The 226,641-nt window shown below is 60.3% G+C and carries 210 protein-coding genes, 1 tRNA gene, 1 other RNA gene and 2 pseudogenes (1 of these 214 only partly in view); 113 read left to right on the top strand and 101 right to left on the bottom strand.

The annotated features are described in order from the left end of the window. The 5 genes from JJQ51_RS18450 to ybgC all read right to left on the bottom strand — a co-directional run. Positions 1-288, bottom strand: partial view of a TonB C-terminal domain-containing protein gene (locus JJQ51_RS18450; protein WP_269245058.1) — the 5' portion only. It extends 51 nt beyond the left edge of the window; 288 of the gene's 339 nt are visible here — the first part of the coding sequence; its start codon is at positions 286-288; its stop codon lies beyond the left edge, outside the window. A gap of 86 nt (positions 289-374) precedes the next feature. Continuing rightward, positions 375-1,598, bottom strand: a complete 1,224-nt coding sequence (locus JJQ51_RS18445) for a hypothetical protein (RefSeq protein WP_269245057.1) — start codon at positions 1,596-1,598, stop codon at positions 375-377. A 9-nt stretch (positions 1,599-1,607) separates the two neighbouring features. Then, positions 1,608-2,066: a protein TolR gene (tolR, locus tag JJQ51_RS18440; RefSeq protein ID WP_113395228.1), complete on the bottom strand. Its 459-nt coding sequence runs from the start codon at positions 2,064-2,066 to the stop codon at positions 1,608-1,610. Between the two features lie 27 nt (positions 2,067-2,093). Then, positions 2,094-2,816 (bottom strand): protein TolQ, encoded by a 723-nt coding sequence (tolQ, locus tag JJQ51_RS18435; protein ID WP_047629119.1) that lies wholly within the window; start codon positions 2,814-2,816, stop codon positions 2,094-2,096. Positions 2,817-3,232: 416 nt separating this feature from the next. Beyond that, positions 3,233-3,688, bottom strand: a complete 456-nt coding sequence (gene ybgC / locus JJQ51_RS18430; RefSeq protein ID WP_069611881.1) for a tol-pal system-associated acyl-CoA thioesterase — start codon at positions 3,686-3,688, stop codon at positions 3,233-3,235. Between the two features lie 135 nt (positions 3,689-3,823). Here ybgC and JJQ51_RS18425 point away from each other — a divergent pair, with 135 nt between their 5' ends. Genes JJQ51_RS18425 through JJQ51_RS18415 form a run of 3 tightly spaced genes read left to right on the top strand, consistent with a single transcriptional unit; the run spans position 3,824 to position 6,857 of the window. After that, positions 3,824-5,044: an NAD-dependent epimerase/dehydratase family protein gene (locus JJQ51_RS18425; protein WP_269245056.1), complete on the top strand. Its 1,221-nt coding sequence runs from the start codon at positions 3,824-3,826 to the stop codon at positions 5,042-5,044. Further along, a complete protein-coding gene (locus JJQ51_RS18420) occupies positions 5,044-5,907 on the top strand; it encodes a glycosyltransferase (RefSeq protein WP_269245132.1) in 864 nt (287 codons plus the stop codon). Before JJQ51_RS18425 ends, JJQ51_RS18420 begins: the two co-directional genes overlap by 1 nt. Continuing rightward, a complete protein-coding gene (locus tag JJQ51_RS18415) occupies positions 5,904-6,857 on the top strand; it encodes an NAD-dependent epimerase/dehydratase family protein (protein ID WP_113355133.1) in 954 nt (317 codons plus the stop codon). Before JJQ51_RS18420 ends, JJQ51_RS18415 begins: the two co-directional genes overlap by 4 nt. Here JJQ51_RS18415 and JJQ51_RS18410 read toward each other — a convergent pair. The 8 genes from JJQ51_RS18410 to ruvC all read right to left on the bottom strand — a co-directional run bounded on the left by JJQ51_RS18410 (position 6,802) and on the right by ruvC (position 11,857). Beyond that, positions 6,802-7,365 carry a DinB family protein gene (locus JJQ51_RS18410; protein WP_113355136.1) on the bottom strand — a complete coding sequence of 188 codons (564 nt, stop codon included), beginning with the start codon at positions 7,363-7,365 and terminating at the stop codon, positions 6,802-6,804. The genes JJQ51_RS18415 and JJQ51_RS18410 overlap by 56 nt on opposite strands. A 12-nt stretch (positions 7,366-7,377) precedes the next feature. Beyond that, entirely contained in the window at positions 7,378-7,887 is a 510-nt protein-coding gene (locus JJQ51_RS18405) for an NUDIX hydrolase (protein ID WP_269245055.1), read from the bottom strand. A 5-nt stretch (positions 7,888-7,892) separates the two neighbouring features. Beyond that, on the bottom strand, positions 7,893-8,795 hold the full coding sequence (locus tag JJQ51_RS18400; protein ID WP_113389143.1) for a metallophosphoesterase: 903 nt from the start codon (positions 8,793-8,795) through the stop codon (positions 7,893-7,895). Next, positions 8,796-9,836, bottom strand: coding sequence for a Holliday junction branch migration DNA helicase RuvB (gene ruvB / locus JJQ51_RS18395; RefSeq protein WP_113250509.1), 1,041 nt, complete (start codon positions 9,834-9,836; stop codon positions 8,796-8,798). A gap of 153 nt (positions 9,837-9,989) precedes the next feature. Further along, the gene (gene ruvA, locus JJQ51_RS18390) at positions 9,990-10,604 is read right to left on the bottom strand and encodes a Holliday junction branch migration protein RuvA (protein WP_113330350.1); all 615 of its coding nucleotides are present in this window, start codon (positions 10,602-10,604) and stop codon (positions 9,990-9,992) included. A 12-nt stretch (positions 10,605-10,616) separates the two neighbouring features. Continuing rightward, the gene (locus JJQ51_RS18385) at positions 10,617-11,030 is read right to left on the bottom strand and encodes a type II toxin-antitoxin system VapC family toxin (RefSeq protein WP_113330351.1); all 414 of its coding nucleotides are present in this window, start codon (positions 11,028-11,030) and stop codon (positions 10,617-10,619) included. A 2-nt stretch (positions 11,031-11,032) separates the two neighbouring features. Next, positions 11,033-11,284, bottom strand: coding sequence for an AbrB/MazE/SpoVT family DNA-binding domain-containing protein (locus tag JJQ51_RS18380; protein ID WP_069611835.1), 252 nt, complete (start codon positions 11,282-11,284; stop codon positions 11,033-11,035). Between the two features lie 60 nt (positions 11,285-11,344). Beyond that, positions 11,345-11,857 carry a crossover junction endodeoxyribonuclease RuvC gene (gene ruvC / locus JJQ51_RS18375; protein ID WP_015340996.1) on the bottom strand — a complete coding sequence of 171 codons (513 nt, stop codon included), beginning with the start codon at positions 11,855-11,857 and terminating at the stop codon, positions 11,345-11,347. Between the two features lie 190 nt (positions 11,858-12,047). On the opposite strand from ruvC, the gene JJQ51_RS18370 reads away from it, so the two are divergent. Then, positions 12,048-13,046 (top strand): LLM class flavin-dependent oxidoreductase, encoded by a 999-nt coding sequence (locus tag JJQ51_RS18370; protein WP_113395231.1) that lies wholly within the window; start codon positions 12,048-12,050, stop codon positions 13,044-13,046. A 68-nt stretch (positions 13,047-13,114) separates the two neighbouring features. Here JJQ51_RS18370 and JJQ51_RS18365 read toward each other — a convergent pair whose 3' ends face one another. The 3 genes from JJQ51_RS18365 to JJQ51_RS18355 form a co-directional block, all read right to left on the bottom strand. After that, complete coding sequence (locus tag JJQ51_RS18365; protein WP_269245054.1) at positions 13,115-13,552, bottom strand: DoxX family protein; 438 nt, start codon at positions 13,550-13,552, stop codon at positions 13,115-13,117. A 105-nt stretch (positions 13,553-13,657) separates the two neighbouring features. Continuing rightward, positions 13,658-14,119, bottom strand: a complete 462-nt coding sequence (locus tag JJQ51_RS18360) for a tetratricopeptide repeat protein (RefSeq protein ID WP_269245053.1) — start codon at positions 14,117-14,119, stop codon at positions 13,658-13,660. Between the two features lie 25 nt (positions 14,120-14,144). Next, positions 14,145-15,119: an MBL fold metallo-hydrolase gene (locus tag JJQ51_RS18355; protein WP_113355145.1), complete on the bottom strand. Its 975-nt coding sequence runs from the start codon at positions 15,117-15,119 to the stop codon at positions 14,145-14,147. Between the two features lie 327 nt (positions 15,120-15,446). Here JJQ51_RS18355 and JJQ51_RS18350 point away from each other — a divergent pair, with 327 nt between their 5' ends. Both JJQ51_RS18350 and JJQ51_RS18345 read left to right on the top strand, forming a co-directional pair. Next, entirely contained in the window at positions 15,447-16,220 is a 774-nt protein-coding gene (locus tag JJQ51_RS18350; protein ID WP_269245052.1) for a sigma-70 family RNA polymerase sigma factor, read from the top strand. Then, positions 16,217-17,020, top strand: coding sequence for an anti-sigma factor family protein (locus JJQ51_RS18345; RefSeq protein ID WP_113355148.1), 804 nt, complete (start codon positions 16,217-16,219; stop codon positions 17,018-17,020). The genes JJQ51_RS18350 and JJQ51_RS18345 overlap by 4 nt, the downstream gene beginning before the upstream one ends. A gap of 54 nt (positions 17,021-17,074) precedes the next feature. Here the strand turns inward: JJQ51_RS18345 and JJQ51_RS18340 are convergent, their stop codons facing one another. The 8 genes from JJQ51_RS18340 to JJQ51_RS18305 all read right to left on the bottom strand — a co-directional run bounded on the left by JJQ51_RS18340 (position 17,075) and on the right by JJQ51_RS18305 (position 26,383). Beyond that, positions 17,075-17,821, bottom strand: coding sequence for a YebC/PmpR family DNA-binding transcriptional regulator (locus JJQ51_RS18340; RefSeq protein WP_069611841.1), 747 nt, complete (start codon positions 17,819-17,821; stop codon positions 17,075-17,077). Positions 17,822-17,955: 134 nt separating this feature from the next. Next, a complete protein-coding gene (locus tag JJQ51_RS18335; RefSeq protein ID WP_113355151.1) occupies positions 17,956-18,798 on the bottom strand; it encodes an MBL fold metallo-hydrolase in 843 nt (280 codons plus the stop codon). Positions 18,799-19,035: 237 nt separating this feature from the next. Further along, entirely contained in the window at positions 19,036-19,860 is an 825-nt protein-coding gene (locus tag JJQ51_RS18330) for a TIGR00282 family metallophosphoesterase (RefSeq protein WP_069611843.1), read from the bottom strand. Between the two features lie 3 nt (positions 19,861-19,863). After that, entirely contained in the window at positions 19,864-20,451 is a 588-nt protein-coding gene (locus tag JJQ51_RS18325; protein ID WP_269245051.1) for a 5-formyltetrahydrofolate cyclo-ligase, read from the bottom strand. Positions 20,452-20,556: 105 nt separating this feature from the next. Then, positions 20,557-21,285, bottom strand: coding sequence for an HAD family hydrolase (locus JJQ51_RS18320; protein WP_233788673.1), 729 nt, complete (start codon positions 21,283-21,285; stop codon positions 20,557-20,559). 141 nt (positions 21,286-21,426) lie between these two features. Further along, the gene (locus tag JJQ51_RS18315) at positions 21,427-22,824 is read right to left on the bottom strand and encodes a virulence factor (RefSeq protein WP_113330361.1); all 1,398 of its coding nucleotides are present in this window, start codon (positions 22,822-22,824) and stop codon (positions 21,427-21,429) included. Beyond that, the gene (gene mprF / locus JJQ51_RS18310) at positions 22,821-25,430 is read right to left on the bottom strand and encodes a bifunctional lysylphosphatidylglycerol flippase/synthetase MprF (RefSeq protein WP_113330362.1); all 2,610 of its coding nucleotides are present in this window, start codon (positions 25,428-25,430) and stop codon (positions 22,821-22,823) included. Before mprF ends, JJQ51_RS18315 begins: the two co-directional genes overlap by 4 nt. 470 nt (positions 25,431-25,900) lie before the next feature. Then, on the bottom strand, positions 25,901-26,383 hold the full coding sequence (locus tag JJQ51_RS18305) for an SRPBCC domain-containing protein (RefSeq protein ID WP_269245050.1): 483 nt from the start codon (positions 26,381-26,383) through the stop codon (positions 25,901-25,903). 73 nt (positions 26,384-26,456) lie between these two features. Between JJQ51_RS18305 and JJQ51_RS18300 the strand changes: the two genes are divergently transcribed. Further along, positions 26,457-26,780 carry an ArsR/SmtB family transcription factor gene (locus tag JJQ51_RS18300; RefSeq protein ID WP_113330363.1) on the top strand — a complete coding sequence of 108 codons (324 nt, stop codon included), beginning with the start codon at positions 26,457-26,459 and terminating at the stop codon, positions 26,778-26,780. A gap of 31 nt (positions 26,781-26,811) precedes the next feature. On the opposite strand, the gene JJQ51_RS18295 is transcribed toward JJQ51_RS18300, so the two are convergent. After that, a complete protein-coding gene (locus JJQ51_RS18295; RefSeq protein WP_113355169.1) occupies positions 26,812-27,675 on the bottom strand; it encodes a helix-turn-helix transcriptional regulator in 864 nt (287 codons plus the stop codon). 101 nt (positions 27,676-27,776) lie between these two features. Between JJQ51_RS18295 and JJQ51_RS18290 the strand changes: the two genes are divergently transcribed. Both JJQ51_RS18290 and JJQ51_RS18285 read left to right on the top strand, forming a co-directional pair. After that, positions 27,777-28,592, top strand: coding sequence for an SDR family NAD(P)-dependent oxidoreductase (locus JJQ51_RS18290; protein WP_113330444.1), 816 nt, complete (start codon positions 27,777-27,779; stop codon positions 28,590-28,592). A gap of 43 nt (positions 28,593-28,635) precedes the next feature. Beyond that, the gene (locus JJQ51_RS18285; RefSeq protein WP_113330365.1) at positions 28,636-29,349 is read left to right on the top strand and encodes an SDR family oxidoreductase; all 714 of its coding nucleotides are present in this window, start codon (positions 28,636-28,638) and stop codon (positions 29,347-29,349) included. A gap of 41 nt (positions 29,350-29,390) precedes the next feature. Here JJQ51_RS18285 and JJQ51_RS18280 read toward each other — a convergent pair whose 3' ends face one another. Beyond that, positions 29,391-29,828: a MarR family winged helix-turn-helix transcriptional regulator gene (locus JJQ51_RS18280; protein ID WP_113330366.1), complete on the bottom strand. Its 438-nt coding sequence runs from the start codon at positions 29,826-29,828 to the stop codon at positions 29,391-29,393. Between the two features lie 327 nt (positions 29,829-30,155). On the opposite strand from JJQ51_RS18280, the gene JJQ51_RS18275 reads away from it, so the two are divergent. Then, the gene (locus JJQ51_RS18275; RefSeq protein ID WP_269245049.1) at positions 30,156-31,955 is read left to right on the top strand and encodes a chloride channel protein; all 1,800 of its coding nucleotides are present in this window, start codon (positions 30,156-30,158) and stop codon (positions 31,953-31,955) included. Positions 31,956-32,049: 94 nt separating this feature from the next. Here JJQ51_RS18275 and ssrS read toward each other — a convergent pair. The 3 genes from ssrS to JJQ51_RS18260 all read right to left on the bottom strand — a co-directional run bounded on the left by ssrS (position 32,050) and on the right by JJQ51_RS18260 (position 32,974). After that, positions 32,050-32,208, bottom strand: a non-coding RNA gene (ssrS, locus tag JJQ51_RS18270) — 6S RNA. 65 nt (positions 32,209-32,273) lie between these two features. Beyond that, positions 32,274-32,651 carry a cell division protein ZapA gene (locus JJQ51_RS18265; protein ID WP_269245048.1) on the bottom strand — a complete coding sequence of 126 codons (378 nt, stop codon included), beginning with the start codon at positions 32,649-32,651 and terminating at the stop codon, positions 32,274-32,276. A 47-nt stretch (positions 32,652-32,698) separates the two neighbouring features. Next, a complete protein-coding gene (locus tag JJQ51_RS18260) occupies positions 32,699-32,974 on the bottom strand; it encodes a DUF4164 domain-containing protein (RefSeq protein ID WP_015341018.1) in 276 nt (91 codons plus the stop codon). 404 nt (positions 32,975-33,378) lie between these two features. On the opposite strand from JJQ51_RS18260, the gene tkt reads away from it, so the two are divergent. The 8 genes from tkt to JJQ51_RS18220 all read left to right on the top strand — a co-directional run bounded on the left by tkt (position 33,379) and on the right by JJQ51_RS18220 (position 44,594). Next, a complete protein-coding gene (tkt, locus tag JJQ51_RS18255) occupies positions 33,379-35,361 on the top strand; it encodes a transketolase (protein WP_113408241.1) in 1,983 nt (660 codons plus the stop codon). A gap of 64 nt (positions 35,362-35,425) precedes the next feature. Then, entirely contained in the window at positions 35,426-36,436 is a 1,011-nt protein-coding gene (gap, locus tag JJQ51_RS18250; protein ID WP_113355183.1) for a type I glyceraldehyde-3-phosphate dehydrogenase, read from the top strand. A 2-nt stretch (positions 36,437-36,438) separates the two neighbouring features. After that, positions 36,439-37,023: a putative glycolipid-binding domain-containing protein gene (locus JJQ51_RS18245; RefSeq protein ID WP_113408242.1), complete on the top strand. Its 585-nt coding sequence runs from the start codon at positions 36,439-36,441 to the stop codon at positions 37,021-37,023. Between the two features lie 515 nt (positions 37,024-37,538). Beyond that, positions 37,539-39,389: a potassium/proton antiporter gene (locus tag JJQ51_RS18240; protein ID WP_269245047.1), complete on the top strand. Its 1,851-nt coding sequence runs from the start codon at positions 37,539-37,541 to the stop codon at positions 39,387-39,389. 71 nt (positions 39,390-39,460) lie between these two features. After that, positions 39,461-40,663, top strand: a complete 1,203-nt coding sequence (locus JJQ51_RS18235) for a phosphoglycerate kinase (protein ID WP_269245046.1) — start codon at positions 39,461-39,463, stop codon at positions 40,661-40,663. Positions 40,664-40,876: 213 nt separating this feature from the next. Beyond that, positions 40,877-41,902 carry a class I fructose-bisphosphate aldolase gene (locus tag JJQ51_RS18230; protein ID WP_113355191.1) on the top strand — a complete coding sequence of 342 codons (1,026 nt, stop codon included), beginning with the start codon at positions 40,877-40,879 and terminating at the stop codon, positions 41,900-41,902. Between the two features lie 410 nt (positions 41,903-42,312). Continuing rightward, positions 42,313-43,497, top strand: a complete 1,185-nt coding sequence (locus JJQ51_RS18225) for a serine hydrolase domain-containing protein (RefSeq protein WP_269245045.1) — start codon at positions 42,313-42,315, stop codon at positions 43,495-43,497. A 179-nt stretch (positions 43,498-43,676) separates the two neighbouring features. After that, a complete protein-coding gene (locus tag JJQ51_RS18220) occupies positions 43,677-44,594 on the top strand; it encodes a PhzF family phenazine biosynthesis protein (protein WP_113389159.1) in 918 nt (305 codons plus the stop codon). A 48-nt stretch (positions 44,595-44,642) separates the two neighbouring features. Here JJQ51_RS18220 and JJQ51_RS18215 read toward each other — a convergent pair whose 3' ends face one another. Continuing rightward, on the bottom strand, positions 44,643-44,804 hold the full coding sequence (locus tag JJQ51_RS18215) for a hypothetical protein (RefSeq protein WP_269245044.1): 162 nt from the start codon (positions 44,802-44,804) through the stop codon (positions 44,643-44,645). Positions 44,805-45,029: 225 nt separating this feature from the next. Here JJQ51_RS18215 and JJQ51_RS18210 point away from each other — a divergent pair, with 225 nt between their 5' ends. The 4 genes from JJQ51_RS18210 to JJQ51_RS18195 all read left to right on the top strand — a co-directional run bounded on the left by JJQ51_RS18210 (position 45,030) and on the right by JJQ51_RS18195 (position 49,638). Further along, positions 45,030-46,304 (top strand): MFS transporter, encoded by a 1,275-nt coding sequence (locus JJQ51_RS18210; RefSeq protein WP_113330374.1) that lies wholly within the window; start codon positions 45,030-45,032, stop codon positions 46,302-46,304. A 29-nt stretch (positions 46,305-46,333) separates the two neighbouring features. Then, positions 46,334-46,525 (top strand): DUF1192 domain-containing protein, encoded by a 192-nt coding sequence (locus JJQ51_RS18205; protein WP_069611864.1) that lies wholly within the window; start codon positions 46,334-46,336, stop codon positions 46,523-46,525. Positions 46,526-46,909: 384 nt separating this feature from the next. Next, the gene (rcdA, locus tag JJQ51_RS18200) at positions 46,910-47,425 is read left to right on the top strand and encodes a protease adaptor protein RcdA (RefSeq protein WP_113330375.1); all 516 of its coding nucleotides are present in this window, start codon (positions 46,910-46,912) and stop codon (positions 47,423-47,425) included. Between the two features lie 275 nt (positions 47,426-47,700). Continuing rightward, entirely contained in the window at positions 47,701-49,638 is a 1,938-nt protein-coding gene (locus tag JJQ51_RS18195; protein WP_269245043.1) for an elongation factor G, read from the top strand. A gap of 75 nt (positions 49,639-49,713) precedes the next feature. On the opposite strand, the gene rpmE is transcribed toward JJQ51_RS18195, so the two are convergent. After that, on the bottom strand, positions 49,714-49,935 hold the full coding sequence (rpmE, locus tag JJQ51_RS18190) for a 50S ribosomal protein L31 (RefSeq protein WP_034503571.1): 222 nt from the start codon (positions 49,933-49,935) through the stop codon (positions 49,714-49,716). A gap of 175 nt (positions 49,936-50,110) precedes the next feature. On the opposite strand from rpmE, the gene JJQ51_RS18185 reads away from it, so the two are divergent. The 4 genes from JJQ51_RS18185 (at position 50,111) to JJQ51_RS18170 (ending at position 54,070) form a co-directional block, all read left to right on the top strand. Beyond that, a complete protein-coding gene (locus JJQ51_RS18185) occupies positions 50,111-51,931 on the top strand; it encodes an ABC transporter transmembrane domain-containing protein (protein WP_442967326.1) in 1,821 nt (606 codons plus the stop codon). Positions 51,932-52,039: 108 nt separating this feature from the next. Beyond that, positions 52,040-52,228 carry a YegP family protein gene (locus JJQ51_RS18180; protein ID WP_015341032.1) on the top strand — a complete coding sequence of 63 codons (189 nt, stop codon included), beginning with the start codon at positions 52,040-52,042 and terminating at the stop codon, positions 52,226-52,228. 248 nt (positions 52,229-52,476) lie between these two features. Further along, on the top strand, positions 52,477-52,815 hold the full coding sequence (locus JJQ51_RS18175) for a YciI family protein (RefSeq protein ID WP_113330377.1): 339 nt from the start codon (positions 52,477-52,479) through the stop codon (positions 52,813-52,815). Positions 52,816-52,822: 7 nt separating this feature from the next. Then, positions 52,823-54,070: an RNA polymerase sigma factor gene (locus tag JJQ51_RS18170; protein ID WP_113389162.1), complete on the top strand. Its 1,248-nt coding sequence runs from the start codon at positions 52,823-52,825 to the stop codon at positions 54,068-54,070. A gap of 4 nt (positions 54,071-54,074) precedes the next feature. On the opposite strand, the gene JJQ51_RS18165 is transcribed toward JJQ51_RS18170, so the two are convergent. The 5 genes from JJQ51_RS18165 to JJQ51_RS18145 all read right to left on the bottom strand — a co-directional run bounded on the left by JJQ51_RS18165 (position 54,075) and on the right by JJQ51_RS18145 (position 59,164). After that, entirely contained in the window at positions 54,075-55,106 is a 1,032-nt protein-coding gene (locus JJQ51_RS18165) for a peptidoglycan -binding protein (RefSeq protein ID WP_113389163.1), read from the bottom strand. A gap of 3 nt (positions 55,107-55,109) precedes the next feature. Next, positions 55,110-56,153 (bottom strand): MotA/TolQ/ExbB proton channel family protein, encoded by a 1,044-nt coding sequence (locus tag JJQ51_RS18160; protein ID WP_113355205.1) that lies wholly within the window; start codon positions 56,151-56,153, stop codon positions 55,110-55,112. A 135-nt stretch (positions 56,154-56,288) separates the two neighbouring features. Then, positions 56,289-57,089 carry an inositol monophosphatase family protein gene (locus tag JJQ51_RS18155; RefSeq protein ID WP_113389164.1) on the bottom strand — a complete coding sequence of 267 codons (801 nt, stop codon included), beginning with the start codon at positions 57,087-57,089 and terminating at the stop codon, positions 56,289-56,291. A gap of 191 nt (positions 57,090-57,280) precedes the next feature. After that, positions 57,281-58,501, bottom strand: coding sequence for a tetratricopeptide repeat protein (locus tag JJQ51_RS18150; protein ID WP_113330381.1), 1,221 nt, complete (start codon positions 58,499-58,501; stop codon positions 57,281-57,283). Positions 58,502-58,510: 9 nt separating this feature from the next. Further along, entirely contained in the window at positions 58,511-59,164 is a 654-nt protein-coding gene (locus JJQ51_RS18145; protein ID WP_113355247.1) for a thiamine phosphate synthase, read from the bottom strand. 223 nt (positions 59,165-59,387) lie between these two features. Between JJQ51_RS18145 and JJQ51_RS18140 the strand changes: the two genes are divergently transcribed. Next, positions 59,388-59,648: an ArsR/SmtB family transcription factor gene (locus JJQ51_RS18140; protein WP_015341040.1), complete on the top strand. Its 261-nt coding sequence runs from the start codon at positions 59,388-59,390 to the stop codon at positions 59,646-59,648. Positions 59,649-60,553: 905 nt separating this feature from the next. On the opposite strand, the gene JJQ51_RS18135 is transcribed toward JJQ51_RS18140, so the two are convergent. Then, positions 60,554-60,727: a YdcH family protein gene (locus JJQ51_RS18135; protein WP_069613224.1), complete on the bottom strand. Its 174-nt coding sequence runs from the start codon at positions 60,725-60,727 to the stop codon at positions 60,554-60,556. Between the two features lie 231 nt (positions 60,728-60,958). On the opposite strand from JJQ51_RS18135, the gene JJQ51_RS18130 reads away from it, so the two are divergent. The 6 genes from JJQ51_RS18130 (at position 60,959) to JJQ51_RS18105 (ending at position 64,878) form a co-directional block, all read left to right on the top strand. Next, complete coding sequence (locus tag JJQ51_RS18130; protein ID WP_015341042.1) at positions 60,959-61,162, top strand: YdcH family protein; 204 nt, start codon at positions 60,959-60,961, stop codon at positions 61,160-61,162. Between the two features lie 19 nt (positions 61,163-61,181). Then, a complete protein-coding gene (purE, locus tag JJQ51_RS18125; RefSeq protein WP_069613329.1) occupies positions 61,182-61,676 on the top strand; it encodes a 5-(carboxyamino)imidazole ribonucleotide mutase in 495 nt (164 codons plus the stop codon). Further along, positions 61,673-62,731, top strand: coding sequence for a 5-(carboxyamino)imidazole ribonucleotide synthase (locus JJQ51_RS18120; RefSeq protein WP_269245041.1), 1,059 nt, complete (start codon positions 61,673-61,675; stop codon positions 62,729-62,731). Before purE ends, JJQ51_RS18120 begins: the two co-directional genes overlap by 4 nt. A gap of 152 nt (positions 62,732-62,883) precedes the next feature. Next, positions 62,884-63,009: a type B 50S ribosomal protein L36 gene (gene ykgO / locus JJQ51_RS18115; RefSeq protein WP_003582204.1), complete on the top strand. Its 126-nt coding sequence runs from the start codon at positions 62,884-62,886 to the stop codon at positions 63,007-63,009. Between the two features lie 90 nt (positions 63,010-63,099). Further along, positions 63,100-63,729, top strand: a complete 630-nt coding sequence (locus JJQ51_RS18110; protein ID WP_113389167.1) for a hypothetical protein — start codon at positions 63,100-63,102, stop codon at positions 63,727-63,729. A 99-nt stretch (positions 63,730-63,828) separates the two neighbouring features. Continuing rightward, complete coding sequence (locus tag JJQ51_RS18105; RefSeq protein ID WP_113330448.1) at positions 63,829-64,878, top strand: alpha/beta fold hydrolase; 1,050 nt, start codon at positions 63,829-63,831, stop codon at positions 64,876-64,878. On the opposite strand, the gene JJQ51_RS18100 is transcribed toward JJQ51_RS18105, so the two are convergent. Further along, on the bottom strand, positions 64,857-65,798 hold the full coding sequence (locus JJQ51_RS18100) for a LysR substrate-binding domain-containing protein (protein WP_113355214.1): 942 nt from the start codon (positions 65,796-65,798) through the stop codon (positions 64,857-64,859). The genes JJQ51_RS18105 and JJQ51_RS18100 overlap by 22 nt on opposite strands. Positions 65,799-65,909: 111 nt before the next feature. Here JJQ51_RS18100 and JJQ51_RS18095 point away from each other — a divergent pair, with 111 nt between their 5' ends. The 4 genes from JJQ51_RS18095 (at position 65,910) to JJQ51_RS18080 (ending at position 68,340) form a co-directional block, all read left to right on the top strand. Then, the gene (locus JJQ51_RS18095; protein WP_113355216.1) at positions 65,910-66,302 is read left to right on the top strand and encodes a tautomerase family protein; all 393 of its coding nucleotides are present in this window, start codon (positions 65,910-65,912) and stop codon (positions 66,300-66,302) included. A gap of 5 nt (positions 66,303-66,307) precedes the next feature. Then, the gene (locus tag JJQ51_RS18090; RefSeq protein WP_113355218.1) at positions 66,308-66,703 is read left to right on the top strand and encodes a cupin domain-containing protein; all 396 of its coding nucleotides are present in this window, start codon (positions 66,308-66,310) and stop codon (positions 66,701-66,703) included. Between the two features lie 3 nt (positions 66,704-66,706). Next, positions 66,707-67,279, top strand: coding sequence for a DUF4865 family protein (locus tag JJQ51_RS18085; RefSeq protein WP_145631956.1), 573 nt, complete (start codon positions 66,707-66,709; stop codon positions 67,277-67,279). 89 nt (positions 67,280-67,368) lie between these two features. Then, positions 67,369-68,340 carry a threonine ammonia-lyase gene (locus JJQ51_RS18080; protein WP_145631954.1) on the top strand — a complete coding sequence of 324 codons (972 nt, stop codon included), beginning with the start codon at positions 67,369-67,371 and terminating at the stop codon, positions 68,338-68,340. 4 nt (positions 68,341-68,344) lie between these two features. On the opposite strand, the gene JJQ51_RS18075 is transcribed toward JJQ51_RS18080, so the two are convergent. The 4 genes from JJQ51_RS18075 to JJQ51_RS18060 form a co-directional block, all read right to left on the bottom strand. After that, complete coding sequence (locus JJQ51_RS18075; protein ID WP_113389170.1) at positions 68,345-68,980, bottom strand: LysE family translocator; 636 nt, start codon at positions 68,978-68,980, stop codon at positions 68,345-68,347. A gap of 336 nt (positions 68,981-69,316) precedes the next feature. Then, the gene (locus JJQ51_RS18070) at positions 69,317-70,198 is read right to left on the bottom strand and encodes an NAD(P)-dependent oxidoreductase (protein ID WP_269245040.1); all 882 of its coding nucleotides are present in this window, start codon (positions 70,196-70,198) and stop codon (positions 69,317-69,319) included. Positions 70,199-70,324: 126 nt separating this feature from the next. Continuing rightward, positions 70,325-71,764 (bottom strand): pyruvate kinase, encoded by a 1,440-nt coding sequence (gene pyk / locus JJQ51_RS18065; protein WP_015341054.1) that lies wholly within the window; start codon positions 71,762-71,764, stop codon positions 70,325-70,327. Then, positions 71,764-72,252, bottom strand: a complete 489-nt coding sequence (locus JJQ51_RS18060; protein ID WP_069613236.1) for a DUF1036 domain-containing protein — start codon at positions 72,250-72,252, stop codon at positions 71,764-71,766. Before JJQ51_RS18060 ends, pyk begins: the two co-directional genes overlap by 1 nt. Positions 72,253-72,456: 204 nt before the next feature. Here JJQ51_RS18060 and JJQ51_RS18055 point away from each other — a divergent pair, with 204 nt between their 5' ends. From JJQ51_RS18055 to JJQ51_RS18045, 3 genes are all read left to right on the top strand, one after another. Continuing rightward, positions 72,457-73,251, top strand: a complete 795-nt coding sequence (locus JJQ51_RS18055; protein ID WP_269245039.1) for an N-formylglutamate amidohydrolase — start codon at positions 72,457-72,459, stop codon at positions 73,249-73,251. Positions 73,252-73,278: 27 nt separating this feature from the next. Then, positions 73,279-73,584: a DUF1244 domain-containing protein gene (locus JJQ51_RS18050; protein WP_069613238.1), complete on the top strand. Its 306-nt coding sequence runs from the start codon at positions 73,279-73,281 to the stop codon at positions 73,582-73,584. A 172-nt stretch (positions 73,585-73,756) separates the two neighbouring features. Continuing rightward, positions 73,757-74,008 carry a DUF2312 domain-containing protein gene (locus JJQ51_RS18045; protein ID WP_069613239.1) on the top strand — a complete coding sequence of 84 codons (252 nt, stop codon included), beginning with the start codon at positions 73,757-73,759 and terminating at the stop codon, positions 74,006-74,008. A gap of 65 nt (positions 74,009-74,073) precedes the next feature. Here the strand turns inward: JJQ51_RS18045 and JJQ51_RS18040 are convergent, their stop codons facing one another. From JJQ51_RS18040 to JJQ51_RS18025, 4 genes are all read right to left on the bottom strand, one after another. Then, complete coding sequence (locus JJQ51_RS18040; RefSeq protein WP_269245038.1) at positions 74,074-75,114, bottom strand: NAD(P)H-dependent flavin oxidoreductase; 1,041 nt, start codon at positions 75,112-75,114, stop codon at positions 74,074-74,076. Positions 75,115-75,179: 65 nt separating this feature from the next. Next, a complete protein-coding gene (locus tag JJQ51_RS18035) occupies positions 75,180-76,103 on the bottom strand; it encodes an NAD(P)-dependent oxidoreductase (RefSeq protein ID WP_269245037.1) in 924 nt (307 codons plus the stop codon). A 101-nt stretch (positions 76,104-76,204) separates the two neighbouring features. Beyond that, entirely contained in the window at positions 76,205-77,302 is a 1,098-nt protein-coding gene (locus JJQ51_RS18030; RefSeq protein ID WP_269245036.1) for a branched-chain amino acid aminotransferase, read from the bottom strand. A gap of 191 nt (positions 77,303-77,493) precedes the next feature. Next, complete coding sequence (locus JJQ51_RS18025; protein WP_269245035.1) at positions 77,494-78,756, bottom strand: flavin monoamine oxidase family protein; 1,263 nt, start codon at positions 78,754-78,756, stop codon at positions 77,494-77,496. Positions 78,757-79,102: 346 nt separating this feature from the next. On the opposite strand from JJQ51_RS18025, the gene JJQ51_RS18020 reads away from it, so the two are divergent. Continuing rightward, positions 79,103-79,297, top strand: coding sequence for a hypothetical protein (locus tag JJQ51_RS18020; protein ID WP_113355070.1), 195 nt, complete (start codon positions 79,103-79,105; stop codon positions 79,295-79,297). Between the two features lie 166 nt (positions 79,298-79,463). Here the strand turns inward: JJQ51_RS18020 and JJQ51_RS18015 are convergent, their stop codons facing one another. The 6 genes and pseudogenes from JJQ51_RS18015 to JJQ51_RS17995 all read right to left on the bottom strand — a co-directional run. After that, entirely contained in the window at positions 79,464-80,165 is a 702-nt protein-coding gene (locus JJQ51_RS18015) for a polysaccharide deacetylase family protein (RefSeq protein WP_113355068.1), read from the bottom strand. Between the two features lie 11 nt (positions 80,166-80,176). Further along, complete coding sequence (locus JJQ51_RS18010) at positions 80,177-81,019, bottom strand: glycosyltransferase family 25 protein (protein WP_269245034.1); 843 nt, start codon at positions 81,017-81,019, stop codon at positions 80,177-80,179. A gap of 123 nt (positions 81,020-81,142) precedes the next feature. After that, the gene (locus JJQ51_RS18005; RefSeq protein ID WP_113330402.1) at positions 81,143-81,760 is read right to left on the bottom strand and encodes a hypothetical protein; all 618 of its coding nucleotides are present in this window, start codon (positions 81,758-81,760) and stop codon (positions 81,143-81,145) included. 282 nt (positions 81,761-82,042) lie between these two features. Next, a complete protein-coding gene (locus JJQ51_RS18000; protein ID WP_113330403.1) occupies positions 82,043-83,995 on the bottom strand; it encodes a DUF882 domain-containing protein in 1,953 nt (650 codons plus the stop codon). Positions 83,996-84,170: 175 nt separating this feature from the next. Then, positions 84,171-84,383: pseudogene (locus JJQ51_RS32935) on the bottom strand (helix-turn-helix domain-containing protein); the annotation flags it as partial. A 116-nt stretch (positions 84,384-84,499) separates the two neighbouring features. Next, positions 84,500-85,751, bottom strand: a pseudogene (locus JJQ51_RS17995) (sigma-54-dependent transcriptional regulator); the annotation flags it as partial. A 220-nt stretch (positions 85,752-85,971) separates the two neighbouring features. Here JJQ51_RS17995 and JJQ51_RS17990 point away from each other — a divergent pair. The 9 genes from JJQ51_RS17990 to hemH all read left to right on the top strand — a co-directional run bounded on the left by JJQ51_RS17990 (position 85,972) and on the right by hemH (position 96,176). Then, positions 85,972-87,831: a M3 family oligoendopeptidase gene (locus tag JJQ51_RS17990; protein WP_113355062.1), complete on the top strand. Its 1,860-nt coding sequence runs from the start codon at positions 85,972-85,974 to the stop codon at positions 87,829-87,831. 275 nt (positions 87,832-88,106) lie between these two features. After that, positions 88,107-89,267 (top strand): aminodeoxychorismate synthase component I, encoded by a 1,161-nt coding sequence (locus JJQ51_RS17985; RefSeq protein ID WP_269245033.1) that lies wholly within the window; start codon positions 88,107-88,109, stop codon positions 89,265-89,267. Continuing rightward, a complete protein-coding gene (locus JJQ51_RS17980; protein WP_269245032.1) occupies positions 89,252-89,893 on the top strand; it encodes an aminotransferase class IV family protein in 642 nt (213 codons plus the stop codon). Before JJQ51_RS17985 ends, JJQ51_RS17980 begins: the two co-directional genes overlap by 16 nt. 4 nt (positions 89,894-89,897) lie before the next feature. After that, the gene (locus tag JJQ51_RS17975) at positions 89,898-90,182 is read left to right on the top strand and encodes a YciI family protein (RefSeq protein ID WP_269245031.1); all 285 of its coding nucleotides are present in this window, start codon (positions 89,898-89,900) and stop codon (positions 90,180-90,182) included. A gap of 242 nt (positions 90,183-90,424) precedes the next feature. Then, positions 90,425-91,876: a homospermidine synthase gene (locus tag JJQ51_RS17970; protein ID WP_113395267.1), complete on the top strand. Its 1,452-nt coding sequence runs from the start codon at positions 90,425-90,427 to the stop codon at positions 91,874-91,876. A 179-nt stretch (positions 91,877-92,055) separates the two neighbouring features. Then, positions 92,056-92,445, top strand: coding sequence for a hypothetical protein (locus JJQ51_RS17965; RefSeq protein ID WP_113355044.1), 390 nt, complete (start codon positions 92,056-92,058; stop codon positions 92,443-92,445). A gap of 28 nt (positions 92,446-92,473) precedes the next feature. Beyond that, the gene (locus JJQ51_RS17960; RefSeq protein WP_269245030.1) at positions 92,474-92,797 is read left to right on the top strand and encodes a hypothetical protein; all 324 of its coding nucleotides are present in this window, start codon (positions 92,474-92,476) and stop codon (positions 92,795-92,797) included. Positions 92,798-92,945: 148 nt separating this feature from the next. Beyond that, complete coding sequence (locus JJQ51_RS17955; RefSeq protein ID WP_269245029.1) at positions 92,946-95,045, top strand: 5'-nucleotidase C-terminal domain-containing protein; 2,100 nt, start codon at positions 92,946-92,948, stop codon at positions 95,043-95,045. Between the two features lie 96 nt (positions 95,046-95,141). Next, positions 95,142-96,176, top strand: a complete 1,035-nt coding sequence (gene hemH / locus JJQ51_RS17950) for a ferrochelatase (protein WP_269245028.1) — start codon at positions 95,142-95,144, stop codon at positions 96,174-96,176. Positions 96,177-96,210: 34 nt separating this feature from the next. Here the strand turns inward: hemH and JJQ51_RS17945 are convergent, their stop codons facing one another. Next, positions 96,211-97,119, bottom strand: coding sequence for a S1C family serine protease (locus JJQ51_RS17945; RefSeq protein ID WP_152092531.1), 909 nt, complete (start codon positions 97,117-97,119; stop codon positions 96,211-96,213). Between the two features lie 299 nt (positions 97,120-97,418). On the opposite strand from JJQ51_RS17945, the gene JJQ51_RS17940 reads away from it, so the two are divergent. Beyond that, on the top strand, positions 97,419-98,435 hold the full coding sequence (locus tag JJQ51_RS17940) for an SPFH domain-containing protein (protein WP_269245027.1): 1,017 nt from the start codon (positions 97,419-97,421) through the stop codon (positions 98,433-98,435). Position 98,436: 1 nt separating this feature from the next. Continuing rightward, positions 98,437-98,895 (top strand): NfeD family protein, encoded by a 459-nt coding sequence (locus JJQ51_RS17935; protein ID WP_113330415.1) that lies wholly within the window; start codon positions 98,437-98,439, stop codon positions 98,893-98,895. Here JJQ51_RS17935 and JJQ51_RS17930 read toward each other — a convergent pair whose 3' ends face one another. Then, entirely contained in the window at positions 98,896-99,891 is a 996-nt protein-coding gene (locus tag JJQ51_RS17930; protein ID WP_269245026.1) for a KpsF/GutQ family sugar-phosphate isomerase, read from the bottom strand. Between the two features lie 197 nt (positions 99,892-100,088). Here JJQ51_RS17930 and JJQ51_RS17925 point away from each other — a divergent pair, with 197 nt between their 5' ends. Then, positions 100,089-101,606: an outer membrane beta-barrel protein gene (locus JJQ51_RS17925; RefSeq protein ID WP_269245025.1), complete on the top strand. Its 1,518-nt coding sequence runs from the start codon at positions 100,089-100,091 to the stop codon at positions 101,604-101,606. A gap of 92 nt (positions 101,607-101,698) precedes the next feature. On the opposite strand, the gene galU is transcribed toward JJQ51_RS17925, so the two are convergent. After that, positions 101,699-102,586, bottom strand: coding sequence for a UTP--glucose-1-phosphate uridylyltransferase GalU (gene galU, locus JJQ51_RS17920; protein WP_095435793.1), 888 nt, complete (start codon positions 102,584-102,586; stop codon positions 101,699-101,701). A 203-nt stretch (positions 102,587-102,789) separates the two neighbouring features. Here galU and JJQ51_RS17915 point away from each other — a divergent pair, with 203 nt between their 5' ends. From JJQ51_RS17915 to JJQ51_RS17905, 3 genes are all read left to right on the top strand, one after another. Next, positions 102,790-104,013 (top strand): lytic murein transglycosylase, encoded by a 1,224-nt coding sequence (locus JJQ51_RS17915; protein ID WP_113355024.1) that lies wholly within the window; start codon positions 102,790-102,792, stop codon positions 104,011-104,013. 80 nt (positions 104,014-104,093) lie between these two features. Then, complete coding sequence (locus tag JJQ51_RS17910) at positions 104,094-105,284, top strand: SGNH/GDSL hydrolase family protein (protein WP_113395275.1); 1,191 nt, start codon at positions 104,094-104,096, stop codon at positions 105,282-105,284. Between the two features lie 239 nt (positions 105,285-105,523). Next, positions 105,524-106,273 (top strand): aminoacyl--tRNA ligase-related protein, encoded by a 750-nt coding sequence (locus JJQ51_RS17905; protein ID WP_113389191.1) that lies wholly within the window; start codon positions 105,524-105,526, stop codon positions 106,271-106,273. Positions 106,274-106,337: 64 nt separating this feature from the next. Here the strand turns inward: JJQ51_RS17905 and JJQ51_RS17900 are convergent, their stop codons facing one another. Together JJQ51_RS17900 and gltB are read right to left on the bottom strand one after the other, a co-directional pair. Continuing rightward, complete coding sequence (locus JJQ51_RS17900) at positions 106,338-107,792, bottom strand: glutamate synthase subunit beta (RefSeq protein ID WP_113330492.1); 1,455 nt, start codon at positions 107,790-107,792, stop codon at positions 106,338-106,340. Positions 107,793-107,969: 177 nt separating this feature from the next. Further along, the gene (gene gltB, locus JJQ51_RS17895; protein ID WP_113355017.1) at positions 107,970-112,694 is read right to left on the bottom strand and encodes a glutamate synthase large subunit; all 4,725 of its coding nucleotides are present in this window, start codon (positions 112,692-112,694) and stop codon (positions 107,970-107,972) included. A gap of 567 nt (positions 112,695-113,261) precedes the next feature. Between gltB and JJQ51_RS17890 the strand changes: the two genes are divergently transcribed. Then, entirely contained in the window at positions 113,262-114,308 is a 1,047-nt protein-coding gene (locus tag JJQ51_RS17890) for a threonine aldolase family protein (protein ID WP_113389192.1), read from the top strand. Between the two features lie 372 nt (positions 114,309-114,680). On the opposite strand, the gene JJQ51_RS17885 is transcribed toward JJQ51_RS17890, so the two are convergent. Further along, entirely contained in the window at positions 114,681-115,538 is an 858-nt protein-coding gene (locus tag JJQ51_RS17885; RefSeq protein WP_152092525.1) for a LysR family transcriptional regulator, read from the bottom strand. Positions 115,539-115,644: 106 nt separating this feature from the next. On the opposite strand from JJQ51_RS17885, the gene JJQ51_RS17880 reads away from it, so the two are divergent. Continuing rightward, the gene (locus tag JJQ51_RS17880; RefSeq protein ID WP_113389194.1) at positions 115,645-116,670 is read left to right on the top strand and encodes a bile acid:sodium symporter family protein; all 1,026 of its coding nucleotides are present in this window, start codon (positions 115,645-115,647) and stop codon (positions 116,668-116,670) included. 131 nt (positions 116,671-116,801) lie between these two features. Here the strand turns inward: JJQ51_RS17880 and JJQ51_RS17875 are convergent, their stop codons facing one another. Together JJQ51_RS17875 and JJQ51_RS17870 are read right to left on the bottom strand one after the other, a co-directional pair. Then, a complete protein-coding gene (locus tag JJQ51_RS17875; protein WP_113389195.1) occupies positions 116,802-117,266 on the bottom strand; it encodes an Hsp20 family protein in 465 nt (154 codons plus the stop codon). Between the two features lie 352 nt (positions 117,267-117,618). Then, entirely contained in the window at positions 117,619-118,035 is a 417-nt protein-coding gene (locus JJQ51_RS17870; protein WP_113389196.1) for a DUF2000 domain-containing protein, read from the bottom strand. Positions 118,036-118,165: 130 nt separating this feature from the next. On the opposite strand from JJQ51_RS17870, the gene JJQ51_RS17865 reads away from it, so the two are divergent. The 4 genes from JJQ51_RS17865 to JJQ51_RS17850 all read left to right on the top strand — a co-directional run bounded on the left by JJQ51_RS17865 (position 118,166) and on the right by JJQ51_RS17850 (position 121,465). After that, a complete protein-coding gene (locus JJQ51_RS17865) occupies positions 118,166-118,645 on the top strand; it encodes an Lrp/AsnC family transcriptional regulator (RefSeq protein WP_113420240.1) in 480 nt (159 codons plus the stop codon). Between the two features lie 129 nt (positions 118,646-118,774). Beyond that, a complete protein-coding gene (locus JJQ51_RS17860) occupies positions 118,775-119,842 on the top strand; it encodes a cyclic nucleotide-gated ion channel (RefSeq protein WP_113420215.1) in 1,068 nt (355 codons plus the stop codon). A 12-nt stretch (positions 119,843-119,854) separates the two neighbouring features. Further along, positions 119,855-120,349 carry a GNAT family N-acetyltransferase gene (locus JJQ51_RS17855; protein WP_269245024.1) on the top strand — a complete coding sequence of 165 codons (495 nt, stop codon included), beginning with the start codon at positions 119,855-119,857 and terminating at the stop codon, positions 120,347-120,349. Between the two features lie 141 nt (positions 120,350-120,490). Further along, positions 120,491-121,465 carry an alpha/beta fold hydrolase gene (locus JJQ51_RS17850; RefSeq protein WP_269245023.1) on the top strand — a complete coding sequence of 325 codons (975 nt, stop codon included), beginning with the start codon at positions 120,491-120,493 and terminating at the stop codon, positions 121,463-121,465. 3 nt (positions 121,466-121,468) lie between these two features. On the opposite strand, the gene hisN is transcribed toward JJQ51_RS17850, so the two are convergent. From hisN to JJQ51_RS17835, 3 genes are all read right to left on the bottom strand, one after another. Then, a complete protein-coding gene (gene hisN, locus JJQ51_RS17845; RefSeq protein ID WP_269245022.1) occupies positions 121,469-122,242 on the bottom strand; it encodes a histidinol-phosphatase in 774 nt (257 codons plus the stop codon). Between the two features lie 294 nt (positions 122,243-122,536). Continuing rightward, positions 122,537-122,992, bottom strand: a complete 456-nt coding sequence (locus JJQ51_RS17840) for a YcxB family protein (RefSeq protein ID WP_269245021.1) — start codon at positions 122,990-122,992, stop codon at positions 122,537-122,539. Between the two features lie 145 nt (positions 122,993-123,137). After that, positions 123,138-124,037 (bottom strand): N-formylglutamate amidohydrolase, encoded by a 900-nt coding sequence (locus JJQ51_RS17835; RefSeq protein WP_245300428.1) that lies wholly within the window; start codon positions 124,035-124,037, stop codon positions 123,138-123,140. Positions 124,038-124,309: 272 nt separating this feature from the next. On the opposite strand from JJQ51_RS17835, the gene cpdR1 reads away from it, so the two are divergent. Continuing rightward, the gene (cpdR1, locus tag JJQ51_RS17830) at positions 124,310-124,672 is read left to right on the top strand and encodes a response regulator CpdR1 (protein ID WP_004117561.1); all 363 of its coding nucleotides are present in this window, start codon (positions 124,310-124,312) and stop codon (positions 124,670-124,672) included. 84 nt (positions 124,673-124,756) lie between these two features. Continuing rightward, a tRNA-Val gene (locus JJQ51_RS17825) sits at positions 124,757-124,831 on the top strand. A gap of 139 nt (positions 124,832-124,970) precedes the next feature. On the opposite strand, the gene JJQ51_RS17820 is transcribed toward JJQ51_RS17825, so the two are convergent. Beyond that, positions 124,971-125,282: a hypothetical protein gene (locus JJQ51_RS17820; protein WP_113330504.1), complete on the bottom strand. Its 312-nt coding sequence runs from the start codon at positions 125,280-125,282 to the stop codon at positions 124,971-124,973. 213 nt (positions 125,283-125,495) lie between these two features. On the opposite strand from JJQ51_RS17820, the gene JJQ51_RS17815 reads away from it, so the two are divergent. Both JJQ51_RS17815 and JJQ51_RS17810 read left to right on the top strand, forming a co-directional pair. Further along, positions 125,496-125,741, top strand: a complete 246-nt coding sequence (locus tag JJQ51_RS17815; protein ID WP_069613279.1) for a hypothetical protein — start codon at positions 125,496-125,498, stop codon at positions 125,739-125,741. Between the two features lie 177 nt (positions 125,742-125,918). Beyond that, positions 125,919-126,389, top strand: coding sequence for a hypothetical protein (locus JJQ51_RS17810; protein WP_113330505.1), 471 nt, complete (start codon positions 125,919-125,921; stop codon positions 126,387-126,389). A 44-nt stretch (positions 126,390-126,433) separates the two neighbouring features. Here JJQ51_RS17810 and JJQ51_RS17805 read toward each other — a convergent pair whose 3' ends face one another. Then, positions 126,434-126,685, bottom strand: a complete 252-nt coding sequence (locus JJQ51_RS17805; protein WP_113330506.1) for a hypothetical protein — start codon at positions 126,683-126,685, stop codon at positions 126,434-126,436. A 421-nt stretch (positions 126,686-127,106) separates the two neighbouring features. Between JJQ51_RS17805 and JJQ51_RS17800 the strand changes: the two genes are divergently transcribed. From JJQ51_RS17800 to JJQ51_RS17740, 13 genes are all read left to right on the top strand, one after another. After that, positions 127,107-128,207: a DUF475 domain-containing protein gene (locus JJQ51_RS17800; protein WP_113389200.1), complete on the top strand. Its 1,101-nt coding sequence runs from the start codon at positions 127,107-127,109 to the stop codon at positions 128,205-128,207. Between the two features lie 299 nt (positions 128,208-128,506). Continuing rightward, the gene (locus tag JJQ51_RS17795; RefSeq protein ID WP_113354989.1) at positions 128,507-129,934 is read left to right on the top strand and encodes a mannose-1-phosphate guanylyltransferase/mannose-6-phosphate isomerase; all 1,428 of its coding nucleotides are present in this window, start codon (positions 128,507-128,509) and stop codon (positions 129,932-129,934) included. A gap of 183 nt (positions 129,935-130,117) precedes the next feature. Further along, a complete protein-coding gene (locus tag JJQ51_RS17790; protein WP_269245020.1) occupies positions 130,118-133,438 on the top strand; it encodes a transglutaminase family protein in 3,321 nt (1,106 codons plus the stop codon). Between the two features lie 13 nt (positions 133,439-133,451). Next, positions 133,452-135,869 (top strand): circularly permuted type 2 ATP-grasp protein, encoded by a 2,418-nt coding sequence (locus tag JJQ51_RS17785; protein ID WP_269245019.1) that lies wholly within the window; start codon positions 133,452-133,454, stop codon positions 135,867-135,869. 4 nt (positions 135,870-135,873) lie between these two features. Beyond that, the gene (locus JJQ51_RS17780; protein ID WP_113330511.1) at positions 135,874-136,752 is read left to right on the top strand and encodes a transglutaminase family protein; all 879 of its coding nucleotides are present in this window, start codon (positions 135,874-135,876) and stop codon (positions 136,750-136,752) included. A 148-nt stretch (positions 136,753-136,900) separates the two neighbouring features. Further along, positions 136,901-138,148, top strand: coding sequence for a vWA domain-containing protein (locus tag JJQ51_RS17775; RefSeq protein ID WP_269245018.1), 1,248 nt, complete (start codon positions 136,901-136,903; stop codon positions 138,146-138,148). A gap of 296 nt (positions 138,149-138,444) precedes the next feature. After that, complete coding sequence (locus JJQ51_RS17770) at positions 138,445-140,907, top strand: glycogen/starch/alpha-glucan phosphorylase (protein WP_113420207.1); 2,463 nt, start codon at positions 138,445-138,447, stop codon at positions 140,905-140,907. Continuing rightward, a complete protein-coding gene (glgB, locus tag JJQ51_RS17765) occupies positions 140,904-143,111 on the top strand; it encodes a 1,4-alpha-glucan branching protein GlgB (RefSeq protein WP_113420206.1) in 2,208 nt (735 codons plus the stop codon). Before JJQ51_RS17770 ends, glgB begins: the two co-directional genes overlap by 4 nt. A 26-nt stretch (positions 143,112-143,137) precedes the next feature. Then, positions 143,138-144,400: a glucose-1-phosphate adenylyltransferase gene (glgC, locus tag JJQ51_RS17760; protein ID WP_113330514.1), complete on the top strand. Its 1,263-nt coding sequence runs from the start codon at positions 143,138-143,140 to the stop codon at positions 144,398-144,400. 3 nt (positions 144,401-144,403) lie between these two features. After that, positions 144,404-145,846 (top strand): glycogen synthase GlgA, encoded by a 1,443-nt coding sequence (gene glgA / locus JJQ51_RS17755; RefSeq protein ID WP_113330515.1) that lies wholly within the window; start codon positions 144,404-144,406, stop codon positions 145,844-145,846. A gap of 4 nt (positions 145,847-145,850) precedes the next feature. Then, the gene (locus JJQ51_RS17750) at positions 145,851-147,479 is read left to right on the top strand and encodes an alpha-D-glucose phosphate-specific phosphoglucomutase (RefSeq protein ID WP_069613291.1); all 1,629 of its coding nucleotides are present in this window, start codon (positions 145,851-145,853) and stop codon (positions 147,477-147,479) included. A gap of 210 nt (positions 147,480-147,689) precedes the next feature. Further along, on the top strand, positions 147,690-149,660 hold the full coding sequence (gene glgX / locus JJQ51_RS17745; RefSeq protein ID WP_113354977.1) for a glycogen debranching protein GlgX: 1,971 nt from the start codon (positions 147,690-147,692) through the stop codon (positions 149,658-149,660). 67 nt (positions 149,661-149,727) lie between these two features. Next, the gene (locus JJQ51_RS17740; protein ID WP_113354973.1) at positions 149,728-150,216 is read left to right on the top strand and encodes a MaoC family dehydratase; all 489 of its coding nucleotides are present in this window, start codon (positions 149,728-149,730) and stop codon (positions 150,214-150,216) included. Here JJQ51_RS17740 and JJQ51_RS17735 read toward each other — a convergent pair. The 6 genes from JJQ51_RS17735 to JJQ51_RS17710 all read right to left on the bottom strand — a co-directional run bounded on the left by JJQ51_RS17735 (position 150,213) and on the right by JJQ51_RS17710 (position 156,241). Next, positions 150,213-150,761: a sarcosine oxidase subunit gamma gene (locus JJQ51_RS17735; protein ID WP_113330518.1), complete on the bottom strand. Its 549-nt coding sequence runs from the start codon at positions 150,759-150,761 to the stop codon at positions 150,213-150,215. The genes JJQ51_RS17740 and JJQ51_RS17735 overlap by 4 nt on opposite strands. Next, complete coding sequence (locus JJQ51_RS17730) at positions 150,754-153,750, bottom strand: sarcosine oxidase subunit alpha (RefSeq protein ID WP_269245017.1); 2,997 nt, start codon at positions 153,748-153,750, stop codon at positions 150,754-150,756. Before JJQ51_RS17730 ends, JJQ51_RS17735 begins: the two co-directional genes overlap by 8 nt. Further along, complete coding sequence (locus JJQ51_RS17725) at positions 153,747-154,112, bottom strand: sarcosine oxidase subunit delta (RefSeq protein ID WP_269245016.1); 366 nt, start codon at positions 154,110-154,112, stop codon at positions 153,747-153,749. The genes JJQ51_RS17730 and JJQ51_RS17725 overlap by 4 nt, the downstream gene beginning before the upstream one ends. A gap of 15 nt (positions 154,113-154,127) precedes the next feature. Then, complete coding sequence (locus tag JJQ51_RS17720; RefSeq protein WP_113330521.1) at positions 154,128-154,547, bottom strand: hypothetical protein; 420 nt, start codon at positions 154,545-154,547, stop codon at positions 154,128-154,130. Next, positions 154,547-155,800, bottom strand: a complete 1,254-nt coding sequence (locus tag JJQ51_RS17715) for a sarcosine oxidase subunit beta family protein (RefSeq protein ID WP_113330522.1) — start codon at positions 155,798-155,800, stop codon at positions 154,547-154,549. Before JJQ51_RS17715 ends, JJQ51_RS17720 begins: the two co-directional genes overlap by 1 nt. Positions 155,801-155,962: 162 nt before the next feature. Continuing rightward, positions 155,963-156,241 (bottom strand): hypothetical protein, encoded by a 279-nt coding sequence (locus tag JJQ51_RS17710; protein WP_113330523.1) that lies wholly within the window; start codon positions 156,239-156,241, stop codon positions 155,963-155,965. Between the two features lie 351 nt (positions 156,242-156,592). Here JJQ51_RS17710 and rpsU point away from each other — a divergent pair, with 351 nt between their 5' ends. From rpsU to JJQ51_RS17690, 4 genes are all read left to right on the top strand, one after another. Further along, positions 156,593-156,805 (top strand): 30S ribosomal protein S21, encoded by a 213-nt coding sequence (rpsU, locus tag JJQ51_RS17705; protein WP_004117638.1) that lies wholly within the window; start codon positions 156,593-156,595, stop codon positions 156,803-156,805. Between the two features lie 138 nt (positions 156,806-156,943). After that, positions 156,944-157,819 carry a tetratricopeptide repeat protein gene (locus JJQ51_RS17700; RefSeq protein WP_113354963.1) on the top strand — a complete coding sequence of 292 codons (876 nt, stop codon included), beginning with the start codon at positions 156,944-156,946 and terminating at the stop codon, positions 157,817-157,819. Between the two features lie 114 nt (positions 157,820-157,933). Further along, on the top strand, positions 157,934-159,004 hold the full coding sequence (locus JJQ51_RS17695; protein WP_269245015.1) for an NAD(P)/FAD-dependent oxidoreductase: 1,071 nt from the start codon (positions 157,934-157,936) through the stop codon (positions 159,002-159,004). 254 nt (positions 159,005-159,258) lie between these two features. Continuing rightward, positions 159,259-160,914 (top strand): sensor histidine kinase, encoded by a 1,656-nt coding sequence (locus JJQ51_RS17690; protein WP_269245014.1) that lies wholly within the window; start codon positions 159,259-159,261, stop codon positions 160,912-160,914. A 36-nt stretch (positions 160,915-160,950) separates the two neighbouring features. On the opposite strand, the gene JJQ51_RS17685 is transcribed toward JJQ51_RS17690, so the two are convergent. The 6 genes from JJQ51_RS17685 to JJQ51_RS17660 all read right to left on the bottom strand — a co-directional run bounded on the left by JJQ51_RS17685 (position 160,951) and on the right by JJQ51_RS17660 (position 168,135). Continuing rightward, positions 160,951-162,345: an NAD(P)(+) transhydrogenase (Re/Si-specific) subunit beta gene (locus tag JJQ51_RS17685; RefSeq protein ID WP_269245131.1), complete on the bottom strand. Its 1,395-nt coding sequence runs from the start codon at positions 162,343-162,345 to the stop codon at positions 160,951-160,953. A 10-nt stretch (positions 162,346-162,355) separates the two neighbouring features. Further along, a complete protein-coding gene (locus JJQ51_RS17680; RefSeq protein WP_113330529.1) occupies positions 162,356-162,754 on the bottom strand; it encodes an NAD(P) transhydrogenase subunit alpha in 399 nt (132 codons plus the stop codon). Between the two features lies 1 nt (position 162,755). Then, the gene (locus tag JJQ51_RS17675; RefSeq protein WP_113354955.1) at positions 162,756-163,919 is read right to left on the bottom strand and encodes a Re/Si-specific NAD(P)(+) transhydrogenase subunit alpha; all 1,164 of its coding nucleotides are present in this window, start codon (positions 163,917-163,919) and stop codon (positions 162,756-162,758) included. A 110-nt stretch (positions 163,920-164,029) separates the two neighbouring features. After that, on the bottom strand, positions 164,030-164,254 hold the full coding sequence (locus JJQ51_RS17670; RefSeq protein ID WP_041677669.1) for an aa3-type cytochrome c oxidase subunit IV: 225 nt from the start codon (positions 164,252-164,254) through the stop codon (positions 164,030-164,032). 228 nt (positions 164,255-164,482) lie between these two features. Beyond that, a complete protein-coding gene (locus tag JJQ51_RS17665; RefSeq protein WP_269245013.1) occupies positions 164,483-166,798 on the bottom strand; it encodes a putative bifunctional diguanylate cyclase/phosphodiesterase in 2,316 nt (771 codons plus the stop codon). A 230-nt stretch (positions 166,799-167,028) separates the two neighbouring features. Beyond that, positions 167,029-168,135, bottom strand: a complete 1,107-nt coding sequence (locus JJQ51_RS17660) for a TRAP transporter substrate-binding protein (protein ID WP_269245012.1) — start codon at positions 168,133-168,135, stop codon at positions 167,029-167,031. A gap of 291 nt (positions 168,136-168,426) precedes the next feature. On the opposite strand from JJQ51_RS17660, the gene JJQ51_RS17655 reads away from it, so the two are divergent. Beyond that, positions 168,427-169,215, top strand: coding sequence for a gamma-glutamyl-gamma-aminobutyrate hydrolase family protein (locus tag JJQ51_RS17655; RefSeq protein WP_113395297.1), 789 nt, complete (start codon positions 168,427-168,429; stop codon positions 169,213-169,215). Here JJQ51_RS17655 and JJQ51_RS17650 read toward each other — a convergent pair whose 3' ends face one another. The 3 genes from JJQ51_RS17650 to JJQ51_RS17640 form a co-directional block, all read right to left on the bottom strand. Then, positions 169,216-170,184, bottom strand: coding sequence for a 2-hydroxyacid dehydrogenase (locus JJQ51_RS17650; protein ID WP_269245011.1), 969 nt, complete (start codon positions 170,182-170,184; stop codon positions 169,216-169,218). A 41-nt stretch (positions 170,185-170,225) separates the two neighbouring features. Beyond that, a complete protein-coding gene (locus JJQ51_RS17645) occupies positions 170,226-171,245 on the bottom strand; it encodes a LacI family DNA-binding transcriptional regulator (protein WP_069613309.1) in 1,020 nt (339 codons plus the stop codon). Positions 171,246-171,363: 118 nt separating this feature from the next. After that, the gene (locus JJQ51_RS17640; protein WP_113354942.1) at positions 171,364-171,876 is read right to left on the bottom strand and encodes a MarR family winged helix-turn-helix transcriptional regulator; all 513 of its coding nucleotides are present in this window, start codon (positions 171,874-171,876) and stop codon (positions 171,364-171,366) included. 86 nt (positions 171,877-171,962) lie between these two features. On the opposite strand from JJQ51_RS17640, the gene JJQ51_RS17635 reads away from it, so the two are divergent. From JJQ51_RS17635 to JJQ51_RS17610, 6 genes are all read left to right on the top strand, one after another. Beyond that, positions 171,963-172,754: a creatininase family protein gene (locus JJQ51_RS17635; protein WP_113389217.1), complete on the top strand. Its 792-nt coding sequence runs from the start codon at positions 171,963-171,965 to the stop codon at positions 172,752-172,754. A 140-nt stretch (positions 172,755-172,894) separates the two neighbouring features. Further along, positions 172,895-174,007, top strand: coding sequence for a CobW family GTP-binding protein (locus JJQ51_RS17630; RefSeq protein ID WP_269245010.1), 1,113 nt, complete (start codon positions 172,895-172,897; stop codon positions 174,005-174,007). Continuing rightward, positions 174,007-174,996 carry a WD40 repeat domain-containing protein gene (locus JJQ51_RS17625; protein WP_269245009.1) on the top strand — a complete coding sequence of 330 codons (990 nt, stop codon included), beginning with the start codon at positions 174,007-174,009 and terminating at the stop codon, positions 174,994-174,996. Before JJQ51_RS17630 ends, JJQ51_RS17625 begins: the two co-directional genes overlap by 1 nt. 16 nt (positions 174,997-175,012) lie before the next feature. Continuing rightward, a complete protein-coding gene (gene cysE / locus JJQ51_RS17620) occupies positions 175,013-175,828 on the top strand; it encodes a serine O-acetyltransferase (RefSeq protein ID WP_269245008.1) in 816 nt (271 codons plus the stop codon). Between the two features lie 331 nt (positions 175,829-176,159). After that, entirely contained in the window at positions 176,160-177,788 is a 1,629-nt protein-coding gene (locus JJQ51_RS17615) for a phospholipase C (protein ID WP_269245007.1), read from the top strand. A gap of 19 nt (positions 177,789-177,807) precedes the next feature. Then, entirely contained in the window at positions 177,808-179,190 is a 1,383-nt protein-coding gene (locus JJQ51_RS17610; RefSeq protein WP_113354934.1) for a cytochrome-c peroxidase, read from the top strand. A gap of 57 nt (positions 179,191-179,247) precedes the next feature. Here JJQ51_RS17610 and JJQ51_RS17605 read toward each other — a convergent pair whose 3' ends face one another. Further along, the gene (locus JJQ51_RS17605; RefSeq protein WP_113354932.1) at positions 179,248-179,838 is read right to left on the bottom strand and encodes a GNAT family N-acetyltransferase; all 591 of its coding nucleotides are present in this window, start codon (positions 179,836-179,838) and stop codon (positions 179,248-179,250) included. A gap of 113 nt (positions 179,839-179,951) precedes the next feature. Continuing rightward, on the bottom strand, positions 179,952-181,085 hold the full coding sequence (odc2, locus tag JJQ51_RS17600) for an ornithine/lysine decarboxylase (protein ID WP_112421581.1): 1,134 nt from the start codon (positions 181,083-181,085) through the stop codon (positions 179,952-179,954). Between the two features lie 529 nt (positions 181,086-181,614). Here odc2 and JJQ51_RS17595 point away from each other — a divergent pair. From JJQ51_RS17595 to JJQ51_RS17585, 3 genes are all read left to right on the top strand, one after another. After that, positions 181,615-182,508 carry a LysR family transcriptional regulator gene (locus tag JJQ51_RS17595; protein WP_113330541.1) on the top strand — a complete coding sequence of 298 codons (894 nt, stop codon included), beginning with the start codon at positions 181,615-181,617 and terminating at the stop codon, positions 182,506-182,508. Between the two features lie 90 nt (positions 182,509-182,598). Next, positions 182,599-183,258, top strand: a complete 660-nt coding sequence (locus JJQ51_RS17590) for a DUF1007 family protein (RefSeq protein ID WP_183812713.1) — start codon at positions 182,599-182,601, stop codon at positions 183,256-183,258. Further along, positions 183,252-184,364 carry a nickel/cobalt transporter gene (locus JJQ51_RS17585; protein WP_269245006.1) on the top strand — a complete coding sequence of 371 codons (1,113 nt, stop codon included), beginning with the start codon at positions 183,252-183,254 and terminating at the stop codon, positions 184,362-184,364. Before JJQ51_RS17590 ends, JJQ51_RS17585 begins: the two co-directional genes overlap by 7 nt. Before the next feature lie 38 nt (positions 184,365-184,402). Here the strand turns inward: JJQ51_RS17585 and JJQ51_RS17580 are convergent, their stop codons facing one another. From JJQ51_RS17580 to JJQ51_RS17570, 3 genes are all read right to left on the bottom strand, one after another. Continuing rightward, complete coding sequence (locus tag JJQ51_RS17580; protein WP_269245005.1) at positions 184,403-184,618, bottom strand: hypothetical protein; 216 nt, start codon at positions 184,616-184,618, stop codon at positions 184,403-184,405. Positions 184,619-184,707: 89 nt separating this feature from the next. Then, positions 184,708-185,403, bottom strand: coding sequence for a tellurite resistance TerB family protein (locus JJQ51_RS17575; RefSeq protein ID WP_113330545.1), 696 nt, complete (start codon positions 185,401-185,403; stop codon positions 184,708-184,710). Between the two features lie 126 nt (positions 185,404-185,529). Then, complete coding sequence (locus JJQ51_RS17570) at positions 185,530-186,168, bottom strand: 2-dehydro-3-deoxy-phosphogluconate aldolase (RefSeq protein ID WP_069613321.1); 639 nt, start codon at positions 186,166-186,168, stop codon at positions 185,530-185,532. Between the two features lie 160 nt (positions 186,169-186,328). Between JJQ51_RS17570 and JJQ51_RS17565 the strand changes: the two genes are divergently transcribed. Together JJQ51_RS17565 and JJQ51_RS17560 are read left to right on the top strand one after the other, a co-directional pair. Continuing rightward, positions 186,329-186,814, top strand: a complete 486-nt coding sequence (locus JJQ51_RS17565; protein WP_113330585.1) for a CYTH domain-containing protein — start codon at positions 186,329-186,331, stop codon at positions 186,812-186,814. Next, positions 186,792-187,703, top strand: coding sequence for a CHAD domain-containing protein (locus tag JJQ51_RS17560; RefSeq protein WP_113354927.1), 912 nt, complete (start codon positions 186,792-186,794; stop codon positions 187,701-187,703). The genes JJQ51_RS17565 and JJQ51_RS17560 overlap by 23 nt, the downstream gene beginning before the upstream one ends. Before the next feature lie 61 nt (positions 187,704-187,764). Here JJQ51_RS17560 and JJQ51_RS17555 read toward each other — a convergent pair whose 3' ends face one another. Continuing rightward, complete coding sequence (locus JJQ51_RS17555; RefSeq protein WP_269245004.1) at positions 187,765-189,270, bottom strand: FAD-dependent oxidoreductase; 1,506 nt, start codon at positions 189,268-189,270, stop codon at positions 187,765-187,767. Between the two features lie 49 nt (positions 189,271-189,319). Here JJQ51_RS17555 and JJQ51_RS17550 point away from each other — a divergent pair, with 49 nt between their 5' ends. Beyond that, the gene (locus JJQ51_RS17550) at positions 189,320-189,805 is read left to right on the top strand and encodes a MarR family winged helix-turn-helix transcriptional regulator (protein ID WP_113330549.1); all 486 of its coding nucleotides are present in this window, start codon (positions 189,320-189,322) and stop codon (positions 189,803-189,805) included. A gap of 170 nt (positions 189,806-189,975) precedes the next feature. Further along, complete coding sequence (gene trhO, locus JJQ51_RS17545) at positions 189,976-190,917, top strand: oxygen-dependent tRNA uridine(34) hydroxylase TrhO (protein WP_269245003.1); 942 nt, start codon at positions 189,976-189,978, stop codon at positions 190,915-190,917. A 62-nt stretch (positions 190,918-190,979) separates the two neighbouring features. On the opposite strand, the gene JJQ51_RS17540 is transcribed toward trhO, so the two are convergent. The 3 genes from JJQ51_RS17540 to JJQ51_RS17530 form a co-directional block, all read right to left on the bottom strand. Further along, on the bottom strand, positions 190,980-193,190 hold the full coding sequence (locus tag JJQ51_RS17540) for a putative bifunctional diguanylate cyclase/phosphodiesterase (RefSeq protein ID WP_269245002.1): 2,211 nt from the start codon (positions 193,188-193,190) through the stop codon (positions 190,980-190,982). A 110-nt stretch (positions 193,191-193,300) separates the two neighbouring features. After that, positions 193,301-193,849, bottom strand: coding sequence for an NADPH-dependent FMN reductase (locus JJQ51_RS17535; protein WP_269245001.1), 549 nt, complete (start codon positions 193,847-193,849; stop codon positions 193,301-193,303). 71 nt (positions 193,850-193,920) lie between these two features. Further along, the gene (locus JJQ51_RS17530) at positions 193,921-195,294 is read right to left on the bottom strand and encodes a GH1 family beta-glucosidase (protein ID WP_269245000.1); all 1,374 of its coding nucleotides are present in this window, start codon (positions 195,292-195,294) and stop codon (positions 193,921-193,923) included. Positions 195,295-195,552: 258 nt separating this feature from the next. Here JJQ51_RS17530 and JJQ51_RS17525 point away from each other — a divergent pair, with 258 nt between their 5' ends. Beyond that, on the top strand, positions 195,553-195,957 hold the full coding sequence (locus JJQ51_RS17525; RefSeq protein ID WP_269244999.1) for a DoxX family protein: 405 nt from the start codon (positions 195,553-195,555) through the stop codon (positions 195,955-195,957). Between the two features lie 45 nt (positions 195,958-196,002). Here the strand turns inward: JJQ51_RS17525 and JJQ51_RS17520 are convergent, their stop codons facing one another. The 5 genes from JJQ51_RS17520 to JJQ51_RS17500 all read right to left on the bottom strand — a co-directional run bounded on the left by JJQ51_RS17520 (position 196,003) and on the right by JJQ51_RS17500 (position 202,414). Continuing rightward, positions 196,003-197,190 (bottom strand): Gfo/Idh/MocA family protein, encoded by a 1,188-nt coding sequence (locus JJQ51_RS17520; protein WP_269244998.1) that lies wholly within the window; start codon positions 197,188-197,190, stop codon positions 196,003-196,005. 292 nt (positions 197,191-197,482) lie between these two features. Beyond that, positions 197,483-198,538, bottom strand: a complete 1,056-nt coding sequence (locus JJQ51_RS17515) for a sugar phosphate isomerase/epimerase family protein (RefSeq protein ID WP_069616013.1) — start codon at positions 198,536-198,538, stop codon at positions 197,483-197,485. A gap of 266 nt (positions 198,539-198,804) precedes the next feature. Further along, positions 198,805-199,752: a substrate-binding domain-containing protein gene (locus JJQ51_RS17510; RefSeq protein WP_069616012.1), complete on the bottom strand. Its 948-nt coding sequence runs from the start codon at positions 199,750-199,752 to the stop codon at positions 198,805-198,807. Between the two features lie 69 nt (positions 199,753-199,821). Continuing rightward, positions 199,822-200,832: an ABC transporter permease gene (locus JJQ51_RS17505; protein WP_269244997.1), complete on the bottom strand. Its 1,011-nt coding sequence runs from the start codon at positions 200,830-200,832 to the stop codon at positions 199,822-199,824. Between the two features lie 58 nt (positions 200,833-200,890). Beyond that, positions 200,891-202,414, bottom strand: coding sequence for a sugar ABC transporter ATP-binding protein (locus JJQ51_RS17500; protein ID WP_269244996.1), 1,524 nt, complete (start codon positions 202,412-202,414; stop codon positions 200,891-200,893). A 167-nt stretch (positions 202,415-202,581) separates the two neighbouring features. Here JJQ51_RS17500 and JJQ51_RS17495 point away from each other — a divergent pair, with 167 nt between their 5' ends. Both JJQ51_RS17495 and JJQ51_RS17490 read left to right on the top strand, forming a co-directional pair. Next, positions 202,582-203,607 (top strand): LacI family DNA-binding transcriptional regulator, encoded by a 1,026-nt coding sequence (locus JJQ51_RS17495; RefSeq protein ID WP_113354899.1) that lies wholly within the window; start codon positions 202,582-202,584, stop codon positions 203,605-203,607. A 12-nt stretch (positions 203,608-203,619) separates the two neighbouring features. Next, on the top strand, positions 203,620-203,976 hold the full coding sequence (locus tag JJQ51_RS17490) for a VOC family protein (protein ID WP_269244995.1): 357 nt from the start codon (positions 203,620-203,622) through the stop codon (positions 203,974-203,976). 38 nt (positions 203,977-204,014) lie between these two features. Here JJQ51_RS17490 and xylA read toward each other — a convergent pair whose 3' ends face one another. From xylA to JJQ51_RS17465, 5 genes are all read right to left on the bottom strand, one after another. Further along, positions 204,015-205,325, bottom strand: a complete 1,311-nt coding sequence (gene xylA / locus JJQ51_RS17485) for a xylose isomerase (protein ID WP_269244994.1) — start codon at positions 205,323-205,325, stop codon at positions 204,015-204,017. A 166-nt stretch (positions 205,326-205,491) separates the two neighbouring features. Then, positions 205,492-206,949: a xylulokinase gene (gene xylB, locus JJQ51_RS17480; RefSeq protein WP_269244993.1), complete on the bottom strand. Its 1,458-nt coding sequence runs from the start codon at positions 206,947-206,949 to the stop codon at positions 205,492-205,494. Positions 206,950-206,986: 37 nt separating this feature from the next. After that, entirely contained in the window at positions 206,987-208,012 is a 1,026-nt protein-coding gene (locus tag JJQ51_RS17475) for a LacI family DNA-binding transcriptional regulator (RefSeq protein ID WP_269244992.1), read from the bottom strand. Between the two features lie 146 nt (positions 208,013-208,158). After that, entirely contained in the window at positions 208,159-209,766 is a 1,608-nt protein-coding gene (locus JJQ51_RS17470) for a DHA2 family efflux MFS transporter permease subunit (RefSeq protein ID WP_269244991.1), read from the bottom strand. Positions 209,767-209,790: 24 nt separating this feature from the next. After that, positions 209,791-211,011, bottom strand: coding sequence for an HlyD family secretion protein (locus JJQ51_RS17465; protein WP_269244990.1), 1,221 nt, complete (start codon positions 211,009-211,011; stop codon positions 209,791-209,793). Between the two features lie 181 nt (positions 211,012-211,192). On the opposite strand from JJQ51_RS17465, the gene JJQ51_RS17460 reads away from it, so the two are divergent. The 3 genes from JJQ51_RS17460 (at position 211,193) to JJQ51_RS17450 (ending at position 213,821) form a co-directional block, all read left to right on the top strand. Continuing rightward, positions 211,193-211,873 carry a TetR/AcrR family transcriptional regulator gene (locus tag JJQ51_RS17460; protein WP_113354877.1) on the top strand — a complete coding sequence of 227 codons (681 nt, stop codon included), beginning with the start codon at positions 211,193-211,195 and terminating at the stop codon, positions 211,871-211,873. A gap of 208 nt (positions 211,874-212,081) precedes the next feature. Then, the gene (locus tag JJQ51_RS17455) at positions 212,082-212,921 is read left to right on the top strand and encodes a GyrI-like domain-containing protein (RefSeq protein WP_113420179.1); all 840 of its coding nucleotides are present in this window, start codon (positions 212,082-212,084) and stop codon (positions 212,919-212,921) included. Between the two features lie 156 nt (positions 212,922-213,077). Continuing rightward, positions 213,078-213,821: a TerC family protein gene (locus JJQ51_RS17450; RefSeq protein ID WP_269244989.1), complete on the top strand. Its 744-nt coding sequence runs from the start codon at positions 213,078-213,080 to the stop codon at positions 213,819-213,821. A gap of 45 nt (positions 213,822-213,866) precedes the next feature. Here the strand turns inward: JJQ51_RS17450 and JJQ51_RS17445 are convergent, their stop codons facing one another. Further along, positions 213,867-214,277: a hypothetical protein gene (locus JJQ51_RS17445; RefSeq protein WP_113395321.1), complete on the bottom strand. Its 411-nt coding sequence runs from the start codon at positions 214,275-214,277 to the stop codon at positions 213,867-213,869. Positions 214,278-214,637: 360 nt separating this feature from the next. On the opposite strand from JJQ51_RS17445, the gene gltX reads away from it, so the two are divergent. The 3 genes from gltX to JJQ51_RS17430 are packed head-to-tail and all read left to right on the top strand — an operon-like array spanning position 214,638 to position 217,927. After that, complete coding sequence (gltX, locus tag JJQ51_RS17440) at positions 214,638-216,095, top strand: glutamate--tRNA ligase (RefSeq protein ID WP_269244988.1); 1,458 nt, start codon at positions 214,638-214,640, stop codon at positions 216,093-216,095. A gap of 16 nt (positions 216,096-216,111) precedes the next feature. Next, positions 216,112-217,608 (top strand): lysine--tRNA ligase, encoded by a 1,497-nt coding sequence (lysS, locus tag JJQ51_RS17435; protein WP_269244987.1) that lies wholly within the window; start codon positions 216,112-216,114, stop codon positions 217,606-217,608. Positions 217,609-217,660: 52 nt separating this feature from the next. After that, positions 217,661-217,927, top strand: a complete 267-nt coding sequence (locus JJQ51_RS17430; RefSeq protein ID WP_269244986.1) for a hypothetical protein — start codon at positions 217,661-217,663, stop codon at positions 217,925-217,927. Between the two features lie 42 nt (positions 217,928-217,969). Here JJQ51_RS17430 and JJQ51_RS17425 read toward each other — a convergent pair whose 3' ends face one another. After that, on the bottom strand, positions 217,970-218,806 hold the full coding sequence (locus JJQ51_RS17425; protein ID WP_145315959.1) for a hypothetical protein: 837 nt from the start codon (positions 218,804-218,806) through the stop codon (positions 217,970-217,972). A gap of 195 nt (positions 218,807-219,001) precedes the next feature. Here JJQ51_RS17425 and JJQ51_RS17420 point away from each other — a divergent pair, with 195 nt between their 5' ends. From JJQ51_RS17420 to JJQ51_RS17390, 7 genes are all read left to right on the top strand, one after another. After that, positions 219,002-219,910, top strand: a complete 909-nt coding sequence (locus JJQ51_RS17420) for a LysR family transcriptional regulator (RefSeq protein WP_113230838.1) — start codon at positions 219,002-219,004, stop codon at positions 219,908-219,910. Positions 219,911-219,977: 67 nt separating this feature from the next. Then, positions 219,978-220,634 carry an exonuclease gene (locus JJQ51_RS17415; RefSeq protein WP_269244985.1) on the top strand — a complete coding sequence of 219 codons (657 nt, stop codon included), beginning with the start codon at positions 219,978-219,980 and terminating at the stop codon, positions 220,632-220,634. Between the two features lie 105 nt (positions 220,635-220,739). Continuing rightward, positions 220,740-221,900 (top strand): ABC transporter substrate-binding protein, encoded by a 1,161-nt coding sequence (locus JJQ51_RS17410; RefSeq protein ID WP_269244984.1) that lies wholly within the window; start codon positions 220,740-220,742, stop codon positions 221,898-221,900. A 202-nt stretch (positions 221,901-222,102) separates the two neighbouring features. Beyond that, positions 222,103-223,089 carry an ABC transporter ATP-binding protein gene (locus JJQ51_RS17405; RefSeq protein ID WP_269244983.1) on the top strand — a complete coding sequence of 329 codons (987 nt, stop codon included), beginning with the start codon at positions 222,103-222,105 and terminating at the stop codon, positions 223,087-223,089. Further along, the gene (locus JJQ51_RS17400) at positions 223,086-224,060 is read left to right on the top strand and encodes an ABC transporter permease (protein ID WP_269244982.1); all 975 of its coding nucleotides are present in this window, start codon (positions 223,086-223,088) and stop codon (positions 224,058-224,060) included. The genes JJQ51_RS17405 and JJQ51_RS17400 overlap by 4 nt, the downstream gene beginning before the upstream one ends. Beyond that, positions 224,050-224,865, top strand: coding sequence for an ABC transporter permease (locus JJQ51_RS17395; protein ID WP_113230843.1), 816 nt, complete (start codon positions 224,050-224,052; stop codon positions 224,863-224,865). Before JJQ51_RS17400 ends, JJQ51_RS17395 begins: the two co-directional genes overlap by 11 nt. Before the next feature lie 13 nt (positions 224,866-224,878). Next, complete coding sequence (locus JJQ51_RS17390; RefSeq protein ID WP_113330573.1) at positions 224,879-226,306, top strand: gamma-aminobutyraldehyde dehydrogenase; 1,428 nt, start codon at positions 224,879-224,881, stop codon at positions 226,304-226,306. The last annotated feature ends 335 nt before the right edge of the window (positions 226,307-226,641 follow it).

The raw sequence follows: 226,641 nt of genomic DNA, 5'->3' as shown, positions 1-226,641 counted from the left end.
CTCATATTGATCTCTTGGCAAGTTCTTGAACGGGGCAGCCTGAAGCACGGCTCGCATCGCGGCTGCGGCCATGGCTTGCTGTGTTGCCTTGTGGCCACCGGTCACGATAAGCTTTGGCTCGCCCACGATCTCTCCGCTTCGATTGAGCTTGAGGTGCACCCGAACGTGGACATGCTTCGCTCCCTCCATGCCGGGAGCAAGATTCCAATTTTTCGCGACCTCATCGCGGATGCTGGCCCCAGTCGAATTTCCATGCGGCTGTGTAGGGTTCGCAGCCTGCGCCGACATGGAACCAGCTAACGTCATCCCCAAGGCCGCAACCAAGCTCATGCCGAGACGGGGACAGTGATTTGTCAAAAGCCGCACTCCCCGCATCACATCCCCAGATCCGCTGCGCTGAAGTTGACGACGACTTCCTGCCAATCCTCATATTTGTCCGCCGGAAGAATCGTCATGAACTCCGACTGCGCGCGAAGAACCGCGCGTACAGCGGCAGATTGCATGGCACCTTGTGTCGAAGCCGGTCCGCCGTTCGTCGTGGCTTCCGGCTGACCGACGATCTGTCCGGATTTGTCGAGCTTGAAGTGCACCTTGATTCGCACGTCGCCAGCGCCTTCAAGGCCGGGTGGGAGGTTCCAGTATTTCTGGATCAGATCGCGCAATCCGTCCTGTTGGCTCTGGCTGAGCTTTCCGGCGCCAAGCGACTTCTTGCCGCCAAGCGAAGCGACCTGGGTATCGGCGCCTGCGGAAGCCTGCTGCGATGAGCGCTTCGCGCCGCCTTTCGACGAGGTGTTGTTGAGAAGATCGTTGATCTGATCGGCGAGACCATCGTCAAGGCCTTTGCTGGAGGCCTTTGGAGTCTGGCGCTTCTTGTCGGCGTCCTTCTTGCCGTCGTCTGCCGAGGTGGTCTTGCTTGTACTCTGCGTCGTTGTCTTGTCCGTCGGCTTGGCGTCGGCGACCTTCACGTCCGGCTTCGGTGTCGGCTTTATTTCCGGCTTCGGCTCGGCAGCCTTCGGCGGCGTCGGCTGCGGCTTCACATCCGGCACAGGGACGTTGTTTGGCAGCTGAATTTCAGCTTGTTCCGTCGGCTGCGGCGTCGGCGGGGTCGGCGTTACATCGGCCTTCGGGGTCGGCGGCGTGGGATCGGGCTTCGGCGTCGGCACTACATCCGGCTTCTGCTGCGGAATGGCGGCCACTTCCTTGGGCGCAGCCTCCGTTTCCTTCTGTTCGATCGTCTTGACGTCGTTCGGCTTCGGATCGTCCTGCGGAACGGGCGCATCCACCTTTTTCGGCGCCAGGGCCGCAGTCTCGCTCTCCGGCCTTTGCGTCGGCACGACCGGGTTCTTGATGTCGACTTTGTTCTCGCCGGTATTCTGGGCGTTGGCGACCTGATCCTGCTTGGTCGTCGGCTTGCGTGCGGCGTGATCCGTCACCGGCGCCTTCTTTTCGCCCTGCTGCAGCTGATCCGCCGTCACGATATCGACATCCATCGCCGTGCTTTCCGGCGTCTCAAGCGGCGCCGGCGCACTCAGCGTCACCATGGCGCCGATCAGCACCAGGATGTGAATGACAGCAGAGGTAGCAAGACTGCGCTTCATGTCGGCTCGTCAGTGGTCCGTTATCTGCTGCGTAACCAGGCCGATATTCTTGTAACCGGCTTCCTGGATACGCGACATGACGTCGGCGATTACGCCGTAAGGCGCCTTGCCGTCGCCACGCACGAAAATGCGTTCGTTGTAGCCCGTGGTCGCGATCGCCTGCAGCTTGGCGGCGATTTCGGCGACGTCGATCTGCGTTTCCTGCAGGAACACCTGGCCATCTGCCTTGATCGAGATGGTGATGGGCTGGGTCTGGGCGTTCAGCGCGCCCGCCTGCGTTTGCGGCAGGTCGATCGGCACGCCCGACGTCATCATCGGCGCCGCCACCATGAAGATGATCAGCAGCACGAGCATGACGTCGACCAGCGGCGTCACGTTGATATCGGCGATCGGGCCGCCCCGGCCGCTGCCGCGACGACCGCCTCGACGGCCACCGCCGCCACCCTTGCCTCCAACAGACATTGCCATGTGAATTACTCCGGTTCTGTCCGCTACTTACTGTGCTGCCTGACGCGGCTGCAGCTTCTCATCGATCTGACGCGAAAGAATGGCGGAGAATTCATCCGCAAAACCTTCCATGCGCCCCGAGAGCTTGCCGGCATCGGCCGAGAACTTGTTGTAGGCGATAACCGCGGGAATAGCCGCGACCAGACCGATGGCGGTCGCGAGCAGCGCTTCGGCGATACCCGGCGCAACAACCGCAAGGTTGGTCGACTTCGAACCGGCGATCGCCTGGAACGAGGTCATGATACCGACGACGGTGCCGAAGAGACCGATGAACGGGCCGGCCGAACCGATGGTGGCAAGTGAACCCAAGCGGGCGACCAGATGTTCCGATTCACGCGCAAGCGTCACGTCCATGGCGCGATCGATACGCATCTGCAGGCCGATCGGCGAACGGGCGCCGCGCTCGAAGGATTTCTTCCATTCGCGCATGGCCGCGACGAAGATGGCGCTGAGGCCCGTATTGTTGCGCTCCGAAAGCGTGCGGTAGAGCTCTTCGAGCGACTGGCCAGACCAGAAGACCTGCTCGAAATGATCGAACTGCCTGCGTGCCCGCGCGTAGCTCAGATATTTGTCGATGACGATCGCCCAGGTCCATACGGACGCTGCCAGCAGGCCGATCATAACGAGCTTGACCACCAGGCCCGCCTGCATGAAGAGCGACCAGAGGGTGATGTCCGGTGTGGTGGCCGCTGCCAGTGCTACTTGTTCCATTGATCCAAAATCCCCGAATCCAAACGCCCGGCGCTAGACCGGGCGGCTAAAAGTGATCTCACAAGAATTGTTTGGCAGCCGCCGCTGAACGCCCTGGTCAAGCCTTCCAAGCTTACAACTGCCTTCTTGCCGTCAAATTTGGTCAAAGGAAGGCGTGCACCGCACAAACTCCGACATAACCAGTAAGACACTATTATGGTTAAAAGAATGTTAGCGTCGAAACATGAAGGATTTAACGGCGGCGAAGGTTATTCTAGCTCCAGGGAAGAACTGACCGGACGAAACCGGCGGCAAACGCAGACAAATCTTGCGCGGCGAATTCCTTCACATAAAACTCAAGTTATTGCAAGCTGCCAGTTGCCAATCACCGTCGGCCCTCGACGAGACCGTCGTCACCGATCGAGGAGAACTTGAGTTCAACCGGCACTTTCCGATGCGGTCAGCATCTGTGCCGCCAGCTTTTCCGGCAGCCGGCGCGGGCGCCCCTTGGCGTTGATGACAGCGATGATGACCTTGGCTGCTATCAGCAGCATATCGTCGCGCCGGATCTCCTGGGACAGTACCATCTTGGCGCCGCCAGCCTTTTCGGTGACGGTCCGGATCGTCAGCACGTCATCCATGCGCGCCGGCCCCTTGAAATCGATCTCCATGCGATGGACAACGAAAACCAGCCCCTCCTCGTCGGCATTCAGGAGTTCACGCTGTTCCACGCCGAGACAACGCAGATAGTCCGTGCGTCCCCGCTCGAGGAAATGAAGGTAGCGCGCGTGATAGACGAGCCCGGAAAAATCCGTATCCTCATAGTAGACTCGCTGCACCAGCCGGTGGCTTCCGGCTTCCAGTTCCCCAGCAATCAGAAAGGGGCTGTTCATCGTTGCCGCATCTCCTTGAATGTCCGGCACCTCTTTGGCCGAAGTTCTGCCATCAAGCAAGCTTTGAACAATTGTCATAAACTCCGACTATCCGGAATCGCACCGGCTAGCGGATCGGCATGGAAGGAAGATCCTATGAAAATTGCGGTTATGGGCGGTGACGGATTCATCGGTTGGCCAACCTCTCTTCACCTCTCCGACGCCGGTCATGAGATCCACATCCTCGATAATCTCTCTCGCCGATGGATCGATACCGAGCTGGGTGTCCAGTCGCTGACGCCGATGGATTCGATTCAGGAACGCACCCGCATATGGCACGCCGAAACTGGCCGCCGGATCCATTTCCACCTGATCGATTTGGCCAAGGACTATGAGCTCCTGAAGAAGTGGCTGGCCGAGCATCGCCCCGATGCCATCGTGCATTTCGCCGAGCAGCGCGCCGCCCCCTATTCGATGAAGAGCGACCGGCACAAGAACTACACGGTCAACAACAACGTCAACGCCACGCATAATCTCCTGAACGCGCTCGTCGAGCTCAACCTCGACTCGCATCTCGTGCATCTCGGCACGATGGGCGTCTATGGCTATTCGACGATCGGCGCCGCTATCCCCGAAGGCTATCTACCGGTCGGCATCGAGACGACCGATGGCCGCACCGTCAGCCAGGAGATCCTCTATCCGGCCAATCCTGGCTCCATCTACCATATGACGAAGTGCCTCGATCAGCTGCTCTTTCAGTTTTATGCCAAGAATGACGGGCTGAGGATTACCGATCTGCATCAGGGCATCGTCTGGGGGACCCATACGGAGCAGACGCGCCGTCACGAACAATTGATCAACCGTTTCGACTATGACGGCGACTATGGAACGGTGCTCAACCGCTTCCTCATCCAGGCGGCGATCGGCTATCCCCTAACCGTGCACGGCACCGGCGGCCAGACCCGCGCCTTCATCCATATCCAGGACTCGGTGCGCTGCATCGAACTGGCGCTAAAGAACCCGCCGGCCCGCGGCGCCCGCGTCGAAATCTTCAACCAGATGACGGAAACGCATCGCGTGCGCGATCTTGCCGAGATGATCGCCAAGATGAGCGGCGCTGAGGTGGTCCGCCTGCCCAATCCGCGCAAGGAGGCTCCGGAGAACGAGCTGATCGTCAAGAACGACAAGTTCCTCGATCTCGGCCTTGCGCCGATCACATTGGAGGCGGGTCTTCTCGGCGAAATCGTTGATGTCGCCAGGAAATATGCCTATCGCGTCGACCGCTCGCGCGTCCCGGCCATCTCCGCCTGGACCAAGGATCTCGCCGCGACGGTCAACCATGATCCCGAAGGCAAGAGGTTGAAATCCGTGTCATGATGCCGGGTAGCGAAATGCTGCAGGGATTGCGCCCGCAAACCCGGCCCCGCGCCGGCCAGGCGTTTGTGACACTGGTCACGAACGCCGACTACGCGATGGGTGCCGTTGCGCTGGCGCGCTCGATCGTCCACAGCGGCACCAAGGCCGATATCGTCGTGCTGCATACGGAAGGGGTTAGCGAAAACGACCTCGCCCCATTGGCAGCACTCGACTGCCGGCTGGTGGAAGTCGAGCATCTTCCCTTGTCGGATGCCTTCAACGAGCGGCATGCCCGCGGCAACCTGCACACCGCCGCCCCCTTTACCAAGGGTCGCAAGCCTTCCTTCCACACGCCGCTCGACAATTTCTGCAAACTGCGGCTCTGGCAGCTGATCGAATATGACACTTGTGTCTTCATCGATGCAGATGCTCTGGTGCTGCGCAATGTCGACAGGCTCTTCGACTATCCGGAATTTTCGGCAGCACCGAATGTCTACGAAAGCCTTGCGGATTTCCATCGGTTGAATTCCGGCGTCTTCGTCGCCAAGCCGTCGCTTGCGACCTTTCGGCACATGCTGGAACGGCTCGATCGCCCCGACGTCTTCTGGCGGCGCACGGACCAGACCTTTCTCGAGGCCTTCTTCCCGGATTGGCACGGACTGCCCATCTTCATGAACATGCTGCAATATGTCTGGTTCAGCATGCCTGAGCTCTGGAACTGGAACAGCGTCTCGATCCTGCACTATCAATATGAAAAGCCCTGGGAGGAAAACCATCCCAAGGCCGAGCAGCTGAGACCGCTGATCGAGCTGTGGCATAGCTTCCATACCGGCCGGGACCTGCCCGATATCGCCACACTTACAAATCCGCAGGCCGCGGCATGAAGGTCCTCATCTCGGGCGGAACAGGCCTCGTCGGCCGATACATCGCCGAAGAGCTGCTATCAACCGGATACAAGGTTGCGATCGGCGGGCGCAATCCGCCTCCCTCGGGCCTCTTTTCGCAGCCTGTCTCTTTTGTCCCCTTAAGCCTTGATCCGACGGGAAATCAGAGCGGCGCTTTCGACGATGCCTATTTTTTTGTGCACGCCGCCTTTAGCCATGTAGCCGGTAAATATCGCGGTGGCGAAGGGGAAGATCCGGAAGGCTTTCGCCGGCTCAATCTCAATGGGACGGTTAAGTTGTTCGAGACGGCGCGGAAGGCCGGCATGCGTCGCTGCATCTTTCTCTCCTCCCGCGCCGTCTATGGAGACGGGATTTCCGGAGAGGAGCTGACCGAGGCGATCAAGCCGATGCCAAACACGCTCTACGGCGAGGTGAAGCGCGACGCCGAACATGCACTTTTTTCTCTGTCCGCACCCGGTTTCATAACCGCGAGCTTGAGGGCGACGGGCGTCTATGGTGATCTGCGACCGAACAAATGGGACGATCTCTTCGGCGACTATCTGAACGGCAGGCCTGTTCCGTCGCGCGCCGGAACCGAGGTTCACGGCCGCGACCTCGGTCGTGCGGTTCGTCTTCTGCTGGAAACGGAAGCCGGCCGCATGGACGGTGAGGCCTTCAACTTATCGGATATTCTGACCGACACGCACGAGATCCTTAGCCATCTCCAGACAGCAACCGGCTGTCCACACGCGCCGCCAGTTCCAGCGGAGCGCGGCGCAGTCAATGTCATGGATACGTCAAAAATCCAAGCCCTTGGCTGGCGAGGCGGCGGAAAGGCCCTGCTCAAGCAAACAATAGAGACACTGGCTAAATCGGCGCACCAAAAGGCCGGTATCAACGCATCAGCTTCGTTTCGTCCCAACCAAGCGCTGCCAATTCATCGCCCCTGAAGCGCGCATCGTCTGAAACGATGAACTCGTCGAGCTGCGGCGGCGCGACGCTGGTTCCGGCCAGCATCGCATGCACCTGCCCGCGATGATGCGTCTGATGCTGGAACAGATGGTTCAGCACATCGTCCGCCCTCTCGCGCTGGATGCGGCCGTCGCGTTGGATATCGATGATCCGCATCGCAGTCTCCGGCGTCAGCGCCTCGCAGAACGCGACCAGCCTGCGATCGACATCGGCCTGTTCCCGGCTCAGCTCGTCCAGCCGATCATAGGGCTCCTCGATGTCAAAAGCTCTGAGGCCCAGAGTCCCGCCTTCCAGCGCATCGACATAGAACCAGTCCACCGTCAGAATATGATTGAGGGTTGCCTTGATCGACGGAAAGAAGCTCACGCGCTTGGCCTCGAATTCGCCGGGCCGCAGGGCCGCACAGGCACGATGCAGTCGGACATTCGCCAATGCGCTGTTATAGGCAAGCTTGCGAAAGCTGCGAACCGGATCGAAAGCGGACATAAAGCCTCCTCCTCAAGCCTTGTCGAGATCACCATCCCGCCAGACAAGATGACGAGACATCAGCGGTAGGTTTTCGATTTCTTCGGCGATGAAGTAGGGTGGGATATCAAGCGCCACCAGCGCTTCCCGCGTCGCTCGTACCCATTTGAACTCCAGCTCATCATCACCATCCTGGATCCGATGCACGATCTTCGTGGGATCGAAGGGAAAATCCGTCGGAATCTCCATCAGGTAGTAGAGGCCGAGCTCATGCCAATCCATCTCTTCGTAATGGAAGAAATTCTCGACCGACCAGAGCAGACGCCTGACCGTAACCTCGACGCCAAGCTCCTCAACCATTTCCCGCCGTAACGTCTCCTCCGAGGTCTCGCCGATCTCCGCCCGACCGCCCGGAAAGGTCCAAAACGTCTCATGCGCGGCGCGATGCACCAGGACATGGCCGTCGCGAAATCCAAGCCCCGCGATGCGCATCTGGAAGCGCTGGGAACCGGCATTCAATCTGATGAGCTTGCGTTTCGACATGATCCCTATCCCACGTCGATCACGACGATTTCAGGCGGCACGCCGAAGCGTACCGGCGCGATGGAGCAGCCAAGGCCGCCGGACACGATAATATGGCGCTCCTCCTCGACGATATGGCCATAAACATACCGGTCACCGTAACGCGAGGGCGAATAAGGCGACCAGCCGAAAATCCTCACCTGCCCGCCATGCGTATGCCCCGACAAAGTGAGCGAGACACGCTGGGGAACGGCAGGAAAGATATCGGGCTCATGGGCGAGAAGGATGACCGGTGCGTCGTCGCCGATCTGCGCCATCGTGTCGCCGAGATCGTCCAGTCCTTTGGTAAGCGGCCTCTTCCAGCGCATGCTGCGGCGCAAGGCCAACTGGTCCTCGACGCCGGCAAGCCAGAAGCCTTGTCCATTCTTCTCCAGGCGCGCCGCGCGATTGGAATAGACTTCAATACCGACAGCTTCCAATGCCCGATGGCTGAATGTCGGGCCACGGCCGGTTCTCTGGGCGGTCGCGTCATGCCACCAGTCGTGATTGCCGATAATGGCGTGGACGCCAAGCGGCGCCTTCAGCTTCGCGAGCTCTGCCGCCCAGACGCGATGATCGACACGGCTGGTAATGAGATCTGTTCCTGACGTGTAATCGCCGAGCAGCAAGATGATGTCGCCACCAAGCTCATTGGCGCGGGCACAGATCGATGCGATGCGCTCGGCATTCATCCACGGCTCGCAGGCATGGAAATCGGCAAGCGCGACGATCCTGAGCTTGAGCCCAGGCGCCCATCCGGGTGGAGTCAGCGCATAACGCGTAACGTTGAGACGAACGACCGGCTCGTATCCGAGGGCATATCCCCCGAGTGCCATCAATCCGAATATGCTGCCGCCGAAAAGCTTCAGGAAGGCACGACGGCCGAGCATTCAATCTTCCTCCCGGAACAACCCGAACTGCGCGGCCTCCAGATCCTTGGGCGGCTGCATGCCGAGATGTTTCCAGGCAATCGCGGTCAAAACACGGCCGCGCGGTGTACGCTGAATAAAGCCCTGCTGGATCATATAGGGCTCGATAATATCCTCGATGGCATCCCGCGGCTCGGAAAGCCCGGCTGCAATAGTTTCGATACCGACAGGCCCGCCGCCAAAATTGACCGCGATCATATTGAGGTAGCGCTTGTCGAGCTGGTCGAAACCAACATTATCAACGAGAAGCCGGGTCAAGGCCTCGTCGGCAATCTCGCGCGTCACCGCTTCGACCTTGGCGACTTCGGCGAAATCGCGCACGCGACGCAGCAAACGGCCGGCAATGCGCGGCGTGCCGCGAGCGCGTCTTGCAATCTCGCGCGCGCCCTCGTCGGTCATACCGAGGCCCATCAGCCTGGCACCGCGCCGAACGATCAGCTCCAGCTCCTCCACCGTATAGAAGCTCAACCGCACCGGAATGCCGAAACGGTCACGCAGCGGCGTTGTCAGCAGGCCGAGGCGGGTAGTCGCGGCGACCAGCGTGAACTTGGCGAGATCGATCTTCACAGAACGCGCCGCCGGCCCCTCGCCGATGATCAGATCGAGCTGGAAATCCTCCATGGCCGGATAGAGGATTTCCTCGACAGCCGGATTGAGACGATGGATTTCGTCGATGAAGAGCACGTCCCGCTCTTCTAGATTGGTGAGCAGCGCCGCCAGATCGCCCGCTTTGGCGATGACCGGGCCGGATGTCGAGCGGAAATTGACGCCGAGTTCCTTTGCCATGATCTGCGCCAGCGTCGTCTTGCCAAGGCCGGGCGGGCCGACGAACAGGACATGATCCAGCGCCTCACCGCGGCCCTTGGCCGCTTCGATGAAGACCTTCAGATTGGCGCGCGCTTCCGCCTGGCCGGTAAACTCGTCCAGCGATTGCGGCCTGAGCGTCGCATCGATGTCTTCGCCCCGCTTTTCCGGCGATATCAGACGTGCGGCTTCACTCATGTCAGAGGTTCCATTCCCGGTATGCGTTTCGCAGGTCCCGCGCCGAAGGCAGCATTCGTTCTGCCGCACTCAAAATAGTCTTCGACAACAAAGCACCACATGTCGATCTCCCGACTTTGCGACAATAGTCAGGATTGCGGAAGGTGCAAAGCCTCACCGCGACAGTTCCTTCAAGCCGAGCCGGATCAGCTTTGCGCTGTCGGCGCCCTCACCGGCCGTTTTCATCGCCGCGGCAATGGCGTTGGCTGCCTGATCGCGGGAATAGCCGAGATTGGTGAGCGCCGAAACGGCGTCGGCAACAGGTGCTGCGGCAACACCCTCCCCAAGCTCCTGCTTGAGCCCGATATTAGCGGCATCACCGGCAAAGGCGGGTGCCTTATTTTTCAGTTCCGTCACGATGCGCATGGCAACCTTCGGACCGACACCCGGCGCCCGCGAAACGGCGGCGCGATCCTGCAAGGCGATCGCATTGGCAAGCTCGGCCGGCGTCAGCGTCGACAGCAGCGCCAGCGCCACCTTCGCGCCGACGCCTTGAACCGTCTGCACGATGTTGAACCATTCGCGTTCCAGCGCCGTCATGAAGCCGAAAAGGCGGATCTGGTCTTCGCGCACATAGGTCTCGATGAAGAGAATGCAGGCCTCGCCGATGGAACCGAGCTTCGACAGCGTCCGGGCCGAGCAATAGGCGACGTAGCAGACACCGTGCACGTCCACGAGCACATAGTCCTCGCCGATCTCTTCGATTGTGCCTTTCAGCTTGCCGATCATGGATAATGTCCGTCAGGGATGGGTTTCTGGGGTGATGAGGTCGAGGGAGGGGAAGTAGGAGCGGTAGCCCTTGGGATCTCGCGTCAATATAGAGTAGCCCCGCACTGCAGCGTGTGCTCCGATCAGAAAGTCTGGAAGAATGTGCTCTTTCCCACCGCCAGCCTGGCGATAGACCCTAAAAGCCGCCGCTGCGGCGAATGCTGCTGGCCAGGGAAGGCTTTCACGGCGAAATTCACTTTGCGGCAGCAGCTCATCCACTTGATCCATGCTGCTATAACGCACCGAGAATTCCGCATAGATGATGGGATTGATAACCACCGGTCCTCGCTTGAAAGCGGAAAGAACCTGCCCACTGGACCAGCCGTGCCAGGCTGAACCAGATATCGCCAGGTCAACCAACACATTTGTGTCGACGATGGTGACCATGCCTACCGGTCACGCGTCATCGACATCAGCGCTTCGGCGTCAATATCCTGATCACCGGTGCCTTCCAGGCGCTTGAGGGTTGCCATGAACCGATCGAGCCGCTGCCGATCCTCGATCTCTCGCTTGCCGTTCTTGGGCGAAACAACCAGCTTTCCATCCTCGATGGAGAATATGACCTCGCTATTGAGCTCTATGCCAGCCAACTGACGCAAGTCGCGGGGGATGGTCACCTGTCCTTTGGATGTCACACGCATTCTTACTCTCCAATTACAGAGTAAGAATTATCATTACCGTAAGAACAAGTCAAGAACAAACTATCCTGCCAACGCCGCCTGCCGCAGCCGGCTGGCACCGCGGTTGTGGGCATGACAGACAGCAATGGCGAGCGCATCCGCGGCGTCATTACCCTTGAACTCGACCTTGGGCATCAGGATCTTCAGCATCATGTGGATCTGCTGCTTTTCGCCATGGCCGACGCCAATGACGGCCTTCTTGACCGCATTTGGCGCATATTCCGACACCGGCAGGCCGGCGCGTGCCGGCACCAGCATGACGACGCCACGCGCCTGGCCGAGCTTCAGCGTCGCCACCGCATCCTTGTTGACGAAAGTCTGTTCGACGGCCGCCTCATCCGGCTTGTAGCTGTGAACGACATCAGCGAGCCCGTCATGAAGCTGGCAAAGGCGGGATGCGAGATCCATGTCGCCATCCGAGGTCACGGTCCCCGACGCCACGAAGCGCAGAGAATTGCCAAGTGTATCGATGATACCCCAGCCGGTGCGGCGCAAGCCCGGATCGATGCCGATGATGCGAATCGTATTCTGCATGGGTCACCCTATCTTTCAGGCCTGACATGTGCCAGCAAAATGTGAACAAAACAAAAACAAGGCCTGGATTGGGTTGCCGGAGCCGCGCTGAAAACATCGTGACGAAATTGCGGCGTCAGGGTTTGGAATGAGGAAGTCGCGCTCCTACATGTGCTAGCGACCCTCCCTTCCACCACGCAGGTTTCTTTCCATGGTTCCCTTTTCCATCCTCGATCTTTCGCCCGTTGCCGAAGGCAGCACCATCAGCCAGTCCTTCGAGAGCTCGAAGCGCATGGCGCAGAAGGCGGAAGAACTTGGTTACAACCGATTCTGGCTCGCCGAGCATCACGGCATGCCGGGTGTCGCCAGCGCCGCGACATCGGTTGTCATCGGCCATGTCGGCGCGGCAACCTCGCGCATCCGCATCGGTTCGGGCGGCGTCATGCTGCCGAACCATTCGCCGCTCGTCATTGCCGAACAGTTCGGCACGCTGGAGGCCCTGTTCCCCGGCCGCGTCGATCTTGGCCTTGGGCGCGCACCGGGCACCGACATGCGCACCGCGCAAGCCCTGCGGCGGAATATCGAGGCCGGCGCGCAGAGCTTCCCGCAGGACATCGTCGAACTGCAGCATCTCTTCAGTCCAGCCGACGACAACCAGATCATCCTCGCCGTTCCCGGCCATGGCGCCAACATCCCCATCTGGCTGCTCGGCTCCAGCCTTTACAGCGCCCATCTCGCCGCCATGCTCGGCCTGCCCTATGCCTTCGCCTCGCATTTCGCGCCGGAAGCCCTGATGGATGCCATCGCCATCTATCGCGAGCGCTTCACGCCTTCGGCCACATTGGACAAGCCCTATGTCATGGTCGGCGCGATGGGTGCTGTGGCGGATACGGATGACGAGGCGCAATATCACTTCACCTCCGCACAGCAGCAATTCGTCAATCTCCGCCGCAACGTGCGTGGCCCCTTCCCGCGCCCACGCAGCGACATGGACGATTTCTGGACGCCGATGGAAAAACTGAATGTGGAAAATACGCTGCGCTATGCCGTCGTCGGTTCGCCTGAGACGGCCGAAAAGAAGATTTCGCAGTTCATTAAGGACACCGAAGCCGATGAAGTGATCATTTCGATGCCGATCCATGACATCGAAGCACGGCTGAAATCCGTGGAACTCTTCGCAACGCTTCCGAGCTTCAAGAAGGTCTCCTGATTCTCGGGGAAAACAGTTCAGCCGGTGAGCCAAATCCCTTTGTTCGGCTCACCGGACAATCGACGGGCTCAAGCCACGAGCCTCGCCTTCCAATGACGGCGGATGAGCATGTCGAGCGACAGCTTGCCGGCGCCGGCGACGATCAGGGCAAACATACCGCCCGCGATCGCCAGATCCTTTTCGAAATGCAGCAATTCGTTGTGGCTGGCGAAATTCGTGTGAAAGAGCATTGCCGTCAACAAGCAGAACAGGCCCAAACCGAATGCCGCCAGGCGGGTCATCAACCCGAACGCAATGGCAAAGCCGGCGCCAAGTTGCAGCACGATGGTTGCAATCGCGACGGGAGCGGTGACGCCAAGCTTGGCCATGGCCTCCAACGCAACGTCAAAATTGCTGGCAAGTTCGATGCCCTCTTCCAGGAAGAGCAGCGATAGCAGCAGGCGGCCGAACAGCAATGCCATATCGGCCATATTCACAAGAACGGCATTCTCCTCTTCGAATTCCACGGCCTTTCTCCTTCCCGTCGATATCCGCGCGGCTTCCGATTCTGTCCGGCAGCATCCCCTCGACATGATCGAGTGAGATGCCGCCGGATCGGTTGTCGTTGCAGGTTAGTTGGTTCCCTTGACGGCGATCGCCTTGGTCAGATCCTCAAGCTCCTCGCATCCACTAGGGCAAAGCTTGGTGAGCGCTGCCAGTTGCTCGCGGGCCTTTGGCATATCTCCGGTTTCGAGATAGAGTTCGCCGAGATATTCATGCGCGCCTTTGTGATCGGGCTGCAGCTCCAGGGCCTTGGTGTAGTAGGTGAGCGAAGTCTTGAAGTCGCCGGTCTTGCGCAGGGTGAAGCCCATCAGATTGTAGACATCGGCCTGCTGGTGCTCCTCGGCGATATCGCGAAGCTCGGCAAGTGCGCCGGCATAATCCTTCGCGTCGATCTTGGCACGCACAGAGGTCAGGTCCGGCGCATCGGTCGATTCCATATTATCGACGGCGAAGGCGACGCCTGCCGTTGCGGCGGGCAGGATGGCGACGGCGCTTAAGGCGGCGATCGCGAAAATGGCATGTCTGAACATGGTAGTTGCTCCTCTTTCTGGCCGCTCAGGCCTGGATGGTAGGGGTGAAGCCGTAGGCATTGCCGTCCTTGACGAAAGTGCCGGAGCCTGGGAACGGGAAGTGCGAGCCGCAAATCCTGATCTTGTCGGCAATGACGCGGTCGATCAGCCTGCGGCGGGTGGCGACGGCCATCGGGCCGTCCTGGTCGTAGGCGCCTTCCCATTCCGGATGGGGTGCAAGCAGCGCCGGCACATACATGATGTCGGCCGAGACCATCAGCTGTTCGCTGCCGCCGTCGATGAGGAAGACCGAATGGCCGGGTGTGTGACCATAAGCGGCGAGCATATGCACGCCCGGCACTACTTCGGCATTGTCGTCGACCAGCTTCCAGTTCTTCCATGTCGGAAAGACGGAGGCGATGCGCCGGCCGGCTTCCTTGCGCCCCTCCGCCAGCTTGTCGACACGGCCGGGATCGGTCCACCAGTTGTATTCGGCCGCGTTGACGATCAGCTCGGCATTCGGAAAGACGGCCGCATTCGTTCCCTTTTCCATCAGGCCCCAGACGTGATCCGGATGGAAATGCGAGATCATGATCGTATCGATCTTCTTGTAGTCGATGCCGGCGGCAGCCATGTTGGCCGGCAGATGTGTGGCATTGGTTTGCCACTGTCCGACACCGGAGCCGGCATCCATCATGATCTTGCGTCCGCCGATATCGAGAACGACGACGGTCAGCGGAATGGGCATGAAGTCGGTGGTAAGGCCGGCCTTGGAGAGCGCTTCCTTGGTATCCTCGACGGAAGCATTCTTGATGAAGGCCGGATCGTGCGGTTTGCGCCAGATGCCGTCATAGATGGCTGTGACCTCGATCGAGCCGACCTTGTATTTGTAGAAGCCGACCGTCGGCTCCAGCGGGGTCGCGGCAAAGGCTTGCGGGATGAATTCGAGCTTCGACGACAGCCCGAAGGCTGCCGCAGCTGCAGCCGTGCCGAGCACGGCGCGGCGGGTCATATCAAACATCGCAATATCTCCTCAGGGTTATGGCTTTTCGGGCCAGGCGGAGGTCGCAAGCAATTGCGGCCGTCCACTGAGGAAGAAGATCGATGGTGATGAGCGCTTATTCCCCCTCGACCGAGGATTTCTTGCAAGCCATTGAAATTCATTCGATTATTTTAGCAGCGGCAGATTGAACGGATGGGATGACGGACATTCCGCATTCCCTCGCGTTGAATTTTTTTCATCCGACCGGGAATAAAACCCGCGCAAGCGCGATCTAGCCTCTCAGGCAACATTGCAAGCGCCTTATCCGAAGCTTACAGTCGGCATCGGCGTTTTGCGGGGATCATGATGACAGACGCCCGACTTGTAAGTTCGATGACGCTCGGCGGCCAGCTCCACCCATGGACATGGCACTCGCCGCAAAACACCGCGATCAGCCGGTTTGCGCGATTTCTGGCTCGTCTTCATAGTTTCATCGCCGAAGTGAAGCCCGGCAATCACGTCGTCCAGATGGCGGTCGCTCAATCCACTGCCGGCGCGGCGCCATTGAAACGTGTGATCGTCTCGCCTGACGAGAGCATGCGCCGCTTCCAACAAACGATCATCCCGCATCTCGACGCCGCCTATAATTTTGCGCGTTTCCTGAGCCGCGACGCCGATGCCGCGCAGGATATCGTGCAGGAGGCATATCTGCGCGCCTATCGCGGCTTTGGCGGCTTTCGCGATGGCGATGCCCGCGCCTGGACCTTCACCATCGTCCGCAACTGCTATCACGCCTGGCTGCAGGAGGGGCGGCGCAAGAGCCGCTATGAGCAGCCGATGACGGACGAACGGGATTCGGATGAGGGCTTGTCCTCTCCTGATCCTGCCTCCGAAGAGGACACGCCCGAGGCCGCCTTCATCCGCAAGTCGGAAACGCAGCGGGTGCGCGAGGTCATCAACCGGTTGCCTGATGCCATGCGCGAGGTTCTGGTTCTGCGCGAACTCGAAGATCTCTCCTACAAGGAAATCGCCGAGATCATCGACGCACCGATCGGCACCGTCATGTCGCGCCTTGCCCGCGCCCGCCGCGATTTCGGTGAAGTCTGGCATAGCCTCGAAGGACCGGAGGCGGCACGATGAGCGGCGGAGACCATAATGATCACGGCGAGTGGAACGAGCTGCTGCACGGCTTCATCGACGGCGAACTGGACGCGGCCAATACTGCCCGTTTCGAGGCGCATCTGGCGACCTGCCGGGACTGCGCCGGCGAGTTGGAGAATGCCATGATGGTCAAGCGTCTTTCCGCGCGCGAGGGTGTGAAATGGCAAGCGCCTGATACCGTCCATGCCCGCGTGCAGGCGGCACTCACGCTGGAGCAATCCATGATGAGGCGTGCAACCGGAGCCCCGAGCCAAACGGAGAGCCCATGGCAGCGCGTTTGGCGATTGGTTCGCGAATGGAGCTTCGTGCCCTCGCTTGCCGTTCTCGCCGTCAGCCTCATGCTGGTACTGAACCTTCCGCAGCAGAGCCAGACGATCGAAGATCAGCTTCTCGCAAGCCATGTGCGCTCGATGCTCGCAGATCACCTGACCGACGTGCTGACCTCGGACCAGCACACGGTCAAACCATGGTTCAACGGCAAAATCGATTTCTCCCCGCCCGTGGTCGATCTCGCCACACAGGGCTTCCCTCTCGTCGGCGGCAGGGTGGATTATCTCGACGGCCGGGTGGTGGCGGCACTGATCTATCGCCGGCATGGCCATGTCATCAATCTCTTCATCTGGCCCGGTGCTGCGGGAGCCAAAACCAATGCCGAGAAGGATGGTTATAATTTCGCCGAATGGCATGCAGATGGGCTGGTCTTCTGGGCGGTCTCCGATGTCGCCGCATCGGATCTCTCCACCTTCCGCGACGATTTTATCCGCGCGACAGCCCCATAACGCAGAAAGCCGGCCGCATCGCTGCAGCCGGCTTTTTTGAATAACTACAAAGGATCAGGCGGAGAGCTTGGCCAGAACTTCGTCCGAAACTTCGAAATTCGAATAGACGTTCTGGACGTCATCATCGTCTTCCAGGTTTTCGATGAGCTTCATCAGCGACTGGGCCTTTTCTTCGTCGACCGGCACGTTGTTCTGCGCGCGCCAGATCGCCTTGACGGTTTCGGCTTCGCCGAGTGTCGCTTCGAGCGCCTTGGCAACTTCGCCGAGGGATTCGAAGGCGCAGATGATCACATGGCCTTCTTCGTCGCTTTCGACGTCATCGGCACCGGCCTCGATCGCCGCTTCCATGACCTTGTCGGCATCGCCGGCGGAAGGCTTGTAGGTGATTTCGCCGACGTGATCGAAGGAGAAAGACACCGAACCGGTTTCGCCCAGCGCACCGCCGGCCTTGGTGAAGATCGAGCGGACGTTGGACGCCGTGCGGTTGCGGTTGTCAGTCAGCGCTTCGACGATGATCGCCGTGCCGCCCGGACCATAGCCCTCGTAACGGATCGCATCGTAATTCTCGGTGTCGGCACCGGAAGCCTTCTTGATGGCACGATCGATGTTGTCCTTCGGCATCGACTGCGCCTTGGCGTTCTGGATCGCCAGACGCAGGCTCGCGTTCATGGCCGGATCGGGCAGACCCGTCTTGGCAGCGACCGTGATTTCGCGCGCCAGCTTCGAGAACATTTTCGAGCGCACCGCGTCCTGACGGCCCTTGCGGTGCATGATGTTTTTAAACTGTGAATGGCCAGCCATGGCACCCCTGTTCACGTCTTTTGTTGGGAATGGCCGCCTTATAAGAGCGAAGCGGCCTTCATTCAAGTGAAAAGCCGGATAATGGGGATGGAGAGCGGTCGCGATCGAGAAGATCTCAAAAGTGATCGCGATGGTCAAAGCCCCTTGAGCACATAGATCAGCGGCTTGTGCGGCAAGCTCTTCACCGAGACCGTGACGCTCGGGGTCGGAGCATAGGCGACGTCGAAGTCGGGACCGAACAGGGCGAGAAACTGATCGACCGGTGGACCCCAGCGATGCATGGGCAGGATCAACGAGGAACGCAGCCTTTTCACCACGCGGCTCATGCTGTCGGCCCCCATGGTCAGGCCGCCATCGACCGGCACCATCACCACGTCGAGCCGACCGATCTCCGCATATTGCTGGTCGGTGAGTTCGAAATGCAGATGCCCGAGATGGCCGATACAGAGACCAGCCACCTCGAAGATGAAGATCGAATTGCCATTGGCTTCGATGCCGCCGCCCCAGGAGCGAATGTCGGTGACGACATTGCGGATCAATGTATCGCCAACGGTCATGCGGATCTTTGCCGGCTCCCCCGGCGTGTCGCTCCAGCCGTGCAGCACATATTTGATCGCCGGGTCCGGCGTCAGCGTGTAGTGGCTCGGATGCGCCTTGTTCATCGTCACGACCTCAGGCGTATAAGGCGGCGGATAGGCGCCGCTATAATCCGTGGCGATAGAAACGCCGCCTGGCGTTTCGATGAAGAGCGTGGCATGGCCAAGGAAGGTGATCTTCACGTCGCCATTAACGGGATCATCGGCGAGCGTCGGACCGGGAGAAGAAAAGCTGGCGAAAGTTGCTCTCGGAAGAGATTGCGCGATCGCCTGGCATTGGCTGGGTTGCGGACGAGAAGGCTTTTGCTGGGCGTCAGCCGCGCTCCAGTAAAAAATCAGCGCCAGGAAAAACGCGGCAAAGACAGGAAATCGCTGTAACATGCCATCCCCTCAAGCCAGATAGTGACCGAAGGATGCGGCATGACCGGAAATGGGTCCAGCGGCAATCAGACAAGATTGCTCACAATCGCGTCATCATATGGTGATGATGAATTATAGAGCGTAATGCCGAAAAGTGTATGCGGTTTTCGGACGACATCACGCTCTACTTGTTTGATTCTAGAGCGGATTCAGATTTAGGTCGACCTGACCTAAAATCATCCGGCTCTAGTGCAGCGATCAGCGCCAGAAGTCCGGAATGGTCTCCGCAAGCCTTGGGCCAAGCCGGAGCGGTGCGATCTTTTCCGCCAGTCCAGTTGCGTCGGAGATCTCGACGCCGACGCCGCAGATGGTGGCAGGCCCCGAAGCCGCCTCGAAACGTCCCTTCGGCATCTTCGAGATGAAGCGGTTGAGCGGCTCTTCCTTCTCCATGCCGAGCGATGAATCGTAATCGCCGCACATGCCGGCATCCGACATATAGGCGGTGCCGCCGTTCAGGATCTGCGCGTCCGCAGTCGGCACATGCGTATGTGTGCCGACGACGAAGCTCGCACGGCCATCGACGAAGTGGCCGAAACACTGCTTTTCGCTCGTCGCCTCCGCATGGAAATCGAAGACGATGGCATCGGCCTGTTCCTTCAGCGGACAGGCATCGAGAATGGCCTCGGCCGACTTGAAGGGATCGTCCAGCTCCGGATGCATGAAGACGCGACCCATGATGTTCGCGACAAGAACGCGAGCGCCGTTGCGCGCATAATAGAGGCCGGAGCCGCGGCCGGGCGTGCCGGCCGGATAGTTGGCGGGGCGCAGGAACTGGTCGTGGCGCTCGCAGAAAACGACAGCTTCCTTCTGGTCCCAGACATGGTTGCCGGTCGTCACGACATCGGCGCCGGCATTGATCGTTTCCAGGAAGATATCCTCGGTGATACCGAAGCCGCCGGCGGCGTTTTCGCCATTGACGATGACGAAATCGAGCTTCAGGTCGGATACGAGGCCCGGCAGGCGTTCCCACACCGCGGTCCGTCCCGTCTTGCCGACCATATCTCCCAGAAAAAGCAGCCGCATTCGCTATCCAATCACTTCCGAAACGAAATTGAGCCCGCTCTCGGTCAAAATCGCGTCAAGACGGACGTCATGCGGCTCAGCCGGCACTGATGACACTTCTTGGCAATCGAATGCAATGCCGATCAGCCGTGGATTCAGGCCTTTTTGATGCAAACGCTCGATTGCGCGGTCGTAGTGACCCGCTCCGTAGCCGATACGATGACCGGTCCTGTCGAAAGCGGAAAGCGGCACCAGCATGACATCGGGGTCCAGCTCAGCCGCTTCAGGCCCCGGTCCAAAAGTTCCGAATCCGACCGGAACCAAGGGCGCGCCTGCAATAAGCTCGCGAAAGACGATGGTGTTGCGATCAAGAATGACAGGTACGCAAAGCCGCGCGCCGCGCTCCCGCAACCGCGCCATCAACGGCCTTATATCCACTTCGGAACGTATCGGCAGGAAACCGGAGATGATCTCCCCCGGCCCGACATCGATTGCCTGGCCACCATGCGTCGCCATCGCGAGGGCTTTTTCGATACGATCTTCCGCTGGAATAGCGTCTCGCGCCGCCAGGCGCTCGCTGCGATATTGGGCTTTCAGCTCTTTGAGGCTCATCGGATCTTCGCAAATATCTATGATGTCACGAAAACATAATGAGCCGGCCGCCCGTTGCAAAGCGCGAAAGCGACATCCAGCCGTCGCAGAAGGAAGTCCGCTCTTTCAATCCTTGCGGATGATCGACAATTTTCCGTCGCCATCCACATGCACGCGGACATTTTCGTAATTTCGCAGCATCGTGTGATCGGTTTCGATCGGATGCGAATGCGTCGCCGTGATGACCACCACGTCGGCACCGGCCGCTTCGCCAGCCTTGACACCGGCCAAGACGTCTTCAAACACCAGGCATTCCGAAGGGCTGAGGCCAAGGCGCTGGGCGCCAAGAATATAGCCCTGCGGATCAGGCTTGCCGACCTTCACGTCTTCGGCGGTGACCATGAAGCGTGGAACCGGGATCCCGGCCGCGTCCAGCCGCGCCAGCGCCAGCCGATAGGGCGACGAGGTAACGATTGCCCAGCGCTCCGGCGGCAGCGATGCAAGAAAATCGACGGCGCCTGGCAGTGCGATCACGCCCTCGACATCGGCAATCTCGGCTTCGGTGATCTTCAGCGCTTCTGCGACCGGATCGACACCAGGCAGGTTCAACTGGCCGATCGTATCGACACCGCGCTTGCCATGCATTGTCGGCATGAACTTCTCGACATCAAGACCCTGAGCGCGAGCCCAGTTGCCCCAGACGCGCTCGGCGGCAGCAATCGAATTGATGATCGTGCCGTCCATGTCGAACAGGAAGCCGGAAAAGGTCTTGGTGAAGGCAGAATTCGTTGCGGCGGACAAGGGCGGACCTTTCTGGATGAGACGGTGAGCACCTGCGGCAAACGCGGCGCTCATGATATGCCCTTCTCGACTAACGGCAGCCGTGGAAAGAAGCAAATAAATGCTGCGCAGGACGCTCGAGAAAGTCGGCTGGAGACGGTGGGGAAAGATGAGAAAGGGCGCGCGGCAATGATACATGCCGCACGCCGCTTGCAATTATTCGCCGAGGCGGCTCTTCAGTCCATTGATGATGTGGTTCGCCAGCGCCTCATAGTCGTCGTCGAAATGGTGACCGCCATCCATGGCGATGACTTCCGCGCCAGTGCCCTTCAGCAGCGGGCAGGCAACATCTTCGTCGTCATCCTTACCATAGACGCATTGCACCATTTTCGGATTGATCGACTTGAGGTCGTTGACGGGATTGCCGCCCTTACCCTCGCTCGAAGCACCAAGCCAACCCATGACCGAGATCACGTAGTCGACCTTCTGCGACAGGGACAGCAGCGACATCTGCACGATCTTGTCTTTTTCAGACTGTGGCAGGCGATTGTAGCTCGCCGGCAGCACATCGGCGCCAAAGGAATAGCCGACCAGCACCACATGCTTGACCTTGAAGCGCTTGGTGTAGAAATCGATGATCCGGCCGAGGTCGTTCGCAGTCTGCTGCGGGTCCTTCTCGGTCCAGAAATAATGCAGCGTATCGACGCCTACGACAGGAATGCCCTGGTCCTGCAGATAGCTGCCCACTTCCTTGTCGATGTCGCGCCAGCCGCCATCGCCCGAATAGACGATTGCAAGCGTATCTTCGGTCGGCGTCGTTTCCATGATGTCGACGGGCAGCCCAAGCGGCGACTTGGAGCTGTCGATCGTCTTCATCAGATCGGCGAGCGATGCCTCAAGCGTCGCATAGGTGTCTGCATTGTCCGAATTCGTGGTTTGGACTTCGGGATGGTCCTTCTGGATCTCCTCGACGTGGTCGCGTCCGTCCTTCGGCGCATTGGCCGTGAACGTCACGAGGATCGGGTTCGGCAAGGCGCCTTCCTGCAGGCCGAAGGACACCATGTCGCCATCGGTTTTCTTCTCGGCCGGCGTGCAAAGCTCCTGCTTCAGCGCGATGCCCGCGGTCGGATCGACGGCCAGCGTACCGGCAACTGTCGCATCGGGGGTCTGCGCGGCAATCGTCAGCGCCATGGCACCACCGGCGCCGACACCGGCGATGATAGGCAGCTGGTAGGTGCTGTCGGCAAAGGACCGCTGCACCTGCTGGCTGAGCGACTCCAAATCCGAGACGATATAGATACAGCCGTCATTCTGGCTGACATCGTATTTGTTGAGCGAAGCCAGGAAGGACGGATAGTCGATACCGATCACAAGCGAACCGTTGGCGACCAGCTTGTCGGCAACCGCTTTTTCCTTGTCGCCCCAGCCGGCGAGATCGGAAATCAGCACGACTTCGTTCGAAACCTTGCCCTGCGGGCGCATGATGTGCGGAGCCGGGATCATGCCCAGATCGTATTTGGCATCGTCGGCTTCCGCGCGTGCCGGACCCGACACCAGCAGGCCCATCGACACCATGCATGCGAAAGCCAATGACATTGCGTATTTCAAGATCATTTCCTCACGACCCCCTTAAGTCCGCCCCCGATGAGGAATGTGGCATCCATCAACGCGATTATTGGACTTACACCTCCCGAAACAGCCAGATAGCGCGGCTGCCATTCGGGATGGAACTTGGATTTGAAGGCACGAAGCCCTTTGAAATTATAAAACCGCTCGCCATGTTCGAAGACAGTCCCCCCGACCCTATCCCAAACCGGCGCCGATTCCCGTCTCGACATGCCCGATAGCGGTGCCATGCCGAGGTTGAAACGCTGAAAGCCCTGGCCCTTGAGGTATTCGAGGATCTGCACGAACAGAAAATCCATCGAACCCTTCGGGGCATCGGGCGAAAAACGCATCAGGTCGACGGATCCCTCCTCCTTGGTCTCCGTCATCAGGATATTCGCAAAAGCGACGATATTACCATCCTTTTTCAACACGCCGATCGGCTGCGAGCACACGTAGTCCGGATCGAACGCGCCAAGCGAGAAGCTCTTTTCCTTGGCATTGTGATCGGCAAGCCATGTGTCGGACACATGGGCAAGCTGATCCATGACTTCAGGTATATCTTGAGGTTCGATAACGGCAAATTCTAGTCCGTCGCGAACCGCGCGACTCGCCGTCTGTCTGAGGTTCGCCCATTTGCCGCCCTTGAGCTCGAAATTGGCAAGATTGACCACGGCCAATTCACCGAGCTTGTAGGCACGCAGGCCCGCATCGGCGCAATAGGACAGAAGTGCGGGCGAGATCTGGTAGAACACCGAGCGGCAACCTGCCGCGCGTGCGGCCTCCACGAAACGCCAGATCAGATCGGGCAACGCCTGACGTGGGCCGACCGGATCGAACAACGCGATCCACGAACGGCCCTGCTTGCCGTACATGATGAAGGCATCGCCCTTTTCCGAGAACATGATGTTCTTGTCGCCCATGCGCACCAGATTGGCATCGGCCACGCCTTGCTTGCGGACGATTTCGACGGCGCGCGTTACCGCATCGTCCGTAACGGGCTCCAGGCGCTTCGTCGCCGGGCGCAGAAGGCTGAAGATCGCGATCGCCGAGGACAGGATGGAAATACCGAGGGCTGCGCGAAGTCCGCGCGGCGCCTCGTCCGCGAATTCGAATTGCCACCAGAGCTGATTGCTGTATCCGACATCGCGATAGACGAAGAACAGCACCACGATCGCGCCGATGCAGATGACGGCAATGGCCGTCAGCCATCCGGCCGTCAGCGTCTGGTTGAGCAGCGAGGCCGGCCGCTTGAACAGGCGGCGGCTGACGACGAGGCTGAAGACAAAGAAGGCCAGCAATCCCGCTTCGACGATGGCGATGGCCTTCAGCAGCGACAGGAACAGAGCAAGCAGCGCCGAAAAGCTCGACACCCACCAGGCGCCGTCCAGGCGCTGGCTGAGACCGCGCGCGGCCACGATGATCGTCAGCCCGAGAAGACTCGAGAGGAAATGCGCGCTCTCGACCAGCGATAGCGGCAGATAGTCGGACAGCACGATCAGGTTCTGATCCGGCGTCGGCGTGACGCTCGAGAAGACTAGCATCATGCCGAGCAACAGCGCGAAGGCCGACAAGAGCTGCGGCATGACGCGCGCGCCGATGCGGCGCATGCTGGAAGCCACCGGATGATCGACGAAACGACGCAGCTCCGCCACCGAGATCGCGGCGATCGCGATAACGAGCGGGATGACGTTGTAAATGACGCGATAAAGAACCAGCGAGCTCAGAACGGCGTCCTCATTCACGGAACTGCCGAGCCAGGCGATGATGATCGTCTCGAACACACCGAAGCCGGCCGGAACGTGGCTGAGCACGCCGAGGCCGACAGCGATGGCATAGATGGCGAAGAAGCCGGGCCATCCGATAGAGGTTTCCGGCAGCAGCACATAGAGCACGGAGGCCGAGGCCGCGATATCGAATGCGGTGACTAGAAACTGCCGCGACCAAGTGCGCGAATCCGGCAGCCGAACTTCGACCGGCCCGATGCGCACCTCGCGACCGTTGCGGCCGGCATAGATCACGAAGGCGAGCGCCGCGAGAATGGCGATGGCGATCAACCGCAGCCACAGGCCATCGACGCTGATCAGCGGGCCGATCTCATCGGCGATGACCAGAAGCGCGATAGCACCGACGGCAGCCAGGCCAAGACCGAAGGCAAGCGTGACGAAAGCAATGACGCGGGTAATGTCGTCGGGCGACAGCCCGAGCCGGGTATAGGCGCGATAGCGGATCGCACCGGCGCTGAGCGCGCCGAAACCAGCCGTGTTGCCGACCGCGTAGGCGCTGAAGGAGGTCAGCGCCACATGCGGAAACGGCAGCCGCTTGCCGATATACTCGAGCGCATTCTGGTCGTAGAAGATCAGGGAGGCGAAGCTCAGACCGGTAAACAGCAGCGCCAGCAGCACCGAGGAGATCTTCGTCGTCGTCAGGGCGTGGACGACGTCATCATAGCGCACCTCGGTCGTCAGGTCGTAGATCGCATAGGCGGCGATGCAGAAGACGGCCACAGTGAGGAGAGCGACGATCAGCGCCCGGTAGCGGTTCAACAGACCGACGATACCGCCACGTTCTTCCAATTCCTCATCGGCATTTTCCAGATCGATTGGGCTCGACATGCTCTACCTGTTTTTAATGATCTTCGCCGGTTCCGACTGTTCGGATATTCAGTAATATCGACGACGCGTCTTCGAATTGCCGTATACACTTCTTTCGACAAGCCCGTTGTGACGCGCGCTCCCATCCTTCTGAATTTAGGCAATTTTGGCGCAGGCCCCGTCCCTGCTGCAATGAATCTGTTATTATTTAAAGGATTTTGTCATTCACTCGGCTTTTGAGCTTATCCACACACAAAAGTGATCTTCCCATCCCGTCCTGAGCGCCCTCGCCGCCGCCGCTGCCCTTCTTCCGATTATCCAAAGCCTACTACAACGTGAGATGGACATCCATCGCATGCCATCAACCGTACTTCCGAGTAGCTGAATCCGGAAACAGATAGGCCCGGCGCCAAAATCGGCACCGGGCCACTGACTGATAGCCGGGAAAGGGATCGGGACGGCGGTGACCGTCGATAAGGATTTGCCGGAATTCAGCGATCGGGCGCTTCCGCCGGTTCGCCGCGCATCTCGCTGAGGAAGAACCCTTCGCGCAGATTGATACCGTATTCGACGAAGGCCTTCATGCAGCAGAGCATCTGCGTCCAGCCCTCGCAGTTCAGATAGGTGCCGCGGCGGCCGGCCTCATCCTCCCGCCAACCCGATTCCTCGATGATGACAAGCGTGCCGCCATCGTCAAGCGCGTCGAAGGTCATCTCCACCTTGGTTCTGTAACGGACGCCGTCCCCGCCGGTGCCGCCTTCCCAGTGCAGGACGATGCGCTTGTTGGCCTCCACTTCATTGACCTCGACGGGGGCGTTCTTCCACCAGATGACGGTCGTTCCCGCCACCAGGGGCGCGCTGGCCCCGCCGACGGTAGTGAAATAGCTCGAAAGCTTCTTCGGGTTGACGACAGCATCGAAGACTTCATCCACCTTGCGGCCGATCCGTCCTGAAATCCGAACATTCAATGTCATGGCATCTCCTCCACTGTTTGTCTGTCGTTATCGCTCCATTGCGAATGACCCTATTATGTTATAAAAATATAACATGTCAAACGAATCGGATAGCGACCTCATTTTCAAGGCCCTTGCGCATCGTCGCCGGCGCGAAATCCTGGACATGCTCAAGGATGCGCCACGCACGACAGGCATGCTCTGCGAGGCTTTCACGGATATGGACCGCTGCACCGTGATGCAGCACCTGAAAGTGCTTGAGGATGCAGACCTCGTGATTGCCAGGAAAGAAGGACGCGAGCGCTGGAACCATCTGAACAGCTTGCCGATCAAGCAAATCCATGATCGCTGGATCAGCGCTTATGCCGGCCATGCCCTCTCCATTCTCCATCAGCTGAAGAACGATCTGGAAGGCTAAGAGAAATGGTTGGGTTCGGAGGAAGCTGGATTTAGGCTGCGCCGGCGCGGCCCAACAGTCGTTTCAGCTTGTCGCTCGTCCCGTCCTCTTCGAGCGGTGTATAAACCACCAGCTTCATGTCGGCACGGTCCATGACGGCAAGCGCAGTATATTCGAATGTCATCAAGCCGCCCTCCGGATGGCGCAGCCGCTTGTGACCTGTCAGCGGCCGCAACACATCCTGTCTCGGCCACCACGCACGAAATTCGGGGCTTGCCTGCGTCAAGGTGGCGATCAGCCGTTCGAAATCGGGATCGCCGGCATAACGGGCACTGTCGGCGCGAAACATCGCCAGCGAATTCGCCGCCACGATCTCCCAATCGACAAGAAGCTGCCGATGCGCAGGATCGGTGAACACCCGATGGACGCTGTTGCGCGCATCCCCCTGCAACAAGGCATAATCGCCGAAAAGCGCGACGGCCGCCGCATTCCAGGCGAGCACGTCCCAACGCCTGCCGAGAACATAGGCCGGTTGGCCGGCAAGGCTCGCAAGCATGCGAACCAGCGCGGCCGGTACCTCCTCAGGCCCGCGCGACGGAACATCAACAGACGGCCGATCACTGAGGGTGAAGAGATGCCGCCGCTCGACCGGATCGAGCCGCAGCGCATCGGCCAGCGCCGATAGAACCTCTGCAGAAGGGCGGACGTCCCGGCCCTGTTCCAGCCATGTGTACCAGGTGGTGCCGACACCGGCCAGAAGCGCCACTTCTTCGCGCCTGAGTCCCGGCGTGCGCCGCCGGAACCCTTCCGGAAGTCCAACGCCGGCGGGCGTCAGCTTTTCCCGACGCGAGCGCAGAAAGGCGCCGAACTCGCGACGCCTGGCTTCGAGGATGGTCTGGCTCTGATTGATGGTCATGCCCCATCATAGCAGGATCAATACTAGGATAAAGTCAGAACTGTTTGCCGCGTCCGCAAGCTGCCACATATCATCATGCAGACAACGAGAAGGCGGTTGCTATGGATATGAGCGGCAAGACGGTCCTGATTACAGGCTCGACGGATGGTGTCGGGCGCCGAGTTGCGGAACGACTCGCAGCGGCAGGTGCGACGGTGATCGTTCACGGCCGCGACGGGAGCCGCGCGGAAGAATTGGTCTCCCGCATCCAGGATAAGGGCGGCAAAGCGGCCTATTATCTCGCCGACCTTTCCTCGCTGGAAGAGGTTCGCATCCTCGCCGACGCCATCGAGCGCGACATCGATCGCCTCGATGTTCTGATCAACAATGCGGGCATCGGTACCAGCGGCGGCGGCGGACGCCAGGTAAGCCAAGACGGATACGAGCTGCGCTTCGCGGTGAATTATCTCGCGGGCTTCCTGCTGACGCACCGGCTCCTGCCTCTGTTGAAGGCAAGTGCTCCCGCCCGCATCGTCAATGTATCCTCTGTTGGCCAGCAGGCGATCGACTTCTCCGATGTCATGCTGACGCGCGGCTATAGCGGAGTGCGCGCCTATTGCCAGAGCAAGCTGGCGCAGATCATGTTCACCTTCGATCTCGCCGAGGAGCTTGCCGGCTCCGGCATCACCGCCAACTGCCTGCACCCCGCGACCTATATGGACACGACCATGGTGCGCCAGGCAGGCGTTTCACCGATAAGCTCCGTCGAGCAAGGGGCGGATGCCATCCTCAATCTGGCCGCCGGCGGCGCCCTGGAGGGACACTCCGGCCTCTATTACGACGGACTGCGCCCATCCCGCGCCTCTGCTCAAGCCTATGACGCAACGGCGCGACAGCGCCTGCGAACACTCAGCCAAAGCCTTTCCGGCCTCGCCTGAACCACACACTCCCACCACTCTCTGTCCTCGAAAGGAGACACGCATGTCGTCTCAACACGTCGCTATTATCGGCGGCTCCTCAGGCATCGGTCTTGCGACCGCCGCCCATCTTCTCGAAAAAGGCTATCGTGTCACCATCACGGGTCGCGATGCCGCCAAACTTCAGGCAGCCGGGCAAAGCCTCAACGGCGATATTGCCACCGTGACCATGGATGCTGCCGACTTTGCCGGCCTCGCCGAGGCCTTCCAGGCAATCGGACCGGTCGATCATCTCGTCCTGGCATTGGGTGGCGGCAATGGCGCCGGCCCTTTCGCCACGGTAGACCTCGCCGATTTCAGGAAAGGCTTCGAACAGAAGACCATGGCGCATTTCGCCTGTGCCCAGGCTTGCCTTCCGCATCTTTCGAAGCAAGGCAGCATCACCTTCGTCTCTGCCGTCTCGGCACAGGCGGCGATGCCCGGAACCGCAGGACTTGGAGCCATCAATGCCGCCATAGCCGCCCTCGCGCCGATCCTCGCCGTCGAGCTCAAGCCGGTCCGGATAAATTGCGTGTCGCCCGGCGTCGTCGATACTCCCTGGTGGGATTTCACCGCGGAGCAGAGGGAGCAGACCTTCGCTGGATTTGCAGCCCGCACGCCCGTTGGCCGTGTCGGCCGCCCTGAGGAGATCGCCGAAGCCATCGCCTTCCTGATCGGTAACGGCTTCACCAGCGGCCATACGCTGATCTGCGACGGCGGCATCCGTTTCGGCCAATGATCGCCCCGCGCCATTGCCGGTATCACCGGGCAATGGCGCCCTCAGTCGCTACGAACGCCGGCCTGAAGCTGCGTGAGGATCTCGATCAGCCGCGGTGCCATCTCACGGATTTCGGCCAGATGGATCGAGCTCAATGTTTGCAGAACCTCTTCGGACTTTTCCGTCAACTGCAGCGTCTGCCGGCGCTTGTCCGTTGGATCTGGATGGCGGGTGACATAGCCGCCGTCGATCAGGCGCCCCACAAGTTCCGTCGCCGTATGCGGTGCGATCAGCAGCTTTTCCGCGAGCATGCCGATCGTCATCGCCTCGGCCGTTCCATTGCCTTTGATCGCCAGCAGCGCCTGATGCTGTTGCGGCGGGAGGCCTGCCTCCTGCGCGGCCGACGTGCTAAAATCCATGAACTTGCGCAGGGTGTAGCGCAGCGTCGCCAGCGCCTCATAGTCAGCCTGCGAAAGAGCTTCATCCACACGTCGCACCATCAAATCGTCCTCATTGCCGCTGTTCGCGGTCCTAAAGCATGTCGCGCAAAATCTTCAGCGGTTTTGCGGCAACCGCATGCTCCGGATCAAGGACCAAAAGCGCCGAAAACGAATCTTGCAGATCGCAATGCGCTTGAGTTGATTTATATCGCATTACGATATATTTGCCATCTCGAAGCGGGGAGCGGCTGAAGGACAGCCCGCACGCTTGGAGCATTCCAGGAAAAGTGCGCAGCGGTTTTCCGTTCGGGATGCGTAAGAACAGGAAGATGGAGTGCTTTCGCTTTTCGAAGAAAAGCGGAAATGCTCTGGCGCAGAAGGCCTCCCATGCAGGACACGTCAATCCAACCAAGTCACAATCACGATTTCTCCGGCGGGGCCTCCCGCAAGGACAATGGCGATTTCACCACGGACAAGCGCGTCCTGGTTCTGATCGCCATGGCGCTCGTCGTCGGCACCGGCGGCGCCTTCGCCGCCTGGGTACTCATCAATCTCATCGCGCTCGTCAGCAACGCCGTCTGGCTGTTCAAGATCAGCACCGAGCCGCTCTCCTTCGCCACTGTGGCACGCTCGCCATGGATGGTTGCCGCTCCCATTCTTGGCGGCATCGTCATCGGCCTGATGGCACGCTTCGGCTCGGAAAAGATTCGCGGCCACGGCATTCCAGAAGCCATCGAGGCGATCCTGATCGGCGGCAGCCGCATGTCGCCGAAGGTGGCAGTGCTGAAGCCCCTGTCATCGGCGATCTCGATCGGTTCCGGCGGGCCGTTCGGCGCGGAAGGTCCGATCATCATGACCGGCGGCGCCATCGGCTCGCTCTTCGCGCAGCTCTTCCATCTGAGCGCCGCCGAGAGAAAGACCCTGCTTGTCGCCGGCGCCGCGGCGGGCATGACCGCGGTCTTCGGCACACCGATCGCGGCCGTCATGCTTGCCGTCGAACTGCTGCTCTTCGAATGGAAGCCGCGCAGCTTCATTCCGGTCGCGGTCGCGGCCTGCGTTTCGGTCGCCTGGCGGCCGCTGCTGATCGGCGGAGGCGCACTCTTCCCCGCGCATTTCGAGATGTCGCTCTCCTGGTGGGGCATTCTGCTCGCCGCCGGCCTCGGCATCGTCTCCGGCCTGCAATCCGGCCTGCTGACGACTTTGCTCTATAAGATCGAGGATGCCTTCGAGAAGCTGCCGATCCACTGGATGTGGTGGCCCGCACTCGGCGGCCTCGTCGTCGGGCTCGGTGGGCTGATCGAGCCACGCGCGCTGGGCGTCGGCTACGACATCATCGCCGATCTCCTGCATAGCCGCATCGCCGTCGGGGCCGTTCTGGCAATCCTACTGGTCAAGGCGGGCATCTGGCTCGTGGCGCTGTCCTCCGGCACCTCGGGCGGCGTCCTGGCGCCGCTGCTCATCCTCGGCGGCGCGCTCGGCTGGCTCGTCGGCCTTGCCCTGCCAGGCGATACCGGCTTCTGGGCGATGCTCGGCATGGCGGCGATGATGGGCGGCACGATGCGTGCTCCGCTGACGGGCACCTTCTTCGCCGTCGAGCTGACGGGTGACACGAATTCGCTGGTGCCGCTGCTTGCGGCAACGGTCGCGTCCTATGCCGTCACTGTCCTTCTGCTGAAGCGATCGATTCTGACGGAAAAGATCGCAAGGCGTGGCCAGCACATTACCCGCGAATACGGCATCGACCCGTTCGAGCTGACCCGTGCCCGCGACATCATGATCGCCGAGGTAGACACACTGCCAGCCTCCATGCGCCTGTCGGAAGCGCTGGCGCAGATGACGGATCGGCCGGATGCGCATCGCTTCTATCCCGTCGTCGGGGAGAATAGCCGCCTCGTCGGCATGATCTCGCGCGCTGATGCCTTGCGCTGGCAGAGCGAACCGGAACTCATGGATCAATCGCTCTATGACGTGATCTCGGATACGTCTCTTCCGGTTGCCCATGCCGAAGATACGGTGGGACGCGTCGCCGATATCATGATCCAGGCGGATACGGGACGTGTTCCGGTCGTGGAGCCACAGACCGGCCGCCTCGTCGGCCTCATCGCCCGCAAAGACCTGCTGCGGCTGCGCAGTGCGACCAATCGCGCCGAACTCGAGCGCGGCGCTTACCTGCGATCCAAAGGTTAAGGGGAGGAGGATTGGCGTCAACGCGGCGGAAGAACTGCGTGGCGCCTTCCTTGGCCATCTGCCAGAGAGTTGGCACCCAGCTAGGAAGATTTAAGAGCGATCCACAACGACCGATGGATGTTTACGATCCTGGGTGCCTACAAACGTAGGTGGGCACCGTGTGTCCAGGCCCACGGGCCTGGTCAGGGACAGCTCCCTTTGGATCGAGTATGGCCCCAGGGATTGTGGTTCCTGTCGGGAAGCGCAGACCGCCTGAACTATATAAAGAGCTTTGAAGCATTCTACCAGAGGGCTGCGACGGGCAGCCCCAGAAATAACTCAAGCCTGCTCGACGCCTGGACGCTCTAAAAGCTTCTCGGTGATGCCGTGAATGCGCGTCGTCACCTCGTCGATGACGCTCGCCAGCGTCTCCTCGGCCCTCGCATTGGCTGCCACTGTCGTATCACGGGTGCTGGTCAGGGTTTCCAGCTCGGCCTCCAGCGCAGACACGCGCCGGGTCAATTCGCTCACCTCATCCATGATCATGATCCCGGCCATGACAGTCAGCCTGAGATCGCCGATTTCGCCGAACTGGCTTTTCAAATGCAGGACATAACGATCGAAGCGATTGGCAAGATCCGTCAGATGGTCTTCCTGCCCCTCTTCGCAGGCCATCCGGTAGGCTTTGCCGTCGATCGTTACCGTTACTTGTGCCATTCGACTTTCCGATCACTGCCGCACTGCGACGGCTGCCTCCCGAGGGATCAGCGGTCCAGCACGGCTCTTATGGTTTCCATCGCCGTCACGAGCCGGCGCGACACTTCCCGATTGACCTCTTCCAGCCGGTTCGCGCGGAACTCGGCCTGGTCCAGTTCCTGGGCAAGGCGGGATCGATCGGCGTGAACCCTACGGACCTCGCCTTCTATATCGCTCTGCGCCCGTTCCCGCTCGAACCGTCCGTCAACCGCGCTCTCCAAAGTCGAAAGCGCCTGGCGCAATTGGGCGAGCGCCGCGTCCACCGTTTTGCCTGAAGGTGTCATACCCTTCGCATCTCCGCGCAAGGCCCGAATCAAAACATCCGGCCACTTGTCTGATTTCGCAACAATATTCAACTCGGCAACAGCACGTCAATAAAGGCTGTCATGTGGCAGCCCCCCTATTCTGTGGATGAATGCCGCCTTTGCCGCCTGCACAGGCCTTGTCGCATGATTGTCGTCTTTTGTAAAAGTGAACGGGCAAATGTCAAAAAATTGCCCCGAGAGGCCCGTATTGGGCCCTCGATTTATTGACTTGCTCGCCCTAACTGCTATGTCTCGACCGCCTGAGGCGACGTTGAAAATGGCGTTCGGAAGAGCGTCTCCCCTTCACCCGCCTTTCAACCGATGGCCCTCCCTCCCAAGCGTGTGGCCATCCCCCCGAACCCGGAACACTGCGGAAAAACCCCATGAACTCTCGCGAACAACACGACCGGATGGCGAATGCGATCCGTTTCCTTGCCATGGATGCTGTCGAGAAGGCCAATTCCGGTCACCCCGGTTTGCCGATGGGGATGGCTGATGTTGCCACCGTTCTCTTTAGCAAATATCTGCGCTTTGATCCGAAGAACCCGCTTTGGCCGGACCGCGACCGCTTCGTCCTGTCGGCTGGCCACGGCTCGATGCTGCTTTATTCGGTCCTCTATCTGACCGGCTATCCCGACATGACGGTCGAAGAGCTCACACGCTTCCGCCAGCTCGGCTCCAAGACCGCCGGCCATCCGGAATACGGTCACGCCACCGGCATCGAAACCACTACCGGCCCGCTCGGCCAGGGCATTGCCAATGCCGTCGGCATGGCGATCGCCGAGCGCAAGCTGCGCGAGGAGTTCGGCTCGGAACTTCAGGATCACTACACCTACGCCATGTGCGGCGACGGCTGCCTGATGGAAGGCATCAGCCATGAGGCGATCGCGCTGGCCGGCCACCTCAAGCTCAACAAGCTGATCCTGTTCTGGGACAACAACTCCATCACCATCGACGGCGCCGTCTCGTTGTCGGATTCGACCGACCAGATCATGCGCTTCAAGGCCGTTCACTGGAACACGATCGAAATCGACGGTCACGACCAGGCCGCCATCGCCGCGGCCATCGAAGCCGCACACAAGTCCGACCGCCCGACGCTGATCGCCTGCAAGACGATCATCGGCTTCGGCGCTCCGAACAAGCAGGGTACGCACAAGGTCCATGGCTCGCCGCTCGGCGCCGAGGAAATTGCCGCGACCCGCGTCGCGCTCAACTGGCCCTACGAGCCCTTCGTCATCCCGAACGACGTCCTCGGTGAATGGCGCGCTGCCGGCGAGCGCTCCATCGGCACCCGTGAAGCGTGGGAAGGCCGCCTTGCCGCAGCCGACGCTGCCAAGAAGGCCGAGTTCACCCGCCGCTTCGATCACAAGCTGCCGGCCGGATTCGACGCCGCCATCAGCGACTACAAGAAGAAGCTCGCGGAAACCAAGCCGACGGTCGCAACCCGCAAGGCATCGGAAGATGCGCTCGAAGTCATCAACGGCTTCATTCCGGAAACGCTCGGCGGCTCGGCCGACCTGACGCCGTCGAACAACACCAAGACCAGCCAGATGAAGTCGATCACCCCGACCGATTTCTCCGGCCGTTATATGCACTGGGGTATCCGCGAACACGGCATGGCTGCTGCCATGAACGGCATCGCGTTGCACGGCGGCCTGATCCCCTATAGCGGCGGCTTCCTGATCTTCTCGGATTATTGCCGCCCGCCGCTGCGCCTGGCCGCCCTGATGGGCATCCGCGCCATCCACGTCCTGACGCATGATTCCATCGGCGTCGGCGAAGACGGCCCGACCCACCAGCCGGTCGAGCAGGTCGCCAGCCTGCGCGCCATCCCGAACTTCCAGCTCTTCCGCCCGGCCGACGCAACGGAAACGGCCGAATGCTGGCAGATCGCCATCAAGACGACGAACCGCCCGTCCGGCCTTGCCCTGACGCGCCAGAACCTGCAGGCCGCCCGTACGGAATATAGCGAGAAGAACCTCTGCGAACTCGGCGCTTACACGCTGGCCGGCAATGCCGACGCCAAGGTCACGATCTTCGCTTCGGGCTCCGAAGTTGAACTCGCCGTTGCTGCCCGCGCGGTCCTGGAAGGCAAGGGCGTCTCCACGCGCGTCGTTTCCGTTCCCTGCACCGAACTCTTCTTCGAGCAGCCGGATGCTTACCGCAAGGAAGTCATCGGCAACTCGCCGGTCAAGGTTGCCGTCGAAGCCGGCGTTCGCGAAGGCTGGGATGCCTTCATCGGACCGGAAGGCGCATTTATCGGCATGAAGGGCTTCGGCGCTTCCGCTCCTTACAAGGACGTCTACAAGCACTTCGGCATCACGACGGAGGCCGTTGTCGCCGCCGCTGAGGCAAAGCTTTCCTGAGGGCGCTGACAAGCGCTCTCAAATCCAATAGATAAACACCCTGAGTGAACGGGAGTGACATTCAATGACTGTAAAAGTTGCTATCAACGGCTTTGGCCGTATCGGCCGTAACGTTCTGCGCGCAATCGTCGAATCCGGCCGCACCGATATCGAGATCGTTGCCATCAACGACCTTGGGCCGGTCGAGACCAACGCCCACCTGCTGCGTTACGATTCCATCCACGGCAAATTCCCCGCCGAAGTTAAGGTCGAAGGCGACACGATCATCGTTGGCGGCGGCAAGCCGATCAAGGTCACGGCGATCAAAGACCCGGCAACTCTGCCGCACCGTGATCTCGGCGTCGATATCGCCATGGAATGCACGGGCATCTTCACCGCCCGGGACAAGGCCGCCGCTCACCTGACGGCCGGCGCCAAGCGCGTCATCGTTTCGGCTCCTGCCGATGGTGCTGACCTGACCGTCGTTTTCGGCGTCAACCATGACCAGCTCACCAAAGAGCACCTGGTCATCTCCAACGCATCCTGCACCACGAACTGCCTGGTGCCGGTCGTGAAGGTTCTCGACGACGCCGTCGGCATCGACCACGGCTTCATGACGACCATCCACTCCTACACCGGCGACCAGCCGACGCTGGACACCATGCACAAGGACCTGTACCGCGCCCGCGCCGCAGCCCTGTCCATGATCCCGACGTCGACGGGTGCCGCAAAGGCTGTCGGTCTCGTTCTGCCGCACCTCAAGGGCAAGCTCGACGGCACGTCGATCCGCGTTCCCACGCCGAACGTCTCGGTCGTCGACTTCAAGTTCGTGGCCAAGAAGGCAACGTCGGTCGGCGAAATCAACGAAGCCATCAAGGCTGCATCGAACGGCAAGCTGAAGGGCATCCTCGGCTACACCGACGAGCCGCTGGTTTCCCGCGACTTCAACCATGACAGCCACTCGTCGATCTTCGCGACCGACCAGACCAAGGTCATGGAAGGCAACTTCGTGCGCGTCCTGTCCTGGTACGACAACGAATGGGGCTTCTCGAGCCGCATGTCCGACACGGCCGTCGCCTTCGCCAAGACGATCTGATCATGGCCTTCCGCCCGCTCCTTCCGACGACAGTCCGCTGGCGTCCCTTGGAAGGAGATGGGCTGGAGCACCTGACGGTCACCCCTCTCGATCATGCCGGCAGCGCGGCCATCCGCGCTGCCGGCATTATCATTGGTGCCCGCGGCGGCACGCCCTATGGTGTCTCTTATCGAATCGATTGCTCCGCCGGCTGGGCCGTTCTTTCCTTCTCGGTCGAAACCACCGACGGACGCCGTCTCGCGCTGCTGTCGGACGGCAAGGGACATTGGCGTACCGAGGAGGGCGAGTCCCTGCCGCAATTCGATGGCTGCGTCGATATCGATCTCTATGGCTCGCCCTTCACCAACAGCCTGCCGATCCGCCGACTGGAAATGATGCCGCAAGATGGAACCGCCAAGCTCTCCATGCTCTATATCCCGTTCGACACCTTCGAACCGGTGCGGGACGGCCAGCATTATACCTGCATCGTGCCGGAGAAGCTCTACCGCTATGCGGCCGAAGACCGTGATTTCACCGTCGATCTTCCGGTCGACGAGGATGGGCTGGTGGTCGACTATCCGATCTATTTCAGGCGTGTAGATGTTTGAGCTGCGGTATCGTTACCCTTGCTCATTCGGCAAGCAATGAGCTTGTGCTTGGATCCTCGGGTCAAGCCCGAGGATGACGTGTTTTCGGGGTGCACCGCGGACAAACGATAGTTTTTTGAGATGCATCTCCCAAGTTGCTATGTGTCTTTGGCCTATTCTCAAGCACCGTCATCCTCGGGCTTGACCCGAGGATCCACGCACAAGCCTTTTGGCCCAATCGCAATTGCCCTTCAAAACGCCTCAATCTTTGTTCTCCCTGCCCTGCTATGGTCCAGATTTACCAATAAATTTTGGACAGGACATCTCCCAGGGCATTCCAAGCCGCTTCGCCGTTCTGGCAAAAGCGCATCACACCATGCCGTCGCAACCGTCAGAGTGGGCTTCAGTCGAAAAGCTCTCCTCTGAATAAGGCCATATTTGCCAATATGACCGGCAAGACTGCATGATGGGATGACGAAGGGACTTCCGCATTCCGGGCTTTTGGCCCAGCGGCGCACGGAAAAGGGGAAGAAAAGGTGGAGGCATTTTACGTCATCGTGCTGATCAGCACGGTTCTCATACTCATTGCAGCCTTCTCCAGCCTTCTTGCTTTCCGCTTCGGCGCCCCCCTGCTGCTGCTCTTCCTGATGATCGGCCTTGCCGCCGGCACGGACGGGCTCGGCATTGAATTCTCCAACAATTATCTCGCCTATATTCTCGGCTCTCTGGCGCTAGCCATCATTCTCTTCGATTCCGGCTATGGCACGCCGATCCAGGCCTTCAAGCTTGCTGCGGCGCCCGCGCTGACCATCGCCTCCGTCGGCGTTATCGTAACGGCCGCATTGTTCGGCCTTGCCGCCACCTGGCTGCTTGGCTTCACCTGGCTTCAGGGGCTGCTGCTCGGCTCCATCGTCGCCTCAACGGACGCAGCCGCCGTCTTCTTCCTGCTGCGCATCGGCGGCATCAATATCCGTGACAAGGTACGCTCGACGCTGGAAGTCGAATCCGGCACCAACGATCCGATGGCAATCTTTCTAACACTCGCCTTGGTCGAGCTGCTCGCAAGCGGCGAAGGCTATGCCGGCATCAACCTCGCCATGCTCGCCACCTTCGTCCAGCAGATGGGGCTAGGCGTCATACTCGGCCTGCTCGGCGGCATGATGATCGTCCTCATCGTCGGCCGCTTGGAAACCGACCGCGGCCTGACCCCTATCTTCGTGCTGGCGCTGGCACTCCTCGTCTTCTCGTTTACCGGCGCCGTCGGCGGCAGCGGCTTCCTGGCCGTCTATGTCGCAGGCATCTATGCCGGCAATCGCAAGCTGCCCGCATCCGCCTCGATCAAGCGTTTCCAGGACGGCATGACCTGGCTGGCGCAGATCATCATGTTTCTCGTACTCGGTCTGCTCGCCACGCCATCGGAATTTCCGGCGATCGCCATCCCCGCCATCGCGCTGGCACTGTTCCTGATCTTCGTTGCTCGGCCGATCGCCGTCTGGCTCTGCGTGCTGCCCTTCGACTATACGCAGCGGGAAACCGGTTTCGTCGCCTGGGTCGGTCTGCGCGGCGCCGTCTCCATTCTTCTGGCGATCATGCCGATCCTCGGCGGCCTGCAGGCGGGGCAAACCTATTTCAACGTTGCCTTCATCGTCGTGCTGGTGTCGCTGCTCGTCCAGGGCTGGACCATCAAGCCGATGGCGCGCCGGCTTGGTCTCATCATTCCCCCGCGCATGGGGGCGATCGACAAGGTCGAGGTCGACCTGCCGGGCACGGTCAACCACGAACTCCTCTCCTATCGTGTCGTGAAGGACAGCCCGGTCCTGCGCGGCGAACGCATTCCGCGCTGGGCAACACCATCGCTCATCGTCCGCGACGGCAAGTCCATGCGCTATCAATATGCCGGCCGCCTGCGCGAAAACGATATCGTCTATCTTTTCGTCTCCCCCAATTATTCGCGCCTTCTCGACCGCATCTTCGCCAGCCGCGCGCCGGTCGATCCCGAGGATGCCGAATTCTTCGGTGCCTTCTCGATCTCGCCGCTGCGCCCCGCCGCCGATCTCGACGCTGCCTATGGACCGGGATTGCTAAGCGAACAGGAGAAAGGGCTCACCATAGCGGAGCTCATGCGCCATCGTCTCGGTGGCAAGGCCGACTATGCGGATCGCGTTCGTCTCGGCGAGATCATCCTTATCGTCAGGGATCTCGACGAGAACGATCATATCCAATCCGTCGGCATGTCGCTCGAGGCGGTGGAACCGCCCGTCATCATGCCGATCTTCATCAATCTCCATGATATTTTGAAGAGCGCCCGCGCCTATCTGCAGAAGCGCCGCGAGCGTGCGCATGAAGCTGTTTCAAGCGATTCGTCGACGGGCAAAAACGACGTCTGAACGCCTTGCGTCTGCGATCATCCGTAGTATGGTCGGCGCGCTTTTCGCCACCAACAATATTGGATCCTCCCATGGCAGCCTTCAAAACTCTCGACGATCTCACCGACATCTCCGGCAAGCGCGTACTGGTACGCGTCGACCTCAACGTGCCGGTCAAGGATGGCAAGGTCACCGATGCGACCCGCATCGAACGTGTCGCCCCGACGATTCTCGAATTGTCCGAAAAGGGTGCCAAGGTCATCCTGCTTGCCCATTTCGGCCGGCCGAAGGATGGCCCCTCCCCGGACCTCTCCCTCGGCCTCATCATACCGGCCGTCGAAGAAGTTCTGGATCACGCCGTTCTCTTCGCCTCCGACTGCATCGATGCTCCGGCTGCCGACGCCGTTGCCAAGATGAACAACGGCGACATCCTGCTGCTGGAAAACACCCGCTTCCACAAGGAAGAGGAAAAGAACGACGCGGCCTTCACCAGGGCACTTGCCGCCAATGGCGATATCTACGTCAACGATGCCTTCTCCGCTGCCCATCGCGCCCATTCCTCGACCGAGGGTCTCGCCCACCTGCTGCCGGCCTATGCGGGCCGCACGATGCAGGCAGAGCTTGAAGCCCTGGAAAAGGGCCTCGGCAATCCGGTCCGCCCGGTCGTCGCCATCGTCGGCGGCGCCAAGGTTTCCACCAAGATCGACCTTCTGACGAACCTGGTGAAGAAGGTCGATGCGCTCGTCATCGGCGGCGGCATGGCCAACACCTTCCTCGCCGCCCGAGGCACCAATGTCGGCAAATCGCTCTGCGAACATGACCTTGCAGACACAGCCAAGCAGATCATGATCGAGGCCGCCACAGCCGGCTGCGCGATCGTGCTGCCTGAGGACGGCGTCGTCGCTCGCGAATTCAAGGCCGGTGCCGACAACGAAATCGTCGCGATCGAAGCGATCCCCGCCGATGCCATGGTCCTCGATGTCGGTCCGAAGTCCGTCGAAGCCGTCAAGAACTGGATCGGCCGTGCCACGACGCTGGTCTGGAACGGCCCGCTCGGCGCCTTCGAAATCACGCCTTTCGATGCCGCAACCGTCGCAGTTGCCAAATATGCCGCCGAATGCACCAAGTCCGGCAAGTTGACCTCGGTCGCCGGCGGCGGCGACACGGTTTCGGCGCTCAACCATGCCGGCGTTGCCGACGACTTCACCTATGTCTCGACGGCGGGCGGCGCGTTCCTCGAATGGATGGAAGGCAAGGTTCTGCCGGGTGTCGCAGTTCTGCGGGCCAGCAAATAAACAAGCCTTATCACGGTGAACGATGCGGGCCGCGAAAGCTAAAGCTTTCGCGGCTTTTCCATGAGTGCTAGGATTACATGAAAGACTTTCAAACGGTTGAAATCATTTCAATCGTTTCAATTAGTTAGCCTCCCATTTCCCTCCTTCTACACTTCTGTTATCGCCGATCTATATTGTTCTTGTCGCCGAATGAAATCGCCTTGGAGAAACAAAATGAGCGAACGAATTGAAGACATTGCCGTAAAGATGGTTGCTGGTGGCAAGGGCCTCCTGGCGGCGGACGAATCCACCGCCACGATCAAGAAGCGCTTCGACGCCATCTCTCTCGTATCAACGGAAGAGAGCCGCCGCGACTATCGCGAAATGCTCTTCCGCTCCGACGACGCAATGAAGAAGTACATCTCCGGCGTCATCCTCTATGAGGAAACCCTCTTCCAGAAGGCCGCCGACGGCACCCCCTTCGTCGATATCATCAAGGCTGCCGACAGCATTCCCGGCATCAAGGTCGATGTCGGCGCCAAGCCGCTCGCCGCCTTCCCCGGCGAAACCGTTACCGAAGGCCTGGACGGCCTCGCGGATCGTCTGGCGAAATATTATGACGCCGGCGCCCGCTTCGCCAAGTGGCGTGGCGTGATCGCCGTTTCCGATACGCTGCCGACCTATGGCGCCATCAAGGCCAACGCCCACGCGCTTGCCCGTTATGCCGCCCTCTGCCAGCAGGCCAAGATCGTCCCGATCGTTGAACCGGAAGTGCTGATGGATGGCGAACCCGGCACGCAGAGCCTCGATCGCAGCGAGGAAGTCACCCGCTGGACGCTGCAGATCGTCTTCCAGGAACTCGCAGAAGCCCGCATCAAGCTCGAAGGCATGATCCTCAAGCCGAGCATGGTCATCGACGGCAAGAAGGTCCGCAAGGCCTCGGTCGAGCAGGTCGCCGAGCGCACCGTCAAGGTTTTGAAGGAAACCGTTCCGTCGGCCGTTCCCGGCATCGCCTTCCTCTCCGGCGGCCAGTCCACCGAAGAGGCGACGGCCCATCTCTCCGCCATCAACTCCGGTTATGAACTGCCCTGGAAAGTGACCTTCTCCTATGGTCGCGCCCTGCAGGACAGCGCGCTGAAGGCATGGGGCGGCAAGCCGGAAAACGTTGCCGCCGGCCAACGTGCTTTCACCCATCGCGCCGAGATGAACTATCTCGCCGCCAAGGGTAGCTGGACGAAGGATCGCGAACAGGCGGCCTGATGTCAGCTGGAGCAAGTCCAGGAAAAGGGTACTGCAATTTTCTCGGAATTGCTTGGAAACAAAGGGATAGAGTGGTTCGATGACGCTGTGAAAAGCTGAACCACTTGAGTATTCGAATGAACGAAAAGCCTCGGTCGCGATGCGACCGAGGCTTTTTTGCTTTCGGGGAATAGCCAGCTCGGCGTTCAGAACAGAGCAAGTCACATCTGTCACAATGACAAGAATAGGCTTGCCGTGATATCGGAAAACAATCCGTGTCAAATGGATGTTACGAAAACACGGCACTGGATTGTCCCATTTATAATAAAGGGGCCAAATAGAGGGGTTGCCATATGCTTGCCTGGCGCAGTTTTGTTGCTGTTCTTTCTGTATTCTTAGTTGCACAAATAGACACTTCTCGCGCCCAACAATTGCAGACGGCCGTTCCCATCTTTTCCGCGACAGGACCGGATGCAGAGGCTTACGGTGAGAAACTCGGCTATCCCGTCGGCCTGCCGCTGAGCGAACAACGGAACATGATCGGCAATTTCAGTCACGCCGATAAGCTTGCGCCAACGCATATGATCGCCGCCGCCGAGCATCCGCTACTCCTCTTACGCGCGCCGTCCGAGATTTCGGTCAAGTTCACGTTCGGCACGGAAACCGGCTCCTTGTCGAAATATCTCGCCACCAATCCCACCACTGGCCTGCTGATTGCCCACAACGACACGATCCTGTTCGAACATTACCAATATGGCCGCACCGACCGCGACCGGCTTGTCTCGCAATCCATGGCGAAAACCTTGACCGCCATGATGATCGGAATTGCGATTTCCGAGGGCGCCATCCATTCGATCGACGATACGGTTGAGACCTATGTGCCGGAACTGAAAGGCACAGAGATGGGCGTTACGCCGATCCGCGCATTGCTGCATATGGCTTCCGGCATTGCCTTCACCGAAAACTTCGGCAACCCCGACGACAACGTTCATCTCAGCAATTCATTGCTCGGCCCGGAAAAACTCGACCCCATTACGGCCGTATCGCGGTTCAACAAGCGGGTCGCTCCTCCCGATACGGTGTGGCACTATAGCAATCTTGACACCGAAGGGCTGAGCTTGGTCCTGACCCACGCCACCCATATGAGCATGGCGGATTATCTCCAGACCCGCATCTGGCAGCCGATGGGTGCGGAAGCCAGCGCGAACTGGCAGGTCGACAGCACCGGCCAAGAGGTCGGCTACTGCTGCTTCAGCGCGACACTTCGCGATTATGCCCGCTTTGGCCTGCTGCTCGCGCATGACGGCGCCTTGAACGGCCGGCAGATCATACCCCGCCAATGGCTGTTGGATGCCACGGAGCCGGTCAAGCAAGGTTCGTTCCTGGCGGTCAATCACGAAACGAACCCCTGGGGCTACGGCTATCAGACCTGGCTGATGCCCGGTCCGCGCCGAACGTTTTTCCTGGACGGCAAAGCCGGCCAGCGCATCCTGGTCGACCCGACGACACATCTGGTTCTCGTACACACTGCGGTCCGTGCGAAGCCCGGCGATGTCGGCAGTGCCGAGCTCGTCGAGCTCTGGTCCAGCGTGCTCAAACAGTTCCAGAGCAATTGAAGCGATCTTCACGCGTGCTGCAGAAAACCCGTTCTCCCGTTGAGGAGAAGGGGTTGGAATAAGAGGCTGCCTTCGCCAGAACCGTTAGCCAACTTGTCACGGACACAAGTTCCAGCTTTCAAGCTTGCCCGAGCAGCGGCTAAATCCTGGCAGTTCCACCAAAGCTGCCGGGAGCCGTCATGAACACCGTTGCCTACGTCACCGTCGACGTCTTCACATCCGAACGCTTCGTCGGCAATCCCCTGGCCGTCATTCCCGATGCCCGCGGTCTCGACAGCGGCGCCATGCAGAAGATCGCAGCCGAATTCTGCTATTCGGAAACGACCTTCGTGCTGCCGGCGGAAAACCCGGAGCATACGGCCCACGTCCGCATCTTCACGCCCACGGCCGAAATCCCTTTTGCCGGCCATCCCAATGTCGGCACCGCCTTCGTCCTCGGCCAGCAGCAAGCGATCTTCGGAAAATCCATAAGCGACAGGCTGATCTTCGAAGAGGATGCCGGGCTTGTCGAGGTAACGTTGTTGCGCAACGGTGGCGGCGTCTCCGGCGCAAGCATCCGCGCACCGGGCAGGCTTACGATCGGCGAAACCATTGCCGACGAACTGATTGCCGCTTGCGTGCAGATCGATCCGCAATCGATCCGCCACACAACCCATGCGCCGACTTTCGCGTCCGTCGGCCTGCCTTTCGCCTTCGCAGAGCTGGATAGCCTCGAAACGCTCGCCAAGGCATGGCCGAACGCCGCCGTTTTTGCTGAAGCGGCCGCACGCCACAAGGAAGACAAGACCGGCTTTTCGCTCTTTCTCTATGTGCGCTCGGCGGAAAATCCGTGGACTATTCGCGCCCGCATGTTTGCCCCGCTCGACAACGTTACGGAAGACCCGGCGACCGGCAGCGCCTCTGCCGCGATCGGCGCCTATCTGACTTCCCTGCTGCCGGCACAGGATGCGGAGATAAAAATCACCATCGAACAGGGCGTGGAGATGGGAAGACGCAGCCTTATCGGCGTTGATGTCAGGAAATCTGCCGGCACGGTAAACGAAGTCTTGCTGTCGGGCAGCTGCGTCTCCCTCATGCGCGGAGAGATCCAACTTTAGGCAGCCGCGCGTGGCGGCGCTGAAGCCCTGAATTTAGCCTAAAATGCGCTAAAACACCTCGTTGATAACGAGCGCCACCGTCCAGACGGCAAAGGCGAAGATAGCGATCTTCCAGAAATCGGCCCTGTGCCTCAAGCCCGGTAGCCCCAAAGGCTTGATGATGTGCACCGCCATGGCGAGCAGAAGCAGCATCGCTATGGCTTTTGTCACGCTATTTTTCCCCGTTTATGCAAGAGTGAGTGCAGCCGCGACCAAAAACCGCTGCACGCCTTTCGCGATCATGCTCTAATCGTCATAGGACGGACATTTTTCCGCGCCAACAGACTGTTTCTACAGGCCGATAGCGGCAATCCGGGACACAATCAATAGCGAATGCAGGCAGGGCACGATCCTGTCTTTCGGCTCCTTAAATGGAGCGGCATGAAGGTGGGGAGCATGAAAAGAAACATATTGCCGGTACTCGCTCTGCTGTTCGGCACGCTGTTCCTGTTTACGGGCAATGGCCTGCACAGCCTGCTGCTGCCTGTGCGCGGCACGGCCGAAGGCTATGCGACGACGACGCTCGGCCTGCTCGGCACCACCTGGGCGACGGGTTTCGTCCTCGGCTGCCTGACGGCGCCGAAACTGGTCCGGCGCATAGGCCATGTGCGTGCCTTTTCGGGCTTCATCTCCGTCATCGCCATTATCGCGCTTTTGACCGGCATTATCGTCGACCCCATCTGGTGGGTGGCGTTGCGTGCCGTGACCGGCTTCTGCACGGCCGGCACTTCGATGATCATCGAAAGCTGGCTCAACGAACGCGCCACCAATGAAAGCCGTGGTGCGATCTTCTCGCTCTATATCGGCATCACCCTCATCGGCGCCGTCGCCGGCCAGATGATGGTGCCCTTCGCCGATGTCCATACGCCCATCCTCTTCATGGTGTGCGGCATCTGCTATTGTATCGCCATGCTGCCGACCACGCTGTCGACCGCCGCCTCGCCGCAGCCGCTGAAGGCCGTCAGCCTCGACCTGAGGGCGCTCTACCGCAACTCGCCCGTCGCCTCGATCGGCATCCTGCTCGTCGGCATCGCCAATGGCGCATACGGCACGCTCGGCGCCGTCTTCGGCGCCAAGGCCGGCCTTTCAGAAGGCGATATCGCGCTGATGATGAGCTCGACCATCTTTGCCGGCGCCGTGATGCAGCTGCCGGCCGGCCGCCTGTCCGATCGCATCGACCGCCGCTACGTGCTTGCGGGCATGGCTGCAATCGCAGCCCTCGACGGCCTGCTGCTCTTCCTGTTGAAGCCGGGCAGCCCGGCTTTCCTCATCAGCATGGTCGTCATCTATGGCGCCGTCGCCAACACCCTCTATCCGATTGCCGTCGCCCATGCCAACGACTTCGCCGCGCCGGAGGATTTCGTCAAAGTGTCGGGCGGCCTGCTACTGCTCTATGGCATCGGCACGATCATCGGCCCGACTCTGAGCGGCCCGGTCATGTCCTCCATCGGCCCCTACTCGCTGTTCTTCGTCACCGCCATCGCCCATGTGCTGATTACCTCCTATTCGATCTTCCGCAGCCGCATGCGTGCCGCAAAGCCGGCGGGCGATCGTGACGCCTACACGACCATGCCGTCGGCCAACGCGCAGATGATCACGCCGGAGAGCATGGCGCTCGCACGCAGCGAGACTTCAAAAAAGGACGATATAACTGTAAATTACGGCACCTGATCCCCTGACAAGGGAAAGGAGGAGCCGAAATGAGCCTATTCGATGATGATCGTCCCAAGCAGCCGTCCGCCCACGAGATCGGTAGTGACCTGTCGTTACTGTCGGTGGACGAGCTGAAAAGTCGCGTCGCATTGCTTCAGGGCGAGATAGCCCGGCTGGAAGAGGAAATCGCCACCAAGACCTCCGGCCGAAAGGCGGCGGATAGTCTTTTCCGCTTCTGACGCACCGTTCCAAGGTGGCTTGCCATAGCACGAAATCCGTGCGGGGGAGTCCAGGATCAAGGCATGGTCAACTCAATATTAAGCTTTACGACATATTACTATGACCATCCAGATTCGCTCTGGACTCAGACAGTTCCTCCACTTGGCGAATTGGTCTGATTTTTCTCCCTGTTTTACCTTGAGAGCCGCTTTTGCGGCTCTTCTTTTTTGTCCTGTATCGCGGACCTCGCCGAAACTGTGGAGATTAACCCTTTCTTAAGAATCGCCTTGCGAATTTCAGTTAAAACAACCATCTTAAAGTCATAAAAGCGGATGCCGAAAGCTCTTAGGGACTTGACCGGCTTTTCCTGAACAAAAGTGTTGCGTGAAGCAGGGATTTATTCGATGTCGGAACTTGGGTTGAACACGATCAGCTTTGCTGGCCACGCCGCATCGTCGGCGCAGTTCAGGGCGCTTTATTCTGAAGGCATGTCGCTGGTCGAAGAAACCGCCGGTTATCTCGACGGCCAGGGCCGCGCCGCTTCGAAGGTTCTGCCGCGCATGGCTTCCGTGCTTTATGCCGCCGAATCCATGCGGCTGACCACCCGTCTGATGCAGATGGCCTCCTGGCTGCTGCTGCAGCGCGCCGTCAACAATGGCGAAATGTCGCGCGATCAGGTATTGGCCGAAAAGAACAAGGTTCGCCTCGACGGCTTCAACGTCGACCGCAACGCGCCGGGCTGGAATGACCTGCCGGAATCCTTCCGTGATCTCGTGGAGCGTTCGCTGCGCCTGCAGAACCGCGTTGCCATTCTCGATCGCGAAATCTACCGCCCGACGGAAGCTGCTATCGTTCCGGACAACCAGAACAGCGTCAAGGCACAGCTAACCCTGCTGCAGACCGCATTTGGCGGCAACTGAGCTTCAGACAATCCGCAATGATTTCAAACCGGCCGCGCCTGACGTGGCCGGTTTTGTTTTGAGCAATCATCCAGCGCTCCGAAAAGCCGTGCGCAGAGTTAGGCCTGAAGTTGAAGCCGGGCCTAACTTGACGGATTCCGTGAAACCTCTGTAAAAAAGAGTGCGTGCTTCTATCAAGGGAGGAGCAGGCCAATATCGAATGTGCGTGGAGGACCCAATGCGCCGACTCACTTCTCACGAAAATCAAATCCGAAATTCTGAGAAGATGATGAACCATGCGCACATTGAATCTGGGCATCCTCGCCCATGTAGACGCGGGCAAGACTAGCCTTACGGAACGGCTCCTTTTTGACACCGGCATAATCGACAAACTCGGCAGCGTCGACGCCGGCAGCACGCAGACCGATAGTCTCGAACTCGAAAGACAACGCGGCATCACCATCGCCGCCGCGGTGGTTTCCTTCATCGTCGGTGACGTCACGGTGAACCTCATTGATACGCCTGGCCATCCGGACTTCATCGCCGAGATCGAACGGGTGCTGCAGCTGCTCGATGCGGCAGTGGTCGTCGTGTCTGCAGTCGAGGGCGTGCAGCCACAGACGCGCGTGCTTGTGAAAGCATTGCGACGCCTCGGGATCCCCTTCATATTCTTCGTCAACAAGGTCGACCGCCTCGGCGCACGCTATGATGAGGTGCTTGAGGATATGGCGACCCAGCTGGCGGTCCGCCCCATTGCAATGTCGATCGTCCATGCTGCCGGCAGCAGGCTCGCCACCGTGGAAGCTGCCGATCTCGGCGGCGATCCGCATTTCTCGCGTCTGTGCGAAGCACTTTCAATCAACGACGAGGCTTTGCTGGAAGATTATGTTCTGGCTCCCGAGCGCCTGACACGACAGAGGCTGGAACAAGCCTTGGCCGATCAGGTAGCGAAGTCCTCTATCCATCCGGCATTTGCCGGTGCGGCGACGCGGGGTCTCGGGATCTCTGCCTTGATCTCGGCAATCGAAACCCTGCTGCCGAGCCGGCAGCCGAACCATGACGACCCGGTTTCCGGGACGATCTTCAAGATTGAACGCGGGTGGGGCGGCGAGAAGCTCGCCTACCTCTATCTGGCATCGGGCACGATCAACCTTCGAGATGATATCGAAACTCCTCGCGGCTCGGCGAAGATCGGCAGTCTTCAGCTTTTCCGCGATGGCAAAGCGGACAAGGTTTCGCAGGTTCACGCGGGGCAGATCGCCAAGGTCGGCGGGCTCGCAAATGCCCGCATCGGAGATTGGATCGGCATCGAAGGGCCGCCCGGCACGCTTCGCCACTTCGCGCCGCCGACCTTGGAAACCCGCATTCGCGCCCTGCGCCCTTCAGAAAACGCAGCACTCTGGCTGGCCCTAGGGCAACTTGCAGAGCAGGATCCGCTCATCAACCTGCGCGCCAATGAGGAAACAGGCGACATATATGTCTCGCTCTATGGCGAAGTGCAGAAGGAGGTCATCCAGGCAACCCTCTCGACCGAGTTCGGCCTCGACATCGCCTTCGAGGAAAGCACCGTCATCTATGTCGAAAGGCCGGCTGGAACGGGAAGCGCGGTTGAGCACATATTCAAGGAGCCCAATCCGTTTCTCGCAACCGTCGGATTGCGCGTCGAGCCACGGCCGGAAGGCAGCGGAAACAGCTTTGCCCTCGAGGTGGATGTCGGCCAGATGCCGGCAAGCTTCTATCGGGCAGTCGAGGAAGCTACGTTCGAAACGCTCAAGGAAGGTCTTTTCGGCTGGCAGATCATCGATTGCCACGTCGCCATGACGGCGGCGCGGCAAAGTTCGCCGGCGAGCACGGCGGTCGACTTCCGCAAGCTGACGCCGCTGGTGCTCGCATCCGCGCTTTCATCCGCACAGACGATCCTATGCGAGCCTATCGAGCATTTTCACGTCGAGATACCGGCAACGGCGTTGGCTGGCGTGCACAGCCTGCTCGCGAAATCCGGCGCATCGATGAGAAGATCGCTGATCGACGATGGTATCGCACGACTGGAGGGCACGGTGGCATCATCGATGATCCACACGATCCAAAGGCAATTGCCGGGATTGTCGGGCGGAGCCGGCGTCCTGGAGCACGCCTTCGATCACCATATGCCCTTATCGGGTCCGCACCGTGTACGGGAGCGCGCAGCGGCAAATCCGTTCGATCGCGCGGATTACCTGCGACGTGTGCGATGAGGGTGCGAGGCTCTGTATCAACGCAAAAAAGCCCGGCTAAGCCGGGCTCTTTTCAAGCGGCAAATCGCAATGCGATTAGATGCCGAGACCGCCGAAGCGCTTGTTGAACTTCGAAACGCGGCCGGCACGGTCCATCATCTGCTGGTTGCCGCCGGTCCAAGCCGGATGGGACTTGGAGTCGATTTCGAGGTTCATGACAGCGCCTTCAGAACCCCAGGTCGAGCGGGTTTCATATTCGGTGCCGTCGGTCATGACCACCTTGATGGTGTGGTAGTCGGGATGGATGTTGGCCTTCATAACAATCTTCCTGTCATGCCAGGGTCCATTTGTCGCAAGGCATTGCGGCAACCGAACCGATTGAATAAATGAAGCCGCAGTCCGTTAAAGGCCACGGCTTCCAATTAAGATGGCGTGCCTATACATGAAGGCAGCGGCGATAACAAGGGGCGAAAACGTCGAGTCCCTTGCTGATATGGGGATTGGAGACGACTTGTCAGAGACTGGCCAGGCTGAGGAAAAGAAAAACCGTTCGATCCGTCCTCTTGGGCGACTGACGCCATACCTCAGGCGATATCGGGGCATGGTGGCAGGCGCGATCATATCGCTCGTCATCGCCGCCGTTACCTCGCTCGCCTTGCCGGTCGCCGTCCGCCGCATGATCGATCACGGCTTCGATCAGGCCGATCGCGGTCTGATCGACAGCTACTTCGTAGCGATCATGATCATGGCCCTGTTGCTCGCGGCTGCAAGCGCGCTGCGCTATTACTTCGTCATCTCCATCGGCGAGCGCATCGTCTCCGATATGCGCCGCGAAGTCTTCGACCACGTAACGCGGCTGTCGCCCTCCTTCTTCGACGTCAATCAATCCGGCGAGATCGTCTCGCGGCTGACGGCGGATACGACGCAGATCAAGTCTGCGGTCGGTGCAACAGCTTCCGTGGCGCTGCGCAACCTGATCCTCTGTCTCGGGGCCGTGATCATGATGATCGTCACCAGTCCGAAGCTCTCGAGCATCGTGCTGATCGCGATCCCGATCATTGTCCTGCCGCTTGTCAGTTTCGGCCGTTCGGTGCGCAAGCGCTCGCGTGCCGCGCAGGAGACACTGGCGCAGGCATCCGCCTATGCCAACGAGACCATCGCGGCCAACCGCACCATTCAGGCCTATAATGGCGAGGATGCCGCGGCGCGGCGCTATGGCAGCGCCGTCGAGGATGCCTATCAGGCGGCGCGCGCGGCGATCAGATCCCGCTCGCTGCTGACGGGCTTCGCCATTGCCATGGTCTTCGGCAGCATCGTCGCTGTTCTCTGGGTCGGGGCGCAGAATGTGCTTGCCGGCACCATGTCTGCCGGCACGCTTGGCCAGTTTCTCCTCTATTCCGTCATCGCTGGCTCTTCGCTGGGCTCACTATCGGAAGTCTGGGGCGAGCTCTCTCAGGCCGCAGGTGCTGCCGATCGCTTGGGCGAGTTGCTTGCCGAAGTGTCTCCCATTGCCGCCCCCGCCAATCCCCTGCCCTTGCCGCAACCGCCGCAGGGTCGCGTGGAATTTTCCGACGTCCACTTCTCCTACCCGTCACGACCGAACAGATCGGCGCTGCATGGGCTCTCCTTCTCCGTGAAGCCGGGGGAGACGGTCGCGATCGTCGGCGCGTCGGGCGCCGGCAAGAGCACCATCTTTTCGCTGCTGCTGCGCTTTTACGATCCGCAGAAGGGCCACGTCGCCCTGGATGGTGTCGATGCGCGCGATGTGCTGCCGGATGCCCTGCGTGAGCGCATCGCAATTGTCCCTCAGGACACCACCATCTTCGCAGCCTCCATTCATGACAACGTCGCCTTCGGCCGCCCTGGCGCCTCGCGCGACGAGGTGCGCGCCGCCGCGATCGCCGCGCAGGCGGACGAGTTCATTTCACGCCTTGAACAAGGCTATGATACGCAGGTCGGCGAGCGCGGTGTCACTCTTTCAGGCGGCCAGCGCCAGCGCGTCGCCATTGCCCGCGCCATCCTGAAGAATGCGCCAATCCTGCTGCTCGATGAAGCAACCTCCGCTCTCGATGCCGAAAGCGAGACGCTCGTTCAGAAGGCGCTGGAGGGCTTGATGGAGGCGCGCACGACCCTCGTCATCGCTCACCGCCTGGCGACCGTCCTCAAGGCCGACCGCATTCTGGTGCTGGATCAGGGCCGTATCGTCGAGGAAGGCACGCACCAGAGCCTGATTCGCCACGGCGGGATCTATGCGAAGCTCGCCCGCCTGCAATTCGATGCCGGCATCGAGGAGCATATGCTCATTGCGAAATAGCGATAATCGGGCAAGTCGTGCCAAATACAACCTTGTAGAAATAGTTTCAAAGTTGAGCTAGATTTTCGGCGTTATCCCGCGCTGACGCGATTCTAGGAGACGAGAACCATGTATAAATTTGAAGTCTACAAGGACAAGGCTGGCGAGTTTCGCTTCCGCTTCAAGGCCTCGAACGGCGAAACCATGTTCGGTTCGGAAGGCTATAAGGCGAAGGCCTCGGCCCTGCATGCCATCGAATCGATCAAGGCCCACGTCGGCGGCGCCGTCATCGACGACCAGACCACCGCCACCGCATAATTCTCGCGTCACGCACTCGCTGCAAAGCCATCAACGGCTGGCTGCCCTTCGGGCATGCCGGCCGTTTGATTTTTCGGCCACAAATTTCAAAAAATCTTTCCGCGAGTGTCGAATTCACGCAGGCTCACGGCTCATCATATCGAAGCGGCAGGAAGCCGTTTTGCCAGCGGTGTTGTATATTCCGGCATTCAGCTTTGCAGGTTACGCCGTTCGGCCATCGTCAAAACTGCAAATGGGAGACTTTTCTCATGCAATATGCTTTGATTATTCGTGAATCAGCCGAGGATTTTGGGCGTCGTGCCGATCCGACTTATAAGAACGGCTGGGTCGCCTATACGCAGGCCCTTATCCAGGCCGGCATCATGACGGGGGGCGCGGGATTGACGGCGCCGGAAACGGCAACGGTCGTCCGTCGCCAGGGCGAGGACCATGAGGTAAAGGACGGTCCCTTCCCTGAAGGTAAGGAGCAGCTTGGCGGCTTCTACCTGATCGACGTGCCGGATCTCGATGCCGCGCTGGAATGGGCGCTGCGCGTCCCGATCTCCCAGCAGGGTTCGGTCGAGATACGGCCGCGACTGCAGATGTAGCCATCACATGACGTTGGATGCCGGACGCGCCGCCGAGCAAACGGCGCGTCAATCCTACGGCAAGCTGATTGCCTTTCTCGCCACACGCTTCCGCGACGTGCCGGCGGCCGAGGATGCTTTGTCCGATGCGATCGCTGCAGCGCTGAGTACTTGGCCGGAACGTGGCATTCCCGACAATCCGGAAGCCTGGCTGCTGGTTGTAGCCAAGCGTAACCTCCTTCGCCGGGTCAGGCACGAAAGCGTCAGGGCCGGAGCGCGCGACAGGATCATGATGGCCTTCGAAGAAGCGGAGGAACGCATGAATGCCGACAATTCCGCCTTTCCGGATGAGCGTCTGAAACTCCTCTTCGTCTGCGCCCATCCGGCTTTGGATCGCTCGGCTCACACCCCGCTGATGCTGCAATCCGTGCTGGCCGTCGACGCCGCGACCATCGCCAAGGCCTTCCTCGTTTCGCCGCAAGCCATGAGCCAGCGGCTGGTACGGGCAAAAATCAAGATTCGCGACGCACATATTCCCTTTATCGTTCCGGAACGGTCCGTGTTGCCGGACCGATTGGAAAGCGTGCTCTCGGCGATATATGCCGCCTATGGCCTCGGCTGGGACGGGGTCGACGGAGAGATCGGCAAGCAAGGATCCCTAGCGGATGAGGCGATCTGGCTTGGCCGCACTCTACTTGCGACCTTGCCCGAGGAACCGGAGGCTGCGGGCTTGTTATCGCTGATGCTCTACAGCCAATCCCGTCGCGCGGCACGGCGCGACGCGAATGGACGATATGTCCCTCTCGACGAGCAGGACATGGCCCTTTGGGATGCCGAAATGATCGTGGAAGCCGACAATCTGTTGCGAAGGGCCGGTGCATTCGGGCGTTTCGGTCCATTCCAGTGTCAGGCTGCGATCCAGTCCGTGCATGCCGACCGGCGACGCTCGGGCATGACCGACTGGGCCGCTCTTGCCAGGCTCTATGAAGCGCTTGTGATCATGAAGCCGACGACCGGCGCGCGCGTCAGCCACGCCGCTGTGACGGGCAGAGTGGAAGGCCCTGCTGCGGGCTTGGCTCTTCTTAACCGGATGGCCGGGCGCGACATCGTCAACTATCAGCCCTATTGGGCCGTGCGCGCTCATCTGCTGACCGAGACTGGCGATATGGAAAACGCCTCCCACGCATATCGCACCGCAATCGGCCTCAGTGACAGCGAAGCCGTGCGGCAATTCCTGCAAGCGCGCCTCGATAGTATCGCATCGCCGGAGCGATGACCGATTATTTTTCCGTCAGCTTCAGCTCGATGCGGCGGTTGGTGGCACGGGCATCCGGCGTATCGCCCGGTGCGATCGGCTGGAACTCGCCGAAGCCCGCCGCGACCAGCCTGTCGGCGGGAACGCCCTGCGAGATCAGGAACTTGACGACTGCGATGGCGCGCGCGGATGACAAAGCCCAATTGTCCGGATAACGCCCATTGCCCGAAAGCGGCACATTGTCGGTATGGCCATCGACGCGCAGTACCCAATTGATCTCGGGCGGAATTTCCTTGGAAAGATCGATGAGAGCCGCTGCAAGTTTGGTCATCTCCGTTTGGCCGGCCGGATTGAGATCGGCAGAACCCGATGGGAACAGCACTTCGGATTGGAACACGAAGCGGTCGCCGACGATGCGGATGTTATCGCGGTCGGAAAGGATTTCGCGCAGGCGTCCAAAGAAGTCGGAACGATAGCGGTTCAGCTCCTGCACACGCTGTGCCAGTGCCACATTCAGCCGCCGGCCGAGATCGGCAATCTTCACCTGCGATGACTGATCCTTGGCTTCCGATGCCTGAAGGGCAGCTTCGATAGCGGCGATCTGGCTGCGCAGGGCGGCAATCTGCTGGTTGAGCAGATCGACCTGGCTCATTGCCCGCGCGCTCACCTGCTTCTGCTCGTCAAGCTCCTGCGAAAGCGATCCGGCCCGCTGCTCTGCAGCCTGGCTGCTGCCGGAGCCTGCTGCGAGCAGGGCCTGCAGCCGCGACCGCTCAGTCTCCGCCGAGGAGAGCGACGCCTGCAGATTGGCAACGGCATCCTCCAGATCCTGTTTGCCGCCTTTTTCCAGCGCCAGCTGCTGTACCAGATCGTTGATGCGGCTGTTGAGACGATTGAGCACCTCGTCGCGCCCCGAAATCTCACGGCTGAGGATGAACTGGCCAACGACGAATACCGTCAGCAGGAACATGATCGCCATCAGCAGCGTGGACAGCGCGTCGACGAAGCCGGGCCAGTAGTCGACGCTTCTCTGATGGCGTCGGTTGCGGGCGAGCGCCATGGCCTACTTGCTCCCGGTCTTCTCGGTATGGCTGATCCGGTCTGCGAGGCGATCGAGCGTGCGGCGCATCGATTTCGCCTCTTCCTGCTGCGCCTCGATCCAGTCGCGCAACATTTGCTGCTCGTTGCGCATGTTCTTGACCAGGCCCTGAATGCCTTCGGCAAGGTTTGCCATGGCGGTCACCGAACGCTGGCCGCCGCCCTCCTCCGCGATCTTGCGCAGATAGTCCGACAGCGCCCGCACATCTTCCGAGGAAGCACCGGCCGCGCTTTCGATGACAGGCGTGAGGTCGGAACCGACATCGGTAACGGAGGAAAGCCAGTTTTCAAGTTCGGTATAGAAGCGGTTCTGCGCACGGCCGGCCTGCAGGTCGAGGAAGCCGAGGATCAGCGAGCCGGAAAGGCCGAGCAGGGACGACGAGAAGGCCGTACCCATGCCCACCAGCGGGCCGGAAAGCCCGGTCTTCAAGGCGCTCAGAATATCGCCGGTGTCGCCGGTGCCGGCATCGAGGCCCTGGATGACGTCGTTGATAGAGCCGATCGTGCCGATCAGACCCCAGAAAGTGCCGAGAAGGCCGAGAAAGACGAGCAGACCGATGAGATAGCGCGAGGTATCGCGCGATTCGTCAAGACGCGTGGCGATCGAATCGAGGATCGAGCGCAGCGTCGCGGTGGATAGCTGCATCGCCCGGCGGTTGCCGAGCAGCGCCCGCATCGGCGCCAGCAGCCGCGGATTACGGCCGACCTTGTCCGCATTGCCGACGGCACGGAAATGATTGAACCAGCGAACCTCCGGCCTCAGCATCAGCACATGGTTGAAGACCAGGAGGATGCCGACGACCAGAACGCCGACGATCAGGCCATTGAGGCCGGGATTGTGCAGAAAGGCGACCTGCGCCTGGCGGAAAAGGATTGCCACGATGAAGCCGACGATGACCAGGAAAAGAACCATCGTCCAGAAGAAAGCCATCGGGCTTGAAAGCTTGTAGGCGTAATTTCCCGATACGTTGTCGGTCGATCCGAGATCCGACAGATTCACATTTTCCATCACACGCTCCGACACCGCATCTTCCGCAGGCGGAGACTAGAGCAACATTGTGCCGAATTGAAGAGACGGAAAGCACAAAACAGTCCGTTGGCAACAGACTGTTTTGTCATTCGAAAAAGCGAACGGAGGAATGGCTTACTTCGTCGGGATCGGTCGCTTAACCACTTCGGCGAGTGCTTTCTGGATATGCTCGTTGCCGCAGATGATCGAATTGGTGCCGAGCATGTCCGTGCCGCCATGGAAATCCGAGACGAAACCGCCGGCTTCGCGAATCAGCAGAATGCCGGCTGCGATATCCCAGGGAGACAGGCCGGTTTCCCAGAAGCCGTCGAAGCGGCCGGCAGCGACATAGGCAAGATCGAGCGATGCGGAACCGAGACGGCGCACGCCCGCGACTTCGCCCATGACATGCCGCAGCTCGACGAGGAACTTGCCGTGATTGCCGCGGCCAAGATGCGGAACGCCGCAGCCGATAACGCTGTCCGACAGCACACGGCGCGAGGCGACGCGCAGGCGACGATCGTTTAGGAATGCGCCGCCGCCGCGTTCGGTCGTATAGAGTTCGTCGGTCGCCGGATTGAAGATGACGCCGGCGACGATCTCGTCATTGCGCTCAAGCGCGATCGAAACGGCAAACATCGGAATGCCGTGCAGGAAATTGGTGGTACCGTCGAGTGGATCGACGATCCAGCGATGAGCACCGTCCGTGCCCTTGACCTCTTCGCTCTCCTCGCCGAGGAAACCATAGGTCGGGCGTGCCTTCAACAGCTCGTCGCGGATGATCTTCTGCGCCTTCAGATCCGCCTGGCTGACGAAATCGCCCGGTCCCTTCACCGAAACCTGCAGGTTCTGCACTTCGCCGAAATCGCGGCTGAGCGACTTGCCTGCCTTGAGGGCAGCCTGAACCATGACATTGAGAAGAGCAGAACGGGCCATCGGGTTTCCTTGGGTAATGCAGAAAGCGCTGATCGGGCCTGAAAGCAGGCCCCGACGGAGCGGGAGCGTCAGCGGAAATAAAGATTGGCGGCCTCAAGACCATAAAATCGGGGGAATTTCAAGTGGCGAGACCATGGCAGACGCAAACTGATCTCAGATCAGCCCCGCCAAGGCTCAATCCGACACCTTTATTATCGCGCGCGCCGATACTTGTTGGCTGCGTCGATGGCTGCCTTCTGCTGATAGTCCTCGATTCCTTGATAGAAATCCTCGAGCTCGGGGTCTTTCAGGCCGGCACGGCGGGAAATGACATACCAGGTAGCGGCCGCCACCGGATCCTGCTTCGTGCCGATGGCATTGATATAAAGATGCGCCAGCTTGTTCTGCGCAACGACGTTGCCGCGATAGGCTGCAACCCTCATCCAGTTGAAGCCGTTTTCGAGATCCTGTGCGCCGCCGGTGCCGTTGATCAGCCAGATGCCCATGTCGAGCTGTGCGGTATCGAAGCCGGCATTGGCGGCACGCGACAGCCATTCCCGCGCACGCGCTTTCTTTTCCGGCGGCAGGTCGGGAAGGTTGAGATAGAGCTGCGACACGGCATATTGCGCGTCGGCGATGCCCTGCTCGGCAGATTTCTCATAATAGGGAAGCGCCATCTGCAGGCCCTTGGGGCCAGGATTTTCGGCCGTCAGCATCTGGGCTACGTTGAATTCCGCCGAAGGCTGACCCGCATCGGCCGCCTTCTTCATCCAGTCGTCGGCCTTCTTCTGATCGCGGGGCACATCGCGCCCTTCCATCAGGATCAGCGCGTATTTGAACATCGCCGTGGGATCGCCGCCCTCGGCCGCCTTGCCGTACCAGAAGGCGGCGTCCTTCGTGTCGCGTTTAACGCCCAGGCCCTGTGCCATCAGCTCCGCGATCAAGGTCTGTGCGGCCGGATCGCCAAGCTGCGCCCGCGGCAATGCTTTTTGGAAGGCGGTCAGGTAATAGCCGCGCTGGAAGGCGCCATAAGCATCGTCCACCTTGCCGGTGAAGGGCTTTTCCGGCGGCAGGTCGGGCAAGTTTGCCCCCATGCGCTCGAAAACCCCGACACCCTGGGATGGCTTGATGTCGCTGTCAGCTTTCGGCTCCGCGCCCGGCTGAATCTTTTCGGTCTTGAAGGTGCCGGCATCGGCGCCCAAAGGCCGCGTCATGACATTGTCGTTATGCTGCGGTGCAGCCGGCACAGTTGTGTCGTCGTCGGTTTGTGCGTTGTCATCGGGACGCGCGCCCTTCTCCGCCGGCTGCGAAACACCGGGCAGCGACGTATCACTGTTGCCTGATTGCGCTGCGGCCAGCAACGGAAATGCCGCGAGCCCGGCTGCAAGCACGGCAAGGAAGGATCGATGGCGGAATCGAGGCGCTGACGACATGAATCGCTATCAATCCTCAAACCGTGGCGCTTTTTCGTCCAGAAGCGCATTCACTTCCGCGACGATGGAGGGGGCTGCCGCAGGGTCGGCAAAAACCGCCTGATGCAGCGCGACGAACTCGGCACCCGTCAGGGCTACGTCCAGCGCCGACTTCGGATCGGTGCCACCCATGACGATGCAGGGAATTTCGATCATCGAGGCCCACCATTCGCCGAGTGCCAGGTTCTTCGGATGTGCCTCCGGCTTGATGTCGCCGTCAAGCTTGCCGAAGAAGATATAGTCCGGCCTGAGCTCGCCGACCTCCAGCGCGCTATGCCTATCGGCCGCGCTGCCACCGCCGACGATCAGCTTCGGCACGAATTTTTCGACGGCTTCCGTAAGCTCGGTGATATTGCCGGCAATATGCAACCCATCAGCCTTGGCACGGCCCGCGACGCGGCTGTCCCCGGCGATGAGCGCTGCTGCACCTGCGGCCTGAATGACCGGCACCAGCTTTTCCGCATGTTTCTGGAAGGTGCTGTCATCGAGACCGTACTGGGGAATGATCACCGAGGCGACGTCTCCACCCCTCAAGGCATCGGCCACCGCCTTCGCCCGCTGCTCGATATCGGCAATGTCGGGAACGATGAGAACGAGGCGGCAACGATCTTCGGGCACGGTCATGCGAGCTTCCATGGTTTCGGCTTCCATCGTCAGCGACGGCGCACCGGTTCGATAATCGTGAGTAAATCCGTTAGCTCTCTCTGACAAGGGGCAGCGGCCGAAACCGGCAATTCGCAGCAGAGGACACTTACGACGCGAACCTTCGCAAGCGACCATTCTCACAATATATCATGCAGCGCACAATTAACTTGCCGCCCTTTGGTGTTTGACGTAGCTTTCGCCCATGTCGACCATGGACCCTTTCGCAGCCATCGCGGATCCGAACCGGCGTCATCTGCTGGAGGAATTGCGCCGCGCACCCAAGACGGTCAACGAACTGGCGCAGGGCCTGCCGATCAGCCGCCCGGCCGTCTCACAGCATCTCAAGGCGCTGCTCGACAGCAACCTCGTTTCCGTCACCAACGAAGGCACGAAACGCATCTATGCGGTCAACAGCCGCGGCTTCGACAAGCTGAATTTGTGGCTGGATCAGTTCTGGTCCTGAAGAGAGACCTTTGCTTAGCCGCTTCTGGAAAATTAAGGGAACCAATAGCGTCATCATGCACCAATGGCGGACATTGCGGCAAAGCCTCCGGTGACTTTTAAAAAACACTTCAACAATTTCACGCGAAAGTAAAGATTCACGCGTAATACGCGAATATCCCTGCGGGACTCGCCGTGGGGCAGCATGATGAAACTCGGAGTCATAAATGGGATCGCCGCGTTTTTCGCAGACCGCCACCCACCCGCCCGCGGTGAGGCGATCTGAGCTTAAGAACTCCCAAAAGCCCACAATCCAGCTCAAGTGGATTATGGTAACAGTATTTACGCTGCTTCTGCAAGCAGCATACATATATTACGCCTATACTGACGGTGTTACTCTGGAATTCCTCGACATATATCCATGGTTGATTTCGTTTCCGGAGTGCATCGTTGTATTATTGTTTTCATTAAGACTGCCATTTGGCTCAAGACACTTTTGGAAGTTATTTGTGGCTGCCTACTCCATTTATGTAGCCGTGATTTTCTGGGAAATTCTGACGGCATACATTCAGCTTTATTCCCTGGGGCCAATAGCGTACACGCTCGCGGGGGTAATTATTTGCACCGTCAAAGGCTTCAATATTTACGCAGTTGCGAGCTATTGGCACGACAAGGAAATATGGCGCTGGCAGTCTACATAGGTGTTGCAATGGCACCACCCAAAATCTACTCCAGTTAAAATAATCGTTGGCAGCGTTGCTGCGTAAAACAGGAAAATTGCGCCAACCCCTACCTCCGACGCTATGAAGTTGGCGCATCCGTTAAACGGAAATGCTCATCGATCCTGACCGGGAATTTGCCTTAAGACCTTTCGATCCGCCTCTCTTGCCCTCAAGATCGATGGCTTTTAAACTTTGGAACGTTGCCTCAGTGGACTGAGGAACGCAGACGTTGGATTTCGTCCTTGACGCGCAGTTTCCTGCGTTTGATGTCGGCTATTTCCGTATCATTGCTAGAGGGAGATGACATTGCCGCATGGAGCGCCTCCTCAAGCGCGACATGTTTCTTTTCGAGCGATTCAAGATGAGCTTGAACAGTCATATGACCCTTCCTTCCTCTTTAAGGGCCCTGACCATCCATTCGCCAAGGCCCTAGGTGTCAACCCTCCCACTGTGCCATAATATCCGGCCGTTGTCGAAGGTGAAAACGTGGCCTATAGGCGGCAAATTCGTGATGAAGGATAACTTCCCGTTATCGCCATTTGGTGATAGGAGCTTGCGGAATTCAGGAGGCGGAACGAATGCGATTCCGCGATATGCTGGGGAAATGAACATGGCCGATCAGGAACAGGCGGAAATCAGGCTGATCGTGGCGCGTTTGCGCCAGGAACACGAGGATTATGATGCCGCAATCAATGCCATGATCGAGACGGGCTGCGACGCCCTTCGCATCCAGCGCATGAAGAAGAAGAAGCTCGTCATCAAGGACAAGCTGACCAAGCTGGAAGACCAGATCATCCCCGATATCATAGCCTGAGGAGTACAAAGCAACGATGATGACCGAAAGACCGCCTGTCGCCATCATCATGGGAAGCCAGTCCGACTGGGAGACCATGAAGAATGCCGCGGACACCTTGGAAGCGCTTGAGATCACCTATGATGCGCGCATCATTTCTGCTCATCGTACGCCGGACAGGCTGGTGAACTTCGCCAAGGGCGCAAAGGACGAGGGCTTCAAGGTCATCATCGCCGGCGCCGGCGGCGCTGCACACCTACCGGGCATGGCGGCGTCCATGACGCCGCTGCCGGTCTTCGGCGTGCCGGTGCAATCCCGTGCGCTCTCCGGCCAGGACAGTCTTCTCTCGATCGTGCAGATGCCTGCCGGCATTCCCGTCGGCACGCTCGCGATCGGCAAGGCCGGCGCGGTCAACGCCGCCCTTCTTGCCGCCGCCGTGCTGGCTCTCGGCGACGAAGAGATCGCTGACCGGCTCGACGAATGGCGGGCACGCCAGAGCGCGGCAGTCGCCGAATATCCGATGGACGACCTATGAGCGTGAAGACGATCGGCATCATCGGCGGCGGCCAGCTCGGCCGCATGCTGGCCATGGCGGCTGCACGCCTGAATTTCCGCACCATCATCCTCGAGCCGCAGGCGGATTGCCCGGCCGCCCATGTCGCCAATGCGCAGATCGCGGCCGCCTATGACGATGCGGCCGCGCTTGCCGAGCTGGCGAAGCGCTGCGATGTCGTGACCTATGAATTCGAAAACGTCCCCGTTACCGCCGCTGAGGATCTTGCCTTGCAGGTAACGGTCTATCCGCCGCCCAAGGCGCTTGAAATGGCGCAGGACCGGCTGACCGAAAAGAGCTTCATCAACGGCTGCGGCATTCCGACGGCCCGCTTCCATGCCGTCGACAGCCAGGCTGATCTCGAAAAGGCGCTCGCCGATTTCGGTGGGCAAGGTGTGCTGAAGACCCGTCGTCTCGGCTATGACGGCAAGGGACAGCGCGTCTATCGCTCCGCCGCCGACAGCGCCGAGGGCGGCTATGCAGCCTTGGGCAACGTACCCCTCATTCTGGAAAGCTTCGTATCCTTCGAGCGCGAAATCTCGATCATCGCCGCCCGCGGGAGCGACGGAAAGGTCGCCTGCTACGATCCGGCCGAGAATGTCCATCGCAATGGCATTCTCCACACCTCGACGCTGCCGGCAAGCATTTCGCAAGAGACGGCGAACGCCGCTCGCGACGCTGCCGAGAAGATATTGACGGCGCTCGGCTATGTCGGCGTCATCGGCATCGAGTTCTTCGTGCTTGCCGATGGCAGCCTGATCGCCAATGAAATGGCGCCGCGCGTGCACAATTCCGGCCACTGGACGGAGGCCGCCTGCATCATCTCGCAATTCGAGCAGCATATCCGCGCCGTCGCCGGCCTTCCGCTCGGAAACCCTCAGCGCCATTCGGATTGTGTCATGACGAATCTGATCGGCGACGACATCCTGGCACTGCCGGAATGGCTGCGCCTTGACGACACGCTCGTGCATCTCTACGGCAAGACCGAAGCCCGGCCGGGCCGCAAGATGGGCCATGTCACACAGCTTCTGCGCTGAGATCAGCGGGAAAAAGCCCTGACATGGTTGACAGGCCCAGTATGACAGGGTATTTGCTCCCCACCCTAAAGAGCGCGCCCTGAGCGCGCTTTTGATTGTTAAAAGACCCGGGCGAATGTGACATTCCCCCTCAGAGATCGCGGATCAGAAAAATGAAGATCAAGAATTCGCTCAAGTCGCTCAAGGCGCGCCACCGTGACAACCGTCTCGTCCGCCGCAAGGGCCGCATCTACATCATCAACAAGCTGAACCCGCGCTACAAGGCTCGTCAGGGCTGATATAGCGCGCGGCTCAGATCCCATGGATCGGGCCTCAGTTTTAGTTGATCGCATCAAATTTGTTTTGATCTTCGACATTGGCGGGCTACTATGCCCGCCATGCGCGTTTTTGCTTTGTCATATCTAGCCCTGCCGATTCTCCTTGCCCTGGCTGCCTCTGCACCCCATGCGGCGCTGGCTGATGAGCCAAACCCTGTGGAAAAGCAGAATTCCGGCTCCTCCTCCGGCACCCTGTCGCCCAAGCAGCAGCTCGACAATCTGTTCACAGCGCTCAAGCGGCAGCGCGATCCCGACCAGGCAAGCCTGATTGCGGACCAGATCAGTGCCGAGCTCAGCGATTCCGGCAGCGCCACCATCAATCTCCTGATGCAATGGGCCGACAAGGCCATTCAGGAAAAGCGTAATGCCGCCGCGATGGATTATCTCGATCAGGTGATCTCGCTGAAGCCCGACTATGTCGAAGGCTGGAACCGACGCGCCACGCTCAATTTTGCGATCGGCGACTATCGCAAGTCGATGGAAGACATAAATCAGGTCCTGCGCATCGAGCCGCGCCATTTCGGCGCGCTGGCCGGCATGGCGGCGATGCTGACCGAGCGCGGCAACGACGCACAGGCCCTGAAGATCTGGGACCGCTTTCTGGAGGTCTACCCGGCGAATCGATCGGCCCAGGAAGAAGCAGGCAAGCTCTCGGAAAAACTTGCCGGCAGCCGCACCTGATTGCATGCGGCGGTCTCCCGGCGGAAATCGCATTTGGAGGGATGAAAAGCCGCAATATCGCGCTAGATTAGCGTCTTAAGATATTTGATCCGTGCCGCAATGATCGATTCTTTGTTCGCCGTCATCGTTATCCTTATCGTTTTCGCCGCAGGCTTTTCCGCCTACAAAACCCGTGCCATCGAGCAGGCCTATCCCAATATTGGCGAGCTTACCGATATCGGCGGCTATCGCCTCAATGCCGTGCATTTGCCACGCCCGGCAACAGCTGATCTGCCGGCCTTGGTCTTTATCCATGGGGCGAGCGGCAATCTGCGCGACCAGTTCGAAGCCTTTGCCGCACCTTTGGCCGGCCGCGCTGAAATGCTGTTCGTCGACCGCCCCGGTCACGGCTATTCCGAACGCGGGCCTGCCGAAAACGCCCTTCCCTCCGGTCAGGCCGATGCCATTGCAAAGCTCATGGAGAAGCGCGGCATCAGAAGCGCCATCATCATCGGCCACTCCTTCGGCGGTGCGATCGCGGCCGCTTTCGGCATGCGACATCCGGAGAAGACCGAGGGACTGCTCTTCCTCTCCCCGGCGACGCACCCCTGGTCGGGCGGCGTCGACTGGTATTATACGCTTGCCGCCACCCCCGTCTTCGGCTGGCTCTTCACTCAGCTTTTCGTCATCCCGCTCGGCTTGCGCCGGGTCGAGACCGGCACGCTCAGCATCTTCCGCCCAAATGCACGACCAGCGGACTATATCATGAAGACGGCACCGGAACTGGTGTTGCGGCCCCAGACCTTCCGCAACAACGCAATCGACGTGGTCAATCTCTTTGCCTATGTCTCCGCTCACGCGCCGCGCTACAGCGAGATCAAGGCGCCCACCATCATCATCACCGGCGACAGTGATGATGTCGTGCTGGAGGAATTGCATTCGCGCGGGCTCGCCCGCGATATCGCAGGCGCCGAACTCATCACCATCCGCAATCTCGGCCACAAGCCGGATTATGTAACGACGGATGTCGCGATCGCCGCCATGGAAAGGCTGGCGGGCCAGCCGCGCGATCTGCAAGTGCTTGCCGCACAGGCTGAAATCCGCATCGCCAGCCTGACGGAGGAATCTTCGGAATCCGCTGCCGTATCTCAGGCCATGACGACATCGTGACTAGGCGCATCATCGAATATGCGGCTCTGCGGCACGGTCTCGATGGTCTGCCGCACTGCCTGCAACATGATGGATGCCAGCCGCTCCGTCGCCGGGCTTCCCTCCGCCTCGGCACGATGCAGGACGAGATCGAGCGTCGGCAACGCCGGCAGGCCCGCCTCGCCAGGCGTCAATTGCCGCACCTTTGGCGGCAAGCCGAGCGGCGTCCGCAGTGTCAGGCCGAGACCCGCCGCCGTCGCAGCCCAAAGGCCGCCGAGGCTGGGGCTGACGAAGGATATCCGCCAGCCGATACCGGCGCGATCGAGCGTCTTCGTGGCGATGTTGCGCAGCAGGCATGGCGCCTCAAGCGAAGCCAACGGCATGACCTCACCGCTGTCGGCATGCCAATGCACAGCGCCATTTGCCGGACCGACCCAGCACAGTGGCACTTCGGCAATACGGTCTGTGTAGGCCGTGCGAAAGCCGTCGCTCCAGGCAAGCGCCAGGTCGAGCTTGCCTGATGTCACCCGCTCCACAAGTTCCGCATTGCGCACGACACGCGCCTCGATGCGCACTTTCGGATGGGCACGGGCGAAGCGACCCAATACGTCCGGCAGCAGTGTCTCGCCGAAATCCTCCTGCAAGCCGAGCCGCACCCAGCCCTCAAGCTCCGTCCCATGCAGCGCCGTGGCCGCCTCGTCGTTGAGATCAAGCAGCCGCCGGGCATAGCCAAGCATCGTCTCCCCGGCTTCCGTCAACGCCAACCCTCTACCCGCCTTGCGGAAAATCGGCATGCCTGCCTGCTCTTCCAGCTTCTTCAGCTGGGCACTGATCGCCGAGGTCGAACGCCCCAGCCTGTCGGCCGCCTTGGCATAACTGCCGAGATCCATGCCAGTGACGAAGCTGCGCAGCACATCGAGATCGAAGATGACCTTTCGCATGAATAACCATCCATATTTTCGGGACTATTTATTCGGAATTATCTGATTTTCAGGATGATTATCCGCTGGCATTCTATGATCGTCAAGTGACACGGAAACAGGAACGATCCCATGCCATTCACCCGCATCACCCTTCTGCGCGGCAAGTCGCCGGAATATCTCAAGGCACTTTCGGATAACTTCCACCGCGCTCTGGTCGAAGCCTTCGAGGTACCGCCGACCGACCGCTTCCAGTCCATTCATCAGCTGGAGCCGCATGAACTCGTCTTCGATCGGACCTATTTCGCCAGCAAGCCGCGCTCGGATGATTACGTCTTTTTCGATGTCACGATCGGCAAGCCGCGCAGCACGGAGGTCAAGAAAGCCTTCTATCGACGCGTCGCTGAACTCCTTGGCGATGCGCCTGGCGTCCGCCCCGAAGACATCATGATTACCATCACCACCGCGACGCGCGAGGATTGGTCCTTCTCTGACGGCCGCGCGCAGATGATCGAGCAGGTCTAAGAGCGATGCCTCAGACGACATCTTCGCAATCGCCCGCCATCCACCGCGCCGGCACGAATATGCGGCCGTCGCCCGAGGGCATCGCCACGGCCTCCTTCCTGGTGGAGTCGCTGGTGGAGAACGCCGAAAACGGCGGCCTCACAGCCATGCGCTGCGAACTCGAACCCGGCGTCATGACACGCTGGCATACGCATCCGCACGGACAGATCCTCTACGTTCTATCCGGCGTCGGACTTGCCGAACGCTTCGGCGGCCCGGCTGAGGAGCTGCGCGCCGGCGATTGCATCAGCTTCGCCCCGAACGAGCGCCACCGGCACGGCGCGGGGCCGGAGAACGCCTTCTCCTATATCAGTATCCAGGCGGCGCAGAATGGAAGCGCCGTGACCTGGCTGGAGGAATGACCAATGATCGCCATGCAATATAACTTTCCCCTCCCAGCGGATTATGACATGGCGATCATCGATCGCCGTATCCGCGAAAAAGGTCCGCTGCTCGATAATCTTCCAGGCCTGAAATTCAAGGCCTACCTGACGGCGAGAAAGGGCGATGCCGTCACCGAAAGCCGGCAGAATTTCTACTCGCCCTTCTACGTCTGGCAGGAGGAAGAAGGTCTCAGCGACTTCGTCTGCGGCCCAGGCTTCCAAGCCTTGACGGAGAATTTCGGTCGCCCCCAGGTCAATACCTGGATCGTCTGGCACGCCGATACGTCCAGGGATATTCGCCGCACCAAATTCGCGACACGCGAGGTGGTCACAATCGATGCCGAGACATCGCTCGGTGAACTCCGCGCGAAGGAGATCGAAGCAGCAGCGCAAGTGATCTCGAACGGCGAAGCGCTCGCCTCCGTCGCCGCATTCGAGCCGACACACTGGACGCTGGTGCGCTTCCGCCTCCTGGCCGAACCGCCGAAAGATCCGGCCCGGCTGGGTGTCCAAACCTACAATGTCGGACATCTTTCGCTGCCTGGTATCGCCTGAAGTGTCATGGAGACAATCTCCCTATTTTAAAGGAAGGTCCGGCGCTTTATGGATGGAAAGCCTTTCTAAATCAGAAGAGTGATCCCTCCATGGTCGATATCGCAATGATCGAAGCCGCCCGCACTCGCCTCGGCGGCCGGGCGCGCCGCACGCCGCTCCTCTCCTCGCCCTTTCTCGATGAAATCGCCGGGCGCCGCCTGTTCGTGAAAGCCGAATGCCTGCAGCATTCCGGCTCCTTCAAGTTTCGCGGCGGCTGGTCGGCTGTTTCAGCGCTGGAGCCAAACGTGCGGGCCAGAGGCGTGATCGCCTTCTCCTCCGGCAACCATGCCCAGGGTGTGGCGCTGGCCGCAAAGCTGCACGGCATCCCCTCTGTCATCATCATGCCGACCGACGCGCCGAAGCTGAAGATCGCCAATACCCGTGCCTTCGGTGCCGAGGTTGTGCTCTACGATCGCGTAAAGGAAGATCGCGATGAGATCGGCGCACGTATTTCCAGCGAGCGCGGTCTGACGCTCATCAAGCCTTTCGACGAGCCGCAGGTGATCGCCGGCCAGGGAACGACCGGGCTGGAAATTGCCGAACAGGCCGCCGAGGAAGGCATCGAGACGGCCAGCGTCCTTGTTCCCTGCGGCGGAGGAGGCCTGACTTCGGGGATTGCACTGGCGCTCGAATCCCGCGCTCCGGGCCTGAAGGTGCATCCATGCGAGCCGGAAAATTTTGATGACACCACGCGCTCGCTGGCCTCGGGTAAGATCGAGCGCAATGCCGCACTGCAGGGCTCGATCTGCGACGCCATCATCACGCCACAACCGGGCAACATCACTTTTCCGATCCTCAAGCGTCTCTGCGGCCTCGGCCTCGTCGTGACGGATGAAGAAGCACAGAAGGCCATGGCACTCGCCTTCACCCGTTTAAAGATCGTGGTGGAGCCGGGCGGCGCCGTCGCGCTTGCTGCAGCACTCTTCCACGGCAAGCACATCGACGGGGATACGGTGATCGCGGTCACGTCGGGCGGCAATGTCGACAGGGAAGTCTTCGAGGCGGCATTAAGCCGCCACTAGGCCTTTAATTCACGGCACGCCGATAGAGCGCCAGCGATCCGGCAAGAGCCAGCAGCGCGCCGCCGCAGGCGCGCTCGAGCCATTTTGCACCTTCCGACTTCAGCACACGCACGGCCTGCGAACCGAAGACCGCGTAGCCGAACATGATTACGAAATCGAGCGCGGCGAAGATCGCACCGAGCACGATATATTGCTGCATCTGCGGCGCCGAGGGATCGATGAACTGCGGCAGGAAGGCCGAGAAGAAGAGATAGCCCTTCGGATTGGTGACGGCGACCATGAAGCTCTTCAGCCCAATCGAGAACGCGGTTCCTTTCGTCTGGCCCGCGCTCGCCTGCAACGCGCCGTCGATGCTTCCCTTGGAGCGCAGCATCATGATGCCGAGAAAAGCGAGATAGGCTGCACCTACCCATTTCAGGGCCGAAAACCAGAATTCAGAAGCCGCCAGCAGGGCGCCAAGCCCGATGGCAACGGCGCTGATCAGTACGGCGTCAGAAAGAACGGCACCGATCATGCCCGGCAGGGCCCGCCTGACGCCGAAGCGCGAACCATTGGTCAGCGCCAGAAGCACAGTCGGCCCCGGCGTTGCAATACCGATGAAGGAAACGGCGGCGAAGGCGAGCAGCGTGGTGAGATGCATGGTGTCCCTCCTCTTGAAGAGAGGAAGGTTGCATGTGGGAAGGTGGTTAGCAAGGGGTCGCTTCGTTCGCCTGGCTTTCACCAGTTTGCCGCACCTGTGATACCCCCCTCTGTCCCTGTCGGGACATCTCCCCCACAAGGGGGGAGATTGGGGCGGCACCCATGAGCCCCAAGGCACATCGTATCTGCAGAAACTGCAATTCGTCGGTTCGAAAGGAAGAGCAGCAAGCTCCCAACGATCTCCCTCCTTGTGGGGGAGATGTCGCGAAGTGACAAAGGGGGGTGCACACCCTCCACGAACTCAATCGTCGGCGATGACACCCCCAAGGTCAGCCAATTACCCCAGCAACCCCGCATCCTTTGCCGCCAACGCGCCAATCGCCGACCAGTCCAGCTCCTCGCCGCCATGCGCCAGCAGGTTGAGGAACCGATCGCGCAGCAGGCTCGCCAACGGCAGCGGCACGTTCAGCGCCTCGCCGGCAGCCAATGCCAGCCGGATATCCTTCTGGCCGAGGGGTGCGGTGAAACCGGCTGGTTGGAACTTGCGATCCGCGATCAGCCCGCCATAGGTCTTGTAGACAGGTGCGTTGAACAGCGTCGAGGTCAAGAGATCGAGGTAGGCATGCCGGTCGACACCGCCCTTCTCGACCAGCGCCATGGCCTCGCCGAGCGACTCGATGACCGAAGCGATGAGGAAATTGCCGCTGAGCTTGACTAGATTGGCAGACTTCGGCTCCTCGCCGAGGACGAAAGTCCGCTGACCGATGGCGTCGAAGAGCGGCGTAACCGACTGGATGGCGTCTGGCGCACCCGCGGCGGCAACGAAAAGCTTCGCCGCAGCAGCAGCTTCCGGACGACCGAAGACGGGCGCGGCAACGAAGCGCTGGCCCGCCGCGGTGTGCTCTTTAGTGAGCCGCTCGGACATCGCCACGCTGATCGTGCTGGCGGAAATATGGACTGCACCCTTGCCAAGGCTTGCCAGAACGCCGCCATCGCCATGGACGACGGCCGATAGCGCATCGTCATGTGCGAGCATGGTGAAGACAGCCTTGCCGCCGCACGCATCCGCTACGGTCGCCGCAACCTTGGCGCCCTCGCCGGCCAGAGCCCCGGCCTTGTCGCGCGACCGATTATAGACAGTCACCTCATGCCCGGCCTTGATGAGATTGACGGCCATGGCGCTGCCCATCTGGCCCAATCCGATAAATCCGACTTTCATTGGAATATCTCCTTCTCAATCCGCCTGCTTGGGGATCGCAGACGCTTCGGTTTCAAGAAAAAACCCGCCGTCTTTCGACAGCGGGTTTCGGGTGTTTAAGGTGCTGCCGCAATCAGATGTCGGCAATCACACGCCGGACTGGCCGTCCGAACCGATATAGGCAATACGCAGCATGTTGGTGGCGCCCGGCGTGCCGAGCGGAACGCCCGCCGAAATGATGATGCGGTCGCCCGGCTTGCCGAAGCCTTCCTCGGCAACGATGCGGCAGGCATTGTTGACCATGTCGTCGAGGTCGGTGGCATCATGAGTGACCACACAGTGCATGCCCCACACGACGGACAGGCGCCGCGCGGTCTGGATGATCGGCGACAGCGCCAGGATCGGAACTTGCGGACGCTCGCGCGAGGCGCGCAGACCGGTGGTGCCGGATGATGTGTAGCAGACGATGGCGGCAAGCTTCAGCGTCTCGGCGATCTGGCGGGCGGCGAGCGAGATCGCATCGGCGCCGGTTGCCTCAGGCAGCGCGCGCTGGGCATAGATGATGCCCGGATAATGCGGCTCGCGCTCGATGGTGCCGGCAATCGAGGCCATCATGGAAACGGCTTCGACCGGATAGTCGCCGGATGCAGATTCTGCAGAAAGCATAACGGCATCGGCGCCTTCGAAGACGGCAGTCGCGACGTCTGAGACTTCAGCGCGGGTCGGGACCGGCGCGGAGATCATCGATTCCAGCATCTGCGTAGCAACGACTACCGGCTTGCCGGAGCGGCGGCAGGCGCGGATCAGCTGCTTCTGAATGCCGGGAACGGCTTCCAGCGGCATTTCCACGCCAAGGTCACCGCGGGCCACCATCAGTGCGTCGGAAAGCTCAATGATTTCCTCGATGCGCTCGACAGCCTGCGGCTTCTCGATCTTCGACATCAGGCCGACACGGCCATGCGAGATCTTGCGAACTTCCGTCAGATCTTCCGGGCGCTGGATGAAGGAGAGCGCAACCCAGTCGACTTCATTGGTCGCGAGAACGGCGTCGAGGTCGGCGCGATCCTTGTCGGTCAGCGCGCCGACGCCGAGCAGCGTATCGGGCAGGCTGACGCCCTTGCGGTCGGAAATCTTGGTGCCCGAAATGACCGTTGTCACGATGCTCTTGCCGTCGCACTTTTCGGCACGCAACGCCAGCTTGCCGTCATCGATCAGCAGGCGGTGGCCGGGCTGAACCGATTCCAGGATTTCCGGATGCGGCAGGTAGACACGCGTGTTGTCGCCGGGGATATCCTGATTGTCGAGCGTAAAGGTCTGGCCGGGCTTGAGGTCGACCTTGGTGTCAGCAAACTTGCCGACGCGCAGCTTGGGACCCTGCAAGTCAGCGAGAATGCCGATCGGACGACCGCAACGAGCTTCGACGGCGCGGATGCGCTGGATCAGCGTGCGCATCACATCATGGCTGGCATGGCTCATGTTGATGCGGAACAGATCCGCCCCGGCCTCGTGAAGCTTCTGGATCATTTCCTCCGAAGAGGAGGCCGGACCGAGCGTTGCGAGGATTTTGACTTTTCGGTTTCGTCTCATCAATTCTGGCTTTCTTGGCTGCCCGAGGGCTCGGAAAGCTGAACCATCCAGCTCGCCTGGCGCCCGGTGTCGTATTCCTTGAATCCCATCTTCTGGTAGCCACGCGCGTAGCAATCCTTGACGCCTGGGATTTTGAATTCGTTTTCCGCCACGCACATTTCGACGTCGCCCGTCCAGCGGCCGCCGCGGGCCGCGTCTTCTGCGTAGAGGTAATAATAGCGGGATTGAAGCGGCCCCTCGATCAAAGTCGCGCAGGTATTGGCCGGAATCTGCCACCAGCCCTCCGTCACCCAGCCATCCTTCGCGCGATAGCCGATCGCAACGCCGACAAGGTTCTGCGTACCATTGCACGTTCGGAAATCGGCATGGGCGGCATTCGGCATGAAGAAGAACGGCGCGGCCGCAGCAAGGATGAGGAAGGCGATTCGGGCGAGCGGGCCTGACCGCTTAACGAAACGTGGCGCGACTTGGCTGGACACGGCTTCCAATTGGCTCCCGGTTATTCGTTGTTGCGTCTTCTTGCGCCGCCATCCCATGAATGTCAACGCAACTCTAATCGATTATATTTTCTTCACGGGATGGTGACGGCACCATGCGCCGCTCTCCATCCGATCGAAGCTGCAAACCTTGCACCTTCCATCGGCACATGCAATCAAACAAAGAGTTGAAAATTTCAATAATCGACAATCCGCATGACCGATTTCAGACCGTTTGAATTCATACCCGGCAATCGTGACAAAGGCATGGTCATTCTTGGCGATCACGCCATGCGGCGCCTGCCCGAGCGTTACGGCAGCCTTGGCCTGCCGGAGACCGCCTTTTCCCGCCACATCGCCTATGACATCGGCATCGAAGGCCTGTGCCGCCATCTCTGCGCGCGGCTGGGCGCGCCCGGCGTGCTGGGCGGCTTTTCCCGTCTGCTGATCGATCCGAACCGTGGCGAGGATGACCCGACGCTCATCATGAAGATCTCGGACGGAGCCATCATCCCGGGCAATCATCCGATCACGGATGAGGAATGGAATTACCGCATAGAAGCCTTCCACCGGCCCTATCATAAAGCGGTCGACGAGACGATTTCCGCCGTAGCCGAGGCGACGGGCAAAGCGCCCCTGGTTTTCTCGATGCATTCCTTTACACCGGCTTGGAAAGGCGTGCCGCGCCCCTGGCATGCCAGCGTGCTCTGGGATAGCGACGACCGTGCCGTCGTGCCGCTCCTTGCAAAGCTCGGCGCCAATACCGATCTCGTGATAGGAGACAACGAGCCTTATGACGGTGCCCTGCGCAATGACACCATGTTCCGCCATTGCATGATGAAAGGCATTGCGCATGCGCTGCTGGAGGTCCGGCAGGATCTGATCGGCGACGAGGCCGGCATTGCCGAATGGGCCGATCGCCTGGCACCGATCTTCGCCGAGATCAATGCCGATCCCGCGCTCCATGAATATAAGCGCTATCCTTCGCGCACTGGCCCTTATGAGGCGTGAAGCGACAAGCGAATTGAGGAGAAAGAGATGACGACGCTCACCAAGGAACAAGAGATCGAGCTCGAGGCTGCCGCCTTCCGCCGTCTCGTTGCGCATTTGCGCGAACGTAGTGACGTTCAGAATATTGACCTGATGAATCTTGCCGGCTTCTGCCGCAACTGCCTTTCCAACTGGTATCGCGAAGCGGCCGAAGAGGCCGGGCTGCCGGTCAGCAAGGATGAGTCGCGCGAGGTGATCTACGGCATGCCCTACGAAGATTGGAAGAACCTGCACCAGAAGGAAGCCTCGCCTGTGCAAAAAGCCGCTTTCGAGCAGAACAAGCCGAAAGATTAACGCTCCCTTCACCAATTCGGCTTGACCTTGCGCGCCATTCGCGGCACGTCAACTGCCCGATCGAATTCGAAATCCCGCGCAAGCCATGAAGCGATGTGCCGTATCGGTGACCGACCGATCTCATCTGCGACGGGCTGCAAGCGACCCCTTTGAGACCCTTTAGGAGAAGTGCATGGAAGAGAACAGCGTCGAGAACGTGGCCGCGGCGGAACTGCGTCAATTCATCGAGCGCATCGAGCGCCTCGAGGAAGAAAAGGCCGCCATCCAGTCCGACATCAAGGATGTCATGGGCGAAGCCAAAGGCCGCGGCTACGACACCAAGGCGATCCGCACCATCATTCGCCTTCGCAAGAAGGACGCAAACGAGCGCCTGGAAGAAGAATCCATCCTGCAGACCTACATGGCCGCACTCGGCATGGAATGATCGAGACTTTATCAGTCTTGAAAGATGATCGGGAGCCGGCTTGCCGGCTCCTTTCTTTTTGAGCGTCACTCTGCAAAAAGACGACCGATCAATTCGGCGGCACTCCCCTGCCACAGCTCGCCCTTGCCGGTTCCCGACCAGAGAGACAGGAGATCCGGAGATCCCTTCGCTGTCGACGCAGCGCGTATGTCCCGCGTGAACTTGTTCTGCGCCGGAAAGGGAAGGACGGCCTCCGGCTTCCCATCCATCTCGTCCATGAAGCGGTTCTCGATCCCGCGCGCAAAGCGACCTGAGAAAGCGCGCGTCGTCCGCGTCTTTCGCTCCGGTGTTTCGAGCAGTTTTTTGCGATAGGGTGCCGATGTCCCAGCTTCAGCGCAGGCAAGGAAAGCCGTGCCCATCTGCGCGGCCTGTGCACCCGCCTGCAGTGCCGCCCGGATATCGCTTGAAGTCATGATGCCGCCGGCTGCGATCAGCGGCACGCGAATGGTGCCGACGCATTGCGCCAGGAGATCTCGCATGCCGATTTCCGGATCTTCTGCCCTCGCATCGAAAATGCCGCGATGACCGCCCGCTTCGAAGCCTTGCAGCACGATCGCATCCACGCCGCTCTCTTCCAGCGCCTTCGCCTCGTCGAGTGTCGTTGCCGTGCCGATCAGCGGGATACCAGCCTTTTTCGCTTCTCGTACATGGTCGGTCGGTAACAGTCCGAAGACGAAGCTTAAGCAGGCTGGCTTGATGCGCAAGACAGCTTCGAACTGCGCATCGAAATCCTCTTCGTAGGGAGGAGAAAGCTGCGGCGACGGCAGTTCCAACTCCTGGCGATATCCTGTGGTTGCAGCCACGGCGCGCTCAAGCCGATCGGTGCCAACCTCCGGGATCGAATGCGGAATGAAGAGATTGATCGAAAACGGCTTGTCGGTTCGCTGGCGAACCTGAGCTGCAAAGGTTTCGATCGTCGCGGCATTTAAATAGGCGCCACCCATGGCGCCGAGGGCACCGGCAGCGGAAGCCGCAGCCACGAGTTCTACCGACGAAGGACCACCGGCCATCGGTGCGACGATCAATGGATGCTTCAAGCCCAGCTGTTGAAAAGGATTGCTGTCCATAGGACCGTCCTTCCGGAATTACCTGCCCAAGTCTTAACCCAACATTGGGGTTGCGCGATGAGTTGCTAGGAGCGACCAAGCGCTTCGGTGCGGGCCTCGATCGCCTTGATCACCGACACCATGTCGAGTCGGCCATTGCCGAGTTCGACGCTTTCACCATAGAGAGTGCGGCAGAGATCGAGGACGGGCGATGCCATGTCCGCGGCGCGAGCTGCCTCCGCAATCAGTTTCGTGCTGTTGAACGCATCGGCCGTCGCCGCCTGCACTGAAAAATCCCGCGCAACAAGCTTCGGAATTTTCACGCGTGTCAAATCGCTGGCCATAGGACCGGAATTGATAGCCGCCTGAAAAGTTTCAAGATCGAGTCCGTTGCTCTCAGCAAAATGCGCGGCTTCGGCCAGTCCGGCAAGCATCGTGCAGAGATAGAGGTTGACGGCCAGCTTCATAAGCAGCGCATTGCCGACCGGGCCGCACAAAATGGTTTCGCGGCACATCGGTGCAAGCAGCGGCCGCACCTCGGCAACCGTCTCCGCATCGCCGCCGAGCAGCGCGACGAGTTGTGCCGTCTCGGCAGGCTTCCTCGACCCCGAAACCGGGGCTTCGACATATCGCCCGCCGGCGCTAAGAATATCGGCGGCAAGCCCGCGCGAATAGCCGGGCGGATTGGAGCCCATCGACACGACGATATGTCCGGACACCAGCTTGGCGAAGTCCGGAGTACCCCGCCGCAACACCTCGTCCAGCACCGTTTCGTTGACCAGCATCAGGATGACGATGCGTGTGCGCGCAAACACCTCCTCGACGCTCGCCGCCACCGTGGCACCCGCCTCGCGCAATGGATCGGCTGCTGCCGCAGAGCGGTTCCAGACCACCAGCCTGGTGCCTGCCTTTGCGAGATTAAGGGCCATCGGCTGCCCCATGACGCCGAGACCGATAAAACCGATCTCCGCGCCCGGCTCGCCGCCGGGACGTTCGCTGACGCTGGTCATCACAACAACTCCGATAGTTCGGGTGACTATGCGATTTCTTGTGTCAGAGCCGGCGGGAGAGCACATATACCTTTCCCGCCGGGTATGGGTTCATGGTTCGCTTAGAACAGGCGGTCCAGCCATTCGTTCTTGTCCGGCGCGCGGCCGAACTGGATGTCGGTCAGGGCTGCCTTCAGGCGCTGCGTCGTAGCGCCGGCATTGCCGTCGCCGATGGTGAAGCTGTGCTTGCGGCCCTTCACCTTGCCGATCGGCGTCACGACGGCCGCCGTGCCGCAGGCGAAGGATTCGCGCAGGCGCCCGCTCTCGGCATCCGCCTGCCACTGCTCGATCGAATAGGGTTCCTCGCGCACCGTCAGGCCCATGTCGCGCCCGAGCTTGATCAGCGAATCGCGAGTGATACCCGGCAGAATCGTGCCGGTGAGCGGCGGTGTCTGCAGCGATTCGTCGTCGAAGACGAAGAAGACGTTCATGCCGCCAAGCTCCTCGATCCAACGCTTTTCGACGGCATCGAGGAAGACCACCTGATCGCAGCCTTCACGCTGGCCTTCGGCAAGCGCTGAGAGGCTTGCGGCATAATTGCCGCCACACTTGGCAGCACCGGTGCCGCCCGGAGCGGCGCGGGTGAAATTCTCGGAGACCCAGAGCGTGACGGCCGACCCGCCGCCCTTAAAGAAGGAGGCGACCGGGGAAGCAATGACGCAGTAGATGTATTCCGCCGATGGCTTTGTGCCGAGGGCGACTTCCGTACCGATCAGGAACGGCCGGAGATAGAGCGACGCCCCTTCGGCGGTCGGGATCCATTCGCGATCGATCTTGACCAGCTCGCGGACGGACTCGACGAAGAGCTCTTCCGGCAAGCGCGGCATCGCCAACCGCTCCGCCGAATTCTGGAAACGGCGCGCATTGGCGCTCGGGCGGAAAAGGGCCGCACCGCCGTCCGGCAGATGATAAGCCTTCATGCCTTCGAAGATTTCCTGCGCATAGTGAAGCACCACGGTCGCGGGATCGAGAGGAAGCGCCTTGCGCGGCTCGATCTTGGCGCTGTGCCAGCCGCGATCCTGCGAATAGCGGATCGTCACCATGTGGTCGGTGAAGATGCGGCCGAAGCCCGGGTTCTGCAGCAGCGCTTCCCGCTCGCTCGCCGTCGCGGGATTAGGGTTTTTCTGGATGTCGAAGGTTAATTTTTCGCCGGTGCTCATGGCTCCTCCAATGCTTCTTGTGTCGCGGCTTTCGCCGCCCATCTCCCGAAGGATGGTGTAAATCAAATCGGGTGGTATTTGATTGCGTTTACGCCTGTTCTCACGCAAGTTTAAGAGCGATTTGCATAAAATTATGAGGCGAATCGCTATTTCTCGCTTGCAAGCTGGCTATCGGTTTCATCGGCTTTCCATCAGAGCGCTTCCGCAACGGCTTCAGCAGCGACAACGCCGGTTTCATAGGCACCGTGCGCGGTCGAATAACGCGTCTTCGAACAGGCTTCTCCGGCGAAGAACAAACGTCCGTTATGGGGAGCCGCGAGGACGCTGCGCAGGTCGGACGCACCGGGTGTCGCATAGGAATAGGAGCCGCCAAAGAAGGACTCTCCCGCCCAGGCCGACGCCGCCATCGGCGACAGCGTCTTGCCGACATCGGCGCCGAAGACGCGCTTCAACTGTTCCACCGAAAAATCAAACATCGCATCGATGCCATGCCTCTCCAGATCGAGCGCAAGGTCGGCGGCGAAATAGGCCTCGATGACCGGAGCACCGAATGGCTTCAGCTGATAGGCCCCCGTTCGGCGGCTATGCTGCGATCCCATCACATGCGCATCCTCCGGAAACATCCGAGGTTCGGCTGTGCGAAGAAAGAGTTTGTTTGCCAGACCGAGCGGCAGGCGGGAAGCTGCTTCGATCTTCTCCGGCAGAGGCGGCCAGAAGGCGATACGTCCAGCCGCAAGCACATTGGTGGAAACAGTGACGACGACGGCCCTCGCCCGCAGCTCGCCCTTGCTCGTGGAAAGCACGACATGGCCAGCGCCGCTATGGTCGATGCGGCTGACCTCGGCGCCGAGAACGGTCGGCACCGGCAAGCCGTAGGTCGCAACCAAAGTGCCGTAGCCCTGCCGCACGCGCCAGTCAGGACCAGGGCCGGGATCGTAGCGGCCAAGATCGATCACCGAGGACTTGTCGAGCTCTCCTCCGGTCATGAAGGCGCCGACGGCGTAAATCCTTTCATTCCACGGATCATCAGGCAACAACATGGCCGAGAGATCGGCGTCTGCATCTCCCTCATACTCATAGACCCGCTCGAAGAAGGCGTTGACGGCGGCAGCCGCAGCCTTGGCATCGGGATCGTTCTGTTCTAACCGATGGCCGCCGTCGCTCCAGGGCGCAGGCGTGCGATCGACGGTCAGGCCCATTTCCTCGGCAATATCAGTCCAGGCATTGGTGCGCGCGCCATGCAGCCAGCCGCAGCCGAGATCGAGCGCGGCGGCATCGGTGCCGAATGGGTGGATCGAGCGGGCGCGGCCGCCGACGCGATCGGAAGCCTCGAGCAAGACGATCGAGAGATCCGGCCGAAGCAATTGCAGCTGTCGGGCAGCACTTACTCCTGCCGCTCCGGCACCAATCACGGCAACGTCAATCTCGCCGCCTCTCCAGGATTCGATGGGCATTCCAATTCCTCTTCGCGCAAGCGCTGGAGAACAAACCAGCCGCGCGACTTGGTGATATGAGGCTCGCCAATCCGCCGGCGCGAACCCTGTCGATCATGTGTAGCCGACCTCGGCGCGGCCTGTAAACGGGCGCGACGACGGGATACCAAATTGCCGCATTGAGCTGAAACCGCGAATGTCGTACGTGCTTCATCCAGACAGATAGTGAGGAAGATCGTGCGGAAACGGACCTTCGGAACAACACTCTCGACCGCGACGCGCAGTATTGGAGGCGCTTGTGCCAACACAGCTCAATAAGACGGCGGCCACACGTCGCGCCTCTTTCAAATCGCATTCGGAAACACCGATGTTCACGAAGGAGTGGTCTATCCCCGCGATCCTCAGTGTCTTCCTGCTCGGCGTCTGCGGACTCATCGCCTATTTCACCTGGACCCTCATGCCGCCGGCGGCGACAACACAGAACCATGTCGGCGGAGCTGTCACACTCAGCGACGGTAATGGCCGTCCGATTGCCGATCCTGCGCCGAAAAAGCAGCCATAGCTGTAGCCGCGGCCACACCGACCGATAGCGAAAAAACGCTGGCCATGCCCGTGAGCGATAAGCTCGCACCTGACAAATAGACCATCAAATGGCAGGCCCTTCCGCCGGCGGCCACAGGACCAAGGGCAACTACAGCTTTACGGCGGCATCCTAGTTACAGGGCTGACTATCCGACGACGCACTTCTTGACGAAATGCAGCCAGCTGTCGTTGCGCCGGATGGTCGCGCGCGGCAGGCCGAACGGATCGTCGCCCGGCCGCGCCCGACCGCGGCGTGTCGTCGTGGCGGCGCTGTAACCGGCTTCATAGGCAAGCACGCGATCGAGCGGCGTTTCGTCGCCATAGGGAAAGCAGAAGGACGAAACGCCTTCGTCGAGCAAATCCTCGAGCAGCTCGCGCGAATGGGTGATCTGACGGCGCGCCTCTTCCATCGGCAATTGCGGCAGGCGAACGTGATCGAGCGTATGCGATCCCACCTCATGCCCGAGGCTGTGCCAATGCTTCAGCTGTTCGACCGACATGCAGGGCGCCTGAGCCACGCCAAGGGGGACATCCCAGACATTGCTGCCGCCGATCTGGTTCGCCACAACGAAATTCGTGGCAGTGAAGCCAAACTCCTGCAGCACGGGCAAGGCATTCTCATGCACATTGGCATAACTGTCATCGAAGGTGATGGCAGCGACTTTGCCGGCCTTCTCGCCGCGGATGTAAGGCATTGCCTCACGCAGCGACACACCCTGAATTCCAAGCTTTTTCAGCCATTCCATCTGACGGCGGAAGGCTTCGGGATGGACGACCATGCTTCTGAACGGCGCCTTGCGCGACGGCGGCACCGCAATCTGATGATATGCGAGGATTGGAACAGCCACGATGGATCGTCTCAGATGATGCGGCGCGAGCGAAGCGCGATCTTGGCGCGATAGAGCGGCCGCAACACCTCTCTGGAGAGCCTCTCTGCCAGTGTCTTGCGACTCTTGATCGTACTGCCGCCGAGCTGAGGGGAAATTTCACGCACGCCGCCAGGCAGGACCGAGAGCGGCGATACGCGCGTAAACCAGCTCATCTGCACGGTGGTATCGACGGGCCGGTCGAAGACGGAGGTCGCTTCCAGCAGGCGGATGGCGGCATCTCGGCTGACGAGCTGGGCCACCATGCCGAGACCTATCCTCGTCGGTTGAATGACATCGGTCTCCCCTTGGGAAAGAACAGATCTGCCATGCTCCTTGCTCATGCGAAACGGGAAGCGAATGAAAGAACCTGGCTTCAGGCAGGCCTTGGCAGCAGCAAAGGCTGCGTGGAACGCGTCGTCGATCTCGACATCGTCCTCAAAGACAAGACCAGCATCGATGCCCTGCTCGACAATGGCAGCCCAAGCCTTGCGATGCGACAGAAAGCAGGCGATTTCGCCCGTGCTCATGGCAAACGGATAATAAGGCTTCTGCAACCGCGGACGATAGACACTGTCGATCTCGACGGCACTCAGAGTGCGGCCATCGACTGCCTCGACGATCTCGCTTTGCACCGGAAGCTTTGCAGCAAGCCTTTCGACCTGCGGCATGCGGTCACGGGCGCGATCCAGATGGATGATGAAGCCACGAATGACAGGTTGGCCGGGCGTGTCCAGAACAGTACCGACCGAATTGGACGCTGGAGCGAACTCGAATCCCGTATGAGATCTTTCGAGCGGCATCGCCGAAGACGGGTTGAATTCGTGGGCTTGCATGAAGGGATACCTCGGGGTCATATTTCGCGAGGCTCTAGCAACCCTGAATGAAAGCGAGCTTAGGCAAACCTGAGGCGAAACTGAAAATGGTTGTTTTCAACGGATCTGAACAACTGAAGGAAGCTAGACGAGCATGCTGATGCGACCGCTCGCCATCTTGTCTTCAACCCAGCGGCGTTCATCCAGCCAGGCATGGCGTTTCCACCCTTCCCAGCTGAAACCGCACAGCTTCACCTCCCACTCGTCTGCAGGCAATCGTGACAGCACATATCGGATGCCGAAGAAGCCGGTGCTCGGAAAGAGCTGATGCATCCGGCATTGGCTCACACCGAGTTCCTCGCAGCCCTCGATGTAAAACTGCGGCGGCATGATGCGGATTTCCTTGCCGGCAGCACCGACCAATTCGATCGTCCGCATCGTCCAATCGCTTCTTCGGCCCTTCAGGCGTGAGAGCAGATTGGGCTTGGGGTGATACTTGCGGATGATATCGGGATGGTAGGCAAGCACGACCTCCTTGGCTGCCGTGAACGTCGCGCTGGTCAGGAAGGCCGGGTCCGTCAAACGGCGCTGCATAGGCTTGCTGGAAGCTGCAAGCATCAGAATATCGGTGCGTGAACCGCTCATGCCGATCGAAGCCTTCGGCTCGTTGAAACGCATCGCAAATTCTGCATTGTCCACGACCTCAGAGAGGTCACGCTGCAGCTTGCCATTGCCGATGATGATTGCCGTCTTGCGGGTCAAATATGAATATCCATCAGGTCTGAAATCGCCGACCTAACGGAGCCAAATGAAGCCAAACTGAATGGCGGATCGGGGGAGGATGCATAAATCCTGACACGAACCTGAAAGCCGTCGCAATGTCACCTACGAGCAACAGCAGTGCCTGAAAACCGGGCTCAGCTCAGATTTGCATGCCGCCAGCAGGCCACGCAAACCCGATCGCGATCATAAATGGATAGCACCCTGCCGAATCAGAAAGGAGCCCAAACGGGCTCCTTGAAATCACGCTGAAGTGGATGCAGCCTATTCGACCGAATTGAACTTCTTCACCTGAAGGAAATTCACTGCACTTCCGCTGAAGCGTTCGGGATCGATCGAAGCCGTCTGTACCTTGAAACCATCCGTGTAAACGGCAGTCGGCTGGGCACGGAGCGTCGGGCTCACGAAGCGCGGCGCCTTGACCGGGCGGTTTACAATCTCAACCCGGGCCTTTGCGATCGCCCATTGCGAGATCATCTTCTCCGTCAGCGTCGGCGCAGTCGTCACCGTTGCGCGGCCCGAATCGGCCACCACGGCGTCCTGCTTGTTCGGCCGGCCGCCCTTGGTCGCGATACCGGCGGCAATCGGACGTTCCTGTGGCGTAGTCGGCTCGAACCCGTCGTTGAAGCGACGGCTGCTGGCCTTCACCTCGTTGCGGACCGGTGCAAGCGCGGCCACCTGCATCGGCATTTGCTGTGCCGGTCTCTGCTGCGGCAGGACGGCGGCAATTGCCTGCGCCGCATCGTTACCGGCAGCCATGCCGTTGCCGGCGGGCGCCAGTTGATCCTTGGACGCGACGTTGTTCGACGGCTGCATCACTGCAACCGCATTGTTGGCGTCCGATCGATCAGGACGGCTTTGCTCGAGAGCCGCAATGACCGAAGGCGAAAGTGCACTTGCGTCAGCTTGGTCGTCGGCGGCCTCCTGATCGGCATCGGCTGATGCCAGCAGGCTTTCGGCCAATTCCGGACGCTGCGCCGGCACCGGAACGGCAGCCAGTTGGCCTTTCATGTCAGCCTCGGCCGATGCCACTTCGGCATCCCCGGGTGAACGACGGTCAAGCAGGGACGGCACGGGCACATGATAGGAGCGAAGGTCGGCATATTGCGGCTGGTCGCCCGTATCCGGCATGGCGGCGGCAAGAGCATCCTGCGCCGCGTTACGCGACGGTGAGACGAGAGCGGAAGCCACGTCGCTGCCGGCAGGCTGATTGCCGAATGCCGGGCGAACCTGCGGAACGGGCGCGTTTACGCTGGCAACTTGAACCTGGGCCGGAGCCGGAGCGGCGCCCTCGTCACCATCATCACTGGCAGCCGGAGCCGGCTGGCCCTTGCGGGCAGCTGAGGCGACAGCCACCGGTGCCGCCGTCGTTCCGCTATCTGCATTATCCTCTTCCTCATCGGCACCGCCACCACCGAACAGGCGGGCAAAGAAGCCGCGACGCGGCGAAGAGGAGCTGGCGATCTGGATATCGTCGGACGACATACGGCGCTTGTAATCGGCGACTGCCTGCTGGTAGCCCGGCAACGGCCGGCCGTCCGCCGGAATATGCATCGTCTTGCCATCCGGGAAGAGGCGGACGAGATCCTGGCGATCCATGCGCGGCCATGCGCGCACGCCGCCGACATCCATATGCACGAAGGGCGAGCCGGAGGTCGGATAGTAGCCGACGCCGCCCACCTGCAGCTTCATGCCGATTTCGCGCAGCTTGGTGAGCTTGACGTCAGGAATATAGAAATCCATCGCGTTGCCGAGCATGTGCTGGCTCTTCTTGGCAACGCCGGTATGGGCGGAGCGCGTGCGCAGCATCTCGTTGGTGCCCGGCGAACGGAAACCGCAGATCACATAGATGAATTCGTGTGAACCGCTTTCGCGGTAGACTTCCCAGATCAGGTCGAACAGGCGCGGGTTCATCTTGGTCGGCTGATTCTTGCGCCAGTCGCGCAGGATGCGATTCAGCTTCTCCAGGCCGTCCGGATCGAACTTGCCATTGCGCTTGTAGGTGATGACGGCCTTCTCGCCGGTATGGACGTAGTAAATCTTGAGGCTGCGGGTTTCGCCGCCTGCCTGAGAGGGAGTGCCGACGAAAACAGGGGTAGAAACGGACAAAGCAAGGAGGCCAACGGCTACAACCTTGGCCACCTTGCTAAATAGGTTAGAGCACGCAGAATGCCAGCTCAAGCTATTAGGCTTGGTATTTGCACTCAAATTCGGCAATTCGATCCCCGTCCGACAGACAATGTCGCATCGTGTTCCAAATGGCTGTCAATTGCGGTGACACGATGGCAAAAATGCCACACATGGTCGCCCCCTTCATACATGGTGAACGATGCACTAACAAGTGCTTTACGACGGGTAACAAAATATGCTTGCCTAAACGTTAAGCTTTACTTCATGCCGCGTTTTTTTGCGGGTCATCCGGGTCTATGCCGTAATCTTTCAACTTTCGGTAGAGAGTTGAGCGGCCGATGCCGAGCTTTCTCGCGACTTGACTCATCTGCCCACGATAGAATTTGAGGGCAAATCGGATCAATTCTTCCTCGACATCAGCCAGTTTCCTGACATCTCCCGAGGTATTTGTGCTGACGATGACATTGTCGGAAGCACCGGCCGACGCATCGGCTGAGGCAAGCGGAGTGGTTGCAGCCGACCCGTGCGAAACCCCGTAAGGGATCCGTTCGCTTCGTTCAGCCGCCAGAAGCTCGGCCGAAGAGGCATGCGAATTATCCACAACCAAGGTTGGATGTTCGGCAGCGAAATAGCCGGGCAGCTGTGCGGCGATCTGCGGAAAATCCGTGTCGAGCAGCTCTGGTCCCTCGGACAGGACGACCGCGCGGAAAACAGCGTTTTCGAGCTGGCGGATATTGCCCGGCCAGTCATAGGCGGTCAGCAGTGCAAGCGCGTCGTTGCTGATCCCGATCGGATGATCGAGCTTCTGCTCCAGCGCAAACCGGTCGGCAAAAGCGCGTGCAAGATGCGGGATGTCTTCCTTGCGGCGACGCAGTGCCGGCATGGTGATCGGAAAGACGTTCAAGCGATAATAGAGATCCTCGCGGAAGCGCCCAGCCTTGACCTCTTCGATCAGATCCTTGTTGGTCGCCGAAATCAGCCGGACATTGACCTTCTGCGCGACGCGCGCGCCGACGGTCTCGATTTCGCCCTGCTGCACGGCACGCAAAAGCTTGACCTGGACTTCCAGCGGCAGGTCGCCGATTTCGTCGAGGAACAAGGTGCCGCCATCGGCTTCCATGAATTTGCCGACATGGCGCTCGGTTGCACCCGTGAACGCACCCTTCTCATGTCCGAACAGGATGCTTTCGACGAGATTGTGCGGGATCGCACCACAGTTGACGGTCACGAACGGCTTGCCGGCGCGGTCGCTGGCGGCCTGGATGGCACGGGCCACCAGTTCCTTGCCAACACCGGATTCGCCTTCCAGCACGACTGGAATGTTCGATTGCGCCGCGCGATGGGCGAGATCGATCACCCGCATCATCGCCGGGCTTGCCGAGACGATGTCGTCGAAGGTGATGCTGCTCGAGCGCGACTTGCGCCCGGCGCGGGCCTTCGCCTCGCGCTGGTCGAGCTTCAAAGCATTGGCGATCGATGCCGCGATACGCTCCGGCGATACCGGCTTGACGACGAAATCGAAGGCGCCGGCGCGCATTGCCTGCACCACGGTATCGATGCCGCCCTGCCCCGTCTGCACGATGACGGGCAGGTCGATGCCCATATCGTTCAGCGCGCCCAGGAACTCGATGCCGTTCATTTCCGGCATCATGAGATCGAGCACGATCACGTTGATCTGATCGTTGCCACGCTTCAGGAACTCAAGGCCGAGACGGCCATTTTCTGCCAAATGGGCAACGTGTCCGTGCCGCTCGATGGCATTCTTCAGCAGACGGCGTTGAATCGGATCATCCTCAACAACGAGAATCTGCGCGCCCCCCTTGGCGCTATTGTAAACGGTCATTGGTGCCTCACTTCATGCGAAACCTGAGGCGAAGATCGCAGAAAGGCTTGAACATGAAGTTTTGCCAAAGCATCGCATTTTAATCATTATGACGAATGTAAAAGCGCTTATGATTCAACCTTCGGTGCAGGAAAATCAGGCCTTGCAGCGGGCTTTCCAGCCGAATAGACACCATACGGATCGGACGATCCGAAAAATAAAAGCAGAGGAAATTTCGCCCATGAGCCCCACCTCGCTCCACCCCCTCATTAATTTCTCGGCCATTAAATTCTCGGCAAGCCCGGCAGCCGGCCAGGCACTTGGAGACCTGCCAGCCTGGAAGCTAAGCGATCTCTATCCTTCCTCCACGTCCCCCGAGTTCGTCGGAGATCTGGAAAAGGCCGGCAAGATGGCCATTGCCTTCGAGGAAAAGTGGAAGGGGAAGCTTACTGATGCCGCCGCCAAGACAGGCGATGCCGGCATCGGCGCAGCCATCAAGGAGTATGAAGCGCTTGACGATATCATGGGCCGTCTCGGCTCGTTCGCCGGGCTCACCTACTTCTCCAATACCATCGATCCGAACAACGGCAAGCTCTATGGCGACGTCCAGGCAAAGCTCACGGACTATTCCTCTCATCTTTTGTTCTTCCCGCTGGAGCTGAACCGCATCGACGATACGGTGATGGACGCCTGCATGGCGAACGATCCCGCCGCCGGCCATTATCGTCCCTGGATCGTCGACCTGCGCAAGGACAAGCCGCATCAGCTCGACGACAGGCTGGAGCAGCTGTTCCTGGAAAAATCCATGACGAGCGCCGCCGCATTCAACCGCTTGTTCGACGAGACGATGGCTGAGCTGCGCTTCGAGATCGACGGCGAGAAGCAGCCGCTGGAAGTCGCCTTGAACATGCTGCAGGAGCAGGACCCGGAAGTGCGCCGCAAGGCCGCCATGGCGCTTGCCGAAACCTTCAAGGCGAACCTGCGCACCTTTACGCTGATTACCAATACGCTCGCCAAGGACAAGGAAATCGCCGACCGCTGGCGGGGCTTCGAGGATATTGCCGACAGCAGGCATCTCGCCAACCGCGTCGAGCGCGAGGTAGTGGATGCGCTGGCGGCCGCCGTGCGAGAGGCCTATCCGCGGCTTTCGCATCGCTATTACAAGATGAAGGCCAAGTGGCTCGGCATGGACCAGATGAACTTCTGGGACCGCAATGCGCCGCTGCCGGAAACGCCCAACGCGCTGATCCCCTGGGCCGATGCGAAGGATACGGTTCTATCGGCTTATGGTAATTTCGCCCCCGAAATGGCTGATATCGCCAAGCGCTTCTTTGACGAGGAATGGATCGATGCGCCGGTGCGCCCCGGCAAGGCGCCGGGCGCCTTCGCCCATCCGACTGTACCGTCGGCTCATCCTTACGTGCTGGTCAATTATATGGGCAAGCCGCGCGATGTGATGACGCTGGCGCATGAGCTCGGCCACGGCGTGCATCAGGTGCTGGCCGGAGGCCAGGGCGCACTGATGTGCCAGACGCCTTTGACTCTAGCGGAGACAGCCTCCGTTTTCGGCGAGATGCTGACCTTCCGCGCGCTCCTCGACAAGACCACCGACAAGCGCGAACGCAAGGCGATGCTCGCGCAGAAGGTCGAGGACATGATCAATACGGTCGTGCGCCAGATCGCCTTCTATGAATTCGAGCGCAAGGTGCATACCGCCCGCAAGAATGGCGAGCTGACATCGGACACCATCGGCGAGCTGTGGCTCTCTGTGCAGGAAGAGAGCTTAGGCCCGGCGATCAAGATTTCCGAAGGCTACGAGACCTACTGGGCCTATATCCCCCATTTCATCCACTCGCCCTTCTACGTCTATGCCTATGCCTTCGGCGATTGCCTGGTGAACTCGCTCTATGCCGTCTACCAAAGCGCAGAAAAAGGCTTCCAGGAGAAATATTTCGAGCTCCTGAAGGCCGGCGGCACCAAACACCATTCCGAACTTTTGAAGCCTTTCGGCCTCGACGCGACCGATCCGTCGTTCTGGAGCAAGGGCCTGTCGATGATCGAAGGGCTGATCGACGAGCTGGAAGCGTTAGATAAGAACTGAGATCTCGGTCCTGCTTTGAGGAGAAGCAGGTCAGGCACCTTCGCCATTGCCGCAGCTTCGCGCATGGCCCCTCACCCCAACCCTCTCCCCGCCTATGCGGGGAGAGGGAGCGATCGCAACTGCTGCACCGTTGTTTGCAGAGAATGATGCGGTGGACGCAGAAACAGTCCCCTCTCCCCGCGGGCGGGGAGAGGGCTAGGGTGAGGGGCCATGCGTAACGGCATATGCAATCATGCCTGGGGATCATTGAATCAAGACTGGATCGAAATCCGCGCATGGCCGATGCCGTACCCTACGTCCTTTTCAGGGACGACAGCACAGGACAGATGATGATCTTCGCCGAGCCGGCCGAGATCATTGTCGCCCATACGCGTGCGCAATTTTTCGATGCCCTCGATCGGATGGAAAAAGCCAAGCGGCAAGGACAATGGCTTGCCGGCTACATGGCCTATGAGGCCGGCCATCTTTTCGAGGAAAAGCTCGCATCTTTCGCCGAAGAGAACAGGGAAACACCTCTGCTCTGCTTCGGCGTTTTCGACAGCCCCGCTGCGGCCGACCATCCGCTCTGCCAGCCGGCCCAGCGCGTGGAAAACCAGGAATTCTTGACAGAGCCTAAAGCGGCCTGGAATTTCGATACATATAATGCACGCTTCGATAGGCTGCACCAGCATCTGCGCCTTGGCGACTGCTATCAGGCAAACCTGACCATGCCGATCCATGCGCGATGGAACGGCGATCCCCGCGCCGCCTTCTGGTCTCTGATCGAACGGCAGCCGGTGAAATACGGCGCGTTGGTCGATCTCGGCGGCCCGATCATCCTCTCTCGTTCACCGGAGCTTTTCTTCTGCACGGACGAGCACGGTTGGATCGAGACGCATCCGATGAAGGGCACGGCCAGGCGCGGCGCAAGTGCTGCCGAGGACGACCGCATCATCGCCGCCATGCTCGCCGACGAGAAGACGCAGGCCGAAAACCGCATGATCGTCGACTTGCTTCGCAACGATATCTCCCGCATCACTGAGGTCGGCACGCTGGATGTGCCGAAACTCTTCGAGATCGAGACCTACCCGACCCTGCACCAGATGGTCAGCCATGTGCAGGCCAAGCTGCTGCCAGGCATATCGATCCGCGATATCCTTGCCGCACTCTTTCCCTGCGGCTCGATCACCGGTGCGCCGAAAATGCGGGCGATGGAAATCCTGCATGAATTGGAAGGCGGCCCGCGCGACGCCTATTGCGGCGCGATCGGCATGATCTCGCCTGGCGGCGCCATGCGTTTTTCCGTGGCGATCCGCACGATCACGCTTTTCGAAGACGGTCGCGCGGTGTTCAATGTCGGCGGAGGCATCGTCTTCGATTCGACGGCGGAAGCGGAATATGAAGAATGCCTCCTTAAGGCGCGCTTCGCCGTGGGGGACCGATGGATCGACCAGTAGAGGACTTTTCCCTGATCGAGACGCTGCGCTACGAGCCGGAAACCGGCTTCGTTCGCCTGCGCCTGCATCTCGCCCGCCTGCAACGATCCGTCCGCCGCCTCGGCTTTTCCGCGCCGCAGAACGTGCTTGGCAAGCTGGAGCACGCGGTCGCCGGTGCCGCCGCACCCTTGAGAGTTCGCCTCACTCTGGATCGCAAAGGGCAAATGGAACTGACGACGGCTCCCTTCGTCCCGCTTTTGCCTGATACCGTCTGGCGCTTGCGCGTCGCTGCGACCCGGCTCGATTCCTCCGATAAGCTGCTGCGTTTCAAAACCACGCGACGAGGCATCTATGAAGCAGCCCGCGCGGAATATCGGCCAGACGAGGCAGACGAAGTGCTGCTGCTCAATGAGAAGGATGAGGTTTGCGAGGGGACGATCACCTCTGTCTTCCTCGAGGATAGCGCGGACCTGCTCCGCACTCCTCCCATATCATCCGGTCTACTTGCAGGCGTCCTGCGCACCGAACTCATCTGCCAGCGCAAGGCCCGTGTCGGCCGCATCCGCCTCGAGGACCTGAAAGATCGCCCCCTTTATGTCGGAAACTCCCTGCGCGGCCTGATCCGCGCGCAACTCCTATGGAATTGATTGAATGTTCATTCTGTCGCTTACCTATCTCAAGGGCAATGACGAAGCCGATAAGCACATGGAGCCGCACATGGCCTGGGTGAAGGAAGGCTATGCTAGGGGCTGGTTCCTCGCTTCCGGCCGCAAGGTGCCGCGCACAGGCGGCGTCATCTTCGCCCGCGGCGAGCGAGCGGAACTGGAGGCCTATGTCGCCGCAGACCCCTTCACGATCCAGGGCGTCGCCGCTTATGAAGTCCAGGAAATCGCCCTCACCACCGTCGTCGACGGATTGGAAGGCCTGAAAGCCTAAGCGGCGGAAGGTGCTTGCCTTCCGCAGCATTCCGTTTATGTCAGCGAAAACCAACCTTGAGGGCAACAAACTCGTCGCATATGGCGTGTATGTTGGCCTCGACTTGACTTTGCCCGGCTAACCCTCAACAGCTCTTTATTGTGACATCAAATTATGATTAGAGCCGCTCACCTCGCGTTTTTGCGCAACTCTGATTGAATTTCGTGAACCGAACGGCGCCCTGCCTTTCGAAGGAGAAAAGAATGACGAAACAAAACTATCCGGTATATGCCGAAATTACCGGTCCGATCGTAATGATCGGCTTTGGCTCTATTGGCCGTGGCACCCTGCCCCTGATCGAGCGCCATTTCAAATTCGACAAGAGCCGGATGGTCGTCATCGACCCGCAGATGGATGCCGAGCACCTGGCGATCCTGGAAAAGCATGGCGTCCGCCATATCCAGGCCCATGTCACCAAGGACAATTACAAGGATCTCCTGAAGCCGCTTCTCACGGAAGGCGGCGGCCAGGGCTTCTGCGTCAACCTCTCGGTCGACACCGGCTCGCTCGATCTGGTCAAGCTGTGCCGCAAGCTCGACGTGCTCTATATCGACACCGTCGTCGAGCCCTGGCTCGGCTTCTACTTCGACAAGGGCCTGAAGAACGCAGACCGCACCAACTATGCACTGCGCGAAACCATGCGCAAGGAGAAGGAAAAGAACCCGGGCGGCACCACGGCTGTTTCCACCTGCGGCGCCAATCCGGGCATGGTTTCCTGGTTCGTCAAGCAGGCGCTCGTCAACCTCGCCAAGGATATCGGCCTGAAGTTCGAAGAGCCGGATCAGCACGATCGCGAAGGCTGGGCCAAGCTGATGAAGAAGATCGGTGTCAAGGGCGTTCACATCGCCGAGCGCGACACGCAGCGCACCAAGCATCCGAAGCCGCTCAACGTCTTCTGGAACACCTGGTCGGTCGAAGGCTTCATCTCCGAAGGTATGCAGCCGGCAGAACTCGGCTGGGGCACTCATGAAAACTGGATGCCGAAGAACGCCAAGAAGCACAAGAAGGGCTGCAAGGCCGCCATCTATCTGGAGCAGCCGGGCGCCAACACCCGTGTGCGCACCTGGTGCCCGACCCCTGGCCCGCAATACGGCTTCCTGGTGACCCATAACGAGTCGATCTCGATCGCCGACTATTTCACCGTGCGCGACAAGGACGGCGAGGTCACCTTCCGCCCGACCTGCCACTACGCCTATCATCCGGCCAACGACGCCGTGCTTTCGCTGCACGAAATGTTCGGCAATGGCGGCACGCCGCAGCCGGTTCATCACGTTCTCGACGAGGACGAGCTGGAAGACGGCATCGACGAACTCGGCGTGCTGCTCTACGGCCATGCCAAGAACGCCTACTGGTACGGCTCGCGCCTGTCTCTCGAAGAGACCCGCCGCATCGCCCCCTATCAGAACGCCACCGGTCTGCAGGTGACCTCGGCCGTTCTCGCCGGCATGGTCTGGGCGCTGGAGAATCCGAAGGCCGGCATCGTCGAAGCCGACGAGATCGACTACAAGCGCTGCCTCGAAGTGCAGCTGCCCTATCTCGGTCCGGTCGAAGGTCACTATACCGACTGGACCCCGCTCGATGGTCGCCCGGGCCTCTTCCCGGAAGACATCGACACCAAGGACCCCTGGCAGTTCCGGAACATTCTGGTTCGCTAAGAGTATAGTGTCAGCTTGATGCAAGAGCGAATGCCCGCACAGGTCGTGCGGGCATTTTTGTTACGCAAGCCAGATAAATCAAGCAGATCGCCTGGGACGTCTTGCTTTAGCTCGATGGCCGCGCCATCTTCCTTGCAACCGATACGCCTTTAGACCGCCTCTATTTGCGGGAGATATTTATGAAGATGAGAACCGTTCTTGCCCTCCTCGCTGCTGCGGCAGCTTTATCTGCCTGCGTGGATTTTGGTGGCTCCAGACCGCCGCCGATGGCGATGAATCCGGGCGGCGGCCAGCCGCGCACGAATTCCGTGGAAGGCAGCTGGGCCGATTCCAATGGCCTGAATTCGACCTTTAACGGCGGCCGGTTCGAAACGCACACGACGGATGGCACGAACCAGCAGATGGCCTCTGGAACCTACACGACCGATCCGTCGGGCATGATCCAGATCAACCTCTATTCGAACATCAAGCGCACCTCGTCGAAGGTCAATTGCTTCCTGGCCAATCCCAGCCAGCTCAACTGCACCTCCGAAACCGGCGGGCACTTCTCGCTCAATCGCCAGGGCTGATAAAGGCCCGATGGACGGATAAGGCATCATGCGCGGAATGCTGATCCTCCATCTGGTACTGATCGCAGCATTGCCCGTCGCCATTCTGGCGGCGGTCCTCCCTGCAAATAGCTATCAATCCCAGGGCATCGACGCCCTTGATTGCGATGGCCCGGCGAGCGTCCTCCTTTTCGCCGTACCTGCTTTGCTCATTTACGGCGCCAGCGCTATTCTGCTCTACCGAAAGCGGAATCGACGCCTTCATCTTGTCACCGCCCTCTGCTGTGTGCTCGTCTTCTGCTCTGTCGGCTGGAATGCCGCTGCGGCATTGCGGGAGTCCTATGGACTCGCCTCCGTCGAGGCATGCGCCTGATCCGGCAGCGCATTTCGCCGCTTTGTAAAAATCCTAATAACGCCAACAGCTTTTGCTTGCGCTCGCTCCGCCGGGATGAAAACATCGCTGTGGGGGACCGCCTTGGGGCATTGGCGGGCCGGATTGCAATGACCAACAGGAGAGACAGATGAAGCAGCCCTTCGGAGTGGGTCTTTTGGCCGCCACGCTGCTGGCGCTGAGTACCAGCGCCGCCTTCGCGGACTATCAGCTCAACATCCTGCACTTCAACGATTTCCATTCGCGCGTCGAATCGATCAACAAATTCGACGCCACCTGCTCTGCAGCCGAAGAAGCCAAGAACGAGTGCTTCGGCGGTGCGGCACGGCTGAAAGCCGCCATCGACCAGCGGCGTGCCGCCCTTGCCGGCCAGAACGTAGTCGTCCTTGATGCCGGCGACAATTTCCAGGGCTCCCTGTTCTACACCACCTACAAGGGTGCGGCCGAAGTCGAGTTTCTCAACGACATGAAGATCGACGCCATGACGGTCGGCAATCACGAATTCGACGATGGTGAAGGCCCGTTGGCCGCCTTCCTCGACAAGGCGCAGTTCCCCGTTGTAACGGCCAATCTGGTGGTCGACGACCAATCGAAGCTCGGCAACCGCATCAAGAAGTCGATCGTGCTCGATATCGGCGGCCAGAAGATCGGGATCGTCGGTGCGGTGACCACCGAGACGCCTGAACTCGCCTCCCCCGGCCCGCATGTGAAGATCACCGACGATGCCGCCGCAATCAGCGCCGAAGTCGACGCGCTAAAATCGCAGGGGGTCAACAAGATCATTGCGCTCACCCATGTCGGCTATCCCCGCGATGTCGAGAAGATCGCCAAGATCGCCGGCGTCAGCGTCGTTGTCGGCGGCCACTCGCATACGCTCCTGTCGAATACCGATCCGAAGGCAGCCGGCCCCTATCCGACCATGGTCGACAATCCGGCCGGCTATAAGGTACCTGTTGTACAGGCCGCATCCTACAGCAAATATCTCGGCGACATTGTCGTCACCTTCGATGACAATGGCGCCGTCAAGGACGCCAAAGGCGATCCGATCCTGCTCGATTCCTCCATTAAGCCGGATCCGACGATCCTGTCACGCGTGCAGGAGATGGCAAAGCCGATCGAGGAACTGCGCAAGAAGGTCATCGGTAATTCGCAGGGGCCGATCGAAGGCGCGCGTGAAGTCTGCCGCGTTCGGGAATGCTCGATGGGCAATCTTGTCGCCGATGCGATGCTTGACCGCACCAGGACGCAGGGCATTTCCATCGCCATCCAGAACGGCGGCGGCCTGCGTGCCTCGATCGCCGCAGGCGATGTCAGCATGGGCGACGTGCTGACCGTGCTGCCCTTCCAGAACACGGTTGCAACCTTCCAGCTGACCGGAGCCGACGTGAAGGCGGCACTCGAAAACGGCCTTAGCCAGATCGATGACGGGGCGGGCCGCTTCCCGCAGGTCGCCGGCCTCAAATACAGCTTCGATAAATCGAAGCCGCCGGGCAGCCGTCTTGTCTCCGTCGACGTGCAGGAAGGCACCGAGTTCAAGCCGATCGATCCCGAAAAGACCTACGGCGTCGTCAGCAACAACTACATGCGCGCCGGCGGCGACGGCTACGCCGTCTTCGCAAAGGACGGCAAGAACGCCTACGATTTCGGCCCCAATCTGGAATCGGTGGTCGCCGATTATCTTGGCGCACACAATCCGTACAAGCCTTACACGGACGGCCGCATAACCCAGATAGCCGCGGCAGCGCCGGCTGCACAGCCGGAACCCGCAAAGCCCGCCGATACCACGCAGACAGCGCCGGAGCAGAAGCCGGCGGCGGCCGCTGGAGATAGCGGTGGCGCGTCGTCCACGACAACCCCTCCGGCCTCCTCGCCTCCCACGGTGACAACGCCAAGCACCACCATGCCGGCAAACCCGACGGCTACGCCGTCTGCCCCGGCAAAATCGGATCCGGCAGCCTCGACACCCGCCACCTCAGCTCCAGTGGCTGAAACGCCGGCTGCGTCTTCACCCGCGACCACGGCTCCGGCAACAGCAACGCCGGAGGCCAAGGTCAACGAGCCGCCAAAGACGCCGACAACCCACATCGTCGTCGCCGGCGACACGTTCTGGGATCTTGCCAAGACTTATTACGGCAATGCCAAACAATGGCACAAACTCGTAGCCGCCAATCGCAATATCAAGCCGCATCATCTGGTGGTTGGCGAAAAGTTGAAGATTCCGGCCAAGTAAGACGATTTGTCTCGCTTGCTCCAGCCGGTCCGGGCTTTCCCGGACCGGCTTTTGTTCTTATGTGAAGTGCTTCATATCTTGAGAGGAATTCAATCGATGACAGCAGCCCTGACCACGCTTCCGCCCGATCACCCTAGCGTGAAATACGGCAAGGTCGGCGTGCTGCTCATCAATCTCGGAACGCCCGACGACACCGACTACTCCTCGATGCGCCGCTACCTCCGCGAATTCCTGACAGACCGCCGCGTCATCGAGTGGTCGCGTTGGAAATGGTATCCGATCCTGTTCGGCATCGTGCTTAACACCCGACCGCAAAAGGTCGGCAAGGCCTATGAGACGATCTGGAACAAGGATAAGAACGAGAGCTATCTGCGCACCTATACGCGCAACCAATCCGACCTAATGGCCGAGCGGCTGCGCGACCTGCCCAACGTCAAGGTCGACTGGGCCATGCGTTACGGCCAGCCCTCGATCGCCGATCGCATCCAGGCGCTAAAGGACGATGGCTGCGAGCGCATCGTGCTCTTTCCGCTCTATCCGCAATATGCGGCGGCAACGACGGCAACGGTCAACGACAAAGCCTTCGAGAAGCTCCAAAAGATGCGCTGGCAGCCTGCCATCCGCACCGTCCCGCAATATCACGACGACGAGACCTATATCGAGGCGCTCGCCAATTCCGTCACCCGTCACCTCTCGACGCTGGACTGGCAGCCGGAAAAGATCATCGCCTCCTTCCACGGCATCCCGATGTCCTATTTCAAGCTGGGCGATCCCTATTACTGCTTCTGTCAGAAGACCGGCCGCCTGCTGCGCGAGAAACTGGGTCTTTCCGAAGATCAGTTCATGGTCACCTTCCAATCGCGTTTCGGCCCTGAGGAATGGCTGCAGCCCTATACGGACAAGACGGTGGAAGAGCTTGCCAGGAACGGCACCAAGCGTATCGCGGTGCTCAATCCCGGCTTCGTCTCCGACTGCCTTGAGACGTTGGAAGAGATCGCGGAACAGGCGGCCGAATCCTTCCATCACAACGGCGGCGACAAATTCACCCACATTCCCTGTCTCAACGACAGCGAAGACGGCATGAACGTGCTGGAAAAGGTCGTGCGGCGGGAGTTGCTCGGCTGGGTGTGACGAGATCGCCCGGATTGATCCCGGCGACGCGATCCTACTGAAGCTGCGGCTTTCTGAGGAAGCTGCCGCGGTCGGCGGATTTGACGCGCAGCCAGGCCTCGCGGCCGTCGCGCAATACGCGCATGGGGATCTCGGAACCAGCCGGGCCGCTCTCCCAGATCTTGCGGTAGAAATCCGCGAGCCCATCGACTTCGCCGTCCCGGATTTCGGAAATGACATCGCCGCGACGCAAGCCAGCCTTGGCGGCCGGACCACCCTCGGTGACGCTCATGACGACGACTTCGCCATTGCTTTCGGCCGAGAAGGCACCGAGCCAGGGCCGCGGCGGCTTGTTGACGCGGCCGCGCTTGATCAGATCGTCCAGGATCGGCATCAAAAGGTTGATCGGCACGATCATGTTGATATCGGCGCTGTCGCCGTTCTCCGTCGCCATCTGCAGATGCAGCGAGCCGATGCCGAGAAGCTTGCCGTCCTCATCGATAAGAGCCGCACCTCCCCAGGATGGATGGGCGGGTGCCGTGAAGATCGCCTCGTCGAGCAGATATTCCCAATAGCCGGCGAATTCCTGCTTTGCGACGATCTTCGCCTCGACAAACTGGCCGATCCCGTCAGCGATGACGACTTCATCACCGATCTCAGCCTTGTCGGTATCACCGAATTCGAGGGCGGGCACATCGAGAGGCCCGAGCGCCTGCACGAGGCCAAAACCCGTTTCCTGATCGTAGGCAAGCGCATGACCGGGCACGACACGGCCGCTATTGGTCGTGAGCCAGACCTCGTCGGCTTCGGTGATGAGATAGCCGATCGTCAATACCAGGCCGTTTCCGCGGATGACGACGCCGCTGCCTTCCCTGCGTGTGCCGAGTGTTGCTGCCGTGAAGGCGTCTTCCGGAATTGAGGCGTGCACGGCCACAACCGACCGCAAGGTCCTATCTAAGTTCATAGCTTCACCCTGATAATGCGCTAAGGCTGGCCCGAAAAGCTGCGTGGCAGCGGAGCTGGAAATCTCCATATAAAGTATGAATATCAATCGCCGGACGCAAGACCCAGACGGTGATTGGTTGACCTGCCTCATAGCAAAACGCCTGCTGTAGCCCCATTCCTCACTTGCTGAGAACATGCTAACCCACCACATAAGATTGAGCTGCCGCCTCGTGAGCTCGACCGAGCATAGCGAGGCCGAACGGTGGCGGTTTAGGCGACGCGAGCCTGCTCAGACAGCCGCGTCCATGGAGGAGTTCGATGGTAGTGGGTGGTTTCAGCATCGTTGTGATTGCCTTGGTGGTCTTCGTCATTCTGGTGCTGTTTGCGGGCATCAAGACCGTGCCCCAGGGCTATCGGTACACAGTTCAGCGCTTCGGCCGCTATATCCGCACGCTGGAACCGGGGCTCAACCTGATCGTGCCCTTCATCGAAACGATCGGGGTGCGGATGAACGTGATGGAGCAGGTGCTGGCCGTGCCGACGCAGGAGGTCATCACCAAGGACAATGCGAGCGTATCCGCCGATGCAGTCGCTTTCTTCCAGGTGCTGAATGCGGCGCAGGCCGCCTATCAGATCACCAATCTGGAAACCGCGATCCTCAACCTCACAAAGACCAATATCCGCTCCGTCATGGGCTCTATGGACCTGGACGAGCTTCTGTCCAATCGCGATGCCATCAACGAACGACTGCTGCGCGTGGTCGATGAGGCGGTAGAGCCCTGGGGCATCAAGGTAACACGCGTCGAAATCAAGGACATCCAACCACCAAAGGATCTCGTCGACGCCATGGGTCGGCAGATGAAGGCCGAACGCGAAAAGCGCGCCCAGGTCCTGGAGGCGGAAGGCCTGCGCAACGCTCAGATCTTGCGCGCCGAAGGTGCAAAGCAGGCGGCCGTCCTACAAGCCGAAGGCCAGCGCGAAGCCGCCTTCCGCAATGCCGAGGCGCGCGAGCGTCTGGCCGAGGCCGAAGCCAAGGCGACCCGCGTGGTATCCGAAGCGATTGCCGAGGGTAACGTGCAGGCGATCAACTACTTCGTTGCCCAGAAATACACCGAAGCCCTGACCGCGATCGGCTCCGCCAGCAATTCGAAGATTGTCCTCATGCCGGTGGAGGCGAGCTCCATCATCGGCTCGCTCGGCGGTATCGGCGCCATCGCCCGCGAAGTCTTCGGCGACAATGGCGACGGCAACGGCGCGACGCAGCCGGCCCGCCCACGCTCCGGCCCCGCCCGCACAACGCCAACGATCAATCCGCTGCCGCCGAAGGAGAGCTGAGATGTTCGACAATCTCATCGTCGAACTCGGCCCCTGGAGCTGGTGGCTCGCCGGTCTGGCGCTGCTTGCCGCCGAACTCGTCCTGCCCGGCTTCTTCCTGGTATGGATCGGGCTCGCCGCGATCATCGTCGGCGCCTTGTCGCTTCTGTTTTGGGAAAGCAGCTTCTGGGTCTGGCAGGTTCAAGGGCTGGTCTTCGCCGCCATGGCTGTTATCGTCACCCTGCTCGGCCGCCGCTATCTCTACAACAACAACCAGGTGACCGACGAGCCGTTCCTGAACCAGCGCGGCGCCAGCCTTGTCGGACGCACGGCAACGCTCGACCAGCCGATCGCCGAAGGCCGCGGGCGCATTCGCCTCAATGACACTTATTGGACGGTCAACGGACCGGACTTGCCGGTCGGCACCCGCGTCAAAGTGGTCGCCAGCAACGGCCGCGAGCTCACCGTCGAGCCTGTCTGATCAGGCAACGCCGATCCGCAGCAGATCGTGGAAATGCACGACACCGATCGGCCGGCGTGCTTCATCGATGACCAGGAGAGCCGAAATATTGTGACGATTGAGCACGGCCATGGCGCTCGTCGCCAGCGTCGTTTCCTTCACCGTCTTCGGATTGGGGGTCATCACCTCATCCACCAGCTTCTCCGCGAGGCTGGTGCCGAGATTGCGGGCGATATCGCCATCGGTGACGATGCCGCACAGGCAACCGTCATCATCGACCACGCCGACGCAGCCGAACCGCATCTTCGATAGCGTCATCGCCGCTTCCGGCATACCGGTTCCGAGCTTGACGAGCGGCACACGGTCGCCCTTGTGCATGATATCGGCCACGTGCGAGAGGCTGGCGCCGAGTTTGCCGCCCGGATGGAAGGTGCGGAAATCCTCGGCGGTAAAGCCGCGTGCTTCCAGAAGAGCGACGGTCAGCGCATCGCCGATCGCAAGCTGCAGCAGCGTCGATGTCGTCGGCGCCAGACCGTGCGGGCAGGCCTCCTGCTCCCTAGGCAGCAGCAGCACAACATCCGATTCACGCGCAAGCGTAGAAGTCTCGCCGGCAGTGATGGCGATCATCGGGATCGAGAAGCGGCGGGAATAACTGATGATGCCGCGCAGCTCGGCGCTCTCGCCGCCCCAGGAGATGGCAATGATGACATCATCCTGGGTAATCATGCCGAGATCGCCGTGATTGGCTTCGACAGGATGCACAAAGAAGGCCGGCGTTCCGGTGGATGCCAGACTTGCGGCAAGCTTGTTGCCGATATGGCCACTCTTGCCGACGCCGGTGATCACGACACGGCCGGAGATATCGCCGATGATCTCCACCGCACGGCTGAAGGGCTCGGCCAGACCATTGGTCAGTGCGCGTTCCAGCGCTTCCATGCCCCGTCTCTCGGTCTCGATCGTTCGCATTGCGGATTCGATCGCACCGTTCTCGATGAGTCTTATAGCTCTCTTATTCATGAGCGAGGCCTAACGCTTTTCTGCAAATCTGTCCACCAAAGATCGACTTATGGCGATACGGCAGCCTGCAGCGCCTTCCCGACAAATATTATCGAACCCTTTCTTGTCGCCATCACTTGGCAACCAAGCGTTAACCACGCGGCTTTACACTTGGGTAAGAATTTAGGTCATTTCCAGCAGGGTCAGATATAAACAATATGGGCATCGGCAAGGACAAGGCGGGTCATGGTGCCTTCCGGCTGGCGGCATGGGCGACCTCCGCCGTGCTCGGCTGGGGTATCGCATTTGCCGCACCGCTGCCGGTCAATGCGCAATACTTGCCATCCGACCAGAACGCCGACGATACATTGCCAGCATCGACGATGGCATCTCCGACCGATCCGAATGCCGCACCCAACACCGACAACCAGGCGACCGCGCCAACAAACCAGGCGTCGACCTCCAGCGACGCACCCTTGAACGCGCCGCTGCGCCTCACCGGCATCGACCCTACAACCACCGGCTCGACGCTGGATAACGATCTGCGCCGCGTGAACCTGCGCGAACCAAGCGTTGATGACCTGAGAGCCCGCCGGTATCCGGATCGGGCAGATGCACAGGGCATCCCGCTCGGCACCTTCACTCTGAAGCCTTCGATCAACCAGTCGATCAACATCGAGCGGGATCGCACCGGCGACGCCAAGGATAACCGCGGCTTTTTGCAGACCGACTTACGCAGTACCCTGACTTCGGACTGGGACAGACATGCCCTGACCGTCACCGGTGAGGGCGTCTGGCAGAAGAACATCAGCGGCACTGGCGAGGAAAAGCCAACCGTCAACCTCAATGCCGACCTGCGTCTGGATCTTCCCGCCGACACGACTGCGCATGTCACCGCCGGCTATCAATTCTACCGTGAGGACACGAGCGATCCGAATGCGATTGCCGGCGCATCGAAGCAATCCGCCGTCAACCAGTACACGGCCGGGCTCTCGCTGGAACGCGATTTCGGCCTGCTGCGCGGCACGACGGCCGTGGCGCTGACACGCAGCGTCTATTCTGACGCCGTGCTTTCGGATGGGACGACGGTCACCCTCAGCGATCGCAATCAGACGGCCGGAACCTGGCGCGGCCGCATCGGCTACGAGCTGTCGCCCGCCATCATTCCCTTCGTCGAAGTCACTCTCGGTCGCGCCGTCTACGATCAGACGCGCGACAGCAACGGTTATGCCCGCTCGAACCAGAGCTATGGCGGCAAGGGCGGTGTCGAATTCGACCTCGGTGAAAAATTCAAGGGCGAGCTGGGCTTCGGCTACCAGCACACACAATTCGACGATTCGCGCCTGGGCTCGGTCGACTCACCGACGATCGACGGCAGCCTCGCCTGGTCGCCGCAGCGCGGCACCGATATCAGCGTCGGCCTTTCGACGACCGTACAACCGTCGACCACGGCCGGCCTCAGCGGCTACACCGCTTATCAGCTCACGAGCACCATAAGCCATCAGCTGCGCGACGATCTCACCGCCAAGCTGACGGGAGGCCCGACGTGGCGCAATTACCCCTCCAATGGCAGCGCCGCCGACGAAATCGAATACGACGCCGCTTTCGGGCTAACCTGGGGGATCAACCGTTACCTCGATCTTACCAGCAATGTCGGTTATCAGCTGACAACGAGGGATGTGGGCGACAACACTCGGCAGTTCCAAGCCGGCCTTGGTTTGACGGTAAAACGCTAGACACCGCCTTCGCTCAGATCCAAACTACCCGCTCAAATGAATCGAGGCCCAGCATATGCCAGGCCTCAAGATTTTCTCAAAAGGTCGGAGCCCTATTTCAGGGCTGCGATCAGCGCCTTGAACTCGTCCTCAATGGTCGGGCGGATGTCGTCACGCGCCAAGGCGAAGGCGACGTTGGCAAGGATGAAGCCGTCCTTTGCGCCACAGTCGAACGTCTGGCCCTGGAAGTGATAGCCGGCGAAATCCTGCGTCTTGGCAAGCTTCAGCATGCCATCCGTCAGCTGGATCTCGTTGCCGGCGCCGCGCTCCTGACTTTCGAGGATACGGAAGATTTCCGGCTGCAGGATGTAGCGACCGTTGATAAAGAAGTTGGACGGAGCCGTGCCCTTGGCCGGCTTTTCGACCATTTCCGTGATGCGGAAGCCGCTGCCGATCGTCTCGCCGACGCCAACGATACCATACTTATGGGTCTGATCAGGCGCACATTCCTCGACGGCGATGACATTGCCGCCGCTATGCTCATAAAGCTCGATCATGCCCTTCATGCAGCCCTTTTCGGCGCGCATGACCATGTCGGGCAGCAGCAGCGCAAAAGGCTCGTCGCCGACGATCTCGCGGGCGCACCAGACGGCGTGACCGAGACCGAGCGGCTCCTGCTGGCGTGTGAAGCTTGCCGTGCCGGCCTTCGGCAGCAGGCCGCTCAGCAGCGACAATTCGGCATTCTTGTTACGCTGGCGCAGCGTCTGCTCAAGCTCGAACTGAATATCGAAATAATCTTCGATAACATGCTTGCTGCGGCCGGTGACGAACACGAAATGCTCGATGCCCGCTTCCATCGCCTCGTCGACGACATACTGTATCACCGGCTTATCCACGACGGTCAGCATTTCCTTCGGCACCGCCTTGGTCGCCGGCAAGAACCGCGTCCCTAGTCCGGCGACCGGAAATACTGCCTTACGAACCTTCTTATGCTGTCCCACGCATACCTCCTGGGCATTAAATCAGTTGGCACAAAGCCATTCTAAAGGTCAGTAGATTAGATTTGCTACTGTTTTGCAAATAATGACTGACGCAAACTTCCATGGTAAAGAATTTGTTGACTTCGTTCGTTTAGCGTCACGCATGGGCCGATGCAACGCGCATCGCCGCACCGAAATCCAACGATTGATGGACAAGGCTGTAGATGACCGTAAACCGCAAACACTCCCTTCGTGGTCTCGCTCTGGCGCTCGCGCTCGGCGCCTTGGCAGGATTCCTTCCCGTTAACGCCAATGCTGACCCTGGGTTCCAGAAATGGATCGCGGGCTTCTACGCCACCGCCGCAAAGAGCGGCATTACGCAATCCACCTATCGCAATGCATTTGCCGGCGTAACCGACCCAGACCCCACGGTGCTTGAAAAGGCGCAATACCAGCCGGAATTCAAGTCCCAGATCTGGGATTACCTCGACTCCCGTGTCAATCCCTATACGGTCGATATTGGCCGCAAGATGGCGGTCAAGTACGGGTCCACACTGCGCACGCTCGAACAACATTTCGGCGTCGATCGCAATATCATGCTGGCCATCTGGTCGATGGAGTCGAATTACGGCGAGGTTCTCGCCAAGAACGATCGGCTGCATTATGTCCCCCGCGCGCTGGCGACCCTTGCCTATGCCGATCCGAAGCGGGCGAACTACGCCAAGAAGCAGCTCATCGCCGCCCTGAAAATCCTGCAGAAGGGCGATATCTCGCGCAAGGACCTGAACGGCTCCTGGGCCGGCGCCATGGGCCATACGCAGTTCATTCCGACGAGCTATCTGCTCTATGCCGTCGATGCCGATGGCAGCGGCCATGCCGATATCTGGAATTCCGTTCCGGACGCCCTGGCGACAACAGCCAATCTTCTCGCCAAGAATGGCTGGGATACCGGGCGCACCTGGGGCTATGAAGTGGTCGTGCCCGCGGGTGGCAGCGCCCAGGCCGGCAAGACGCACACCATCGCGCAATGGGCCGCCCTCGGCTTCGTGCGTCCCAACGGCAAGGCTTTCCGCACGACCTCCGACCGTGCGCAGTTGAAGATGCCCGGCGGGCCGAACGGTCCCGGCTTCCTGATGACCGGCAACTTCTTCACCATCAAGCGCTACAACGCCTCCGACAGCTATGCATTGGCCGTCGGTCTGCTCGCGGACCAGATCGCCGGATATGGCGGCATGCAGCAATCCTGGCCGCGTCCGAGCGGCGCGCTCGACGTCAAGCAGAAATTCGAACTGCAGACGCGTCTGAAGGAGCTCGGCTATTATGACGGTGTGGTCGACGGGAATTTCGGCTCGGGCTCGAAGGCCGCAATATCGGCTGTCCAGCAGCGCATGGGTATGGATGCGGACGGCGAGCCTTCGATGAGCCTGCTGAAAGCATTGCGCAAGTAGGCCGCCTCCAGCGAATCCGGGATCGCCAGGACGATGAACTCGTCATTTCGCGGCCCGGACTCGTGAGCGGAAAAGAAGCGATGATGAAACACTCTGCCCGCGCGACCACCGCAACTCTAAGGATTGTTCTGACGGCATTTCTCAGCGTCGTCATCGCGTTTGGCTGCCTGCAGAATATGGCGCAGGCGCAGGAGCGGCCGCGGCGGAACCTGTTCGATATGCTGTTCGGCACCCGCGAGCCCGATTACCCGGATCAGCCCATCGAGCAGCCGCCGCCACGGCGCAAGGTGCAGCCGAAAAAGCGGCCGACCCCGCCGCCGCGCCAGCCAGTCGCGCAGCCGGAAACGCCACCGCCCGCAGAAAAGCTCCCCGATGCCAAGACCATCCTTGTCGTCGGCGATTTTCTGGCAAGCGGCTTGGCAACCGGGCTGGAGGATGCCTTCTCCACCTCCCCCGGCGTCGTCATCCAGTCCCGCGGCAACGTCGCCTCCGGTCTCGTGCGGCAGGATTATTACAATTGGCCGCAGCAATTGCCTGGCATGATCGATCAGCTGAAACCGGCCATGGTCGTCGTCATGATCGGCGCCAACGACCGCCAGCAGATGATCGGCGACGGGCTCAACGAGAAATACGGCACCGACCCGTGGTTCCTTGCCTATGAAGAGCGCGTGCAGCAATTCGCCAAACTGGTGACGAGCCGTCATATTCCGCTGCTCTGGGTTGGCCTGCCCTCCTTCGGCTCCGATCAGCTGACCGCCAGCGCTGTTAAGCTCAACCAGATCTATCAAAGCCAGACCACCAGCGTCGGCGGTGAGTTCATCGACATATGGGACGGATTTACCGACCAGAACGGCGAATTCATCGTGACCGGCTCCGATATCAACGGCCAGCAGGTCCGGTTGAGAACGGCCGACGGCGTCAATCTGACGGCAGCCGGCAAGCGCAAGGTCGCCTTCTATCTGGAGAAATCCGCACGCCGGATCCTGGGCGATCAGGCAAGCCCGGACATCACGCGCCTGGACACGGGCAATCCGTTGCCGGCGCAACAGGCCAATCTTCCCGGCGCAGAACCGGAAAAGATTACCCGCACGCAGCCGATGAGCCTCTCCGATCCCGATCTCGACGGCGGCTCGCAGCTTCTCGGCAGCAGCCCTGCTCCTGCCGCAACGACTTCATCGCCACGCGATCTTCTGGTCGAGAAGGGGCTGATGGACCCGGCGCCTGTCGGCCGCGTAGACGACTACCGATTGCCGGGATCGGTTGCACGATAGGCGACCTGGAGGCGGTTTGACAACGCGGCGCCCCGCCAATAGAAGAACTGCATGAGCACCAAAAGCGCAGATCAGATCGATCGTTACCGCACCTGCCCGCAGGTTGCGGTTTTGCGCGCTTTCTCCGGCCGAGGTCTCCGCGTCCAGTCGTGACAGCCGGAGGCGTTGATGCGTCCGGCGGCTGCTGGACGTAAAGCCCTCAACCTCAAGACTTCAACGTTGCCCATGGAGAATGGCACGTGCTCAATATCTATAACGTCAATTCGCTCGTTCACTGGGAAGAGCGGGACATTAAACTGCGCGACGATTTCATCCGCTTCTTTTCCGATGAAGTCGCGAACTTCCTGCGATCGGCAAATCCCGCCTGGAGTATGCGAAGGGTCGAAGCACCGACTCTGATGCCTCGAAACCTCGTTTCGGACGCCTATTCCAACTCAGACATATGGGTGCAGGAGCAAATGTCGAACACCGAGACCGAACTTGTGCTGCGGCCGGAAACGACATCTTCAACCTATGCCTACATGCAGCATCTTCTCGGAAACCATTCCAGAACAAGGCTGCCACTATGCGTCTGGCAGGCGGGAAAATCCTATCGCCGGGAACAGGACCAACCGAGCAAGCATGTGCGGCTCAAGGAGTTCTGGCAGCTCGAATTCCAATGCGCCTTCACCACCGATAGCGGCAACGATTATCACTCTGCCTCCCTTGAACCGGTCCGCCGGATGATCGCCTCGGTCGTCCATCTGCCGACACGGATCGCCCCATCCGATCGGCTTCCGGCCTATTCCGAGGTGACGATGGATATCGAGGTCGATAACGGCGATAAATGGATGGAGGTCTGCTCGATCTCGAAACGCACGGATTTCCCTCAGCGCTACCGCAGCCAGCCGAAGAAGGGGGCCGCGATAGACCATGACGTCACGGTGCTCGAAATCGCCATCGGCCTCGATCGCTGCATCTACAACTGGAATATCGCCGCAAGCCGTTAACGACAAAGGCCGGATTCATCGAGAACCCGGCCTTCAATAACTTTGCGCGAACGGACAGCGAAACTTAGTTCGGCAGAACCGTCGAACCCATCAGAGCCTCGTCGATCGCGCGGGCGGCCTGACGGCCCTCGCGGATCGCCCAGACCACCAGCGACTGGCCGCGGCGGACGTCACCGGCTGTCCAGAACTTGTCGATCGAAGTCTTGTAGTCCCTGTCGTTGGCAACGACGTTGGTCGAGCCGCGGCGATCCGTGTTCAGCGTCAGCTTGCCGTCGAGTTCCTTGAGCACGCTGTCGGTGAACGGACCGCGGAAGCCGATGGCGATGAAGGCGAGGTCGGCGCGGATGACGAATTCCGTGCCGGCGATCGGCTTGCGGCGCTCATCCACTTCGCAGCACTTCACGCCCGTCAGCACGCCATCTTCGCCGATGAATTCCAACGTTGCGACCTGGAATTCGCGAACCGCGCCTTCGGCCTGCGAGGACGAGGTGCGCATCTTCGTTGCCCAGAACGGCCAAACGGCGAGCTTGTCTTCCTTCTCCGGCGGTTGCGGCCGAATGTCGAGCTGGGTCACCTTCACCGCGCCCTGGCGGAATGCCGTGCCGACGCAGTCGGATGCCGTATCGCCACCGCCGACGACGACGATGTGCTTGCCGCCAGCCAGGATCGGATCGGCGGGCCAGCCGACGCTGTCGATATTTTCGCGGCCGACGCGGCGGTTCTGCTGCACGAGATAGGGCATGGCGTCATGGACGCCTGCCAGCGTCGTGCCGGGAATGCCGGCTTCGCGCGGGGTTTCCGAGCCGCCGCAATAGAGCACGGCATCGTGCTCCGCCAGAAGCTGCTCGACCTTGACATCGACGCCGACATTGACGCCGCAATGGAAGGTGACGCCCTCGCCCTTCATCTGCTCGACGCGGCGATCGATGAAGTTCTTCTCCATCTTGAAGTCCGGGATACCATAGCGCAGCAGGCCGCCGGGCTTGCTTTCGCGCTCATAGACATGGACGTCGTGACCGGCGCGGCCGAGCTGCTGGGCGGCTGCCATGCCGGCAGGGCCAGAGCCGATGATCGCGACCTTCTTGCCCGTATGCACGGTTGCCGGCTGCGGGCGGATGAAGCCCAGCTCATAGGCCTTGTCGGCAATCGCCTGCTCAACAGTCTTGATGGCGACCGGCGCATCTTCCAGGTTCAGCGTGCAGGCTTCCTCGCAGGGCGCAGGGCAGACACGGCCGGTGAATTCCGGGAAGTTGTTGGTCGAATGCAGGTTGTGGATCGCCTGCTCCCAATTGTTGTTGTAAACGAGGTCGTTCCAATCGGGGATCTGGTTGTGCACCGGGCAGCCGGTCGGACCGTGGCAATAGGGAATGCCACAGTCCATGCAGCGAGCTGCCTGTTTCTGCACTTCCTGGTCCGACATGGGGATCGTGAATTCACGGAAATGCCGGATGCGATCCGACGCCGGCTGATACTTCGCCACCTGCCGGTCGATTTCCAAGAAGCCTGTTACCTTGCCCATGCTTTCGTTTCCTCACTCAAAAAGAGGAGCTCATGGCTCCCGTGCCTGAGGGTCATCTCGGTTTCCCTGTCCGGCACTTTAATTCAAATCCGATTCCGCTATTCGACAGTCGCGATCGCCATGATGGCGATCGCAATGCGAGGCGAAACCCTCGGCTGGTTTCAGAACCGGGACGGATTATTCCGCCGCCACGCTCATCCGGCTACGTTCCATTTCCTCAAGGGCACGGCGGTACTCGACCGGCATGACCTTGCGGAATTTCGGGCGGTAGTCGGCCCAGTGATCGAGGATCTCCTTTGCTCGCGTCGAGCCGGTATAGTGGACGTGGTTCGAAATCAGCTGGAAGAGGCGCTCTTCATCATGGCGTGTCATGTCATCGGAGACGTCGACGCGTCCCTTGTGCATGATGTCGCCACCGTGATGATGCAGCTTCTCCAGCAGCTCGTCTTCCTCCGGAACCGGCTCCAGCTCGACCATCGCCATGTTGCAGCGACGGGCGAAATCGCCCTTTTCGTCGAGAACATAGGCCACGCCGCCCGACATGCCGGCCGCGAAGTTGCGGCCGGTTTCGCCGAGCACGACGACGACGCCGCCGGTCATATATTCGCAGCCGTGGTCGCCCACGCCTTCGACGACCGCGATCGCGCCCGAGTTTCTGACCGCGAAGCGCTCGCCCGCGACACCGCGGAAATAGCACTCGCCCTCGGTCGCACCGTAGAGCACGGTATTGCCGACGATGATCGAGTTTTCGGCGACGATCTTCGAATTTTCGGGCGGACGGATGATGATGCGGCCGCCCGAAAGGCCCTTGCCGACATAGTCATTGCCGTCGCCGACGAGGTTGAAGGTGACGCCGCGTGCGAGGAACGCACCGAAGGACTGACCGGCGGTGCCCCTCAGGGTGACGTTGATCGTGTCGTCCTTCAGGCCGCGATGGCCATAGCGCTTGGCAACCGCACCCGACAGCATGGCGCCGGCCGAACGGTCGACGTTCTTGATGTCGACTTCAAAGGCGACCGGCGTCTTGGAAGACAGGGCAGGTTCAGCCTTCTCGATCAGCTTGCGATCGAGAATGTCGTCGATCGGGTGCTTCTGCACGGTCGTCCAATAGGTCTCTTCCTTCGGCGCATCGACCTTGTGGAAGATACGGCTGAAATCGAGGCCCCTCGCCTTCCAGTGGGCGAGCATGTCGTCCTTCTCCAGAAGCTCGGAAGCGCCGATGATATCATCCAGCTTGGCAACGCCGAGCGAGGCCAGGATCTCGCGCACTTCTTCGGCCACGAAGAAGAAGTAGTTGATGACATGCTCCGGCGTGCCCTTGAAGCGCTTGCGCAGAACCGGGTCCTGGGTGGCGACACCAACCGGACAGGTGTTGAGATGGCACTTGCGCATCATGATGCAGCCGGCAGCGATCAGCGGCGCGGTCGCAAAGCCGAATTCGTCGGCGCCGAGCAGCGCGCCAATGATGACATCACGGCCGGTCTTCAGACCGCCGTCCACCTGCAGGGCGATACGCGAGCGCAGCCCGTTCAGGACCAGCGTCTGCTGGGTCTCGGCAAGGCCGATCTCCCAAGGCGAACCGGCATGCTTCAGCGACGTCAGCGGCGAAGCGCCGGTGCCGCCATCATAGCCCGAGACGGTGATGTGGTCGGCGCGCGCCTTGGCGACGCCGGCAGCAACCGTGCCGACGCCGACTTCAGAGACGAGCTTGACCGATACATCCGAAGTCGGGTTGACGTTCTTCAGATCGTAGATCAGCTGTGCCAGATCTTCGATCGAATAGATGTCATGGTGCGGCGGCGGCGAAATCAGGCCGACACCCGGCGTCGAATGCCTGGTCTTGGCAACCGTCGCGTCGACCTTGTGGCCGGGCAGCTGACCGCCTTCGCCGGGCTTGGCACCCTGCGCGACCTTGATCTGCAGCACGTCGGCATTGACCAGATACTCGGTCGTCACGCCGAAACGGCCGGAGGCGATCTGCTTGATGGCAGAGCGTTCCGGATTCGGCGAACCGTCGAAGAGCGGCATGTAGCGATCAGCTTCCTCGCCGCCTTCACCGGTGTTCGACTTGCCGCCGATGCGGTTCATGGCGATGGCCAGCGTCGTATGCGCCTCGCGGCTGATGGAGCCGAAGGACATGGCGCCCGTCGAGAAGCGCTTGACGATATCGGCGGCCGGCTCAACCTCGTCGATCGAGATAGGCTTGCGGCCGAGGGCTTCCGCACCCCTAATCTTGAAGAGGCCGCGGATCGTGTTCATCCGGAGCGCCGACTCGTTCACCATCTCGGAGAATTCGCGATAGCGGTCCTCGGCATTCCCACGCACGGCGTGCTGAAGGGCCGCAACAGCGTCCGGCGTCCAGGCGTGGCTTTCGCCGCGCATGCGGTAGGCATATTCGCCGCCGATGTCGAGCGTGCTTGCCAGCAACGGATCGCGGCCGAAAGCAGCCTTGTGGCGGGAGACGGTTTCCTCGGCGATCGTCTCGAGACCAATGCCTTCGATCATCGTCGCGGTGCCGAAGAAATACTTGTCGACCAGCTCCTGCTGCAGGCCCACAGCATCGAAGATCTGCGCGCCGCAATAGGATTGATAGGTCGAGATGCCCATCTTCGACATGACCTTGAGGATGCCTTTGCCGACAGCCTTGATGTAGCGGTAGACGACTTCGGTCGCGTCCACTTCCTTCGGGAATTCGCCACGCTGATGCATATCAAGCAGCGTGTCGAAGGCGAGGTAGGGGTTGATCGCTTCCGCGCCGTAGCCGGCCAGCAGGCAGAAATGATGCACTTCACGCGGCTCGCCGGTTTCGACGACGATACCGACCGAGGTGCGCAGACCCTTGCGGATCAGGTGATGGTGCACAGCAGCGGTCGCCAGCAGCGCCGGGATCGCGATGCGGTCCGGTCCGATCTGGCGGTCTGACAGCACGATAATGTTGTAGCCACCGCGAACGGCCGCTTCCGCCCGCTCGCAGAGACGGTCGAGCATCTCGGGCATGCCTTCGGCGCCGCGTTCGACATCATAGGTGAAGTCGAGCGTCTTGGTGTCGAAGCGATCCTCAGTGTGACCGATCGAGCGGATCTTTTCGAGATCGCCGTTGGTCAGGATCGGCTGGCGCACTTCCAGACGCTTGGCGTTGGCCATGCCGGTATGGTCGAGCAGGTTGGGGCGCGGGCCGATGAACGACACCAGGCTCATGACCAGCTCTTCGCGGATCGGATCGATTGGCGGGTTCGTCACCTGCGCGAAGTTCTGCTTGAAGTAGGTATAGAGCAGCTTCGGCTTGTCCGACATCGCCGAGATCGGCGTATCCGTGCCCATGGAACCGACGGCTTCCTGCCCCGTCGTCGCCATCGGCGACATCAGGAGCTTGGTGTCTTCAGCCGTGTAGCCGAAGGCCTGCTGGCGGTCGAGCAGCGACACGTCGCGGCGCAGCGCCCGCGGCTCCACAGGCTTCAGGTCTTCCAGGATCAGCTGCGTGCGGTTCAGCCAGCTGCGATAGGGATGCTTGCCTGATAGTTCCGACTTCACCTCGTCGTCGGAGATGATACGGCCCTTTTCCATGTCGATCAGCAGCATCTTGCCCGGCTGCAGGCGCCACTTCTGGATGATCTTCTCTTCCTCGACAGGCAGAACGCCGGCCTCGGACGCCATGATGATGCGGTCGTCGCTGGTGACGAGATAGCGGGCCGGACGCAGGCCGTTGCGGTCGAGCGTCGCGCCGATCTGCTTGCCATCGGTAAAGGCAACGGCGGCCGGGCCATCCCATGGCTCCATCAGGGCGGCATGATACTCGTAGAACGCCTTGCGTTCCGGCGCCATCAGCTGGTTGCCGGCCCAAGCTTCGGGGATGAGCATCATCATGGCATGCGCCAGCGAGTATCCGCCGCGCACGAGGAACTCGAGCGCGTTGTCGAAACAGGCGGTATCGGACTGCCCCTCATAGGAGATCGGCCAGAGCTTGGAGATATCCTCGCCGAACAGCGGCGAAGAGACCGAAGCCTGGCGGGCGGCCATCCAGTTGACGTTTCCGCGCAGCGTATTGATTTCGCCGTTATGCGCGACCATGCGGTAGGGATGGGCAAGCTTCCATGACGGGAAGGTGTTGGTCGAGAAACGCTGGTGCACGAGCGCAACCGCCGTCTCGAAACGCGGATCGGAGAGGTCCTTATAATAGGCGCCCACCTGATAGGCGAGGAACATGCCCTTGTAGACGATGGTCGAGCTTGACAACGACACGGGATAGAAGCTGCTCTCCTCGCCCTCGTATTCCGCATAGATGCGATTGGAGATCACCTTGCGCAGGGTGAAGAGGCGGCGCTCGAATTCCTCGTTCGTGCCGGCATCGCGGCCGGCGCCGATGAAGACCTGCACATGATGCGGCTCGGTGGCGGCAATATCGGGCGCCTTCGACAGGGAGGAGTTGTCGACCGGCACGTCGCGGAAGCCGAGCAGCACCTGGCCCTCTTCGGCAACGACCTGCGTGATGGCAGTCTTGAAATGCTCGATCAGCGCCTCATCGCGGGGCAGGAAGAAATGGCCGACGCCATATTCGCCCGCCTTCGGCAGGATGACGCCCTGCTTCGCCATCTCTTCACGGAAGAAGCGATCGGGAATCTGAACGAGAATGCCCGCGCCATCGCCCATCAGCGGATCGGCGCCGACGGCACCGCGATGCGTCAGGTTCTCGAGGATGAACAGGCCGTCGCGCACGATCTGGTGCGACTTCTGGCCCTTCATATGCGCGACGAAGCCGACGCCGCAGGCGTCATGCTCGTTGCGGGGATCGTAGAGGCCCTGTTTCGGCGGGATGCCGACAGCGCGTTTCGATGTCTTGGCCGTAGCGGCAGCATTCACTGCAGCAGTCTGGTCAAAACTCGTCAACGTCGTCCTGTTCGTCATGGTCTTCCCTCCGGTAAGGCCCGCGTCGCGGGCGCTCCTTCGTCCCGCGCGGTCCGTTTCCGGGGCCGACGCGCGACAGCGCTGTTGCATTGTGAAGATCCGGCCGCGAACCGCAGCTCCTTTAAGTGGAGCCCGTCGTCAGCGTTCCGCGCCCTGCTATTCCACCGCCGCATTGCCCGCACCTCAAAAGGCTTGAAAGGGCATGCTCCTCGTAACTATAGCTCGAAATCCCGACATCGTCAGGACCCTGGGGGCACATCTTCGGCCTCGGCGGCCAAAATAGGACAGCAACCCTGTCCTAATTCATCAGCTCTATGCCAGAAAGCTTACGCCTTCGCAAGAGCAAAACGGCAAAATTTCGTCAACGAAAGACGGAAGATTGCCTTTGTTGCAGGAATAGAGCAATAAAGTTTCGCTGCGGCGCATCATTTTATTTGTTGATTGCGTCAATCAATTTCTGTGATGCATTCTTCAAACTCATGCTCTTGATAGGTTTTTGCATTGGCGTAATGTCCGGCCAACCCTATCTAATCCAGCCGCAATTCAATCTTCATCTGGTGCATTTTCATGTTCTTTGCTTCCGATAACTGGGCCGGCGCCCATCCCAAAGTCGCCGAACGTCTGCTCGCCGCATCGAGTGGTTTTGCCTCCGCCTACGGCACAAGCGAGCTCGACCAGCGTGTCGAAGCCAGATTCTCCGAGATCTTCGAGCGCGAGGTCGCGGTCTTCTTTGTCGCAACCGGTACGGCCGCTAATTCGCTGTCGCTTGCCAGCGTCCAGAAACCGGGCGGCATCAGCTTCTGCCATACCGAGGCGCATGTCGCCGAAGACGAATGCGGTGCTCCTGACTTCTTCAGCGGCGCACGTCTTGCCACCGTCGAAGGCGCTCTCGGTAAGATCGATCCTAAGGCGCTTTCCACCAAGATCGCCCGCTTCCCGCAGGATGCCGTCCATCATGGCCGCGCCGCCGCCGTGACGATCACCCAGGCAACGGAAATCGGCACGGTCTATTCGCTGGATGAGATCGACGCCATCGCCGCCATCGCCAAGGCAAACGGGCTACCGCTGCACATGGATGGCGCGCGTTTCGCCAACGCCCTGGTCGCGCTCGGCACTACGCCTGCCGAAATGACATGGAAGCGCGGCGTCGACATTCTTTCCTTCGGCGCCACCAAGAACGGCTGCTGGTGCGCCGAGGCGATCGTCTTCTTCCATCCGGAAAAGGCAAGGGAAATGCATTTCATCCGCAAGCGCGCCGCCCAGCTCTTCTCGAAGTCGCGCTTCATCGCCGCCCAGTTCGACGGCTATTTCCAGGACGGCCTCTGGCTCGACCTTGCCCGCCATTCCAACGGAATGGCCGATCGGCTGCGCGCCGGCCTCGAAAAGACCAGCGGCGCTCGTCTCGCCTGGCCCACAGCGTCCAACGAGGTTTTTGCGATCATCCCAAAATCCTCCGCCAAGACCGCAGAAGACAAGGGAGCGAAGTTCTACGAATGGCCGATTCCAGAGTCGCAGCCGGATCTGGTCGGCAGGGATGAAACGCTGATCCGGCTCGTGACAAGCTTCGCCACCACCGAAGCCGATGTGGCGAATTTCCTCGCCTGCCTGGCCTGACCCGCAAGAAAAAGAGCGCCGGAGCCGGCTTCCGGACCGGACGGCGCTCGCAATAGCGGCAAAAAGTCAGTTTTGATTCCGATGGGCGATCATTGCGAAGTTCGATAGATCGTCGCGGTCGGACGCCGGTGCATGATGTACGATCATCGTCATTGCCACGACGCAGGCGACAAGTCCGGAAATGAAGATGGCACCATATGTCATCGGAACGGCTATCCCCCCGCAATTCACCCATCGCCACCTGAGATAGCAGAAAAAGCTGACTTCCGCCTGAAAACGGGCGCAACAATAAATCAGCCGGCAAAATAAATCCGGATCTCATCTGCATGATGGGAAACGGCTTTTAACGATAGCTGATAGACGATTTCGTTGTCAGCTTGATCGGGGCCCCCGCACCTTGGAGAGTATGTCATCAGAGAGCGCACTAACCAGAAGTTGGTCCGCGCCCTTGCGCGGCACGAGCACGAACTCCACGTCCTCAAGGACGGGTAGCCAGCCCGGGGCTATCTCGATCAATCCGGCGGGAGCCATGCTTTTCGGCTGCACGAGAACACCCATGCCGGCGCGCGCTGCTGCGGTCAGGCCACTCAGGCTGCCGCATGTGCAGACGATGCGCCACGGCATCTGCTGTCGACGCAGCGCCTCTAGCGCGACCGCACGCGTGACACTTGGGGTGGGAAAGGCGATCAGCGGCAATGGTCCCGCAAGCTTGCGGATGCGATCCGGGTCGCGGGCCAGCCAGACCAGCGGCTCGCGGTAGACGAGCTTGCCTCTCGCGTCGCCGAGCCTGCGCTTGGCAAGCACCAGATCGAGATCGCCATTATCCTGCATCTCATAAAGCACACCGCTAAGCGCGACCGTCAGCTCGAGATCGACGGAAGGATGCGAACGCACGAATTCCTCCAATACGTCCGGGAGCTGGCTGGTGACGAAATCCTCGGAAACTCCAAGCCGGAGATTGCCGCGCAGGCTGTTGCCGGCAAAAAGCTGACGCACCTCCCCTTCGATCGACAGCATCTGGCGCGCATGGCCGAGCAGCGCCTCGCCGTCGCCGGTGAGGACGACGCGGTGCGTATCCCGCGCCAAGAGCTTGCGCCCGAGTTCGGCTTCCAGCCGCTGTATATGCTGGCTGACGGTCGATTGCCCAAGACCAAGCCGCTCCGCCGCAAGCGTGAAACTGCCCATCTGCTCGACGGCGACGAAGCTGCGCAACTGCGTGAGATCCAGCATGACTATCCTATATTGTGATAACTGTTATTCCTTGCATCGTGGATCACAATAGGTCTATCTGCAAGGAATAATCATCAAGACTTGCAATGCGATTGGGGTAGGCACGATGCGCCGCTTTCTTCCAGACACCTTCACCATGCTGCTGGTGCTCACCGTCCTGACGGCATCCTTCTTTCCGGTGCAGGGGGCCAGCGCTCACTATTTCGGCATTGCCACCAACTTCGCCATCGGCCTGCTGTTCTTTCTGCACGGCGCGCGCCTCTCGCGCGATGTCGTCATCGCCGGCATGCTGCACTGGCGGCTGCACCTCGTCATTTTGCTGACGACCTTCGGCATCTTCCCGCTGCTGGTGCTGACCATGGGCCATATCGTCCCGAATAGCATCCTGCCCGTGTCGCTCTATACCGGCTTGCTGTTCCTGAGCGTGCTGCCCTCGACGGTTCAGTCCTCGATCGCCTTCACCTCCATCGCCGGCGGCAATGTGCCGGCCGCGATCTGCGCCGCGTCAGCCTCCAACATTTTCGGCATGTTTCTGACGCCGCTGCTCGTCGGCATCCTGTTTTCGGTCGGCGGCCAGGGCGGTGGCTTTTCCTGGGATGTTCTGTGGCAGATCATGCTCCAGCTGCTCGCCCCATTCATCGCCGGCCAGCTGCTGCAGCCATGGATCGGCGACTGGATCCGTTCGAAGAAAAAGATCCTGATGCCGGTCGATCGCGGCTCGATCCTCATGGTCGTCTATTCCGCCTTCAGCGAGGCTGTGGTGGAAGGGCTGTGGCATACCTTCTCCGTCCTCGACATCGTCACGGTCATCATCGCGAACATGGTGCTTCTGGCAATGGTGATCTGCATCACCATGTTCGGCAGCCGTGCCCTTGGTTTTGAAAAGGCTGACGAGATCACCATCACCTTCTGCGGCTCGAAGAAGTCGCTGGCAAGCGGTGTGCCGATGGCCAACGTCATCTTCGCCGGCCAAAGTATCGGCGCCATCGTGCTGCCGCTCATGCTGTTCCATCAGATCCAGCTGATGACCTGCGCCGTGCTTGCCCAGAAATATGCCGATGCCGCCAAGCGGCGCGAGGCTGCGAAAGCAAAGTCGGGCGCAAAGTCCGGCGAAGCGACGAACGCGGCCTGAGCCGTCCGATATCAGACAAAACAAAAGCGGCACCCTGATGGAGCGCCGCTTCTTTTGATCTTGGGAGGATCAGGAGCTTAGCGGCCAGAGACCGCCAGCCCGGCATGACGGTCCCAGACCGTCAGCCGTACTTAGTTGATATGAGCCTCGATGGCCTTCGGGCTTTCCACGGGCTCGGCCGCGATGGAGATACGGCGGGGCTTCATGGCTTCAGGAATGTTGCGCAGCAGGTCGATGTGCAGCAAACCATTCTTCAGTGAAGCAGCCTGAACCTCGACATGGTCGGCAAGCTGGAAACGACGCTCGAAGGCACGCTTGGCGATACCGCGATAGAGATATTCGCTGGTTTCAGCAGGCTCTTCGCTCTTTTCGCCCTTGACCTGAAGGACATGGGCGTGGGCCTCGATGCTCAGCTCCTTTTCATCGAAACCGGCAACGGCCATGGTGATGCGATAGGTGTTTTCACCCGTGCGCTCGATATTGTAGGGCGGATAGGTTTGGGCCTGATCCGGCTGGCCAAGGCTGTCGAGCATGGTGAAGAGACGGTCGAAACCGACGGTGGAACGGTAAAGGGGAGAGAAGTCTACGTGACGCATGGAAGTCCTCCTGTGAGCGACAATTGCGATTTCAATTCTGTCCCATGACCCCACTCTCGGCGGCCTCGGGACGGTTTCGCAGGCCCGTTTGGCACCCGCGAAAAAGAGATGGGGATCGCCTTTCCGGAGTTCAAGCCCCTGTGCCCGCCTCCCATTTTGCGGAAAATCGCTGCGTGAACCGCAGATGAACGGATGGTTCGGAACCCGTTCAGGCTGGCTGGCCTATCGTCCAAACCATCGGAACACCATCGTCCGATGACTGAAGTGTATCGTCCCTTCTTCTTCAGTCCTTGCTCGGCCGGCGAAGCGGATCTCTCTATCTCCGCAAGCCGGCCTTTTTTCTTAGCGGACACTATCGCAGCAACTTCAGAGAACCGGTCAGCGATTTCACCCACTTCGAAGGGCCGGCCAGCCCAAGACCGTCGATCGCCTCGCCCGCAAGATCGCGATCCGGAAATATCGCCTCATACTCCCTGTAATCGTGCAGCGAGCGGGCAAAGGCAGGAAAGGGAACGATTGCGCGATCGTTTTCCACCGGCAGGGTCTTCAGCAACAGAGATCGTATGGTTTCCGCATCCGCCTGCAGTATCGGAACGGGCATGTTCGAGCTGATATCGATGGTGCGCTCCTCCCTGTCGGTCAATTGCCTGGCCGCGAGCGCAGGAAACTTTGCGCCCAACCCGATCGAGATGGCGCCGGCGGTGTTGGCGATCAGACCGAGCGGCAATGCCGGATTGATGACGATGGCTAGACGAATATCGGGAAGCATGGAGACCTACTGCCATTGACAAAAGTGATCGCAGGATATCTCGCGCATCGGGGACAATCTTGCCTTTTATTGCCGCATAATTGGATAATATGGTAGCATCTACCTCATTTCTGCGGATATACGGTTGGATATGCCCAATTCTCTTGAGCCCACTGATTTGAAGATTCTCGGCGCCCTTCAGAAGGACGGACGCCTGACGAATCAGGCGCTTTCCTCCGAAGTCGGGCTCTCGACGTCGCCATGCTGGCGGCGCGTGCGCCAGCTGGAAGAAACGGGCGTGATCCAGGGTTATACGGCCACCCTCGACAGGCGCCAGATCGGCCTCGGCGTCCTTGCCTTCATTCGGGTGAAGATCGACAGCCATAGCGAGGCGGAAGCCGAGGAATTCTCGCGCGACGTGCTGAAACTCAACGAGGTCGTGGCCTGCTACAGCATCGCCGGGGATGCGGATTTCCTGCTGCAAGTCGTAGCCGCTGATCTCGACAGCTACGCCGATTTCGCCATGGCGGTGGTGCGCCGCCTGCCGCGCATCAAGGAGATGCAGACCACATTCGTGCTGAAGGAAATCAAGCCATTCAAGGGCTTTCCGCTTGAGGTCGGCCAGCGATAGCAGCGCAAGGCACAGAGTGCCAGGTTAGGCATGGAGGAAGCAGCACGTCCCTGCGCTCTTTACGTTTGGATCGAAGCCATCCTATTCTCGGGCGAGTGGCTGCCCCCAGGGTATTGCCCGGGGGATATAATGTCGGCGCTTTCTTTCTCGAAGATTTCCTCATCGCTGAATACGCTTCTGGCTGCAATCGGTCTGCTGACGGTGGCGGTGCTTACGACGCCCGATATCGTCGGACAGACGAGGCTCATCCTGGAAGTCGTGCTTGCTGGCGTCTGGGCCATCTATGTTCTGCAATTGATCGAGACGCTGGTCATACATCGCACAAGGGACGTGCGCGGCAGGATCCCGGAAATCGCCGTCGACATGCTGGCCGTTCTGGTCCCTCTGGCCGCCTTCTTTCTCATCCGAGGGCGCGATCAAAGCCTCTATTGCGCCATCTGGCTTTTGAAGCCGCTGCGGGGTTCGATCTTCTTCCGGCTGCTGGGCAGGGTTTTGACCAAGGAAGCGCGCAACCTGATCGGCGTCACCTCTATTTTTGTCATCGTTCTGTTTGCCGCAGCACTTGCGGCTTACATCATCGAACGTGACGTCCAGCCTGACAAGTTCGGCAGTATCCCCCTAGCAATGTGGTGGGCCGTAACGACGTTATCGACCACTGGCTATGGTGACGAAATCCCGCAAAGTTTCGCCGGTCGCACCCTTGCCGGATTGGTCATGATGTGCGGAATCGGCATCTTTGCCTTATGGGCCGGCATTCTCGCCACCGGCTTCTACGAAGAGGTTCGCCGCCAGGACTTCGTGCGCAACTGGCAGCTGGTTGCCGGAGTTCCGCTGTTTCAGAAGCTCGGTTCGGGCGCACTCATCGAGATTGTACGGGCGCTCAGACCCCGTGTGGTGCCGGCCGGTGGCATCATCTGCCGCAAAGGCGAAGCCGGCGACCAGATGTATTTCATCGTCGAGGGCCGCGTCAGCGTCGCCACGCCGAATCCAGTGGAACTTGGTTCCGGCAGCTTCTTCGGCGAGATGGCGCTGATCACCGGCGAACCCCGCTCGGCAACTGTCAGCGCCGCGACCGAAGTCTCGCTGCTGTCGCTCTATGCGTCGGATTTCCAGATGCTATCGAGCAGCAGCCCCGAGATCGCCGAGATCATCCGCCAGACCGCGCTCGAACGGAGAGCGGCGGCACCGAAGAGCTGATGTGAACAAACCATGCTTCAGATCCGACCTGCAATTGCTTCCGAAGCACCAGAAATTGCTCTGCTGCTACGCGAAACAGCCGCTTGGCTTGCCAGGAAGGGTGAGCCGCTGTGGAATCCGGAAGTTTTTACCACGTCGCTGGTGGCAAAGGGGATCAACAATAGCGAATGGATTCTGGCGAAATGGAATTCCGAGCTCGCTGGCATCGTGCTTCGGCAGACACAGGACGTAGATGCATGGCCTGATCGGAAACCAGGAGACGCCTTTTACCTGCACAAATTATGCGTCAGCCGCGCCTTTGCTGGCGTGGGAATCAGCTGCAAACTTATCGAATGGGTTAGCCAAAGTGCCGAGATGCAAGGATATGGCTATCTGCGGCTGGATTGCGCTCCACGGTCAGCGCTGCTCAGGCTATATTCTTCATTAGGCTTCACCCTAATAGATCGATATTCTGTGGGCGGCTTTTCCGCCTGTCGCTTCGAGAAAAAACTCTCTGCGAGTGTTTGAATAAGACGATGCCGGATTTCGGCCATATGACCATACAAAGGCCGTAACCGGCGACGCCAATCAAGATAAACCTGTTGCAATTCCACGAGGCTGCGCTATCCCCTTGGGATGAGCCATTGGTCAGCGAGGCGCGACACCGTCATGGATTCGGTCCTCTATTCCACAGCAGATAATCCGGTGCCGGAAAACCGCACCGAAGGCTTCTTCGAAAGTTTTGACGGCCGCAAGCTGCGCTATGCCGTCTTCCGCTGCGAGCAGCCGGTTGCCAAGGGAACCGTTGTTCTGCTGCAGGGCCGCAACGAGTTCATCGAAAAATATTTCGAGACGATCCGCGACCTCACAGCCAAGGGTCTGTGGGTCGCAACCTTCGACCTGCGCGGCCAGGGTGGATCCGAGCGGCTGCTGAAGGACCCTTTGCGCGGCCATATCCGCCATTTTTCCGATTACGAGCGGGATTTGACCGCCTTCCTCGACAAGATCGTCCTGCCGGATACCCGCCTGCCCTTTTTTCTGCTCGCCCATTCGACGGGCGGGCTGATTGCCCTGTCGGCCGCACCGAGGCTCGCGAGCCGCATCGACCGTATGGTGCTGTCGGCCCCCTTTATCGGCTTGACCGGCCACGGCGCCTCACCCGGCTTTATCCGCTTTCTGTCTGGCGCGGTCAGCGGCATCGGGCTGGGGCGCATGCAGTTCAGCAAGAAATTCAAGGAAAGACCGTTTGCCGAGAACCCGTTGACCACGGACGAGCAGCGCTACCGGCGCAACACCGGCATCGGCATCACCTATCCACAGCTTTGCCTGGGGCCGCCGACGGCAAGCTGGCTGTCGCAAGCCTTGCGGGCAATCGAACGGGTCAACATGCCCGAACATCTGTTTTCGATCCAGATTCCCACGGTTCTAATTGCACCGACACGCGACGGCGTCGTGCCCTATGCCGATCAGGAGCGGCTGTCGCGCTATTTCCGCGCCGCACAGCTCGTTCCAATTCACGGCGCCAAGCATGAAATCCTGCAGGAACGGGATATCTATCGCAACCAGGCACTTGCCGCGATCCACGCCTTCATCCCTGGCAGCGACGCCGAGAGCAATGCCTATGAGATCGAAGCGCAAGCTTGATTCTCAGCGGGACAGGACGGCCAAAGCCTGCTCGTAAACGGCTCGGCTGCCGGCCGCGATGATTGTTCCGCCCATTTCCGGCCGGCCGCCTTCCCAGGTGGTCATAATGCCGCCGGCCTGCTCGATGACTGGAATGATGCCGCCGACATCATAGGGCTTCAGCGAATTCTCGATGACGAGATCGATATGGCCGGCCGCAAGCAGCGCATAGGCATAGCAATCGCAGCCGTAGCGGAAGAGCCGGACCTGGCTTTCGATCTCGCGATATTTGGCAAGCTCGTCGCCGACGAAGAGATGCGGCGAGGTGGTGAAGAGGATGGCATTCGAGAGGCTGCCGCAATCGCGGACCTGCAGCCGCCTTTCACCATCAGGACCGGAATAGGTAGCACCATTGCTATCGGCAAAATAGCGCTCGCCGGTGAAGGGCTGGTCGATCAGGCCCATGACGGCGCGGCCGTTCTTCTGCAGGCCGATCAGCGTTCCCCAGACCGGGACGCCTGAGATGAAGGCGCGCGTGCCGTCGATCGGATCAATGACCCAGACATGCTCGCGGTCGAGCCCGACATTGCCATGCTCCTCGCCCAGAATGCCGTGTTCCGGGAATTCGGCCTCGATCAATGCGCGAATCGCCTGTTCGGCCGCACGGTCCCCTTCCGTCACGGGATCAAAGCCCTTGGCTTCCTTGTTGACCACATCGATGCCGGCACGAAAGCGCGGCAGGGTTTCGGCCTTGGCCGCTTCGGCCAGACGATAGAAGAACGAGCGATCGGGAAACATGGTGAATCCGGATAAGTGACGGGATGGCGATGTCATAACGCATATAAGTCGTGAAGCAAACCGGATGATGACGCACTGGGCGCAATGCCTGCGGATCAGGCAGGATTTTTAAGTTTGCCTAAATATTTTGCACTGCAATAAAGTGCTTGACATTTGTGCAACGCAGCAGCAATATCCTCATGCAGTCTTCTGACTGTAAATACCCTCCTTGGGTGTTTCCTCCCTAGACTTAGCCGCGCCACGAGCGCGGTTCTTTTTTTGCCTGACCTATCTATTTTGCAAAGGAATCCGCATTCACTGCGGTACTGTGGAAGGCACCTTCGATTTCACAAAATCGAGATCATTGCTGTCTGCCGTCTGAGTGGGCAGCGTCATGAACTGGTTGATGGCTGTAAATATCATCCAATAGGTCGGCCGCTGCCAGATTTCGGTAACGGTGGACCAGGGAATTTTAGCCGACCCCAACTCGGACGCTACGTCAAACCCTTCCTCATGAAAAGCAAACACCGCCTGTCGCGTCGACATTTTGCGGAACTTTCCAACCGTATTGCGGTAATGCGCGATCCATAAGACGATAATCATAGCCGGGCAGAGAAGAACGAGACTGCCGAAGACGCCGGTCAGCCATCCGGTGCCATCACTCCAAAGCTGCCAAAGAAACAGCAGGATTATTGCAATTTCCGCGACCCAGAGGCGCTGATTGACGATCAGCCGCCGCCAGACAAAGGCCGTCACGGCATCGCGCACCATTTCCTCCGTGTAGGTGACAGTGATAGTCCGATGCATCGCCCACCCACTACGCACACCCTATCGGCAGCTTCGAATTCCCACGTCGCCCATAAAGAGATTTTGCCTGGCCGCGCGTCAATTCGGCAAACTCAATGACGACAAACGGTCACTCCGCCGCCAGCGCCGGATCGCCCGTATAGGATTCCACATGCTCCGCCATGCGCTTCATGAAGAGCGTGATGGCGGCGGCGACCTTGTCGAAATCCGGACGCTTCTCGAGCGTTGTCTCGTCGACATAGAGAGAGCGATTGACCTCGATTTGCAGGGCATGCAGCCCGCGGGATGGGCGGCCGTAATGTTCGGTGATGAAGCCGCCTGCATAAGGCTTGTTGCGCACAGCGTTGAAGCCGAGCTCCTCGAGAATCTGCATGGCCGCGCGCGAAAGCTCGGCGGAGGCGCTGGTGCCGTAGCGATCGCCGAGGATGAAATCCGGCCGCATGTTGCTGCCGGCGATACGGATATTGCCCGGCATGGAATGACAATCGACCAGCACGCCGAAGCCGAATTTGACATGGGTGCGCGCGATCAGTCGCCGCAGCGTGGCGTGGTAAGGCTTGTAGATCGTGTCGATGCGCTTCAGCGCATCTTCTACCGGGACGCGACGCGCATAGATCTCCATGTTCTCGGCGACGATTCGCGGGATCGTGCCAAGACCGCCGGCGACCCGCAGCGAATTGATGTTCGCATAGGATGGCAGTGCACCGTCGAACATGCGCGGATCAAGCTCATAGGGCTCGCGATTCACGTCGATATAGGCGCGCGGAAAATTGGCAAACAGTAGCGGCGCACCGAGAGAGCTTGCCGCCGAAAAAAGCTCGTCGACATAATGATCCTCGGAGCGGCGGATGGCGATGCCCTGCAGGCGGGACTGGGCGACGAAATCGGGGGGATAGATGCGACCACTATGAGGCGAGCTGTAGACAAACGGTATCGTCTGGGAGGCTGGCTCCAATACCTCGAAAATCTCGAAACTGCGCATTTCTGCGGACATCAACGTCTTTACCATGTCAACAACTTGTCGCAGTAATCATGTTGCCAGTTGCATGACCGCAAGTCCATAGTAACTTGAGCGAAATGGCCTTAATCCAAAACACCGTATTCGGAATCTCGGAAGCCCGATTAGCGAAAACGCAGGACGTTTTCGTGGAATCTACCTATGCTTCGAACAAATGCTGGAATGGCGCGTTTTGGCTGACCATTCACGGCTTGTTTACGGCGTCGCGGTACCCTAAACGCTGGACGAGTCCAACAAGACAAAGTTGATTAGCGATAGAGATGATGACCCAGAAGATACTTCTTGCCGAAGACGACAACGACATGCGTCGCTTTCTCGTGAAGGCACTCGAAAAAGCCGGCTACAAGGTCTTGTCCTTTGACAATGGAGCCAGCGCTTACGATCGGCTGCGCGAAGAGCCGTTTTCGCTGCTTTTGACTGACATCGTTATGCCCGAGATGGACGGCATCGAGCTGGCGCGGCGCGCCACCGAGCTCGATCCCGATCTGAAGGTGATGTTCATCACCGGCTTTGCCGCCGTCGCTTTGAACCCCGATTCGAAGGCGCCGAAGGATGCCAAGGTCCTTTCCAAGCCTTTCCACCTCCGCGAGCTGGTCGACGAGGTCAACAAACTCCTTGCTGCGTAAGGCTTTCGGCGGCCCAGTCACAAAACCGAAAAAAAGCCTATTGACGGCGACCAAGGTTTTGTGATCTATGCGCCGCCATCGGATGGGCGTGTAGCTCAGCGGGAGAGCACTACGTTGACATCGTAGGGGTCACAAGTTCGATCCTTGTCACGCCCACCATCCTAATTCGCTGAAAAGCAAGGCCTTTCGAGAAATCGAAAGGCCTTTTTCATTTCCTGTCGTTTGGCTACATCTGCGCATGTCGCGGAAGTTTTGCATGGGCAAAGTGTTTCGCCAGGCCGCGGCCGTTTGTTGACCGTCAGCGATCCAGAATATGCCGCAGCACCGCCGTCGTCGGGTAGGCATAGACGCCACGATCGACGAAGCCCTCGCGGTAGAGGCAATCCCTGAGAGCCAGCCAGTAGAGTGTGCTGTTCGCATCCGGCGATCCACGCCGCCAGGAATAGGCTTCGGGCTCGCAATGATTGAGAGCCCTGTCATATCTTGCCAGCACCACTGGATCGCTGTCGGCGCGAATGCCGCCATGGTAGGTCTGGTAATTCGAAGGCGCCTCACCGGCAGAGACGCATGCCAGGCTCAAAATCGCTCCCAGCGCTAACATCATTCTCATGTGCTTCGATCTCCAACTAGCTGCGTCCCGAAAAATTCGAGCGCAGGTCGAGAATAGTAGTCTTTTGAAAGATAGCCAATCACATGCTGCTGTTCGCTGCGATTGCGAGTTGAACGGAGCCTGCGACACAAGTTCCCGCCACAAGCCGCTTGACTTCCGGCCGCGCCGTCATCCTACTGTCATATCAGCGCATCGATCATACGGGAGGACGAGATGACGGTGGTGAAGCGGCAGTTCTACAAGAACCACAAGCCCAACGGCGATGAATATATGTTTCACCTCGCCCGCGACACCGAAAGCGGCGAGGTCTACGTCATTCGCCAAGCGGATTATGTCGTCGACGGCGGCAGCGAGAAGAGCATGACCCTTTATGAATTCCTGGCCGGTGGCGGCAATCGCCAGAATGCCCTGCTGCAGTTGATCGGCTCGCTCGTTCCGGAATCGGCGCAGCAACATTAACGCACTTCGCGCAGGGACCGCGGATGGCCTTGCGATAGCGAGATGTGTGACGTCAAACGCTGAAGCGCCCAGTGTTAATCCGGGCGATTTCAGCGGGTTTCGGGTTTGCGCCCCGCTTCGGGTTGACTGCCACATTTGGATCGGCGAATTTGCTGGGGCTTGAAAGGAGCCCCACTTATGAGATTCGCAGGCATTGCTTTTGGATTGACCATCTTGGCCGCAACCTCGGCCGGCGCAGTGGATGATTTCCCATCGAAAGGCGTCACCGTCGTTAGTGGAAAATGCTCCAAGCTCGTGGTCGGCAAGCTCGATGCCTCCAAGGGATGCAAGGCCGAAATCGCCAGCGTCACCGGCCCCGATGGATCCGTGACCTTCATCTTCACGTCCGGCGGCAAGATGCTTGGCTTCCAAGGCAACGGCAAGGGCATCAAGGCAGGCAGCCAGAAGGGGACGGCGCAGTTGCCGATCGACGTCATCTCGACCGGTGCCGGCGGCAAGATATCGGGCCAGGTTGAAGCCAGGGGCACTTGCACCTTCGCCAATCCCTATGCCGGCAAGCCGATCGCCATCGAATGCTCGGCAAAATCGACCGAGATGAGCTTCAACGGCAGCTTTACTTCCGACGGCAAGACGCCTCGACACAAATAGCACCCATTCGCCGCGCTGCCACCGTCCGAGCTCCAACACTCGAATTAATGCCGCGGCGTGGTCTTTTGCTTCCGACCATGATTGGCATCGGCCGGCGCCTCGCGCGACAGGTCTGCGCCGTTGACGTGTGCAGGAACGTGTACATCCTCGTGGGTGACGGGATGCAGGGTAAGATCCACCTGATGCGGCGGCAGGACCTGAGCTTGGCGTAGCGTATTCGGCCGTGCCTTTTTCTGTCGTTCCGTCAGTTCCGGTTTTTGCGTTTGCGACTTGGGGTGGATGGGTGTCGGGCTCATCGGAGCTTCTCCTGTCTGTCGCTGTTGTCGGGATAACGATCCGCCTGAGGTTTTGAAGCGGCGGGGCGGCACAAGGCCGCTTAAGGGGCAAACGCGGCCCTCCCTGTTTGGTTCCTCGAATTCGCAATTATCAAGGGCAGTTGCTGTCGCCACGATTTCAACTCTTGACCTGCATCGCAACTTCACTAACTATGAAGCATCTCCGCGCCTCCCTGACATCGGCGACGGATTGAACTTTGGTGCCGGGCCCCTCTGGCGAGAGTTTTCACGGCGCTCTCGCGATGTCGGTACCGCCTGCAGATGAGCCGGCGGACTTCGTTTCCATGATCAGCTTGACCATGCCTGACCCGCATGCCGTCTTCGGTATGCGGCTATGCGCGCAATCCGGACAGATTCACTCCCTTTGCGGCGAGGCGCGCATATGAGCTCGCGCGCCGCTTCAAAATCCGTACTCGGCTATTTCGGCTGGGCTTTTGCCGCTACAGTCGGCGGCCTTGCCCTCGGTGCCCTGCTGGGCTGGAACACCACCGGCACCTTCAGCGGTCTTGCCACGGCCTTCTTCATCTGTGCCGTCCTCGCCGTGCTCGAAATCTCGCTTTCCTTTGACAATGCCATCGTCAACGCCAACAAGCTGAAGGAGATGACGCCGGTCTGGCAGCATCGCTTCCTGACCTGGGGCATCATCATCGCTGTCTTCGGCATGCGGATCATCTTTCCGCTGGCGATCGTCGCCATCGCCGCCTGGATCAATCCATGGGAAGCGTTGCAACTCGCCGCCACCAGGCCTGAGCAATATGCAGAGATCATGCAGGCGGCACATCTGCCGATCGCCGCCTTCGGCGGCACCTTCCTGATGATGGTGGGCCTGACCTATTTCTTCAATCACGAAAAGGACGTGCACTGGATCAGCTTCATCGAGAAGCGGATGGCGCATTTCGCCACTGTCAAGGGCGTGGAGATTGCCTTCGTGCTGATCATGGTCCTCATCTTCACCTCCGTGCTCGACGGTGACGACGCCACGACCTTCCTGCACGCCTCGATCTACGGCCTCCTGACCTTCCTGCTCGTGGAGGTTCTGGCCGGCTTTCTGGATGCCTCGCAAAGAACGATGAGCGCGGCGGCAAAGGGTGGATTCGGCGCTTTCCTCTATCTCGAAATCCTCGACGCCAGCTTCTCCTTCGACGGCGTCATCGGCGCCTTCGCTCTTACCCAGAACCTCTTCATCATCGCGATCGGCCTCGGCATCGGCGCCATGTACGTCCGGTCCATGACGATCATGCTGGTGGAAAAAGGAACGCTCGCCCACTATCGCTACCTCGAACATGGCGCCTTCTACGCCATACTGATCCTTTCGGTGATCATGTACGTGCAGACGCTGACGCATATCCCGGAAGTCATCACCGGCCTTGGCGGCGCGGCCCTGATCGGCATCTCGCTCTGGTCCTCGATCCGGTACAACAGGCGCAATGGTCTCGACCATACGCCAGTGCACGATGAAGAGCACGACAGGGCGGAAGCTTGATCTCCGACATAATGACGATCATCACCATAGCCTCGCTGGCCTATGGCGGATCCTGAGGGCAGGATCGTACTTATCGATTCTGCCTCGCTCCCCCTTTCGGAAAGGCGCGCGCACCGGACTTTCATCGGGATTTCCGAGCCGAGATCGCCGAATGTTTACGCTACTGGCATATTAGCGCTAGCGTTTTGCCAAAAAATATCGCAATGGCGATTGACGTTGTCGAAGGAGCATGGCGGAGAGCGCAACGGTTGCGCTCTTGACGGTCGGCTCTCGGTTGAAGTGTCCAGGAGAGGCAGAATATGGCAGCAAAGATCGTTCCGGTGATCATGGCAGGTGGCAAGGGTACGCGGCTATGGCCGCTGTCGCGCGCTTCCGCCCCGAAGCAATTCATTCAATTCATCGGCGACAAGACGCTGTTCCAGAATACTTTGGAGCGGGTGGCCGATCCCGAGCTCTATGAAGCGCCGATCGTCCTGACCAATGAGGAATTCCGTTTCCTCGTCGCAGAGCAGGCCCGCGAACTCGACCTGAAACTGGCCGCCGTGCTGCTGGAGCCCATCGCCCGCAATACTGCCGCTGCCGTTGCCGCCGCCGCTGCGCTCGTCACCGAGCTCTTCGGCAAGGACGCGATCATGCATGTCCTCGGCTCCGATTACGAGATCGATGCCAACACTATCTATTATGATTGCGTGCGCCTGGCCCGCGACACGGCACTGCAGGGCAAGCTCGTTACCTTCGGCATCAAGCCGACCGAGCCGGCCACCGGCTACGGCTATATCGAAACCGGCAAGGCGCTCTCGACCGGCGCCCATGCCGTCAAGCGTTTTGTCGAGAAGCCTGCCTTGGACAAGGCTCAGGAGATGGTTGCCAGTGGCCAATTCTACTGGAATTCCGGCATGTTCATGTTCTCGGCCTCCCAGCTTCTCGCCGAGATCAAGGAATTTGCGCCCGACGTCGAAAGGGCTGCCAGCAAGGCCGTCTCGAAATCGACGCGCGATCTCGATTTTACCCGCCTCGACGCCGACAATTTCTCCAAGAGCCCGGACATCTCCATCGACTACGCGCTGATGGAAAAGACGGCGAACGCCGCCGTCGTTCCCTCGCCCTTCACCTGGTCCGATCTCGGCAGCTGGGATGCGGTGTGGAAAGTCGGCACCCGCGACGAAAGCGGCAACGTGTCGGCGGGCGCCACGACGCTGGTCAACACCAAGAATTCGCTCGTCATGTCGCATAGCCTGCACGTTGCCGTGCAGGGCCTTGAGGACGTCGCCGTCATCGCCAGCGAAGACGCCGTCTATGTCGGCCACCTCAAGGATAGCCAAGAAGTCGGCAAGCTCGTCAAGCTGCTGGCGAGCGAGAAGAAGACCGCGAAGCTCACCGAAACGCACCCCACCTCTTACCGCCCCTGGGGCGGCTATACCTCCGTGCTGAACGGTGAGCGCTTCCAGGTGAAGCGCATCTTCGTGCTGCCGGGCAAGAAGCTGTCGCTGCAGAAGCATCACCACCGCTCCGAGCACTGGATCGTCGTCAAGGGCACGGCCGAAGTGACGGTCGGCGAAAACGTGCAGATGCTGCGCGAAAACGAATCGATCTACATCCCGCTCGGCGAAGTGCATCGCCTGTCCAACCCGGGCAAGATCCTGCTGGAGCTCATCGAAGTGCAGACCGGATCCTATCTCGGCGAAGACGACATCATCCGCCTTGTCGACGAGTTCGGCAGAAGCTGAACGCAGGCAAACAGATCAAGATTTCAGAACGGCGGGCAAAAGCTCGCCGTTTTTGTTTTGGGGTTACATGGCAGGACTTTCCGAAGCGCCGGGAGACACCTTGCTTTCTTTCGCTGCATTGCACACACTGCTCCAAGGGAACAGCAATCACCGCACAACGATGCGGGCTAGGCGAAGAGACATATGGCGATCAAGGCGAGCATCTATCATCTCACCCATTATAAATACGACAATCCGGTCCGCCTCGGCCCCCAGATCATTCGCCTGAAACCCGCCTCCCATTCCAAAACCCGCGTACTCAGCCATTCGCTGAAGGTCACGCCGTCAAACCATTTCGTCAATCTGCAGCAAGACCCCTATGGCAACTATCTCGCCCGCTTCGTCTTCCCCGATCCGGTCACCGAGCTGAAGATCGAGGTCGATCTCATCGCTGACATGACGGTCTACAATCCCTTCGATTTCTTCGTCGAAGAGGAAGCCACCAAATGGCCCTTCGACTATCCCGAGACAATACGCGAGGATCTGTCGATCTACATGAAGCCGGAAGAACCCGGTCCCCGGCTGAAAGCCTTCCTCGCCACGCTCGACCGCTCAGAGCAAAAGACCGTCGACATGGTCGTCGGCCTTAATACGCGCCTGCAGCAGGAAATCGGCTATGTCATCCGCCTGGAAGCCGGCGTCCAGACGCCTGAGGAAACATTGGAAAAGGCGAAAGGCTCCTGTCGCGATACGAGCTGGCTGCTCGTTCAGGTGCTGCGCCATCTCGGACTCGCCGCCCGCTTCGTCTCAGGCTACCTCATCCAGCTCACGCCGGACCTGAAGGCGCTCGACGGCCCTTCCGGTACTGAAGTCGACTTCACCGACCTGCATGCCTGGGCGGAAGTCTATCTTCCCGGCGCCGGCTGGGTCGGCCTCGATCCAACGTCGGGCCTTCTGACGGGCGAGAGCCATATTCCGCTGGCCGCCACGCCGCATTACCGCAATGCCGCGCCGATCTCGGGCGGCTATTTCGGCGAAGCCAAGACCGAATTCGATTTCGACATGAAGGTTGCCCGCGTCGCCGAGCATCCGCGCATCACCAAGCCCTTCTCGGACGAAAGCTGGGACGCATTGAATGCGCTTGGCGAAAAGGTCGACGCGATCCTGAAGGAAGACGACGTACGCCTGACCATGGGCGGTGAGCCGACCTTCGTGTCGATCGACGATTTCCAGTCAGAGGAATGGAACACAGCGGCTGTAGGCCCGACCAAGCGTGAGAAAGCCGATACGCTGATCCGGCGCCTGCGGGAGCGCTTCGCGCCGAACGGCTTCCTGCATTACGGCCAGGGCAAGTGGTATCCCGGCGAAAGCCTGCCGCGCTGGACCTTCTCGCTCTACTGGCGGCGCGATGGCCGGCCGATCTGGTCGAATCCCGATCTGATCGCCAATGAGGGCCGCAACTATAGCGTCACCGAAGACGATGCCGGCCGACTGCTGACGGCCATTGCCGGCGAACTCGATATCGAACCGGACTATGTGGCGCCCGCCTTCGAGGACCCGGCCGAATGGCTGGTCAAGGAAGCGAACCTGCCCGAAAATGTCGATCCATCCAATTCGAAGCTGAAGGATCCGGAAGAGCGTTCACGCATGGCCCGCGTCTTCGAACGTGGACTGACGCGGCCCACGGGCTATGTCCTTCCCATACAGGCATGGAATGCGCGCGCCAGCGGCCGCCGCTGGACGAGCGAGAAATGGCGTACGCGCCGCGGCCGCATCTTCCTGACGCCGGGCGACAGCCCGGTCGGCTATCGCCTGCCGCTGAACTCGCTTGGCTGGATACCGGCATCGCAATATCCCTACATCAACCCGATGGACCCGACGATCCCGCGTGAAGCGCTGCCGGATTACAATGAAGACAAGGGCCGACCGCTGCAGGCTGCCCATTTCCAGCCCTTCACCGGCCAGCAGCCGATCGTGCCGCAATCCCTCGATGAGATCGGGGGCTATGTGCGCACCGCCATCAGCGTCGAGCCGCGCGACGGGCGCCTCTGCGTCTTCATGCCACCGACGGTCAGCGTCGAGGATTACCTCGATCTTGTTGCCTCAGCCGAACGGGCAGCCGCAGCCCTGAACCTGCCGGTTCACATCGAGGGCTATCCGCCGCCGCAGGATGAGCGCATCAACGTCATCCGCGTTGCGCCCGATCCCGGCGTTATCGAAGTCAACATCCATCCGGCATCGAGCTGGAAGGAAGCCGTCGATATCACCACGGCGGTTTACGAGGAGGCACGCGCCAGCCGGCTCGGCACCGACAAGTTCATGATCGACGGCCGCCACACCGGCACCGGCGGCGGCAACCATGTCGTTGTGGGCGGCCGCAATACCATGGATAGCCCCTTCCTGCGCCGTCCCGACCTGTTGAAGAGCCTGGTGCTGCACTGGCAGCGCCATCCCTCGCTCTCCTATCTCTTTTCCGGCATGTTCATCGGCCCGACCAGCCAAGCCCCGCGCATCGACGAGGCCCGTCACGACAGTCTCTACGAATTGGAAATCGCGCTGGCGCAGGTGCCGGCGCCCGGTCGCGGCATCCAGCCGCTTCCCTGGCTGGTCGATCGCCTTTTCCGCAATCTTCTCACCGACGTCACCGGCAACACGCACCGCTCGGAAATCTGCATCGACAAACTGTTTTCGCCTGATGGACCGACGGGACGCCTCGGCCTCGTCGAATTCCGCGGCTTCGAGATGCCGCCGAATGCGCGCATGAGCCTTGCCCAGCAATTGCTGGTGCGCGCGCTGATCGCCCGCTTCTGGCGCAATCCCATCGACGGAAGGTTCGTGCGCTGGGGCACGACGCTGCATGATCGCTTCATGCTGCCGCATTATATCTGGCAGGATTTCCTCGACGTCCTCGCCGACCTGCGTGAAAACGGTTTCGACCTCAGACCGGAATGGTTCCAGGCGCAGCTCGAATTCCGCTTCCCCTTCTGCGGCGAAGTCGAATACGAGGGCAGCAAGCTGGAACTGCGCCAGGCGCTGGAACCCTGGCATGTCATGGGCGAAGAAGGCGCGATCGGCGGCACCGTGCGCTATGTCGATTCATCGGTCGAACGTCTGCAGGTGCGGTTCGAAACCGCCAATCCCTCCCGCTATACGGTAACCTGCAATGGCCGTCCTGTACCGCTGGCGCCGACGGGAATGGCAGGCGTCTCGGTCGCCGGCGTGCGTTACAAGGCATGGCATCCAGCCTCAGGCTTGCACCCGGTTTTGCCCATCGATACGCCGCTGACCTTCGATATCTACGATACATGGTCGCGCCGCTCGATCGGCGGCTGCATCTACCATGTTGCCCATCCGGGCGGCCGCAACTACGACACCTTCCCCGTCAATGGCAATGAGGCGGAAGCGCGACGTCTTGCGCGTTTCGAGCCTTGGGGGCATACAGCAGGTGGCTATGCCGTAAGACCGGAGACTGCATCGGTGGAATTCCCGCTGACGCTCGACCTCAGGCGTCCGGCAGGAATTTGAGACGGAACTGAGCATGGGTAGAAAACCGGCGACAGAACGGCGGGATGAGGCAAAGACCGGCACTGCCAAGGCGCCGGCCTTTGCCTATCGTCCCCTGCCCGGTGTGGCCGACGAAATGGTCGACAATACCGGCGCGGTCCGCCCAGTCTGGCAAAACTTCCTCTCGGCGCTGACGCGTATGACGGAAGAGGGATTGACCGAGCGCTTCGCCCGCGCCGACCGCTATTTGCGCGACGCCGGCGTCTTCTATCGCGCCTACGGAACGGCGGGCGTCAGCGAACGCAACTGGCCGATCTCCCATATCCCAGTGCTCATCGACGAGCGCGAATGGCAGGCGCTCTCCGAAGGCTTGCAACAGCGCGCCGATCTCTTGGAATCGATCATCGCCGATATCTATGGTGACAGCCGGCTGGTGAGCGAAGGACTGCTGCCGCCAGCCTTGATTGCCGCCAATCCGGAATTCCTGCGTCCGCTTGTCGGCGTGAAGCCTGCAAGCGGCCATTATCTGCATTTCCTGGCTTTCGAGGTCGGCCGCGGTCCTGATGGCAACTGGTGGGTACTGGCCGACCGCGCACAGGCGCCATCCGGCGCCGGCTTCGCTCTCGAAACTCGTGTCGCTACCACCCGTGCCTTTTCCGATATCTATGCCGAAACCAAGGTTCATCGTCTTGCCTCCTTCTTCGGTGCCTTTCGCGATGCGCTTCTTGGCGGCAAGCGCGGAGCCGAAGGACGTGTCGCCGTCCTGACGCCGGGGCCTGCCAACGAGACCTATTACGAGCACGCCTATATCGCCCGCTATCTCGGCTTCATGCTGCTGGAGGGCGAGGATATCACGGTCGTCGACGATCAGCTGATGGTGCGCACCGTCGCGGGGCTGCGACCGATCAGTGTCCTCTGGCGCCGCCTCGATGCCTCCTATGCCGATCCATTGGAACTCAACCAGCATTCCCATATCGGCACGCCGGGCATGGTCGAGGCTCTGCGGGCGCAGACGGTGACCATCGTCAATGCGCTCGGCTCCGGCATTCTCGAGACGCGCGCCCTTCTCGCCTTCATGTCGACCATCTGTCGGCATCTGCGTGGTGAGGAATTGAAGCTGCCATCGATCGCCACCTGGTGGTGCGGCCAAAAGGCCGAGCGCGAGCATGTCGCCGCCAACATCGAGAAGATGGTCATCGGCCCGGCCTATTCCTGCATGCCCTTCTTCGATGACAACGGCCAGTCCGTGCTGGGCTCGACCCTGCGCAGCACTGCGCGCGATTCGATTGCGGATTGGCTGGCAACCGAAGGTCAAAAATTGGTTGGCCAGGAGGTCGTGACACTTTCGACGACGCCAGCCTGGGTCAACGGCATGCTGACGCCGCGACCGATGAGCCTGCGTGTCTTCGCAGCCCGCACGGAAAACGGCTGGCAGATCATGCCAGGCGGCTTTGCCCGTATCGGCAGCGGCGACGATGTCGCGGCGATCGCCATGCAGGCAGGAGGTTCGGCCGCCGATGTCTGGATCGTCTCCGACAAGCCCGTCGAGGCGCACACGCTGCTGCCAGCCGAAGAAACTTTCACCCGCAACATGCCGGGCAGCCTGCCGAGCCGGGCGGCCGACAACCTTTTCTGGCTCGGCCGCTATATCGAGCGGGCTGAAGGTGCGTTGCGCATCCTGCGCGCCTGGCATGGCCGTTTCGCCGAGGCAGCCGATCCGAACCAACCGCTGCTTGCCGATGTCAGCGCCTATCTCGCCGCCATCGATATAGACACGAAGCAAGCTGTACCGGAAACCCTGCTGCGCAACATCGATAGCGCCGTCTATTCGGCAAGCAATATTCGCGATCGCTTCTCTCCCGACGGCTGGCTGGCGCTGAATGATCTCGCCAAGACGGCACGCCGCTTCAAGGAAGGGGTGAAACCTGGCGACGATGCCAGCCATGCCATGACGATCTTGCTGCGCAAGCTCGCGGGCTTTGCCGGTCTCGTGCACGAAAACATGTACCGCTTCACCGGCTGGCGCTTCCTGTCGCTCGGCCGCTATATCGAGCGCGGCCTGCACATGACACGGCTGCTCGGCCATATGTCCGGCCCCGATGCGCCCGACGGCGCGCTCGACATGCTGCTTGAAATCGGCGACAGCGTCATGACTCATCGCCGCCGCTACAACGTCAATACCGCTCGGCTGACAGTGACGGATTTGCTCGCGCTCGATCCTCTCAACCCGCGCTCGATTCTCTTCCAGATGAACGAGATCCACCGCGAGGTCGAACAGCTCCCGAACGCTTACGTCAACGGCCAGATGTCGCCTTTTTTCCGCGAGGCCATGCGCCTGCATTCAGGGTTGGCTGTCATGACGCCCGAAGCGATGACGGTCGAAGTCTACCAGCAGCTGGCGCGCGAACTGGAGCGGCTGTCCGACCTGCTGGCACGCACCTATCTCGGATGACGTAATGCTCTACGATCTCTCGCTTCACATGGGCTACATCTACGACGTGCCGGCAAGCGGCGCGCGGCATATCCTGCGCGTCATGCCGCTCTCACTGCCCAATCGGCAGAGGCTGATCGCCGGCTCGGTAAAGATAACCCCGGGTCCGGACGAGCAATCCAACTTCACGGATTTCTTCCAGCATCCGGCGACCTCGATCCTGGTTCGCGATCCGCATGAAAGGCTCGACATCCGCATGCAGGCGCGCGTTCAGGTGGAAAGCCAGCCCGTCGGGGCCGACTTCTCGCCGCTGCTGGCCAAGTTGCCGGAAGAGATCGAAGACTGCTGGTCGATCGACCCGTCTTCACCCCACCATTTCCTCGGCAGCAGCCCGCGTCTGCCGGAGACGGGCGAAATCACCGATTACGCCAGGCAATGGAAATCGACCAAACTGACGACACTGCAGATTGCGCATGCGGTCTGCGCGCAGATCCACAAGGACTTCACCTACGATCCCAAGGCGACAACGGTCGATACCACCCCCAAGGAGGCATTTCGCCTCAAGCGCGGGGTCTGCCAGGATTTTTCCCATGTGATGATCATCGCGCTCCGCAGCCTCGGTATCCCTGCCGGCTATGTCAGCGGCTTCTTGCGCACCATTCCGCCGCCCGGCAAGGAAAGACTGGAAGGCGCCGACGCCATGCACGCCTGGGTGCGCGTCTGGTGCGGCGAGACGGCAGGCTGGATCGAGCTCGATCCGACCAACAATATTCCCGCCGGCACGGATCACATCGTCGTTGCCTATGGTCGCGATTATTCGGACGTTGCCCCCGTTATCGGCGTACTGAAGAGCTACGGCAATCAGAAAGCCGTTCAGGCGGTAGATGTCGTTCCACTAAAATAGAATATACTTAAAGTAGTAAAAATTTGAAGCAAATCGCGCCAGATTATGTAGTTTGTTAAAAATCAACTGACCGCTTAAACCTTCAACTCATATTTGTAATTGATAGTCCCGCCGTTCTTGAGAATCTAACTCTTTCCAATAGGCGGACATGATGATTGCCGGCTCCGATATACTTTGGGCATTTAAACAACTTCTACGTGATCGAGCCGGAAATTTTGGCATCCTGACGGCGATTGCCGTGCCCGTGCTGGCTGTGGCGGGAGGTGTAGCGGTCGATGTCACGAACATGTCGCTGACACGCAGCCAGCTTCAGGAATCAACGGACGCCGCCGCGCTCGCTACGGCAACCGCGCTTGCGGACGGCAGTGCGACCACCACGACCGCCAAGGATCTCGCCAACAATTTTGTTCTCGGCCAAATGTCGAACTATCTCGCCGGTGATACGGATGCTACGAATTCACTGAAAGCGGGCACCAGCACGACGGTAACAAAAACGACCGATTCCTCCGGGAATTCGGGTTACACGGTCGTTGTAAATGCATCCTATTCGATGTCCGTGAACAGCATGACCCGCCTGACGGGGCAGAGTTCCCTGAACATTTCTGCGTCCAGCACGTCAACCAGCGGAAAGACTACCGAAATCCAGAAGAATGCGCTGTCGATGTATTTTGTTCTGGACCGCTCCGGATCCATGGATGAAGCCACGGACACGGTCAATACCCAGCAGCCGACCACGACATATACCTATAGCTGCTTGAAGACGAATGGGAACGGCTGGCAGGTATGGAGTAATTGCACCGGCACCAAGACGAATTACTACACCAAAATGGAATCGCTGAAGATTGCCACGTCCAATCTGGCCGCACAGCTAAACAGTGCCGACCCGAACATGATGTACGTTCGAACAGGCGCGGACTCGTATAACAATGTCGCTCAGACACCTACGGCCCTCGCTTGGGGTACGAGCGGCATCACGACTTATGTCAACAACCTGACTTCGAGCGGCTCCACGAATTCGGCCCCCGCGTTTACGGCCGCTGTCGACGCATTGACGAAATCGTCCCCGACCTCAGGACTGACATATGAGCAGCTCCAACATAAGGACAAGAGCGGCGTCCTGAACCCGACCATGTACATCGTATTCATGACCGACGGAGAAAACAACGTGACAAATGCGGACACGGATACCAAAGCACAATGCGACAAGGCGCGCAGCAACGGCATCCACGTGTACACGATTGCCTTCATGGCACCGGAGAATGGCCAGGCCTTGCTGAAGTATTGCGCTACTTCAGCCTCCGACTACTTTACGCCCCAAAGCGCTGCGGATCTCTTCAAGGCATTTACGACAATCGCCACGGAAACATCGAAGCAGATGACGCTGCTGACGAAGTGATCTCGCTGGCAATAGCGCCAAGCAACCATAGATAGACAGCAAAGAAAAAGCCGCGCGATGCGAGTATCGCGCGGCTTTTCGTTTGATCGATGCGCGAATAAAAGCCCGAAACATCATCGGAATCAAGTCTTTTCCGACTCAGGGCAGACCTTTGGCGGCATTTTTCGCATCCGCCCAACTCGCTTGTTGCAACTGCTTTACATCGGTGCGTAAACTGATAGTGACACGGAAAGGCAAATCGATTTAATTGAGCGTAACACGCTGAATATAAATCATAAATGGCGAGAGTTGATAGTATGAATAACTTGACGAAAGCCGATCTCCCCGTTCCAGCCCCGCGCAGTTCCCGCCCCGAAATCCTTGCCGAAGAAATCATCGAGCGCTTGACGTACCGCATCGGCAAGGATGCGAAGGTCGCCAAGCCGCACGACTGGCTGACGGCAACGATCCTTGTCATCCGCGACCGCGTCATCGACAAATGGATCGAATCCACCCGAAAAGCCTATCAGACGGGTGCCAAGCGCGTTTACTATCTGTCTCTCGAATTCCTCATCGGCCGCCTGATGCGGGACGCCATCTCCAATCTGGGCCTGATGGAGGAGATAACCAACGCTCTCGCTTCGCTGGGCGTCGATATTCGTGTCATCGCCGGCCTTGAGCCCGACGCAGCGCTCGGCAATGGCGGTCTTGGCCGCCTTGCCGCTTGCTTCATGGAATCCATGGCAACCGTCGATGTGCCGGCCTATGGCTATGGCATTCGTTACGTGCATGGTCTCTTCCGTCAGCAGATGGCCGATGGCTGGCAAGTGGAATTGCCCGAAACCTGGCTGGCACACGGCAACCCATGGGAATTCGAACGCCAGGAAAGCTCCTATGAAATCGGCTTCGGCGGTGCTGTCGAGACCATCGGCGGTCACGACGATCAGCCGCGTTACGTCTGGAAGCCGGCCGAGCGCGTCATCGCCACGGCATTCGACACGCCCGTCGTCGGCTGGCGCGGCAAGCGCGTCAACACGCTGCGCCTCTGGTCGGCGCAACCGATCGACCCGATCCTGCTTGATGCCTTCAACGCCGGCGATCACATCGGCGCGCTACGCGAAAGCAACAAGGCCGAAAGCCTGACCCGCGTTCTCTATCCCGCCGATGCGACGCCGGCCGGTCAGGAACTGCGCCTGCGCCAGGAATTCTTCTTCTCGTCGGCCTCGCTGCAGGACATCCTGCGCCGCCACCTGCAGCAATATGACGACCTGACCAATCTCGCCGACAAGGTTGCGATCCAGCTGAATGACACGCATCCGGCCGTCTCCGTCACGGAAATGATGCGCCTGCTGATCGATGTCCACGGCTTCGATTTCGACAAGGCCTGGGATATCACCAGAAACACCTTTGGCTACACCAACCACACCCTGCTGCCGGAAGCGCTCGAAAGCTGGCCCGTACCGCTGTTCGAGCGGCTTTTGCCGCGGCACATGCAGATCGTCTACGCCATCAACGCCAAGGTTCTGGTCGAAGCGCGCAAGCTGCGCAATTTCAGCGACACCGAAATCCGCTCGATCTCGCTGATCGACGAGAATGGTGATCGCCGCGTGCGCATGGGCAATCTCGCCTTCGTCGGCTCGCATTCGATCAACGGCGTTTCCGCGCTTCATACCGACTTGATGAAGGTCACGGTCTTCGCCGACCTCCACAAGCTCTATCCCGATCGCATCAACAACAAGACGAACGGCATCACACCGCGGCGCTGGCTTATGCAATGCAATCCCGGGCTGACCAATCTCGTACGCGAAACTATCGGCGACGCCTTCCTCGACGATGCCGAACAGCTGAAGCCGCTGGATCAGTTCGCCCACGACAGCGCCTTCCAGGAGAAGTTCGCCGCCGTCAAGCGTGCCAACAAGGTGCAGCTCTCCAACCTCGTCGCCAGCCGCATGGGCATCAAGCTCGACCCGAACGCGATGTTCGATATCCAGATCAAGCGCATCCATGAATACAAGCGCCAGCTTCTGAACGTCATTGAGGCAGTGGCACTTTACGACCAGATCCGCTCGCATCCGGAACTCGATTGGCAGCCGCGCGTCAAGCTCTTTGCCGGCAAGGCGGCGCCGAGCTATCACAACGCGAAGCTCATCATCAAACTGATCAACGACGTCGCCCGCGTCATCAACAACGATCCGTCCGTACGCGGCCTCTTGAAGGTCGTCTTCGTGCCGAACTACAACGTGTCGCTGGCAGAAGTCATGGTTCCGGCCGCCGACCTTTCAGAGCAGATTTCGACCGCCGGCATGGAAGCCTCCGGCACCGGCAACATGAAATTCGCTCTCAACGGCGCGTTGACCATCGGCACGCTGGATGGCGCCAATGTCGAAATGCGCGACAATGTCGGCGAGGACAATATCGTCATCTTCGGACTGCGGGCCGACGAGGTCGCGAACCTGCGCAGCGACGGTCATAACCCTCGCGCCATCATCGAGCGTTCGCGCGAATTGGCTCAAGCCCTTTCGGCCATCGCCTCCGGCGTCTTCTCCCCCGACGATCGCAACCGCTACGCCAGCCTGATCGACGGCATCTATAGCCACGACTGGTTCATGGTCGCTGCCGATTTCGACGCCTATGCCTCGGCACAGCGCGAAGTCGATATTCTCTGGGCCAACCCGTCGGAGTGGTACGCAAAGACAATCAACAATACTGCTCGCATGGGCTGGTTCTCCTCCGACCGAACGATCCGTCAATACGCCAAGGAAATCTGGAGAGCCGGATGAAAAAGCCGAAAAAAACCGCTGACGCTACGAGCTCGAGCGATATTTCGGCAGAGGATATTGCTGCAATTCTCGCAGGCACCCATTCCGATCCGTTCGCCGTTCTCGGCGTTCACAAGACGGACGACGGCTATGTGGCCCGCTGTTTCATCCTTGGCGCGGAAGCCGTCACCGCCACGGCACTCGACGGTTCCGTCATCGGCGAGCTCGCATGCCTCGATCCGGCAGGCTTCTTTTCCGGCGACGTCAAGCTCGCCAAGCAGCAGCCGGTCCGCTATCGCGCACGGCGCGGCGATGCAGAATGGGCGGTAACCGATCCCTATAGCTTCGGTCCGGTTCTCGGGCCGATGGACGATTATTTTGCCCGCCAGGGCACGCATCTGCGCCTGTTCGACAAGATGGGCGCCCATCCCCTGAAGCACGAGGGCGTGCAGGGCTTTCATTTCGCCGTCTGGGCGCCAAATGCGCAGCGCGTTTCCGTCGTCGGCGATTTCAACAATTGGGATGGCCGCCGGCACGTCATGCGTTTCCGTGCCGACAGCGGCATCTGGGAGATATTCGCTCCGGATGTGCCAGCCGGGGTCGCCTACAAGTTCGAGATCCGTGGCCATGATGGCGTCTTGCTGCCGCTGAAAGCCGATCCCTTTGCCCGACGCAGCGAACTGCGCCCGAAAACGGCTTCGGTCACCGCCAACGAACTGCTTCAGGTCTGGGACGATTCGGCGCATCGCGAACATTGGGCAAGCGTCGATCAGCGCCGCCAGCCGATCTCCATCTACGAGGTACACGCCGGTTCCTGGCAGCGCCGCGACGACGGTTCGATGCTGTCGTGGGACGAGCTTGCCTCGCGCCTCATTCCCTATTGCGTCGACATGGGCTTCACCCATATCGAATTCCTGCCGATCACCGAACACCCCTACGATCCGTCCTGGGGCTATCAGACCACGGGTCTTTACGCCCCGACGGCCCGCTTCGGCGAACCGGAAGGCTTTGCCCGTTTCGTCAACGGCTGCCACAAGGTCGGCATCGGCGTTATCCTCGATTGGGTGCCGGCGCATTTTCCGACCGACGAGCATGGCCTGCGCTGGTTCGATGGAACCGCCCTCTACGAGCACGAGGACCCACGCAAGGGTTTTCACCCCGACTGGAACACGGCGATCTACAATTTCGGCCGCACCGAGGTGCTCGCCTATCTGCTGAACAATGCACTCTACTGGGCAGAAAAATACCACCTGGACGGTTTGCGCGTGGATGCCGTCGCCTCCATGCTCTACCTCGACTATTCCCGCAAGCACGGCGAATGGATCCCGAACGAATATGGCGGCAACGAAAATCTCGAAGCCGTCCGCTTCCTGCAGTCGGTGAATACCCGGATCTATGGTGCGCATCCCGGTGTCATGACCATCGCGGAGGAATCGACCTCCTGGCCGAAAGTATCCCAGCCGGTTCATGAAGGCGGCCTCGGCTTCGGCTTCAAGTGGAACATGGGCTTCATGCACGACACGCTGAGCTATCTCGCCCGCGAGCCCGTGCACCGCAAATATCACCACAACGAGCTGACCTTCGGCCTGATCTACGCCTTCTCGGAAAACTTCGTCCTGCCGCTCTCGCATGATGAAGTCGTCCACGGCAAGGGATCACTGATCGCCAAGATGTCCGGCGACGACTGGCAGAAATTCGCCAATCTGCGCGCCTACTATGCCTTCATGTGGGGCTATCCCGGCAAGAAGCTGCTGTTCATGGGCCAGGAATTCGCACAATGGAGCGAATGGAGCGAGGAGCGTGCCCTGGACTGGAACCTGCTGCAGTACCGCATGCATGAAGGCATGCGCCGCCTCGTTCGCGACCTCAATTTCACCTATCGCAGCAAGCCGGCACTCCACGCCCGCGACTGCGAGGGCGATGGCTTCGAATGGCTTGTCGTCGACGATTTCGAAAACTCGGTCTTCGCCTGGCTGCGCAAGGCGCCGGGCGAAAAGCCGGTTGCCGTCATCACCAATTTCACGCCAGTCTATCGAGAGAATTACACTTTGCGTCTGCCAGCTGAGGGGCGGTGGCGCGAGATATTGAATACCGATGCCGACATCTACGGCGGCAGCGGCAAGGGGAATGGCGGGCGTGTCCAGGCCGTCAATGCAGGCGGAGGCGTACATGCGATCATAACGCTGCCTCCGCTGGCGACCATCATGCTCGAACCGGAATTCTGAGATCACTACGGACAGGGAGGAATAAAATGGTAGAAAAACGTTTCCAGCCGCTGGCGCGCGATGCCATGGCCTACGTTCTTGCCGGGGGCCGCGGCAGCCGCCTGAAAGAACTGACCGACCGCCGTGCCAAGCCAGCCGTCTATTTCGGCGGCAAGACCCGGATCATCGATTTCGCGCTGTCAAACGCGCTCAATTCCGGCATCCGCCGCATCGGCGTCGCGACGCAATACAAGGCCCATTCGCTGATCCGCCACATGCAGCGCGGCTGGAACTTCTTTCGTCCCGAACGAAACGAAAGCTTCGATATCCTGCCGGCCTCGCAGCGCGTTTCCGAAACGCAGTGGTACGAGGGCACCGCGGACGCCGTCTATCAGAACATCGACATCATCGAGCCCTATGGTCCGGAATACATGGTCATCCTCGCCGGCGACCACATCTACAAGATGGACTATGAATGGATGCTGCAGCAACATGTCGATTCCGGCGCTGACGTCACCATCGGCTGCCTGGAAGTGCCGCGTATGGAGGCTGTCGGCTTTGGCGTCATGCACGTCGACGATAAGGATCAGATCATCGACTTCGTCGAGAAGCCGGCCGATCCGCCAGGTATCCCCGGCAATCCGGATTTCGCGCTCGCCTCGATGGGCATCTACGTCTTCCACACGAAATTCCTGATCGAATGCCTGAAGCGCGATGCGGCCGACCCGAATTCCAGCCGCGACTTCGGCAAGGACATCATTCCCCATATCGTCAAGAACGGCAAAGCCATCGCTCACCGCTTCACGCAATCCTGCGTTCGCTCCGATTTCGAGCGCGAGGCCTATTGGCGGGACGTCGGAACGGTGGACGCCTATTGGCAGGCCAATATCGACCTGACCGCCGTGGTGCCGGAGCTCGACATCTACGACAAATCCTGGCCGATCTGGACCTATGCCGAAATCACGCCGCCGGCCAAATTCGTTCATGACGACGAAGATCGCCGTGGCTCCGCCATCTCCTCAGTCATTGCCGGCGATTGCATCATTTCCGGCGCGAGCCTCTACAACAGCCTGCTCTTCACCGGTGTCCGCGCCAATTCCTACTCCAAGCTGGAAGGTGCCGTCGTGCTGCCGAGTGTCAAGATCGGCCGCCGCGCGCAGCTGAAGAATGTCGTCATCGACCATGGCGTCACCATTCCCGAAGGTCTGATAGTCGGTGAGGATCCGGAACTCGATGCCAAGCGTTTCCGCCGCACGGAAAGCGGCATCTGCCTCATCACCCAATCGATGATCGACAAGCTGGATTTGTAACCTATGAAGGTTCTCTCGGTTTCGTCCGAAGTCTTCCCCCTGATCAAGACAGGGGGCCTTGCCGATGTGGCCGGCGCCCTGCCTATTGCACTGAAGCCCTATGGCGTTGAAACCAAAACCCTCATCCCGGGCTACCCTGCGGTCATGAAAGCCATCCGCGATCCGGTTGCCCGTCTGGAGCTTCCGGATCTCCTTGGCGAGGCTGCCACCATTCTCGAGGTCGAGCACGCGGGAATTTCCTTCCTCGTGCTCGATGCGCCGGCCTATTACAGCCGCACCGGCGGCCCCTATGTGGATGCGACGGGCAAGGATTACCCCGACAACTGGCGTCGTTTCGCCGCGCTGTCGCTCGCCGGTGCGGAAATTGCCGCCGGCCTCCTGCCCGGCTGGCGGCCGGATCTCGTGCATGCGCATGACTGGCAGTCGGCTTTGGTGCCGGTCTACATGCGCTACTATCCGACGCCGGAGCTGCCGAGCGTGCTGACCATCCACAACATCGCATTCCAGGGCCAGTTCGGCGCCGACATCTTCCCCGGCCTGCGCCTGCCGGCCCACGCTTTCTCCATGGAAGGCATCGAATATTACGGCGATGTCGGCTTCCTGAAAGGCGGGCTGCAGACGGCACATGCCCTGACCACCGTCAGCCCATCCTATGCGGAAGAAATCCTAACGCCGGAATTCGGCATGGGCCTCGAAGGCGTCATCGCCAGCAGGGCCTACAATCTCTACGGCATCGTCAACGGCATCGACGATGACATTTGGAACCCTGCGACCGATCCGATGATCGCGCAGACCTATAGCGCGGCGACGCTGAAGGATCGCGCCATCAACCGCCATCGGGTCGTCGAGCATTTCGGCCTCGACGACGATGACGGTCCGATCTTCTGCGTCGTCAGCCGCCTCACGTGGCAGAAGGGCATGGATATTCTGGCTGAAGTTGCCAGCGAGATCGTCCACATGGGCGGCAAGCTCGCAATTCTCGGCGCAGGTGATGCGGCGCTGGAGGGCGCGCTTTTTGCCGCAGCCGGCCGTCATCGCGGTCGCGTCGGTGTTTCGGCCGGCTACAACGAACCCATGTCGCATCTGATGCAGGCCGGCTGTGATGCGATTATCATTCCCTCGCGCTTCGAACCCTGTGGCCTCACGCAGCTTTATGGCTTACGCTATGGCTGCTTACCCATCGTTGCGCGAACGGGCGGGCTGAACGATACGATTATCGACGCCAACCATGCCGCGCTGCAGGCAAAAGTCGCGACCGGCATTCAATTTTCGCCCATCACCGCGGAGGGGCTTTTGCAGGCCGTGCGCCGTGCCATGCATCTTTTCCCGGATCGAAAGGTCTGGACGCAGATGCAAAAGCAGGGCATGAAATCCGACGTATCCTGGGGCAGGAGCGCAGAACGCTACGCCGCTCTCTACTCCAGTCTAGTCTCGAGAGGCGCTTAACCCGATGATTAAAACAGTACCCACCACCCCCTTCGCGGACCAGAAACCAGGTACTTCGGGCCTGCGAAAGAAGGTTCCGGTATTCCAGCAGCCGAACTACGCGGAAAACTTCATCCAGTCGATTTTTGATTCGCTCGAAGGCTATCAGGGCAAGTGCCTGGTCATCGGCGGCGATGGCCGCTACTACAATCGCGAAGTCATCCAGAAGGCCATCAAGATGGCCGCCGCGAATGGCTTCGGCAAGGTGATGGTCGGCAAGGGCGGCATCCTCTCGACGCCCGCAGCCTCCAACATCATCCGCAAGTACAAGGCCTTCGGCGGTATCATCCTGTCGGCCAGCCACAATCCCGGCGGCCCGACGGAAGACTTCGGCATCAAGTACAACATCGGCAATGGCGGCCCCGCGCCTGAAAAGATTACCGACGCTATCTACGAGCGCTCCAAGGTGATCGAAAGCTACAAGATTGCCGATTTCCCGGATATCAACCTCGACCGCATCGGCCGCGAAGATATCGACGGCATGATCGTTTCGGTCATAGATCCGGTCGAAGATTATGCAGCCCTGATGGAAGAGCTGTTCGATTTCGGCGCCATCCGCAACCTGATCAGCCTAGGCTTCCGCATCTGCTTCGATGCGATGAGCGCCGTCACCGGCCCTTATGCCAAGGAAATCTTTGAAATCCGTCTTGGCGCCCCGGATGGATCGGTGCGCAACTTCCTGCCGCTGCCGGATTTCGGCGGCCATCATCCGGACCCGAACCTCGTCTACTGCAAGGAGCTCTACGACGACATGATGAGCGACGATGCGCCCGATTTCGGCGCAGCATCGGACGGCGACGGCGACCGCAATCTCATCATCGGCAAGGGCATCTACGTCACCCCGTCCGACAGCCTGGCGATCCTGGCAGCCAACGCCAACCTCGCTCCCGGCTATTCGCATGGCATCGCCGGCATCGCCCGTTCGATGCCGACAAGCGGCGCCGCCGACCGTGTTGCCGAAAAGCGCGGTGTCGGCATCTACGAAACGCCCACCGGCTGGAAATTCTTCGGCAACCTGCTCGATGCCGGCATGGCGACGATCTGCGGCGAGGAAAGCTCCGGCACCGGCTCCAACCATGTTCGCGAAAAGGATGGCCTTTGGGCCGTGCTGCTCTGGCTGAACATCCTTGCCGTGCGCGGCGAGAGCGTCATCGATATCGTGACGCAGCATTGGGCCGCCTATGGCCGCAACTATTATTCTCGCCACGACTATGAAGGCGTCGATACTGATGCTGCCAACGGCCTGATTGCAGCGCTGCGCGAAAAGCTGCCGACCCTGCCGGGCACGAAGTTCGGCGACCTCACGGTTTCCGCCGCCGACGATTTTGCCTATCACGATCCGGTCGACAAGTCGGTCAGCCAGCATCAGGGCATCCGCATCATGTTCGAGGGCGGCTCGCGCGTCGTCTTCCGCCTCTCCGGCACCGGCACGACGGGCGCGACACTGCGCGTCTATATCGAGCGTTACGAGCCCGATTCGACCCGCCACAATATCGAGACCCAGGAAGCGCTGGCCGATCTCATCACGGCCGCTCAGGATATCGCCGACATCAAGGGCCGCACCGGCCGCGATGCACCGACGGTGATTACCTGACGGCAATTTTTGCAGACCCCCCTCACCCTGCCCTCTCCCCGAGGGGAGAGGGGGATTGTGCCATAAGGACCTCCTCCCCTCGGGGAGAAGGTGGATTTCGGTGATTGAGCGGAGCGAAATCGCCGAAAGACGGATGAGGGGGTTATCCGGGAACGACGGCAAATTGCATCACGTTCGTTCCAACGTCCTAAAATGGAAAGCCCGCGAGACATGTCCGAACCGACAACCCGCTGCCTTGGCGCCACCCTCACTGACTCGGGTGTCGAATTTGCTGTCTATTCTAGGCATGCTGAGCGGATAGAGCTTTGCCTGTTCGACGCCGAGGGCCACAAGGAAATCGCCCGTCTGCCGCTCGCCCGCGACGGCGATGAACACCGCCTCTTTGTGAAAGATGTGGGGGAAGGCACGCGCTACGGCCTGCGCGCCCATGGCACCTACGATCCTGATCGCGGCCTATGGTTCGACCCATCCAAGCTGCTTGTCGATCCCTATGCCAAGGAGATCGATCGGCCGTTCCAATACGACGCTCGCCTCGCAGCGTTCGGCGAAGACACTCAGGATCTGATGCCAAAGGCAATCGTCTCGCGCGACGTTGCCGTGAAGCCCGCCAAACCTCTGTTTCAGCCAGGCGGCCTGATCTATGAAATTGCCGTCAAACCCTTCACCATGCTGCATCCGGATGTGCCGGCTGAGAAGCGAGGCACGCTCGGCGCCCTCGCCCATCCCTCAATCATCGCCCATCTCAAGCGCCTGCAGGTGAGCGCCGTCGAGCTCATGCCGATCACAGCATGGATCGACGAACGGCATCTGCCGCCGCTCGGCCTCACCAATGGCTGGGGCTATAACCCCGTCGCCTTCATGGCGCTCGACCCACGTCTCCTACCCGGCGGCATGAAGGAGCTGCGCGAGACAGTCGCCGCCCTTCACGCCGAAGGCATCGCCGTCATCCTCGATCTCGTCTTCAACCATACCGGCGAGAGCGACCGTCAAGGCCCGACGCTATCCCTGCGCGGCCTCGATAACCCCACTTATTTCCGCAGCCTGCCGGATCAGCCCGGGACGCTTGTCAACGATACCGGCACGGGAAACACCGTTGCATGCGATCAGCCGGCGACACGCAAGCTCATCATCGACAGCCTACGGCATTTCGTCCGCAATGCCGGGATCGACGGTTTCCGCTTCGATCTCGCCACCGTGCTCGGCCGCAACGGCAAGGGCTTCGATCCGGAAAGCATGACGCTGCGCACCATGCTGGCGGACGAGGTGCTGCAGGATCGAATCATGATCGCAGAACCCTGGGACATCGGTCCAGGCGGTTATCAGCTCGGAAATTTCCCGGCACCTTTCCTCGAATGGAACGACCGCGCTCGCGACGACCTGCGCCGCTTCTGGCGCGGCGATGCCGGCATCGGCGATCTGGCAACGATCCTTGCCGGCTCTTCGTCCATCTTTGGCCGTGACGGGCGGACACAGACGCGCAGCGTCAACTTCCTCGCCGCCCATGACGGCTTCACCCTGATGGATCTCGTGTCCTACGAGAACAAGCACAATGAGGCCAATGGCGAGAACAATCGCGATGGTCACAACGAGAACTTCTCCTGGAACAACGGCATCGAGGGAAAAACGGATGATCCCTCGGTCCAGCGCAAGCGCCGCGCCGATATTGAAGCTATGCTGTCAACGCTCTTTGCCACGCGCGGCGCTATCATGCTGACGGCAGGCGATGAAGGCGGGCGCAGCCAGCAGGGCAACAACAATGCCTATTGCCAGGACAACGCCATCACCTGGATGGACTGGAAGACGCTGGACGAGGAACTGATCGGCCATACTGCCTGGCTCGCCGGCCTGCGCCGCCGCTTCACCGCCTTTGGCGACATGAATTTCTTCCGGGGTGATGGTGACGTGCTTTGGTTTTCAGGCGCAGGGACGCCAATGACGGTGCCGGATTGGGAGGCGCCAGGAGTGGCCGTGCTTGGCATGGCGCTACAAACAGAGGATCGCGCGACGCACCGATCGACGCGGCTCGCCATAATCTTCAATCGCGCCGCAAACGAACGCGCCGTCATATTGCCGGCTTCCGAGAGCGGCGGCTGGTCCCAGCTGACGACAGCAGGCGAAACGCCAGCCGGAGAGCAGATCGACATTCCCGCCCGCTCTGTCGCCTTCCTTCTGGAAGGCTGATCGCGGTTGCACTTTCAATCCCGATTCGCCAGAAAGGGCTTTGACGACACAGACTGACGAGGATGGCATGCCCGGCGAAATTTCGCTTGTTGAGATCATGAAGCTTGCGGGAACGGAAATCGGCGTTTCCGACTGGATTGCCGTCGACCAGACGATGATCGACACTTTTGCCGATGCGACGCTCGATCATCAGTTCATCCATGTCGATCCCGAGCGCGCCAAGGCGGAAACACCCTATGGCGGCACCATCGCTCACGGCTTCCTGACGCTCTCGCTGCTTTCAGCGATGAACTACAGCGCCCTGCCGAAAATCCGCGAACAGACCATGGGCATTAATTACGGCTTCGAGAAGATCCGTCTCATGTCGCCGGTCAAATGCGACGCGCGGGTCCGTGGCCGTTTCACGCTCGCCGAAACCCGGCTGCGCGGCGCCAACATGCTGATGCTGACCTATGACGTAACAGTCGAGATCGAAAACGAACGCAAGCCGGCACTGACTGCGACATGGACGACCATATCGCAGTTCGATCCGAAGGACAGGCCGGAAGAGAGTTAAAGGCTCGCATCCTCCGCACCTTCGGCCAGAAGGCCGAAAGCATAATCGGAGAAGGAACGCCAGACTTCGACACGGAGTGTCTCGTCGTCGAGCCGCAGGATCACCACCTCCGCCTTGCCGAGCAGCGTGCGCGAGCAGGCGCCGACCGGAAATGCGCTGAGCGACACATCCTGCGGGCAGCCGGCGGCGAGCGTCGCTTCCGCGCCGGGGCCGGACACGATGATGGCTGTATTGCGATGCGAGACATCGGTCGCCGAGTGCAACACGCCAGACGATCCAGCCACGCCGACCAGCTCGACACCGTTTTCGTCGATGACGAGCCATTCGTCCGGGCCGAGCCACAGGGCGTGACGCCCATTGGCGCTGACCGAAGTCTTCGGCCGGGTCGGCAGTTGCAGGCCAAGCGCCTGCGAAAGAGCGCCGACGGAATCGGCCGGAGCGCGCAGAGAAATGCGGCTTGCGGGAGCAGCAGGCGTCAGCCGAACGGTCGAGGAACCGCCGTGGCGACCAACGAGCGGCAGTTTGCGGGTAGCGAGATCAGCCATTGATCCGGCCTCCTTCCTTGTCAAAGAACACCAGATCCGTCACCTCGACCGATATCGTCTTGTCGGGCATCGGCACATAGAGCGTCTTGCCCATGCGCTCACGTCCGCCGGCAACGAGCGCGAAAGCGATGGAGCGGCCGAGATTTTCCGACCAGTAGGCCGAAGTGACATGGCCGAGCATGGTCATCGGCTTCTGCTCATTCGGATCGGCGACGATCTGCGCGCCTTCCTCCAGCACCACCTTCGGATCGCGGGTGACGAGGCCGACCAGCTGCTTGCGACCTTCCTTGACGAGATCCGGCCGCTTCAGGCCGCGAATGCCGACGAAATCGGTCTTCTTCTTGGACACGGCCCAGGCAAGGCCGGCATCGTCGGGCGTGACGGTGCCATCGGTATCCTGGCCGACGATGATGTAGCCCTTCTCGGCGCGCAGCACGTGCATGGTCTCGGTGCCGTAGGCACAAGCGCCCAGCGGTTCGGCGCGAGCCCAGACGGCCTCCCAGACCGACTGGCCGTAATCGGCCGGCACGTTGATTTCATAGCCGACTTCGCCAGTGAAGGAGACGCGGAACAGCCGCGCCGGCACGCCGCAAACCTTGCACTCGGCGACACTCATATGCGGGAAGGCCTCGTTGGAGAGATCCTGTCCTTCGACGAGCGGCTCGATGATCTCGCGTGCCTTCGGACCTTGCACGGCGATGACGGCCCATTGCTCGGTGGTGGAGGTCAGCCACACCTTCAGATGCGGGAACTCTGTCTGCAGATAGTCTTCCATATGATGCAGCACGCGCGGCGCGCCGCCTGTCGTCGTCGTCACATGGAAGCGATCCTCGGCCAGACGCCCGACGACGCCGTCGTCATAGACGAAGCCGTCCTCGCGGGTCATGATGCCGTAGCGGCAGCGGCCGGGCTTCAACGTATCCCAGGCATTGGTGTAGATGAGGTTCAGGAACTCGGCCGCGTCGGGTCCGACCACTTCGATCTTGCCGAGCGTCGACGCATCGAACACGCCAGCCACTTCGCGCGCCGTGCGGCACTCGCGATTGACGGCTTGGTGCATGGTCTCGCCGGCGCGCGGATAGAACCAGGCGCGCTTCCAGTTGCCGACGTCTTCGAAGATCGCGCCATGCGCCTCTTCCCAGGCATGCATCGGCGTCTTGCGAGCGGGATCGAAGAGAGCCCCACGCGAATGACTGATGAGCGTGCCGTAAGTCACCGGCGTATAGGGCGCGCGGAAGGTGGTAAGGCCGACCTGCGGAATATCCTTGCCGAGCATTTCGGCGGCGATCGCCAGCCCGTGCATGTTGGAAAGCTTGCCCTGATCGGACGCCATGCCGTTGGTGGTGAAGCGCTTGATGTGCTCGATGGAATGCATGCCTTCGCGCACGGCGAGACGAATATCCTTGGCGCAGACATCGTGCTGGAAATCGACGAAAGCCTTCGCATTCGTATCCGGCCCGGCGCCTTCAGCCGCACCGATCATGCCGCCGGTCCACTCGAAAGCCTGCTCGGCATGAAGCTGGATCTTCTCGCCGCCATTGGTGCTGCCGGTCGCGCGTGCCATCAGCTCACCAGCGGCCAACGATTCCTCGATCGCCGCTTGCAGCCCGTCCGTGCCGTTGCAGGCACCGACCGAAAGGCAATCCTGAACATAGGTGCCCGGCAGGAAACGCTGCTTCTCGGCATCGAATTTCAGCTTGCCGCGCGATTGCGAAAAGAGATGAACTGAAGGCGTCCACCCGGCCGAAACCAGCAGGGCATCCACCGGGATCTTGCGGGTCGCCGAGCTGCCGTTGCGCGAGACGGTCATGGAAGAGACGCGCAGCTTGCCTGAGGTATCGACGACGGCATAGTCGGTCATCACCTCGATGCCCAGCCGTTTTGCCTCGGCCAACACAGCCTCGCCCGGCCGCGCGCGGCTATCGACGATGGCAACGACGGACACGCCGGCGCGCTTGAGATCGAAAGCGGCCTCATAGGCCGAGTCATGCGCCGTATAGACGCCGATCTTCGCCCCAACGGCGACGCCGTAGTGATTGAGATAGGCGCGCGCGGCCGAAGCGAGCATGATGCCCGGACGGTCGTTGTTCGGGAATACCATGTGGCGTTCGATGGCGCCCGTTGCCAGAATGGCGCGCTTGGCGCGGACCTGCCACAGGCGCTCGCGCGGCAGGTTACGGCCCGGCTTCGCCAGATGGTCGGTCACCCGTTCAGCGAGGCCGAAGAAATTGTGGTTGTAATAGCCGAAGGCGGTCGTCCGGGTCAGCACCTGAACATTCGGCATCGCCTTGAGCTTGGCGAAGGTCATCTGCGCCCACTCGTAGCCTTCCACACCGTCGATCTTGATGCCGGTGTCGAAGCGGAGCGCGCCGCCAACCTCCGGCTGCTCGTCACAGAGGATGACTTTGGCGCCGGTTTCAGCCGCGGCGAGTGCCGCGGAAAGGCCGGCAACGCCGGCACCGACGACGAGAACGTCGCAATGCGCATAACGGCTGGCATAGTGATCCGGATCTTCTTCCGTCGGCGCGACGCCGAGACCAGCGGCACGGCGGATGAAGGGCTCGTAAACATGCTTCCAGGCCGCCTTCGGCCACATGAAGGTCTTGTAGTAGAAGCCGGCGGCAAAGAAGGGCGACATCAGATTGTTGACGCCGCCGACATCGAAGGCGAGCGACGGCCAGCGGTTCTGCGACTGTGCCTTCATGCCGTCGAAGACTTCCTGCACGCTGGCACGTACGTTCGGCTGTCGCCGCGCCGCATCGCGCGAGATATCGAGCAGCGCGTTCGGCTCTTCGGCTCCGGCCGACAGGATGCCGCGTGGACGGTGGTATTTGAAGGACCGGCCGACAAGGTGGACGCCATTGGCAAGCAGCGCCGATGCGACGGTATCGCCTTCGAGCGCGGTATAGGTCTTGCCGTCAAAAGTGAAGCGAGCGGTTCTGGCAGGCGTCAGACGTCCCTTGCCCGCGATACGATTGGCGCCGCTCATTCAACGAATCCCTCTGTTTGTGCCGTCTGTTCTTGTTCGTTCTGTTGTTGCGCCACCGGTTCGGCCGCGCCGGGCTTGAGCGTCGCCGGATCCGGCTTCGGTTCGCCGGCCTTGTAGGTTCGGTAGAAGTGATCGCTCACCGTGTCGCGCGCCGCATTGAAGAAGCGGCCACAGCCATGGATGTGCCGCCAGCGCTCGAAGATCAGCCCCTTCGGATTGTCGCGCAGGAAGAAATATTCCTCGAACTCCTCATCCGAAATCCCGGCAATATTGGCCGGCCGCACGATATGCGCGTCGCCGGCGTTGCGGAATTCGAGTTCCGAACGCTCTTCCTCGCAATAGGGGCAGTAAATCAGCAGCATCGTTTTCTACCTGTGTTAAAGCTCGGAGCCTGTAAGGCTTGTGCCGGGAGGCTGCGCGCAAAGCTGCCGTCCCATGATGACGAAAGGTGTTATGCGCTTCAGCAGCGCCTCCAGCGATCCATAGGGTCTCAGCACATTGGTCATCCCAAGATTGACCAGGCTCATGCCCAGCAGGTCGGTATCGATTACAAACGCCCTGGCCGCCTCGGACGTCGGGTCCGGCACGAAATAGACGGTTGGCTCGCTCAGCACCTTGGCGCAGAGCAACATTCCGCTTTCGGCTACGAAGGGCCAGTCGGCCTCATCCTTTGCCTTGTGGATCACCTGCATGCGAAAATCCTTGGCCCCCGGAATAAGATCGCTGGCTTCGGTCGCGATCGCTCCGACCGGCAAGGAAAGCCCCGCCGCAAGAACGATCCCGACCACCGCCGGCATCAGTGCGCTACGGCGGCGGCTGCCGCCTCATCGATCAGGCGACCGGTGCGGAAGCGATCCAGCGTCAGGCCGGCATTGAACTTATGCGGCTCATCGCGTGCGATGAGATGCGCAAACAGATTGGCCGAACCCGGCGTCGCCTTGAAGCCGCCCGTGCCCCAGCCGCAATTGACATAGAGCCCGGGAACTGGCGTCTTCGACTGGATCGCCGAACGGTCCGGCGTATTGTCGACGATGCCGCCCCAGGAGCGCATCATCTTCACGCGACGGAACATCGGGAAGAGCTCGCAGATCGCGTCGAGCGTATGGGTAATGATCTGCAGGCCGCCGGTCTGGCTATAGGAATTGTACTGGTCCGTACCAGCGCCGATGACGAGCTCGCCTTTGTCGGACTGCGAGATATAGGCGTGCACCGTGTTCGACATGACGACGCAGGGGAAGATCGGCTTCAGCGGCTCGGAGACAAGCGCCTGCAGCGGGCTCGATTGCAGCGGCACGCGCACGCCGGCCATTTGCATCACGACCGTGGTGTGGCCGGCTGCGGAAACGCCGATCTTCTTGGCGCCGATGAAGCCCTTGGTGGTATCGACACCCGTCACGCGGCCATCCGGCCCGCGGCGAATACCGGTGACTTCGCAATTCTGGATGATGTGTACGCCACGATCGGAAGCCGCGCGGGCATATCCCCACGCGACCGCATCGTGGCGGGCCGTGCCGCCGCGGCGCTGCAGAGCGGCGCCATTGATCGGATAGCGCGCCGTCTTCGAAATATCGAGCGGCGGACAATAAGCCTTGGCCTGTTCCGGCGTCAGCCATTCATTGTCGATGCCATAGAGACGGTTGGCATGTATATGCCGCTTGAAGGACTGCTGGTCGTGCACATTATGCGACAGCATCATCACGCCGCGCGGCGAATACATGACATTATAATTGAGATCCTGAGACAGCCCCTCCCAGAGCTTCATCGAATGCTCGTAGATGTGCATGCTCTCTTCATAGAGATAGTTCGAGCGGATGATGGTCGTGTTGCGGCCGGTATTGCCGCCGCCGAGCCAGCCCTTTTCGATGACGGCGACATTGGTGATGCCGTGCTCCTTGGCGAGATAGTAGGCCGCACCCAGGCCATGACCGCCGGCGCCGACGATGATGACGTCATACTCCTTGCGCGGCTCTGGCGAGGTCCATTGAGCCTCCCAGCCCTTGTGAGCCCGCATCGCTTCCCGTGCCACGGCAAAAACCGAGTATTTACGCATTCGCCCTCAACTCCTTCAGGCAAGACGCCCTTTTTGTGGGTCATACAAATCGCAAATCGAAAACCGACACAACGGCTCTTTTGCGACGCATTCAGGACCGTCTTTCGACACGGTTAAAATTGCCAATCAGCCGAGTGGCCTGCCCATGACTGCTTGGCAGATCTATTTGCGCTGCAGATGGCAGATCTTCACCCGCGCGCCGTGGCTATCCTTGCGCCAGATACATCCCTCATTCCGCGGCTTTCCCTTGTAAAGGTAAATTCTCGCCCGGTGCTTGTTGTCAAAGGTTTGATTGGAAAAGTCGTGGCCGCCGACCCGCACATTCTTGCCAAAGCGGACTTCGCCGGCAGCGACAGGCGCGAGCGCCCCAGCAAGAACAATGAGCGCCAGTATGGTTGGCACAAACAGCCTTCCGACGACAGCAAAGCCGAGCGATTTCATAAGGTGATTCCCCCTTGCTCCGAACGGTTGCTTCCGATGATGCAATCGCCGCAGCACACGAATGACTGTGATCCGACATACTCACATAAGCATGTCAATGTCGCAAAGATCGGGGTCGGCCGATGGCTTAATCAACAGCTTCGATGAAGCGTCACAAACGCGGCCGGCTGAATTCGGTACTCGACAACTAGCTTTTTCCTCTGCAAACTCACGATCTGGCTAGACTTTGACAAACCGATCTGCTATCTCGCCTAACCAATCGCAAGGCTGCGGCTGCGCGAACGTTATATTTTTGCCTCCTGGCGCTGCCGTCGCCGCTGGCATCAACCAAACCAAAGGAACGTGATTCTCGTGCAGGTACTTGTCCGCGATAACAATGTCGACCAGGCTCTCCGCGCTCTCAAGAAGAAGATGCAGCGCGAAGGTATTTTCCGCGAAATGAAGATGCGCGACTACTATGAAAAGCCGTCGCAGAAGCGTGCTCGCGAGAAGGCTGAAGCTGTTCGTCGCGTTCGCAAGCTTGCTCGCAAGCGCGCTCAGCGCGAAGGCCTTGTTGCCAAGTAATCGCCGTTTTTTCGACGTTTTCAGATGCATGTGTGGCGGGGGCGAGTCGTTCGCCGCCGCCTTTTTGATTTATTCTCTACGCAAATCGGATTAAATCAGAACAGCCTGATATGACGCATGGGGAAAGCGAACCCGATAATGGCAATGACGACTTCCGTAAAGTTCCGCACTTCGAACCTCTCCTTATTTGTTTCGAAGCGCGCCGCGGCTCTGCCTGCCTTGGCGATACTTGCCGCAATCAGCCTTTCCGGCTGCCAGACTGCCACCACAGATAACGTGATCCAGATCGACAAGGCGCAAGGTTCGTCCGAAAATATCGCCTCACTGACGTCGGTCATCAATGCCAATCCGCAGGATCCGGAAGGCTACAATGTGCGTGGCACGGCCTATGGCCGCGGCGGTGATTTCAGCCGCGCCCTTGCCGACTTCAATCAGGCGATCCAGCTCAATCCGAAGTTCTATCAGGCCTATGCCAACCGCGCGCTCATCTATCGCAACATGGGCAAGCTGCCGGAAGCAGTTGCGGACTATAACGCGGCGCTGCAGATCAACGGCAATTACGATGTCGCCTATATCGGCCGCGGCAATCTCTACCGCCAGGCCGGCCGCGACAACGATGCCTTCAATGACTATTCGAAGGCCATCAGCCTCGGCACCACGGACGGCCGCGCCTATAATGGCCGCGGCGTGATCTACCAGAAGCGCAATCAGCAGGATAAGGCGATCGACGATTTCTCCAAGGCGATCTCGCTGTCGCCGAACTCGCCAGAGCCTTACAACAGCCGCGGCATCTCCTATCTCGCACAGAACGACGACGACAACGCTTTTGCCGATTTCAACCATGCGATCGAGCTGAACAACAAGCTTGCCGAATCCTGGGCAAACCAGGCCTTCGTCTATGAGCGCAAGGGCGACAAGGCGAAAGCCCGCCGCTCCTATCAGCACGCGGTCAATCTCGATCCGAACTACCAGCCTGCTAGAGATGGCCTGGCTCGCGTCGGCGCCGGCTCCTGATACGGAGCATATTGCAGTAAAGACATTCAGCCGCCAGCGACCATCCGCTCGGCGGCTTTTCTTTGCCTTGTCGAACGCTTAGTCTCGGCTCACCCGTTCAAGCGAGACAAAGACATGCCCTCCCCACAAAAAGTCATCGTCGTCGGCGCCGGAATCATCGGTGCCTCCATCGCCTGGCATCTGAGTCGCAAGGGCGCATCCGTGACGGTGGTCGCTCAGAAGACCGGCGGCGTCGCAACTCCGAACTCCTTTGCCTGGATCAATGCGAGCTGGGGCAATCCGGAATTCTATTTCCAGGTCCGTCGCCGATCGATGGCCGAATGGTCGCGGCTACAAGACAACCTGCCGGATCTTCCCTTGTCCTGGTGCGGCGGCCTCTCCTGGGATCTGCCGGAAGCAGAGCTCGATGCCTATGCGGCACAACATCATGACTGGGGTTATGGCATACAGCCGGTCAACCGAGCGACGAGCGCAATGATCGAACCGAACCTCGCCAATCCGCCAGACTATGCCCTGCATGTTGCCGAGGAAGGCGCCGTCGAACCTGTTGCCGCCGCCAAGCTGCTGCTGGAGGACGCTCGCCGTCAGGGCGCGAGCCTATTATCCGGCGTCGAGGTCGCGGGCCTGCTCAGAGAGCGAGAGCAGGTTGTCGGCATCGAAACGAGTGAAGGGCCGATGCAGGCCGATCATGTCGTTCTGGCCGCCGGTGCGGGCACGCCAGCACTTGCGGCCTCGGCGGATGTTCTCGTGCCGCTGGAAACGCCTCCAGGGCTTATCGTCCATTCCCGCCCCGTGCAGAAAATGCTGAATGGTCTGGTGATGGCGCCGGAACTGCATTTGCGCCAGACGGCAGAGGGGCGAATCATCGCCGGCGGCGACTTCGGCGGCACCGATCCCGGTAGCGATCCACAAGCGGCAGCCGACGATCTTTTCGCCAAGGTCAAAACGACATTGAAAGGCGGCGAGGCGCTGGAGCTTGATTTCTACACCATCGGCTATCGCCCGACACCGAAAGACGGCCTTCCGGTTCTGGGTGGTGTCGGCGCGGCACCTGGCCTCTACCTCGCAGTTCTCCACTCCGGCGTCACGCTTGCGCCGCTCGTCGGCCTGCTCGCCGCGCAGGAAATCGTCGATGGTGGCGAAGCTCCCGAGCTTGCATCCTTCCGCCTCTCACGCTTTACCTAGCTCGGACACAAGACCTGTCAGCGCAACTTCAGGGATGCATTGCCACAGTCGTAAATACCCGAGATCGCTTACGATTTCGCAATAATGACTTTTCAGATGTTGCAAGGAAAATTACCGAGCCCTAACATGGCGCTTCAGGAGCATGTAGCTCGATGATCTGGGCACGGGGGCGCTTGGCATGATGACCAATATCATTCTCTTCGCGTTTGCCAGCGCGTCGGACCCTCATGGAGGCACGATCGGTTGATCGCTCCATGAGGAAGCCGCATTTTCCGAAAGCGTCGATTGGTGCCTATCTGATCGCCATAGCCCTGGCGATCGCCTTGCCTATTCTCGCCTTCGTCGCGCTGCTTCTGGTCCAACTCGAGGATAATGAACGCGATGCTTTGAAGGGCGACACGGTTCAGGATGCTCAGGCGCTTTCGCGCGTCATCGATCGCCAATTGCAGGACATGGCAACGACGCTGCGCCTTCTGTCTTCCTCGCCGGAACTTGAGCGCAACGACATCGCCACTTTCTTCGCCCGCACGGAAACGGTATTGCGCACGGACTCGCTTTTCGTGCTGCTTATGGAAAAGGACGGCCAGCTCCGACTGAATACCCGCTGGCCGCTCGGCAAGCCACTCGGCAAGACCGGCAACATCGCCGCGCTTCAATCGGCACTGAACTCCGGCCGCATCGAGGCATCCGATGTCTTCATAGGCTCAACCGCCCGCCGCTGGGTCTATAACGTCACCCTGCCCCTCGAACATTCGCCGGCCGGCGCCGCTTTGGCGGTAACACAGGATGCCGACGAGCTCGCCAAGCTCGTGACGACGGAAGCCTTGCCACCCGGCTGGTCTGCCGCCGTTCTGGACAAATCCGGACATGTCGTTGCCGCCGGTGGCCCGACGACCCTCGCCCCGGGCGACTCATTCAATAAGAACATCCTGCCGAAACTGATCGCATCCAGCGGCGTCTATCAGGATGACAAGGTCCTGCCGAACGCGGTGCTCGGTTATGCGCAAATCTCAGGCTGGTCCTGGAAGGCCGTCGTCTGGGGTCCGATCGCTTCCGCGCAGGCTTCGCTGATGAGCACCTGGCGCTTTCTGATCTATGGCGGTGTGACGCTGCTACTGGTTGCGCTGATTGCCGTCTATGCCCTGGCACGTCAGGTGCGCACCACCATACAGGATATTGCCGACATGGCGGACCGCATGGGCCGCGGCGAGATCGTGGCACCGATCGACACGAGCGTCATTGAGGCAAACCAGGTGGCTGTCGCGCTTTCCAACGCCTCCTTCGACCGCAGCGTCACCGAGGACCGGCTGCATTTCGTCATGCACGAGCTCGTCCATCGCACCAAGAATCTGCTGGCGCTCGCGCAGGCAATGACGCGTCAGCTCGCGCGGCAGACTGATAGCGTCGATACTTTCCAGCGAGCTGTTGCCGACCGGCTCGAAGGCTTGGCGCGCTCGATCGAGGTGCTGACCAGCGAACAATGGTCCGGCGTGTCGCTTCGCCGCGTGATCGACATCCACCTCGCGACTTTCCTGCAGGGACCTCAGCAACTCGACGTTCTCGGCAATGACTTCCTGCTGAAGCCGGAAGCGGTGCAGAATCTCGGCCTAGTCCTGCACGAGCTTGCCACCAATTCGGTCAAATATGGCGCGCTTTCCGCGCCGGAAGGCAAGATCACCATCGAATGGACGAACGAAGCCGCTGAAACCGGCACCAAGATTCGCTTCGTCTGGACCGAAAGCGGCGGTCCGCCGGTCAAGCCGCCGAGCGACACCGGCTTCGGCACCACCGTCACGAAAACCCATGCCGCGGCATCCTTCAGCGGCCATGTCGAGGTCGATTTCCGCCCGGCTGGCCTCGTCTGGATACTGACCGCACCGCGCAGCATGATGGAACGTCAAAGGAACTGAGAGCGGAAACACCGCTCTTGCGGGCGCAGCAGCAGCCTACTCGTTCATCGCCTTGACGATTTCCTCGGTTACTTTCTTCGCATCGCCAAGCAGCATCATCGTGCCATCCTTGTAGAACAGCGTGTTGTCGATGCCGGCATAGCCGGAGCCGAGCGAGCGCTTGACGAAGAGGCAGGTTTTCGCCTTGTCGACGTCGAGGATCGGCATGCCGTAGATCGGCGATGTCTTGTCATCGCGCGCCGCTGGATTGGTGACGTCGTTGGCGCCGATGACATAGGCGACATCGGCCTGGGCGAATTCCGAATTGATGTCCTCGAGTTCGAACACCTCGTCATAGGGCACATTGGCCTCGGCGAGCAGCACGTTCATATGGCCGGGCATGCGGCCGGCGACGGGATGAATGGCATATTTCACCTCGACACCATGCGCCTTCAGCCTGTCGGCCATTTCGCGTAGCGCATGCTGGGCCTGTGCCACCGCCATGCCATAGCCGGGCACGATGATGACCTTGGAGGCGTTCGCCATCAGATAGGCGGCATCCTCGGCCGAACCGAGCTTCACCGTCTTGTCGGAATTGCCGGTCCCGCCCGAGGCCGTCTCGCCGCCGAAACCGCCGAGAATGACCGAAATGAAGGAGCGGTTCATGCCCTTGCACATGATGTAGGACAGGATCGCACCCGAGGACCCGACGAGCGCGCCGGTAATGATGAGCGCGAGATTGCCGAGCGTGAAGCCGATGCCGGCGGCGGCCCAGCCGGAATAGGAATTCAGCATCGACACGACGACCGGCATGTCGGCACCGCCGATCGGCACGATCAGCAGCACGCCGAGAAGCAACGACAGCGCGACGATGGCCCAGAAGGCGAGATGACTCTCGTTCGCCGCCAGGCTGATGATGGAGACCGCGATCAGCACGAGCAAAGCGGCATTGATGATATGGCGGTTCGGCAGCAGGATCGGCTTGCCGGACATGCGTCCGTCGAGCTTCAGGAAGGCGATAATCGAACCGGTGAAGGTCAGCGCGCCGATCGCGGCGCCGATCGCCATCTCGATGCGGGCTTCGGTGTGGATGTGGCCGATTTCACCGATGCCAAAGGACGACGGCGTATAGAGCGCAGAAGCGGCGACGAGGACGGCCGCAAGACCGACTAGCGAGTGGAAACCTGCCACGAGCTGAGGCATCGAGGTCATCGGAATGACGCGCGCAATGTAAGCACCTGCCCCGCCGCCGATGGCAAGACCGAGGATGATGAGCACGAAGCCGCCGAAAGACGGCGTCGCCAGCACCAGCGTCGTGGCAATGGCAATGCCCATGCCGACCATGCCGTAGAGATTGCCGCGCCGGCTGGTGGCCGGATGCGACAGGCCGCGCAGCGCCAGGATGAACAGAACGCCGGAGACGAGATAGAGGAAAGCTGCGATATTGCTCAGCATGCCGCCCTCACTTGTCCTTCTTCTTGTACATCGCCAGCATGCGCTGGGTGACAAGGAAGCCGCCGACGATATTGACCGAGACGAGAACCAGCGCCACGAAGCCGAAGCCCGTGGCAAGGCCGCTCGCCGAAATGCCCACGGCCAGCAGTGCGCCGACGACGATGACCGAGGAAATGGCGTTCGTGACCGCCATCAGCGGCGTATGCAGGGCCGGCGTCACCGACCATACGACATAATAGCCGACGAAGATCGCCAGCACGAAGATGGCCAGTTGAAAGACGAAAGGATCGATCGCTCCACCGGCTGCGGCACTGGCAACCTCGGGCGCCTGTGCTGCGGCGGCCGTAACGGCGGCAACGGCATCATTCAGTTGCTGGAGTGCCTGGTCCATTGCTTGGCTGGCCATCTCAGAGATCTCCCTTCTTGATCGTCGGCTGGTCGGGATCGACGAAATTCGGGTTCACGACCTCGCCGCCGTCGGTCAGCATCGTCGCCTTGATCAGCTCATCGGTGCGGTTGAGGGCAAGGCTCTTGGTATCCTTGTCGACCATCGTCTCCAGGAAGGTAACGAGGTTCTTGGCGTAGAGGGCCGAGGCGCTGGCCGCGATCCGGCCGGCCATATTGGGATATCCGACCACCTTGACGCCCTCGACATCGGCGATCTTGCCGTATTCGGCCCCCTCGATATTGCCGCCGCGTTCGACCGCGAGATCGACGGCCACGGCGCCGGGACGCATCGCCTTCAGCATGTCGCGCCCGACAAGGCGCGGCGCCGGCCGGCCCGGAATGAGCGCCGTGGTGATGACGATATCCTGCTTGGCGATGTGATCGGCGACGAGCGCGGCCTGCTTCGCCTGATACTCCTTCGACATTTCCTTGGCATAGCCGCCGGCAGTCTCTGCCGCTTTGAACTCTTCGTCCTCAACGGCGACGAATTTCGCGCCGAGCGAAGCGACCTGCTCCTTTGCCGCCGGCCGTACGTCCGTCGCCGAAACGAGCGCGCCCAAACGCCGTGCGGTGGCAATCGCCTGCAACCCGGCAACGCCGGCGCCCATGACGAAGACCTTTGCCGCCGGCACCGTGCCCGCTGCCGTCATCATCATCGGCAGCGCCCGGTCATAGACGGCAGCAGCCTCGATCACGGCCTGATACCCTGCGAGATTGGCCTGCGACGACAAGACGTCCATCGACTGCGCGCGGGTGATGCGCGGCATCAGCTCCATGGCGAAGCTTGTCAGCCCTGCGCGCGCCATCTCCGCAAGAGCGGCCTCGTTGCCATAAGGGTCCATGATGGCGATGACGATCGCGCCGCTCTTGTAGCCGGAGATCTCTTTGCTCGTCGGGCGTCTCACCTTGAGGATGACATCCGCCGCCTTCGCATCCTTGATGGAGCCGATCCGGGCGCCGACGGCTTCATATTCGGTATCCGGAATGCGCGATAAAGCCCCCGCACCGGCTTCGATCACCACGTCGAAACCCAGGTTCTTCATCTTCTTCACCGTCTCGACGGAAGCCGCAACACGCGTCTCCTCCGCCACGCTTTCCTTGGCCACGAAAACCAGATTGCTCAACGACGACACCTCGCATCAGACGGCGCCGCTCCCGAATGCGGCGGCGCTGTAGTCTGCAGAATCATGGGAAAGCGCGGGCGATTGGCCCGGCATCGGTCAGCGCTGCAATATCAGCGCAACAGGACGACGCTGGCGATGGTCAGAACAATGAATATCAGGACGCCGCCGAGGAAACCGGCATGGCCAAAGAAACCGGCCGCCATGGCAATCAACAATGCGGCGACGATCGCAGATCCGACCTTGGCGCCCGAGATGAAAAGATTGTAGGTCTTCTCATGCTCCTTGTAGTCCATGGGAGCGCCCACTTCGGCGGGTCCAGTATGATGTTCGGCCATTCAGAATTCTCCCCTCAATCCTCTCCGCCGACAGACGATATAACTGCCAGCTGGAGCTCGTCCTCAAAAGTTGAAACACCCCGCAACGGGATGCCGCAACCAATTTCCTCCACCGAGGGGTTACACAAAGCGAGGAAAAATGCAATGCACGAGAAGGTCGCAGGCGGGCGTTGGCTGACGGAATCGCCAGGGATTTCGAAGACGCCCGCATCGAAACGATGACGCCGGCTAGGTCGTGACATCGGACGGCAGGATTCTGCCGGCGCCCGGCTGCCGCCGGTTGAGACTGGCCACTCTCTCGATGACCTGCTCCTGCGGCACCGGCGGCGAAAATACATAGCCTTGGATGATATCCGCCAGGTTCCGCTCGACCACCAATGCCAGCTGCTCCAGCGTCTCGACGCCTTCGATCACGATATGAAGGCTGAGCGCGCGGGAAAGATCGACGATACCGCATAGCAGCTTGAAACGGCGGCTATCCGTCGTGATGTCACGAACGAAAGACCTGTCGATCTTCACGACATCCACAGGCAGGGTATCGAGATAGCTGAGGCTCGAAAATCCCGTTCCGAAATCGTCGATCGCAATCGTGATGCCTTTGGCGCGCAGATCGGCGAGGATGGAGCGAACGGTCGCCACCTCATCCATCAGGCAGCTTTCAGTAATCTCGAGATGCAGGCGGGATGGCTCCAATCCTGACGCATCAAGCGCCGCCATGACGATTTTGACAATCTCGCCATTGCGCAGATCCTGCGCCGAGAGATTGACGGAAACCGCGAGCGGCGCAGGCCATGAAGCACAATCGTTGCAGGCTTGGTTGACCATGAAGCGAGTGATGCCGGCGACGATGCCCATTTCCTCGGCAACCTGTACGAAAAGATCGGGCGGGACTGAGCCCTTTTCCGGATGAATCCAGCGTGCAAGCGCCTCGCAGCATTCGATGCGGGAGCCATCGGGCGTGAACATCGGCTGATAGACGGCCTGAAGCCTGCCGGTTTCCACCGCCTCGCGCAAATCATCCTTCAGCTTCTGCCGCTCGACATAGCGTGTGTCCATCTCCTCCTCGAAGGCGCTGCAGCCGCCCTTCAGCCGCGATTTGGCATCGAAAAGCGCGAGATCGACCTTGATCTGCCACTCCTCCGGGCGAAACTCCCGGCTGGACACGGTCATGTATCCGCCGCTGACGGAAATCCGGAAACTGCTGTCTGCCACGCTGTAGGTGCCGGCCATTGCCGCATGCAGGGTGCGGATGCGGGCATCGATATCAGGAGCATCGTCTTCATTCGGAAAGAACAGCACGAATTGATCGCCGACAAGACGAGCGGCAATCGCTGCGGCGCCGACAAGCTGCTTCAGGCGCTCGGCTATGGCGACCAGTAGGCGGTCCCCGGCAACGTGCCCCTTGGTATCGTTGACGTGCTTGAAGTCATCGATATCGAGAACCAGAATGCCGATGCGGCTTTCCCGCTTGCGCGCAGCCAGCCTCTCCTTGACCAGATCCATGAAATATTCGCGATTCGGCAGCCCCGTCAAAGGGTCGTAGCGCACCATATGCAGGATCTTGCGCTCTGCCCGAACGCGCACCGTCACATCTTCGAAAATCAGGATCACGATTCCGTCGGCGCGACGGCTGGCCGAAAATTCCAGGAACTGATCCTCGTTGAATTGAATGAGCGTTCGCGACAGCGTGCCGCTGACGAGCTGTGCCAGCTGCCGCTGGATAAGTCCGGGCAGCGATCCGTCGATGAAGGCATGGCGCGCGCCGTAGCGCAGAACGACATCGAATTCGCAGTCCTTGAGCCGCTGCGGATCGGCAAAATTAAGGAGCTCGCATGCCTTGCGATTGACGACCAGAATGCGGTTCTGGGCATCAAGCATGAACAGCCCGTGCGTCATGCTGTTCAGCGCGGTGTCGAACCTGTCGGCCATCAGCGATATCTCGCGCGAAGCGATGATGTTCCGGTAGAGAAATTCGCGCATGCCATTCGCCATTGCGCGTGTCGTCAGCCCAAACGGAATGAGCATGAGGGAGGCGATTGCCTTGTAAGGCTGCTGCAGCAGCAGGCAGGCAACGATGATCGGCACGCAGCAGCACAGAATCTGAAGATCGACCGCGCGAGGCGAACCATAGTTGCGGCCGACGATCGACACCATCGACGCCATCGTGACGGCGACGCAGATGAATTCCGCCAGCGGATTCTGCAGGATGAGGATGGCATAGCCGCTGCCGATGCCGAGGATGGCCGCCGTCGCCGCCGCGCCGATCACATAGCGCGTTTCCCAGCCGGCAATATCGACGCGCGTAAGATCATTCTTATCCGCGGCGTCGAACAGCCGGAACAAATGGATGCGTAAGCCAAAGACAACCGCAATCGCCACGCAAAAGGCCAGATAGATGCCGGCATGCGTGCTCAGGAAAACGAGGACATATGTCAGGATATGAACGAACACGCCCGTAAAGAGCGTTTTGCGATTTCCGAAAAGCGAACTGACGAACGACAGATAAACATCCGTCGGCACGGTGTCCGGGCTTGGAGGCTTCATTCAGACTTCCCCTGATGCGGCGGACACCCTAGTGGAAACCCTTTAAAATTTACTTGCCCGAACAGAGCCCATTCGGACAGATTTTCCAGTCAAAGCGGCAGCTTAAGTCGAAGCTGGATCATGATCAGCACTGCACTGGCACAATGATTCCCGGCTCCTCCCAGGGCGGATATAATATTTAAATCACTAATAAAGAAAACAATATATCTCAAAAGACTTATGAAATACGATTACAGCTTGCCCGCCCGCTGCTGGATCATCATGAAGGTATCAAAAGTATACTCGGAAAGCTGCATCCAAAGATAGGCATCCTTCTTGTAGGCGACTTGATCCTCATAGATGCGCTTGAAATAATCATTTGATTTGGAAAGATCGGCATAAAGCGCGCCGGCTGCCTGGAAGCAGGCCTCCATGATCTCCTGGCTGAAAGGTCTGAGCGTCACCCCCTGCTGCACGATATCCTTCAGCGCCTGGGGATTTTTGACGTCGTATTTCGCCAGCATGTTGGTGTTGGCGAAGGCGCAGGCGTCGCCAAGGATTGCCTGATAGTTCTTCGGCAAGGCATTCCATTTTTCCAGGTTGAAGAAGGCATGCACCACGGCGCCACCTTCCCACCAGCCCGGATAATAATAATATTTCGCGATCTTCTGCAGCCCGAGTTTCAGGTCGTCATAGGGGCCGACCCATTCGGCCGCATCGACCGTACCCTTGCTCAGCGCATCATAGACACCGTTGACCGCAATATCCTGTTGCGGGACGACACCGATCTTCTCGATCACCTTGCCGGCCAGGCCGGCGATGCGCATCTTCAGCCCCTTGAGATCGTCGAGCGTATTGATTTCCTTGCGAAACCAGCCGCCCATCTGCGCGCCGGTATTGCCTGCGGGAAGCCCCAAGATACCCTGCGTCGCGTAGAACTCGTTCATCAGCTTGTTGCCGTCGCCCTGGTAGAACCAGGCATTGGTCAGCCGGGCGTTGAGGCCGAACGGCAGCGCCGTGCCGATGGCATAGGTCGGATCCTTTTGCCAGAAATAATAGGAGCAGGTGTGCGCGGCATCGACGGCGCCGGCGCTGACCGCATCGGCCGCCTGCGCACCAGAAACGATCTCACCGGCCTCATAGGTCTGGATGACGAAATTGCCGTTGGTCGCGTCGGAGACATGCGCGGCAATATCCTCCGCGCCGCCATAAATCGTGTCCAGGCTCCTGGGGAAGGAGGAGGTCATCCTCCAGGTGATCTTCGGATATTCCTGCGCAAGAGCCGGGCTCGCAAGCGCGGAAGCGGCAGCACCTGCGCCAACAGCTCCTGCCCGCCTGATGAAGGAACGGCGATCCATCGAATTCTCCCATACGGACGGCATTGCTGGGGAACGGCGTGTCCCCCGTCACGGCGCAAGCGATGGAACTAACCATGCCGCACCCGGTCTTTCAAGTTTGCTCTTGCACCGCATTATGGCGATTCCTGTACATCGGCGTAACGAGCCTGAACAAAGCCTTGCGAAAACCTCTGCGCGTTGCCGGCCGGGCCGTATTCGCGTAAGTTCGTAAGGCGTAAATCCGCCCTCGGATCGACATCATGATCGTCCAGAGGTCCAATGAAAAAATGTCTGCAGCCTTCGGAGCCTTGCATGCCCAGACCGATCATTGCCATTCCCGCCGATATCCGCGAGTTCGACGGCACCAGCTGGCATGCGGTGCAGCTGCAATATGTCCGCGCAGCGGTCAAAGCGGCTGGGTTGATGGCGCTGATCGTTCCCGCGCTTGAGGATGGCAACGATGCGGACGCCATTCTCGACCGGGTGGACGGGCTGCTCGTTTCCGGCTCCGCAACCAATGTGCATCCATCGCTCTATGGAAAGGAAGCGCTTGAAAGCGACGGTCCTTTCGATCCGGCGCGCGACGCGACTTCGCTGCCGCTCATCCGCCGCGCCATCGATCGCGCCATTCCGATGCTCGCCATCTGCCGCGGCATTCAGGAACTGAACGTCGCGCTTGGCGGCACGCTGGCCAGCGAAATCCAGGACCAGCCGGGCATCTGGGACCATCGCAAGCCGCCGAATGTCGATCGCGATACGATGTATTCCATCCGCCAGAGCGTCTTCGTCAAGGAAGGCTCCTGCATCGCCCGCGTCGTCGGGCCGGGTGAAGTGCGTGTCAATTCGCTGCATCGCCAGGCGATCGCCGATACCGCGCCGAGACTGCAGGTGGAAGCGCTGGCCGAGGATGGTACGATCGAGGCCGTTTCCGTCATCGGCGCCAAGGCCTTTGCCGTCGGCGTACAATGGCATCCGGAATATTGGGCCGAAACAGATTCGCCGTCGCTGAAGCTCTTCACCGCCTTCGGCGATGCCGTGCGCGATTATGCGGCTGGCAAGGAGCGGCCAGCGGTCGCTCCGTATCCGCAAAAAGCCATATGATCAGCCGCGCGGCTTGACCGGCGTTTCCGGCACCGGCGTCATAGGCTCACCCTTGGCGAACCATTCGATGATATTGTCGACGACGAGATCGGCCATGGCATCGCGCGTCGGCGCCGAGGCCGAGGCCACATGCGGTAGCAGGGAAACATTCGGCAGCGAGAGATATCCGGCCGGGACATTCGGTTCGTCGTAGAAGACATCCAGGCCGGCAGCGCCCAGCGTACCGTTGCCGAGGGCTGTTATCAGCGCATCATCATCGACGGACCAGCCGCGGCCGACATTGATGAACACGCCCTGCGGCCCGAGCGCCGACAGGATCTCGGCATTGATGACCTTGTGCGTCTCAGGCGTCTTCGGCACGATGGAAATCAGCGTATCCACCGACTGCGCCATCTCCTTCAGTGTCGGATAGTAGTCATAGGGCAGCGAATCACGCGGCGTGCGGGTGTGATAGCCGATCTTCACCTTGAACGGCTCCAGCCTTCTTGCGATTTCCAGGCCGATGCGACCGAGACCGTTGATGCCGATGCGGCGTCCCTTCATCGAAAAGGGCGAGAGCGGAAAAGCCCCTTCCTTGACCCAGCGCCCCTCGCGCAGCCAAGTCTCCGCCTTCGGAAATTGCCGCAGCGTGTTCAACAGCAGGGCGATCGCGGTATCGGCGACCTCATCATTCAGGACATCAGGCGTGTTGGTGACGACGATGCCCTTGGAGGCTGCGTGCTTGACGTCGACGCCATCATAGCCGACGCCGAAATTGGCAATGATTTCGACATTCGGAAAGGCATTGATCCAGCGCGCATTGAAGCTGCCTGCAACGGCAACGCCGCGGATGCGGGCTGCGGTTTCCGCATCGACCTTCGGACCGCCATCGCGTTCGACGGAAACGATATCGAACTGCTTCCCGAGTCTTTCAAGGACACGCGGGTGTATCTTCCCCGGAACGAGGACGGCGATGCGATTATCGGACATGGATCTTTCCTCTTGAGAGACAGTTCGGCGCCGAACCGCTGCTAGCGAGCTTTATAAGGCGCCGTCGATTGGCGGATGCGCATTTCCGGCTTGATAAGATGGATACCGTCCGGTTCATGGCTTCCCGCCAGCCTATCCAAAAGCGCGCGCGCTGCAAGCCTTCCGACCTCGGCCTGACCGTTCCAGACGGTGGTCAGCGCCGGCGTCGCGATCGCCGCCTCCTCCAGATCGTCATAGCCGGTGACGGAAATGTCCCGCCCCGGGACGAGGCCGGCGCGCGAAATGCCGTTCATGAGACCGATGGCGACCAGATCGTTCCAGCAGACGGCGGCTGTCGGCTTCTGCGGCAACGACAGGAAGTGCACCGCCGCCTCAAAGCCGCCCTGTTTGGAGCGTGCGCCGGGAATGCGCAGATTGGGATCAACCTCGATGCCCGCCTTGCGCAGCGCATTCACATAGCCCTGGTAACGGTCGCGCCCCGTCGAGGTCTGATCGGTGCCCCCGATCATGGCAATGGAGCGGTGGCCAAGGCTGATCAGATGGTTGGTTGCAAGCGAGATGCCGTAACTGTCGTCGCCACGAAAGGTCGGCAGATCCAGCGCTTCGATCTGGCGCGCGACGAGGATGGCCGGCATGCCGTTTTCTTCCGCCAGCTCGAAATCCTCCGGCGGCGTCCCAATCGCCGGCGACATGATGACACCGTCACCACCGAGCTGCAGCAGCGTCTCGATGAAGGTCCGCTGCTTTTCGACCGAATCATAGTGATTGGAAAGGATGAAGGTGTGACGGCTGCGGTCGAGCTCGCTTTCGATTGCCTTCAGGATTTCTCCATAGAAAGGGTTCATGATGTCATGAACAACGACACCGATGATGCCAGATCGCGATGTCCTGAGGCTCGCCGCGCGGCGATTGTAGATGTAGCCCAACGCGCGGGCCTGATCCTTGATCTTCTCGCGCGTGTTGACCGCAACCAATGGGCTATCGCGTAAGGCCAGAGATACCGTTGCCGTTGAAATGCCCAGCGTTTCCGCAATCGTAGAAAGCTTTATCTTTTGCGCCACGCGCGCCCTCCCCGTGAAACGCAGCCGTAACATATCCCGTTCGTTTTACGATTCCGGAATTTAAAATCTTTAATTAAAAGCTTTAATCACGCCGCGCAACACGAATTCTTGAGGATTCTCAGAATTCGTCATCATCCTCGTCGCCATCGGCCGCCTGGAGATTATGCTCGATCGTTTTGAGCAGGCGCACGAGTGAACGAATATCTTTTTCCGAGAAGCCACGGGTAGCAAGCTCATCGCAGCTGGCAGCCGAACTTTCGATTTCGCTGACGCTGTTTCGCCCTGCTTCGGTCAGATAGACCTTGGTCAGACGGGCATCGTCCGCATCTGGCCGCCGTTCGACGAAGCCTTGCGCCTCCATGCGGCCGATCGTGCGCGTCATCGTCGGCGCCTTGACCCCGAGCTTCTGCGCCAAGGTACCGGCCGGAAGACCATCGCTTGCCGCCAGAGCAAGAATGACACCGTCCTGCCCGGCGTAGAGGCCGCTCGCCGTCAGGCTGCGCGTCATCACCGTGCGCATGGACCGAGCCGCCTGCGTCAATGCCGGCGACAGATCGGCAAGCGTGTAGTCCCGGTGATCCTTCTTCTTACCTGACTTACTTTTCTTCCCGACCTTGTTCTTTTTGCCCATCGTGATTCCGTTGACCTTTTCGCCGCGAAGTCATCACGCTATGACATTGCGCAGGTTACTGACATAAACAAGAGGCACACCCTCAGATGGTGCATCCTTTGCCATGTTTCGATGACAATGATGAAACATTGACACCCGAAGAGCGAACAAAATGGATCGCGGTGCTGCCACTTGGCGCCTATGAGCAACACGGCCCGCATTTGCCATTCGAAACCGACGCACTCATCGCCGACGGAATCGTCTCACGCCTCAAGGTTGCCTTGCCGGCAAATCTGCCCGTCACCTTCCTGCCCGTCGAGCCGGTTGGCTATTCCATCGAACATATGGATGTCGCCGGCACAAAGACATTGACCTTCGACGAAGCTGTTCGGCGCTGGCTCGGCATTGCTGAGCAGATGAACAATCTCGGCATCCGCAAATTCGTCATGCTGAATGCTCATGGCGGCAACTCGCCGCTGATGACCATCGTCGCAACGGAAGCGCGCGTGCGCTTCGACATGCTGGCGGTCGCCACCAGCTGGACGCGTTTCGGCATGCCGGATGGGCTGATTGCGCCGGATGACAAAGCCATCGACATTCACGGCGGCGATATCGAGACATCGGTCATGCTTGCCCTCCATCCGGAAAAGGTTGACATGTCGAAGGCGGCAAACTTCCCGTCACGGCAATCAGAGTTCATCAAGGGCTTCAAGCATCTGCGCGCCTATGGACCTCACGCCTTCGGCTGGAAAATGGCCGATCTGAGCAGCCAGGGTGTGGTCGGCAACGCGGCCGTGGCCACGGCGGAAAAAGGGGAGCGATTGATTGCGCATGCCGTCAAAGGTCTCGTCGAACTGCTTGAGGATATCAATAAATTCGATGCGACGACCCTGACTTAAGCGCATGGTCGATCCGCCTGCCCGCAACCCAATGTGATCTTATAACATATAAAAGCCTTTGAACTGGCGTCGCCAACTCCTTATATGGAACCCGACCAATGTCTGCTCCCCGGGGCAACCTTTCATATTTCGAGGCTCCCATGACCGAAACAGCCACGCAAAAGCCCGTTCCCGTCACCGTTCTCACCGGCTATCTCGGCGCCGGCAAGACGACGCTGCTCAACCGCATCCTTTCGGAAAACCACGGCAAGAAATACGCCGTCATCGTCAACGAATTCGGCGAGATCGGCATCGACAATGATCTCATCGTCGAGTCGGACGAAGAAATCTACGAAATGAACAATGGCTGCGTCTGCTGCACCGTGCGCGGCGACCTCATCCGCGTCGTCGAAGGCCTGATGCGCCGCCCCGGCCGCTTTGACGGCATCATCGTCGAAACGACAGGCCTTGCCGATCCGGTTCCGGTCGCTCAGACCTTCTTCATGGATGACGATGTCCGCGCCAAGACCGAACTCGACGCGGTCGTCGCACTCGTCGATGCCAAGCATCTGCCGCTGCGCCTGAAGGACAGCCGCGAAGCGGAAGATCAGATCGCCTTTGCCGACGTCGTCGTCATCAACAAGTCCGACCTCGTCTCTCCGGAAGAGCTTGCTCAGATCGAGGACATCGTCCGCGCCATCAACCCGGCTGCCCGCGTTTACAAGACGACCCGTTCTGGGGTCGAGCTCGCCCGCGTGCTGAACCAGGGTGCCTTTAATCTGGAGCGCGCGCTGGAAAACGACCCGCACTTCCTCGAGCATGGCCACGAGGATCACGTCTGCGGTCCGGATTGCGATCATCACCATCACGACCATGATCACGATCACCACCATCATCATGATCATGACCACGATCATGATCATCACCACCACGATCACGACCATCATCACCACGGCCTGTCGCCGATCCACGACGTCACCGTGCAGTCGGTTTCGCTGCGTGGCGGCGAGATGAACCCGGAGCGCTTCTTCCCCTGGATCCAGAAGGTCACGCAGACGCAAGGCCCGAATATCCTGCGCCTCAAGGGGATCATCGCTTTCAAGGACGATCCGGAGCGCTACGTCGTTCAGGGCGTGCACATGATCATCGAAGGCGATCATCAGCGCCCCTGGAAGGACGGCGAGAAGCATGAAAGCCGCCTCGTCTTCATCGGCCGCGAGCTCGACCGCGAAAAGCTGGAAGCCAGCTTCAAGGCGTGTGAGGCGTCTGCCTGATGCCGACTGTTGCTCCGCTTGATATCGACGGCCACGTTCTGGCCGTCGAATTTTTAGGTGACACCCCCTTCTTCGCCAGCGCCGCCGGCGCGATCCACCGCCTCGAAGGTGGCGAGAAGGTTACCGAAGCCCATCAGGGGATGCTGACCTGCATCCGCGATCCCTATAGCGAAAGCCTGATTTCCGGCGGCGAGGACGGCAAGGTTCAGAGGATCGCAGCCGACGGCAGCACGACGGTGCTCGCAGAAGCGCCGCGCAAATGGATCAGCCAGCTTGCAGCCGGCCCGCAGGGCTCCGTCGCCTATTCCTATGGCAAGAGCACTTTCGTACGGCTCTCCGATGGGACGACGAAAGAGTTTCCGGAAGAACGCACCGTCGAAGGCATAGCCTTTGCACCCAAGGGCCTGCGCATCGCGGTTGCCCGCTATAATGGCGTATCCCTGCACTGGGTCGGCATGAGCGCGCAGCCGATCAATCTGGAATGGAAGGGCGCCCATACAAGCGTCACCTTCTCGCCGGATGGCCAGTTCATCGTCACCACAATGCAGGAAAACGCCCTGCACGGCTGGAAGATGGACACGAAGCCCGGCGCCGAGGCCCGTCATATGCGCATGACGGGCTATCCCGCCAAGGTGAAGTCGCTCTCCTGGTCCAACAAGGGCAAGTGGCTGGCCTCTTCGGGCGCGCCCGCGGCGATCATCTGGCCCTTCCAGGGCAAGGACGGCCCGATGGGCAAGGCGCCGCTCGAGCTCGGCACGCGCGCGAACATCATGGCGACTTCCGTGAAATTTCATCCCGCCGAGGATATTCTCGCCATCGGCTTCATCGACGGCATGATCCTCGCGGTCCGCATCGGCGACGCCAAGGAAGCGCTCTTGCGCCGGCCCGGCAAGGGGGCAATCACATCGATGAGCTGGAGCAAGTCCGGCAAGCTGCTCGCCTTCGCCTCCGAAGCCGGCGACTGCGGCGTTGTCGATATATCCGGTTAAGTAGAAAGACAGGATCATGCCTCAGCCAGGAACGGCGATCGCCGGAAATGCGCCCATCCCAGCAGAAAACGTGTGGGACGTGATCCGTTGCGAAGCCGCGGAACTGGCGGCGCGCGAGCCGACTCTTGCGTCGCTGCTGCGAGCGCAGTTGCTTGACGGAAACTCCAATGCCGAAAGCCTTGCCAACATTCTCGCCGCCCGGCTCTGCGTCGTCAGGATCGAGCATGGTGACATGCTTTCGCTGCTGTCCGATGTACTCAAGCGATATCCCGTCATCCTGCAGGCAACGGAAGCGGATCTTGTCGCGGTGCGAACCCGCGACCCTGCCTGCACGACCTACCTGCACGCACTGCTGAACCTGAAGGGCTTTCATGCCCTGCAGACGCACCGCATCGCTCATGCGCTCTGGACGGAAGGCCGCAAGGAAATTGCGAGTTGGCTTTCCAATCTCGTCTCGCTCGTCTTCGGACCGGATATCCATCCGGCAGCGAAGATCGGCACCTCGATCATGCTCGATCATGGCTCCGGCATCGTCATCGGCGAGACTGCCGTGGTCGAGGATGAGGTTTCCATCCTGCAGAACGTCACGCTCGGCGGCACCGGCAAGGAAAGCGGCGACCGTCACCCGAAGATCCACCACGGCGTGATGATCGGCGCCGGCGCCAAGATCCTCGGCAATATCGAGGTGGGCGCCTTCAGCAAGGTTGCCGCTGGCAGCGTCGTGGTCAAAACCGTACCGCCGCATTGCACGGTCGCAGGCGTACCCGCCGCGGTCGTGCGCATCCATCGCGCCGACGAGATCCCGGCCGAGACGATGGATCAGAATATCTGATTTCGCCTGGGACTGTGGCCACCTCGTGGTTCGAGGCATCGTCGTTTTCGCTGCGCTTAACGCCGCTGCACCTCACCATGAGGTGGAGCAAGTTCCGTGACGAGGCACGCAGATCAGCCCTCATGCTGAGGAGGCCCGAAGGGCCGTCTCGAAGCACGAGGGCGGGTGAGGAAGCGCCCCGCCACCAGTCCGTGACATAAGGTAGCACCGGAAACGCTCCCCTTACCCTTCATGGAACTGTCATGCTCCATTGATAGCTCGAAAGGGTTCTCTATGCCCGGCGTGGCGCAAATGCGCCGGAGCAATGCCCCCACTCGAAGAGGATATGACGATGACCAGTTTTTCACGTCGCGCCGCCCTTAAAGCCGGCAGCGCGCTTACCCTTGTTTTGCTCTGTTCCGCCGCCGGTGCCGCCGATATGGCGCCGGCACCGAATACCGCGACCCCCATCAAGCATCTTGTCGTTATCTTCCAGGAAAATGTCTCCTTCGACCATTATTTCGCGACCTACCCCAAGGCAGCGAACGTCGATGGCGAACCGGCATTCAAGGCCGCCGACAACACGCCGACCGATATCAATACGCTCGCCAATGCCGGTCTTCTGGACAACAATCCGAACAAAACCAACACGGCAAACGGCGCCGATGCGGCAGCCCCCTTCCGGCTCGACCGCACGCAGGCCGCAACCCAGTCGCAGAACCATGGCTATACCGCCGAACAGGCCGCCTACAACAACTTCGCCATGGACCTCTTCCCCGCCAATACCGGCAAGGGCACCAAGGGTGCTGCCGGCGCCTTCGGCACCAAGGGTCAGGTCATGGGCTATTACGACGGTAACACCGTCACGGCCCTTTGGAATTATGCCCAGCACTATGCGCTGAACGACAATTCCTTCTCCACCAATTTCGGCCCTTCGACCCCCGGCGCGCTGAACCTGATCTCCGGCCAGACCAATGGCGCCATCCTGCCGCCCGGCTATACGCTGGAAAGCGACGGCACCTATTCCAAGGGCCGCATCGTGCCCGACGGCAATGGCGGCTGGACCGCGATCAGCGATTTCGATCCGACGGGCGACGTCTGTTCGGTCGGCCAGACGGCGCTGATGTACGGCAAGAACATCGGCGACATGTTGAACGAGCACAAGATCACCTGGGGCTTCTTCGAGGGCGGCTTCGACCTCTCGCAGACCAACCCGGACGGCACGACCGGCTGCAAGCGCGCGACTACATCGGCCATCGCCAAGGTCAATTACACCGATTATATTCCGCATCACCAGCCGTTCCAGTATTACGCCTCAACGGCCAACCCGACACATGCGCGTCCGTCTTCGGTGGCAACGATCGGCACGACCGATGCGGCAAATCACCAGTACGACATGACGGATTTCTACGCGGCCCTGAAGAACGGCAATATGCCCGCCGTCAGCTTCCTGAAGGCACCGGCCTATCAAGATGGCCACGCCGGCTATTCCGATCCGCTCGACGAGCAGGAATTCGTCACACAGGTGGTCAACACCGTGCAGAATTCGCCGGACTGGAAGGACACCGCCATCATTATCCTCTACGACGATTCCGACGGCTGGTATGATCATGCCCATGCGGTCGTCAATCCGTCGAAAATCCCCGTCAAAGGCTATGACGTTCTGAGCGGCGACGGCTGTTCCACCGGCACTGCCCTGCCCGGCGTCAACGGCCAGCCGGCGCAGGGACGGTGCGGCTACGGCACGCGCCAGCCGCTGCTCGTCATCTCGCCTTATGCCAAGGTCAACTTCGTCGATCACACGCTGACGGACCAGACCTCCGTCATGCGCTTCATCGAAGATAACTGGATGGGCGGCGCCCGCCTCGGCGGCGGCTCCTTCGATGTGCTCTCGGGCTCGCTGAACACCATGTTCGACTGGTCCAAAGGTGACGCGCCGAAGCTGATCCTCGATCCAAAGACCGGCAACCAGGCATCGTAAATCCAGAAGGGAGACGGAAATGCCCCTGACCTACCGCCGTCTCCTGCCGCTCATCGCACTCGCGGGCCTGTCGCTTGCGGGTGCGGCTGCAGGCATGGCAAACGAACCGGCCGCCAGTGCTTCGGCAACCGATGGCTATGATGACCAGGCGCCGCTGAGCGCGGTGGCGCAACTCGGCAAGAAGCTGTTCTTCGATCCGTCACTCTCGGGCGGCGGCCAGATGTCCTGCGCGACCTGTCACGATCCGGCCAACCACTACGCGCCGGCCAACGACCGTGCCGTCCAGCTCGGTGGCCCGCATCTCGATCAGCCGGGTATCCGCGCAGTGCCGAGCCTCGCCTACAAAATGTCGACGCCATCCTTCTCGATCGGAGAAGAGAGCGCTGCCGACGAAGCGGCGGAAGCATCGCCGATGACCGAAGCGTCGGGCGTGGCTCTGGCCAATGCTCCGGCCGCCGTCGCCGGCCCGATGACCGCCCAGGCCGTCGTCAAGGCCGATGCGGCAGCCGCAGCAAACCTCGTGCCGCAGGGCGGCATGTTCTGGGATGGGCGTGTCGATTCGCTGGAGGAACAGGCCCTGCAGCCAATGATCTCACCCTTCGAGATGGCGAATGCCGATGCGGCCACCGTCTATGCCAAGCTGAAAGAGAGTTACGGCAAGGAGATTTCGGCGCTCTTCGGCGACAATATCCTCAGCGATCAGGACATGACGATCTCCGAGATCGGCTTCGCGCTCGCCCGCTATCAGATCGAGGACAGCTCCTTCCATCCCTATACCAGCAAGTACGACTACTATCTGCGCGGCAAGGCAGTGCTGACGGATGCAGAAGCGCGGGGTCTGAAGCTCTTCGACGATGCGAACAAGGGCAATTGCGCCTCCTGCCATCTCGATAAGATGACCGGCGACGGGCAGATGCCCAACTTTACCGATTTCGAGTTCGAGGCACTCGCCGCACCGCGCAATCCGGCAATTCCGGCCAATGCCGATGCGCATTACTACGACACCGGCATTTGCGGCCCGCTGCGCAACGACACCTATTCCGCCCAGCCGCAGAATTGCGGGCTGTTCAAGACGCCGACGCTGCGCAATGTCGCGGCCCGCCATGCCTTCTTCCACAATGGCGTCTATCGGAGCCTTGAGGATGTGACCCGTTTCTATGTCAAGCGCGATACCAACCCGGATGAGATCTATCCGAAGGATGCGAGCGGCAAGGTGCTGAAATATGATGATTTGCCAGCGCAGTATCGGGCGAATATCGATGTCATCGACGCCCCGATGAACCGCAAGCCCGGCGATGCCCCAGCCCTCAACGACGCCGAGATAGCCGATGTCGTCGCCTTCCTGAAAACGCTGACGGATGGCTATGACCCGACAAAGGACAGCGTGAAGGCTGCGAAATAATAAGGCCTCCGACCGGGCGGCGGAGGCCTTATAATACGTCGAGACTGTTCGAGTCCTTTATGCAGCCTTTGCTATCGGCGGCTGGGCCAGTTTGCGGCCGCTGGCGACGATCATGCCGGCGGCGCTGTCGAGCCACCCTTCCTTGAGCTCGAGGGCCAGGAAGCGCTCGCGCTGGAACGGCCCCGGCATGACGAGATGGCGCGTCTTTGCGGCAAAGAAGCCGAAACGCTCGTAGTAAGGCGCATCGCCGACGAGCAGGATCGCGCCATGGCCGCGCTTCTTGGCTTCCAGGATGGCGGCGCGCATCAGCGCCGAGCCGATGCCCTTACCTTCATAGGCGGGATCGATCGCCAGCGGGCCGAGCAGCAGCGCCTCGACCGGGCGCGTCTCCCGATCGACGCCGGCTTCGACGTTCCAGAGGCGAACCGTGCCGATGACATGGCCGGCGCGATCGCGCGCGACGATTGCCAGACCTTCAGCCGGCACGCGGCCCTGGCGCAGCTTTTCCGACGACTTCTTGCGGCGGTCGGGACCCATGGCGCGATCCAGTAGGTTTTCGCGCGCAACGACATCGCCTGCGTTTTCCAGGTCGAGAGTGAATGTGGACGGCGCAAAGAATGCGCGGACAGAATCAAGAACAGCGGCCATCTCGGCCTCCCGTGCCCAATACCGTTATCAGCGGTGGTGACGAACTATTGTGAGGGTGCCGCCCCGGATGGTTACGGGGGCGGCTTTGTCGAACTTCAGATCCCTGCCGGACCTTAGATAATGTAGGCCTTCAGCGGGTCGAAGCCATTGAACGCCACAGCCGAGTAGGTCGTGGTATAGGCGCCGGTGCCTTCGATCAGAACCTCGTCGCCGATGGTGAGCGACACCGGCAGCGGATAGAGGTTCTTCTCATAGAGCACGTCGGCCGAATCGCAGGTCGGGCCGGCAATGACGCAGGGTTCCATCTCGTCGCCGTCGCGCGTCGTGCGGATCGGATAGCGGATCGCCTCGTCCATGGTTTCGGCGAGACCGCCGAATTTGCCGATATCGAGGAAGACCCAGCGAGCGGCGTCATTGTCCGACTTCTTGGAAATCAGGACGACTTCAGCCTTGATCACGCCGGCATTGCCAACCATGCCGCGGCCCGGCTCGATGATCGTGTGCGGGATCTGGTTGCCGAAATGGGCGCGCAGAGACGCAAAGATCGCCTTGCCATAGGCTTCGGCCGAGGGAACGTCGCGCAGATACTTGGTCGGGAACCCGCCACCCATGTTGACCATCTGCAGGTGGATGCCCTGCTTGGCGAGCGAAACGAAAACCCGCTTGGCATCGGCAAGAGCATCGTCCCAGGCATCGACCTTGGTCATCTGCGAGCCGACGTGGAAAGACACGCCATAGGATTCCAGACCGAGCTGATGAGCATAGACGAGAACGTCGACGGCCATCTGCGGGACGCAGCCGAACTTGCGCGACAGCGGCCATTCCGCGCCTTCGCCATCCGTCAGGACACGGCAGAACACGCGGGCGCCGGGTGCGGCACGCGAGATCTTCTCGACTTCCTCATGGCTGTCGACGGCGAAGAGGTTGATACCGAGTGCATGCGCACGGGCGATATCGCGCTCCTTCTTGATGGTGTTGCCGTAGGAGATACGCTGAGCGGTCGCGCCGGCATCGAGCGCCATTTCGATTTCGGCGACGGACGCGCAATCGAAGTTGGAGCCGAGGCTTGCGAGCAGGCGCAGCACTTCCGGAGCCGGATTGGCCTTGACGGCATAATAGATGGCGCTGTCCGGCATGGCATGACGGAAGGCGTGAAAATTGTCGCGGACGACATCGAGATCGACCACCAGGCAAGGACCGTCCGGACGTCGGGCAGCGAGGAAATCGCGAATACGTTGCGTGGTCATGTCAATTCCCTTTCAAATTCCAAAGGCTCCGGGGAAAACCCAGAGGACAAAGGGCGACGCTCACTCGCTCAGGAACCAGCCGGTGGAGACCCCGGTACCGTGCAAATGCGCGAAGCGCGGATGATGAACCAGTGCCGCAAGCGGCGCTAATTCGCTTTGTCTGCCATGGATTGGAGGGAATATCCCAACCGCACTTCCGGCAATGAAGGTGTGCCTCTTCAGTAACCCCGGCTGATGGAAAGCCGGGAGAGAACAAAAAGGCCCGCACCGTCGTTGCTTCAGATGTCCTCGCATTTTCCGGTTGGCCGGAATAGCGACTGGAGGGGTTAATTCCAGGTACCTTACCGATTTTCTCACCACATCGAGGATCGGCGGACACCCACGGGCACGTGCGACTTTGGGCTGACCTCGAAATAGGAATATTCGCCGACATAATCAAGAAAATTTTTCTCCCATGCCCGAAAAAAATAATTGAACAAATCGAAGCATTTTGTTCAACATCCGGAAACAGTTAGCGGGAGGCTTCACCATGGACACTTTGACCCGGATTCGCGCCTTCATCGACGTGGTCGAGGCCGAGGGATTTTCGGCAGCCGCGCGCAAGACCGGCCGCTCCAAGGCGCTCTTGTCGAAATATGTCCGGGAATTGGAAGACGAGCTCGGCGCGCTGCTGTTGAACCGCACCACGCGTCAATTCTCCATGACGGAGGCCGGCCATACCTATTATCGTACCGCCTCCGACATCCTGAAGGAGATCGACAATCTCGCCGACCTCGTGCGCGAGAACAACCAGCAACTTAAAGGTCGGCTGCGTGTTTCCGTGCCGCGCACCTTTGTCGACGCCGATGTCGGGCAGTCGCTGATCGATTTCGCCAAGGAGAATCCCGATCTTGCGCTGGAAATCGCTGCCGACGACCGCTTCGTGGACCTGATCGAGGAAGGCTTCGATGTCGCCGTGCGCATCACCAAACTCGAAGACTCCGGCATGATTGCCCGCAAGATTTCCGATTTCCGCGTCCATCTCTGCGCGACGCAAGCGTTTCTCGATCGTTATCCGACGCTGGAACATCCGACTGACCTTGCGCGCATTCCCTTCATCATCGACACCAACACCCGCTCGCAAGGCACTATTCGGTTCGTCGATGCCGACAGCACGACCTTCAACGTCGCCATCAACGGCACGCTCGAGGTCAATAGCCCGCATGCAACGCTGCGTGCGGCGCTCGCCGATCTCGGCGTTGCCATCGTCCCGGATTTCATCGGCCGTAAGGCGATCGAAAGCGGACAGTTGCTGACGCTGTTCAATGACTACCTGCCGACGGACCGCGGCATCTATGCCGTCTACCCGCACCGCCGCTACCTCCCGGCCAAGGTGCGCATCTTTGTGGACTACCTGCACAACTGGTTCCGCAAGAACGGCTGAACGGGCAAGGTTGGCCGCCCGGTCCCAATTCCGTCTCATTTCCTGACCAGAAAACGAAGTGAATCAATGCTCACGAAACACATCGGACGCATGAGAAAATCCACGATCATCCACGCTGTTGCCATGACCGGCGGCCTGTTGCTTGCGCCGGCCATAGCATCGGCGCATCCGCATATTTTCGTGGAAGCCCGTCTGGAAGTGCTCGCCGGCGCGGATGGCAATGTGCAGGAGCTGCGCAACGTCTGGCGCTTCGACGAGGTGTTCTCTTCCTCCGTCCTCATGGATTTCGACAAGAACACCAATCTGAAGCTCGACCCTGACGAGCTGAAAGAAGTCGGCAAGACGGTGCGCGAGTCATTGGCCGATTACGACTATTATGCGAACCTGACGCTCAATGGCAAAACGATCAAGGTGGACAAGCCCGATATCATCAATGTCGACTTCCGCGATGGCCAGCTCCTGATGTTCTTCGCCGTCAAACCGGCCGAGCCGATGCCGCTCGCCAAGGGCAACAAGATGAGCTTCGGCATCTACGACCCGACACTCTATACCTCGATCGATTTCCCGAGCGACAATGAATTGGTGACGGAGGGCGATGCCTTCAAAAGCTGCACGCATAAGGTCGTCCGGCCCAATCCGGATGAAGTCATCGCCGAAAACAGGTCGACATTGACGGATGCCTTCTTCAACGATCCGACGGGAACGACCATGTCGAAACTCTTTGCAACGCGGATAGATGTGCAATGCTGATTTCGAGGCTAAGGACGCTTGTGCCAGCCGTAGCTATCGCCCTTTTGGCGGCAGCCGGTTTTGCCCATGCCGCTGGCTCACCGCTCGGCATCGGCACCGCCGAGCCAAGCTTCCAGCCGATGGGCGGACCGCTGGCGCCGATCTTCCTCTACGTGAATTACGAGCAGCAGGCCTTCTATCGTGCGCTCACCAAGTCCATTGAGGCCATGCGCCAGGACCCCTGGCAGCTCTGGACGCTGATCGGCCTTTCCTTCGCCTATGGCATTTTCCATGCCGCCGGCCCCGGCCACGGCAAGGCGGTGATTTCCTCCTACATGGTCGCCAATGAGATCGAGCTGAAACGCGGCATCGGCATCTCCTTCGTCTCCGCGCTCATCCAGGGCCTCGTCGCCGTCCTTGTTGTCGGCGCCGCCTATTTCGTCCTGCGCGGGTCTGGCATCACCATGACGATGGCGACTAATGCCATGGAGATCACAAGCTTCGTCATGGTCATCCTGTTCGGCAGCTTGCTCTTGTTCCGTAAGCTGCGGGCGATGATGCAAAGCCGGGCGCAACGTCAAGACATGCAGCTTGCGACGTCGGCCGGGCCAATCAGCCTCTCGCTGTTCGAGGGAGCAGCGACGGGCACGGATTCGGCAAGAGGTTTTGCGCGCAGCAGCGCCGCTATGCCCGCCGCCGGCGGCTATCAATGCTATGATCCCGCTCATACGAGCGGCGACGGCGCCTACTGCGAAACGTGCGGCCACGCCCATCTTCCCGATCCGAAGATGCTGTCGAACGAAAAGTTCAGTGCCCGCGAGGCCTGGTCTGCCATTGTCGCCGTCGGGCTGCGCCCATGCTCGGGCGCGCTCCTTGTCATGACCTTCTCGATGCTGAACGGGCTCTATCTTGGCGGCCTGCTATCTGTCCTCGCCATGTCGATCGGCACGGCGCTGACCGTCTCGCTGCTTGCCATCATCGCGGTCTTCGCGAAAGGCACCGCCGTGCGTTTCACCGGCAAGGGCTCGAGACTTTCGGTTTGGGTGGGCAACGGCATCGAGATCCTCGGCGCGCTGCTCGTCATCTGCACGGGCATCATCCTGCTCGGCGCCTCGCTGCAGAACTGAGCGATTTCCGAGGGTTTGGGAGAGCTTTACGTTGGAGCTTACGGCCCGTTGCGCCGTTGGTAGCGCGCCCGCATCCAGAACACGAAGAAGAAGGCCAGGATGACGAGCACGCCGAAACCGGTGCCTAGCCATGGCGAAATGTCTCCGAGCCAGACGATGACGTTCGGCATCAGGTAAAGCATGGCTGTCGCAACCAGCAGGATAACGCCGGCCGCGATTGCCGCCGAGCGTGTTTCGCTTTTCTTATCCGTCAATGTAGCCATCCCTGACGCCCTGACATGAGTTCCGGCGAAGGCTTAGGCCAGCTGCCGAGGAAAGGCAACCGGCCCTATCGTCACACGCGTCAGACTTTAGCGCCAGCAACGGTCGCTTCGATATGATCGACCAGCGCATCGGCCAGACCGAGGCGGCCGGCAAGCAGATCGAGATAGCCGCGCTCAGCCCGCGAATCCGGCTCGATCGCCAGCCGCGAAGCGGTATAGACCTGCACCCGCTGTTCCTCGGTCTTTGCAGAAGCGACGATGGCATCGAGATCGACGGGATTGGCAAGCTCTCGCTGGAAAAAGGCTTCCGCCTCCGATCCGACACCAGCCTCCTGTACCTTGCCGAGAATGCGCTGACGCTCCGCATCGTCGATATGGCCATCGGCGCGGGCGGCCGCAATCATGGCCCGCACCAGGGAAAGCGTAAAATCATTGCTGGCGACGGCCGGCGCTGTGCTGAAGCCGGAATCCGACGGCGGCGGCAGGAACTGCGGCTCGGCCTGCGGGGCTGGCTGCGGCTGATTGCCGTCGCGGTAGTTCTTGTAGGCCTGATAGCCGAGGCCTGCGATGGCTGCGAGACCGCCGAGCGCCAGCGCATTTCCGGCGACCTGGCGTCCGGTCTTCGTCCCCAGCAGCACGCCAGCGATGGCGCTCGTCGCCATCGGATTGTCCCTGGCAAGATTGATGGCCTGGGTTGCCCTGTCTCTCACGGTCCCCTGCACTCCCGGAACCTGCGATCCCAGGAACTGGTCAAGAAGCTTGCGGGCGTCGATCATATGGATGGTCCTCCGTCCTTTGATGGTGACAGGGAGATAGGAAGCGCAACCGCAAATACCAATCCGCAGAATGCAAAAAGGCGCGCAGAAGCCTGCGCGCCTTCGAAACCGACGGGAGGCAGCCGCTCAGCCCTTGAGCGCGGCGGCCTCGGCGGCAAGCTTGGTGATCCCGGCCCAATCGCCCGATGCAACGAGCTCCTTCGGCGCAACCCAGGAGCCGCCGACACAGATGACGTTCGGCAGCGACAGATAGTCATGGGCGTTCTTCAGCGAGATGCCGCCAGTCGGGCAAAAGACCGTGCCGGCGAGCGGCGATGACAGGGCCTTCAGATAGGAAGCACCGCCGGCCTGCTCGGCCGGGAAGAACTTCAGTACCGTATAGCCCTCTTCCCGCAGCGCCATCACTTCGCTGGCCGTTGCGGCACCCGGCAGCAGCGGCACATGCGAGCCGCGCGCAGCATCAAGCAGTTCCTGCGTCGTGCCGGGGCTGACGATGAACTTCGAACCGGCTTCGACGGCCGCGTCCCATTGTTTGACATTGAGGATCGTGCCGGCGCCGACTTCGGCACCCTCGACTTCTTCGGCGACAGCACGGATCGCATCCAGCGCACCGGCGGTGCGAAGCGTGATCTCGATGGCCTTGAGACCGCCCGCAACGAGCGCACGGGCGAGCGGCACGGCCGATTTCGCATCGTCGACGATCAGCACAGGAACGACGGGCTGCAATTTCAGGATGGAAAGAAGCTTCTCGGTTTTCTCGCCCATGGTCGGTGCACTCCCTTTAAAACGATTGAAATCCGGCTTTCGAATAGCCTTCCCGAAGGTGCTTGTCGAGACAAAAGCTCGCTTTAAATACGACGGGTAGGAAATTGCGGCAACTTGCTATAGTCTGTTCCAATCTGTGCCGGTGGAGCATGTCAAACGCATGGCAAAAGAGATCGAGCGAAAGTTTCTGGTGCGCGGCGATCACTGGCGTGATTCCGTTTCGGAGCGGCTGATCCTGCGACAAGGATATATTGCCTCCATGGCAGACCGTTCCGTGCGCATACGGCTGACGAACGACACCAAGGCAACCTTGACGATCAAGATCGGCAAGTCGATGACGAGGGACGAATTCGAATATGAGATCCCCGTCAACGAGGCGGAGGAATTGCTGGAAACGGCGATCGGCCTCGTCATCGAGAAGACCCGCCACAAAGTGCAGTTCAAGGGCTTTACCTGGGAAGTCGATGTCTTCCGCGGCGCCCATCGCGGCCTCGTGATCGCTGAAGTGGAAATGGACGACGAAAGCGACAATCCGGAACTGCCGGACTGGATCGGACGCGAGGTAACCGGCGAATACCGCTATTCCAATCAGGCCCTCGCGACGCAGTTCGAGCAGGAGTACGATGAGCTATCGCATACGGCCTGACCGAGCTCTTGATGACGAGGTGCACAAAGCAGCCGCGCATCAACTCGGCAAGGCAATGGCCGTACTGACGGACAGACCGCAGGGCCTGCACGAAGCGGTTCACGACGCCCGCAAGAACATCAAGCGCGTGCGCGCGCTCTACCGGCTGATCGCTCCGGTCGCGCGCGAATTTCAGCAGCGGGAAAATGACCGCCTTCGGAATATGGCACGCACGCTTTCCGGCGTGCGCGATGCGACCGCACTGATCGAGATCGGTCATTACCTGCAGGCAACCGCCAGATCCGCAGAAGAACTGCACGCGCTGACCCGCGTCAGCGATCTGCTGACCACCCGGCGCGACCGCTTGGCGGCGGCGCAAACCGATCTCGAAGACAAGGCACAGGCAGCAGTCGCGATATGTGCCGAGGCGCGCGAGGCGTTGAAGGAGATATCCTTCGACTGCGGCCGACGCGACACGGCCCGTCTCTTTCAGAAAAGCTGGCGCAAGAATGTCCGCAAGGCGATGCAGGCGCTGTCCGAATGCCATGCGGAAGCGGCCCACGTCGAGAGCTTTCATGATCTGCGCAAACGCAGCCAGGATTACTGGATGCATCACATGCTATTGCGCGATGTCTGGCCGGCCGCCATGCATGCCAAGCAGCTGGAGGCCAAGGCCTTGGTCGACGTGCTCGGCCGCTATCTCGACATGTCGATATTGGCCGATGTCGCAGACCGCGAGCCGCATCTCTTCGACAGAAGCGACGATCACGCCCGCCTGCTGGAAGCGATCATTGCCCGGCAGCAGACCGCGCGCGGGGAAGCGCTGGAGCGAGGCCGCTGGGTCTTCGCCGACAAACCGGAGAGCGAAGCACGGACTATCAAGCACCTTTGGCTGGAGGCGGCCAACTGACGGGGTCACGCGCCCGCCTCAGGCAGTTCAATCGGCATGACCTAGCGTTGCTTTAGGCGCTCTACGCATCCGCCGAACCAAGCCCCACTTGCGCGAAATAGCCTTCCAGCATCGCAATGTCGTCGGCGGCAGCGATCGCGCCAATATATCCGTCCGGCCGCACGAGCACCCATTCTCCGGGGGATAGGGCGTAGATGTCGCGCAGATGCCCCCCGGCGTCGACCATGTCGCCTGACTGGCCGAAAGTATGAATATGCAGCCCTGCGCGCGGCTGCACCGATCCCGGCTGCACCTCATAGCCGAGCAATGTCCAATGCGCACCTCGGAACAGATCGAACAGCCGTTTCGGCTGGCCGGCGGCGCCACGGATCGGCGCATCCGGGGCTCTATCGCCAGCAGACAGGCGGCCGCTGCGTCCAAGCGTTTCGAGCGCAAGCGAAGACGAAGGATAACCTATATCGAGTTGGCGCACCTCGCGACCGCGCCGCATGTCGCCCTGTTTCTGAGCATCGAGAAGCCTTGTTGCCAGACCAAGCATCGCAGCCGCGATGGGCTGACGCTCCTCTTCATAGCTGTCGAGCAGCTTGTCGTCGGCTCCATTGGCGGCCGCTGCCAGCTTCCATCCGAGATTATAGGCATCCTGCACGCTGGTATTGAGGCCCTGACCGCCAGTCGGCGGATGAATGTGGGCGGCATCACCGATGAGAAACACGCGGCCAACACGGTATCGATCGGCAAGTCGCGCATTCATGGTGTAGGCCGACGACCACGACACGGATTGGATATGGATATCGTCGCGCCTGGTCCGCTCCGCCACCATGGCTTCCAGCCCTTTGGCAGAGAGGTCGATATCACCGTCGAGAGGGATCGGCCCCTGTATCTGGAACATCTCGGTCCCGGCAAGCGGGCAGAACATGATCTGCCGCGACATGTCGCCGTCGTTGAAGCGATGCCAGGCATCGCGCGTGAGACCGGTCAAAATGACATCGGCCACGATGGCGCGAACGCCGAGGGTCTTGCCGGGAAAGTCGATACCAAGGGCGTGGCGAACGAAACTGCGGCCGCCATCGGCGCCTACGAGCCAGCGCACCCGAAGAATTTCCTCTTCAGCCTTGCCCGCTAGGCGCGCTGTCACGCCACTCGGGTCTTGCTCGAAACCAACCAGTTCGCAGCCGAATTGCGGCGTATGGCCAAGCTCAAGCAACCTCTCGCGCATAACCTTTTCGGTCAGGAATTGCGGTATCATCAGCGGCAGATGGTACGGTTCTGCCGGTGTCGGGTCCTGATGTTCGGCGATGTCGGACTCGGTAAAACTGCCGTCGTCTCGATATCGCCGTACGGGCGGATACATGCCGCCGGCCGCAACGACCCGGTCGAGAATGCCGAGATCCTCGAAGATTTCCTGGGTTCGCGGCTGGATGCCCTTGCCGCGCGAACCACGGAAAGGCCCGTCCATCTTTTCGATCAGTCGGAAGGAAATTCCTCTCCTTGCCAAATCGATGGCCAGCGCGAGGCCGGCCGCGCCCGCACCACAAATCAGCACATCGGCTGTAAATTGCTCTGTCATTTGCATCTCCATATGTGTAATATGCACATATTAAAAGAAGGGCGGCCCGGTGTCAACGAAAAGCTTGCAAAATACACATATCAGCGCTCAGCTACGCGAACTCCATAGCGCGCTGGTCGAAATTGTCGGCGTCATGAACCGGCCCCAGCGTGATGAGGCGATGATTAAGGAGGCGGGCATCTCCCTCGACCGCGCACTGTTTTCCCTGTTGGTTTTGGTGGAGCGGCTCGGCCCCATCGGCGTCGTCGAACTGGCCGATCGCGTCGGGCGCGACTACACCACCGTCAGCCGTCAGGTTGCGAAGATGGAGGGGCTTGGACTGATCAGCCGGCGGGAGAACGCGATCGACCGACGCCTGCGCGAGGCCGTCATCACCGAACAGGGCAAGGCGATGACCGATCGCATCGATGAGGCGCGCGAGAGGATCGCCCGATCCATTTTCGCCAAATGGGATGACCAGGATATCGAGGACCTTGTGCGGCTCATGCGCAGGTTTGCCGACGACATCAAGGATGATGCGCCAGCTGCACGATAAGCCGCATTTCGAAATGCCTTCCTTTCAAGTCGTATGGCGCTGGACATCTCAGCTCGTCGGCTAGCACAACCCACATCTTTCGCCGCACCCACAGAGGCGGGATCGAGAAGGCGCGGGCTGCGACGCAAATCCCGATTGCCTGAAAGCCCGCAAAATTGTATTTCACCGGCATGACCGACATGCTTTCAGATCCACGGCGCGACGCGACCGGCGCATTCCTCGTTGCCGCGCTCTATCATTTTGTTTCCTTTCCGCGCTTCGAAAGCCTGCGCGAGCCCCTGCTTGCGCTCTGCGAGGAAAAGGGCGTCAAGGGCACGCTGCTTTTGGCCCGTGAAGGGATCAATGGCACGATCGCCGGCTCGGATGCGGCTATCGGCGCCGTGCTCGCCTTCCTGCGCGCCCAGCCGGAATTTGCCGGGCTCGAACACGAGGAAAGCCGCGCGTCAAAAATGCCGTTCGTGCGCATGAAGGTGAAGCTCAAGAAAGAGATCGTCACCATGGGCGTCGAGAACATCGACCCGACCAAGGTCGTCGGCACCTATGTCGCGCCGAAGGATTGGAATGCACTGATCTCCGACCCCGACACCATCGTCATCGACACCCGCAACGACTATGAGACGGCCATCGGCGTCTTCAAGGGCGCGGTCGATCCGAAGACGAAGACCTTCCGCGAATTTCCCGATTGGGTGCGCGACAATACCGGCCTGCACAACAAGCCGAAGATCGCCATGTACTGCACCGGCGGCATCCGCTGCGAGAAGGCGACCGCCTTCATGAAGCAGCAAGGCTTCGACGAGGTCTATCATCTCAAGGGCGGCATTCTGAAATATCTTGAGGAAGTGCCGCCGGAAGAGAGCCTGTGGGAAGGCGCCTGCTTCGTCTTCGACGAGCGTGTCTCGGTTGAACACGGCCTGAAGGAAGGCAATCACAAGCTCTGCCACGCCTGCCGCAATCCCATTACATCAGAGGAAGTGACCTCACCCTTTTACGAGGCTGGCGTTTCCTGCAGCCACTGCTACCACGAACGCACTGAAGAAGACCGCGAGCGCTATCGCGAAAGGCAGCGGCAGATCGCACTCGCCCGCAAGCGTGGTCACGAGCATATCGGCTAAAGGCATTTTCGGAAGAACCGCACTGCGGCCTCCTTCAGGAATGCGCGAATGCTCCAGGCATATCAGGCGGCGGCGTGTTCTTCATCCAGTGCGGTTGCCATCTGTACCGCAAGCCGCTTGCTGATCTCGGCTTCCGGCATCGGCTTACCGTAGAAATAGCCCTGCAGCTCGTCGCAGCCGAAGCCCTCCAGCGCCCTTCCCTGCTCTTCGGTTTCTATACCTTCGGCCGTGACGGGAATGTCGAGTGACCGGGCCAGTGCCACGGTCGCCTTCACCATCTCGCGGGCGCGGTTGTCTTCCAGCACATTCATCGTCAGCGAGCGATCGATCTTGATGCGGTCGAAACCGAACTGACGCAGATAGCCGATGGAGGAGAAGCCCGACCCGAAGTCATCGAGTGCCACCTTGACGCCGAGCCTCTTCAACCGCTCGATCGACTGACGGGTACGCTCCGGATTTTGAATGATATAGCCTTCGGTGATTTCCAGCGTCACGCGCTCGGCTTCGATTTCGGTACTGTTGAGCACGCTGCGGACATAATCGGCGAAGGCAGGATTACGGAACTGGCCCGGCGAAACGTTGACGGCAACACGCAGATCCGGCCAGTGCCTTGCCGCCTCGCAGGCCTTACGCAGGACCAGCAGGCCCAACGCTTCGATCAGGCCGCTGGTTTCGGCAATCGGAATGAAGGCCTCCGGCGAAATAGGTCCATGGCCAGGACGATTCCACCGCACGAGTGCCTCGACGCCGATCATCTCGCAGCTCGATGCATCGACCAGCGGCTGATAGGCGAGCGTCAGTTCCTCCATCTCGATCGCGTGACGCAGATCGAGCTCCAGCGCATTGCGTTCCTCGCGATGCGCATCCATGGCCGTCTCGTAGCAGGTCATGCGGGCGCGGCCGGCTTCTTTGGCCTTGTACATGGCAAGATCGGCGCGGCGCACCAGTTCCTCACGGTCGATGCGGCCTTCGGGCGAGCTTGCGATGCCGATGCTGGCGCCGACCACGACCACCCGGCGGCCGATCTCCAGAGGCTCGGCAAGGAAATCCAGGATTTGCTCAGCCAACCGCAAAGCTGGGGCGTCATTAAGCTCCTTCGTCGGGAAGACGATGGCGAATTCATCGCCTCCAAGGCGCGCCAAGGCCGCCTGCGGTGGCACGAGAACCTTGAGCCCAGCGGCTACCGCGCGGATGAGCTGATCGCCGGTGCCATGCCCGTAGGCGTCGTTGATTTCCTTGAAACCATCGAGATCGAGATAGAGAAGCAGGACGTTGGTGCCGTCGGAGCGCGCCCGATCGACCAGACGATCCACATCGAGCCGCAATCCCTCACGATTGAGGAGCCCGCTCAGCCGATCTCGAAGAGAAACCTGACGTGCCTGAACTTCCTCCGCCCGCAGCCGGCGCCCCGTCAGCGAGCCCAAGATCAAAAGCACGACGAAGAACAGACCCACCAGACCAAGCGCGCCGAGCACCAATGGGCGGACCTGCTGATAGCTCATGTCCCCCGGCTGGCGCGAACTCCACACCAACCGTCCGAGCGACTTGCCGAGCGGATCGACGATGGAGACGGCATATCGTGCGACGGTATCCGGCGGCACCAGCGTCAAGCCGCTGATGACGTAGGTGTTGGCGAGCATCTTGATCCGATCGGCGTCAAGGTAGCGGACGAGGATCAGATAGCGCCGATGACCTTCCGGCACCGGAATGCGACCGGATCTTTCGCGGATCGTCGCGGCCCCGGCGGCGGCGATACCGTCCCTGGTCATGATGTAGCCCGCAGCTTCCGGCACTCCCGTCACGCGCGTTGTTCGCGCCTGATCGACGAGCGCCCAGACGGCCGCACCGAGGACATCCTCGATATTCTCTGTCAATGGCTGGCCATCGTGGTAAGCAACAATCGGCTTGTTGTTGTCGTCGACGATGATGGCAGTATCGAACAACGCACCGTTGGAGGAGATGTCGCCATAATTGCCGACGATCCAATTTTGATTATCGGTCCCATAGACACTTCGCGCCGCATCGTTGCGGGCGGAATGGTCATGCAGTGTCGCTTCCAGCTGTCCCTGAAAGGTTTTCAATGCCCCGACGGTCGTTTCCCAGGAGCGCTCGTCGTCCAGCTTGTTGGAATAATCGGCAACGCGTCCGATCGCGGTAAGAACCATCAAGGTCACGACGGCAACGATCAGGGCGAAGCAAATCAAAACGGCCGTCACAATGGAATGACGACCGATCTGTGCATTTTTCCGCAGGGACTTGGAAATTGCTCCCAACACCTTTTCTCCTTGGCGGAGAAGTCTGCCGTCAGGTCTTCAATAAACGGTTAAGGCGAATTGGAGATTCCTACAGGAAAGAGTTGTATATCTGCCGAAACCGGAAGAATTCATGCCTTAGTGGCAATCGCTCGCGCGAAACGGCTTAGACTTGCGGATAAAAGGCCGCTTTCTCGTGCCTCCAGCAGCATCGCGGCCTGCATCTCATCGCTCTTGCCTGCAACCGGCAGGCGCAAGAAAGCGTCTTCAACAATATACAGCGACATGGTCTGCAAGACATCGGTGAGCTGTGCCAATACGAGATCGCCGCGATGTGAGGCATGGGCAAACATCAGCGGCTTGAACGGCACCTCGTCGCGCGACACCAGCCAGTCCAGCGCATTCTTGAATCCGCCGGGTATGCCATGGGCATATTCCGGGCACGACACGATCAAACCATCTGCCTTACCGATCTCCGCCGCAAATCTCTCGACGATAACAGGTGTTCGCTCACCCTCATTATCCGGATTGAAGATCGGCAATTCACCGATCAGATCACAAATCGCAATGTTGATGCCTTCGGGGCACGCAAACCGCAGCGCCTCCAGCAGCCTGCGGCTGGCCGAAGCCTGCCGCAGGCTGCCGCAAAGCGCATAAAGAAAAATCGGCCGCTGGATCATGCGCGATGTCTATCAGGCCTCGCCGATTCGAGCGATAGCCACCCTCCCCTTGAGGGAGAGCCAGGACAACATCAGACCGCCTTGTGGTTACCCCTCGGAAACTGCGAGGCAAGCTCCCTGTACCACTTGCCGCTCTTCTTGATGGTGCGCACCTGGGTCTCGTAATCGACATGAACGAGGCCGAAGCGCATGCGGTAGCCTTCCGCCCATTCGAAATTGTCCATCAGGCTCCAGGCGAAATAGCCGCGCATCGGATAGCCGTCCTTGATGAGATCGGCGACGACGCCGAGATGCTCGATGTAATAGTCGAGACGCGGCTGGTCATCGACCTCGCCGCTGACGACGCCCATATTGTAGCAGGCACCGTTTTCGGTGATGTAACACTCCGGCAGGTCGTAGCGCTTGTTGAGATCCTCGACGACGTGCTTCAGGCCCGGTGCATAGATTTCCCAGCCGATATCGGTTTTCACGTCGCTTGCTGGCGGCGCTTCCTTCGTCCCGGGGAAATCACCGCTCCTGGAGGCGTCGTCGGAGACGCGCATCGGCATATAGTAGTTCAGGCCCCACCAATCGAGCTTCTGGTTGATGGTCTTGAGATCACCCTCCTCGATGACAGGCATGCGATCGCCGAGCGCCTCGACGAATTCCTTCGGATATTCGCCCTTGAAGATTGGATCGAAGAAAGCGCCATTGTGGAACTGATGCGCGCGTTCGACAGCGGCGGCATCTTCCGGGCTATCCGAGCCCGGCAGGATCGAAGCGGCGTTCAGCACGATGCCGACAGACACCTTCGGCGCGACGGAGCGGATCGCCTCGACGCCAAGGCCGTGGGCAAGGTTCATATAGTGCATCGCATAGAGCGCCGCCTGCATATTGCGCTCGCCGGGCGCATGGACGCCATAGAGGTGGCTCAGCCAAACGATACACCAAGGCTCGTTGAAGGTGGCGACAGAATCCAGGCGGTCGCCGAGGCGGGCCATGACGGTCTTGGTGTAGCGCTGGAAGGCATGCGCCGTCGAGCGCGCCGTCCAGCCGCCATCGCCGGCAAGCGCCAACGGCAGATCCCAATGGTAGAGGGTCGCAAAAGTCTTGATGCCGCGCGCCTTGCAGCCATCCACCAGGCGATCATAGAAATCGAGGCCGGCTTCGTTCACCGGGCCGGTGCCTTCGGGGATGATGCGCGGCCAGGCGATCGAGAAGCGATAGGCCTCGACGCCCATGTCCTTGATGAGATCGAGATCCTGCTCCAGACGGTTATAGTGGTCGCAGGCGATGTCGCCATTATTGCGCTGATAGACGCGGCCCGGCATGTTGGCGAAAGCATCCCAGATGGATGGCTTGCGACCGTCGGCCTTGGTGGCACCCTCGATCTGGAAGGCGGCGGTGGCAACACCGAATGTGAAATCGCCGGGGAAGCGATCGGCAAGAAGCTTCGGATCGATCATGGTGAAAATCCCGTCTGTTATGGCTTCGTTGGCTGCGGTTTAACCAAGCGGCATGACAAAGTACAGTGCCGGCACGGGAAAACTGCAACGTTGCAGGCGCCGACAAACCGGACCGGCGAAAGGCGCCTGAAAAAACTTCACCGGCAGCAGCAACACTCTTCGCACGGCTTGATAACAGCAATGTCAACAGTCGTGACTTGTCTTTCGGTATGGGATCAATTGAGGGTAGCAGCCAAACTTGACAGTGAAAGGACACAAATGCTCCCTGCGATCCACGCCCTACATCCTCATCTTCTGAGCCTGCTACGCATCGTTGCCTCGCTCGTGCTCTTCAGCTATGGAACGCAGAAGGTGCTGCATTTCCCGGCGGCCGAAAATGTGCCCGCTATCGGATCGCTGTCCTGGATCGCCGGCCTGCTCGAACTCACTCTCGGCTTCCTCGCCCTGATCGGCTTCAAGACGCGGATTGCAGCGTTCATTCTGTCAGGCCTGATGGCCTTTGCCTATTTCCTGCGTCATGCGCCGCAGAGCTTCTATCCCGCCCAGAACGGCGGCACATCTGCTATCCTCTTCTGCTTCATCTTCCTGTTTCTCGCCAGCGCCGGCGGTGGCCCGCTGAGTGTCGACGCGCTGACCAAGCGCAGACAGGGCATCGCCGCCTGAATAAGCAGGTTCGAGGCGGCAAAACCGCCTCGAACCTCCCCAAGCCTAGAGCTTGACCCAGGCGCCGTTGCGCTTCGAGGACGCAACGCAAGCCTCGACGAAAGCCACGCCCTTCACGCCGTCATCGACGGTCGGGTAGATCACGGCAGGATCGACGGCCACGCCCTTCTTGCGGGCGTTGATGGCACGCGCAGCCTCGGTATAGATCGTAGCGAAAGCTTCCAGATAGCCTTCCGGATGACCCGACGGGATGCGCGAGACGCGCGCCGCTGCGGCACCCGAGCCAGCACCGTTACGGGTGATCAGCCGCTTCGGCTTGCCAAACGGCGTGTACCATAGATAGTTCGGATCGGCCTGCGTCCACTCGATGCCGCCCTTGGTGCCATAGACGCGGAGCTTTAGGCCATTCTCATGGCCCGGCGCCACCTGGCTGCACCAGAGCATGCCCTTCGCGGGCTTTTCCTTGCCCTTTGCCTTGAAGCGCAGCAGCACATGGCCGTTATCGTCGAGACGACGTCCTTCGACGAAGCTGTCGAGATCCGCGGCAAGGCTGTCCAGCTCGAGGCCGGTCACGAAAGAAGCGAGATTATAGGCATGCGTGCCGATATCGCCGGTGGAGCCGCCGACGCCCGACTGGGCCGGGTCGGTGCGCCAAGCCGCCTGCTTCTGGCCGGACTGCTCGATATTCTCGGTAAGCCAATCCTGCGGATATTCCGCCTGCACGATGCGGATATCGCCGAGCTCACCATTGGCGATCATCTCGCGCGCCTGGCGGATCATCGGATAGCCGGTGTAGTTATGCGTGAGGATGAAGAGCGCGCCGCTTTCATCGGCCACCTTCTTGAGCTTCTTGGCGTCGGCAAGATTGGAGGTCAGCGGCTTGTCGCAGATGACATGGATGCCGCGGCGCAGGAATTCCTTGGCGGCGTCATAATGGACATGGTTCGGCGTGACGATCGAGACCGCTTCGATGCCGTTCTTCAGCTTGGCTTCGCGGATCGCCATGTCGCGATAGCTGGAATAGGTGCGCGAGGGATCGAGACCAAGATCGCGGCCGGATGCCTGAGCCTTTTCCGGCGAAGACGAGAGCGCGCCGGCGACGAGATCAAACTGGTCGTCGATGCGCGCGGCGATACGATGCACCGCGCCGATGAATGCGCCGGCGCCGCCGCCCACCATACCGAGCCGAATGCGCGGCTCCCGCGTCTGTTCCGATGATCCTTCGATTGCCATTTTGTCCTCCTGAATGAATGAAATTCGCATTTGGGTGCCTGTCGTTCCAAGCCACCCGCCTCGCCCTTCGAGGGCCTTACAGGCCACCTCAGGGTGAGGCTGATCCACTACGCCAGCGCCACACCACACCCTTCCATCTAGCGATGCCAAAGATAGCTCTTGTGGAGTTTCGCGAGAGTCCGCTCCGCCCTCATCCTGAGGTGCGGAGCTTCCTGAGCTCTGCGAAGGAGTGAAGTCTCGAAGGACGACGGCGGCCTGGGCAGCATTCTCTCTCCGCTAGGGAGAAGAGAAATTATGATAGCCCCAGCATGCGCCGGTTCGCCGCCTGGTCCGTACCGCTGCCGGCAAAATCGTCGAAAGCCTTTTCCGTGACGCGGATGATATGTGCCTTGACGAATTCAGAGCCTTCGCGGGCGCCGTCTTCGGGATGCTTCAGCGCGCATTCCCATTCGACCACGGCCCAGCCGTCGAAATTATTGGCGGTCATCTTCGAGAAGACGGCACCGAAATCGACCTGGCCGTCGCCAAGCGAACGGAAGCGGCCGGCGCGCTCGACCCAGCCCTGATAGCCGCCATACACGCCCTGGCGCCCGGTCGGATTGAACTCCGCATCCTTGACGTGGAACATCTTGATGCGGTCCTTGTAGATGTCGATGTTCTCGAGATAATCGAGGCACTGCAGGACGTAATGCGAGGGATCATAGAGCATGTTGGCGCGCGGATGGTTCTTTACGCGCTCCAGGAACATCTCGAAGGTGATACCATCATGCAGGTCTTCGCCCGGATGGATCTCATAGCAAACGTCGACGCCGTTTTCATCGGCATGGTTGAGGATCGGCGTCCAGCGGCGGGCAAGCTCCTCGAAGGCGGTCTCGACAAGGCCAGCCGGGCGCTGCGGCCAGGGATAGATGAAGGGCCAGGCGAGCGCACCAGAGAAGGTTGCATGGGCCTTGATGCCGAGATGCTTCGACGCCGTCAGCGCCATCTTCACCTGTTCGACCGCCCATTCCTGCCGAGCCTTCGGATTGCCACGCACTTCCGGAGCGGCAAAACCATCAAAGGCTTCGTCATAGGCCGGATGGACGGCGACGAGCTGGCCCTGGAGGTGGGTGGAAAGCTCGGTGACCTCGACGCCGTTGGCGCGGGCGACACCGGCGAACTCGTCGCAGTAATCCTTGGAGGAAGCCGCCTTCTTCAAGTCGATGAGCTGGCTTGCCCAGGTCGGAACCTGCACGCCGATATAGCCGGCGTCGGCAGCCCATTTCGTGATCGAATCCCACGAGTTGAAAGGTGCGGCATCGCCGGCGAACTGGCCAAGAAACAGGCCTGGTCCTTTGATCGTCTTCATCTGTATTTCCTCCCTGATCGCGTTCTGTAAACGTTTCCGATGCCTTTCGGACCCATATCCGAGGCGGCTGAGGGCCGCAGCCTCCAAAAACTATAGGGTCGTCGGGCTGAAAGTCGAATGCCCTGCGACCTAATCACGGCACGCCGCAGACGGCAAGAGGTACGTGCCGCAAAATTTCCATCCACCGCAAAACGAGGGCTGATGGAACACTTAAAAAACGCCCGCCGAAACCGGCGGGCGCCCTCGAAGATGAACCGAGGAACCGATCAGAACGGTGAATCGGGGAAGTAGAAGTCCTTGGCATTGTCCTTGGTGACGAGTGTCGCATCCAGGATGTAGTTGCCGCGAACCGGAACCTGATCGTAGAAGTTGGCAGCCGTCAGTTCCATGGCGGTGCCGACCATTGCCGGCGGGTAGAGGACGTCGACCGGGATCAGCTTGTCGCCATCCATGACCTTCTTGATCATGTCCTTCGAGCCGGCGCCGGCGATGATATACTTGATATCGGTACGCTTGGCCTGCTCGATTGCCTGCAGAACGCCGACGGCCATGTCGTCATCCTGACACCAGACGACGTCGATCTTCGGGAACTTGGTGAGGTAGTCCTGCATGACCTTGAAGGCGTCGTCGCGGTTCCAGTTGCCGTACTGGCGGTCGAGAACCTTGACGTTCGAGCCGGCAATGCCCTTGTCGAAGCCGTCCTGGCGCTGCTGATCGATCGGGATCGGCAGGCCGCGGATGACGACGACCTGGGCATCCGGCGTGTTGGCCTTGATGTATTCGCCCGCGACCTGGCCGAGCGCCGGATTGTTGCCGGCGACATAGAGGTCACGAACGGAATTGTCGTTGTTGCTCGGCGCACGGTCGACGAGCGCCACGAACTTGCCCTTGTCCTTGACTTCCTTGATGGCATTGACGAGCGGATCGGGATCCGACGGCAGGATGACGAGCGCATCGATACCCTGTGTTTCAAGGTCCTGCACGGCGTTTGCCTGGCTCGCCGCGTCAGGCGAGGTCTTGACGATGACGTTCAGCCCCGGATGCTCCGCCATCAAGAGCTTGGCGACGCGCTCGGCATGGAAGACCACGCCCGAGGTCCAGCCGTGGTCGGCGGCCGGAATGGAAACGCCGATCGTCACCTTCTTGTCCTCGGCATGGACCGTGCCGGCCAGAGCCGCCATCACGACAGCCAAGCCTATGAGTCTCTTTCGCATATTTCTTCCTCCCAGATAGAGACAGGGCCTTGTCACCAAGAACCGGGCGCCCCCTGACCCGGCTATTCGCTATTTGCGGGCGAGTGAACGCTGAACCAGCATGGCGATGATGATGATCGCGCCCTGGATGGCGTTCAGCAGATACTCGCTGATGAAATTGGAAAGCAGCATGATGTTGCCGACGAGCTCCAGGATGAAGGCGCCACAGATCGTGCCCCATACCCTGCCCGCTCCGCCCTTCAGCGCCGTGCCGCCGACGACGACCGCGGTGATCGCCTGCAGCTCCCAGAGACTGCCCGTCGTCGCCGACGTCGAACCAAGCCGCGGCACATAGAGAAGCACGGCGATCGACACGCACAGGCCTTGGATGACGAAGGCGACGGTGCGCACGCGATTGACCGCCACGCCGGAATAGCGCGCAACGTCGCGATTGGAACCAACGGCGATGACATGCCGCCCATAGCGAGTGCGGTAGAGAATGAAGGCCGCAATGCCGGTGACGACAAGAATGACCACGATCGGCACCGGCACACCAAACACGGTGCCATAATAGGCGGGCTTGTAGAGCGCCTGCAGATTGGCCGGACGCAAGGTGATCGCACCACCCTGCGACAACCAGGTCGTCAAGCCGCGATAGACACCCATGGTGCCGAGCGTCGCAATGAAAGGCTCGATCTTGCCCACGGTCGTGATCAGGCCATTGGCCAGGCCGCACAATATACCTGCAATGATCGAGAACAGCACGGCCGCCGCCAGCATCAGGGCGGGATCGGCGATGGCGCCCGAATTCATCAGGAGGATCATCAGGCTCGCAACGAAGGCAACCATCGCGCCGACAGACAGATCGAGATCGCCGGCCGAGATGACAAAGGTGGCGCCAACCGCGATGATGGCGATGAAGGCGCATCTCGTCGCAACATTGGTGAGATTGGTAATGCCGATGAAGTTCGGATTGACCAGCGCGCCCACGATCAGAAGCAGCACCAAGGCTGCAAACGGCGCCACGGCCCTAAGATCGACATCCCGCCAGGAGCGCCCCCGCCGGCCTGTCTTGCCGCTGCTGTCTTCACCCACGCTCATAACCAAAACCAACCTCCCGTCCCATGATTGCTGGGAATTCGCCTTGCTCCGCCGCCCTTCAGGCAGCCGTCTTTTTCTTCAGGCCCGCCGCATAACGCATGATTTCCTGCTCGGTGATCTCTTCGCCTTCGAGCACGCCGACGATCCGGCCCTCGCGCATCACGGCAACCCGTGTGCAAAGCCCGATGACCTCGGGCATTTCCGAAGAGATCACAATGATCGAATGACCGTCGCGGGCCAGCGCGGAAATGAAATGATAGATCTGCTGCTTCGTACCCACATCGATGCCGCGCGTCGGCTCGTCGATGATGATGATCTGCGGCTCGGTCTCCATGATCTTCGCCAGAAGCAGCTTCTGCTGGTTGCCGCCGGACATGCGGCCGGCAACGATATTGCCGTCACGTACGCGTATATCAAAACGGCGGCGCGCTCGCGCCAGCGCATCGGCCTCGCTGGAGGCGCTCAGATAGCCGAACTTGCCATGCCGGTCGAGCGACTGCAGGGTCAGATTGACGATCATGCCGGAATTCAGGAGCAGACCCTTCGACTTGCGGTCCTTGGTCATATAGGCAAGCCCGGCATCGATGGCTGCATGCACATCATGCGGCGGCACCGTTTGACCGTTGGCGACGACCTCGCCGGAGACACGCGAGCGCAGACCGACGATCGCTTCCATCAGCTCGGTGCGTCCCGAGCCAATCATGCCGGAAAAACCCAGGATCTCGCCTTTTCGCAGCTCGAAGCTCGCATCATGGACGTAGCCGGTCGAGACCGAGGCAACGCTGAGCACCACCTTCTCGTCGACATCGGGCTCGTTCTTGGCCGGATAAAGGCTGGAAAGCTCGCGCCCGACCATTAGCTGAGCAATCGATTCGCCATCGAGCAGCGAGGTCGGTGATGTCTTCACCCATTGGCCGTCGCGCAGCACCGTGACGCGATCCGTCAGTTCCATGACCTCATCGAGCTTGTGGGAGACGAAGACGAAGCTCGTTCCCTGGTCACGCAGCTTGCGCACCTGCTTGAACAGGAAATTGGTCTCCTCGCGCGAGAGAACAGCTGTCGGCTCGTCCATGAAGACGATGCGCGCATCGCGGCTGATCGCCTTTGCGATCTCCACCATCTGCTTGTCGGCGATGGAGAGCGTGCTGATGATAGCATTCTCATCGACATGCGAGCCGAGAAGGTCGAGCACGCGCCGCGTTTCCGCGCGCATGAGCTTGCGATCGAGCACGCCGAAACGCGTGACTTCGCGGCCGAGAAACAGGCTCTCGGTGACGGTCAGATGTTCCGCAAGATTGAATTCCTGATGGATGATGACGATGCCGAGCGCTTCCGCCGCGCCATTTGGCGGCAATTTCACCGGCTTGCCATCGAGGAGGATTTCGCCCGAGGTCGGCTGCTCGAAACCGGAGAGAACTTTTACCAGCGTCGACTTGCCGGCGCCGTTTTCGCCCATCAGCGCATGGATTTCGCCGGCCCGAAGATCGAAATTGACGCTGAACAGCACCTGCACGCCGTTAAAGGACTTGGAAATCCCTCTCGCAGACAGCACGACCGCACCGTCGACGGCTTCCGAACTCATTGAATCCTCCCTGCGGTCCCACCCGCTTTCCACGGTATGTAAACCTTTACATACATCGTGTAAAGGTTTACATCATTGGATATTGTACAAAATTTCGCGGTTACCTTTGACCTCCACGTAAGTCTGTGTAGTCTCCAGCCCGAGACGAGACCCCAAGGCAGAGCGCAGTGTCGAATTCCACGCCCGCAACTATCGAAGACGTCGCCCGAATTGCCAATGTTTCGATAGCAACGGTTTCGCGGGCCATCCATACTCCGGAGAAAGTCGCCAATTCGACGCGGCTGAAAGTCAATCAGGCTATCGCCGTTACCGGTTATACTACCAATGCCATGGCGCGCAGCCTGAGACTCGGCCGCTCGAACATGATTCTCGTCGTGGCGCCCGATATCGGCGATCCCAATTTCTCGAATATTTTGATCGGTCTGGAAAACGAGGCGCGTTCGCACGGCTATGGCATCCTGATCGGCCACACGCAGAACGATGCCCAGCGCGGCCTGGAATATCTGAAGTTCCTGAACTCTAACCAGGCGGCGGGATTGATCCTCTTCACCGGCATCCTGCCCTTCGGACATCAGACGATGACAGCGCGGTTGCCGCCGAGCGTCGGTGTCTTCGAACCGGTCTTCAACGGCGGCATCCCTTATGTCGGCGTCGACGATATTGCCGGCGCGCGTAAGGCCGTGGACCTCCTGATTGCCGAGGGCCATCGCAAGATCGCCTTCATCGGCGATTCCCGCACCCGCCTCGCCTATAGCCGCCGGCGCATGGGTTACGAGGCCGGACTGGATGCGGCCGGCATCGGACAGGACCTGCGCATCGTCTTGGACGGCGACGGCACTATCGAGAGCGGGCGACTCTCCGTCGAGCAGCTTTTCATGCGAGACACGCTCCCGACGGCCTTCATGTGTGTCAACGACCAGACCGCGATCGGCGTGATGATCGGCCTGAAGGCACGCGGCTACGATATCCCCGAGGATTTTTCGGTAACCGGCTTCGACGACGTGCCCCAAGCCGTCTTCATGACGCCATCGCTGACGACGATCCGGCAACCCCGCACCGCCATCGGCAAGCATGCGATGGCACTTCTGCTGGAACTGCTTTCGGATGGCGAGCCGGCCGAGACGGAGATCCTGCTGCGGCCGGATCTGATCGTGCGGAACTCGGTCGGAGCTCCGCCGCGCAGCCGGCGCTAGGCAGTCGCAACGATGCCGCTTGGCAGAATCACCCTCTATGTCCGCGATGTCGAAGCGACGATCAGCTTTTACGAGCAGCATTTCGGATTCAAGCCACTCCGCCTGGAGGGCGATCGGATTGTTGAACTGCTCGCGCAGGATGGCGGCGCCAATCTGATGATCCATCCGGCGGGTAAGGCGCAGAAAATGGGCCAGGTGCTGGTCAAGCTGGTCTTCGACGTCGAGCATGTCGAAGCTTTCCACGCTAAGTGTGCTGAAGAGGGGCTGGAGTTCGGACCGTTGCATCAGGCCGACGGCTATGTTTTCGCCAATGCCAAGGACCCCTCAGGGAATCCCATAGCCATTTCCAGCCGCGCCTTCAGGCGATAATCCGGGAGGCGATGAAGATCGCCTCCCGGACGCATCGATCAAACGTAGCGATTGACGATGTTTTCCAGCAGTTCCTGCTTGCCGGACTTCGGCTGCGGGTTGACGTCCTTGGTCTCGACCCACTGGGCGATCTGGTCGAGCGAATATTCGCCGCGCAGCAGCTTCTGGCCTTCGGCCGAATCCCAGCCGGCGTAACGGTCGGCGAGCGGCTTGGAGAGCGCCTTGTCTTCGATCATCTTGGCAGCAGCCTTCAGGCCGCGAGCGCAGCAATCCATGCCGCCGATGTGGCCGATGAGCAGATCTTCCGGATCGAGCGACTGACGGCGCAGCTTGGCGTCGAAGTTCGTGCCGCCGGTCTTGAACCCGCCGCCTGCCAGAACCTGGTAATAGGCCAACGTCATTTCCGGAACGTTGTTCGGGAACTGGTCGGTATCCCAGCCGGACTGGTAGTCATTGCGGTTCATGTCGATGGAGCCGAAGATGCCCAGCGCATTGGCAAGCGCCAGTTCGTGCTCGAAGGAATGACCGGCAAGGATCGCATGACCCTGCTCGATATTGACCTTCACTTCGTTTTCGAGGCCGTACTTCTTGAGGAAGCTGTAGACCGTGGCGACGTCGTAGTCATACTGATGCTTGGTCGGCTCCTGCGGCTTCGGCTCGATCAGGATCGTGCCCTTGAAGCCGATCTTGTGCTTGTACTCGACGACGAGATTGAGGAAACGACCCATCTGGTCCATTTCGCGCTTCAGGTCGGTGTTGAGCAGCGTCTCATAACCTTCGCGGCCGCCCCAGAGAACATAGTTTTCGCCATTGAGCTTGTGCGTGGCGTCCATGCAGGTCTTCACGGTCGCAGCCGAGAAGGCGAAGACATCCGGATCCGGATTGGTCGCAGCGCCCGACATGAAGCGGCGGTTGGAAAAGAGGTTTGCCGTGCCCCAGAGCAGCTTTACGCCGGTATCGGCCTGCTTCTTGGCGAAGTAGTCGACGATCTCGTTGAGGTTCCTGGTGTTCTCGGCGAAATTCTTGCCTTCCGGACGCACGTCGGCATCGTGGAAGCAGTAATAGGGAGCGCCGAGCAGCGTGAAGAATTCGAAGGCGACATCGGCCTTAAGCTTGGCGGCTTCCATCGTCTCGTTGAACCAGGGGCGCAGGAAGGTCTGGCCGCCGAAGGGATCGCCGCCCGGCCAGGTGAAGGTGTGCCAGTAGGCGACGGCGAAGCGCAGATGGTCTTCCATGCGCTTGCCGGCAACGACTTCGTCCTTGTTGTAATAGCGGAAGGCCAGCGGATTGGTGCTGTCTGGGCCTTCGTATTTTACCTTGCTGATGTCACCAAAAAATCCGGTGCTCATGTCTCATCTCCTTGGGTTGGTGTTTCGATATTGTTGTGTCACTTTGATGCCTCTCATCCGACCCTTCGGGCCACCTTCTCCCCGAGGGGAGAAGGTATGGGTGACCGCAGTAAGCTCCGTCGTCCCCTCTCCCCTCGGGGAGAGGGCTAGGGTGAGGGGGTTGACCTCAAACCATGCTCAGCGGCTTGATTGCCGGATAAACCGCCCGATAGCGCTTGTAGGCATCCGCATAAGCATCCGTCAGGGACGCAACCGGATCGATCGTGCCGGCCGTCTGCGGCGGGGTGCAGACTGCAACCGGGTCGGCGCCGGTCGCCGCAATCAGGCCGAGGCGTGCGGCACCGAAAGCGGCACCGAAATCGCCGTCCGCCGGCACGTCGACGGGTACGCCGAGCGCAGTGGCGATCGAAGCCAGCCAGTAGCGCGAACGCGAGCCGCCGCCGATTGCGGTCACGCGCGCGATGTCGGTGCCGGCCGAACGCAGCGCTTCCAGATTGTCGCGAATGGCGAAGGACACGCCTTCGAGCACGGCTTGCGTCAGCACGGCGCGGCCGCTTTCATGGCCGAGACCGATGAAGGCGCCGCGGATGGTAGCGTCGTTGTGCGGCGTGCGCTCGCCCGAGAGATAGGGAAGGAAAGTAACGCTGGTCGGCGCCTTCAGCGTCTCACCAAGCTCTGTGGTGAGTTCGGCAGCGGATTTGCCCGTCACATGCGAATGCCAGTTCAGTGCATCGGTTGCCGAGAGGATGACGCCCATCTGATGCCAGGTATTCGGCAGTGCGTGGCAGAACGCATGCACGGCGCTTTCCGGCTTCGGCAGATAGGAACCGTTGGCGGCAAAGAGCACGCCAGACGTGCCGAGCGAAACGAAAGCAGCGCCGTGGCTCACCGTACCCATGCCGCAGGCCGAGGCCGCATTGTCGCCTGCCCCGCCGGCAACGACGACATCGCCGGCAATGCCCCATTTCGAGGCCAGCTCGCCACGCAGCTTGCCGGCGACCTCAGTGCCTTCGACCAGCGTCGGCATCTGCTTCTCATCGAGATTGGTCGCCGCCAACAGCTCGGACGACCATTTGCGTTTGCCGGTATCGAGCCATGACGTGCCGGCGGAGTCGGACATTTCCGACATGTGCTCGCCCGTCAGCCAAAGGCGCAGATAATCCTTCGGCAACAGCACCCAACGCACTCTAGCGAAAATCTCCGGCTCATGCTTGGCGACCCAGGCGAGCTTCGGTGCTGTAAAGCCGGGGAAGACGATATTGCCGGTCAGCGCGCGGAAACGTGGATCGGCGTCGAGGGCGGCGGCTTCCTGGTAGCTACGGGTATCGTTCCAGAGGATGCAGGGCCGCAGCACCTTATCATCGGCATCGAGCAGCGTCGCGCCATGCATCTGGCCGGAAAGGCCGATGCCGCGCACCGCCGCCAGCTCCTTCGGATGCGCCGCTTTCAGCCCGGCAACGGCCTCCTCGGTCGCTCGAATCCAATGCGCGGGATCCTGCTCCGACCAGCCTGGATGCGGGCGCGAGACGTCAAGCCCGCCATTGGCGGAGCCGATGATCTTCTGATTGCCGTCGATCAGCATCGCTTTGACGCCGGAGGTTCCGAGATCGAGACCCAAATACATCAGATGTTGCTCCCTATGCTCTGCCGCGTTCGAATGCTCAGGGCAGATTATCCTTCAAGAAAATGTCGAGACGTATGCGCTCCTGATCGGCAATGACGGCCTGACCGTCGGCTGTCGCCTTCATGATGCGGATGGCGCTGCGGATTTCATGGCCGGCATCCTGATTGAGGACGGCATCGATCGTGCCGTCCAACAGCGCCGCTCGCGTATGCTGCGTCAGTTCATGCACGACCACCGTCAGCTCACGCTCGGGCCGCACGGCTTTCAGGGCCGCAATCAGACCACGGTTGCCGGCGCCGAGGCTGTAGATGCCGATGATACTCTTATTTGCGGAGAGCGCCTTTGAAACGAGCGATCGGGCCTGTTCGGGATCGTCACGTCCTTCCAGCACAGGCAGCAGCCGCAGCTTGGGAAACTCCTCTGCCATCACGGCAGAAAAGCCCTGCAGGCGCTCGCGATGATCGCGCACCAGCATCGAGCCGGCGAGAACGGTAAGATCGCCTTCACGACCGCCCAGGAAGCGCCCGAGCAGCCGCGCGGCGGTCCGTCCGGCGGCGATATTGTCGATTCCCGCATAGTGATGACGGGCGGAATCAGTGAGATCCGAGACCAGCGTAATGACAGGAATACGCTCCGAGACGAGACGGTCGACGGCGGCTCGCACTTCCGGCGCATCGGTCGCCACGAGAGCGACGCCGGCGATATCCTGCCCCTGCAAGGCGTCCAGTGCCGTGACCAGCGCCGGCACATCGAACGGCGGCACCTCGACGATGCGGATATCGGTGCGCTCTATGCTGGCCCGCAAGGTTGCCTGATGCACCTCGAATCGCAGCCCATGCATGAAGGAATTATCGCCGGTCGGCACAATGAAAACAAGAGGATAGACACGGCTCTTGGCCAGGTTGGCAGCAGCGACATCGCGGATATAGCCGATCTGCCGGATAGCGGCTTCCACCTTCTCCCGTGTCACCAGCCGTACGCCCGGACGCTGGTTCAGGACTCGGTCCACCGTGGCGAGGCTGACGCCCGCAGCAGCGGCGATGTCATGCACGGTCGGTCTCATGGGTTCCTCCTGCGGAAACCCTTACTGCGATTTTTGATGTACGTAAATCAAAAATTTCGGGCCGGTGAATTTTTCCAAACGACCCCCAAATGAAAAAGGCCCCTCCGAGGAGGGGCCATGCCTTGGGAGCATTATCAAGAGCCGGATTAGTGGCCTCCGCCACCACCGCCGCCGCCCGCCGCATTCGGCTTGCTGAGCATCAGAACGCCGAGGATCATCGCGAGAAACAGCACGGTCAGCATCAGGAAAATATCCCCGAAGGACATCACGACCGCCTGCCGCGTCGCCATATTGACCATTTGCTTCAGGGCGGCCTGATCACCGTCCAAGCCCGCTGCATTGAAGCTGGCGGCCATGTTGTTCAATTGGGTAACGGCGGCATGGCTGCCCCAATGAACATGGTCGCGAAGGTTGAAATAATGCTGGTCCTGCCGGTTCGTCAGAAGCGTGTTGATGATCGCAAGACCGACGGCTCCGCCGAGATTACGCGTGAGATTGAACAGGCCTGATGCACCGCGCATACGGGCGGGCGGCATGGTTCCGAGCGCGATATTGTTGATCGGCACCATGCAGAGCATCAGACCGAAACCGCGCAGGATCTGCGGGATGAGCAACTCCCAGAAATCCCAGTCCACCGTCAGGTGCATCATGATGTAGGTACCGGCCGAGAAACTGGTGAAGCCGATGATCATCAGGATGCGCAGGTCGACCTTGCTCGACAGGAAGCCGGCCAGCGGCGCCGTGAAGAACATGGTGAGGCCGGAGACAAACATCGTCTCACCGATCTGCAGCGAATCGTAGCCGCGAATGCGCGCGAGATAGAGCGGATAGATATAGGTGAGGCCATAGAGGCCAATGCCCATGACGAAGGAGAATATCGACCCGAAGGAGAAGTTCTTGTTCGTGAAGGCTCTGAGATCGACCACGGGGAATTCGACCGTGAAGGCGCGATAGAAGAAAATCACGGCACCGATAGCGGATGCGATGGCACCCGCAACGATGTAATTGTCGTTGAACCAATCATTCGTATTGCCTTCCTCAAGCACATATTCCAGCGCGCCGAGGAAAACACCCATCGAAATCAGGCCCCACCAGTCGAACTTCTTCATCAGCGACAGCTCGGGCTTGTCGAAGTCGATGAAATTCCAGGTGACGATGGCAACGATGATACCGGGCGGAATATTGACCAGGAACAGCCAGTGCCAGGAGAAGGCGTTGGACAGATAGCCGCCGACGGTCGGGCCGATCGTCGGCGCGAGCGTGGCGATCAGGCCGATGATCGGCGAGACGACGTTGCGCTTGGACGGCGGAAAGATGGTGAAGGCTGCCGCAAAGACCGAGGGGATCATGCCGCCGCCGATGAAGCCCTGCAGGGCGCGGTAGATGATCATCTGATCGATATTGGTGGCGGTCGCGGCAAGCGCGCTCGATATGGTAAAGCCGGCGGCCGAGATCGCGAAGAGATAGCGCGTGGAAATGATGCGCGCCAGCGTTCCCGATAGCGGGATCATGATGACTTCGGCGATCAGATAAGCGGTCTGCACCCAGCCGATTTCATCCGAGCCGGCGCTGAGGCCGGCCTGGATTTCGCTGAGCGAGGCGGAGACGATCTGAATGTCGAGGATCGACATGAACATGCCGAGCACCATCGCCAGAAAGGCGATGAGCTTTCTCGGCTCGATATGGTCAGCCGCAGGCGCGGCTGGGCCGGCCGCGCGTGGGGGCGACCCGGCTGTAGTGCTGGCGGAAGACATTTCGTCTCTCCCGAGCTCGATCGTTTACTTGTCCGGCGCCGTGCGGGTATCGACGTCGACGACGACGCTGAGGCCTGCGCGCAGACGGCCGGTATTGAGCGCGTCCTGCGGCAATGCGATACGGACAGGCACGCGCTGGATGATCTTGGTGAAGTTACCCGTCGCGTTTTCCGGAGGCAGCAGCGAAAAGACCGAGCCGGAGGCCGGCGAGATCGATTCTACGGTGCCGACGATCGGATGGTCGCTATAGGCATCGACGTGAACGTTGACCTTGGAACCGGGAACCAGGTGCTGGATCTGCGTTTCCTTGAAGTTCGCGTCGATATAGAGCTGGCGGATCGGCACGATCGCCATCAGCTTCTGCCCGGGGGAGACGAGATCGCCTTCCTGGACCGAGCGATTGCCGACGATGCCGTCATACGGAGCCTTCAGCACGGTAAAGGACAGGTCGCGGGCAGCCTTATCGCGCGCGGCTTCGAGACCCTTGATCGTGCTTTCGGCCTGACGGCGCTGGGCCTGCAGCAGGTTGATGTTGGCCTGTGCGGATGCGATGGCGGCGTCGCCGCCGACCAGATTGGCCTTGGCCTGATCCAGCGCGATATTGGCGCTGTCCAAAGCGGCCGTGGTGCCGACCGACTTCGACTGCAGTTCAGCAGCGCGCGTCTGGGTAATCTGGGCGCCGCGGACCGTGGCTTCCAGGGCAACCTTCTGCGCCTGCGACTGGGCAAGGGCTGCCTGGCCGGCAGCGATCTGTGCATCGATGGTATGGAGTGAAAGCTGCTCGGTGTCGAGCGAGGCCTGAGCCTGGCCGAGCGCAAGCTTGTAGTCGCCGTCGTCGAGCGTTGCGAGCACGTCGCCGGCCTTGACCTGCTGGTTGGCCACGACGTTTACCTTGGCGACATAGCCCGTTACCTTCGGCGATATCGTGGCGATGTCGCCGCCGATATAGGCGTCATCGGTGGAGACCATGAAGCGGCCGCTCGTCCACCAGTCATAGCCATACCAGCCACCGGCTGCGAGAGCCGCGACGATGATGATCGGAAAAACCAGGCTGCGCCGCTTCTTCTCCGATGGCGGTGGGGCCGCAGGGGCCGGAGCAGCAGGCGCAGCCTGGGCGGGGGCAGGGTTGCTGCGCGTTTCGGCCGCTGGAGCCTCGGCAGGCGCACCGGTTTCCCGGGCTTCCACTTCTGCATCAGCGGGCTCGTTCACGATGCGCGCTACATTGTTTCCATGACTTGACGACATTTCCCTACCACCGAAAATCTGGCAAAATAATCGAACCGAACGGTTCGGTTCAATTGACATAGAGCCTTTCTCACGCCATATCAAGAGATATCGAACTGAGCGGTTCGATTTATTTCGCGAATCTGTTTAAGATTCAGAAAAAGTGATCGAGTATCGCGTAAAGGAGACACTGAAAGAGCCGATGAAACACGAATCCCAAAATGCCGCCGTATTGAACGCGCCTGCGCCGGGCTCCGGAGGGCGCTGGGCAGCCGGCGAGGACCCTGCCAAGCGTCATCAGATTCTCGAAGGCGCCAAGCGTGTCTTTATGAAAATGGGCTTCGATGCGGCGAGCATGAACGATGTCACCCGCGAGGCGGGCGTTTCCAAGGGCACTCTCTACGTCTATTTTGCCAACAAGGAAGATCTGTTCGCCGCCATGATGGAGAGCGAGCGCACCCATTTCGTCAACCTTGTCCGCAATGCCCTTTCAGACGAAGCGGATGTCACGACCTCGCTTTATGATTTCGGCATCGTCTTCGTCACGCACGTCACCTCGGATAAGACCATCAGCGCAATGCGCACGGTCATCGGCGTGCGCGAACGCATGCCCTCGCTCTGTCAACGCTTCTTCACCGGCCCCGAAAATCTGCGCACGGTGCTGCGCGGCTTCCTCGAGCGGCAGGTTGCCGCCGGCCATCTCAAGATCGACGACTTCGACATGGCTGCCCGCCACTTCCTGGAAATGGCCAGCGGCGGCTATTTCAAGCTGCGGCTCTTCGGCGACATGGAACAGCCGCCGTCGAAGGAAGAGATCGACTATGTCGTGCGCGGCGCCGTCCGCGTCTTCCTGGCAGGCTACGGTCCGGATCGCAGGGATTAGAGCAATTCCAGGGAAAGTGTGCAGCGGCTTTTCGTCCGGAATTGCGTGAATAGAGCGGTTCGGAGATTCCGTGAAAAACTGAACTGCTCTGGGATGAACAGGCCTCTCCCGCCGGCCACAACGGTGTAGTCATTCAACTCCGCAATGGCGATCAAGCATTGCCACCGCCACAGGCCTATGACTGGCCTGGCAACCAGGGGAGTTGAAAATGAGCGCGATCGGCAGAGCGATATGGTTTATCGAAAGCCATTTTAAATCCGACATCTCGCTCGACGAGATCGCCGAGACGGCCGGGCTGTCGCGCTTTCATCTCTCGCGCGTCTTCGGCATGACGACCGGTCACTCGATCAGCAGCTATATCCGGAACCGCCGCCTCAGCGAAGCGGCTCTCGCACTGACCGACGGCTCCTCTTCCATTCTCCAGGTTGCCCTCGATGCCGGCTACGGCTCGCACGAGGCTTTCACCCGTGCCTTCCGCGAGCAATTCGGCATGACGCCGGAAAGCCTGCGCAAACAAGGACACGTTCGCAACCTCGCTCTACAGGAGCCGATCAGAATGGACGACACCCGCCTTCCCAAGCTCGATGCACCGCGCTTCGAGACCCATCCCGCGATGCTGCTTGCCGGTCTTGCGGAAACCTATGCCTATGAGGCGACAGAGGCCATCCCCTCGCTCTGGCAGAAATTCAACGAGCATTTCGGCCATATTCCCGGCCAGATCGGCAATGTCGCCTATGGCGTCTGCACCCAGGCGGAAGAAGGCAGCGAAAGCTTCCGCTATATGTCGGCAGCCGAAGTTTCCGCCGCCGACGGCTTGCCAGAAGGCTTCGTGACGGTGAAGCTGCCGCAGCAGCGCTATGCGATCTTCACGCATCGCGGCCATATCTCCGGCATTTCCGCCACGGTGCATCAGATCTTCGGCGAATGGCTGCCGCAATCGGGTCAACAGCATGCCGGCACACCCGACATGATGGAGCGCTATGACGACCGCTTCGATCCGCGCACCGGCATGGGCGTGACGGAAATCTGGATACCCCTGGACGCCTGAAAACCAAGCCTGGGAACAGAGCCCTTGAAACAAGGCCGCCGCCACGAAATTGGTGGCGGCGCTTGTACGGACGGTTGTGCTCCTTACATTACGGCCATTCTGGAGCGGCCGTGCTGGGGGTCAGCATCGGCGAATGCTGATCAAAGGGGACATTCAATGGATATCATGGGGCTGATACAGGACCCGGGAGCGTGGGTGGCGCTCGTCACGCTTGTCGTCATGGAGGTGGTCCTCGGCATCGACAACCTGATCTTCATATCGATCCTCACCAACAAGCTGCCGCCGGAGCATCGTGACAGAGCCCGCAAGATCGGCATCGGCCTCGCCCTTATCATGCGCCTCGCGCTGCTCGGAACCGTCGCCTGGATCGTCCAGCTGACCCAGCCCGTCTTCGAAATCTTCGGCCAGGGCTTCTCCTGGAAGGACATGATCCTCATCGGCGGCGGCCTCTTCCTCGTCTGGAAAGCGACGAAGGAGATCCATCACAACGTCGACCCTCAGGAACAGGGCGAGGATTTCATCGCCAAATCGACGACCACGACCTTCGCCTCGGCGATCGGCCAGATCCTGCTGCTCGACCTGGTCTTCTCGATCGACAGCATCATCACCGCCGTCGGCATGACGCCGCACCTGCCGATCATGTTCGTCGCCGTTATCGCCGCAGTCACGGTCATGCTGGTCGCAGCCAACCCGCTCGCCAATTTCATCGAGAAGAACCCGAGCATCGTCATGCTGGCGCTCGCCTTCCTGCTGATGATTGGCACGACGCTGATCGCCGAAGGCATGGGCGTGCATGTTCCCAAGGGCTACATCTACGCCGCCATGGCCTTCTCCGCCCTGGTCGAAGTGCTCAACATGATGGCGCGCAACCGCCGCAAGAAGGCATCCGGCGGCCATTGACCGAGAAAGCCGCACCAATAACGAGGTGCGGCTTCATCACATCGGTCAATCCTGAACATGGATGTCGACCCACTGGCCGACATCGCCATGTCCGTAAATATCGACCTTGATCCAGACATTGCCGCGCACGATGAGGTTTCCGGCATCGTTTGCGATATTGCCATTGGCCAGCATGGCTTCCAAATTCTGACGATTGGAAGCCTGCGAGAAGAAACTGTCGCCCTGGTCGCCACGGTCGCGGCGGCGATAGGCGTGATAGTTGGCGCGGTCCTGGCGGATGATCTGCCAGGGCAGCGTCAGGCGTTCGCCTTTGGAATTGTAAAGATCGTCATTGCCGATATAGGCGCGGTAGGACTCGATCAGTCGGGCGGAACTGTCCCGTGTGATGGTCGATTGGGCCGCGGCTGCGTCGACCATCGAGACAGCCAATAGCAAGCACAAAATCAGTTTCTTCATGGTATCCCCGGAATGAACGATTGAAAACCTATTTTGCCACTGCCGCGAAAATTGCAAATCAAATTCGGCAAGCGTAAGGCTTTTCTTCTGAAACACTTACGAAGAGTAAAGACGCTTGGCGAAATTGGAAGGCCGGCCCTTTTCGATGCAGCACAGCGTCCTCGGTGCCTCTGCCTGCTCTTACGGCGCAGTTTCCCTTGACGTCATCCTTTGAATATGGCCTAAGGCCAGCCATACGGAAAACGCTGATAGAAGCGGCAAGACGCCCTTTTCCGGCCGGTTTCCTGATCCAGATAGACATTTTCGGCTGGACGGCGCTTGTCCCAAGCGCGGCCCGGCCTTTTATGACGGGCAAACAAAATGACCACTTCAGGCGTTCGCGTCCGCATCGCACCCTCCCCCACCGGCGAGCCGCATGTCGGTACCGCCTATATCGCGCTGTTCAACTATCTCTTCGCCAAGAAACACGGCGGCGAGTTCATCCTGCGCATCGAGGATACCGACGCAACCCGCTCCACCCCGGAATTCGAGACCAAGGTGCTCGACGCTCTGAAATGGTGCGGCCTGAAATGGTCCGAAGGTCCCGATATCGGCGGCCCCTACGGCCCCTATCGCCAGAGCGACCGCAAGGACCTCTACAAGCCCTATGTCGAGCAGATCGTCACAAACGGCCATGGCTTCCGCTGCTTCTGCACGCCGGAGCGCCTGGAAAAGATGCGCGAGGCGCAGCGCGCCGCCGGCATGCCGCCGAAATATGACGGCCACTGTCTGAACCTCTCGGCCGAGGAAGTGACCTCACGCGTCGCTGCCGGCGAGCCGCATGTCGTGCGCATGAAGATCCCGACCGAAGGCTCCTGCAAGTTCCATGACGGCGTCTACGGCGACGTGGAAATCCCGTGGGATGCCGTCGACATGCAGGTTCTCCTGAAGGCCGATGGCATGCCGACCTATCACATGGCCAACGTGGTCGACGACCATCTGATGAAGATCACCCATGTCGCGCGCGGCGAGGAATGGCTCGCCTCGGTGCCGAAGCACATTCTGATCTATCAGTATCTCGGCTGGGAGCCGCCGGTGTTCATGCACCTGTCGCTGATGCGCAATGCCGACAAGTCGAAACTGTCGAAGCGCAAGAACCCGACGTCGATCTCCTATTATACGGCTCTCGGCTACATTCCCGAGGCGCTGATGAACTTCCTCGGTCTGTTCTTCATCCAGATCGCCGAAGGTGAAGAACTCTTGAGCATGGATGAGCTTGCCGCAAAGTTCGATCCGGAAAACCTCTCCAAGGCCGGGGCCATCTTCGACATCCAGAAGCTCGATTGGCTGAACGGCCGCTGGATCCGCGAGAAGCTCTCGGAAGAAGAGTTCCAGCACCGCGTCCTGACCTGGGCAATGGAAAACGACCGCCTGAAGGAGGGTCTGAAGCTCTCGCAGTCCCGCATCACCAAGCTCGGCGAGCTGCCCGACCTCACAGGCTTCCTGTTCAAGTCCGATCTCAACCTCGATCCTTCGGCCTTCGCCAAGATCAAGTCGACGCCGGAAGAACTGCTTGAGATCCTCAACACGGTGCAGCCGGACCTTGAAAAGATCCTCGAATGGAACGTCGAGACGATCGAAGCCGAGCTGCGCGCCATTGCCGACCGCATGGGCAAGAAGCTGAAGGTCATCGTTGCCCCGCTTTTCGTCGCCGTATCGGGCTCCTCGCGCTCCCTGCCGCTTTTCGATAGCATGGCGATCCTCGGCCGCTCCGTCGTGCGCCAGCGGCTGAAACTGGCCGCGCAGACCGTTGCGACCCTCGTCGGCCCGAAGAATTGAACCGGACTTTAAAACCATGAACGACAAGACCGAAGCATCCGCCCTCTCCTCCGACGCAACGGAAGTTCGCCGCCAGAAGCTGAAGCTGCTGCGCGAACAGATCGGCGACGTCTATCCGGCACATTTCCACCGCACGATGACCAATGCCGAGCTGGCCGCGAAATACGAAGGCCTGGAGCCGGATACGGAAACCGGCGATGTCGTCACCGTTGCCGGCCGCGTCTATTCCTCGCGCAACTCCGGCATGTTCATGGATATCCATGATGCGTCCGGCAAGATCCAGATCTTCAGCCACAAAGACGTGACTTCGGAAGAGGCACGCTCGCTGCTGCCGATGATCGATCTCGGCGACATCATCGGCGTCACCGGTGTCGTACGCCGCACCAAGCGCGGCGAACTGACGATCAACGCCCAGCAGATCACCATGCTGACGAAGACGCTGCTGCCGATGCCCGAGAAGTGGCACGGCCTGTCCGATATCGAGCTGCGCTACCGCAAGCGCCATCTCGACATCATGACCAACGAGGAATCGAAGCTCCGCTTCCAGCAGCGCAGCCGCATCGTTTCCGGCATCCGCCGCTTCATGGAGAATGACGGCTTCATGGAAGTCGAAACGCCGATGCTGCATTCGGTTTATGGCGGCGCCACCGCCGAGCCGTTCAAGACGCATCACAACACGCTGAAGCTCGACATGTACCTGCGCATCGCGCCGGAACTGTTCCTGAAGCGCACGCTGGTTTCGGGCCTCACCGACAAGGTCTTCGAGATCAACCGCAACTTCCGCAACGAAGGCGTCTCCACCCGACACAATCCCGAATTCACGATGATGGAGTGCTATTGGGCCTATGCCGACTACGAGGACATCATGGATCTCGTCGAGCGGCTGTTCTCGACGCTCGCCATGTCGATCCACGGCAGCACCGAATTCGCTTTCGGCGACAAGCAGATCTCCTTCAAGGGCCCATTCCGCCGCGTGCCGATGCCTGACGCCGTCAAGGAAGCGACCGGCATCGACTTCCTCGCGATCAAGACCGACGAGGAAGCCCGCGCCGCGTCCAAGGCCGCCGGCTTTTCCGTCGAGAAAGATGCGACCTGGGGCGAATGCCTTGCCTTCATCTTCGAAGAGAAGGTCGAGGGTACGCTGATCCAGCCGGCGCACGTTACGCATTTCCCGAAGGACATATCGCCCTTCGCCAAGGAAGTGCCGGGCGAGCCGCGCCTTGTCGAACGTTTCGAGACCTATTGCAACGCCTGGGAACTTGGCAACGCTTTCTCGGAGCTCAACGATCCGGAAGAGCAGCGCGCCCGCATGGTCGAGCAGCTCGAGCAGGCGCATGCGCGCGGCGAAAAGCAGAAGGAACTCGACGAAGAATTCCTCGACGCGATCGATCAGGGCATGCCGCCCGCAGGCGGTCTCGGCATCGGTGTGGACCGCCTCATCATGCTTTTGACCAACTCACCGTCGATCCGCGACATCATCCTTTTCCCGGCCCGCCGCAACAAGGCCGATTGAGGCCGGTTCCGTCCCTCGAACATCAAAGGTGCGTATCATGACGGATAAAGAGATGTCAGCCGCAGATGATAGCGAGCATCAGCGGCTGGCCGATCTTGCAGAGCTCGGCGACATCGATCTCTCGCAATATGCACCGGGAACGTTCGGTTGCCACGAGGCGATGCACACAGCGTCGATCATGCTCGACATGACCGACGACCAGCTGCTGCAGCACCCCGCCATTCTGGCGAATCCGGACTTCTACCGTCTTGCCGGCGAAGTCCACGAGGCGCTCTTCGCGCTCTACCAGGCTATCGGCGAGAAACATCTGGCGGAATGAAGCATCAGCCTTTCCGCCCGATAGCGCAAATCCGTTTTTTGATCAGTTGGTGACGGGCGAGCGGCGGTCGGCGGCGCCCGTCATGGTCGGGTCCAATCCCGGTGACGGGCTTTTTTCCTTCGCCCCGGCATCGGCGCCGATGAAATCACCATTCGCATCATAGCCCGGCTGCACATTGCCGGTCGATTTCGGTTCCGGCAGCTGCGGTTTGGCATCGTGGCTCTCCGCTTGATTTGCGGCCGCTTTCTCTTCCGCGGCAATCGCCGCCTTCATCTTGTCCTTCTTGGCGTCGCCGCCATTGTCTGCCGCCAGCGCGTTGTCGCAGTCCGTCAGATTCTTCAACCCCGCGATCGCCGCATCGATATCCTGCGGCAGCATAGTAATCTGCTCACCATAAAACAGGCCGGCATTGCTCGCACCGCCATCATAATAGCGTGCCGTCAGCGGTGCCTCGGAGCTGCCATCGACAAGCTTGTCTGGATGCGGCACGTAAACGACATCGGCCCCCAGCGCCCGGCCACGCAAGTCAGACCGCAATGTCGGCCCATTTCTGTCGAGAACCACAACCTGAACGAGATCCGGTTTCTGTTCCTGATAGACAGCCTTGGCAACCCGGAGCGCAGTCCTGACACGCGTCAGCCCATCGGTCGGCTCCGTGCGGATATATTTGCGAACCCAGAAACGGTTATCCTTGCGGATCGTGACAAGATTGACGTCGGTGCACTGAAGCCCGTTAGGAGATGCGGAGGCAAGGCCGAGCAGCCTGTCCTTGCCGACATAAAGCGCCAATACGCCGGAGCAGCCTATGAGAAAGGCCACTCCGCCGATCATGACGACAAACTTCCGGGGTATCCGGAAAATGTGCAGTAAGGCGCTCACGCCAACTGCTCCAGCATAGACCACTCCAAGCCGACAAAAATGATCAACCCTCACGTTAGGGAATTGGCGTTTCGGAATACTTAAAACTGAGGTGAAACTTGTGCTGTCCTCGACATCGTTACCAAAAAAGGTCCAAACTTTCACACCTATGACGGGCGCTTGCCTTCCGTGCCGCGAACATGCTCTAACCTTGGCATGGCCTTCACCTTGAGACAGCTGCAATACTTCGTCGCCGTTGCGGAACAGGGCTCCGTGACGCGTGCCGCGCAGAACCTGTCCATCTCGCAATCCTCAGTCACCGAAGCCCTCAAGGAACTGGAAAGCGATCTCGGCGTGGAGCTGTTCGAGCGCCATCCGCGTGGCCTGTCGATCACCCACAACGGCCACCAGTTCCTGCGCCACGCAACGAAGATCCTGGCGACGGTCTCCGACGCCCGTACTAGCTTTTCCGGCAAGCAGAACGAGGCCGGAGGCACGCTGAATATCGGCGTGACATCGCTTGTCGCCGGCTATGTTCTGTCAGATCTTCTGGCGCGCTATCGCCGCGCCTGCCCCGGGGTCGAAGTCAGTGCCATCGAGGACAATGGCGGTTATCTGGAACATCTTCTGGTTGGTGGCGAGCTTGACGTCGCCGTCATGGTCATTTCCAATCTGCGCGATCGCATGGCTCTGCAGGCCGAGATTCTGGAGACCTCGCCCTACCGCCTCTGGCTGCCGATGGGCCACCCCCTCGTCTCGGCCGATATCATCAGTGTTGCGGACATCACCCGCGAGCCACTGATCATGCTGACCATCGACGAAATCGAGGAAAACACCGGCAAGCTTTTGACCGCGCTCGGCGCCCGCCCGCATGTCGCGTTCCGCACCCGCTCTGTCGAGGCCGTGCGCAGCCTGGTTGCCACCGGCGCCGGTGTCGCACTGCTGCCGGATCTCGTCTATCGTCCATGGTCGCTGGAAGGCGATCGCATCGAAAGCCGCGACGTCTCCGGTTCGCTGCCTGTAGTGCAGGTCGGCATGGTCTGGCGCAAGGGCTCCAGCCTGCCGCAAGCGGCCCGCGATTTCGTCGGCGTCGCAGAAAGCATGCGCTCGGGCCGGCAGCGGTAGCACGCAGTATTCTTGCGACCCGACTGAGGGGAATACAATCGAAGATTGCCGCAAATGAGGGTCAGGTATGAAGACCGCAATCATATTCGACTGTGAGTTTCTTTGCCTCGAAGGGTCGCAACGCCGGTCCTGGTGTGCGGCGCATGATCCCGATCCGGTCGTCGCGCAAGTCGGAGCCGTCAAGCTCAGCCTCGAAGGCGATTTCGCGATCCTGGAGAGCTACAAGGCCTATGTTCGCCCGGTCGATCGATTTGGCAAACGATATGCGCTCGATCCGTTCTTCACCGCATTGACGGGTGTAACCGAAGAGCACATAGAGGCGGAAGGAATGGCCCAGCAGGACGCCATTGCCGGCCTGGATCGTTTCTCGGATGGTGCCCGTCTCTGGTCCTGGGGCAAGGACGAGCTGAACATGATGGCTATCAGCTGCTATGTCGCCGGTATCCGGCCTTCAATCCCGGCGCATCGTTTCGACAATGCCGTCAAGCTGCTGCTTGCGGCGGGAATGCCGGTCGAAGATCTGGCGAAGACGCCAAGCAACGAGCTTTCCCACTACTATGGCGTGCAGCATCCGCCGCTTAAGGGCCATGACGCGCTCGATCATGCCCTTTCCATTTCCTACACGCTGCAGCACCTCATGCGGGCCGGAAAGCTGCGGCCGGAGGTTTTCGATCTCTCAGCCACGCACAGTTATGAATCGGAAATTCCGATATCACCTTTCTGATAAATGAATTTGCGAATGCGGCGAAATCGCGTCACCTTTTCTTCCGGGAACAGGAAGCCAGCCACTGGCTCCACGCCATCAAGGCTCAAAAACCGGGAGAGTCCGATGAAGCATCTGCTGAAATCATGCACGACCGCACTCGCATCCTTAAGTTTCGCCACACAGGTCATTGCCGCCGAGCCGTTGAAGACGCTCGGCAAGGGTGAAGGTGCGGTCAGCATCGTCGCCTGGGCTGGCTATATCGAGCGCGGCGAAAGCGACAAGAATTACGATTGGGTCACCGGCTTCGAAAAGGAAACCGGCTGCAAGGTCAGCGTCAAGACCGCGGCGACATCGGACGAAATGGTGGCGCTGATGAACGAAGGCGGCTTCGATCTCGTGACCGCATCCGGTGACGCGTCGCTGCGCCTTGTTGCCGGCAAGCGCGTCCAGCCGATCAATACTGATCTGATCCCGAGCTGGAAGAACCTCGACGACCGCCTGAAGAATGCCCCTTGGCACACGGTCAACGGCGTCCATTACGGCGTGCCCTATCTCTGGGGCCCGAATGTGCTGATGTATAATACCGACGCCTTCAAGGGCCAGGCGCCAAAGAGCTGGAACGTCGTCTTCGAAGAAACGACGCTGCCTGATGGTAAGTCGAACAAGGGTCGCGTGCAGGCCTATGACGGGCCGATCTATATTGCCGATGCCGCCCTTTATCTCATGGCCCACAAGCCTGAACTCGGCATCAAGGACCCCTACGAGCTCAACGAAGATCAGTACAAGGCGGCCCTCGAGCTGCTGCGCGGCCAGCGCAAGCTCGTCAGCCGCTACTGGCACGACGCGATGATCCAGACGGACGACTTCAAGAACGAAGGTGTCGTCGCCTCCGGCTCCTGGCCGTTTCAGGTGAACCTGCTGCAGGCCGACAAGCAAAAGATCGCCTCCACATTCCCGGATGAGGGAACGACGGGCTGGGCCGATACCACCATGCTGCATGCCGACAGTGAGCATCCGAACTGCGCCTATATGTGGCTGGAACATTCGCTGCAGGCCAAGGTTCAGGGCGATGCCGCCGCATGGTTCGGCGCCGTGCCCTCGGTTCCGGCAGCTTGCAAGGGCAACGAACTCCTGACCGACAGCGGCTGCGCCACCAACGGCTATGATCACTTCGACAAGATCAAGTTCTGGAAGACGCCCGTCGCGAAATGCAGCACGCAGGGCGAATGCGTGCCCTATCACCGCTGGGTCTCCGACTATATCGGCGTGATCGGCGGGCGGTGATCTTCACGGGAAACATACCTTCTCCCCTCGGGGAGAAGGTGGCCCGAAGGGTCGGATGAGGGAGTGGCCCGGCATACGAAGGATTGCCTTTCGCTTGCCGCTCAATGCCCTCGTCGCTGCGCTCCTCGCCCCCTCATCCGCCCTGACGGGCACCTTCTCCCCGTTGGGGAGAAGGAAAAACAACCCTTCCCTGGAGAAGCCAATGAACGCCGTTCGTTTCCAGCAGGTGTCGCGCCATTTCGGCCAGGTCCGCGCTGTGGACCGCGTCGATCTGGAGATTGCGCCCGGCGAATTCTTCGCCATGCTCGGCCCTTCCGGCTCCGGCAAGACCACCTGCCTCAGATTGATTGCCGGCTTCGAACAGCCGACGGGCGGCCATATCGAAATCTTCGGCGAAACTGCTGAAGGCGTTCCACCCTATAGGCGCAACGTCAATACGGTCTTCCAGGACTATGCCCTCTTTCCGCATCTCAACATCCTCGACAATGTCGCCTATGGGCTGATGGTCAAGGGTGTCGGCAAAGCCGAGCGGCTGCGGGCTGCCGAACAGGCGCTGGAACTGGTAAAGTTGCCGGGCTATGGCGCCCGCCGTCCGGGCCAGCTCTCCGGCGGCCAGCGGCAGCGTGTGGCGCTCGCCCGCGCTCTCGTCAACAAACCGAAGGTACTGCTGCTCGACGAACCGCTTGGCGCGCTCGATCTGAAGCTGCGCGAGCAGATGCAGGAGGAGTTGAAGAGCCTGCAACGGGCGCTCGGCATCACCTTCGTCTTCGTCACCCACGATCAGGGCGAGGCCCTGTCCATGGCCGATCGCGTCGCCGTCTTCAACGACGGCCGCATCGTCCAGCAGGGCACGCCGCACGATATCTATCAGCGGCCGAAGACCCGCTTCGTCGCGGATTTCGTCGGCTCCTCCAACGTCATCGCCCCGGAAACCATGTCATCGCTCGGCGGCGAGCGACGCTGGGCAAGCCTGCGCCCCGAAGCCATCCGGTTGACTGAGGAGAGCGGCGTGGCGGCGACCGTGAAAGCGACGAGCTTTCTCGGTGCCGCTACCCGCCTCTCGGTCGAGACGAATGGCGCCCGCCTGCATGTGACCGTGCCGGCCGGCCAGTCGGCTCCTGATACCGGGGCATCCGTTCGCCTCGCCTGGCTGCCGGCGGATGTGCATTATATGGACGACGCCGCATGAACGCCGCCGCCTTCCCCGCCTCGTCGAGCCAGGCACCGGCCTCGATCCTGCCGCGCCGCGGCGGCATCTTTGGCCGTCTATCGGATCTCTTCTGGCGGCGTCCGAAGCTGCTGCTGTTCCTGATGCTGACGCCGCCGCTGCTCTGGCTCGGCATCATTTATATCGGCTCGCTGATCGCGCTGCTGCTGCAGAGCTTCTTCTCGATCGACGATTTCTCGGGAATGGTGAATTACGAATTTACCCTCTCGACCTATGCGCAGCTGCTGAATACGGCCAACTTCGACATCATCGTCCGCACGGTCGTCATGGCCGCTCTCGTCACCATCGCCTCGGCCTTCGTCGCCTTCCCCATCGCCTATTATGCGGCCCGCTATGCGCAGGGAAAATGGAAGGCGCTGTTCTATCTCGGCGTCATGCTGCCGCTCTGGTCGAGCTATCTGGTGAAAGTTTATGCCTGGAAGCTGATCCTCGCCAAGGAAGGCATTCTCACCTGGATCTTCGATAGGCTGCATCTCGGCTGGCTGCTCGACGGCGTGCTTGCCTTGCCCGTCATCGGCGGCAACTCGCTCTCGGTCAGCTATATCGGTACCTTCCTCGTCTTCGTCTATATCTGGCTGCCCTACATGATCCTGCCGACGCAGGCAGCACTTGAGCGCGTGCCGGCCAATCTGCTGGAAGCCTCATCCGATCTTGGCGCAACGCCGAACCAGACCTTCCGCACCGTGCTGCTGCCGCTCGCTTTGCCCGGCGTCGTCGCCGGCTCCATCTTTACCTTCTCGCTGACCCTGGGTGATTACATCATCCCGCAGATCATCGGCTCCTCGCGCCTCTTCATCGGCCAGGCCGTCTATACGCAGCAGGGAACCGCCGGCAACGTGCCGTTGGCCGCCGCCTTCTCGGTCGTGCCGATCGTCATCATGGCCATCTATCTCTGGATCGCCAAAAAGCAGGGAGCTTTCGATGCGCTCTGATCGTGGCCAACGCGCCTCCTTCCCCCTGAAGATCGCAGCCGCGGGCGGTCTGCTCTTCCTGCATCTGCCGATCCTTCTGATCTTCGTCTATGCCTTCACGACGGAGGAGAAGAGCTATCAATGGCCGCCGCCGGGGCTGACGTTGCAATGGTTCGGTATCGCGTGGAACAGGCCGGATGTCTGGTCGGCGCTGGCACTCTCGGTGCAAGTCGCGACCATCGCAACCGCGATCGCATTGATCCTCGGCACGCTCTGTGCCGCGGCCGTCAGCCAGACGAAGTTCTTCGGCCGCGAGGCGATCTCGCTCTTGGTCATCCTGCCGATCGCGCTGCCCGGCATCATCACCGGCATTGCGCTGCGCTCCGCCTTCAGCCTGTTCGATATCCCCTTCTCGGTCTGGACGATCGTTCTCGGCCATGCCACCTTCTGCGTTGTCGTTGTTTATAACAACGCCGTCGCCCGCTTCCGCCGCACCTCCGGCTCGCTGATCGAGGCCTCAATGGATCTTGGCGCCGATGGCTTCCAGACCTTCCGCCATGTCGTCCTGCCGAATATTGGCACGGCGCTGCTGGCCGGCGGCATGCTCGCCTTCGCGCTGTCCTTCGATGAAGTCATTGTCACCACCTTCACCGGCGGCCAGCAGATGACCCTGCCGATCTGGATGCTGGAGGAACTCATCCGCCCGCGCCAGCGACCGGTGACCAACGTCGTCGCCATGGTCGTCGTGCTTGTCACCTTCCTGCCGATCCTGGCAGCCTACTATCTTACCCGCGACGGCGACCAGATCGCCGGCGGCGGCAAATGAAAGGGAGAGAATAATGGATACCCAAATGCTGATCGGCTCCCGCTTCGAAGCCGGCACGGAGACGGAAGAACGCGTCCTCAACCCGAAGACAGGCGAGACGGTGCTCAACTTGCCGGAGGCCTCGCTCGGGCAGATCGACGCCGCCGTCGATGCTGCAGAAAAGGCCTTCACGAGCTGGTCGCAGACGACGCCGAGCCAGCGTTCGGCCTATCTCCTCAAGATCGCCGACGCCATAGAGCGCGATGCCGAAGGTTTTGCGGCGCTGGAAGCGCTGAACTGCGGCAAGCCGATCAATGCCGTGCTCAATGACGAAATCCCGGCGATCGTCGACTGCTATCGCTTCTTTGCCGGCGCGGTGCGTAACCTGCACGGCCCGGTCGCCGGCGAATACCTGCCCGGCCACACCTCGATGATCCGCCGCGATCCGATCGGCATCGTCGGCTCCATCGCGCCCTGGAACTATCCGCTGATGATGATGGCCTGGAAGCTGGCTCCCGCCATTGCCGGCGGCAACACCGTCGTCTTCAAACCCTCCGAACAGACGCCGCTGACGGCGCTGAAGATGGCGAAGCTGCTGGCGGATGTGCTGCCGGAAGGAGTCGTCAACGTCATCCTCGGCCGCGGCGAGAGCGTCGGCAATGCGCTGATCAACCATCCGAAGATCAGCATGGTCTCCATCACCGGCGATGTTGCCACCGGCAAGAAGGTCTTGCAGGCCGCGGCCAAGACGGTCAAGCGCACGCATCTCGAACTTGGCGGCAAGGCCCCCGTTATCGTCTTCGACGATGCCGATATCGACGCCGTGGTCGCCGGCATCCGCACCTTCGGCTATTACAATGCCGGCCAGGATTGCACCGCCGCCTGCCGCATTTATGCCGACGCCAAGGTCTACGACAATTTCGTCGCCGACCTGACCTCGGCCGTGTCAAGCATCAAGTTCAACCTTGCCGACGACACGGAGAACGAAATCGGCCCGCTGATCTCCAAGCGCCAGCGCGACCGCGTCGAAAGCTTCGTCACCCGCGCCGCCGAACATAAGCACATGGAAATCACTACCGGCGGCAAGATTTCCGGCGAGCACGGCTTCTTCTACGCCCCGACCGTCGTTGCCGGCGCCACGCAGGACGACGAGATCGTCCGCCGCGAAGTCTTCGGCCCTGTGGTCTCCGTAACCCGCTTTACCAATGCCGACGACGCCGTCACCTGGGCCAACGACAGCGACTACGGCCTGGCTTCCTCGGTCTGGACGAAGGACATTAGTCGCGGCATGCAGACCGCTGCCCGCCTGCAGTATGGCTGCACCTGGATCAATACCCATTTCATGCTGGTCAACGAAATGCCGCATGGCGGCCTGAAGCAATCCGGCTACGGCAAGGATATGTCAGTCTACGCTATCGAAGATTATACCGCCGTGCGGCATGTGATGATCAATCATGGGTGAGAAGGGGTTCGCGACGTGAACGGCATTCTCCATTTTGCCGCCCGGCTGTACCCCCCTCTGTCACTTCGTGACATCTCCCCCACAAGGGGGGAGATTGTTGGGGCACATCGCCAGCTCCTCAAAATGAGGCACCATCGTTCAGCGGATACGAGGTCTATTATTTTACGGTGACGGTGCCGTAGGTTACCAATCTCCCCCCTTGTGGGCAGGGTATCGCATATGAGCGGAGATCGCCGCTGTCCCCCTTCTCCCCAGCGGGGAGAAGGTGCCGCCAGGCGGATGAGGGGGTGCCCGCCAAGACCACAAAAATCCATGAATTCAAATCGATAACCCCC

Origin of the sequence: Rhizobium sp. AG207R, from assembly GCF_027109195.1 — a bacterium.
Lineage (GTDB): Bacteria > Pseudomonadota > Alphaproteobacteria > Rhizobiales > Rhizobiaceae > Rhizobium > Rhizobium dioscoreae.
This window is presented reverse-complemented; position numbering and strand designations above follow the sequence as displayed.

What these genes read in the sequence shown, in the direction of transcription:
- JJQ51_RS18445 (WP_269245057.1), bottom strand. Translation starts at nt 1,598, where the DNA reads ATGAAGCGCAGTCTTGCTACCTCTGCTGTCATTCACATCCTGGTGCTG.
- tolR (WP_113395228.1), bottom strand. Translation starts at nt 2,066, where the DNA reads ATGGCAATGTCTGTTGGAGGCAAGGGTGGCGGCGGTGGCCGTCGAGGC.
- tolQ (WP_047629119.1), bottom strand. Translation starts at nt 2,816, where the DNA reads ATGGAACAAGTAGCACTGGCAGCGGCCACCACACCGGACATCACCCTC.
- ybgC (WP_069611881.1), bottom strand. Translation starts at nt 3,688, where the DNA reads ATGAACAGCCCCTTTCTGATTGCTGGGGAACTGGAAGCCGGAAGCCAC.
- JJQ51_RS18425 (WP_269245056.1), top strand. Translation starts at nt 3,824, where the DNA reads ATGAAAATTGCGGTTATGGGCGGTGACGGATTCATCGGTTGGCCAACC.
- JJQ51_RS18420 (WP_269245132.1), top strand. Translation starts at nt 5,044, where the DNA reads ATGCCGGGTAGCGAAATGCTGCAGGGATTGCGCCCGCAAACCCGGCCC.
- JJQ51_RS18415 (WP_113355133.1), top strand. Translation starts at nt 5,904, where the DNA reads ATGAAGGTCCTCATCTCGGGCGGAACAGGCCTCGTCGGCCGATACATC.
- JJQ51_RS18410 (WP_113355136.1), bottom strand. Translation starts at nt 7,365, where the DNA reads ATGTCCGCTTTCGATCCGGTTCGCAGCTTTCGCAAGCTTGCCTATAAC.
- JJQ51_RS18405 (WP_269245055.1), bottom strand. Translation starts at nt 7,887, where the DNA reads ATGTCGAAACGCAAGCTCATCAGATTGAATGCCGGTTCCCAGCGCTTC.
- JJQ51_RS18400 (WP_113389143.1), bottom strand. Translation starts at nt 8,795, where the DNA reads ATGCTCGGCCGTCGTGCCTTCCTGAAGCTTTTCGGCGGCAGCATATTC.
- ruvB (WP_113250509.1), bottom strand. Translation starts at nt 9,836, where the DNA reads ATGAGTGAAGCCGCACGTCTGATATCGCCGGAAAAGCGGGGCGAAGAC.
- ruvA (WP_113330350.1), bottom strand. Translation starts at nt 10,604, where the DNA reads ATGATCGGCAAGCTGAAAGGCACAATCGAAGAGATCGGCGAGGACTAT.
- JJQ51_RS18385 (WP_113330351.1), bottom strand. Translation starts at nt 11,030, where the DNA reads ATGGTCACCATCGTCGACACAAATGTGTTGGTTGACCTGGCGATATCT.
- JJQ51_RS18380 (WP_069611835.1), bottom strand. Translation starts at nt 11,284, where the DNA reads ATGCGTGTGACATCCAAAGGACAGGTGACCATCCCCCGCGACTTGCGT.
- ruvC (WP_015340996.1), bottom strand. Translation starts at nt 11,857, where the DNA reads ATGCAGAATACGATTCGCATCATCGGCATCGATCCGGGCTTGCGCCGC.
- JJQ51_RS18370 (WP_113395231.1), top strand. Translation starts at nt 12,048, where the DNA reads ATGGTTCCCTTTTCCATCCTCGATCTTTCGCCCGTTGCCGAAGGCAGC.
- JJQ51_RS18360 (WP_269245053.1), bottom strand. Translation starts at nt 14,119, where the DNA reads ATGTTCAGACATGCCATTTTCGCGATCGCCGCCTTAAGCGCCGTCGCC.
- JJQ51_RS18355 (WP_113355145.1), bottom strand. Translation starts at nt 15,119, where the DNA reads ATGTTTGATATGACCCGCCGCGCCGTGCTCGGCACGGCTGCAGCTGCG.
- JJQ51_RS18350 (WP_269245052.1), top strand. Translation starts at nt 15,447, where the DNA reads ATGACAGACGCCCGACTTGTAAGTTCGATGACGCTCGGCGGCCAGCTC.
- JJQ51_RS18345 (WP_113355148.1), top strand. Translation starts at nt 16,217, where the DNA reads ATGAGCGGCGGAGACCATAATGATCACGGCGAGTGGAACGAGCTGCTG.
- JJQ51_RS18340 (WP_069611841.1), bottom strand. Translation starts at nt 17,821, where the DNA reads ATGGCTGGCCATTCACAGTTTAAAAACATCATGCACCGCAAGGGCCGT.
- JJQ51_RS18335 (WP_113355151.1), bottom strand. Translation starts at nt 18,798, where the DNA reads ATGTTACAGCGATTTCCTGTCTTTGCCGCGTTTTTCCTGGCGCTGATT.
- JJQ51_RS18330 (WP_069611843.1), bottom strand. Translation starts at nt 19,860, where the DNA reads ATGCGGCTGCTTTTTCTGGGAGATATGGTCGGCAAGACGGGACGGACC.
- JJQ51_RS18325 (WP_269245051.1), bottom strand. Translation starts at nt 20,451, where the DNA reads ATGAGCCTCAAAGAGCTGAAAGCCCAATATCGCAGCGAGCGCCTGGCG.
- JJQ51_RS18320 (WP_233788673.1), bottom strand. Translation starts at nt 21,285, where the DNA reads ATGAGCGCCGCGTTTGCCGCAGGTGCTCACCGTCTCATCCAGAAAGGT.
- JJQ51_RS18315 (WP_113330361.1), bottom strand. Translation starts at nt 22,824, where the DNA reads ATGATCTTGAAATACGCAATGTCATTGGCTTTCGCATGCATGGTGTCG.
- mprF (WP_113330362.1), bottom strand. Translation starts at nt 25,430, where the DNA reads ATGTCGAGCCCAATCGATCTGGAAAATGCCGATGAGGAATTGGAAGAA.
- JJQ51_RS18305 (WP_269245050.1), bottom strand. Translation starts at nt 26,383, where the DNA reads ATGACATTGAATGTTCGGATTTCAGGACGGATCGGCCGCAAGGTGGAT.
- JJQ51_RS18300 (WP_113330363.1), top strand. Translation starts at nt 26,457, where the DNA reads ATGTCAAACGAATCGGATAGCGACCTCATTTTCAAGGCCCTTGCGCAT.
- JJQ51_RS18295 (WP_113355169.1), bottom strand. Translation starts at nt 27,675, where the DNA reads ATGACCATCAATCAGAGCCAGACCATCCTCGAAGCCAGGCGTCGCGAG.
- JJQ51_RS18290 (WP_113330444.1), top strand. Translation starts at nt 27,777, where the DNA reads ATGGATATGAGCGGCAAGACGGTCCTGATTACAGGCTCGACGGATGGT.
- JJQ51_RS18285 (WP_113330365.1), top strand. Translation starts at nt 28,636, where the DNA reads ATGTCGTCTCAACACGTCGCTATTATCGGCGGCTCCTCAGGCATCGGT.
- JJQ51_RS18280 (WP_113330366.1), bottom strand. Translation starts at nt 29,828, where the DNA reads ATGGTGCGACGTGTGGATGAAGCTCTTTCGCAGGCTGACTATGAGGCG.
- JJQ51_RS18275 (WP_269245049.1), top strand. Translation starts at nt 30,156, where the DNA reads ATGCAGGACACGTCAATCCAACCAAGTCACAATCACGATTTCTCCGGC.
- JJQ51_RS18265 (WP_269245048.1), bottom strand. Translation starts at nt 32,651, where the DNA reads ATGGCACAAGTAACGGTAACGATCGACGGCAAAGCCTACCGGATGGCC.
- JJQ51_RS18260 (WP_015341018.1), bottom strand. Translation starts at nt 32,974, where the DNA reads ATGACACCTTCAGGCAAAACGGTGGACGCGGCGCTCGCCCAATTGCGC.
- tkt (WP_113408241.1), top strand. Translation starts at nt 33,379, where the DNA reads ATGAACTCTCGCGAACAACACGACCGGATGGCGAATGCGATCCGTTTC.
- gap (WP_113355183.1), top strand. Translation starts at nt 35,426, where the DNA reads ATGACTGTAAAAGTTGCTATCAACGGCTTTGGCCGTATCGGCCGTAAC.
- JJQ51_RS18245 (WP_113408242.1), top strand. Translation starts at nt 36,439, where the DNA reads ATGGCCTTCCGCCCGCTCCTTCCGACGACAGTCCGCTGGCGTCCCTTG.
- JJQ51_RS18235 (WP_269245046.1), top strand. Translation starts at nt 39,461, where the DNA reads ATGGCAGCCTTCAAAACTCTCGACGATCTCACCGACATCTCCGGCAAG.
- JJQ51_RS18230 (WP_113355191.1), top strand. Translation starts at nt 40,877, where the DNA reads ATGAGCGAACGAATTGAAGACATTGCCGTAAAGATGGTTGCTGGTGGC.
- JJQ51_RS18220 (WP_113389159.1), top strand. Translation starts at nt 43,677, where the DNA reads ATGAACACCGTTGCCTACGTCACCGTCGACGTCTTCACATCCGAACGC.
- JJQ51_RS18210 (WP_113330374.1), top strand. Translation starts at nt 45,030, where the DNA reads ATGAAAAGAAACATATTGCCGGTACTCGCTCTGCTGTTCGGCACGCTG.
- JJQ51_RS18205 (WP_069611864.1), top strand. Translation starts at nt 46,334, where the DNA reads ATGAGCCTATTCGATGATGATCGTCCCAAGCAGCCGTCCGCCCACGAG.
- rcdA (WP_113330375.1), top strand. Translation starts at nt 46,910, where the DNA reads ATGTCGGAACTTGGGTTGAACACGATCAGCTTTGCTGGCCACGCCGCA.
- JJQ51_RS18195 (WP_269245043.1), top strand. Translation starts at nt 47,701, where the DNA reads ATGCGCACATTGAATCTGGGCATCCTCGCCCATGTAGACGCGGGCAAG.
- rpmE (WP_034503571.1), bottom strand. Translation starts at nt 49,935, where the DNA reads ATGAAGGCCAACATCCATCCCGACTACCACACCATCAAGGTGGTCATG.
- JJQ51_RS18185 (WP_442967326.1), top strand. Translation starts at nt 50,111, where the DNA reads ATGGGGATTGGAGACGACTTGTCAGAGACTGGCCAGGCTGAGGAAAAG.
- JJQ51_RS18180 (WP_015341032.1), top strand. Translation starts at nt 52,040, where the DNA reads ATGTATAAATTTGAAGTCTACAAGGACAAGGCTGGCGAGTTTCGCTTC.
- JJQ51_RS18175 (WP_113330377.1), top strand. Translation starts at nt 52,477, where the DNA reads ATGCAATATGCTTTGATTATTCGTGAATCAGCCGAGGATTTTGGGCGT.
- JJQ51_RS18170 (WP_113389162.1), top strand. Translation starts at nt 52,823, where the DNA reads ATGACGTTGGATGCCGGACGCGCCGCCGAGCAAACGGCGCGTCAATCC.
- JJQ51_RS18165 (WP_113389163.1), bottom strand. Translation starts at nt 55,106, where the DNA reads ATGGCGCTCGCCCGCAACCGACGCCATCAGAGAAGCGTCGACTACTGG.
- JJQ51_RS18160 (WP_113355205.1), bottom strand. Translation starts at nt 56,153, where the DNA reads ATGGAAAATGTGAATCTGTCGGATCTCGGATCGACCGACAACGTATCG.
- JJQ51_RS18155 (WP_113389164.1), bottom strand. Translation starts at nt 57,089, where the DNA reads ATGGCCCGTTCTGCTCTTCTCAATGTCATGGTTCAGGCTGCCCTCAAG.
- JJQ51_RS18150 (WP_113330381.1), bottom strand. Translation starts at nt 58,501, where the DNA reads ATGTCGTCAGCGCCTCGATTCCGCCATCGATCCTTCCTTGCCGTGCTT.
- JJQ51_RS18145 (WP_113355247.1), bottom strand. Translation starts at nt 59,164, where the DNA reads ATGACCGTGCCCGAAGATCGTTGCCGCCTCGTTCTCATCGTTCCCGAC.
- JJQ51_RS18140 (WP_015341040.1), top strand. Translation starts at nt 59,388, where the DNA reads ATGTCGACCATGGACCCTTTCGCAGCCATCGCGGATCCGAACCGGCGT.
- JJQ51_RS18135 (WP_069613224.1), bottom strand. Translation starts at nt 60,727, where the DNA reads ATGACTGTTCAAGCTCATCTTGAATCGCTCGAAAAGAAACATGTCGCG.
- JJQ51_RS18130 (WP_015341042.1), top strand. Translation starts at nt 60,959, where the DNA reads ATGGCCGATCAGGAACAGGCGGAAATCAGGCTGATCGTGGCGCGTTTG.
- purE (WP_069613329.1), top strand. Translation starts at nt 61,182, where the DNA reads ATGACCGAAAGACCGCCTGTCGCCATCATCATGGGAAGCCAGTCCGAC.
- JJQ51_RS18120 (WP_269245041.1), top strand. Translation starts at nt 61,673, where the DNA reads ATGAGCGTGAAGACGATCGGCATCATCGGCGGCGGCCAGCTCGGCCGC.
- ykgO (WP_003582204.1), top strand. Translation starts at nt 62,884, where the DNA reads ATGAAGATCAAGAATTCGCTCAAGTCGCTCAAGGCGCGCCACCGTGAC.
- JJQ51_RS18110 (WP_113389167.1), top strand. Translation starts at nt 63,100, where the DNA reads ATGCCCGCCATGCGCGTTTTTGCTTTGTCATATCTAGCCCTGCCGATT.
- JJQ51_RS18105 (WP_113330448.1), top strand. Translation starts at nt 63,829, where the DNA reads ATGATCGATTCTTTGTTCGCCGTCATCGTTATCCTTATCGTTTTCGCC.
- JJQ51_RS18100 (WP_113355214.1), bottom strand. Translation starts at nt 65,798, where the DNA reads ATGCGAAAGGTCATCTTCGATCTCGATGTGCTGCGCAGCTTCGTCACT.
- JJQ51_RS18095 (WP_113355216.1), top strand. Translation starts at nt 65,910, where the DNA reads ATGCCATTCACCCGCATCACCCTTCTGCGCGGCAAGTCGCCGGAATAT.
- JJQ51_RS18090 (WP_113355218.1), top strand. Translation starts at nt 66,308, where the DNA reads ATGCCTCAGACGACATCTTCGCAATCGCCCGCCATCCACCGCGCCGGC.
- JJQ51_RS18085 (WP_145631956.1), top strand. Translation starts at nt 66,707, where the DNA reads ATGATCGCCATGCAATATAACTTTCCCCTCCCAGCGGATTATGACATG.
- JJQ51_RS18080 (WP_145631954.1), top strand. Translation starts at nt 67,369, where the DNA reads ATGGTCGATATCGCAATGATCGAAGCCGCCCGCACTCGCCTCGGCGGC.
- JJQ51_RS18075 (WP_113389170.1), bottom strand. Translation starts at nt 68,980, where the DNA reads ATGCATCTCACCACGCTGCTCGCCTTCGCCGCCGTTTCCTTCATCGGT.
- JJQ51_RS18070 (WP_269245040.1), bottom strand. Translation starts at nt 70,198, where the DNA reads ATGAAAGTCGGATTTATCGGATTGGGCCAGATGGGCAGCGCCATGGCC.
- pyk (WP_015341054.1), bottom strand. Translation starts at nt 71,764, where the DNA reads ATGAGACGAAACCGAAAAGTCAAAATCCTCGCAACGCTCGGTCCGGCC.
- JJQ51_RS18055 (WP_269245039.1), top strand. Translation starts at nt 72,457, where the DNA reads ATGACCGATTTCAGACCGTTTGAATTCATACCCGGCAATCGTGACAAA.
- JJQ51_RS18050 (WP_069613238.1), top strand. Translation starts at nt 73,279, where the DNA reads ATGACGACGCTCACCAAGGAACAAGAGATCGAGCTCGAGGCTGCCGCC.
- JJQ51_RS18045 (WP_069613239.1), top strand. Translation starts at nt 73,757, where the DNA reads ATGGAAGAGAACAGCGTCGAGAACGTGGCCGCGGCGGAACTGCGTCAA.
- JJQ51_RS18040 (WP_269245038.1), bottom strand. Translation starts at nt 75,114, where the DNA reads ATGGACAGCAATCCTTTTCAACAGCTGGGCTTGAAGCATCCATTGATC.
- JJQ51_RS18035 (WP_269245037.1), bottom strand. Translation starts at nt 76,103, where the DNA reads ATGACCAGCGTCAGCGAACGTCCCGGCGGCGAGCCGGGCGCGGAGATC.
- JJQ51_RS18030 (WP_269245036.1), bottom strand. Translation starts at nt 77,302, where the DNA reads ATGAGCACCGGCGAAAAATTAACCTTCGACATCCAGAAAAACCCTAAT.
- JJQ51_RS18025 (WP_269245035.1), bottom strand. Translation starts at nt 78,756, where the DNA reads ATGCCCATCGAATCCTGGAGAGGCGGCGAGATTGACGTTGCCGTGATT.
- JJQ51_RS18020 (WP_113355070.1), top strand. Translation starts at nt 79,103, where the DNA reads ATGTTCACGAAGGAGTGGTCTATCCCCGCGATCCTCAGTGTCTTCCTG.
- JJQ51_RS18010 (WP_269245034.1), bottom strand. Translation starts at nt 81,019, where the DNA reads ATGCAAGCCCACGAATTCAACCCGTCTTCGGCGATGCCGCTCGAAAGA.
- JJQ51_RS17990 (WP_113355062.1), top strand. Translation starts at nt 85,972, where the DNA reads ATGAGCCCCACCTCGCTCCACCCCCTCATTAATTTCTCGGCCATTAAA.
- JJQ51_RS17985 (WP_269245033.1), top strand. Translation starts at nt 88,107, where the DNA reads ATGGCCGATGCCGTACCCTACGTCCTTTTCAGGGACGACAGCACAGGA.
- JJQ51_RS17980 (WP_269245032.1), top strand. Translation starts at nt 89,252, where the DNA reads ATGGATCGACCAGTAGAGGACTTTTCCCTGATCGAGACGCTGCGCTAC.
- JJQ51_RS17975 (WP_269245031.1), top strand. Translation starts at nt 89,898, where the DNA reads ATGTTCATTCTGTCGCTTACCTATCTCAAGGGCAATGACGAAGCCGAT.
- JJQ51_RS17970 (WP_113395267.1), top strand. Translation starts at nt 90,425, where the DNA reads ATGACGAAACAAAACTATCCGGTATATGCCGAAATTACCGGTCCGATC.
- JJQ51_RS17965 (WP_113355044.1), top strand. Translation starts at nt 92,056, where the DNA reads ATGAAGATGAGAACCGTTCTTGCCCTCCTCGCTGCTGCGGCAGCTTTA.
- JJQ51_RS17960 (WP_269245030.1), top strand. Translation starts at nt 92,474, where the DNA reads ATGCGCGGAATGCTGATCCTCCATCTGGTACTGATCGCAGCATTGCCC.
- JJQ51_RS17955 (WP_269245029.1), top strand. Translation starts at nt 92,946, where the DNA reads ATGAAGCAGCCCTTCGGAGTGGGTCTTTTGGCCGCCACGCTGCTGGCG.
- hemH (WP_269245028.1), top strand. Translation starts at nt 95,142, where the DNA reads ATGACAGCAGCCCTGACCACGCTTCCGCCCGATCACCCTAGCGTGAAA.
- JJQ51_RS17945 (WP_152092531.1), bottom strand. Translation starts at nt 97,119, where the DNA reads ATGAACTTAGATAGGACCTTGCGGTCGGTTGTGGCCGTGCACGCCTCA.
- JJQ51_RS17940 (WP_269245027.1), top strand. Translation starts at nt 97,419, where the DNA reads ATGGTAGTGGGTGGTTTCAGCATCGTTGTGATTGCCTTGGTGGTCTTC.
- JJQ51_RS17935 (WP_113330415.1), top strand. Translation starts at nt 98,437, where the DNA reads ATGTTCGACAATCTCATCGTCGAACTCGGCCCCTGGAGCTGGTGGCTC.
- JJQ51_RS17930 (WP_269245026.1), bottom strand. Translation starts at nt 99,891, where the DNA reads ATGAATAAGAGAGCTATAAGACTCATCGAGAACGGTGCGATCGAATCC.
- JJQ51_RS17925 (WP_269245025.1), top strand. Translation starts at nt 100,089, where the DNA reads ATGGGCATCGGCAAGGACAAGGCGGGTCATGGTGCCTTCCGGCTGGCG.
- JJQ51_RS17915 (WP_113355024.1), top strand. Translation starts at nt 102,790, where the DNA reads ATGACCGTAAACCGCAAACACTCCCTTCGTGGTCTCGCTCTGGCGCTC.
- JJQ51_RS17910 (WP_113395275.1), top strand. Translation starts at nt 104,094, where the DNA reads ATGATGAAACACTCTGCCCGCGCGACCACCGCAACTCTAAGGATTGTT.
- JJQ51_RS17900 (WP_113330492.1), bottom strand. Translation starts at nt 107,792, where the DNA reads ATGGGCAAGGTAACAGGCTTCTTGGAAATCGACCGGCAGGTGGCGAAG.
- gltB (WP_113355017.1), bottom strand. Translation starts at nt 112,694, where the DNA reads ATGACGAACAGGACGACGTTGACGAGTTTTGACCAGACTGCTGCAGTG.
- JJQ51_RS17890 (WP_113389192.1), top strand. Translation starts at nt 113,262, where the DNA reads ATGTTCTTTGCTTCCGATAACTGGGCCGGCGCCCATCCCAAAGTCGCC.
- JJQ51_RS17885 (WP_152092525.1), bottom strand. Translation starts at nt 115,538, where the DNA reads ATGCTGGATCTCACGCAGTTGCGCAGCTTCGTCGCCGTCGAGCAGATG.
- JJQ51_RS17880 (WP_113389194.1), top strand. Translation starts at nt 115,645, where the DNA reads ATGCGCCGCTTTCTTCCAGACACCTTCACCATGCTGCTGGTGCTCACC.
- JJQ51_RS17875 (WP_113389195.1), bottom strand. Translation starts at nt 117,266, where the DNA reads ATGCGTCACGTAGACTTCTCTCCCCTTTACCGTTCCACCGTCGGTTTC.
- JJQ51_RS17870 (WP_113389196.1), bottom strand. Translation starts at nt 118,035, where the DNA reads ATGCTTCCCGATATTCGTCTAGCCATCGTCATCAATCCGGCATTGCCG.
- JJQ51_RS17865 (WP_113420240.1), top strand. Translation starts at nt 118,166, where the DNA reads ATGCCCAATTCTCTTGAGCCCACTGATTTGAAGATTCTCGGCGCCCTT.
- JJQ51_RS17860 (WP_113420215.1), top strand. Translation starts at nt 118,775, where the DNA reads ATGTCGGCGCTTTCTTTCTCGAAGATTTCCTCATCGCTGAATACGCTT.
- JJQ51_RS17855 (WP_269245024.1), top strand. Translation starts at nt 119,855, where the DNA reads ATGCTTCAGATCCGACCTGCAATTGCTTCCGAAGCACCAGAAATTGCT.
- JJQ51_RS17850 (WP_269245023.1), top strand. Translation starts at nt 120,491, where the DNA reads ATGGATTCGGTCCTCTATTCCACAGCAGATAATCCGGTGCCGGAAAAC.
- hisN (WP_269245022.1), bottom strand. Translation starts at nt 122,242, where the DNA reads ATGTTTCCCGATCGCTCGTTCTTCTATCGTCTGGCCGAAGCGGCCAAG.
- JJQ51_RS17840 (WP_269245021.1), bottom strand. Translation starts at nt 122,992, where the DNA reads ATGGTGCGCGATGCCGTGACGGCCTTTGTCTGGCGGCGGCTGATCGTC.
- JJQ51_RS17835 (WP_245300428.1), bottom strand. Translation starts at nt 124,037, where the DNA reads ATGGTAAAGACGTTGATGTCCGCAGAAATGCGCAGTTTCGAGATTTTC.
- cpdR1 (WP_004117561.1), top strand. Translation starts at nt 124,310, where the DNA reads ATGACCCAGAAGATACTTCTTGCCGAAGACGACAACGACATGCGTCGC.
- JJQ51_RS17820 (WP_113330504.1), bottom strand. Translation starts at nt 125,282, where the DNA reads ATGAGAATGATGTTAGCGCTGGGAGCGATTTTGAGCCTGGCATGCGTC.
- JJQ51_RS17815 (WP_069613279.1), top strand. Translation starts at nt 125,496, where the DNA reads ATGACGGTGGTGAAGCGGCAGTTCTACAAGAACCACAAGCCCAACGGC.
- JJQ51_RS17810 (WP_113330505.1), top strand. Translation starts at nt 125,919, where the DNA reads ATGAGATTCGCAGGCATTGCTTTTGGATTGACCATCTTGGCCGCAACC.
- JJQ51_RS17805 (WP_113330506.1), bottom strand. Translation starts at nt 126,685, where the DNA reads ATGAGCCCGACACCCATCCACCCCAAGTCGCAAACGCAAAAACCGGAA.
- JJQ51_RS17800 (WP_113389200.1), top strand. Translation starts at nt 127,107, where the DNA reads ATGAGCTCGCGCGCCGCTTCAAAATCCGTACTCGGCTATTTCGGCTGG.
- JJQ51_RS17795 (WP_113354989.1), top strand. Translation starts at nt 128,507, where the DNA reads ATGGCAGCAAAGATCGTTCCGGTGATCATGGCAGGTGGCAAGGGTACG.
- JJQ51_RS17790 (WP_269245020.1), top strand. Translation starts at nt 130,118, where the DNA reads ATGGCGATCAAGGCGAGCATCTATCATCTCACCCATTATAAATACGAC.
- JJQ51_RS17785 (WP_269245019.1), top strand. Translation starts at nt 133,452, where the DNA reads ATGGGTAGAAAACCGGCGACAGAACGGCGGGATGAGGCAAAGACCGGC.
- JJQ51_RS17780 (WP_113330511.1), top strand. Translation starts at nt 135,874, where the DNA reads ATGCTCTACGATCTCTCGCTTCACATGGGCTACATCTACGACGTGCCG.
- JJQ51_RS17775 (WP_269245018.1), top strand. Translation starts at nt 136,901, where the DNA reads ATGATGATTGCCGGCTCCGATATACTTTGGGCATTTAAACAACTTCTA.
- JJQ51_RS17770 (WP_113420207.1), top strand. Translation starts at nt 138,445, where the DNA reads ATGAATAACTTGACGAAAGCCGATCTCCCCGTTCCAGCCCCGCGCAGT.
- glgB (WP_113420206.1), top strand. Translation starts at nt 140,904, where the DNA reads ATGAAAAAGCCGAAAAAAACCGCTGACGCTACGAGCTCGAGCGATATT.
- glgC (WP_113330514.1), top strand. Translation starts at nt 143,138, where the DNA reads ATGGTAGAAAAACGTTTCCAGCCGCTGGCGCGCGATGCCATGGCCTAC.
- glgA (WP_113330515.1), top strand. Translation starts at nt 144,404, where the DNA reads ATGAAGGTTCTCTCGGTTTCGTCCGAAGTCTTCCCCCTGATCAAGACA.
- JJQ51_RS17750 (WP_069613291.1), top strand. Translation starts at nt 145,851, where the DNA reads ATGATTAAAACAGTACCCACCACCCCCTTCGCGGACCAGAAACCAGGT.
- glgX (WP_113354977.1), top strand. Translation starts at nt 147,690, where the DNA reads ATGTCCGAACCGACAACCCGCTGCCTTGGCGCCACCCTCACTGACTCG.
- JJQ51_RS17740 (WP_113354973.1), top strand. Translation starts at nt 149,728, where the DNA reads ATGCCCGGCGAAATTTCGCTTGTTGAGATCATGAAGCTTGCGGGAACG.
- JJQ51_RS17735 (WP_113330518.1), bottom strand. Translation starts at nt 150,761, where the DNA reads ATGGCTGATCTCGCTACCCGCAAACTGCCGCTCGTTGGTCGCCACGGC.
- JJQ51_RS17730 (WP_269245017.1), bottom strand. Translation starts at nt 153,750, where the DNA reads ATGAGCGGCGCCAATCGTATCGCGGGCAAGGGACGTCTGACGCCTGCC.
- JJQ51_RS17725 (WP_269245016.1), bottom strand. Translation starts at nt 154,112, where the DNA reads ATGCTGCTGATTTACTGCCCCTATTGCGAGGAAGAGCGTTCGGAACTC.
- JJQ51_RS17720 (WP_113330521.1), bottom strand. Translation starts at nt 154,547, where the DNA reads ATGCCGGCGGTGGTCGGGATCGTTCTTGCGGCGGGGCTTTCCTTGCCG.
- JJQ51_RS17715 (WP_113330522.1), bottom strand. Translation starts at nt 155,800, where the DNA reads ATGCGTAAATACTCGGTTTTTGCCGTGGCACGGGAAGCGATGCGGGCT.
- JJQ51_RS17710 (WP_113330523.1), bottom strand. Translation starts at nt 156,241, where the DNA reads ATGAAATCGCTCGGCTTTGCTGTCGTCGGAAGGCTGTTTGTGCCAACC.
- JJQ51_RS17700 (WP_113354963.1), top strand. Translation starts at nt 156,944, where the DNA reads ATGGCAATGACGACTTCCGTAAAGTTCCGCACTTCGAACCTCTCCTTA.
- JJQ51_RS17695 (WP_269245015.1), top strand. Translation starts at nt 157,934, where the DNA reads ATGCCCTCCCCACAAAAAGTCATCGTCGTCGGCGCCGGAATCATCGGT.
- JJQ51_RS17690 (WP_269245014.1), top strand. Translation starts at nt 159,259, where the DNA reads ATGAGGAAGCCGCATTTTCCGAAAGCGTCGATTGGTGCCTATCTGATC.
- JJQ51_RS17680 (WP_113330529.1), bottom strand. Translation starts at nt 162,754, where the DNA reads ATGGCCAGCCAAGCAATGGACCAGGCACTCCAGCAACTGAATGATGCC.
- JJQ51_RS17670 (WP_041677669.1), bottom strand. Translation starts at nt 164,254, where the DNA reads ATGGCCGAACATCATACTGGACCCGCCGAAGTGGGCGCTCCCATGGAC.
- JJQ51_RS17665 (WP_269245013.1), bottom strand. Translation starts at nt 166,798, where the DNA reads ATGAAGCCTCCAAGCCCGGACACCGTGCCGACGGATGTTTATCTGTCG.
- JJQ51_RS17660 (WP_269245012.1), bottom strand. Translation starts at nt 168,135, where the DNA reads ATGGATCGCCGTTCCTTCATCAGGCGGGCAGGAGCTGTTGGCGCAGGT.
- JJQ51_RS17655 (WP_113395297.1), top strand. Translation starts at nt 168,427, where the DNA reads ATGCCCAGACCGATCATTGCCATTCCCGCCGATATCCGCGAGTTCGAC.
- JJQ51_RS17650 (WP_269245011.1), bottom strand. Translation starts at nt 170,184, where the DNA reads ATGTCCGATAATCGCATCGCCGTCCTCGTTCCGGGGAAGATACACCCG.
- JJQ51_RS17640 (WP_113354942.1), bottom strand. Translation starts at nt 171,876, where the DNA reads ATGGGCAAAAAGAACAAGGTCGGGAAGAAAAGTAAGTCAGGTAAGAAG.
- JJQ51_RS17635 (WP_113389217.1), top strand. Translation starts at nt 171,963, where the DNA reads ATGGTGCATCCTTTGCCATGTTTCGATGACAATGATGAAACATTGACA.
- JJQ51_RS17630 (WP_269245010.1), top strand. Translation starts at nt 172,895, where the DNA reads ATGACCGAAACAGCCACGCAAAAGCCCGTTCCCGTCACCGTTCTCACC.
- JJQ51_RS17625 (WP_269245009.1), top strand. Translation starts at nt 174,007, where the DNA reads ATGCCGACTGTTGCTCCGCTTGATATCGACGGCCACGTTCTGGCCGTC.
- cysE (WP_269245008.1), top strand. Translation starts at nt 175,013, where the DNA reads ATGCCTCAGCCAGGAACGGCGATCGCCGGAAATGCGCCCATCCCAGCA.
- JJQ51_RS17615 (WP_269245007.1), top strand. Translation starts at nt 176,160, where the DNA reads ATGACCAGTTTTTCACGTCGCGCCGCCCTTAAAGCCGGCAGCGCGCTT.
- JJQ51_RS17610 (WP_113354934.1), top strand. Translation starts at nt 177,808, where the DNA reads ATGCCCCTGACCTACCGCCGTCTCCTGCCGCTCATCGCACTCGCGGGC.
- JJQ51_RS17605 (WP_113354932.1), bottom strand. Translation starts at nt 179,838, where the DNA reads ATGGCCGCTGTTCTTGATTCTGTCCGCGCATTCTTTGCGCCGTCCACA.
- odc2 (WP_112421581.1), bottom strand. Translation starts at nt 181,085, where the DNA reads ATGACCACGCAACGTATTCGCGATTTCCTCGCTGCCCGACGTCCGGAC.
- JJQ51_RS17595 (WP_113330541.1), top strand. Translation starts at nt 181,615, where the DNA reads ATGGACACTTTGACCCGGATTCGCGCCTTCATCGACGTGGTCGAGGCC.
- JJQ51_RS17590 (WP_183812713.1), top strand. Translation starts at nt 182,599, where the DNA reads ATGAGAAAATCCACGATCATCCACGCTGTTGCCATGACCGGCGGCCTG.
- JJQ51_RS17585 (WP_269245006.1), top strand. Translation starts at nt 183,252, where the DNA reads ATGCTGATTTCGAGGCTAAGGACGCTTGTGCCAGCCGTAGCTATCGCC.
- JJQ51_RS17575 (WP_113330545.1), bottom strand. Translation starts at nt 185,403, where the DNA reads ATGATCGACGCCCGCAAGCTTCTTGACCAGTTCCTGGGATCGCAGGTT.
- JJQ51_RS17570 (WP_069613321.1), bottom strand. Translation starts at nt 186,168, where the DNA reads ATGGGCGAGAAAACCGAGAAGCTTCTTTCCATCCTGAAATTGCAGCCC.
- JJQ51_RS17565 (WP_113330585.1), top strand. Translation starts at nt 186,329, where the DNA reads ATGGCAAAAGAGATCGAGCGAAAGTTTCTGGTGCGCGGCGATCACTGG.
- JJQ51_RS17560 (WP_113354927.1), top strand. Translation starts at nt 186,792, where the DNA reads ATGAGCTATCGCATACGGCCTGACCGAGCTCTTGATGACGAGGTGCAC.
- JJQ51_RS17555 (WP_269245004.1), bottom strand. Translation starts at nt 189,270, where the DNA reads ATGACAGAGCAATTTACAGCCGATGTGCTGATTTGTGGTGCGGGCGCG.
- trhO (WP_269245003.1), top strand. Translation starts at nt 189,976, where the DNA reads ATGACCGACATGCTTTCAGATCCACGGCGCGACGCGACCGGCGCATTC.
- JJQ51_RS17535 (WP_269245001.1), bottom strand. Translation starts at nt 193,849, where the DNA reads ATGATCCAGCGGCCGATTTTTCTTTATGCGCTTTGCGGCAGCCTGCGG.
- JJQ51_RS17530 (WP_269245000.1), bottom strand. Translation starts at nt 195,294, where the DNA reads ATGATCGATCCGAAGCTTCTTGCCGATCGCTTCCCCGGCGATTTCACA.
- JJQ51_RS17525 (WP_269244999.1), top strand. Translation starts at nt 195,553, where the DNA reads ATGCTCCCTGCGATCCACGCCCTACATCCTCATCTTCTGAGCCTGCTA.
- JJQ51_RS17520 (WP_269244998.1), bottom strand. Translation starts at nt 197,190, where the DNA reads ATGGCAATCGAAGGATCATCGGAACAGACGCGGGAGCCGCGCATTCGG.
- JJQ51_RS17515 (WP_069616013.1), bottom strand. Translation starts at nt 198,538, where the DNA reads ATGAAGACGATCAAAGGACCAGGCCTGTTTCTTGGCCAGTTCGCCGGC.
- JJQ51_RS17510 (WP_069616012.1), bottom strand. Translation starts at nt 199,752, where the DNA reads ATGCGAAAGAGACTCATAGGCTTGGCTGTCGTGATGGCGGCTCTGGCC.
- JJQ51_RS17505 (WP_269244997.1), bottom strand. Translation starts at nt 200,832, where the DNA reads ATGAGCGTGGGTGAAGACAGCAGCGGCAAGACAGGCCGGCGGGGGCGC.
- JJQ51_RS17500 (WP_269244996.1), bottom strand. Translation starts at nt 202,414, where the DNA reads ATGAGTTCGGAAGCCGTCGACGGTGCGGTCGTGCTGTCTGCGAGAGGG.
- JJQ51_RS17490 (WP_269244995.1), top strand. Translation starts at nt 203,620, where the DNA reads ATGCCGCTTGGCAGAATCACCCTCTATGTCCGCGATGTCGAAGCGACG.
- xylA (WP_269244994.1), bottom strand. Translation starts at nt 205,325, where the DNA reads ATGAGCACCGGATTTTTTGGTGACATCAGCAAGGTAAAATACGAAGGC.
- xylB (WP_269244993.1), bottom strand. Translation starts at nt 206,949, where the DNA reads ATGTATTTGGGTCTCGATCTCGGAACCTCCGGCGTCAAAGCGATGCTG.
- JJQ51_RS17475 (WP_269244992.1), bottom strand. Translation starts at nt 208,012, where the DNA reads ATGAGACCGACCGTGCATGACATCGCCGCTGCTGCGGGCGTCAGCCTC.
- JJQ51_RS17470 (WP_269244991.1), bottom strand. Translation starts at nt 209,766, where the DNA reads ATGTCTTCCGCCAGCACTACAGCCGGGTCGCCCCCACGCGCGGCCGGC.
- JJQ51_RS17465 (WP_269244990.1), bottom strand. Translation starts at nt 211,011, where the DNA reads ATGTCGTCAAGTCATGGAAACAATGTAGCGCGCATCGTGAACGAGCCC.
- JJQ51_RS17460 (WP_113354877.1), top strand. Translation starts at nt 211,193, where the DNA reads ATGAAACACGAATCCCAAAATGCCGCCGTATTGAACGCGCCTGCGCCG.
- JJQ51_RS17455 (WP_113420179.1), top strand. Translation starts at nt 212,082, where the DNA reads ATGAGCGCGATCGGCAGAGCGATATGGTTTATCGAAAGCCATTTTAAA.
- JJQ51_RS17450 (WP_269244989.1), top strand. Translation starts at nt 213,078, where the DNA reads ATGGATATCATGGGGCTGATACAGGACCCGGGAGCGTGGGTGGCGCTC.
- JJQ51_RS17445 (WP_113395321.1), bottom strand. Translation starts at nt 214,277, where the DNA reads ATGAAGAAACTGATTTTGTGCTTGCTATTGGCTGTCTCGATGGTCGAC.
- gltX (WP_269244988.1), top strand. Translation starts at nt 214,638, where the DNA reads ATGACCACTTCAGGCGTTCGCGTCCGCATCGCACCCTCCCCCACCGGC.
- lysS (WP_269244987.1), top strand. Translation starts at nt 216,112, where the DNA reads ATGAACGACAAGACCGAAGCATCCGCCCTCTCCTCCGACGCAACGGAA.
- JJQ51_RS17430 (WP_269244986.1), top strand. Translation starts at nt 217,661, where the DNA reads ATGTCAGCCGCAGATGATAGCGAGCATCAGCGGCTGGCCGATCTTGCA.
- JJQ51_RS17420 (WP_113230838.1), top strand. Translation starts at nt 219,002, where the DNA reads ATGGCCTTCACCTTGAGACAGCTGCAATACTTCGTCGCCGTTGCGGAA.
- JJQ51_RS17415 (WP_269244985.1), top strand. Translation starts at nt 219,978, where the DNA reads ATGAAGACCGCAATCATATTCGACTGTGAGTTTCTTTGCCTCGAAGGG.
- JJQ51_RS17410 (WP_269244984.1), top strand. Translation starts at nt 220,740, where the DNA reads ATGAAGCATCTGCTGAAATCATGCACGACCGCACTCGCATCCTTAAGT.
- JJQ51_RS17405 (WP_269244983.1), top strand. Translation starts at nt 222,103, where the DNA reads ATGAACGCCGTTCGTTTCCAGCAGGTGTCGCGCCATTTCGGCCAGGTC.
- JJQ51_RS17400 (WP_269244982.1), top strand. Translation starts at nt 223,086, where the DNA reads ATGAACGCCGCCGCCTTCCCCGCCTCGTCGAGCCAGGCACCGGCCTCG.
- JJQ51_RS17395 (WP_113230843.1), top strand. Translation starts at nt 224,050, where the DNA reads ATGCGCTCTGATCGTGGCCAACGCGCCTCCTTCCCCCTGAAGATCGCA.
- JJQ51_RS17390 (WP_113330573.1), top strand. Translation starts at nt 224,879, where the DNA reads ATGGATACCCAAATGCTGATCGGCTCCCGCTTCGAAGCCGGCACGGAG.